Raw genomic sequence first — 229,040 nt, forward strand, 5'->3', positions numbered from 1 at the left:
TGCTGACCCATAACGGCAGCGTCGCACCGGTACTGGCCACGGGGATCGATCCCGAGGCCGAACAGCGGGTGTCGATTCTCGGCAATCACGTGCAGGCGGGCAGCCTCGAGGATCTGCGCGAAGGGGAGTTCGGCATCGTCATCGGTGAGCTGATCGCTCGCCGTTTCGGTGTGCAGCTGGGCGACAAGCTGACCTTCGTCATGCCCGAAGCCTCGGTCACCCCCGCTGGTGTGTTCCCGCGGCTCAAGCGCTTCCATGTGGTGGGCATCTTCAAGGTCGGTGCCGAGCTGGATGCCTCCATGGCCATGGTACACGTGGCCGATGCTGCGCGGCTGAGCCGTTGGGAGCCGGGGCAGGTGCAGGGCGTGCGCCTGCAGCTGCATGACCTGTTCCAGGCTCCGAGTGTCGCCTGGGACCTGGTGACCACGCTGCCGGGCAGCTACTACGCCCAGGACTGGACCCGCAGCCACGGAAACCTGTTTGCGGCCATCCGCATGGAAAAGACCATGATCGGGCTGTTGCTGATCCTGATCATCGCGGTAGCGGCCTTCAATATCATCTCGACCCTGGTGATGGTGGTGACCGACAAGAAGGCGGATATCGCCATCCTGCGTACCCTGGGCTGTTCGCCGGGGACCATCATGGGCATTTTCATGGTCCAGGGCTCGGTGATCGGTGTGGTCGGCACCCTGGTTGGGGGAGTCCTGGGGGTACTGGCGGCCCTTAATGTGTCGTCCATGGTCGCCGGGCTTGAAAGCCTTCTGGGCATCCAGTTTCTCAGCTCGGATGTGTACTTCATCAGCTATCTGCCGTCCCAGCTGATCTGGACCGATGTGATCGTCATCTGTGGCGCGGCGCTGGGCATGAGCTTCCTTGCCACGCTGTATCCGGCCTGGCGCGCATCCCGTACTGAACCGGCGGAGGCCCTTCGTTATGACTGAAGTAGTATTGGAATGCCGCAGCCTGAGCAAGGAGTACGCGGTCGGTCCCCAGAGTCTGCAGGTGCTGCAGAAGGTCGACCTGCTGCTGCGCGCCGGGGAGCGTGTGGCCATCGTCGGCAGCTCGGGCTCGGGCAAGACCACGCTGCTGAACATGCTGGGCGGCCTGGACACGCCTACCAGCGGGGAGGTCTGGCTGGCCGGCCGTCAGATGTCCGCGCTCCGTGAAGCCGAGCGCGGCCGCATGCGCAACAGTGAGCTGGGGTTCGTCTACCAGTTTCACCACCTGCTGCCTGAGTTCACTGCCCTGGAGAACGTCTGCATGCCATTGCTGATCGGATCGACTCCCATCGGCGAGGCGCGTCAGCGGGGTATGGCCATGCTCGAGCGGGTGGGTCTGGCCCAGCGTGCGGGTCACAAACCGGCGGAGCTGTCCGGCGGCGAGCGCCAGCGGGTGGCCATTGCCCGGGCGCTGATCAACGAGCCGGCCTGTGTACTGCTTGACGAGCCCACCGGCAATCTCGACCAGCACACCGCCCGCAGCGTCCAGCAATTGATTCTGGAGCTGAGCCAGCGGCTGCAGACCGCCTTTCTGGTGGTGACCCACGATCTGGGGCTGGCCGCGCAGATGGACCGGGCCCTTACCCTCAGCGAGGGTCGACTTGTCGAGCGTGAGCTCTAGTTCTCCTCAGGACTGACGACCGCGTCGCAGTTTGCGACGCTTCCAGTTGCGCGTCACCCAGAGTCGCCAATACAACAGGGTACCGAAATACCCCAGGGTAGCGGCGACAACCCCCGTCAGCAGGGAGCCGACCAGCATCGGCTGCCAGATATGCTGAATCTCGCTGGTCAGCCAGGCAATCGACAGTTCCATCGGCATGCTGCGCTCGGGTGCGCCGAGCAGCAGGGTGCCGATCTTGTATTGGGCAAAGAAGACCGGCGGCATGGTGATCGGATTGGTCAACCATACCAGACTCACGGAAATCGGCAGGTTGGCCCGGACGCTGATGGCGAGGAAGGCCGCGAGCAGCATCTGCATGGGTATCGGCAGCATGGTGACGAAGAGTCCGCAGGCCATGGCCCGGGCCACGCTGTGGCGGGTGATATGCCAGAGCTGCGGGTCATGCAGGATAGTCCCCAGAAAACGCAAGGATCGGGCACGTTTGATCCGTTCGGGGGTAGGCAAGTAGCGCTTCAGTAGCTCACGTGGCATCGCAGGCGGTCGGGTTGGCAGCTGAAGGGGGATTATGCCCCCAACCGGCTGCCGGCACTACTACCCGGGGGCGGTTTAAGGAAACTGGATCTTACACATGGTCGTGCCACTGAACCTGCTCTGCCTGATTGCCGGCCTGTTGCTGCCGCTCGCTTGGTCGGGCCTGCCGGCATTGTGGCTGGTGGCGATGGCGTGGCTGCCGGGCCTGCTCGGCTGGCGCCTGCGCCCGCTGCGCTATCTGCTGCCCTTTGCTGCTGGCCTGTCCTGGGCCTGTTTCCATCATCACCAGCAACTGGCCGAGCGGCTGCCGGCCGAACTGGATGGCAGCCGTATGGAAGTGACCGCGCGCATTCGCGGATTGCCACAGCCTACCGACACCGGCTGGCGCTTCGAGATCGAGCAGGTGCGTAGTCTGGAGGGCCTGACCCTGCCGCTGACCCGGGTGCACTGGTTCGCTGGAGAAGCGGTCAATCCCGGCGAACACTGGCGCTTCGAACTGAGTCTGCGTCGTCCCGCCGGAATGGCCAATCCGGGCGGCTTCGATTACGAAGCCTGGCTCTACGCCCAGGGCATCGGCGCCCTGGGCAGCATCCGCAGGGGAGAACGGCTGGAGGAGCCCGTCCGCACCTCGCCGGTGGTTCGGCTGCGCCAGACCATCAGGGACCAGCTTTCGACGGTGTTGGCCGGGCAGCCGGGCGGCGAACGGCTCATGGCACTGGTGGTGGGCGACAGGAGCGTGCTGAGCCGCGAGGACTGGCAGGTATTGCAGGCCACAGGTACTGCGCATCTCATGGTGATCTCGGGTCTTCATGTCGGCATGCTCGCCGCGGCGGTTTTCGGCGTGATCACCCTGCTGGGGCGTGCCGGCGCGCTGCACTGGCCCTGGCCGAGGCTGTGGCTCGCAATCCCGGTGGTTGTCGCAGTTGCTGCCGTGTATGCGTTGCTCGCGGGTTTCCAGGTGCCGGTGCAGCGTGCCCTGCTGATGATCACCCTCGGGCTGCTGGTGCAGCTGCTGTACCGTCAGCCCGGGCTCTGGACCCTGTGGCTCATCGCGGTTGCCGCCGTATTGGCATACAACCCGGCGGCGCCGCTGCGTGCGGGATTCTGGCTGTCCTTCGTGGCCGTCGCCTTGCTGCTCTACGGAATGGGGTCACGTCTGGCGACGAGGGGCCTCTGGTGGCGCTGGGGGCGGGCCCAGTGGGTGGTGTTCATCGGCCTCTGGCCCTGGCTGTACCTCTGGTCGATGCCCGGCAGTTTCAGCTCCCCGCTGGCCAATATCATCGCCATCCCCTGGGTCAGTCTGGTGGTGGTGCCGGCTGCGCTGGCCGGCACCCTGATGCAGTTGCTGCTGGACTGGCCCTGGCTGGTGCAGCTGGCTGCCGCCGCGCTCAATGCGCTGTTCGCCGGGCTGGACTGGCTGGCGCAGTGGCGCCCTGCCGAACGGCTGGCATTCCCGGGGTGGTGGGGCTTCCTGCTGGGGCTGGCCGGGGTTGTCGCGCTGCTCAGCCCCCTGGCTCGCCTGCTGTGGATGCCGGCGCTGGCCTGCATTCTGGCACTGGCATGGCCACCACAGTCACGGCCCGGGCCCGGGGAGCTGTGGGTCACCGTGCTGGATGTGGGGCAGGGGTTGTCAGTGCTGCTGCAGACCCGCGAGCATGCCATGCTCTACGATGCCGGTGCACGCCTTGGCGGCGGTTTCGATCTGGGAGAAGCAGTAGTACACCCTGCGCTGCTGTCGCTGGGGGTGCGCCGGCTGGATCTGCTGCTGCTGAGTCACGCCGATAATGATCACGCCGGCGGTGCGCCCTTCATTGTCCGCCATATGCCGGTGACCCGGGTGCTCGCCGGGCAGGCGGCTGATCAGGATGCCAGTCTCGGCGCCGAGGCCTGTGTGCCGGGGCAGGGCTGGAGCTGGGATGGGGTGCGCTTCGAGATCCTCTACAGTCCGCCGCCACCTGCATCTGCCAACGAGCAGTCCTGTGTGCTGCGTGTCGTAGTCGGGGACAGGGCCGTGCTGCTGCCCGGGGATGTGGGCGTGCGTGGTGAGTATCAGATGCTCAGGCAGGTGCTGAGTGCCGATCTGCTGCTGGCGCCGCACCATGGCAGCCGCAGTTCCTCCTCCTACGCCTTCATCCGCGCGGTGAGTCCGCGCTGGGTGGTGTTCAGTGCCGGGCGCCACAGTCAATATGGCCATCCGCATCCCGGAGTTGTGGCACGATACCGCGAACTGGATGCGGAACCGGTTTATACTGCCACCGCCGGAGCGATACGCTATGTCCTGGATGACACAGGGAAGTCCCGTCAGGCTTGGACCTGGCGTCAGCGTGCACAGCGCTTCTGGCATGAGAACGAGGCGGGGGCGACCGAGCGCTAGCCTGCGGCTGGCTGACGTCGCGACCGCGAAAACCAATAGTGGAGGGAACGCCCGTGTGGGAAATAATTCAGGCCGGTGGTTGGCTGATGCTGCCGATCATTCTGGCGTCGGTAGTTGCTGCCGCCATCGTCCTCGAGCGGCTGTGGACGCTGCGTGTAAGCCGCGTGGCACCGCCCAGCCTGGTGGCCCAGGTCTGGCGCTGGGTGAAGGAAGGGCAGCTGGATGCCAATCGCCTCAAGAGCCTGCGGGCCGGCTCGCCCCTCGGTGAGGTGCTGGCGGCGGGTGTGGCCAATGCCCACCATGGCCGGGAAGTGATGAAGGAATGCATCCAGGAAGCAGCCGCCAAGGTGATCCACGAGCTCGAGCGCTACCTGAGTACCCTGGGTACCATCGCCGCGGTGTCTCCGCTGCTCGGTCTGTTGGGCACTGTGATCGGCATGATCGATGTGTTCAACGCGGTCATGCTGCAGGGCACCGGCAATACCGCGGTACTGGCCGGGGGTATTTCCAAGGCGCTGATCACCACCGCAGCCGGTCTGACGGTGGCCATTCCGGCGCTGTTCTTCCACCGCTTCCTGGTGCGCCGGGTCGATGAGCTGGTGGTGGCGATGGAGCAGGAAGCGACCAAGCTGGTAGAGATCATTCAGGGCCAGCGGGAGCTGGGCAATAACGGCGCAGCTGTCGAGGATGCGACCGCAGCAACCGAGCCCAGGCGCGCTGCACGCCGCGCAACCACTGCGGCCAAGGGAAGCTGATCATGAATTTCCGACGCAGGACAAGGGTCGAGACGGACATCAACCTGACACCACTGATCGACGTGGTATTCCTGTTGCTGATCTTCTTCATGGTCTCGACCACCTTCACCCGGGAAACCCAGTTGAAAGTCGATCTGCCCGAGTCGGTCTCCGGCGAGTACGCCGACGCGTCGGTACAGCAGATCGAAGTGCTCATTTCCGTTAGCGGGGAAGTGGCCATCAACGGCAAGACCCTGGTCAATCCGGGGCTCGACAGCATTCGAGCCGCCCTGGTCCGGGAGGCGGGCAGTGACCGGAGCCTGCCGGTGGTCATCACCGCAGATGCAAACACGCCCCACCAGGCCGTCATTACAGCCATGGACGCCGCAGGACAGGAGGGCTTCAGCCGCCTGCGCCTGACCACCAACGAGATGGAACAGCCAGCGCCATGAGGCGGACACCGGACCTGCAGCAGAACCTGCTGCGTGCCTGGTACGGGCATCACGGCGGGCTGTGGCTGCTCAGGCCTCTGTCATGGCTGTACCAGCGCATTGCCGAGCGTCGTCGCCGCCGTTACCTGAGTGATCCCGCTGCCAGCTGGCAGCCCCCGGTTCCGCTGATCGTGGTGGGCAACATCACCCTGGGCGGGACCGGGAAGACGCCCATGGTGATCTGGCTGGTGGAGCATCTGCGCAACCGGGGATTGCGCGTGGGTGTGGTCAGTCGCGGCTACGGCGCCAGACCGCCGGCCTGGCCCTGGCTGGTGCAGCCCACCCGGGACAGTGCCGAGCAGGTGGGCGACGAGCCGCTGCTGATCGCCAGCCGTTGCCAGGTGCCGCTGGTGATAGATCCGGATCGGCCCCGCGCCGCGCGCCATCTGCTCGAGCAGGCCCCGGTGGATGTGATCGTCAGTGATGACGGTTTGCAACACTATCGCCTCGGGCGCACGCTGGAACTGGTAATGATCGACCATGGTCGAGGACTGGGCAACGGTCGCTGTCTGCCGGAGGGCCCGTTGCGCGAGCCGGCGAGCCGGTTGCGGGAAGTGGACCTGGTTGTACGTACCGGTGCAACCGATGACAGCGCCGATGGTTACGCCATGGGACTGCAACCCGGCGAACTGGTCAATATGAAGACCGGCGAGCGGGTCAGGCCCGATGCGTGGTCGGCGCCGCCCCGGGTTCAGGCCGTCGCCGGTATCGGCAATCCCGATCGCTTCCGCCAGACCCTGGAAAGTCTCGGATTGCTGCCGGAAGTCCATGCCTTTGCCGATCACGCCCAGTACAATGAAAACAGCTTTGCGGCCTTCGACCGGGGCGAGCCACTGATCATGACTGAGAAGGACGCCGTCAAGTGTGCGACCTTTGCCCGCGACAACTGGTGGTACCTGAGTGTCGATGCCATATTGAGCACTGAATTCGTTGCCGCACTGGACGCCGGGCTGGACCGGCATCTGCAGCCCGGCAGCCAACCTACCCATTGATCGGAGTGTGATGATGGATCCGAAACTGCTCGACATTCTCGCCTGCCCCCTGTGCAAGGGGCCGCTGGTGCAGAACCAGGACAAGACCGAACTGTGGTGTCGTGCCGATGGTCTGGCCTATCCGGTTCGCGATGGCATACCGGTGATGCTGGAAAACGAGGCGCGGCCGCTGGACGCTGACGAGAAGCTGGATCACTGACAATGTTCCACGTCATCATTCCCGCCCGTTACGCCTCCACCCGCCTGCCCGGCAAACCCCTGCAGGATATCGCCGGCAAACCCATGATCCAGCACGTCTGGGAGCAGGCCCGGCGCAGCAGTGCCGCCACAGTCACGGTAGCGACCGACGACCGCCGCATCCTCGATGCCTGCCGGGCCTTCGGCGCCGACGCCGTGCTGACCCGGGAGGATCATCCATCCGGTACCGACCGCCTGCAGGAGGTGGCCAGCCTCCTGGGGCTGGGCGATCAGGAGCATGTGGTCAACGTCCAGGGCGACGAGCCCATGGTTCCCCCGGCGCTCATCGACCAGGTGGCGGCGGATCTGCGCGCGTTCCCCGAGGCCAGCATTGCCACCCTTGCCGAACCCCTTGATGATGTGCAGACCCTGTTCAACCCCAATGCGGTCAAGGTCGTCACCGACCATCAGGGCTTTGCCCTGTATTTCAGTCGCGCGCCCATGCCCTGGAACAGGGATGCCTTTGCCGACGGGCGGCCGGAGAAACTGCCCGAAGGCGCGCTGTTCCGCCGGCACATTGGCCTCTATGCCTACAAGGTCGGCTTTCTGCATGACTATGTGCGCTGGCCGGCCAGCCCGCTGGAAACCTGCGAGTCGCTCGAGCAGCTGCGGGCGCTGTGGTTCGGCTGCCGTATCCATGTGGCCGACGCCTGTCAGGTGCCACCGGCGGGAGTCGACACGCCCGAGGATCTGGAGCGGGTCCGGCAGCTGCTGGCTGCCGGCTGATGGGCCTCGAATGCATACGCGGTGCCAGCCTGGCACCACTCAATACCTTTGGCATAGACGAGTGCGCTGAGCAGCTGTGCCTGGTGCACAGTGACGCCGAGCTGCGCGAGGCGCTGGCGCTGGCCGACCAGCGGGGCTGGCCGGTACAGCTGCTCGGCGGCGGCAGCAATCTGGTATTGGCCGGGCCGGTATCGGGACTGACCGTTGTCATGCGCAGCCGTGGCCGACGGGTCGTTCGGCGCAACGGCGACAGCGCGCTGATCGAGGCCGAAGCCGGGGAGAACTGGCATCGGCTGGTGGGCTGGAGCCTGGATCTGGGCTTGCACGGTCTGGAGAATCTGTCATTGATACCTGGCACCGTGGGCGCTGCCCCCGTGCAGAATATCGGTGCCTACGGCGTCGAGCTGTGTGACCTGTTCGACAGCCTGCAGGCCCTGGACAGGCGCACCGGAGCATTGTGCTGGCTGAACCGGGAAGACTGCCGTTTCGCCTACCGCGACAGCCTGTTCAAGCAGCAGCCCGGTCGCTACGTGATATTGCGCGTGCGTCTGCGTCTGCATACCCGACCTGTTCCCCGACTGGATTACGCTCCCCTGGCTGCTGCCTGGCATGCCCTCGGGCTGAAACAGCCGGACAGTCGGGTTATCAGTCGTCTGGTATGCGATATCCGCCGCAGCAAGCTGCCCGACCCGGCGCGACTGGGCAACGCCGGCAGCTTCTTCAAGAATCCCTTGGTATCGGCCGAGCAGGCAGCGGCCATGCTGGCGCGCTGGCCGGGCATGCCGCATTATCCGCAGGTCGATGGCAGCGTCAAGCTGGCCGCCGGCTGGCTGATCGAGCAGGCCGGGTGGAAGGGGCATTCCCGGGAGCGGGTAGGGGTGCACCGGGAGCAGGCGCTGGTGCTGGTCAATCTGGGCGGCGCCCGGGGCGGTGACATCATGACCCTGGCCCGGGACATTCAGGAGGATATCGAGCGCAGGTTCGGGTTGCAGCTGGAAATGGAGCCGCAGTTGCTGGGCAACTGAGCGGATCCGGAGCAAAAAAAAGGGATGCCCGATGGCATCCCTTTTTCGTTGGCGCTGCCCGTCAGTTGCGGGGCGCCTGCTCATCGCTGTCCGGCTTGGCAGCAGGCTCTTCCTGCGGAGCCTCCTGCTGTTGCGGAGCGCTGGTACCAGGGTGCTCGGCAACCTCGGCCTGCGCCACCTCGGTGGTCACCTCGGCTTCCTGCTCGGCGGCAGCAGTCTCGACCGCATCCGCCACCGGCTGGGCCTGTTCCATGGCCTGGCTGACCGGGTCGGCAGGGGCCTCTTCGCTGGCCGGAGCTTCCTGTGCTGTGGCGTCTGCCTCCGACTGACGGGCTGCCTCGGCAGCCTGTTGCTCTTCCAGGCGTTTGGCTTCCATACGACGACGGCGGATTTCACGGGGGTCGTTGAAGGCGCGACCGGACTCGGTCAGTGCCGGGATCACCGGATCGGAATGCACTTCGGTTTCAGCCTGGGGCTCAGCAACAGGTGCCTGCTCTTCGGCTGGCTGCTCGGCAGACTCGGAAGAACCAGATACCAGCTCCACGGGCTGTTCTGCGGGCTCGTCGGTAGCTGCCACGGGTTCAGATTGCTGCGCTGCTTCCACTTTGGTGGTGGCAGGCTGTGCGAGGGCCTCCGCCTCGACCTCTGCCTGGACCTCAACGTCGGCCACGCTGTCATTGCGCTGGGCCTGGAAGGTTTCCACTGCGCTCTCGATGGACTGCTCCATTTCCGAGGCGGCTTCGGTCAGGGTCTGTACTACCGGCTGGGCCGCATTCGGCTGGGCCGCATCTTCCACGACTTCCGGTGCAGCAGCCTCAACGGCCGGCTCGCTGACCAGCTTGGCGGGTGCCTGCCCTTCGCTGGCAGCAACGGCTTCGGTGGCCGCAACGGCGACGGCTACCGGCAGTGCCGCTTCTCCGGCCTCGGAGGTGCTGGTCGCTTCGGTGGCATTGTCGGCCTGGGCGGAACGGCTGCGACGGTTATTGCGGCGACGCTGGCTGTTGCGCGAGCGACGCTTGGGACGCTCCTCGTCGGAGCGGGTGTCGTCATCGGCCTGGTCACGCAGTTGCTCGCCCAGCTGTTCCTCGTCCACCGCGGCGGCAACAGGCTCGGCCTGGCGAGCCGGGCGCCGCTCCTGGCGACTGGATTCCTCAGCGGCGGCGCTGCGCTGCTGCTCGCTCACCTCGGTGCTGGCGATGGCTGCGGTGGCGGCACTGCTGCTGCGGCGGCGACGGCGGCTGGGGCTGCCTTCGGGCCGGGCGCTGCCGTTCTGGCTGGCCGGGGACTCCGCCGCGGCATCGGTCTTGCGCTCGCTGCGTTGCTGCTGGGGCTTCTCAGTCCGTTCACTACGCTCGCTTCTGTCACCGCGCTCGCCGCGTTCGCCACGTTCACTTCTGTCGCTGCGCTCACCGCGTTCACCGCGCTGACGACGATTGCGGGTCGGGCGACGCTCGCCGCTGCGGCTGCCTTCGCCACGGGGCTTGCTGCTGGCAGGGGAGGTCGGCTGGGCGCTGGCTTCGTCGCTGCTGTCGCTGGAGAACATGCCTACCAGGGATTTGATCAGGGACTTGATCAGGCCCGGCTGGGATTCCTGGATGGCGCGGTTGGCTGCGGCAACCGGAGCGGGTGCCGGCGCCGGTGCCGGGGCCGGGCGAGCCGGAGCGATGCTCTTGACTGCCGCCTCCTGGCGAACGATGGCCCGGGTCTGGCTGACCTGAACCGGCTCCTCGGTATCGGCCTCGGCGCTCATGGTGTAGCTGGACTCGGCATTGAGGACGGCTTCCTGGTCGTCGCGCAGACGCTGTACCTCGAAGTGCGGGGTGTCCATGTGCGGGTTCGGCAGAACCAGGATGCGGACTTCGGTGTGGGCCTGCATCTTGGCCAGGGCTTCGCGCTTCTCGTTGAGCAGGAAGGTGGCAACGGATACGGGAACGTGGGCGCGGACCTCGGCGGTACGATCCTTCAGTGCCTCTTCTTCGATCAGACGCAGTACCGACAGGGACAGGGACTCGACGTCGCGGATGGTGCCGCGGCCGTTACAGCGCGGGCAGACGATGCCGCTTGTCTCACCCAGGGATGGACGCAGACGCTGGCGCGACATCTCCAGCAGGCCGAAGCGGGAGATCCGGCCTACCTGAACCCGGGCGCGGTCGGCTTCCAGGCTTTCACGGACACGCTCTTCCACGGCACGCTGGTTCTTGGCCGGGGTCATGTCGATGAAGTCGATGACGATCAGGCCGCCGATGTCACGCAGACGCAGCTGGCGGGCAATTTCCTCGGCGGCTTCGAGGTTGGTCTGCAGGGCAGTTTCCTCGATGTCTCCGCCCTTGGTAGCGCGGGCCGAGTTGATGTCGATGGACACCAGGGCCTCGGTGTGGTCGATGACGATGGAGCCGCCGGAGGGCAGTTTGACCTGACGGTCGAAGGCGGTCTCGATCTGGCTCTCGATCTGGAAGCGATTGAACAGCGGTACGCTGTCTTCGTACAGCTTGACCTTGCTGGCGTACTGCGGCATCACTTGGCTGATGAAGCTGAGTGCCTCGTCACGCACGGTCGGGTTGTCGATCAGTACTTCACCGATGTCCTGACGCAGGTAGTCGCGGATGGCGCGGATGATGACGTTGCTTTCCTGATAGATCAGGAAGGTGCCGGTGCGTTCACTGGCGGCGGTCTTGATCGCCTCCCACAGTTGCAGCAGATAATCCAGGTCCCACTGCAGTTCCTCGGCGCTGCGGCCCAGGCCGGCGGTGCGGACGATCATGCCCATGTCGGCGGGCACGTTCAGGCTGTTCAGTGCTTCGCGCAGCTCGTTGCGCTCTTCGCCCTCGATCCGGCGGGAAATACCCCCGGCGCGCGGGTTGTTGGGCATGAGTACCAGGTAGCGGCCGGCCAGACTGATGAAGGTGGTCAGGGCAGCGCCCTTGTTGCCGCGTTCTTCCTTGTCGACCTGGACTATGACTTCCTGGCCTTCCTTGAGAACTTCCTTGATGTTGACCCGGCCTTCGGGCTGCTTGGAGAAGTATTCGCGGGAGATTTCCTTGAGCGGCAGGAAGCCGTGGCGTTCGGATCCGAAGTCGACGAAGGCGGCTTCGAGGCTGGGCTCGATGCGGGTGATGCGGCCCTTGTAGATGTTGGATTTCTTCTGCTCCCGTGCGCCGGATTCGATATCCAGGTCGTACAGTCGTTGGCCATCTACCAGCGCAACGCGCAACTCTTCTGGCTGAGTTGCGTTGATCAGCATTCTTTTCATGAAGTACCGTTGTGTATCCAGTGGTTCCCCGGAACACGAGTACGGCACCTGATTCTTCCGTTAGGTGTCAGGTGTGTTTCTGCCTGGGCCGATCTTGCCCATGTTCAGAGTTCACATTGCTGCTGCCATGGAGGCAGCGGCAGTTCGATCTGTCTGTGGCGCTACAGAGAAACGTTCTTTAGGGAGGAATCAGCCGGACTGCGGACGGGGACAACAACCAAAACCAGTGTCAACGCTCGTCACATCATCCTGAAGCTGTGCATCTCCACCTAATCACTTGGCGATCCGAATCGGTGCCGCCCATCGCCTTTCCGCGGAGCGGGTTAATAATCTGCCAGCCTGGGCCTGCAGCCTGTTTCATCTCGAGGTTCGCCAGCCCTGCCTTTTTTTGGGGCTCAACGAAGGCTCTACATCAATATTTCTGGGAGGGCTGGCGGTATCCGATGGGGATATCCGTGCCTCCAGCTGCCTTTTGCGCAGCTCGCTGGACTATAGCAGCATTATTCAAGTGCTTCAATTGAATGAAAAAATGTATCATGCCCCGATGAATACTGATGCCTGCGTTATTTCTTCCAGCGTGCAGACTGACCAGATCAGCGATGATCAGGCCGGTCAGCGTATCGACAATTACCTGCTGACCCGACTCAAGGGAGCTCCCCGGACACTCATCTATCGCATCCTGCGCAAGGGCGAAGTACGGGTGAACAAGGGGCGGGTCAAGCCCGAATACCGCCTGCAGGCGGGCGATCTGGTCCGCATCCCACCGGTTCGCCTGCCTGAAGCCGACGCCCCGGCCCTGGTTGGTCAGGGCATACTCAATGCCTTGGAAGAGGGGATTCTTTACGAGGACAAAAGGCTGATCGTCGTCAACAAGCCCGCCGGACTGGCGGTGCATGGTGGCAGCGGTCTGCAGTTCGGGGTGATCGAGGCCATGCGTCAGCTGCTGCCGGCCGAGGCCCAGCTGCTGGAGCTGGTTCACCGTCTGGATCGGGATACCTCCGGCTGCCTGATGATTGCCCGGCGGCGCAGCATGCTGCGCCATCTGCACGCAGCGCTGCGCGGTGAGGGGAAGGGCGTGGACAAGCGCTATCTGGCGCTGGTGCGCGGACGCTGGCCGTCCCACCTGAAGAAGGTGCATGCGCCCTTGCTGAAGAACAATCTTCGTTCGGGCGAGCGCATGGTGGAGGTCAATCCGGAAGGCAAGGAGTCCCTGACCGAATTCCGGGTAGTGCAGCGCTTCGGTGATGTGGCAACGCTGGTCGAGGCGCGTCCCATCACCGGCCGGACCCACCAGATTCGCGTGCATGCCCGCCATGCCGGGCATCCCATTGCCGGTGACCCCAAGTACGGGGATGACGACTTTTCAAGAATGATTCGAGATATAGGTGGTAAGCGATTGTTTTTGCATGCTGCTTCCCTGGAGTGTGAATTGCCGGGCGGGGAGCGGCTGAGTGTCCGGGCCGAGCCCGGCGAGGTATGGGATCGGACCCTGCAGCGTCTGTCGGGGGGCGGGCGATGAACACCCTGATCTTCGACTGGGACGGCACCCTGGCCGACTCCATCGACAACATCGTCATCGCCATGCAGCGCGCTGCCCTGGATGTGCAATTGCCGGTGCGCAGTGTCCGGGAGGTGCGTGACATCATAGGTCTGGCCCTGCCGGATGCGGTGGCCGTGCTCTACCCGGAGCTGGGGCCCACGGAGGTTCGTCAGGTTGTCGAGGCCTATTCCGATAACTACCTGCAACTGGAGCGACAGCCTTCCGCGCTGTTCGATGGTGTACATGCGGCGCTTGAGACGCTGGGGACTGAAGGTTTCAATCTGGCGGTAGCCACCGGCAAGAGTCGCCGGGGGCTGGATCGCATGCTCGCCAGTCATGATCTGGAGAACTATTTCGATGTGACCCGCTGTGCCGACGAGACTGCCGGCAAGCCGGACCCGCGGATGCTGGAAGAGATCCTCGCCGAGCTCGAGGTGACTGCGGCGGACGCCTGCATGGTCGGTGACAGCGAGTTCGACATCCTCATGGGGCACAACGCCGGGGTGCTTCCGATAGCGGTGACCTATGGCGCCATGACCGAGGAGCAGCTGCGGCGCTGCCGGCCGGCGCATTGCGTGCATTCATTCGAGGAATTTCAGGGCTGGGCGCTGCCCCGGTTCCGGGCCACTCAATCAACAGAGGTGTTATAGATGCAACAGGATCGATGGACCGAGGGGCCCATGATCGGGCGCGAGGAAATTGCCGGGCAGAAGGACGATCGCAAGGCCTGGCAGCTGCTGGAGAAAACCCTGCTGGCCTCGGTTCAGGAGCAGCGCCGGGCGCGCCGCTGGGGGATCTTCTTCAAGAGTCTGACTTTTCTCTATCTGATCGGCGTGCTGTTTCTGGTTTCGCCCCTGGGTCAGCTGGAGGGGGCGGGTTCCGTTGGAAACAAGCCTCATACTGCGCTGATTGAGGTGCGGGGAACCATCGCCGATCGCCAGGAGGCCAGTGCCGACAATCTGGTGACCAGTCTGCGGCGTGCGTTCAAGGATGGGCAGACCAGGGCGGTGGTGCTGCGCATCAACAGCCCTGGCGGCAGCCCGGTGCAGGCTGGCTATGTCTACGACGAGATCCGCCGACTGCGCGACCTGCATCCGGATATTCCGGTATATGCGGTGATCGCCGATATGGGGGCATCCGGTGCCTATTATATAGCGGCGGCGGCTGATCAGATCTTTGCCGACAAGGCCAGCCTGGTCGGCTCCATCGGTGTTACTGCGGCGGGTTTCGGCTTCGTCGAGACCCTCGACAAGCTGGGCGTCGAGCGTCGCACCTACACCGCCGGTGAGCACAAGGCCTTCCTCGATCCCTTCCAGCCCGAGCGCGAGGATGAGCGGGAGTTCTGGCAGTCGGTACTGGATACCACCCATCGTCAGTTCATCGACCAGGTGCGCAAGGGGCGGGGTGATCGGCTGAAGGAGCATCCGGATCTGTTCAGTGGACTGGTCTGGTCCGGTGAGCAGGCCCTGGAGCTGGGCCTGGTTGACGGTCTGTCCAGTGCCTCGGCAGTAGCCCGGGATCTGGTAGGAGTGGAGGAGATGGTTGACTTCACCCACCGGGAGTCGCCGTTCCAGCGCTTCTCCCGGCAGCTGGGGACCAGTATCGGCAACACCCTTGCGATGCATCTGGGGCTGTCCGCTCCGCAGCTGCGCTGATCGGTTTCAGGGCAGCTCCACGCCCTCATTGCGCAGCATGGTGCACAGCCTGATCAAGGGCAGGCCGATCAGGCTGTTGGGGTCGTCGCCACGCAGGGCCTGAAACAGACTGATGCCCAGGCCTTCCATTCTGAAGCTGCCGGCACAGTCGTAGGGCTGCTCGCGCTGCAGGTAGCGTTCTATGCTGGCGTCGTCCAGCTCGCGAAATACGACATCGAAGGGTTCGCAGGCCAGCTGATGATCGCCGCTGGCGCTGTTCAGCAGGCACAGTGCGGTACTGAAGCGTACCGTGCGGCCGCTGCAGCGGCGCAGCTGGTCGAGGGCGGCGGCGTGGTTGCCCGGCTTGCTGACCGGCTGATCATCGAGCAGCAGCACCTGATCCGAACCTATGATCAGGTGTTGCGGGTAACGTCCTGCAAGGGCCCTGGCCTTGGTCAGCGCCAGTCGCCGGGTCAGCTGCTCGGCGGTCTCGGCGGGCCGGGGTGTCTCGTCGATGTCGGGTGCGGCGCACTCGAAGGGAAGCTGAAGCTGTTCCAGCAGGCGTCGACGGTAGGGAGAGCTGGAGGCGAGTACCAGAGGGTGCATGCTTGTCTTTCCGGCAGGGATGATGGCGGGATTCTATCCTGTTCCTGCCGGTCGCCGGGTAGATCTCGTTATTTGATCAAATAGCTTTGACACGGACCCGGCAGGTGCCTAGAATTGCGCGCTTATGTCTGGAACCATACCTGCACACATAGAACCACGCCGTCTGGTTGACCGTGGCATCGTTCTCGAAGGGACCGTGTCCGCCGCCAGAATGCCGCGACTGAGCGCTCTGCTGGATGCCCCGGCGGGAGAGGCTCAGGTCGAGCTGAAATTCGACCGGGACGAGCAGGGCGTCAGTACCATGCACGGGCACTACCGGATCGACGTGGCGATGATCTGTCAGCGCTGTCTCGAGCAGGTGGTGCTGGGCCTGGACGCCGAGTGTGATGTGGGCTTTGTGGGGAGTGACGAGGCGGCGAAAAACCTGCCCCGACGCTACGAACCGGTTATTCTGGATGACGAGGCGCTCGATCTGCATGAGCTGATCGAGGATGAACTGCTGCTGGCACTGCCGGCGGTTCCGATGCATCCGATGGGAACATGTCAGCACCCGCCAGGCTATGAGCCTGATGAAGCGGAGCCTGAGGAAGAAGCTGAAAAGCCCAACCCCTTTAGTGTGCTGGCCAAGTTGAAACGCGATACCTGAGCTTAGGAGCTTAAAGTCATGGCTGTACAGCAGAACAAAAAGTCTCGTTCCGCACGTGGCATGCGTCGTTCGCATGATGCACTGACCGGCGCGGCACTGTCCGTAGATCAAACCACTGGTGAAACCCACCTGCGCCACCACGTGTCCCCGGACGGTTTCTACCGTGGCCGTCAGGTGGTGAACAAGGACAACGACGAATAAGTGTCTTGTCCACGTCAGTCCGCCTTGCGGTTGATGTGATGGGCGGGGACTTCGGTCCCCGCTGCATTATCCCTTCTGTTGCCCGCTGCCTTGAGCAGATTCCGGGCCTGCACGTTACCCTGGTCGGCTCGCCCGAGCCCATGACCCGTCTCTGTGCCGAACATCGGCTGCCCCAAGACCGTATCCGGCTTGTCCATACCAGCGAAACCATCCATGGCGATGACGCGCCTGCCAGTGTGTTGCGCAGCAAGCGTGACGCCTCCATGCGTGTGGCCATCGAACTGGTACGGGACGGCCATGCCGACGGCTGCCTGAGTGCCGGCAATACCGGGGCATTGATGGTGCTGGCCAAGGCGCTGCTGGGTACCGTCGAAGGTATCCAGCGGCCGGCGATCATGGCCGCCTTGCCGGTGGCCGGGCGCTTCTGTCATGTGCTGGATCTGGGGGCCAACGTGGATTGCTCCGCCCGCCAGCTGTTCGAGTTTGCGGTGATGGGCTCCGAGGCAGTATCGGAGCTCACCGGTGTCGAACAGCCGCGGGTCGGACTGTTGAACATCGGCAGTGAGGTCAACAAGGGTTCCCTGCGGGTGCGGGAGGTGTCCGAGCTGCTGCGCGATACGCCATCGCTGAACTACATTGGACATGTCGAAGGCAACGAGCTGTTCCTGGATCGGGCCGATGTGGTGGTCTGTGATGGTTTCGTCGGCAACGTCATGCTCAAGGCCAGCGAAGGTCTGGTGCAATACATGCAGCAGGAGATGCGTCAGGCCTTTGCAGGCAATCTGCTGCTGCGGCTGCTGGGTCCGGTGCTGCGTCGCGCGCTGCGACCCATGGCCGAACGACTGAATCCGCACCAGTACAACGGCGTGTCGCTGCTGGGGCTGCGTGGTGTGGTGGTCAAGAGTCACGGCAACGCCGGGCAGCCGGCCTTCGAGGCGGCCATCCGACAGGCTGTCAGAGCCTGTGAGTCGGACATGCCCCAGCGGATTGCCGCGCGTCTGGCGCGCTGCAGAGGTGAATTATTGTGACCCGGGTGACCGTGCGGTCATCTCAGGGCGAACTGTCTGTCTGATAAAGATAAGGAAGGTTGCATGACTCAAACCCTCGCTTTCGTATTCCCGGGGCAGGGCTCCCAGGCGGTAGGCATGCTGGCCGAGCTGGCCGCTGACCACCCGCAGATCGGAGACACCTTTGCCGAAGCGGCTGAGGCACTGGGCTATGACCTCTGGCAGCTGTGCCAGAACGGCCCCGAGGCTGAGCTGAACCGTACCGATCGTACCCAGCCGGCCATCCTGGCCGCCTCCGTGGCCCTGTGGCGCGTCTGGGAAGCCAACAGCGCGGCCCGTCCCGCCTTCGTCGCCGGCCACAGTCTCGGCGAGTATTCCGCACTGGTGGTGGCCGGGGTCATAGGTCTGGCTGACGCCCTGCGCCTGGTCGAGCGCCGGGGTCAGCTGATGCAGCAGGCGGTGCCTGCCGGTGAAGGTGCCATGGCGGCGATTCTCGGTCTGACCGATGAGCAGATCATCGATCTGTGCGCCCAGGCGGCGGAGGGTGAGGTGGTCAGTGCGGTCAATTTCAATGCCCCCGGCCAGGTGGTCGTTGCCGGTCAGAAAGCCGCAGTGCAGCGTGCCATCGAGGCCTGCAAGGCGGCCGGTGCCAAGCGCGCCATCGAGCTGCCGGTCAGTGTGCCTTCCCACTGCGCTCTGATGCGCCCTGCGGCCGAGCAGCTGGCAAAGGATTTCGAGCAGCTGAACTGGCAGGAGCCGGCGATCACCCTGGTGCAGAACGTCAGTGCGCGCCCGGCCCCTGATATGACCACCCTGCGGGCCCAGCTGGTCGAGCAGCTGTACAGCCCGGTACGCTGGGTGGAGAGCGTCGAGTACATCGCCGCCCAGGGCGTCACGGATCTTATCGAATGCGGTCCCGGCAAGGTTCTGTCGGGCTTGAACAAGCGCTGCGCCAAGGGCGTTGCCACTCACAACCTGGACAGCGCCGCCGGTCTGGCCGCCGCGCTGGCCCAGTTCGCCTGAGGAGTCTGAACATGAGTCTTGAAGGAAAGGTTGCACTGGTCACCGGTGCCAGCCGTGGCATCGGTCAGGCCATCGCCCATGCGCTGGCCGCCCAGGGGGCTACCGTTGTAGGTACTGCCACCAGCGATGCGGGTGCCGCCTCCATTGCCGAGAAGCTGACTGAAGCGGGTTTCACCGGTACCGGCATGAAGCTTGACGTACGCGATCCGGCCTCGGTCAGCGAGGTGCTGGACCGCATCACCGCCGAGTATGGTGCTCCCGCCATCTTGGTCAACAATGCGGGTATCACCGCAGATAACCTGCTGATGCGGATGAAGGACGAGGAGTGGGACGATGTCATCGGCACCAACCTCAGTTCGGTATACCGTTTGTCCAAGGCTGTCCTGCGTGGCATGACCAAGGCCCGCTGGGGTCGTATCATCTGCATCAGCTCGGTGGTCGCCGGCATGGGCAATGGCGGGCAGTCCAACTACGCCGCCGCCAAGGCCGGGATGGAAGGCTTCACCCGTGCCCTGGCGCGTGAGGTGGGGTCACGGGGTATCACTGTGAACGCAGTGGCTCCCGGTTTCATCGACACCGATATGACCCGGGCGCTGAACGACAATCAGCGCTCGGTCATGCTCGAACAGATTCCGCTTGGACGTCTCGGTCAGGCCGAGGAAATTGCCGCTGTGGTGGCTTTCCTGGCCGGTGAGTCGGCTGGCTACATCACCGGGGCAACCATCCCGGTAAACGGCGGTATGTTCATGGGCTGAACTCTCGGATCCTGTGTGATCCGAGGGCTCGATATGCCCGGAGCTGGCCCGGTGCAAGCTGTCTGGGCCGGGCGTTTTGGGACAGAAGTGTTTTCCAGCTTGAAAAATCGGGAATGCTTTCTATAAACTACCCGCAGTCCGGCTTATCGGAACTGCAAATCAGGAGTGAGATCAAGGTATGAGTACCATCGAAGAACGCGTCAAGAAAATCGTTGCCGAACAACTCGGCGTTAAAGAAGAAGAAGTAACCAACAGTGCTTCCTTTGTAGAAGATCTTGGCGCTGACTCCCTGGACACCGTTGAGCTGGTCATGGCTCTCGAAGAAGAATTCGAGACCGAGATCCCGGACGAGGAAGCCGAGAAGATCACCACCGTGCAAGAAGCCATCGACTACGTGAACGCTCACCAGAAGTAATCACGCAGTCTGCTTGCAGGTTGTAAAAAAGCCGCAGTCCTGGTTTCAGTACTGCGGCTTTTTTGTGCGCCGGCTTCAGCCACCGGGAGCGACGCCCGGCATCAGGTTCGGCTTGGGAGGGCAGGGACGTAACAGCAGGTAACTACCCATGGTCATCATGCAGTTGCCGTGCCCTGACTTTATGCGGACAATAGCCCGCTGTCACAAGAGTTGAAATTAAGGAGTCTCCTTTGTCGCGTAGACGCGTCGTGGTAACCGGCCTGGGCATGTTGAGCCCCCTCGGCAATTCGGTTGAAAGCAGCTGGCAGGCCGCCGTTGCGGGCAAGAGCGGCATCGGCCCGATCGAACACATGGACGTCAGTGCGTTCAACACCCGCTTCGGTGGTTCGATCCGTGATTTCGATGTCGAGCCCTACATGTCCGCCAAGGAAGCCCGCAAGCTGGACCTGTTCATCCAGTACGGCATTGCCGCCTGCATGCAGGCGCTGAACGAGTCCGGGCTGGAGATCACCGATGCCAATCGTGATCGCATCGGCGTTTCCATGGGGTCGGGTATCGGCGGTCTGACCAATATCGAGCAGAACCACGCTCTGCTGCTGAGCAGTGGTCCGCGACGCATATCTCCTTTCTTCGTGCCCGGCTCCATCGTCAACATGGTAGCCGGCTACCTGTCCATTCAGTACGGTCTGCGCGGCCCCAACTATGCACTGACCACTGCCTGTACCACGGGTACCCACAGCATCGGCATGGCGGCACGCAACATCGCCTATGGCGAAGCGGATGTGATGATCGCCGGCGGTTCGGAAATGGCTACCAGCGGTCTGGGCCTGGGCGGTTTCAGTGCCGCCCGAGCGCTGTCCACCCGCAACGACGAACCGCAGAAGGCCAGCCGCCCCTGGGATCAGGATCGTGATGGTTTCGTGCTGTCCGATGGTGCCGGCGCCATGGTGCTGGAGGAATACGAACACGCCAAAGCCCGCGGTGCACGTATCTACGCCGAGCTGATCGGCTTCGGCATGAGTGGCGATGGCTACCACATGACCGCACCCCCGGAAGACGGGCGTGGCGCGGCCATGTGCATGGGCAATGCGCTTCGCGACGCCGGTGTGGCGGTGGAGGAAGTCGGTTACATCAACGCCCATGGCACCTCGACCCTGGCAGGTGACCTGGCCGAGAGCCGGGCGGTGGAAACCGTCTTCGGTGACCATGCCCGTCGCCTGGCAATGAGTTCGACCAAGTCCATGACCGGGCACCTGCTCGGTGCCGCCGGCGCGGTGGAGGCCATCTTCACCGTGCTGGCCCTGCGTGATCAGGTGGCTCCGCCGACCATCAACCTGGACAATCCCGGGGAAGGTTGCAATCTGGACTACGTGGCACATGAGGCGCAGGCCCGCCAGCTGGAGGTGGCCGTGTCCAACTCCTTCGGTTTCGGTGGCACCAACGGCAGTCTGGTGTTCCGCCGGATCTGATGAGCGCTCCGCGGATGGCTGCGCTCCCCCGTTTTCTGGTCAATGGCCTCCCGGGTGACCGGGTTTCGGTGACCGACCGGGGGCTGGCCTACGGTGACGGCCTGTTCGAGACCATCCGGGTCGAACAGGGCCGCGCCGGGTTGCTGGAGCAGCATCTGCGACGCCTGGCCCTCGGCGCGTCGGCGCTGGCGTTGCCGGTGGATCTGGCGCAGCTGCGCAATGAACTCGAAGCTGCCGCCGCCGAACTGCAGCGTGGGCTGCTGAAGCTCACCATCACCCGCGGGCCGGCCGGGCGGGGCTATGCCATACCGGCGCAGGTCGAGCCGACCCGAATCCTGCAGCTGTCCAGCCTGCCGGATTATCCTGCTGCCAATGCCGCCGAAGGGGTGCGCCTCTTTCCCTGCGCCACCCGCCTGGGGCATCAACCGCTGCTCGCTGGAATCAAGCATCTGAACCGTCTCGAGCAGGTGCTGGCACGCAGTGAATGGCAGGATCCGTCCTATGCAGAGGGGCTGCTGCTGGATATCCATGATCGACCGATCGAATGCACCATGAGCAATCTCTTTCTGCGTCTGGACGAGCGCTGGGTCACTCCATCTCTGACCCTGTGCGGCGTACGCGGTGTCATGCGCGATTACCTGATGGACAGGCTGGCAGCGGAGGGCGAACCGGTAATCGAGCGCCCGGTGAGCTCGGATGAACTGCTGATGAGCGCGGAAGTATTCTGTTGCAACAGTGTCTACGGTGTATGGCCGGTGGTGGAGCTGGCCGGCCACCGTTGGTCCATAGGTGTCCATACGCGCCAGGCCCAACGCCTGGCGGAGCAGGTTATAAGTTGAAGTCTCTTATAAAGATTACGTTTTATCTTGTTGTTTTATCAGTGGTCTTGGTGCTCGCTGCTGCGGGGTGGGGCTACTTCACTCTGCAGAATACCCTGAACCAGCCGCTGCGCATCACGGTGGCAGATACCCTGGAGGTGCCGCCCGGCAGTACTCCGGCCTCGGTATTTGCCGGACTGGAGAATCGCGGGGTGATCGAGCGGGCCGCCTGGGTCCGACGCTACTGGCAGTGGCGCATGCCCGACACCATACTGCAGGTTGGTGAGTACCGTCTGGAGCCCGGTATGCAGGTTCGCGGCCTGCTGGGCGCGCTGCAGCGTGGAGAGGTAGCCCAGCGCAGCATCACCCTGGTGGAAGGCTGGAACTTCAGCCAGTTCCGTGATGCACTGGCCCGGGCCGAGCGCCTGCAGCAAACCCTGCCACGGGACTGGAGCAACGAGCAGGTGGCGGCGGAGCTTGAGCTGTCCGAGCCCCATCCCGAGGGGCTGTTCTTTCCCGATACCTACCTTTACACCCTGGGCATGAGCGACAGGGATATCCTGCGCCGGGCCCACCAGCGCATGCAGCAGGTGTTGGCCGAAGTCTGGGAACAGCGCGCCGAGGATCTGCCGATCAGCACCCCCTACGAGGCCCTGATCCTGGCTTCGATCATCGAGAAGGAGACGGGCGTACCCCATGAGCGTGGCGAAATCGCCGGGGTCTTCACCCGGCGTCTGCGAATCGGCATGCGGTTGCAGACCGACCCGACGGTGATCTATGGCATGGGCGAGAACTGGCAGGGCAAGATCCGCCGCAATGATCTGCGCCGGCCGACACCCTACAACACCTATACCATCGACGGCCTGCCGCCAACCCCGATTGCCATGCCCGGCCGCGACTCCCTGCTGGCCGCGGTCAATCCCAAGCCGGGCCGCAGCCTGTATTTCGTTGCCCGGGGCGACGGTTCACACGTGTTTTCGGAGACGCTGCAGCAGCATAACCGCGCCGTGCGTCACTACCAGATCCTCAATCGGGCGACCAACTATCGCTCCAGTCCGCCACCGGCGGAAAGCAGTGCCAGTGGAGAAACACCATGAGCGGGTTGTTCATCACCTTCGAAGGCCCCGAGGGGGCGGGCAAGTCCACCAATCTCGGCATTTTCGCCCAGGCGCTGGCCGAGGGCGGCTGTCCGCCACTGATCACCCGGGAGCCCGGGGGAACCCCGGTAGCCGAACGGATCCGCGAGGTGCTGCTGAGCCAGCATGAGGAAGCCATGGACGCGGATGCGGAGCTGCTTCTGATGTTTGCCGCCCGAGCCCAGCATCTGAACCGCCTCATCCGGCCGGCTCTGGCCGAGGGCAGGGTGGTGATCAGTGATCGCTTCACCGACGCCACCTACGCCTATCAGGGTGGAGGCCGGGGTATCGACCCGCAGCGCATTGCCAGTCTGGAGACCTGGGTGCAGGGCGACCTGCGTCCGGATCTGGTGCTGGTATTCGACGTGCCGGTGGAGCTGGGCATGGCCCGCGCCCGGGCGCGCAGTGCGCTGGATCGTTTCGAACTGGAGCATCAGGCGTTCTTCGAGCGGGTGCGGGAGACCTATCTCGAGCGCGCCGCCGCCGACCCCGCGCGTTACCGGGTGATAGATGCCAGCGGCGATCTGGACCAGGTGCGCGCCGCCATGCAACCGGCCATAGACGAGGTGTTCGACCGTGTCCGTGGATGAGCCCCGGGCTGCGCCCTGTCCCTGGCATGAGTCTGTCTGGCAGGCTCTGACCACCCGGGCGCGTCAGCCCCACGCCTTTCTGTTCGCCGGCAGCCCGGGGGTGGGCAAGCGTCAGTTCGCCGAGGCCTTCGCTGACTGGCTGCTGTGTCAGCAACCTGCGGGCGGAGCGGTCTGCGGTCAGTGCCGCAGCTGCCAGCTGCTGCGTGCCGGCACCCACCCGGACCGTTTGCTGGTGGGGCCGGAGGAGGAAGGCAAGGCCATTCGTGTCGATGCGGTACGGCAACTGGCCGACTTCATGGCGCAGACAGCGCAGCAGGGTGGGCGCAAGGTAGTGATACTGCATCCGGCCGAGGCGATGAATCTGAATGCCGCCAATGCCCTGCTCAAATCCCTCGAGGAGCCTACCGCCGAGACCTATCTGCTGCTGGTCTCCGATCAGCCCAGCCGCCTGCTGCCGACCATCCGCAGCCGCTGTCAGGTCCTGACCCTGACAGCGCCGGCGCCGGCGCAGGCCCTCGACTGGCTGGCACAGCGTCTGCCGCAGCTGAGTACCGAGGAGCATGCCGCCCTTCTGCTGATGGCAGCCGGCGCACCGCTGCGGGCAGTGCAGCTGCAGGAACTGGGTGCGACGGAGCTGCGCGCCCGGGTGGTCGAAGGCGTCAAGGCGCTGCTCAAGAGCGAGAAGTCCGCTCCCCAGTTGGCTGACGCATGGAGTGCGGTGCCCCTCGAACTGCTGATGGACTGGTTCTGTGACTGGACACTGGATCTGCTGCGCCTGAAGACCGGCGCACTGGAAACGCCGGTCAACAGCGATATGGACAAGGTGTTACCCTATATGGCGCAGCGCGTGGCCACCACGACCCTGATGGAGTGGCAGGGCTGGCTGCTGGAGCATCGCAGCATGGTGCTGGGCAAGGCCAACCTGAACCGGGTGCTGCTGCTGGAAACTCTGCTGCTGCGCTGGAAACAGCTGATGGAAAAGCGCTAATCTGACCCTCCGGGTCTATAGACAGTTACAAGGATCAAGCCATGAGTACAGCACCACAAGGCCCCCGTAACGGCATTCTCTCTCTGACCATCAAGGACAAATCGGTGCTTTATGCCGCCTATATGCCCTTCATCAAGCACGGGGGCATGTTCATTCCGACCAACAAGAACTACCGTCCGGGGGATGAGGTCTTCATGCTCCTGAACCTGATGGATGAGCCGGAGAAGATCCCGGTGGCCGGCAAGGTCGTCTGGGTGACGCCCCGGGGTGCCCAGGGTAACCGCGCCGCGGGTATCGGTGTGCAGTTCAGCGATCAGGACAATACCGCCCGCAGCAAGATCGAAACCTACCTGGCCGGAGCGCTGAAATCCGACCGACCGACCCATACCATGTGAATGATGCTGATAGATTCCCACTGCCATCTCGACCGACTCGATCTCACTGCCCATGAGGGCTCGCTGGACAAGGCGCTTGACGCCGCCCGTGCCAGGGGCGTGGGCAAGTTTCTCTGCATCGGTGTGGATGCCGCCAACGCCCCTGTGGTAAAGGGGCTGGCCGAGCAGTACGGCGACGTCTGGTGCAGCGTGGGAATCCATCCGCTGGATCTGTCGCGCAATGATCCGGCCGGGCTCGACTGGCTGTTGACCGAACTCAATCACCCGCGGGTGGTGGCCATCGGTGAAACCGGGCTCGACTACCACTACGAGCCCGAGAGCGCGCCGCTGCAGCAGGAATCGTTCCGCTATCATCTCGAGGCCGCCCGCCAGACCGGCAAGCCGGTGATCATTCATACCCGCGAGGCCCGGGCCGATACCCTGGCGCTGCTGCGGGAGGCGGATCTGCCCAATACCGGCGTGCTGCACTGCTTTACCGAGGACTGGGACATGGCCCGGGCCGCGCTGGACATGGGCTATTACATTTCCCTGTCCGGCATAGTCACCTTCCGCAACGCCGACGCCCTGCGGGACGTCGCCCGGCGTATCCCCGCGGATCGGCTGCTGGTGGAAACCGACTCCCCCTATCTGGCCCCGGTGCCGCACCGGGGCAAGTCCAATGAACCCCAGTTCGTCTGCGAGGTGGCCGCCGCGCTGGCCGAGATCCGCGGCGAGTCGCTGCAGCAGCTGTGGGAGAACACCACGGCCAACTTCCATCGCCTGTTCCCGCTGACCGCAGCGGCCTGAGGCTGCAGTCCCGGCTCAGTCCTCATCCAGCGCCTGGAATTCGGCGGTCAGAAAATCCAGCAGACTGCGTACCGAGGGCAGCTGTCCTCGGCGTGACGGATAGACCGCGTGGATTATCTCCCGCCGCGGTTCCCACTTTGGCAGTACCTGCACCAGTTCACCCCGTTCGATCTGTTCGCGAACCATCATGCGTGGCAGCTGCACCACGCCGACACCGGCGATGGCGGCGCTGCGCAGGGTCGACATGCTGCGGGTGATCAGCCGCGGGTAGTGGTGCACTGTGGCCTGGGCGGCATTGGGCCCGATCAGGTGCCAGGCATGCTCGCCCTGGGGTGTGCCCAGCACCATGCTCGGCATCTGCGCCAGATCCGCTGGCGATGAGGGACGCTGACGGCAGCCATGGAGCAGGGCGGGGCTGGCCACCAGGCACTGGCCCCGATCGGAGAGTATCCGCAGCACCAGATCACTGTCTTCCAGCGGTGGCGGGCGTACCCGAATGGCCAGGTCCATGCCTTCGCCCAGCACGTCGACCCTCCGGTTGGTGGCATCCACATGCAGCTCCACCAGCGGGTGGCGGGTGAGGAAGGCGCTGAGCATGTCGCCGACCCGGGATTCCAGCATTGCCGTGGGACAACTGAGGCGCACCACGCCCCGCGGCTCGGCCTGACGCAGGGCAATGGCCTCATCTGCTGCATCGGCCTCGGCCAGCATCGCCTTGCAGTGACCGTAGTAGGTGCGGCCGGCCTCGGTAACGATGAATTGCCGGGTAGAGCGCTGGACCAGGCGCGTATTCAGGCGTTCCTCGAGCAGGGCCAGGCGTCGACTCAGCCTGGATTTGGGAGTGCCCAGTGCTCGCCCGGCCGGGGCCAGGCCGCCGTGGTCGACGATCTGGACAAAGTAGTAGAGATCATTGAGATCACGCATGCTTATCGTTCCATTCATAGGACGCTGAAGCAGAATATCATGGTCTACCGGGCTGGTTGGTCCTGTAATAGCATCTTTTCCATGACTTGCGCCCACGGCGGCCGATCACGGGAGGAGATATGAAACGTATTCTGGGTATCTACAGCGCACCGCGCCCCCACTGGGTGGGTGACGGCTTCCCCATGCGTTCACTGTTCGATTACCAGGGGCTTGGCCGGCACCTGAGTCCCTTCCTGCTGCTGGACCACGCGCCGCCCACTCATTTCGAGCCGAGCGAACAGCCGCGTGGCGTGGGTGTACACCCGCATCGCGGGTTCGAGACGGTCACCATTGTCTATCAGGGCGAGGTGGCCCATCGCGATTCCACCGGTGCCGGTGGCGTGATCGGTCCCGGTGACGTGCAGTGGATGACCGCCGGAGCGGGAATATTGCATGAGGAGTTCCATTCCCCCGCATTCAGCCTGCAGGGCGGGACCATGGAAATGGTGCAGCTGTGGGTCAATCTGCCCCGCCGGAACAAGATGGCGGCGCCGGGCTACCAGAGCATTGCGTCATCCCGTATCCCGGTGGTGGATCTGCCGGAGGCTGCAGGACAGCTCCGGGTCATTGCCGGTGAATTCGGCGGTGCTCAGGGCGCGGCCCGGACCTTTACGCCGATGGACGTGCTGGATCTGCGTCTGGCGCAGGGCGCCGCTGTGGAGCTGCCCACCCGGGAGGGCTTTACCCTGGCACTGGTAGTGCTGCAGGGCCGGCTGCTGGTCAATGGCACTGCGGTCAGCGATGGCCAGCTGGTGCACCTGGACCGCGAGGGAAGCGGAGTGCAGCTTGACGCGCAGAGCGACGTTTCGCTGCTGTGGCTGGCCGGTGAACCCATCGATGAGCCATTGGCAGGGCGGGGACCCTTCGTCATGAACAGCGAAGAAGAGATCCTTCAGGCAATACAGGACTTTCGCGCCGGGCACTTCGGGCACCTGGCGAATTGAAGGCAATACATCAGACATTCATACACATTGGTAAACGAGGAGACTGAGCATGTCCAACAAGGCAATCGAGCTTTTCCGTCAGCGTCGCACCCAATATGCCCTGGGCCGCAATCTGCAGGCCACCCCGGAGCAGATCATCGATCTGGTCAAGGAAGCGGTGCGCCAGGCACCTTCTTCCTTCAACTCCCAGAGCTCCCGGGCGGTAGTGCTGCTGGGTGAGCTGAGCGAGAAGTTCTGGGAGCTGACCCGCGAGGCCCTGCGCCCGCTGGTACCGGCAGAGGCCTTCGGCACCACCGAGGCCAAACTGGCCAGCTTTGCCGCGGGCGTGGGCACAGTGCTGTTCTTCGAGGATCAGAACGTGGTCAAGGGGCTTCAGGAGCAGTTCCCCAGCTATGCCGACAACTTCCCGATCTGGTCGGAGCAGAGCTCGGGCATTGCCCAGTTCGCCGTATGGGTAGCCTTTGCCGACGCCGGCATCGGTGCCAGTCTGCAACACTACAACCCGGTGGTGGATGAAGCAGTCGCCAGCACCTGGAACATTCCCGCCTCCTGGAAGCTGCGTGCGCAGATGCCGTTCGGCTCCAACGAAGCCGGATTTGGCGAGAAGAGCTTCATGGATGACGCGGAGCGCTTCCTGATCTTTGCCTGAGGGGGGGGGCAGGGCGACCCGGGGTTCACCCCGGGTCGTGATGCATGTTCTATCATGAAGTGCATGCATCACACCCACCCCGGAGGAAGCAGGCATGACCCGAGTTCTGGTGCTCTACCATTCGATGTACGGCCATATTGAAACCATGGCCAAGGCGGTCGCCGAAGGCGCCGGCAGGGTTTCCGGAGTGGAGGTCAGCATCCGCCGCGTACCCGAGACCATGCCCGAAGAGGCCTTCCGCAAGGCCGGCGGCAAGACCGATCAGGATGCCCCGGTCGCCTCACCGGCGGAACTGCCTGACTATGATGCCATCATCTTCGGCACGCCCACCCGCTTCGGCAACATGTCCGCACAGATGCGCAATTTCCTCGACCAGACCGGCGGTCTCTGGGTCAAGGGCGCGCTGGCTGGCAAGGTGGCCAGCGTCTTCACCTCGACCGGTACCGGGGGAGGGCAGGAAATGACCATTACCTCGACCTGGACCACCCTGGCCCATCACGGCATGATCATCGTCCCCATAGGCTACACCCTGCCGGCACTGTCGGACATTTCACAGGTGCGGGGCGGCACGCCCTATGGCGCATCCACCATTGCCGGTGGCGATGGCTCGCGCCAGCCCAGCGCGGTGGAGCTGGATATTGCCCGGCATCAGGGGGAAACCGTCGCCAGACTGGCGGCCCGCTTGAAGGATTGAGGAGAGGCAGCAGCACTCAGGGCGCTGCCAGTTTCAGAGCCGGTCGCGCCCGTGGGGTCTGTCCAGCTCCAGCCGCGGCCCCGCCGGTACTATGCCGGTGGGGTTGATGGTGGTGTGGCTGCGGTAATAGTGCTGCTTGATGTGCTGCAGGTTGAGAGTGCCGGCCACGCCCGGCCACTGGTAGAGCTCCCGCAGATACCCCGAGAGGTTGGGGTAATCCTCGATGCGCTGCAGGTTGCACTTGAAGTGCCCATGGTAGACTGCATCGAAGCGGATCAGGGTAGTGAACAGACGCCAGTCCGCCTCGGTCAGGGTGTCGCCCAGCAGATACCGCCGGGTTGCCAGACGCTGCTCCAGCTCGTCCAGGGTCTCGAACAGAGCCTCGAAGGCCTGCTCATAGGCCTGCTGGCTGGTAGCAAATCCCGCGCGGTAGACCCCATTGTTGACCCTGTCATAGATGCGCTCATTGAGCGCGTCGATCTCCCCATGCAGGCTCTGTGGATAGTAGTCACCCGGCCGGGCACCGAGGTCATCGAAGGCGCTGTTGAACATGCGGATGATATCGGCCGATTCATTGCTGACGATCCGCTGGCGCTGCCGATCCCAGAGCACCGGAACCGTCACCCGGCCGCTGTAATCGGGCGTGTCTGCGGTATAGATCTGATGCAGGTACTCGGCCTGGTGGATGGGGTCGGGCACCACCCCGTCATCGGGTTTGAAGGTCCAGCCGTGCTCGGCCATCAGCGGGTTGACCACCGACACCGAGATCATCTTCTCCAGGCCCTTGAGTACCCGGAAGATCAGGGTACGATGGGCCCAGGGGCAGGCCAGCGATACGTACAGATGATAGCGTCCGGGCTCGGCCCGGAAGCCATCCTCCCCGGTTGGCCCGGCCCGGCCATCGGTGGTCACCCAGTTGCGGAACTGGGACTGGCTGCGGATGAACTCACCCTTGCTGGATTCGGTGTCGTACCACTGGTCGACCCATTTGCCCTTGATCAGCAATCCCATGGCAATACCCCCTTTTCTTGTCTGATGCGAACAGGTGCCGGCCCATGGGGCCGGAGCACCTGCCATTGCGGAGTTGGACCCCGAAGGTCATGATCGACCAGTCGGGGCTGTGTTAAAAGCGCAAATCAGGGATGTTTATATCAGGTGATTCGATATTTCGAGCTCGGGCCTGGGGCTTGTGGGCCGTCTTGACACTGGCAGGTGCCCTTTATAGCCTGCAACGAGACTGCCCAACCGGCCGAGCAGCCAGGCCGACAACAAGGACAACAGCATGGGAATTTGCGGCATATCACAAGGACCGGCGTGTGCGTCCGCAGGTTAAGGTATCCGTGATGGCGGATCTGCTGCTCAAACTGATTCTGGGGCCGCTGCTTCTGCTGCAGGGCTGGCATACCCGACGGGTAACGCCGCGGTTACCGGAGCCCGGCGGGGATCGACATGGCGAGCAGGGCAGCGGGCCACCGCTGAGACTGCTGATTGCCGGAGACTCATCCGCCGCCGGCGTAGGGGTAGCAGAGCAGAGCCAGGCTCTGGCCGGTCAGCTCGCCGAGCGACTTGCCCGCCACTCCCATCTGCACTGGCAGCTGATTGCCCGTTCGGGCGTGGATACCCTCGAGCTGACCGAACTGCTGCAGGCCGAGCCCCCACGGCAATTCGACGCCGCGCTGCTGCTGGTCGGCGTGAACGATGTTACCGCCAGCCGCTCTGCCGGCGCCTGGCTCGAGGCGTTCGAGCAACTGCTGGAGCTGGTCCGCAACAGGTTCGGCGTGCGCCGACTGATAGTCTTTCCCGTTCCCCCCATGCATCTTTTCCCCGCCTTGCCGCAACCCCTGCGCTGGTATCTGGGCCTGCGGGCACGGCGCTTCAATCAGGGACTCAAGGAGCTGGTGGAGCGTCGTCCGGACTGCGAACTGGTTGGTCCGTTACCCCTGGCCGGGCCGCTGATGGCTGCCGACGGCTTCCATCCCGGCGCTGAAATCTACACATTATGGGCCGACAGGGTTGCCGCCTTGCTGCGACCACAGCCCGAACAGGCTTTTCAACAGGAGAAAACAACATGAGTGATCTGACACTGACGCCCGCGGTAGCCGCCGCGCTGCAGCGCTGGCATGGGATGGTAGAGCGACGTGACTTCAGCGAGCTGCCGTCAATGCTCGACGAGCAGGTGGTCTTCCGCTCGCCGATGGCCCACACACCCTACCCGGGAGTACAGGTGGTCAGCACCATTCTGAGTACGGTGATTCAGGTATTCGAGGGCTTCACCTACCACCGTCAGCTGGCCGATACCGAAGGCCTCAATGTCATGCTGGAGTTCAGCGCTGAGGTGGGGGGCCGCCAATTGAAAGGGATCGACCTGATCCGCTTCAACGACCAGGGCAGGATTGTCGACTTCGAGGTCATGGTCCGGCCCATGAGCGGTCTGCAGGCGCTGGGCGAGGAAATGGGTCGGCGTCTGGCGCCCTATCTGTCAGCGCTCAAGGGGCAGACCGCGACTGAATGAGTCTGATCTTTTTCCTGGCCACATAAAAAAACCCGAATTCCGGGGGAAGAATTCGGGTCAAGACCATTAGGAGTGATGCAGAACGGACGGAGCCGTTCAGCCAGACCCCGGTGCTTGGGGGATATCGGGGTCTGATGTGACAAGTATTGACGGTTTTTCGTACAATGCCAGTCCTCAACCGTCAATTCTTAAACGGATTTGGAATAAGGTCACTGAGTTTATCGTGACTGGTCAGCTCCCTCGCGCCTCCTGCAACAGCCCGCGAAGTATCCCCAGCGCCCGGTCCAGTACCTGTTGCGAGGTGTAGAAATGAGGGGACCAGCGCACCCCGCCTCCCCGGGCTGCGCACACCACCCCAGCCTGCATCAGGCGCTGATACAGCCGCTGGCTGTCGATGCCGGCAAAGCTGAAGGTCACTATGCCCGCACGTCGCTCCGGTGTGGCGGGGCTGAGCAAGCGCGCGCCGGGCAGGGCGCCTATCGACTGGATGAGATAGGCGGTGCGCTGTTGCAGTGCTTCCTGTATCCGCCCCAATCCTACCTCCAGCAGCAATTCCAGGCTGGCCGACAGGGCGTGCTGGGCCAGGGTGTTCGGGCTGCCGGGCTCGAAACGTCGGGCGGTGCTCGCCGGCATCCAGTCGGCTCTGTCATAGTCGCCCAGTGCTTCGACCATGTGCCAGCCGAACTGGGTCAGATGCAGACGGTCCCGCACCTCCCGTCGGCAATAAAACACTCCCAGGCCCTCGGGCCCCAGCAACCACTTGTGCCCGTCAGCCATGGCGAAGTCACAGTGGATTGCCTGCACATCCAGCTCGATCGCGCCAAGTGACTGGATGGCATCCACGCAGAACAGGATGCCCCGCTCGCGGCAGGCCCGGCCCAGGCGCGCCAGATCCATGCGCAGACCACTGGCGTACTGGACCGAGCTGATACTGAGCAGGCGCGTGGCCGGGCCCATGGCCTCGATCAGGGCGCCCTCCGGATCGGCTCCGTTGAGGCTGACCTGCCTGAGCCGAACGCCCCGGGGTGCCAGCGCCTCCCAGGGGATGCGATTGGAAGGGAATTCCTCGTCACTGATCAGCACCTCGTCACCCTCGGTCCAATCCAGTCCCATGGCGACAAAGGACAGGGCCTCGGAGGTGTTCTTGACCAGGGCAATATCGCCCTTGCCGGGTGCGTTGAGCAGCGTCTGCAGTTGACCCCGCAAGCGGTGTTCCAGCTGGACCCAGCGGGGATAGTCCCGGGCGCCCTGGTGCAGGTTCTCGCAGGCGAAGGCCTTCACCGCCTCGGCGGCCCGTTTGGGCCAGGGCGCCACCGCCGCGTGGTTGAGATAGCAGATCGCGGGATCCTGGGGGAATTCATCATTCCACTGGCAGTCATGAAGCATGGCGGGGTCCTTTGAATACTCTGCTGTGAATCATAGCGCAGTACGAGCGCGACGGCTGGCGTGCGAGAGCGGGAGTGAATTTCTGGTCACATAAACACCAGAAGTGGGAAAATGGTCATGAAATTGGCATAATGCGCACTATCGTCACGCACATGCAGGAAAGCTCATGCAGAAAGAGTCGCGCAAGGTCCGGGAGTTTCGTCGCCGGGAGCAGGAAATCCTCACCGCCGCCCTGCGGCTGTTCCTCGAACAGGGAGAAGACAGCGTCACGGTAGAGATGATTGCCGATGAAGTCGGCATCGGCAAGGGCACCATCTACAAGCATTTCAAATCCAAGGCAGAAATCTATCTTCGCCTGATGCTCGATTACGAGCGGGATCTGGCGGCACTGCTGCATTCGGAAACCATCAAGAAGGACCGCGAAGCCCTGTCCCGCGAGTACTTCGCCTTTCGCATGAGCGATCCGGACCGTTACCGGTTGTTCGACCGCCTGGAGGAGAAGGTGGTCAAGGCCAACCAGATGCCGGAGCTGATTGAGGAGCTGCACGGTATCCGGGCTTCCAACTTCAATCATCTGACCGGCGTCATCCAGCAGCGCATCGATGAGGGCAAGCTGGAAGACGTGCCGGCCTATTTCCATTACTGCGCGGCCTGGGCCCTGGTGCACGGTGCCATGTCCATGTACCACTCGCCATTCTGGCAGGAGGTCATCGAGGACAAGGAGGGCTACATGCGATTCCTGACCGATATCGGTGTGCGCATGGGCAATCGTCTCAAGCGTCGCAAGGAGGACGATCCGGCCTGAGCCGGATGAACTTGACCCCAGCGCTCCGGTCTATCGGGTAACCCGCCATTCAGGAGTTACCCGCCTTGCCCCGCCTTCACCGTGGTTTTGTGTACCTGCTCACCGGGCTGTTCGGCCTGGTTGCCGAGGCCCGGGAGTATGTCTATACCGACGCCCACCTGCATTACGTGGACTTCTTCCAGGAAAGCGAGGGCATGGACAAGCTGCTCGAGCAGATGGATGCCCATAACATCCGCCACGTGATGATCAGCGGCATTCCGGTAGCCAAGAAATGGCACGAGAATGAACCCCGCCGCCCACGCTACTATGCCGGCGATGATGCCGGCGCCTACTGGTACAGTGGCACCGATCACATTCTGGCCCACGCCCTGCAGCAGCTTGACGAGCAGCAGCGCCGGCGCTTCCATCCCTTTCTGTCCGGCTTCAACCCCAACGACAAGAACTCCGATGAGCACATAAGGCGGCTGCTGGAGATGTACCCGGGATTCTGGCAGGGCATAGGCGAGGTATTCACCCGGCACGATGATCTCACCGCATTGACCCAGAGCGAGACGCCCAGGGCCAACAGCGAGGCGATGCAGCGCATCTACCTGCTCGCGGCCGAACATGATCTGCCGGTGATGATCCACAGCAACATCACCTCCAAGCGCGAGCGCAATCCTCTCTACCTGCCGGAGCTGGAAGAGGCGCTCCGTGACCATCCCACGGTGCGCTTCATCTGGGCCCACGCCGGCACCAGCAAGGAGATCCATCGCCACCAGGAAAAGCTCGACTTCCTGTTTGATGAACTCAAGCGCATGCTCGGCCTCTATCCCAACCTGTTCATCGACCTGTCATGGACCATGCTGGAGCCTTATCTGCTGGATGAGAAAGGAGAACCGGACCCGCGCTGGGTCGAGCTGGTGAACAAGCATCCTGACCGCTTCATGATAGGGTCGGACGTAGTCGGTGACTTCCGCAGCCTGGGGAAGAACATGCAGGAATTCGATGTGTTTCTCGACGCACTGGCCGAGGACGTGGCGCACCGGGTCGCCGGGGACAACTTTCTTCAGGTGTTGGGCGAGGCCTTCAGGCCCGAGCGGTAACGGGACTGGGTAAAACAGCTGCGCCGACCTTAGGTCGGCGCAGCTGTCAGCCTTGCGCGATCAGAAACGTCGCGGGGGAGACTGCCAGTACTCACAGCTGTGGTAGGTGCTGAAGTCCGCCTGGTCGGCAGCACTCGGATCCGGAGCCACCAGGGTCAGGATCTCACCAGCTTCGCTCAGACTGGGCCATTCGACCGCCTCTGCCGCGCCGTCAGTTCCATTGGGACCTATGGCCGGATCCTGGCCGTAGCGCGCAAAGTTGGCCCAGTAACCGGCCATGTGGTTGGCCAGACTGATGTGCTCATCGGTGCCGCCCCGTTCCCGGAGGGATTCCTGGGAGTTGAGCACGAACTGGATTTCCGAGGTGTGCGTGGCACCCATCGGGATCAGTGCGGGCAGGCCATCCAGCAGGGGTGCTGTGGTTTCCCGGAACCAGTAGCCCCAGGTGGGCACCTTGTCCTTCAGCAGGTTCCACTGACTGTTATTGGGGCAGTTGAATCGCCAGTCGGTACCAATGGCGCTGTAGGCGGTGATATAGCGCAGCGGCTCCGGTACCCCCATGTAGTTTTCCAGATAATCATCGGCAATCTGCTCACCATCCAGAGTCGGATCCTCGAGCAGCAGACTGGCGACCGAGGCACGATAGCTTTCCAGCGACGACAGGCCGGCCGGGTTGTCACCCAGAGCCAGCAGGGTGAACAGGCTGCCTTCGTCCTGGTTGCTGCCCATCAACACCGGTACCTGGTTGAACTCGCCGCTTTGCAGCGCGGCGGTGATGGACTCCGGCAGGGTATCGGTTCCGGTTGCCGGGATGATATTGCCCGGCTGCGCGGCCAGGATGGCCTCGACCGACTGCGCGCGCAGGCAGTTGAGCAGTTCCTCATCCGGGGTGTCGGCACAGTCGTCCAGATTCTCGATGGTGGGGTTGCCGAACAGCATCTGAGCCACGGCCAGCGGTGCCTGGCTGCCGTTATAGGAGCCGCTCTGAACTATTGCCTTGTGAAACAGGCCTTCGGCAGCCGGGGAGGCGATCTGGCTCATGACGCTGTGACCGCCGGCGGATTCACCGAAGATGGTGACGTTGTCCGGGTCGCCATCAAACGCGGCGATGTTTTCCTGCACCCAGCGCAGTGCCAGTTGCTGGTCCTGCAGGCCGAAGTTGGTGTTGCCCAGGGCAGCGTGGGGCAGGAAGCCGAGGGCGCCGAGGCGGTAGTTCAGCGTGACCACGACCACGCCGCGTTCCACCAGATGCCGGGGATCGTAGCTCGCACCACCGGAACCGTAGATGAAGGCGCCACCATGGATCCAGACCATTACCGGGTAGTCGCCCGGTTCTTCGGGACTGTATACGTTCAGGAACAGGCAGTCTTCATCCACACTGGCTTCACCGAAGGGGCTGGCGTTCTGCGGGCAGGCGCTGCCGAAGGCCTCGCTGAGCTGTACCGCCTCCTCATGGGCCGGCGGAAACTCTGGGCTGGCAAAGCGTTCGGCGACGCCATAGCGAATGCCGCGGTACACGCGCATGCCGGCTTCTTCGATACCGATGTAATCACCCTGCTGGGTGCTGACCTGCAGCGGATTGGGCGCAGGTGTGGTGCTGCCACCGCCACCACCGCCGCCGCTGGACAGGCATCCGCCAAGACTGACCGCCAGCACGGTGGTAGCCAGCGAAGTAGCGAGAAAACGTGCGGCGCCGGTTCTGTTCTGATAATGCATGGTTGTTATCCCTGTTGTTATGCAATCTTCAGTAGCAATGTGCTGCTATCGATGACATTAAAAGAATTGCAGTCGGCTGCGCTAAACCCATACGGGTGATCGGCGGGGACAGGGGAACCGCTCGGAACAATGCTGTAAACTGTGCGCTGTTCAGATTCCGGAGTGAGGCATGACTGCTCGAATCCAGTTTCCCATCGACTATATAGAGCCGGTTTTCCGCCCCCCTAGCGAGGCCCATTCGCTGATCCTGCCGGTGACCAACGGCTGTTCCTGGAACAAGTGCACCTTCTGCGACATGTATACCGCGCCGCAGAAGAAATTCCGTGCCCGGGATGAAGAAAGGGTGCTCGAGGAAATTCGCCAGTGTGGTGAGCGCCTGATCGTGCAGCGGGTCTTTCTCGCTGATGGTGACGCCATGGTGCTGCCGACCCACAGGCTGCTGCGCATCCTGCAGGCGATCCGTGAGCACATGCCGGAGGTTCACCGGGTGACTTCCTATTGCCTGCCGCGCAATCTGCGACGCAAATCGGTGGACGAACTGCGGCAGTTGCGCGAGGCCGGTCTGAAAATGCTGTATGTCGGAGCCGAGTCGGGCGACGATGAGGTGCTGCAGCGGGTCAACAAGGGCGAAACCTTCGAGTCCACCGCCGAGGCCCTGCTCAAGGCCCGGGAGGCGGGGCTGAAAACCTCGGTGATGATTCTCAACGGCTTGGGTGGACGCTCCCTGAGCGAACAGCATGCCATCAATTCCGCGCGCCTGATGAACCTCACCCAGCCCGATTACCTGTCCACCCTGGTGGTCAGCTTTCCCCGGGGACTGGACCGCTACCGCGAACAGTTCCCCGATTTCCAGCCGCTGGATCAGCAGGAACTGTTCGTCGAGATGGAGCGTTTCCTGTCCGAGCTGGCGCTCGAGGACACGGTCTTCCGCAGCGACCATGCGTCCAACTACCTGGTGCTCAAGGGCGTGCTGGGACGGGACAAGGAGCGCATGCTGGCGCAGGTTCGCACTGCCATTGAACGACCCGACCGCGCCGGACTGCGCGCGGAATGGATGCGGGGCTTATGAAAAGGACCAAAGCACTACGGGTGGTGATGGTCGGCCTGGCCGGCCTGTTGCTGGGGGGCTGCATGCCCTCGCAGATGGTGGAGGAGGGGCGCTATTATCTCGGCGATGCCGGTCTGCTGGACAATTACCGTATCCAGCGTGGCGGCAACTGGCGGCTGCAGGCCGACTCGCGGCTGTATATCGCCCAGAGCCACTTCGTTCCGGTAGGGCATACCGGGGCCAGGCCCAACATCCTTGCCGAGGAAGCCTTCGCCGCCGCCGTGCAGGTATTTCCCCAGGTGCGCCGGGCCGAACAGCCGCTTGGGTTGGACGAGGCCCTGGGCAGAGCCAGGCAGCAGGGCATGGACTATCTGCTGTACACCCGTTTTGCCAGGGCCAGGGCGAGCGGGGAGGGTGACACTGCGGCGCCTGCACCGGAGGACGGACATGTGGGCAGGGATCATGTGAACCTGCAGATGCTGCTGATGGAAGCATCCACCGAGCGCCTGGTGGAGTTCACCACCATCGAGAGCCGTACCGGTTTTCTGGATTTCAGTCGCTCCCGGCCCGAAGATCTGCTGCGGGAACCCATGCAGGCCTATACCCGTCAACTGTTGGGCAGTCGCTGACATAGGCCGAAGAAGGAGCCCCCATGGATAATCGCCAACCACCAGCCCAATCCCTCTTGAAGCACCTGCCGGAGTCGGTGCTGAGCGCCGCCCGGGAGCCGGCACCCGTACACCTGTGGCACCCTGCCTTCAGCGGGGAACTGGATATGCATATCGCCCGCGACGGCACCTGGTATTACGAGGGTGGGCCGGTCACCCGGCTGGCGCTGGCCCAGCTGTTCTCCGGGATCCTGCGCCTGGAGGAGGATGGCCGCTACTATCTGGTCACGCCGGTGGAGAAGTGGGGCATCCGTGTGGATGACGTACCCTTTGTCGCGGTGCGTCTGGAGGCCGAAGGCGCGGGTGAGCAGCAGCGCCTGCGTTTTTTCACCAGTCTGGAGCACGAGGTGGTTGCCGACGCTGCCCACCCCATTTCCGTGTCGGTTGATCCGGAGTCCGGCGAGCCCTCGCCCTACGTACTGCTGCGGGACAATCTGCGGGCGCTGATCCACCGCAACGTGTTCTATGAGCTGGTCGAGCTGGCCACCGAACATCAGGTGGACGGTCAGGCGCGTCTGGGTGTCTGGAGCGACGGCAACTTCTTTCCGATTGACGGCGAAGTCGCCGAAGCCTGATCTTCTGCGGCTTCCCCGCAAGTCAAGACTGCGAGATCAAATTTTCCGGTTGTCATTAACTATATGTGGGTCTAGGATTCTTCTCCATGCACAACAGGTAGTGATTCGGTGCGGGCGTCGTGCGGGCGCCCTCCATGCGCTGAACACAATCATTTCAGGAGAAGATGATGAGTCAAGCAGCCAAGGTGCAGCGTCTGCGCGATGTGGTCAGCAGTATTCCCATGCAGCCTGCCTCGGAAGATATCTGGGATACCAAGTATCGACTCAAGACCAAGGAAGGAATGGCCATCGATCAGACCGTCGATGCCACCTACCAGCGGGTAGCTCGTGCCTTGGCCGACGTCGAAGCCCCCGAACTGCGTGAGACCTGGTACGAGAAGTTCCTCTGGGCCCTGCGCCATGGCGCCATCCCGGCCGGACGCATCACCTCCAATGCCGGTGCCCAGGAACACAAGCCGGCGACCTCGACCATCAACTGCACCGTCTCCGCCACCATCGGCGACTCGATGGATGACATCCTGGCCAAGTTGCATGAGGCGGGCCTGACCCTGAAGGCCGGCTGCGGTATCGGTTACGAGTTCTCCACCCTGCGCCCGCGCGGTGCCTACGTGTCCGGCGCCGGCGCCTATACCTCCGGCCCGCTGTCGTTCATGGATATCTACGACAAGATGTGCTTCACCGTGTCCTCCGCCGGTGGCCGTCGCGGTGCGCAGATGGCTACCTTCGATGTGGGTCACCCCGATGTGGCCGACTTCATCCGCGCCAAGCGCGAAGGTGGTCGCCTGCGCCAGTTCAACCTGTCGCTGCTGATTACCGAGGAGTTCATGAAAGCGGTCGAGGCCGACGGCGAGTGGAAGCTGGCCTTCCCGCTGAGCGAGGCCGAAGCCGAGGTGGACAAGGTCGATATCAACGACCCGGCCCAGGTCATCTGGCGCGAGTGGCCGAACAACGAGCGTTACGTGACCCGCGAGGACGGGTTGGTTGCCTGCCGGATTTTCCGCACCATGAAGGCACGTCGGATCTGGGACATGATCATGTCCTCGACCTACGATTTCGCCGAGCCGGGGTTCATCCTGATCGACCGCGTGAACGAGATGAACAACAACTGGTTCTGCGAAGAGATCCGTGCCACCAACCCCTGCGGCGAGCAGCCCCTGCCGCCCTATGGCGCCTGCCTGCTGGGTTCGATCAACCTGACCCTGTTCGTGCGCGATCCCTTCACCGAGAAGGCGCGCTTCGACTGGGAGGAGTACCGCAAGGTGGTGGACATCTTCACCCGCATGCTGGACAACGTGGTGGAGATCAACGGGCTGCCGCTGGAACAGCAGCGCAACGAGATCTTCCGCAAGCGTCGTCACGGCATGGGCTTCCTCGGCCTGGGCTCTACCATGACCATGCTGCGCATGCGCTACGGCGATGAGCAGTCGCTGGAGTTCACCGAGCGGGTGTCGAAGGAGATGGCGCTCCAGGGCTGGCGTACCGGCCTGCAGCTGGCCGAGGAGAAGGGCCCGGCGCCGCTGATGGATGAGGAGTTCACCGTGACCGGCGCCATGCTGGCCAAGCGTCCGGAGATGAAGAAGGATGGCTTCAAGGTCGGCCAGAAGGTCAAGGGCAAGGTGCTCTGGGCCAAGTACAGCCGTTACATGCAGCAGGTGGCCGAGGAAGATCCGGAGCTGGTAGCGGCCCTGGCCGAGAAGGGCGCGCGCTTCACTCACCACAGCTCGATTGCGCCGACCGGGACCATTTCCCTGTCCCTGGCCAACAATGCCTCCAACGGCATCGAGCCGAGCTTCGCCCATCACTATTTCCGCAACGTGATCCGCGAAGGCAAGAAGTCCAAGGAAAAGGTCGACGTGTTCAGCTTCGAACTGCTGGCCTACCGGGAGTCCATTGATCCCGAGGCGTTGCCCCAGACACAGGGCGAGGGCCGCAATCTGCCGGACTACTTCATTTCCGCGGACGAGGTCACGCCGAAGCAGCACGTGGATGTTCAGGCCGCCGCGCAGAAGTGGATCGACTCCTCGATTTCCAAGACCGCCAACGTGCCGACGGATTATCCCTATGAGGATTTCAAGGACATCTATCTGTACGCCTACCACAAGGGTCTGAAAGGCTGCACCACCTTCCGTTTCAATCCCGAAGCCTTCCAGGGCGTACTGGTCAAGGAACAGGATCTGGCCAATACCACCTACCGCTTCAAGCTCGAGGACGGCAGCGTGATCGAGGCCCGGGGTAACGAGGAGGTCGAGTACGACGGGGAGATGCACTCCGCGGCCAACCTCTATGACGCTCTCAAGGAAGGCTATTACGGCAAGTTCTGAGGCACCGGAATCCATTGAATGGCTCCGCCATCGGGCGGAGCGAGGAAAGCAGCATGTCGATAAAGATAAGCAAGAAGATCGTTGAATACTCCGTGGTCAAACCGGAGGAAAAGGCAGCCCCGGCAGCGCCGGCCAAGACCGATTACGTGGAAATGCACGAGAATCTCAAGCGTCCCGAGCATCTGGAAGGCTGCACCTACAAGATCAAGACACCTACCTCCGAACACGCGATCTACGTCACCATCAATGATGTGATCCTCAACCGGGGCAGCGAGCACGAAGAGCGTCGCCCCTTCGAGATCTTCATCAATTCGAAGAACATGGAGCACTACCAGTGGATCTCGGCGCTGACGCTGATCATCTCGGCGGTGTTCCGCAAGGGCGGCGACTGTACCTTCCTGGTCGAGGAGCTGCGCAGCGTGTTCGATCCCAAGGGCGGCTACATGAAGCGCGGTGGCCGCTGGAGCCCGTCGCTGGTAGCCGAGATCGGTGATGTGCTGGAACAGCACCTCAAGCATATCGGGCTGATCAAGGACGAGATCGACGAACACCAGCGCGCCTACCTGGAGCAGAAGCGCGCCGAGTTCACCGGTCGTGTTGCCCAGGGGCGGGCCGATGCAGAGCGTGACGACAGCACTCAGGAATATCCCGCTGGCGCCCAGCTGTGCGGCAAGTGCCATACCAAGGCGGCGGTGCAGATGGATGGTTGCCTGACCTGCCTGGCCTGCGGTGACAGCAAGTGCGGCTGAACCTGTCTGCCGGACACCTGCGGCGGAACTGATTCCTCCACCCTCAGGTCCCTCCTCGAGGCCGGTCCCTCCATTGTGCGGGACCGGCCTTCTCATTTCTGAAACACTTCATCTGCCCTGCACCCAGCTGAAATCGGGGTCTTCTGCCGGATTCTCACATCTGATACAGCCCCCTGGCTGTGCTCCATTGCGCTCAACGCCAGGGCCCGCGCACGGTTGAGAGTTTTCTGTCTTTTATCCTTGTTACAGATCTGAAACACCTGATCCGAAGAGATCGCTTACATCGCTCCCAAGTCATTGATCTGCCTATGAATTCCCGATCTGGCACAGGGGTTGCTTTCTTGCTTGGACAAGCGGACGCATCGGTTCCAGATCAATCAGGGAACAAAACAATGGGCACCCAATTCTCTTCGCTGATTCCACAGTGGCTGGTCTGTTTCATCGGCCTGTTCATCTGCATCGCCACCCAGCTGCCAGTCCGTGCTGCTGACGGTGAGATAGTTCTTACCCGCGATGTCCAGCCCCGCTCGGCCACCCGGCAGGAGCTGGTGCCGGATCCCAACCCGCAGACCGCCAACCCGAACCACTCGGCTCAGGTGCGAAGCGCAGTGCAGGGTGCTCGGCTGCCCGGCGAGTTGTCGGACGCCGATTTCGCCGGGGTGAGCAGCGGCAGCAGTCTGGCCAATGGCGTGCACCTATTCGATCAGCCGGTGCTGCAGGCCGACCGACAGGCACCGGGCCGGGCCGGGCTGGGAGTATCAGGCTCCGCGGGCGCCGGCAGTGTGGGGCGTGCCACGGGTAACGTCGGGCGTGTCGGTGGCGAGATCAATCGCAGCGTGAATCAGGGGTTGCGCCCCCTGCAGGGGCTGGGCAAATGAGCCGCAGGTCATCGCTGGCGGTCCTGATTGCCTGCTCGGCGCTGCTGGCAGCCCTCGGTGTGGGCGCCGACAGCACCGCGACCATAGGCTCCAGCGCTGCAGGGTACTCCGGCGTGCTCATGCTCAACCAGGCGGCGGGGGAGCTGCATCAGCAGGTCAATGCCAGGGCTGTCTCTCCGGGGACGGACCCGTCCATCCGCGTCGAGCAGCAGCTCGGTGCGCTGCCGCAGGCACTGGGTGCGGATGACATGCGCGCCGGTATTCACGGTAATGCCTTCAGTGGCGGCTCAGGGGTCCTGGGGGTGAACCAGGGGGCTGGAGCAGCCAATCAACAGATCAACAGCTTTCGGGTGGGTGCGGGAGTGCGCCCCGAGAGCCTGGACGACAGCGGTCTGGCACAGGCCACCGCGGGTTCGTCCTACCCGTCAGCTGCAGGGCCGCACGGGGCGGGGGAGCGTCAGGTCGAGATCGATGATCAGGCGTTCGCCGACAGTCGCGGGGTGGTTCAGCTGAATCAGGCTGCCGGGGTTGGTAACCGTATGGTCAACAACCTCGGCATCCGGATCCTGGAGTAGTAAGAAGTAGTAAACACAAAATGAAAGCCATACAAGGATTCAGGTCATGAAAACCAAACACAAGATTAGTGCGATCGCCTTTGTTGTTGCCGCTTCCCTCTCGCTGGGTGCTCTGGCAGGTCATCCGAAGCCCCCGAAACCGACTCCTGAAGAGCCGCGTGAGGGCGTATCCAGCGCCTCCGTATCTGATGCACAGATCAGTCTGGGCAACAGCGTAGATAACCTGGGCACTACCAACAACGCCGGCGTGGCCAGCTCTCTGGATGGGGGCAGCGGTAATGCGGGAGTGAACGTGGTGTCCGGTGATACCAACCAGCAGGCCAACGCACTGGCGATTTCCACCGCCGACGCGGATGCCGATTTCGTGTTCGGTGCTGTGGCCAGTGTCGGCGTGCTGCAGGTCAATGGCGGCAACTCGCTGCTTAACCAGGACGTGACCAACAACGCTGGGGTAGACACCGTGGCCAATGGCTATTCCGGTAACCTGGGGCTGAACGTCGCTGCCGGCGCCTTCAACCAGCAGAAGAACGACGCGGCCATTGCCAACGCGTCTGAAGCCGCCAATGCCGAAGCCAGCATCGAGGTGCTGCAGGTCGCCGTCGCCGGCGATACCTACAACGGCGTGGATACCGACACCCTCAGTGCTACCACTACTGGCTGGCAGCCCAAGCCGCCCAAGCCCACTCAGCCGTCGAGAAACCTGGATGTGGAGAACAATGCCAACCTGGTCAGCTCGCTTAACGGCTTCTCCGGTAATGCCGGGGTGAACATCGCCGCAGGCGGTGCCAACCAGCAGAGCAACACCCTGTCCATCGCGGCAGGCTGTCAGGGCTGCCCGTAAGGGTTGCCGAGCCCGGGGCTGAGCCCCGGGCTTCCTTTTCAGGGATATTTATATATGAGTTTCTGCATGCGCGTGGTCCTGGTCAGTATGGTTCTTGGCCTGGCTCAGTTCGGCGCCCATGCTGCCCCCAAACCCCTGGCCATCCTGCCCGGGGGAGGACTGGCCTTCAAATCCGTGCAAAGCATGCGCGAGCGGCGATTTGCCAATCTGGTCCAGCAGCAGACCGATTTCAGCTGCGGCGCAGCCGCCATGGCCACCCTGCTGAATGAAGCCTACGGCTGGAATTTCAGCGAGGAGCAGGTAATCGAAGGCATGCTCGCCGAGGCAGACCCGCACCTGGTTCAGCGCATGGGGTTTTCCATGCTGGACATGAAGCGCTACGCCGAAAGCCTGGGACTCAGAGCACGGGGCTACCGGCTTCAGCCAGAGCAGCTGGAAGAGGTAAAGGTACCGGTCATAGTGTTGCTGGATGTCCGGGGCTACAAGCACTTCGTGGTGATGCAGGTAAGCAGCGACGACTGGGTATATATCGGCGATCCGGTCCTGGGACACAAGAAGATGTCCCTTGAGGATTTCGCCAGTGGCTGGAACGGCATCGTGTTTGCCGTGATCGGTCCCGGCTACAACAGGGAGAATGCGCTGCTGGATCCTCCTGAGCCGCTGACCGCTCAACACCGCCTGAACAGATTCCGCCCCGTCAAGGATGCCGAGCTGATGGAGTTTGGTTTTCTGCAGAGCGACTTTTTCTGAGAACCGATAGCGGGAGAAGATCATGAAAACCCTTGTATGGCTCATCGGAGCATGCCTCTTGTTCAGCCTTCCCGCCCAGGCCGCCAGTCCGTTCCGCCCCGCCGAGGTCAGTGATGCGGAGCTGAGCGAATTGCGTGGTCGCTATGTCATGCCTGGCCGCATCGTCCATTTCGGCGTGACCATGAGCAGTGTCTGGGCGAACAGTGCCGGTCAGACCGTGGGTGCCGGCGTGACCTTCCAGCTCGACAGCAAGGCCCAGCCGAGCCTCTATGTCACCGACTTGTCAGGTCAATCCGACCCGGAAGTCGCCTCGCCGCCACCGGGCACCGGGCAGGTAGTGGGGGGCGCGGGCCTGCGGGATGTCCAGGGCATTTCCCAGAGCGTGCGCAGCGCCGGCGACTTCAACGACGGCCTCAATAATCTCGAGATCGTCATTTCCCGGGAGGGTGGGCAACTTGAACCGGACAACGGTGCCGTACCCTGGACCGGCTCCGGCACCTTTACCAATGAGGCAGGCCGAGTGCTGGTGGCGCAGCAGGGAGGCGGATTGAAGATTCTGGTGGACGCCGGCAGCCAGGGCGCTGCGCTCCAGCAGATCGGCGCTGGCAATGTGATCCAGCTGGCAAATTTCTCAGGTGATTTCAATACTGTGCGAAACATGGCTACGCTGAATGTGGGACTCAGGGATCTGCCCCTCGGGTTTGACTTCGCCAACTGTACCCTGGAGCAGCTCCGCGCCCTGCGGCCCATGGGATTCTGACAACTCCAATACGTGACAAGGAAGATGCATCATGCGCAGATCGGCAGGGTTGATGCTGTTAGCGTGCATGGCAGCCAGTGTTCCCGCGGTTGCCCAGACTGAAGAGGAGCTGCGCCGGGAGGTTGAAGCCCTGCGCCAGCGATATGAAGCGCAGCAGAATGCGCTGATGATTCTCGAGCAGCGGCTGCGTCAGCTGGAGGGGGCTGCCAGTGCCGCGCAACCGGCTCGACAGCCACCCGGCCGCCCCCAGGTGGCCAGTGCCGGAGCGACCGGCTCTGCGGCATCCGGCGGCAGCGGGGCAGGCTATGGGCAGGCTCTGCGGGAGGATTCCGAACCGGCCCCCAGCGTCGAAGCCCTTTACCAGGAGGCCAGCGGCTTTTTCGGCGGTGGCCGTTTCAGCATCGAGCCCGGCTTCACCTACAGCCACTACGATACCAAGCAGCTCTTCCTCAATGGCTTCCTGGCCCTGGATGCGATCTTCCTCGGCAACCTCGGCGTCGACGAGATCAACGCCGACACCTTCACCTTCGACCTGACCGCACGGTACAACTGGCGACAGCGCTGGCAGTTCGAAATCAACGTCCCCTTTGTCTACCGCGAAACCACCTACCAATCGGCGGGTGCCGGCGGCGCCAGTACCAGTTACAGCGAGGCCACGGTCAAGGGGGACCCGGACATCGGGGATGTCAGCTTCGGACTGTCCTACAAGTTTCTCGACGAAGGACCATCCTGGCCGGATGCGGTGGCCAGTCTGCGGATCAAGGCTCCCACCGGGCGCCACCCCTACGGCATCAAGCTGCAGCGGCAGGCGGACAACGACAACCTGAATATTCCCGATTCGCTGCCCACCGGTAACGGTGTATGGGCGGCTACCGCCGGGCTTGCGGTGGTGAAAACGCTGGACCCTGCGGTGGTGTTCGCCAATCTGGCCTACACCCATCATTTCGATCGGGATTTCAGCGACATCAGCCCCCAGGAGGGCATTCGGGTGCCTGGCTCGGTCAAGTTGGGAGACTATTTCCAGTTCGGGCTGGGCATGGCCTTTGCGCTCAACGAGCGCATGAGTCTGTCCATGTCCTTCTCCGAACTGGTCAGTCGCAGCAGCCGGATCCGCTATCAGGGCAGCAGCTGGCAGACCGTGAATGGCAGTGACGCCAATGCCGCCTATTTCAATATCGGCATGACCATGGCTGCCAGCGATCGGCTGACCATAGTGCCCAACCTGTCGATCGGACTGACCCCGGATGCGCCGGACTTCAGCCTCAGTCTGAAGTTTCCCTACTATTTCTGAGCGGCTGTCCGGCTGCCGCCGGGCCATGGATCAACGGATCTGGTGCTTGCGCAGCAGCCGATACAGGGTAGGGCGGGAAATCTTCAGGTGTTCGGCCACCTGACTCATGTTGCCCGGTGAATGCGCCAGGGCTGTCTGCAGGGCCTGACGCTCGGCCCGCAGGACCCATTGCTCGAGACTGGCGAGCTGTCCCTGGGGCTGGCTCGGCGTGGGTGCCAACCCCAGATCGGCTGCCGCGATCTCCCGGCCATCGGCGAGCACCATTCCCCGGCGCACCCGGTTTGCCAGCTCACGGCCGTTGCCCGGCCAGTCATGGCGCTGCATCGCCTGAATGGCGGCCGCACTGAAGTTTCTCGGGCGTCGACCTATTTCGGCCATATACAGGCGCGCGAAGTGACGGGCCATGGGCAGGATGTCGGCGACTCGCTCGCGCAGCGGTGTGGTACGTATCTCGAGCACATTCAGGCGGTAGTACAGGTCCTCGCGGAAACGGCCGTCGGCTATCGCCGCCTCCAGATCCACATGAGTGGCGGCCAGTACCCGCACATCAACTTGTATGGTGTGCTGCCCACCCACGCGCTCTATCTGCTTTTCCTGGAGAAATCGCAGCAGATTGGCCTGCAGCTCCATGGGCAGGTCGCCGATCTCGTCGAGGAACAGGGTGCCGCCGTCGGCAGCCTCGATCCGGCCGATCTTGCGTTGATGGGCGCCGGTGAAGGCGCCCTTTTCATGGCCGAACAACTCCGACTGAATCAGTTGCTCGGGAATGGCGCCGCAGTTGACCGCGATGAAGGGCCCGGTTCGCCTCAGGGATTGACTGTGCAGGGCCTGGGCGATCAGCTCTTTGCCGGACCCGCTTTCACCGCGGATCAGTACCGGTGTGTCGGTGGGCGCGATGCGTGCGATGAGACGCTGCAGATGGCGCGCCTGCTCGCTGTTGCCGAAGACGAACTGCTCCGCCCGCGGACCGCTGCCCATGTGTCGCGTACGCAGGTGGGCCATGCCACAGGCCCGTCCCAGGGCGATATCCACCCGGGAATGGTCGAAGGGCAGGGTGTGATAGTCGAGAAACCATTCCGCGATGAATTTCGCCACGCCGGGTTCGACCAGCAGGGCGTGGGGCAGAGCCACCACCCATTGCATTCCGGTGGCATTGATCAGCGCCTTGACTTTCTTCAGGTTCTTCACATGCGAGGTCTGCAGTCTGAGCAGGCCCAGGTCGCTGTCGGGCATGCCGCCGCCCTCGAGGGCGGCCGAGTGTACTTCCCAGCCATCCTTGACGAGGCGTTGGCCCAGAGCCAGGCACTCCTCGCAAGGGTCCACCAGCAGCAGCCGGCGGGCCCGGGGTGCAGAGAGGTCCACCTTGACATCTCCGTAGTTTGTTATGGTTGGGCTAAAGCTAGCAGACCGGCGGACTTGTGCAACGTTTTTCCGTCACTTGTGCGACCGGGTGGTCACTTGCGTCAATTTGACGACGGTTGCGCCCTGCAGGCAAGCGCGTAATGCTATGCCCCCAAAGGAGATACCCATGCCATTCACCATTGACATCTATCTGGCGGCTTTCAGCGCCATTCTGCTGGCGGGCTGGGGAGTGAGTACCTGGCTGTGGAGCCGGCGGGAGCAGGCCCAGAAGCAGCAGCTGGCCACGCTGGCGGGCCAGCTGCGTGCCAGAGAAGAGCAGATGGCTGAACTCACTGCCGGGCAAGCCACGGTCGATGTGCGCATCGAGCATCTGCAACAATCCTTGCAAACGCTGACCAGGGACAGGGAGCGACTGGAGCAGCGGCTTGAGGACAGCGAGCGGCGCAGCCAGGAATGGCAGCGGCGCAGCGAGCGCCTGGGCGCGCTGGCCAGTGAACAGCAGCGCCAGCGTGAGCAGTTGGCGGAGGAACACAAGGCGCTGCAGGCCCGCTTGCAGGCGTTGCAGAGTGACCATGAACAGCTGCGGGTGGATCATTCCACCCTGCAGAGCAGTCTGGAGCACCGCCAGAGGCACTTTGACGAACAGCAGGCCCTGCTGCGGGAAAGTCGCGAGCAGCTGAAGCTGGAATTCGAACAGCTGGCCAGCCGCATCTTCGAGGCCAAGGGCCAGGCCTTCAGCCAGACCAGCCAGCAGTCGCTGTACGCTCTGCTCAAACCCTTCCGTGAACAGATCGATCAGTTCCGCAGCAAGGTCGAGGACATCCACCACCGGGAAACCCAGCAGCAGGCGGCGCTGGTGCAGGAGCTGGTGCAGCTCAAGGAGCTCAACCGCCAGATAACCCAGGAGGCCCATGACCTGAGCACTGCGCTGCGTGGACAGAAGAAGACCCAGGGCAACTGGGGTGAGCTGATACTGGAAAACGTACTCGAACGATCGGGCCTGCGTGCCGGGGTGGACTTCCGGCGGGAGGTCAGCCTGCGCAGCAGTGAGGGCCAGCGCCAGCGCCCCGATGTGCTGGTCTATCTGCCCCAGGGCAAGCACCTGATCATCGATGCCAAGGTCTCGCTGAACGCCTACACCCGGTACATCAACAGCGAGGAAGAGGGCGAACGCCAGCTGGCGCTTGCCGAACATGTGCAGGCCTTCGGTCAGCGCATCCGGGAACTGTCCGATCGCAGCTATTTCGACCTGCCCGGGCTCAACGCGCCGGAGATGGTCTTCATGTTCGTACCCATAGAATCCGCCTTCGTCGAGGCGCTCAAGGCGGACGAGACCCTGTTCCAGCGTGCCATCGAACAGAACGTGCTGGTTGCCACGCCCACCACCCTGTTAACCAGTCTGAATATCGTGCGCCAGCTGTGGCGTTTCGAGGACCAGAACCGGCATACCGCCGAGCTGGCCGAGCGGGCGGCGCGGATCCACGACAAGCTGCGTACCTTTCTAGGCAGCATGGACGGCATCGGCAGCAGTCTGGAGCGGGCCAGCGAAGCCTATCAGCGTGCCTGCAATCAGCTGGTTGCAGGGCGCGGCAACCTGGTCAAGCAGGTCAACGACTTCAAGGAACTGGGTGTCTCGGTCAAGGCCGAACTGGGAGAACACTGGACGGATCGGGCCGAGCTTGAGCTCGGCCACGAGGCGCCTGAAATGGAAAAATCTGCGGGGGTGTAACTGAAACGGAAGAGAGGGCGGCTGACCTGATGGCCGTCGCCGCGGGGTTACAGATGGAAGTCGCCGTTGGCTTCGGGCTGATACTCGATGTCGATGATCCGAAGCTTCAGCGGGCGTCCGTTGGGGCCGGTCCAGTCGATGCTCTGACCTTTCTTCAGACCCAGCAGCGCGATACCTACCGGCGCCAGTACGGAAATGGTGCCTTCAGTGCCGGCCTTGTCCGGGTAAACCAGGGTAAGCACCATCTCGCGGCCGCTGGTCTCGTCGACGAAGCGTACGCGTGAATTCATGGTGACGATGTCGGCACCAACGCGGTCGTGCCCCACAACCTTGGCTCGCTGGATCTCGTTCTCAAGCGCGTCCAGCAGATCGGCGGGCCCGTCCAGGGTATCCAGCATCTCATCCAGTCGTTGAATATCCAGACGAGTGAGCACGATAGAGGGGGATTTGCTCATGGCGAACAGCATTGCTCCTTTGAAACAGAGAAAAATAAAAATAACGGAAACGGAATGTGCAGCAGGAACCGACAGAACAGCGGTATGGATAGACAGTACCAGAAAGTAATCTTCTTGCAAGACCTGTCTCTCTGCCGCTGCCGGGCACCTGCGCAAAACATCCGCGGCCGAGCATGGCCCTGGCACCCTCTGCCGTTTAGACTGCAGGGGTGGCCCAAGGAGATTCCCGATGAATGGAGTGAGACAAGCCGCGCTCTTCGTGCGCACCAATCTGTGGATTGTACCCCTGGCGGCGCTGCTGGCCTGGGCACTGTTCCGTTTTCTCGACCCGGCGCCGCCGCGTCATCTTGTGATGGTCACCGGTACCGAGAACGGTGGCTATCATCAGTTCGGTCTTGAGCTCAGGGACAGGCTGGCCGAGCAGGGACTGACGCTGGAGGTGCTCAGCACCAGTGGCTCCATGGATAACCTGCAGCGCCTGACCGAGGGGGGCGCAGAGGTCCAGCTGGGGCTGATACAGAGCGGTACCACACGCCTGCTGGATTCGTCGCAACTTGCGGGGCTGGAATCCCTGGGGGCCATCTATCACGAACCCCTGTGGCTGTTCCAGCGCAGGGGTACCGGTATTTCCCGGTTGACCGACCTGTTCGAGCACCGGGTGTCGGTCGGGGCCGAGGGCGGAGGTACCTGGGCGGTGGTCAGCAGCCTCATCAGCCAGCTGGGTGAGCACGCCGGTGAGCAGGCGCTGGCCACCGGACAATGGCAGCAACTGGCCGCCGGGGCCTCGCTCAAGGCCCTGCAGGCGGGGGAGCTTGATGCGGCCTTCTTTGTGCTGCCGGTACACAACAGCACCATCAGCCGCTTGCTGGTCGATCCGGAGATGGAACTGGTCAGCCTCGAGCAGACCGCGGCGCTCGCGGCGCGGTTGAGCTTCCTGGAACGTCTGGAGCTTCCCCAGGGGTTGCTGGATCTGCAACGGGACATCCCGCCCCAGTCCTCCGAGCTGCTGTCTCCGGTAGCCACCCTGGTGATCAACGAGCACTTCCATCCCGCGCTGGCGTCGCTGGTTCTCAGTTCCGCAGCGGATGTGCTGCGTGACGGCAGCCTGCTGGACGCGCCGGGGCAGTTTCCCTCTGCTACGCCGGCGGAGCTGCCATTGAGCGCCGAGGCCAGCTATTACCATGAGCGGGGTGTGCCCCTGCTGCAACGCTACCTGCCATTCTGGATCGCGTCGATTGTCGACCGCTACGTGGTGCTGCTGATTCCCTTCATCGCCATCATGCTGCCACTGGTCAAGAGCATGGGACCGCTCTATGCCTGGCGCATGCGCGCCCGGGTCTATCGCTGGTATGCCCATCTGCGGCGGGTGGACCGACTGATCCACAGCGGGGGCATAGGGCAGGTGCTGGACGAGGAAATCGAATCACTGCTGCGTCTGGAGGATGAGTTGACCCTGGTGGATGTCCCGCTGTCCTATGCCCATGAGCTCTACACGCTGCACCTGCACGTGCGTTACATGATCAACCGGTTGCAGCAGATGCGTCAGCCCGCCGGATCGGACTCTGCCGTTCCGTCCACCACCGACAAGGTTCTGGAGTAATGATGAAGGATGTCCTGAAACACGCAGTGGAAGCCGTCAATCAGGTCCTGCTGGGCAAGCCCCAGGCGGTGCAGCTGGCCGTGGCCTGCATCCTCGCCCGCGGCCACCTGCTGATCGAGGATCTGCCGGGTCTGGGCAAGACTACCCTGTCCCAGGCGCTGGCCCGGGTAATGGGGCTCAGTTATCAACGGATCCAGTTCACCAGCGACCTGCTGCCCGGGGACATTCTGGGGACCTCGGTATTCGATCGGGACAGCGGCAGCTTCGTCTTTCACCCCGGCCCCATCTTCGCCGAGCTGATACTGGCGGACGAGATCAATCGCGCGACGCCGAAGAGCCAGAGTGCGCTGCTCGAGGCGATGGAAGAGGGGCAGGTAACCATAGACGGGGCGACGCGCCCGCTGCCCCAGCCGTTCTTCGTGATTGCCACCCAGAACCCAGCCAGTCAGGGTGGCACCTTCAACCTGCCGGAATCCCAGCTCGACCGCTTTCTCATGCGGTTGACGCTGGGGTATCCGGCGCCGGCGGCGGAAAAGATGCTGCTCCAGGGCGAGACCGGGCGGGTCCGCATGGACAACCTGGAGCCGGTCATGACCCGCCAGCAACTGCTGACCCTGCAGGCCATGGTGCCCAGGGTCACGGCGACCGAAGCGGTGATCGACTACATTCTGCGGCTGGTGACCCGCAGCCGGGAAAGTCATCTGTGTGCCTGGGGGCTGTCTCCCCGGGCCAGCCTGGGGCTGCTGGCTGCGGCCCGCGCCTGGGCCATGCTGGAAGGGCGGGCCTATGTCATCCCCGAGGATGTGCAGGCGGTGTTCCCGGCGGTAGTCAATCATCGGTTGCGGGCCAGCGATGATCCCGCCGGCCATGGCGGTGGGGCGCTGGCCCAGCGCCTGCTTGCCGAGGTGCCAGCGATTTGATCAGTCGTCTCGCCGGCCAATCCAGCGCCCTGTTCCAGCGCTGGCTGACACGCCGCATTCCGGCGTCCAGTCAGGTGGTACTGAATCACAGGCGCATCTTCATCATGCCGACCAGAGCCGGCATGGGGCTGCTGCTGTTGCTGGTGATCATGCTGATTGGCGCCATCAACTACCAGAACAGCCTGATCTATGTGGTGGTCTTCACCCTTGGCAGTCTGTTCTGGGTCGGCCTGCATCACACCTACCGCAATCTGGCGGGGCTCGAGCTGCATGCCTCGGGCAGTCAGCCGGTGTTCAGCGGCGAGGAGGCCAGTCTGGGTATCGCCCTGGTATCGGCACGACGAGAACATCAGGCCATCGTGCTGGGGTGGCCCGGTGGTGCGCGTCGGCAGGTGGACGTGCCGGCTGGACTGAGTACCACGCTGACGCTCTATCATCCCACCGAGCGGCGAGGGTGGCTGCGTCCGGGCCGGTTGCGGGTGGAGACCCGTTTTCCGCTGGGCTGGTTCGTGGCCTGGAGTCTGGTGGATCTGGACTGGCAGGTGCTGGTTTATCCGCGTCCGGTGGCCGCCCCCTTGCCCGGCCTGGCTGAGGCCGGAGAGGGGCTGGGCGAGCACTGGCTGGCGGAGGGGGTGGACGACTTTCAGGGCCTGCGGGACTACCGCCCGGGCGACTCCCGCCGCCGCCTGGACTGGCGGGCCTGGTCCCGGGGGCAGGGGCTGCACAGCAAGATCTTTGCCGAGCCACAGCATGAGAGCCAGTGGCTGACCCTGGAGCAGGCCCCTGGGCCAACCCTCGAGCACCAGCTCGGCTGCCTGACTGGATGGATACTGCAGCTGGAGCAGCGCCAGCAGCCCTATGGCCTGGTCATCCCGGGTACCCGCCTGGCCCCCGCCACCGGAGCGGCACACAGGGACAACTGCCTGCGCGCACTGGCGCTGTACGGGGTGACGGCATGAGTGCGCCACATGCCCTGATTCCGCGCAACGCCCTGGTCTGGCTGCTGACCGCCCAGGTGGTTGCGCTGATGCCGCACCTGCCGCGGCTGCCGCTGTGGGTGGCGGCGGTCTGGCTGGTCTGCGCCGGCTGGCGGATCCAGATCCAGCGGATGCGCTGGGGCTACCCGGGAATACTGGTGCAGGCACTGGCGCTGGTGGGCGTGGTGGCGGGCGTCTGGGCGGCGCAGGGCAGCCTGATCGGTCTGGACTCGGCAGTCATGCTGTTGCTGCTGCTGTTCATGCTCAAGTTGCTGGAGATGCGCAAGCCCCGGGATGCGCTGGTGGTGATCTACCTGGGGTTCTTCATCGTTGCCACCGCCTTCCTGTTCGATCAGGGCATACCGCTAGCCCTGTTCCAGTGCTTCTCGCTGCTGATTCTGGTGGCCGCGCTGGTGGGCCTGCAGCAGACACCCGGGCGCAGCGACCCGGCCCGGGCAATGCGCACCGCCGCCGTACTTCTGCTGCAGGCACTGCCCCTGATGCTGGTGCTGTTCATGGTGTTTCCCCGACTGGGACCGTTATGGGCGGTCAATGCCCCGGGTTCCCAGGCCCGTACCGGGCTGGCGGAAAGCATGAGCCCGGCGGACGTGGCCGATCTGGCCCGCTCGGGCGAGCTGGCCTTCCGCGCGTCCTTCGAGGGTGCCCCCCCACCGCAGCCGCTGCTCTACTGGCGGGCCATGACACTGGCCCGGTTTGACGGGCGCAACTGGAGCGGTCTGCCGCTTTCCGCCGGCCAGGCCCATGGCAACTGGCAGCCCGAGGGCGAGCCGGTGCGCTATCAGGTCATAGTGCCGCCCAGCCACCAGCCCTGGGTGTTCAGTCTGCGCGGGGCGCAGACCGTGGATGAGCGTCTGGTGCTCAATCGCGACTTCCTGCTCCAGGCTCGGCGCCCGATCAGCCAGACCATGGCCTACAGCGCCTCCTCGCAGCTGGACAGCCTGCTGGAGCCGGCGGGTCTGGAGCCTTTGCAGAGGCGTCTGCATCTGCAGCTGCCGGAGGGATTCGATCCCCGTGCACGAGCCTTCGCCGCCGAGCTGCGGCAGCAGTATCCGCGCGATGCCGATCTGGTGCAGGCACTGCTGCGCCACTTCAATGTCGAGCCGTTCCATTACACCCTGCGACCGCCGACCCTGGGGCGGCACAGCACCGATGAGTTCCTGTTCGACAGCCGTCGGGGCTTCTGTGCCCACTACGCCGGTGCCATGACCTTCGTTCTGCGTGCGGCGGGCATTCCCTCGCGGGTGGTCGCGGGGTATCAGGGCGGAGAGCTGAACCCCAGGGGCAACTATGTTCTTGTCCACCAGTTCGACGCCCACGCTTGGGTGGAGGCCTGGCTGCCGGGGCAGGGCTGGGTATCCTTCGATCCGACCTTTCAGGTGGCCCCGGAGCGTATCGAGGACGGACTGGAATCGGCTCTGCGCGGTGAGGGCAGCTTCCTCGAGGATGCTCGCCTGGCAGCGGTGCGCTACCGGAATATCGGCTGGGTCAACAACGCACGCTTGCTCTGGGATGACCTCAATTACCAGTGGCAGCTGCGGGTCATCGGGTACCAGAGCGAGCGGCAGATGGATTTCTTCAGGCGCTGGCTGGGTACCGCGGACTGGCAGCGCATCGGGATGATATCCCTCGGTGTACTGGTGTTGTGCATGCTGCCGCTGGCGTTCTGGATCCTGCGGCCCGACCTGCGTCCCAGTGCCCCGGAGCTGAAAGCCTGGCGTCGGCTGAACCGGCGCCTGGCCAGGATGCAGCTGCAGGCCGGGGCAGGTGAGGGCCCTCGGGCCTGGCAACAGCGGCTTGGCCAGGCTCTGCCCCGGCAACAGGCCGAGCTGGATGCCTTCTTCGACGCCTGGGTGGGACTGACCTATGCCGCTGTGGACGACAGCAGCCGTGCTGCCGAACTGATGCGGATGCAGCGCAGTCTGAAACGCCTGCTCAAGGCGCTGCCGCGCCGCCGGCCGCCCCGGCCGACGCGCCCGGCGGGCTTGCCTGATGGGGAGCAGCAGGGATAATGTGGCAGGCACGCCTGCTGACAGCCAAGGAGTTCAGATGCACCCGTTCAATGCCACGCGACCACCTGGACTGGCCGTGGGCTTTGCCTTCGCCGGCCTGATGCCCTTCGTGACCGGCGCCATAGGCCTGTGGGTGACCCCCGAAGCCTGGCGTGAATGGGTAATGGAAGAGTTCCTGAACTTCGCTGCGGTCATTCTCGCCTTCATGGGGGCGATTCACTGGGGGCTGGCCATGCGGGCCGAGGAGGGCAGCGAACAGGCGCCCATGCAGCTGGGACTGTCGGTGATACCGCCGTTGCTCGGCTGGTTCGCACTCAGCCTGCCGATCAACTTTGCCATTCCGGTATTCTTCTTCGCCTTCGGCACCCTCTATTTCGCCGATATCTGGGCGGTGAAACAGGGGCTGGCGCCGGCCTGGTACACCGCGCTCCGGCGACCGGTCAGCCTGGTGATCATCAGCTCGATGATCGTTGCCTGGGGCGCGACTCTGGTACTGAGCTACTGATTCAGCTGCAGCCGGGCAGGCCAGAGGCCGCCCGGCATGCCGGGCATCAGCTCTTCTTGACGAATTCCGACTTCAGCTTCATGGCGCCGATGCCGTCGATCTTGCAGTCGATGTCGTGATCACCACCGACCAGGCGAATGTTCTTCACCTTGGTACCGACCTTGACCACCTGGGATGAGCCCTTGATCTTGAGGTCCTTTATCACGGTGACGGTATCGCCGTCCTGCAGCACATTGCCGTGGGCATCCCTGATTACCGACTCATCCGCGGCGGTCTCGTTGCCGCCGTCCTTCGGCCACTCGTGAGCGCATTCGGGGCAGACATACTGGATGCCGTCTTCGTAGGTGTATTCGGAATTGCAGGCCGGGCAATTAGGCAATGCGCTCATGATATGACCTCGTGGAAACATGCCTCGCCAGTCAGGGCGAGGGGGCTGATCTGAAGGCCCGCGACGATAGCATGCAGTACCGGGACTGTCCATTTGGACGGCCGGATTTGCCTAAATAAGGTTAGAGCTGTAACCTTATCTGTCTTGCGATAAGCAAATTCTCCAATTCAGAAGCATCAGGAGTACTACGCAGGCCGCCGGCGAGCGGCAGATCAGTGCGATCGGAGGACCCAAGCCATGCACAGGTTTACCCATCTAAGTGTCATCCCCGGCATATCAGACAGATACAACGTTCCAGCCCGCAATCACTCTGCATATAAAGGCTATACATAGCCTTTCCCAGTCCTGGCGCAACGGCCGTCGACACGGCGGAGCCCTGCGCAGTTCTATCCTGCTACCCGTATCAACCAGAGTGCACGACCCCGCATCCCGCGGGTGATGTTTCGTACGCAAAGCAAATAGAGTGATTCCGTGAATTCAGAATTGTTCCAGTTTTCCACCACGACAGTACTGCTGTTGATGTTCGCCTTCTATGGCGGTACCTATCTGCTGTCCCGACGCATCAAGCATGATACCAACGATGCCGACGGCTTCATGGTCTCCAACCACCGGATCGGTTTCGGCATGGGCGCGGCCAGCATGACAGCCACCTGGGTCTGGGCTGCCTCCTTCTACGCCGCAGCCACCTCGGGCTACACCTACGGGGTGTCCGGTCCGCTGCACTACGGCTTCTGGGGCGCGCTGATGATCCTGTTCATCTATCCCTTCGGCCGTCGCTTCCGGGAGCTGGCGCCCAACGCGGCCACCCTGGGCGAGCTGATCCATGCCCGGCACGGCGCCTCCAGTCAGCTGATCCTGGCGTTTTCCAACCTGCTCGGCTCCATCATCAGCCTCATGGTCAACCTGACCGCTGCCGGCGCCCTGGTATCCGTGCTGTCGCCGCTGTCGTTCCAGGCCGGCATCGTGATCGCAGGCCTCGGCGTGCTCAGCTATACCTTCTACTCGGGTTTCCGCGCTTCGGTGTTCACCGACTTCGCCCAGTTGATCGCGATGATGGCCATTGCCGTGGTGATCATTCCCGCCGTGCTGTTTGCCATGGGCGGGCCGTCGGTGGTGGTGGACAACCTGTCCAACCTGACCAGCGAACAGGCTGACATCTTCTCCATGGAAGCCTTCCTGCACCAGGGCGCGCCGTACTTCGTCGCAGTACTGGCCTACGCCATCGGCAACCAGACCATCTCCCAGCGCCTGTTTGCGGTGGATGAATCGCATATCAAGCCGACCTTCATCACCGCTACCATCAGCTATGGTGCCATCGTCATCGGCCTCGGCATGATCGGCCTTATGGCGCTGACTGCAGGCGTGGAACCGCTGAATGGCGAGATGAACAATCTGATTCCGCAAATGGTATCAACCTACCTGCCGCCGTTCTTCATCGGTCTGTTCTTCATGCTGGTGATCGGCTCCCTGTCGTCCACCGCCGACTCCGATCTCTCTGCGCTGTCGGCGATCATGATGGCTGACGTCTATGGCAAGAACATCGCCAGGAACCGTGCCGATCCGCGCAAGATGCTCATCGTCGGGCGTACTACCATGATCGTCGCGACCGTGCTGGGGATGATTCTGGCCAGTATGTCCTTTGACATCCTGGTGATGCTGGTCTTCGTCGGAGCCCTCTGGGGTGCCATCGTATTTCCGGTAATCGCCAGCTGCTTCTGGAATCGGGTGACCAATGCTGCCTTCACCTGGGCGGTGGTCGCCGCACTGCTGGCATTCTGCGTGGTGCGCTTCGAGCTGCTGCCGATGACCGGTGCGCTGGCGCTGGGCATGGAACTGCTGGCCTCCATAGGGGCCGGGGTGGTAGCCGGTCTGATGACCTTCGGCTTCTTCGGCAAGCGCCTGGGTGTGATTGCCTTCTTTGTCGCGGCAGCCGTCATCGGCTGGCTCAGCCTGGGCCAGCTTCGCGAGTACACGGTGCTGCTCTCGTCGCTGACCGCCTATGGCGTCAGTACGCTGGTGTGCCTGGCCATCAGCCTGGCCAGCAAGGAGCGGTTCGATTTCGACACCATCCAGCAGCGTGTCAGTGATTACAACCAGCCTGCCGAGGACGAGGTTCCGGAAGGCACCCTGACCGCCCGCTGAGTGACCCGGCAGCCCGCTGCCGGCGGGCTGCAACCCTTACCAGGAGATATCACATGCAAACCCTTATCTATGGCAGTTACATCCTCATCTGGCCCATTCTCACCCTGGTCATGCTCGGTCTGATCGTCGGCGCGGTCGTGCGCGACACCCGTGAAGCCCGTCGCAACGGCGACCATCTGGTCTGACTGGTCTGACCTTCACCCTCAGGGGCGTGCCTGTTCCCCTGAGGGCTTCAATACCGCACGGGCATCGCTGGCCATGCTCGCGGCCAGCTCCTGGGCCATGTTAAGGCGCCGCAGTATCCAGGGCCTGAGGTCATATACGAAGGGGTCGCTGAACTCCTCCTGATTTCCCCACTCGATCCGGACGAACTCGGGGCTGGCCTCGCCGCTGCGTCCATCGCGCAGGCTGTTGCTGATTTCCTCGGCGGCGGAGCGCAGCACCGGCTGGATGTCGCTCTGATCCTCGTCCCGCCGCATCAGCAGCATGGTCTTGACGGTGGTCAGTTGCGCCAGCAGCTGATAGCCATAGCTGAGCAGTTGTTCCAGAGGCTCCAGTGCCGGACGTACCGCCCGCGGCTCGACCAGGGACCGACGGGTGGCCATCACCAGCGCTGACAGGCTGTCGTAAGCCTCCTTGCGGGCCAGGCGCCACTCGAGCTCGGGCTCATCATCCACCGCAGTGAACTGGCCGAGACTCAGGGCGATCTGCGCATGCCGGGCCTGCGCCTGCAGGGCTCGGTGGACCAGTGAAGGGATCTGATTGCGTTCCCACGAGGGCAGCACATAACTGAAGCCCCAGGCAATGGCTACGCCGATCACGGTGTCGGCAATACGTTCCAGCACGTTGAACATGGGGCCGTCGGCAGCACTGATCAGGTGGGCCTGCACCAGGCTGACAACGGTCGCCGCCACGGCGGTGATGAGGTAGCGGCGCACGGCAAAGGAGTGGGAGATTGCCTGGGCAAGCGGCACTACGACCAGAAGCACCAGCGGGGGAGCCTGGGTTGAGAGAATGGCGCCGGCCAGAGCGCAACCGAGGAGGGTGCCGGCGACCCGGCTGTTGCGCCTTTCGAGGGTCTGGGACAGGCTGCCGCGCAGCACTACCACTATGGTGACCAGTATCCAGTAGCCATGGGTAGCCCAGGGCAGGGCCAGCGAAATGAGGTAGCCGGTACCTATCGCCAACGCCGCCCGCAGGGCATGGCGCAGGGGTGGTGCATCCCAGTGCCAGAGCATCCGCAATGGCCGCAGTGACCAGCTGGTGGGGCTGACGAACAGCTTCCAGGCCGTACGCACTGCCTTCAGGTCCGGCTCGACCTTGCCCCTGGCCAGGCGGTTGACCCGTAGAATCTCATCGTTGATCAGGCCGACACGATTGGTCAGACCACGCAGCAATGTGGTCAGCGAGGGACCCTGTGCTTCCTGGGCAGGCAGCCGCTGGGGCATGCGATTCAACGCCGCCAGCGCCGGCCGCCAGTCATTGAGCGGTGCCGAGCGGCGGAAGAACAGCAGATCATCGGCATGCCGTTCCAGCTCATCGGCCATCTGGTCGAGCAGGGCGTGCATTTCCACCAGTACCGGCGCTGCCTCAGGGTGGGATCTGACCAGGTCCAGATCGAGCTCGCTGGCCAGCAGGTGATCGCGGATCTCCAGCACATTGATCATGATCGCCGCCAGCTGCTGGCGGCGGGGTGTGCGTGGCGATTCCAGCAGCAGATCGCGGGCGGCCTGCAACTGCTCGGCCAGTTGCGCCTGCTTCTGCATCAGCTCGCCGACCGGCGGGGTATCCGTGGTGGGGTCGAATCGGTCCGCCTGGCTGCGCATCAGGCTGCCCAGGGCCAGCAGCGACTGGGCCAGCAGCTGCTGGCGATAGCGGTTGTTGAGCAGCGCGTTGGCGAGGGTGGCATAGATCACGTACAGCAGCGAGCCGCTGGTGAAATAGATGCAGGTGGTCAAAAGGTTACCCTGGCTGAGATGCCGGGGCACCGCCATGGAGAAAGTCATGGCGAACATGATGGATATCACCACCGGCAGGCCGCGGGAACCCCAGGCACCGGCCAGGAAGGCGAAGAAGGTTGCCGGCACCAGCAGCATGCCGAGATACAGCGGCTGATCCTGCAGCAACTGGACGCCGGCAAAAAGCGGCAACCCTACCAGCGCCGCCGGCAGCAGGCTGCCGAGCTTGCCCCGGCGGGGCGCGGCATGGTCCGGTGGAATGCAGATGATGGCGCCCACGGCCATCACCGAGGCCACGAACTGACCCTGCAGCAACCAGGCTGTCCCGGCGATCAGCATCAGGCCAAACCCGGCGGAGAGGCCGGTGGTGACATAGGAGCTCAGAAGAACGCGAAATGCGCGGGTCAGCCGACCTGTCATGTTTCCTGTCCATGATGATTTCAGTAACAGGATAGACGGGCCGGGAGCGGAGCAGGACACGGAAGCGGCAGGGCACACCGCTCCCATGGCCGCTCCGGCTCAGTGTCGCTGGAAGAACGTGAGGTTGGTGGCAATGCCGCGGGCGGCGTTATCCACATCCCAGGCAGCCGGGTGCCCCATCTGCTGCAACAGCGTGGCAACCTTCTGCAGGCTGCGTACTGCAGCCTGGGGGTTCTCCGGCAGATGCTCCAGGCGCAGCAGGGCCATGGTCACCCGGCGCTGCAGGGGGCGGGGCAGGTCGGTGCCGGCCTTGAGCAGGTGCAGTTGCTGGATGGCATCACCGATGGCCAGCACCGCCAGGGCTGCACTGGTCGCCGGTTGCAGCGGCTCGGCACTGCGGTTGACGCTCTGGATGAGCTTCAGCAGGCGGTGATGCAGGCGCACCCGCCAGACCTGGTGCCGGGCCGGTGCCATGGGGTTGCGTGCCATGCCGGCCAGCTCGTTGAGCATCATGCCGGTCAGGTGCTGGCGCCGGCGCCGGGCATCGGCAGGCCACACAAAGCGGAAGGCGATATAGGCCAGCAACGGACCAGAGACCACCGCAGCAGCAATCACCAGGGAGTCGGCAAAGGTTCGCTCCAGCGGCAGCACGGGATGCGACAGCAGCAACAGTGCCATCACGTAATCCAGGGATCCGCTGGCCACCCTGGGATGGGCGAAGAAGGGGACTATCACCAGAATGAACGGACTTAGCAGGGCGATCAGTTGCCATTCACTGGTCGCCAGCGGCCATAGCAGCCAGTGACAGCTGAGCGCGGCGAGGGCGGCAATCGACTGCCAGATGAAGATATGCCCCATGACCCGCGAAGGCGCCTCGAAGGTAGAGAACAGGGTGATCATCACCGAGGCCCCGAGCATCACGTAGGCGCCGACCGACCAGCCACTGAGAATCCACCCCACGCCGATCACCAGCAAGAGACCGAAGGCGCGCACAGCCGCCTGACGGGCACCGACCCAGTCGCGGTGCAACACCACACGGTTGCGGATGGCGGTCATGCCGGTATCGTCGCCTTCGGTAGCCAGATGCTCGCGCTGACTGTCCAGCAGCTGGCGCAGGACATCCGCTGTGTCCCGGTCGGTGCTGCAGGCCAGTGCAGCTTCCAGGGCACAAAGAACCTCCTCTGCCGGAGCGTTCTCCTCGAGGGTGCGGGCAGCTTCGCACAGGGCGCTGGCCATATGCTCGTCCTGATTCAGATGGCGGGCGCTGCGTATCCAGTAGGCGGCGCCCACCTGCGCCTGCACCAGAGCGCGCAGGGCACGGACGCTGCGGTGGCTGCGCACCGAGCCGGCGGCCTTGATATCGAACAGCTGCTCGGCACTGGCAATGCGTTCCAGCAATCGATGCGCCTTGTCGGCGCGGGTTTCTGTGGTATCTCCGGCAAAGGTAGTCGCCATGGCACGCAGGATATCGCTGGTGGTGCGTCTCACCCGCAGCGCAGCATGATCTTCGGCATTGCGCGGGGTGAAGATCAGGCCGACCAGCAGGCCGACCAGCACGCCGGTCATCACGGTAAGCATGCGGTCACTGCCCAGGGCGAAGATCTGCCCCGCAGGCTGCTGGGTATTGAGCAGCGCCACCATGGTGGCTGAGTAACCCGACAGCAGCGCGCCGTAGGAGACCAGCCCACTGAGCAGATTGCCGATGCCCACGCAGAGGCCGATCCACAGGGACAGGCTGAGTACCAGCAGCGGCAGGTTATCGCCGGCAACCACCACCAGCACTACCCCGAAGAGGGTGCCTATCAGGGTACCGAGGGCGCGGAACAGGCTCTTTTCCACCAGCATGCCGCGTACCGGCTGCGACACGGCCCATACGGTCATCGCTGCCCACTGCGGATGTTCCAGCCCCATCAGCCAGGCGACCACCAGTGCCAGACAGGAGGCGAGGGCAGTGCGCAGGCCGAATCCCATGCGCGCTACATCTAAGCCCCGGCGCGCCAGCCAGGGTGTAATCGCCCGTACCTTACTCATCTGTTGACCCGCTGTTGAGCAGACCTATCCGGCGGTGAATCAGCTCCAGAGCGTCGAGCATCGCTTCCAGTTGCGGATCGGTCAGGTCAGCCAGCATCTGCTGTTCTATGTGGCGCAGCTGCTCGCGGATCTGGCCTACGGCAACCTTGCCCGCCTCGGTCAGCATAACCAGCTTGACCCGACGGTCCTCGGGTGCAGTCAGCCGCTGGATGTGGCCGCGGCTTTCGAGCGTATCGAGCAGACGAACCAGGCTGGAGCCATCAATGCCCACCAGAGAGGCGAGTTCCTTCTGACTGACGCCGTCGCCGGATTCGGCCAGATGGATCAGCGGAGCCCAACTGATATCGGACAGACCGACGGCGGCCATCTGCTGGTCGATGGTTCGGCGCCAGAGGCGCGACAACATGGAAAACCGGATACCGAAACGATCCCGGGGTGAGGATGAAGGCATGGATAATGATTTGAATTCAATTGAATGGGATTAAATTAAATCATACCACTGATGCCCGGCACGGACCAGCGGGGCACAGCCAGCTCACCACCAGGAACCGGTACGGAAACTGGTCCCGACCACCACGAACGCCACGCCCAGCAGTGTCACCAGGCGTATCCGCAGGGCCATGGCGGGCAGCGTCTGTTCGCTGAGGTGGGGTATGACGCGCAGGCGTGCATCGATCGCCACCAGCAGTGTCATTGCCAGCAGGGCGAGCTTGAGCTGAATGAGCCGTGAGGGGAAATGTTCGGCAGTGAACCAGCTGGCTATATCCGGCTGGCGGATACGGGCCAGCCACAGGCCGGTGATCACCTGGATGATCAGCGCGGACATGCCCCACTTCTCATAGGCCGCTTCGAACGCAGTCAGTTCACCGACCGCGCGCCGCCGCAGAATGCCGGGCAGCAACCCCAGAGCCAGTACCAGGTGGCCGCCGGTCCATACGGTGGCGGCGAGGATGTGAATCAGCAGCAGGTAGGGATACATGGGTCAGTCCGCGCTGGCGTTGGCACTGGTCGCAGTGGCAGCAGCCTGCTTTCTGCGGCTCTCCGGAGAGAAGTCATTTTGCGAAAACACTTCATTGAGGATGTTCTGCTCGATGAAATTGCGCTCCCCCACCTTGACCGGGAGGCGCACGGTCAGATGTATCTCGCCGGCCACAGGGACCTGCAGCGTCACCCGCGGCTCCACGGTAGGCATCATCAGCCCGCGCTGATTGCCGATCTTGCTCATGTACCGGCGCACCAGCTCGAGGTAGGGCTGGCAGTGGCGATTGGCCGACTCCAGCAGTGCCGCCTGGGCCAGCTGCCAGTTGTCCTCTCGCTTGAAGGGAACCGTGAAGACATGGAAGTCGTAATGGGTGGTGAAGCTCTCGTTGACCACCGGCTCGGAAACGAACAGGGCATTGGGTATCACTATCCGCCGTCCCGTGCGCTGGTGCAGATGCTTGCCGGGGCCGACCTCGAGGATGGTCGTGGCCAGCAGGGTCTGGTCGATCACGTCACCACGCAGGTCCTTGACCTGGATGCGATCCCCCAGAACGAAGGAGCGCGATCCGCTCTTGAGAATGGAGCCGGTGATGCACAGGATCAGCTCCTTGGTTGCCACCACGAAGGCCACGGCAATAGCGACGATCGACAGAGCCAGGGTGCGCAGCTCCTCACCCCAGATCATCACCAGCCCGAGCAGCATCAGTAGCAGGAAGCCGTTGCGCGAGTTCACCAGCCAACGGCCGCGCAGCTCGGGGGACTGCACGGTACGCAGAATGAAGCGGGCGGTCAGTGCACGCAGCACCATCACCACAACGATGAGTATCACCGAGCTGGCGATGAGGCTCAGTACGGCATCGGAGATGACAAAGTTGTCCGGCAGCCAATCCAGATTCTGAAACATGTGTGGTATCCCTGCGGGTTGCAAGCGCCAATGATCTGTCCTGCGGATGCCGCCGTCAAATGCAAACATGTGCGGGGCGAGACAGCCGCGCGACACGCTGTACAAGGGCGCGTTGCTACCGGTTGGAAAGATTGCCTGAAGGCGATTGTTGACGGCTGATTTCGATGGAGAAACGAGTTTGCGTGAAGTTGTCCCGCTAATGCCGGAATTCGAACTTTTGTCGGGAGGTGGCACAGGAATATTAGTTCGCTATATCACTCGAAAGAGTGAATTTGATCCATGTAACCCTTTGTATGATAACGATAATCTCGAACAGGCCAGGGTTCTATAACCAAAGGCCGCAGTTCGCATGACTCATCCGGGTGAACTTGCCTTGTTGTTATTGACTCGCATTTTTTTAGTTTCAATACTCCGGTGCTGTTGATGGTAGTTCTCTTCCGGGACATCAACAGGATGCGTCAATAACAATAAATCGAACAGCAACTTCCTGGAGTAACAATGATCAATAACATCTTCCCGAAATCGCTGCTTTCCATGATCGCGGCAGGGGCACTGCTGATGTCCGCGTCGGCCTTCGCCACCAACCCTCCGGCAGATCCGCCCCCTGGTGGTGATTCCCCCTACGCCCGTGGTCCGGATCCGACCGTCTCTTTCCTTGAAGCAAGCAGCGGTCCCTACAGCACCCGTACCAGCCGGGTATCGGGTCTGGTCAGCGGCTTCGGCGGTGGTACCATTCATTACCCGACAGGTGTGGAAGGCACCATGGCGGCTATCGTGGTGATCCCGGGCTTCGTTTCGGCCGAGTCGTCCATCGATTGGTGGGGGCCAAAATTGGCGTCCCACGGTTTCGTGGTGATGACCATCGACACCAATACCGGTTTCGATCAGCCGCCGAGCCGCGCCCGTCAGATCAACAATGCGCTGGACTATCTGGTCAGCCAGAACAGCAGTCGTACCAGCCCGGTGCGTGGCATGATCGACACTGATCGTCTGGGTGTGATCGGTTGGTCCATGGGCGGCGGTGGCACGCTGCGCGTGGCCAGTGAGGGCCGTATCAAGGCGGCCATTCCGCTGGCACCCTGGGATACCGTCAGCACCTATGCCGGGCGTTCGCAGGCACCGACCCTGATCTTCGCCTGTCAGGCCGACATCATCGCGCCGGTGGCGGCACATGCGTCGCCCTTCTACAATCGCCTGCCCAACGGCATCGAGAAGGCCTTTGTGGAAATCAACAATGGTACCCACTACTGCGCCAATGGCGGCGGCCTGAACAACGATGTGCTGAGCCGCTTCGGGGTTTCCTGGATGAAGCGGTTCCTCGACGAGGATACCCGTTACAGCCAGTTCCTCTGCGGACCCAACCACACCTCCGATCGCAAGATCTCCGAGTACCGCGGCAACTGCCCGTACTGAGTCTGACAGCCGGCCCTTCGGGGCTGGCTTCCTTTTCCTTTGGTTAACGGCGAACGACCGCCAGAAGTATGCCGCCTACCGCTGCCGCTGCGCCGAGCAGCAGAAGCCACATGGTGCTGTCAGTGAATCGACCGGTAAAGGTTTCGGCAACCTGATCGCCGAGTGACTGGGAGGACTGCCAGCCGAAATACAGCATGATCAGTCCCACCACCAGCAGCACGATGCCCAGAATCTTGTTCCCACCCATGATGTCTTCCTCTTGTTATCGACGGACATACCGTCTCTGGTAGGTCTGACCGGAGCGGTAGAAAAAAGTGCGGTTTACCGAGGTCGGGTCACCCGGGAGGAGGGCTTTCTGCTATGGTGACCGCACTTTTACGAGTTGTATGGTTATCAACATGGCATCCGTCGATCCCATTCCTTTCGCCGGCGAGCAGACCCTCAGCCTGCGCCAGATAGATGAACTCAACGGCCTGGCCAAGGGCAGCAGTTTCCGCCTGTTCAAGACCTGCGAAGAGGAACTGGTGGAAGGCCGGGATTTCCACTGGCTGAATGCAGAACTGCATGCCGGCTTCATTGATCAGCTCAAGCGGGAGGGGCGTATCTATGCCACTACCCGTAATCTGGTACTGCTGACCCGCAGCGGCTATGAACAGATCCGCATCCGTTCCCGGTCCTGAGACCGATCGGGCGGCAACGCGGGCGTAAGGATATGGGGATGCTTGTCGAACTTCTGGCGGTCATGGCGCCGGTGCTGATAGTCGCGGGAATCGGGTATGGCTGGGCACGTTCCGGCCAGCCCTATCCAACCGACTTCGTTACCCGTCTGGTCCTGAACGTGAGTACGCCGTGCCTGGTGCTGTCCACATTGAGCCGGGCGGAGGTCGACCTTGGTGTATTCAGTCAGGTCGCCCTGGCCTGCGTGATCATCACGGGGTTGATGGCCATGGTGGGTCTGGTGCTGAGCCGTCTGCTGGCTACGGACGCGCGGGTGCTGGTGCCGGCCTACATGTTCCCCAATACCGGCAACATGGGACTGCCGATCAGCCTCTATGCCTTCGGAGAGCCGGGTCTGGCCCTGGCAGTGGCGTTCTTCGTGGTGCTTTCCGTCGGTCATTTCAGCGTGGGTCTCATGCTCTCCGGTGCCGCCCAGTCCTGGCGCCGACTGCTGCTCAATCCGGTCATCATCAGCCTGTGCGTGGCGGTCGGCGTACTGTTGCTGGATCTGTCGCTGCCCCGCTGGCTGGATAATACCGTCAGTCTGCTCGGGAGTCTGAGCATCCCGATGATGCTGCTGACGCTGGGCGTATCCCTGGGCAGCATCCGGCCGCGGCAGTTGGGGCGCGGGTTCGCGCTGGGCGGTGTGCGCATGCTCTGTGGGGCGGCGATTGGCTGGGGGGTTGCCGTCATGCTGGGTCTGCCGCCGCTGGCTCAAGCGGTGCTGGTGATGCAGGCGGCGATGCCTGTGGCGGTCTTCAACTACCTGTTCGCGGTGCGCGCCGGGCGCTCCCCGGAAACCGTGGCCAGTCTGGTCATCTGTTCCACACTGTTGTCTTTTGTGTTGATCCCGCTGCTGCTGGTCTGGTGGTTGCCACTCAGTGGGCAGGGGTGAGGCATTCGGCCCTATTATTGATCCAGCTCAATTCCTGCGGCTGACCTCAGGCTATACTGCTGCTTTTTCTCACGGCAGGATGCTCATGATTCGCAGTAAACTCTTGAAGAACCTCGCCATTGCATCAGCTATGGGAATGGCAGCAGCCACGCAGCTCCACGCAGCGACCACGGACGAGGCGATGCGTCAGCTCGAGGCCATCATGGCTGATGATCAGCGGCGTCAGGCGAGTTATGACGCTGGCCATGAGCGTATCCGCTTCTGCGGCTATTGTCATGGGGAGGATGGCAACAGCAAGCGCGATTTCATCCCCAACCTGGCGGCCCAGCACCCGCAGTATCTGTTTGAGCAGTTCGAGAAATTCGGTGATGGTCGGCGCGAAGACCATGTGATGTCGACCCTGGCCCGTGCCCTGTCCCTGCAGGAGCGGATCGACATTGCCGTGTACTACAGCCAGCAGACCGCCCGGCCGCGGGAAGGGGCGGACCCGGTGAAGGCGGCGGCCGGCCAGCGAATCTTCCAGAGCTACTGCTTTTCCTGCCATGGCGCCGATGCCCAGGGGGTGAGCAACATGCCACGGCTGGCCGGTCAGCCGGCGCAATACGTCGAGACCGCGCTCAAGCGCTTCCGGCAGATGGATCCGGCGGCCAGTACCTCTCCGATGGTGGGAGTGGCCAGAGGGCTCAAGGACCAGGATATCGCGGCGGTTGCCGCCTATCTGCAGGGGCGCTGACAGCCCCTGCAGCGGGATGATCAGGCCCGGCCGTGGGCCTGCTCCGCCAGCTGGCTCGCGTCGACCCGAACGAACACCGAGTCGCCGATGGCGGTCAAAGTGTCTCCCGCGTAGATCTCGCAGATTACCCGGCTCTTGCGCCCCAGCGGGCCGTCGACCCGGGCGCGCAGGGTCAGCTCCACCCCCATGGGGGTCGGCTTGATGTACTTGATTCCCAGACTGCCGGTCACGCAGTTGACCTTGCGCGGCTCCTCACCCCGGGCCTGCGCTTCGCGCATGTGATAAGCCATCGCCGTCCAGTTGGAATGGCAGTCCACCAGCATGGCCAGCAGGCCGCCGTACACCAGATCAGGCCAGCCGCAGTACTTATCCTCCGGAAGATGTCGGGTGATCACATGGACCTGGTCCTGGTCCCAGTAGCTCTTGATGTGCAGCCCATTGGGGTTGGCGCCGCCGCAGCCGAAACACACGCCGTGGGGCGACATCAGGTCCTGAAGAGCAATGGCTGTCATGGTTGCATCCCTCTGAATTCGTATCCGGTTGCTAGTTTGCCCCCGCCTGAAGGCTTATTCCAGAGCGCTCGTCGGGATTGATTGCGGGTCATTCATGGAACTGCTGACGGACCGGGAGCGGGCAGGGTTCACGCATTGCCAGTGGAACCGTCTCGGTGAACGCCTTGTCACAAGTTGCGTACTTTCAGACAAGTTGTCGCAAACACGAGGGAATTACCATGAAGAACTGGTTGCTGGCGATGTTCTGTGTCACCGGTATGCTGACCCTGGTCGGCTGCTCCAACGATCACCTGATCCGGACCAGCGATGGTCAGTTGATCGAGTCGGACAACAAGCCGGAAATCGATGATGACACCGGCATGATCGAATACGAGGATCACAGTGGTCGCATGAATCAGATCCCGCAGAGTGACGTCCGCGAGATCAAGGAGCGCTGAGGGTCGGCGCTGCCTCGGAGATCCCTGCGGGCAGCCGCAGGGCCTTCCGTCCATCGGCATCCCGGCCCTGGTGCAGGGAAGTCCATGTCAGCTTTCCCGCCATCTGATATAACTGGCGGTGTCAGCGGGACTCGATGACCCGTAGCCGCCAGGAGGGCAGGCTGGCAGACATCAATCGGTAATCAAGGCAACAGCGAAAATGGATAGACGACGGCGCGTCCGATTACGCCGCAAGACCCGGAGACGTCGCGCCAGACGGCGCACTTATCTGCTTTTCCTCGAACGACAGATTGCCTCATGGCGAGCCCGCGGGGTTCTCATGGAGCGTTTGCGACGCAAGAGAAAGTAATCCGGTTCTCTGCCGGCATTCGGTGACCGGCGGTCTGTCTCCGCTATGGCGCTGTTCCAGACCGCCGGATAGAATACGCCACGTTTTTTTCCCGACACGCCGTGGCTGACTGATGACCGAAACCGCAATCCCCTCCCGGAAGAACCCCAGCGTCGGGTTCATCTCCCTTGGCTGCCCCAAGGCACTCGTTGACTCCGAACGAATCCTCACCCAGCTGCGCACCGAAGGCTACGATATCGTGCCCACCTATGAAGGCGCCGATGTGGTGGTGGTCAATACCTGCGGTTTCATCGATTCGGCCAAGGCCGAGTCACTGGATGCCATCGGCGAGGCCATCGCCGAGAACGGCCGGGTGATAGTCACCGGTTGCATGGGGGTGGAGGAGGGCGCCATCCGTGATGTGCACCCCAGCGTACTGGCGGTAACCGGTCCCCAGCAGTACGAGCAGGTGGTCAGCGCTGTGCACGAGGTGGTGCCGCCTAGCACCGAGCACAATCCGTTGATCGACCTGGTGCCGCCGCAGGGTATCAAGCTGACCCCGCGCCACTACGCCTACCTGAAGATTTCCGAAGGCTGCAACCACAGCTGCAGTTTCTGCATCATTCCCTCGATGCGCGGCAAGCTGGTCAGCCGGCCGGTGGGCGAGGTACTGAGCGAGGCGGAGCGGCTGGTCAAGGCCGGAGTTAAGGAAGTGCTGGTCATTTCCCAGGACACCAGCGCCTATGGCGTGGATATCAAGTACCGCACCGGTTTCTGGAACGGTCGACCGGTCAAGTCCCGCATGACCGAGATGTGCGAGGCACTGAGCGAACTCGGCGTCTGGGTGCGTCTGCACTATGTCTATCCCTATCCCCATGTGGACGAGCTGATCCCGCTGATGGCCGAGGGCAAGATCCTGCCGTACCTGGATATTCCCTTCCAGCATGCCAGTCCGAAGGTGCTGAAAGCGATGAAGCGGCCGGCCTTCGAAGACAGAACCCTGGAGCGGATCCGCAAATGGCGGGATATCTGCCCGGATCTGACCATCCGCTCGACCTTCATCGTCGGCTTCCCGGGCGAGACCGAAGAGGACTTCCAGTACCTGCTCGACTGGCTGACCGAAGCGCAGCTGGACCGTGTCGGCTGTTTCCAGTATTCCCCGGTGGAGGGTGCTCCGGCGGAGCAGCTGGGACTGGAGGCGGTGCCGGACGAGATCAAGCAGGAGCGCTGGGAGCGTTTCATGGCGCACCAGCAGGCGATCTCCGCTGCGCGCCTGCAGCAGAAGATCGGCAGAACCATCCAGGTACTGATCGACGAGGTCGACGAGGACGGTCCGATCGCCCGTTCCATGGCTGATGCGCCGGAAATCGATGGCAATGTCTATATCGATACCGACGAGCCGCTCAACCCCGGTGATATCGTCAGTGTGCGGGTAACCGCCGCTGATGAGTACGACCTGTGGGCAGAGCTGGTCTGAGACAGATTGCGCGGGCCTGATCGCCGGCCCGCCGTTCAGCTATTCCTGATACCACCCGCGCATGACACCAACTTGAGCGGGTGCAGTCCAAAGGCATAATACCCCCTGACCCCGTTACCCAGGAGTTCACATGCCCATGCTCACCCATTATTCGGACAGCCCGCCCTCGCGCGAGGAAGTGGACGCCCTCAAGGGCCCGACGTTGCTGGAGTTCGGTACCGATTGGTGCGGCCATTGCCAGGCCGCCCAGCGCCATCTGCAGAAGGCCTTCGATGATTACCCGGATCTGCACCACCTGAAGGTGGAGGATGGTCCCGGCCGGCGCCTCGGGCGGTCGTTCCGGGTCAAGTTGTGGCCGACGCTGATTTTCCTGCGCGACGGCCAGGAAGTGGCGCGGCTGGTGAGGCCGACGGACGCTGAGTCGATTCGGCGCGCTATGGCCGATATCTGTCTCTGAAAGCAACCGCTCGGAATCAGTGATGGTCCGAAAGCCGCCGTGCCCGGTTAAAGCCGATCAATAAAAAAGCCCCGCACTGGTTACCCAGGCGGGGCTTTTTACCGATTACCGAGTAATCAGACTTCGATTACCGGAATGCTGGCAGCAGCTTTCTGGTAGGACTCGATCTCGTTGAAGTTCATGTAGCGATACACCTCGCCGGACATGCTGTCCAGGTCGGCGGCATAGCTCATGTATTCCTCAACGCTCGGCAGGCGGCCGAGGATCGAAGCAACAGCGGCCAGTTCGGCGGAGGCCAGGAACACGTCGGCACCATCGCCCAGGCGGTTCGGGAAGTTCCGCGTGGAGGTGGAGACCGCAGTGGAGTTGGCCTTGATGCGAGCCTGGTTACCCATGCACAGCGAGCAGCCGGGCATTTCCATGCGGGCGCCGGCGCGGCCGTAGATGCCGTAGTAGCCTTCTTCGGTCAGCTGGTACTGATCCATGCGGGTCGGCGGAGCCAGCCACAGACGAGTCGGCAGGGAAGCCTTGCTCTTCTCCAGCAGCTTGCCGGCAGCACGGAAGTGGCCGATGTTGGTCATGCAGGAACCGATGAAGACTTCATCGATCTGGCGACCCTGAACCTCGGACAGCAGACGGGCATCGTCGGGATCGTTCGGCGCGCACAGGATGGGCTCCTTGATGTCGGCCAGGTCGATCTCGATAACCGCTGCGTACTCGGCGTCGGCGTCGGCTTCCAGCAGCTCCGGCTTCTCCAGCCAGGCTTCCATGGCACGGGCGCGGCGCTCCAGGGTACGGGCGTCCTGATAGCCGTTGGCGATCATCCAGCGCAGCAGGGTGATGTTGGACTTCAGGTACTCGGCGATGGCGTCTTCCGGCAGCTTGATGGTGCAACCGGCAGCGGAACGCTCGGCCGAGGCGTCGGACAGCTCGAATGCCTGCTCGACGGTCAGACCGGTCAGACCTTCGATTTCAAGGATGCGGCCGGAGAAGATGTTCTTCTTGCCCTTCTTCTCGACAGTCAGCAGACCCTGCTGGATGGCGTAGTAGGGGATGGCATGGACCAGGTCGCGCAGGGTGATGCCCGGGCGCATTTCGCCCTTGAAGCGCACCAGTACCGACTCCGGCATGTCCAGCGGCATGACGCCGGTGGCCGCGGCGAAGGCAACCAGGCCGGAGCCGGCCGGGAAGGAAATGCCCATCGGGAAACGGGTGTGGGAGTCACCACCGGTACCGACGGTGTCGGGCAGCAGCATGCGGTTCAGCCAGCTGTGGATGATGCCGTCACCCGGACGCAGCGCGACACCACCACGGTTGTGGATGAAGTCGGGCAGGGTGTGGTGGGTGTTGACGTCGATCGGCTTGGGATAGGCGGCAGTGTGACAGAACGACTGCATCACCAGATCGGCGGAGAAGCCCAGGCAGGCCAGGTCCTTCAGCTCGTCACGGGTCATCGGGCCAGTGGTGTCCTGGGAGCCGACGGTGGTCATCTTGGGTTCGCAGTAGGTGCCGGGGCGGATGCCTTCGACGCCACAGGCGCGACCGACCATCTTCTGGGCCAGGGTGAAGCCCTTGTTGCTGTCAGCGGGGGCTTCGGGCTTGCGGAACAGGTCGGAGGAGCCCAGACCCAGTTCGGTGCGGGCCTTCTCGGTCAGACCGCGACCAATGATCAGCGGGATACGGCCGCCAGCGCGTACTTCGTCAAGCAGCACCTGGGTCTTCAGTTCGAAGGTGGTGATGACTTCGTCAGTGCCGTGCTTGCAGACCTTGCCTTCGTAGGGGTAGACGTCGATGGCGTCGCCCATGTTCAGGTTGGTGCAGTCGAACTCGATCGGCAGGGCGCCCGCGTCTTCCATGGTGTTGTAGAAGATCGGCGCGATCTTGGTGCCGAAGCAGAAACCACCGGCGCGCTTGTTCGGCACGTAGGGGATGTCGTCACCGAAGAACCACAGTACCGAGTTGGTGGCGGACTTACGGGAAGAACCGGTACCGACAACGTCACCGACGTAGGCAACCGGCAGGCCCTTGGCCTTCATTTCCTCGATCTGCTTGAGCGGACCGATAACGCCGGGCTCGACCGGCTCGATGCCGTCACGGGGCATCTTCAGCATGGCCAGAGCGTGCAGCGGGATGTCCGGACGCGACCAGGCGTCGGGGGCCGGGGACAGGTCGTCGGTGTTGGTTTCACCGGGCACCTTGAACACGGTCAGGCTGATTTTTTCCGGAACGGCGGGCTTGGCAGTGAACCACTCGCCAGCGGCCCAGGACTCCAGAACGGCCTTGGCGTGCGGGTTGCCTTTCTTGGCGCGCTCGGCAACGTCGTGGAAGGCGTCAAACATCAGCAGGGTGTGCTTGAGCTGCTCGGCGGCAGTGGCTGCCAGCTCTTCGTTATCCAGCAGTTCGACCAGAGTGGCGATGTTATAGCCACCCTGCATGGTGCCCAGCAGTTCCACGGCGCGGACTTTGTCCAGCAGCGGGGAGGTGGCTTCACCCTTGGCTACTGCGGACAGGAAGGCGGCTTTGACGTAGGCAGCTTCATCCACTCCCGGGGGTACGCGGTTGGTAAGCAGATCAAGCAGGAATTCTTCTTCACCGGCAGGCGGGTTTTTCAGGAGCTCTACCAGACCAGCGGTTTGTTCGGCATTAAGCGGCTGAGGCACGACGCCTTGGGCGGCGCGTTCTTCAACGTGTTTGCGATAGGCTTCAAGCACAATAATTACCCTCATCAGTCTGTCCCGTTGGTAACGGAACGGTCATCCTCACGGACCCAGGATGCCGGAAATAGGGATGGGTGCAAGCGCAGGCCCGATCTGGTGAGGGGCAACCCGATAACTGGGGTAACAGAAAGTGGGTCGCGGGCAAACGCCTGTACACAGCACTCACGGCGGCCCCGGATTCTACAGGAACGGGAAGCTAAAGTTAAGCAGCAACCCCGCCGTCTCCGGCGGGGTGACAGGTTATTTTTCCACCAGGTCCTGCAGGTGGTCGATCATGTCGTCGGGCTTGAGAACCAGCACGTCCCCGCTGAGCTGGTCCAGAACGACTTCGGCGGTGTTGCCGATCAGGGCGCCGGAGATGCCGGTCCGCGCAACGGTGCCGATCACTGTGACGCAGGCACCAATCTGTGCAGCTACCCGGGGGATCAGTACATCCGCCGGCCCTTCGTCGATATGGGTGCGGCTCTCCGGAATATCATACTCGGTGACGTAGCGCCGGGCCTTCTCCATGTAGATTTCCAGTATGGTCTCGCGCAGCTGGTAGATCGGGTTGGCCGCCGAGAGCATGGGGGCCGGATGGGCGCTGAGCAGGTGCAGTTCGCCGCTGGTCATGCGGGCGATATCCGCCGCATGACGGACGATGGCATCGCGCAGTCCCTGATGCTGATCATCGTGGCCGCCCAGATCAACTGCCGCCAGTACCTTGCCGTGCATCCACAGAGCGCTGCCCTTGGCCAGCAGTACCGGGGCAGGGCAGTAGCGCAGCAGCTTCCAGTCCTCAGGCGTGAGCAGAGCCTTCTTCAGCGGGTTGTCCGGGGTGTGCTGCTTGATCACCAGGCCGCAGCCCTCGGCCAGCAGGGTGCGGATGATGGTGTCGGTCAGGTTCGATTGCCAGGTCTGGGTGTACCTCGCCTTGATGCCGGCGGTGTCCAGACTCTCGCAGAGTTCATCGAGCATGTCCGAGTAGTCGCGCCGGTTCTCGCAGACCAGCAGGTGCAGCTCCGCGCCGAGATAGCCGGCCAGCAGGCGTGACCTGACCAGTGCTACGTTGTCCTCCCTGCTCGGGTCGAGTACCACCAGAATACGCTTGATCGATTGCATGACATCTCCCTCTTGGACCTGACTGCATCTTCTAACAATGTAGCTGCTTTTTACGTTTCCGATGTTGACGCCGGGCAATGCTTGCGCGTTTCTGCAGACCGGCCCGGGAATACGTATAATCCCCACACTCTGTTTGCCACCCTATGCGAAGACCATGACACTGCCCGCTGACCTGCTTGCCTTTCTTGCCTGCCCCACCCCGGATGCCTGGGTTGAACAGGCATTGCAGCACCCCGAGGAGTTGCTGATCGACCATGCCAACTGTGAGAAGAAGGCTGCGTCGACCGCCCTCAATCTCATGTTCCGCTACATAGATAAACCTGAGCTGCTGCAGAAGATGTCCCGGCTGGCCCGGGAGGAGTTGCGTCACTTCGAGCAGGTGACGGCACTGATGCACAAGCGCGGTGTGGCCTATCGGGGCCTGTCCGCCAGTCATTACGCGCAACGGCTGCGCCAGCATGTACGCACCGTGGAGCCCGGCCGCCTGGTGGATACCCTGATCGTCGGTGCCTTCATCGAGGCGCGGTCCTGCGAGCGCTTTGCCAGACTGGCTCCGCATCTTGATCCGGAACTGGGGGATTTCTACCGCTCCCTGCTCAAGTCCGAAGCCCGGCACTATCAGGACTACCTGAAACTGGCCCGGGCCTACGCCGATGGCCCCATAGATGAGCGGGTTGCTTTTTTTGCCGAGGTCGAGGCCGCCGCGGTGGTGGAGGATGACCGGGAGTTCCGCTTCCACAGTGGGGCACCCGTAGCAGCGCCGGCGATACTGGCCAGCGGTTCATGAGATCAGGGAGCAAGGGGATGGCAGGACTGCGTATCTGGCCGCGCACCGCCGCACTGGCAGTAGTGCTGGCAAGCGGCGTTGCTCACGGCGCGGGCGGTGTCTGCGAGCGCATCGTGATTACTGGCAATCCCGACTACCCGCCGCTGCTGTGGGTGAATCCGGATGACCCGGGGCGGTTGGTCGGGGCGGCCGTGGAGCTGCTGGAAAAGGCGCTGGAACCCGCTGGCATCCATGTCGATGCGCTGAACGTGGGGGGTTGGAGCCAGGCCCAGCAGGAGGTGCGCAGTGGCCGGGTGGATGTGCTGGCCGGTGCCTTTCTGACACCGGAACGGCTGGGGGAGATGGACTACGTCTACCCGCCGTTCATGGAGATTCCCAGTGTGGTCTTCGTGCGCCGGGGCGAGGCCTTTCCCTACAGTGGCTGGGATGACCTGCGCAGTCGTCGGGGTGTGTCCCTGTCCGGAAGCAGCTTCGGAGCCGCCTTCGATACCTACGCGGCGGATCATCTGGAGTTGCGCTCGGTGCCCGGCATCGAGCAGGCCTTTTCCCTGCTGCTCGATGGTCAGGTGGATTACCTGATCCATGAGCGCCATCAGGGGCTGGCGCTGGCGGCTCAGCGCAATGTGCTGGATCAGCTGGATATCCTGGAGGGCTCGCTGATCAACGAGCAGCTTCACTACGGTATTTCCCACCACTCGGCGTGCAACTCGCCAACCCTGCGCGCGGCCCTTGCCCGGGGACTCTACGATCTGGTCCGCCAGGGTGAGCCGCGTCGCTTGCTCGAGCGATATCGGGATCTCTGGGCCGGGCAGTTCGCCCCGGTGCCGGAAGCGGAACCGCCCCTGGAATAGGGGCGGTTTGTCGGGAGGGCGCCTGCTCAGGCTTCGGCTTCGGTCTCGCGCTCCTTGGCCATCTTGCGTTCCAGCTGCTGGGACAACTCTATGATCTGCTCGCGCATCCAGCGGTTGGCCGGGTCCTGGTCCGTGCTCTCATGCCAGAACAGGTGGGTCTGGATCGGCGGAATGTCATCGATCGGCAGCTCCACCCAGTGCAGATTGTGTCGGCGGGCAAAGCGCTCGTTGACCGTCATCACCATGTCGGTGGACTCCAGCACCAGGGGCGCCATCTGGTAGTGCTGTGAGCGCAGCATCACCCGGCGCTGTATGCCCATCTTGCCCAGGGCCAGATCCACATGGCCGAGACCGTTGCGGCGGCTGGAGATATGGATGTGCGACTGCGCCAGATAGTCATCCAGGGTGATGCGCTCCTTGCTGGCCAGCGGATGGCCCTTGCGCATGATGCACACGTAGCGATCCTCGAACAGGCGTACATGGCGTACCTGCGGGTCGGTGTTCAGCGGGGCATCGATGGCGAAGTCCAGGCGGCCGGCTGCCAGTTCCTTGGTGGTTTCGCGGCGGCGGGTGAGGAAACTGTCCACATTGATATTGGGTGCCAGGCGCCGGATGCGGGCGGCCAGATGCGGCAGTATCACCGCCTCGGTGAGGTCGGTCATGCTGATGCGGTAGGTCTTGTTCGCTTCGCTGGGGTTGAAGCTGCGGCTTTCCTGCACCGAGACCCGCAGCAGCTGCAGGGCCTGACGGACAGGCGTGATGATGTTCTGGGCCATGGGCGTGGGCACCATGCCCTGGGCAGTACGTACGAACAGCGGGTCATTGAAGGTGTCCCGCAGGCGTGCCAGGGCATTGCTCACCGCCGGCTGGGTAATGCCGACGATCTGTCCGGCACGGGTGAGATTCGCCTCGGTATAGATGGCGTCAAATACAATGAACAGGTTCAGATCCACTTTACTGAGGTTCATCGCAGTATCCTTCGTATGGCTTGTTTATAGGCTCTTATAAGTGCGGCGCTGCATATATTGCTTATGAATGTTTATACACGCTGAAAATAGGTTAGATAAATTCGCCAGCCTCATCTACCTTTTTTCCACACCAGTTACACATGAACAACAAATCAGCAAGGTGGCTAGCATGGATTTCGGTTATTCCCCCAAGGTCAAAGAGTTACGCGAGCGCGTGGATGCCTTCATGCAGGAACACGTCTTTCCCGCGGAGGCGATTTTTCACAAGCAGGTAAGCGAGGGTGATCGCTGGCAGCCGACAGCCATTGTCGAGGAGCTCAAGGTCAAGGCGCGGGCCGCCGGGCTGTGGAACCTGTTCCTGCCGGAGTCCGAGCTGGGCGCCGGTCTCACCAACCTCGAATACGCTCCGCTGGCCGAACTCATGGGCCGCTCCGGCCTGGCCTCGGAAGCCTTCAACTGCAGCGCGCCGGATACCGGCAACATGGAAGTGCTGGTGCGCTACGGTACGCAGGAGCAGAAGGATCAATGGCTCAAGCCGCTGCTGGAGGGTGAGATTCGCTCCTGCTTCGGCATGACCGAGCCGGGAGTGGCCTCGTCTGACGCCACCAACATGCAGGCCAACGCCCGCCGCGAGGGCGACGAGTGGGTCATCAACGGTCGCAAGTGGTGGACCTCCGGCGCCTGTGATCCCCGTTGCAAGATCATGATCTTCATGGGGCTGACCAACCCGGATGCGCCGCGCCATCAGCAGCATTCCATGATCCTGGTGCCCATGGATACCCCCGGCGTCAAGGTGATCCGCCCGCTGCCGGTGTTCGGTTACGACGATGCGCCCCATGGGCATGCCGAGGTGGTGCTGGAGAACGTGCGGGTGCCCTACAGCAACGTGCTGCTGGGTGAGGGCAGGGGGTTCGAGATTGCCCAGGGACGCCTCGGGCCGGGTCGTATCCACCACTGCATGCGTTCGATCGGCGCTGCTGAACGCGCCTTGGAGTTGATGTGCAAGCGCTCGCTGGAGCGCGAGGCCTTCGGTCGCAAGCTGGCGCATCTGGGTGGCAACATCGACCTGATCGCCCAGTCCCGCATCGAGATCAACCAGGCGCGTCTGCTGACCCTGAACGCCGCCTACATGATGGATACCGTGGGTAACAAGGTGGCCAAGAGCGAGATTGCGCAGATCAAGGTGGTGGCGCCCAACGTGGCCCTGCGCGTGATCGACCGGGCCATCCAGATGCACGGCGGCGCCGGCGTGTCGGATGACACCCCGCTGGCGCACATGTACGCCATGCAGCGCACCCTGCGCCTGGCCGACGGTCCGGACGAAGTGCATCGTGCATCGATCGGCAAGCTGGAGCTGGGCAAGTACATGTCCCGCTGATCGGCGGGCATGACAAGGACCGGGTCAGGCAGCCATGCCTGGTCCGGTCTTTTTCATTTTCGCTGGTACGGGTGGGGTGACCTGATGGCCAGCAATGCCCCCACGGGAGGACCGTGGCGGGGCTGGTCGGGGACGCTGCGAATCAGCGGGCGCGGTAGGTGATACGACCCTTGGTCAGGTCGTAGGGGGTCAGCTCAACACGTACCTTGTCGCCGGTCAGGATGCGGATGTAGTTCTTGCGCATCTTGCCTGAAATGTGGGCAGTTACCACGTGGCCGTTCTCCAGTTCAACGCGGAACATGGTGTTGGGCAGCGTATCAATGATAGTGCCTTCCATTTCAATACTGTCTTCTTTCGCCATTAAGCAAAGGCCTCTCAATCTGTTGCCGTGCGGGACATCAGGATGAGTCTCGCAAAAAAGGTGAGCAATTGTGCCTGAAAAGCGGGCAACAGCCAAGACCACAGGGAAAGTTGGGCTAATTGATACGCACCCAGCGCTGGCTGATCAGCATTTCCAGGGGACGGTATTCCGTCTTGTAGTTCATCTTCCGGCAGTTGCGGATCCAGTACCCGAGGTACACCGCAGGCAGTCCATCGCGTCGGGCCTCCTCTATCTGGCACAGGATGGCGAAACGGCCGAGGCTGCGGCGGGTCTGCTCGGGGTCGAAGAAGGTATAGACCGCAGAAAGGCCATTGGAAAGCCGGTCGGTCACCGCCACCGCCAGCAACCGGTCCTGCTCGCGGAACTCGATGAATTCGCAGAAGGGGCTGCTGCTGACCAGAAAGGACTGGAACTGCTGGCGACTGGGCGGATACATGTCCCCGTCGGCGTGCCGGGCGTTGATATAGCGCGAGTAGAGCTCGTAGATCTCATCGGTGAGCCGCGGTCGGGTGCGCCTGAGTTCCAGGTCTCGGTTGCGCTTGAGAATACGGCTCTGCTGGCGGTTGGGCTGGAATGAATCAACCGGGATCCGCGCCGGAATGCATGCCTTGCACTGGGGGCAGTGGGGCCGGTACAGGTGATCGCCACTACGGCGGAAGCCCAGCTCGGAGAGACGGCTGTAGGTCGGTTCCTCGATGGGCTCATGGGGGGCGAGGAACAGCGTCACCGCCTGCTCCTCCTCCAGATAGCTGCAGGCATGGGGCTGGGTGGCGTAGAACTTCAGGTGGGCCAGGTCGGTCATGTCACATCCCCGGGAGCGAATGCCTCCAGTATAGAAGCGGCCATCCGGGGTTCAATACCGCCAGCCGGCCAGATATCCGGCTGGCTGGTCAGGCGCCTGGCGCAACGGATGAACTCGACCCTGGGCACTTCCCGGGCGCCCATGCTGCTCAGGTGCTCGGTGGGCATCTGGCAATCTATCAACTCGCAGCCCAGGTGCTGCAGCACGGCGCCCAGCGCCAGCAGGGCGGTTTTGGAGGCGTTGCTGCGCCGGCTGAACATGGATTCTCCGAAGAACATTCTGCCCAGCGCGACGCCATAGAGTCCGCCGACCAGTTGATCGCCCTCCCAGACCTCGACCGAATGGGCGTGGCCGAGCTGGTGCAGGGTGATATAGGCCCGCTGCATGTCCGGGGTGATCCAGGTCGCGTCCGTATATTCCCGGGGCGCGGCGCAGGCGGCAATGACCTCGGCGAAAGCCTGGTCGAAGCTGACACGCAGCTCGCTTCGGCGCAGAAATCGGCGCATGCTGCGTGACGCATGGATGTTTCCCGGCGCCAGTACCGTCCGCGGATCAGGTGACCACCACAGCAAGGGCTGGCCTTCCTCGTACCAGGGGAAGATACCCTGCCGATAGGCGATGAGCAGACGCTCGACGCTCAGATCACCACCGACGGCAAGCAGGCCGTTGGGGTTGGGCAGCGCCTGTTCGGCGGGTGGGAATTCCAGATTGTGAGGCTCAAGCCACCTCAGTTCAGTCATCGCGGACCTGCGGCTGATTCAAATGGTTTATCAAGAAGCGACGTTAAGCTATTGTCGGTAATCACTATAGTTCCTGCCAGGCGGGAACGGAAACCCTGAGTACCGGTCCACACATGGTTAGGTGCAGAACCTGTACAATACACGGCTAAGCAAATTTGGAAGTCAGAGCGTTGAAGGATACCCGACCTCAGAAAGGCCAGCATTTCGCCTGGCGAGAGCAACTCAGTCTGCGTCTGCGCGAGGGCGCATTGCTGGGCATGATCGCCCTGTGCCTGTATCTGTGCATGTCGCTGTTCAGCTATAACGCCGCCGACCCGGGCTGGACCCGCAGCAGCGGCGAACTGGCGGTGCAGAATGCAGGTGGACGCATGGGCGCCTGGATCGCCGATGTGCTGCTGTTGGTGCTGGGCTATCTGGCCTATCTGTTCCCCCTGATAGTGGCGATCAAGGTGTGGCAGATGTTCCGCCGCCGCCATCTGCCATTCATCTGGAACGGCTGGCTGTTCTCCTGGCGTCTGATCGGTTTCGTACTGACGCTGCTGGCCGGTACCGCGCTGGCCGCGCTGCATGGCAGGGCGCCGGCCAGCTTTCCCGAAGGGGGCGGGGCCGGCGGCGTACTGGGTCAGTTGTTAAGCGAGATGAGTTATCCGGTACTCAACATGCAGGGCAGCACCCTGCTGTTTCTCACCCTGTTCCTGTTCGGGCTGACCGTCTTCACCAATCTGTCCTGGTTCAAGGTCATGGACCTGATCGGGCGTATCACCCTGGATCTGCTGGATCTGTTCCGTCGCGCCTGGATCAGCTGGCGGGAGAAGCGCGCTGCCCGTCCGCAGCCGGCCCCACGGGCGGAAGCACCGGGTCGCCGCGAACCTGTGGTCAGTCTGGAGGAAAAGCGCCAGGCCGAACAGGCCCGTGCCCAGCGCCAGCAGGCGCTGGAGAAGCACATTGCGGCCCAGGAGAAGCGCACGCCGCCGAAGATAGAGCCCCTGGAAACCCGTCCGGCGGAAGCCAGTGTGCGGACCCAGAAGGAACGTCAGGCGCCGCTGAAGTTCGAGCCGGTGGTGCCCGGCTCGCTGCCCCCCATTTCCCTGCTGGATCCGCCGAGCAAGGTGAACAAGGGCTTCTCGCCGGAGTCGCTGGAGGGCATGTCACGCCTGCTCGAGCTCAAGCTCAAGGATTTCGGTGTTGAGGCCGAGGTCGAGAAAGTACAGCCGGGTCCGGTCATCACCCGCTTCGAGATCCAGCCCGCGCCGGGGGTCAAGGTCAGCAAGATCACCAACCTGGCCAAGGACCTGGCCCGATCCCTGGCGGTCATCAGCGTGCGGGTGGTGGAGGTCATTCCCGGCAAGACCACCATCGGCATCGAGATTCCCAACGAGGACCGGGAAATCGTGCGGCTGTCAGAGGTGCTGCAGACACGGGAGTTCGATGAGGCGCAATCGCCGGTCACCCTGGCGCTGGGGCACGATATCGGCGGCAAGCCGGTGTTGGCCGATCTGGCACGCATGCCGCACCTGCTGGTGGCGGGTACCACCGGCTCGGGTAAATCGGTGGGTGTCAACGCCATGCTGCTGAGCATCCTGTTCAAGTCGCACCCCGAGGATGTGCGGCTGATCATGATCGACCCCAAGATGCTGGAACTGTCGATCTACGAGGGTATTCCCCATCTGCTGTGCCCGGTGGTCACCGACATGAAGGAGGCGGCCAATGCGCTTCGCTGGTGCGTGGCGGAGATGGAGCGCCGCTACAAGCTGATGGCCGCCATGGGGGTGCGCAACCTGGCGGGCTTCAACCGCAAGGTCAAGGACGCCCAGAAGGCCGGCGAGCCGCTGACCGACCCGCTGTTCCGTCGCGAGAGCATGGACGATATTCCGCCGGAGCTCGATACCCTGCCGGTGATCGTGGTGGTGATCGACGAGTTTGCCGACATGATGATGATCGTCGGCAAGAAGGTCGAGGAACTGATCGCGCGCATCGCCCAGAAGGCGAGGGCGGCGGGCATCCACCTGATCCTCGCCACCCAGCGCCCCTCGGTGGATGTGATCACGGGTCTGATCAAGGCCAACATTCCCACACGGATCGCCTTCCAGGTTTCCAGTCGCATCGACTCGCGCACCATCCTCGATCAGGGCGGTGCCGAACAGCTGCTCGGCCACGGCGACATGCTCTACATGCCGCCGGGCACCAGTCTGCCGGTGCGTGTCCATGGCGCCTTCGTTTCCGATGACGAGGTGCACCGGCTGGTCGACGAGTGGAAGCAGCGCGGCGAGCCGGATTACATCCAGGACATTCTCGATGGCGCCGACGAGGGCGGCTCCGGCGGGTTCGACGGCGGTGGCGGCGGTGATGGCGAGGAGGATGATCCGCTGTACGACGAAGCGGTGCGCTTCGTCACCGAGTCGCGCAAGGCGTCGATTTCCTCCCTGCAGCGCAAGCTCAAGGTTGGTTACAATCGGGCGGCGCGCATGATTGAATCGATGGAGATGGCCGGTGTCGTATCCCCGGCAGACCATACCAACCAGCGCGAAGTCATCGCGCCCCCACCCGTACGAGACTAGATAACCTTGATGAAGACCCTGCTGCGTTCCAGTATTACCGCCCTGTGCCTGGCCATGCTGCCCCTGGCGGTCAGCGCAGATGATCAGAGCCAGGCCGCAGAGCGGCTCAATCAGCTGCTGTCCCGAGCCCAGACCCTGACCGGCGGCTTCTCCCAGATGACCCTGAGTGCCAATGGGGCCAATCTGCAGGAAACCACAGGTACCCTGGCCCTCAAGCGTCCCGGCAAGTTCCGCTGGCACACCGACCCGCCGCTGGAGCAGCTGCTGATTTCCGATGGCGAGAAGATCTGGCTGTATGATCCGGATCTGGAGCAGGTGACCATCCAGCAGATGGATCAACGCCTGAGCCATACGCCGGCATTGCTGCTCTCGGGTGATGTCAGCAAGCTGCAGGAGAGTTTCGATATCGAACTCACCGACGGCGGCAGCGTGGTGGACTTCACCCTCACCCCCAGGGAAGCCGACTCCATGTTTGACAGTCTGCGCGTGTCCTTCAATGATGGCCTGATCAACGATATGCAGATGAGCGACCCGGCGGGGCAGCGCACCAATATCCTGTTCCACAATGTGCAGCTGAACGCGCCGCTGGATGATGCGCAGTTCAGTTTTGAGGTCCCCGACGGAGTTGATGTCATCAGTGAGTGACATGGATCTGTTTGCCCCGCGCACGCCGCCCAATCAACCGCTGGCGGCGCGCATGCGGCCGGCCACGCTGGACGAGTACGCAGGGCAGCAGCATCTGCTGGGACCGGGGCGCCCGCTGCGTACGGCGCTGGAGCAGGGCGCGCTGCACTCGATGATCTTCTGGGGCCCGCCCGGGGTCGGCAAGACCACCCTGGCCCGCCTGCTGGCTACCCTGGCCGACGCGCATTTCGTGACCATTTCCGCGGTGCTGTCGGGGGTCAAGGAGATACGCCAGGCGGTGGATCAGGCCCGCCAGCACGCCGCCCGGGACGGGCGCCAGACCATTCTGTTCGTCGATGAAGTACACAGATTCAACAAGGGGCAGCAGGATGCCTTCCTGCCCTACGTCGAGGACGGCACCTTGCTGTTCATTGGCGCCACCACCGAAAACCCTTCCTTCGAGCTGAACAACGCGCTGCTGTCCCGGGCCCGGGTCTATGTGCTCAAGGCGCTGGATGAGCAGGCGCTGGAGGCGCTGTTGATGCGCGCTCTGACCGACAGCGAGCGCGGCCTGGGTGCGCAGCGGCTGAGCATCAGCAACGAGGCCAGGCAGGTTCTGCTCGGCGCCGCCGATGGCGATGGACGGCGCCTGCTCAATCTGCTGGAGATCGCCGCTGATCTGACGCCTGAGGGTGGCACAATCGACCTCGAGCTGGTCGGTGAGCTGCTCAACGACAATCGGCGGCGTTTCGACAAGGGTGGAGAAGCCTTCTACGACCAGATATCGGCGCTGCACAAATCGGTACGCGGCTCCAATCCGGACGGCGCCCTGTACTGGTATGCGCGCATGCTCGATGGGGGCTGTGACCCGCTGTACATCGCAAGGCGGGTAGTGCGCATGGCCAGCGAGGACATCGGCAATGCCGATCCCCGGGCCCTGCCCCTGTGCCTGAATGCCTGGGATGTGCAGGAGCGGCTCGGCAGTCCCGAGGGCGAGCTGGCGATTGCCCAGGCCATTGTCTATCTGGCCTGTGCGCCCAAGAGCAATGCGGTGTACAAGGCCTACAATGCCGCGCGCCAGGATGTGGCCGGACAACCGTCGCTGGAACCGCCGCTGCACCTGCGCAACGCGCCGACCCGGCTGATGAAGGAGCTGGGCTACGGCCAGGCCTATCGTTATGCCCATGATGAGCCTGAGGCCTATGCCGCGGGGGAGGACTACTTCCCGGAGGAGCTCGAGCCCAGACAATACTACCAGCCGGTCAGTCGCGGGCTGGAGCTGAAGATCGCCCAGAAGCTCGAGTATCTGCGCAGCCTCGATGCTGCCAGCCCGAATCAGCGCAGGAGAAAGTCGTGATTGCCTCTATCGGCGCGGTTGCCCTTGGCGGTGCATTGGGCGCGCTGGCCCGCTATTCCGTTGCGCTGCTGGTGCTCAGGCTGTGGCCCGGCAGCTTTGCCCTGCCGACCCTGCTGGTCAATGTGTCCGGCTGCCTCACGATAGGTGTACTATACGGCCTGTGGCTGCACCGCCCGGAGATCTCGCCCGTGATACAGCAGGGGCTGATGATCGGCTTTCTCGGGGCCTTCACCACATTTTCCACCTTTTCCCTGGATGCCTGGCGCCTGCTGGGAAATGGTCAGGGGCTGATTGCCCTCGGATATATCCTGCTCAGCGTGTGCCTCTGTCTGACCGCCACCTGGGCCGGCCTGTGGCTGACTCGCTAGTCGCCCTGGCTGCCACCTGCAACCAACGAAAGTGATACCCGATGCTTGATCCCAAACTGGTCCGTAGCCAACCCCAACTGATTGCCGAACGCCTTGCCAGCCGCGGCTTCAGCCTCGATGTCGCCCAGCTAGAAGAGCTCGAATCCCGCCGCAAGTCGGTCCAGACCCGCACCGAGAGCCTGCAGGCCGAGCGCAACAGTCGATCCAAGGCCATCGGTCAGGCCAAGGCCAAGGGTGAGGATATCCAGCCGCTGCTGGCCGACGTGGATCGCATGGGCGCAGAACTGAACCAGGCCAAGCAGGAGCTGGATACCATCCAGAGCGAGCTGGACGCCATTCTGATGGCCATTCCCAACCTGCCGGACGAAAGCGTGCCGGTGGGGGCTGGCGAGGACGAGAACGTCGAAGTACGTCGCTGGGGCACTCCGCGCAGCATGGATTTCGAGGTTCAGGATCACGTCAGCATCGGTGAGCGTCACGGTTATCTGGACTTCGATACGGCGGCCAAGCTGTCCGGCGCCCGGTTCGCACTGATGCGCGGCCCGATTGCCCGGCTGCACCGCGCGCTGGCCCAGTTCATGCTCGACCTGCACATCAACGAGCACGGGTACGAGGAGGTCTACACGCCCTATCTGGTTCAGGCCGAGGCACTGCTGGGCACCGGGCAGCTGCCCAAGTTCGAGGAAGACCTGTTCAAGATTCCCCAGGGGGAGGGGCAGCGGGACTTCTACCTGATTCCGACCGCGGAAGTGTCCCTGACCAATATCGTCAGTCAGAGCATTCTGGATGCCGACAGCCTGCCGTTGAAGCTGACCGCCCATACCCCGTGCTTCCGCAGCGAGGCAGGTTCGGCCGGCCGCGATACCCGCGGCATGATCCGCCAGCATCAGTTCGACAAGGTGGAGATGGTGCAGATAGTGCGTCCGGATGACTCCATGCGGGCCCTGGAGGAGCTGACCGGGCACGCCGAGGATGTGCTGCAGCGCCTCGGGCTGCCTTACCGGACCATGGCCCTGTGCACCGGCGACATGGGCTTCGGTGCGGTCAAGACCTATGACCTGGAAGTCTGGATCCCGAGTCAGAACAAGTACCGGGAAATCTCCTCGTGCTCGAATTGCGGGGATTTCCAGGCGCGTCGCATGCAGGCTCGCTGGCGCAACCCGGAAACCGGCAAGCCGGAGCTGGTGCACACCCTCAACGGCAGCGGTCTGGCCGTCGGCCGCACCCTGGTGGCCATTCTGGAAAACTATCAACAGGCCGATGGCAGCGTCATCGTACCTGAGGCGCTGCGCGGCTATATGGGTGGCCTGGAGCGGATCGACTGATCCGCTCTGCTTTCGGGGCGCTGGCTCTCACAGGCATGGAGGCGGGCGTGCCCTCCGTTACGCTTGTGGAAGGCGCGCCCTTGCGGCGAAGCGGTCTTGCCGTGGTGCAGGAGCAGTCGCTTCTGCCGACAGGGTGATCGGGGCGCAACCCTGATGCGCTGAAATCACGCCTCAGAAAGGGGTTTGCATGGAATTTCTACCGCTGTTTCATAACCTGCGTGGGCGATGGGTGCTGGTCGTCGGCGGTGGGGATATTGCCTTGCGCAAGGCACGCTTGCTGAGCGAGGCCGGTGCGCGCCTGCGTATCGTGGCACCCGAGATTGACCCGCAACTGCAGGCTCTGGTCGGCCGGATGGGCGGTGAGACCCGGGTGCAGGGCTACGGGTCGGAGCAGCTGGAGGGCGTCGATCTGGCGATTGCCGCAACCGATGACAGGACGCTCAACGCCCGGATCTCGGCCGATGCCCAGGCCCGCCATCTGCCGGTCAATGTGGTGGATGCGCCGGAGCTGTGCAGCGTGATCTTTCCGGCCATAGTCGATCGCTCACCGCTGGTGATTGCCGTATCCAGCGGCGGCCATGCGCCGGTGTTGGCGCGTCTGACCCGGGCACGTATCGAAACCCTGTTTCCCCATGCCTGGGGTCGCCTGGCCGAGCTGGCCCAGCGCTTCCGATCCCAGGTCAAGGGAGCCTTTGCTTCGATCAACCAGCGCCGGGTGTTCTGGGAAGATGTCTTCCAGGGGGATATCGCCGAGCGCGTGTTCGCCGGCCAGGATCAGGAAGCCGAGCGTCTGCTGATCGAGCAGCTGCAACAGCAACAGGGCCGGCGCTACCGTGGCGAGGTCTACCTGGTCGGTGCCGGCCCCGGAGATCCGGACCTGCTGACCTTCCGTGCACTGCGACTGATGCAGCAGGCCGATGTGGTTCTGCATGATCGTCTGGTACCCGATGCCATCATCGACCTGTGCCGGCGCGACGCCGACCGTATCTACGTGGGCAAGGCCCGCGCCGATCACGCCGTCCCCCAGGAGCAGATCAACCAGTTGCTGGTGCGCCTGGCGAAGGAGGGCAAGCGGGTGCTGCGGCTGAAGGGCGGCGATCCCTTCATCTTTGGCCGGGGCGGCGAGGAGATCCAGGAGCTGGCCGCCCATGGCATTCCCTTCCAGGTGGTGCCGGGCATCACCGCGGCCAATGGCTGCTCGGCCTATGCCGGTATTCCGCTTACCCACCGCGACCATGCCCAGTCGGTGCGTTTTGTCACCGGCCATCTCAAGGACGGAAGCACCAATCTGCCCTGGCAGGAGCTGGTGGCGCCGGGCCAGACCGTGGTGTTCTACATGGGGCTGGTGGGGCTGCCGGAAATCTGCCGGCAGCTGATCCTCCACGGTCGTGACCCGGGGACACCCATGGCGCTGATCCAGCAGGGCACCACATCGAATCAGAAGGTCATCACAGGCACTCTGGCGAGCATGCCGGAGCTGGTACAACAGACCGAGATCAAGCCGCCGACCCTGCTTATCGTGGGCGAGGTGGTCAGCCTCAGGGACAAGCTGCAGTGGTTTGACACGGAGCACTGACAGGAGAGGAGCATGGCACGCAAGCTGGTGGTCAAGCGCGGTGGCAAGCTGGGTGCGCCGCCCGGAACACTGCTGCACATAGGGCGGCACAAGCCCGAGCATGCGGCCATACGCCTGATCCGCTACGACGCCGAGGATCTGCAGGAGTCGGTGATCACCGACCCCTCCCGCTACCGGCCGGCGCAGGTGCCGGGCCAGGTCAGCTGGCTGAATGTGGACGGGGTGGCCGATGCCGGTGTGATCCAGGCGCTCGGCGGTCAGTTCCAGCTGCATCCGCTGGTGCTGGAAGATGTGCTCAATACCGATCAGCGCCCCAAGGTCGAGGAGTACCCGGGCTACCTGTACATAGTGCTGCGCATGCTGCAGTTCGATCGCGAGCGCCAGCAGATCCAGTCCGAGCAGGTCAGCCTGGTGCTGGGCGGGGATTTCGTACTGTCCTTCCAGGAGCGCGCAGGGGATGTGTTCGACGGTGTGCGCGAACGCCTGCGCACGGGGCGCCGCATCCGCTTCATGCGCAGCGACTATCTGGCCTATGCACTGCTGGACGCGGTGGTGGACCATTACTTCGAAATGCTCGAATACCTGGGCGAGCGGGTGGAGGAACTGGAAGACCAGATCATCGCCAGTCCCGGACCGGACACCCTGGCGCAGATCCACCACTACAAGCGCGAGATGCTGCTGCTGCGCAAATCCATCTGGCCGTTGCGCGAGCTGCTCAGCCGCCTGACACGGGACGACAGCCCGTTGATCGCCGATGAGACCCGTCTGTACCTGCGGGATGTTCACGATCACGTCATTCACGTCATGGACAGCATAGATACCATCCGCGAGCTGCTGGTCAGCCTGCTGGACCTGTATCTGTCCAATGTCAGCAAGCGCACCAACGAGATCATGAAGGTGCTGACCATCTTTGCCTCGCTGTTCATGCCGCTGACCTTCATCGCCGGGGTCTACGGCATGAACTTCGATGTCATGCCGGAGCTGCGCTGGCCCTGGGGCTACCCGGCGGTCATGCTGCTGATGCTGGTGATCGTGCTCAGCCTGCTGGTGTACTTCCGCCGCCGGCGCTGGCTGTAGCCCTCACTGCTGTGCAATGGCCCGATGGTAGGCCTGGGCCAGGGGCTCGTCCATGGAATAGGGGTCGGGGCTGAAGCGCAGGCTGCCGTCCTCCAGGGCTTCAGCGGTCCAGTAGGTCAGCAGTACCTGCGGCCCGTTGCGCACGGCGATTTCATGGGTTCTGCCACTGGTCATGCGCTGCTCGATTCGTTCCCGCTGCTGTTGATCCAGGGTGTAGAACAGGTAATCGGCCAGCTCGCTGGCCTGTTCCACCCGTACGCAGCCGGAACTGACATTGCGCACGGCCCGGGCAAACAGCGACTGGCTGGGCGTATCGTGCAGGTAGACGGCAAAGGGATTGTCGAAACGGAATACCATGCGTCCCAGGGGGTTGTCCGGGCCCGGCGGCTGGCGCAGGAGAATGCCTCTGGGGTTATGCCAGTCGATCTGCGCCGGATCCAGCTGGTTGCCCTGGTGATCCAGCACCTGCATGTTGCGCTCGCTGAAGTAGGCCGGATTGCTGCGGATCTGAGGCAGCTTGTCTTCCTTCAGAATGGTGGGTGGAATGGTCCAGCTCGGGTTGAGTGTCACCCGGTTGATCCGTGAGTCGAGCATGGGCGTGGCCCGGTCCGGGCTGCCGGACTGGACGCGGGATTGCCAGCGCACCTCATTGCCCTCCAGCAGCAGCGCACGGCTGCCGGCGGCGTTGACCAGCAGCGAGTGATATTGGCGACGGGCCTCCATCCAGCGCATGCGCTCCAGATTGATCCTTACCTGCTGCCGACGCTGGGCATGAGTCATGTTGAGGGCGGCGAGCGTCTGCGGACCGACCACCGCATCGGGTTGCAGGCCCTGCTGGCGCTGGAACTGCCGGACTGCCTCCTGCAGTACCTGATCGTAGCTCAGTGGCTGCGCCTGAACCGGGTCATCAGCCAGCAGCGGTCGGTCCAGTGGGCCGGCCGTGGCCTCGGGGTCGAGCAGCCCGCGTAGCTGCATGTGCTGCATCAGAACCCGCAGCCGCGGATCCCGATCATTGCCGGGCTTGAGCAGGGGGCCGTCAGGGAAGGGAGGCAGCTCCGGCCCGGCCTCAGGCATGGCGATGAACGCGTCCCGCAGTTGCAGGTACAGTGGCAGGTCAGGGCGCGCGTGCTCGAAGGCATTGCGCATGGATTCCAGGCCGAGTATGCCCAGCTGTGCCACGCTTTCGCGTATCGGTGTCATCATGGCTGACGACTCCCATACCGGTTCGTGCTCCTGCTGGTTGAGCCGGCCCCGGCTCAGGTGCTCCAGGGCCAGCAGGTAATGGGCGCTGATCTGCAACTCCGCGCAGAGCGCTTCGGCTTCGCGGATATCAGGCATGTACTGCGCGGGGTTGAGTCCATCGGATTGCAGTTCGGCCAGTTGTTCCAGCAGGTCCTGCAGCAGCCCCTGGTTCTTCCAGATGAAAATATATCCCTGCGCCTGATACAGCTCCGCAAGGGCCTCATGCAACTTCTGCGTGCGCAGCTCGGGGAGGCCGCAGTCGGACGGCGAATCGCTCTGCAGCCAGTCCTGGACGGGTGTCAGCGGTACATTGACGGTGTATTCTGCATGGGCGTTGAGAACCAGACTGCCCAGACAACTGACGAATAGCACTGTACATTTTTTAAGCAACCGGTACTCTCCCTTCAGGCTCTTGGGGGCCCCCGCCATCGAGACGTATCCATGCAGGCCAGCATCGACTGAGCCGGGGCGGGGGCTTGTTTGATTATATTTCTGTTTCTACGGCCCGGGTTACTGCGGCCGAGGGGGCTACTTGATGTTGCATGCTCTGCGCCGACTTGGCGTTTTGTCCGCCTGTTGCCTGACGCTGTTCGGCGGCGAGGCACTGGCGAAGGAAGTCGCTGTCATTCATCCCTATCAGCAATCCGAATCATCCTCTGTATTGCACGAGCGTCTGGCGGCAGCTGCCCCGGATCTGGATCGGCGGGTACTGGGCACCGCCATCGATGCCATGCAGTGCGCGGTGGCCGGAGGCGCGAAGCCGGCCGAGCGCCTTGCCGTGATCGATTTCTCCCTGCCATCCACCGAACAGCGCCTGTGGATCTTCGATCTGAAACATCACAGGCTGCTGCTGCAGGATCTGGTTGCCCACGGCCAGGGGTCGGGTGACAACTATGCCCGCCAGTTTTCCAATGTCGAGGGCAGTCATCAGTCCAGTATCGGACTGTTCCGCACCCAGGAAAGCTATATCGGTCAGCACGGATACTCCCTGCGCATGGATGGGCTCGAGCCCGGTTTCAATGATCTTGCGCGTCAGCGCGCCATCGTCATCCATCCGGCTGACTATGTGGATCCCAGCTGGATCAGCCGTCATGGGCGCATAGGGCGCAGCCACGGCTGTCCGGCGGTACGTCCGGAAGTCGCCAGTATGGTGGTTGACAGCCTCAAAGGCGGCCAGTTCATGTTTTCCTGGTATCCGGACGATCACTGGCTGAGCAGTTCCACCCTGATCAACTGTCCGCACAGGACAGAAAAGGGTCTGGTAGCGGCCCGCGACTGATGTCCGCAGCGGTGGGACGCTCGGGTGTTGTGACTTTCCCTGATACAGATGTTGCGATCGTCGTCTCTGCGTAATAGAGTTCTTTGCGATTGATAATAAGAAAGGGATTCACCCCCATGTTACCCACCGCCGAAGAGGCCGCCCGGGCACTCAGGGGCACCTGATCAGCCATCGTGCGGCCGGCTCCTGTCCGGGCGGTTACAGCCTGGATGAGCATCCGGCGGCCACGGTGCTGAGCATCACCTTCGACAGCAATCTGCATGAGCCGGCGGCCACTTGGCGGGCGCTGTACCAGGCAGCACTGGAACAGGGGCTGCAACCCCGGGACCAAGCCTGCGTGATGATGCATACCCGGGGGCAGCGTGTCGCGGAGTACCAGCTGGTGGTGAGTGAACCCGGAGTGACGGGCCGGCAGCGATAATCTGCGCGCTGGCGAGCTTGCCGGCTGCTACACTGGGCCGCTGGCAACTCTGGAGGAAATGGCTGGGTGAAATCGGATCAGGTAAAGATATTCTGCTGGTTCTGCTGGATGATGCTGCTGGCCGGTTGTGCCAGCTCATTACCTGCCAAGAACATCCCACCCAGCTTTGTGCTGCAGCCCGTGCAGGAAACCGAGATCAGCCGTTACGTGCGGGCTCACCAGCCGCCCTACAGTGATGAACTGTCGGGCTTTACGCTGGTCCATACCGGCACCGATGCGTTGGCTGCCCGGCTGGCGATGATCGACCGGGCCGAGGCCAGTCTGGATCTGCAGTACTACATCTACCGCGGCGATGTGACCGGCGGGCTGATCGCCGAGCGCCTGCTCAGCGCCGCTGATCGCGGGGTGCGGGTCCGCCTGCTGCTGGATGATATCGGCAGTGCCCTGCGCGACTTCGACGTGGCCACCCTGGATCACCATCCCAATATCCACGTAAAACTGTTCAACCCGCTGACCCTGCGCGGGCGCATATCCCGCTATTTCAGCAAGCTGGGCGAGTTCGGCCGAATCAACTACCGGATGCACAACAAGCTGATGATCGTCGATGGTCAGCTGTTCATCACCGGCGGACGCAATATCGGTGACGAGTACTTCTCGCTCAGCACCATGGACTTCCAGGACATCGACATCATCGGCATGGGGCACATCACCCGCGAGGTGACCCGCAGTTTCGACGACTACTGGAATGCCAACGAGGCGGTGCCCGTCAGCCACATGGTCCGCCGCCCCGGCCCGCGGGCCGAGCAGCGGCTCAGGGGCCAGCTCAGGGCGCATCGCCTGCGGCATCAGGGCAGCGCCTATCTGCAGGCGGTCGAGGAGTCGCCCTTCAACCGGGCCCTGCGCGACGACCGGATAGACTGGCACTGGGGCGAGGCCGAGTGGATCTCCGACCCACCCACCAAGGCCGACCCCGGGCATGCCACCAACCAGGAGCCGATACTGGCCCGACATCTGATGCGCCACGTCCGCTCCGCCGAGCAGGAGCTGCTGCTGATGTCGGCGTATTTCATTCCCGGCTCCCGGGGCGAGGTGTTTCTGATCGACATGGCGGAACACGGGGTGGACGTGCGTGTGCTGACCAACTCCCTGGCCACCACCGACGTGCTGGCGGTGCACAGTGCCTACGCGAGCTATCGCCGTCCCTTGCTGGAGGGCGGGGTACGCCTCTGGGAACTGCGCCGGCAGGCCGGTGAACAGGAGCGGGCCAGTGCCTTTGCCGGCGAGTCCCTTGCCAGTCTGCACGCCAAGGCCTTCGTGTTCGATCGCCAGAAGCTCTTCGTCGGTTCCGTCAACCTCGATCCCCGCTCCATAGTGCTCAATACCGAGGCGGGGGTGCTGGTGCACCAGCCGGCCATGGCCGAATCTCTGGTGCAGCTGTTCGAGCACTGGACCTCGGCCGACTTTGCCTACGAGCTGACGCTGGACGAGCAGGACCGTCTGCGCTGGCGAGCCGGCGAGGAGGACTGGTCAAGTGAACCTCATGCCACCCGGCTGCGCCGTTCCGCCGCCTGGTTCCTTGGCTGGCTGCCGATCGAAGGCCAGTTGTAATCCCGGATCTGTACCAGGCTCGGGCCTTTGGCGTAGGATTGGCAGAAATTTCAACAGGCTTCCCATGCTGCGCACTCTGTTCCTTTCCCTTGCAACCCTGATCATGCTGCTCAGCAGCATCTGGGCCGTGCTCGCCCTCTGGTATCAGGCGCCCGGTGGCGTTCCGGGGCGCATGCTGTGCTGTGCGCTCTGGCTGCTGGGACTGGCTGGCTGCATGTACTGGCTGTGGGCCGGGCAGGGCGGATGGCAGGCGACGCTGGGTTACCTGATGATGTTTGCCTTGCTGATGCTGTGGTGGAGTGGCATCAGACCCAGCCATGAACGCAACTGGGCGGATGATCTGGCGTATATCAGTACCGGGGAGCTGGAGGGCAACCGGGTTCGGTTGCATCACGTGCGCAACTTCGACTGGCGCACTCCCGAGGATTACGACATCCGCTGGGAAAGCCGCGAGTATGACCTGCGGCGTCTGCGCTCGGTGGACATGATCACCTCCTACTGGGGGCTGGAGAACATCGCCCACGTGCTGGTGTCCTTCGGCTTCGACGGTGGCGAGTACCTGGCGTTCTCCGTGGAAATCCGCCGGGAGCAGGATGAGAGCTTTTCCGAGGTCGGTGGATTCTTCAAGCAGTTCGAGCTGGCCATCATCGCGTCCGATGAAAGGGATGTGGTGCGGGTGCGCAGCAACGTGCGGAACGAGGATCTGTGGCTGTACCGGATCAACCTGAGCCCGGCGGATGCACGCGAACTGTTCCGCTCCTTCGTGGTGCAGGCCAACCGTCTGGCCGAGCATCCGCGCTTCTATCACACGATAACCGGCAACTGCACCACTATTGTGTATTCGATGATGAAGAAGATAGTGGCAGGGTTGCCGCTGGACTACCGGTTGCTGCTGACCGGCCGTCTTCCAGCCTATGTGCACGAGGTCGGGGGCATGATGCCCGGAATGGAGCTGGAGGAGTTGCAGCGGCGGGGCAGGATTACCGACCGGGCCAGGGCAGCCGGGGATGATCCGCGTTTCTCGGCGCTGATCCGCGAAGGGGTGCCGGGCTGGGAATGATCGCCGCCAGGCACGGCTCTTGCTGTGAAACCGGTCCGGCGCCCGGGCGCCATAGCACAGAGGTGACAAGGTGAAGATAGGTATTCTGCAAGCGGATGACGTGAATCCGGTTCTGCAACCCGAACACGGTAATTATCCGCAGATGTTCGAGAAGGCATTGCGCGCGGTGCTGCCGGACTGCGAGCTGCCGGTGTACCGGGTACTGGATGGCGAACTGCCGGCGACCACCACCGAATGCGACGCCTGGCTGATCACCGGCAGCAAGTTCGGTGTCAACGATGGCCTGCACTGGATTGAGGCATTGAGCGATTTCGTGCGCACTTTGTGGGCAGAGCAGCGGCCGCTGGTCGGCATCTGCTTCGGTCATCAGCTGATGGCGCGGGCCTTGGGCGGTACCGTGGTCAAGTCCGACAAGGGCTGGGGTGTTGGGCTGTCCTTCAATCAGGTGATCGAGCGCAAACCCTGGATGCAGCCCTGGCAGGAGGAGCTGGATCTGCTGGTGAGCCATCAGGATCAGGTAGTGGTGCTGCCGGAGGAAGCTCAGGTACTGGCCAGCAGCGACTTCTGCCCCTACTACCTGATCCAGTATGGTGAATGCTTCCTGAGCGTGCAGGGGCATCCGGAGTTCTGTGTCGACTACTGCAGGGCGCTGATGGAGATGCGTCGGGACACCCTGCCGGCGGCCCGACTCCGCGCGGGCCGGGCCTCTCTCAACGCCGAAGCCGACAGCCAGCTGATGATGCAATGGATCGCCTCCTTCCTGCAGATGGCCGCCGCCCGGCTCAGCGCTTGATCACATCTCCCATGAAGAACATCTCCAGGCGCAGCGTCAGCCCCCAGCGGGGCTGATGCCCCGTGTCCCGGTGGAAATGCAGTTCCGGTATGACGTCGGCAAAGAGGATCTCCCGGTGCAGGTTGCGCCGGTACAGGGCCTGCAGGTAATAATCGTTGATACGCGGATTCGAGGCGCTGTTGCCTACCACCACAGCAGCGTAGCGGATGGCGCTGCGTGACCCGAGAATACGGTCGAGCGCCGCCATTTCGGAGAACTCCAGGGTGTCTTCATCCTCCTGCCACTGCACATTGGTGACCAGGCGCAGATGGCGCCGCTCATCCAGTGGACGGCCCAGATCCCAGCGGGTACGGGCGAAGTAGCCGTCACTGTTGAACCAGGACAGGCGGTTTTCCGAGGCCAGCGTCCAGGGGCCGTCCCCCAGATCCCAGAGCCGTTTGGCATCCCAGCGCAGGTAGGGATCCAGCGGCAGCCGTACCTTGATCCCGGCGCTGAAGCGCGTGTCCCAATGCTGCTTCCAGTCCCGGTCCGTCAGTCGGCTCAGACCGACCACGGTGTCTCCTGCCGTCTGGCTGTCTCCGCGCAGGCGCTGCGAGCCCTGCTCGGCCAGGGTACCCTGGGTCTCCTCCGGATCACTCTCGATGATCAACCGCAGACGCTCCCGGGTGGTCGGCAGATCCAGCTTGAAGCGGATGCCGGGATCGACGCTCAATCTTTGTCCTTCCTCCCATTCCATCTCCTGGGTCAGGCGGATATAGGACCTGTTGCTGGTATGCAGGTGGGCGTCGGTGCCGAAGAAACCATCAATGTTGCGCGAGGTATTGCTTACCCAGCGTGAGACGCGGTCATGCAGCGGAGCGATGCGGTCGACCGTCCATTGGGGAAGGTCGGAGTCATCCACCGCTTCCCCGGCGAGGATCGGCAGAGCCGCGATCACCAGCAGCGCCCCAAGTACTTTGTTCATCCGTGCTCTTCTCCTGTACCCTTGAGCCGAGTATAGGCAGTCAGGCGCAGCGGGAGGAGGGGATGGTCAGGGTCTCGGAACATATCCAGCTGGATGAGCAGGAGCTGGAGTTCACGGCCATCCGTGCCCAGGGGGCCGGAGGCCAGAACGTCAACAAGGTCTCCAGCGCCATCCATCTGCGCTTCGATATCCGTGCCTCGAGCCTGCCGGAGCACTGCAAGGAGCGCCTGCTGCAGTACCGGGATCACCGTATCAGCAAGGATGGGGTGATAGTGATCAAGGCCCAGCGCCATCGGACCCAGGAACAGAACCGGGACGACGCGATTGCCCGGCTGGTAGAGCTGATCCAGGCCGCCACCGTGGTGGAGAAAGTCCGCCGGCCGACCCGCCCCACGCGCAGCTCCCAGCGCAAGCGGGTCGACAACAAGACGCAGCGCGGCACCATCAAGGCGCTGCGCGGCAAGGTCGAGTTCTAGACCAGAGCGCCATACACCATGGCGCGCAGTTCCTGACGAACCATGTAGCTCGAGGAGGGGCTGAGCTGGGTCATGAAGATCACCTGCAGGTCTTCCGCCGGATCGATGAAAAAGGTGGTGCCCGCCTTGCCACCCCAGCCGTATTCCCCCGGCGAGCTGATTGTCTGCGACTTGGCGATATCCACCTTCACGGCAAACCCCAGACCGAAGCCGGAGCCCTCATAGGGCGTCTCGCTGAAACCGCCGGCCGATACCCGCGGCAGGTCGGTGCCCCCGGGCAGGTGGTTCAGGCGCATGAACTCCAGGGTCTTGCGTCCGATGATACGGGCGCCATCGAGTTCTCCTCCATTGGCCAGTGCCTGGGTGAAGCGGTAGTAGTCGCCGATGGTCGAGATCAGCCCGCCGCCACCGGAAAGAAAGCCGTGTTCGCGGGTGAAGTGGGAGGTCTGAGGGTCATCCTGCAGACGGTAGCGGTCACCGCTCTGGTACTCGTAGCAGGCGGCGAAGCGCTCCAGCTTGTCCTGCGGCACGGTGAAGAAGGTGTCCTGCATGCCCAGCGGGCTGAGGATGTAGCGGGAAAAGTACTCGTCCAGGGGCAGGCTGGACAGCAGCTGGACCAGGTAACCGCAGACGTCGGTGGCGACGGAGTACTTCCAGGCGGTGCCGGGCGAGAACTCCAGGGGCAGGTGTGCCAGCTCCTCCACCAGTTTTTCCAGTGTCAGCCCCATGTGGCCGTCCAGCTTCAGCTGGCGGTAGGCGGCGTCCACGTTGGTCTGGCAGGAGAAGCCATAGGTCAGCCCGGACTGGTGGGTCAGCAGATCACGGATGGTCATCGGCCGTTGTACCGGGGTGGTGACGAAGTTCGGATAGACGCCGGACTTGTATACCCGCAGATCCCGCCACGCGGGTATGTACTTGTGTACCGGGTCGTCGAGCAGGAAACGGCCCTGTTCGTACAGTTGCATCAGGGCGATCGAGGTAATCGGCTTGGTCATCGAATAGATGCGGAACAGGGTATCCAGCTGTGCGGATTTGCCGCGCTCCACGTCCATCAACCCCTGAGCCTGCTGCCAGACGATGCGCCCCTCACGGGCGACCAGGGTGACGGCGCAGGGCAGTTTGCCGGTGGCGAGGTACTTGTCCTCCATGTGCCCGGCGATGCGGTTGAGGCGATTCAGGTCCAGACCAGCGATTACATCAGACATCAGCAACTCCCGTACGGCGAAAGATCCAGACCCGATGGTAGCAGTGAAATCGCCGGCCGCGGGCAGTGGATGATCCTCACAGGAAAAATTTGCGTCGCCCCCTTGTGGTATCCCACCCGACAGGCGTAAAAATTCGCTCCACCTTAGTGAATCGAGGAACGCCATGCGATGAGCGATATATCCCCCTGCCTTGACTGCGGCGCCTGCTGCGCCACCTTCCGCGTCTCCTTCTACTGGGGCGAGGCGGACTCGGCTCCCGGCGGCACCGTGCCGGACCGTCTGATAGAGCAGGTCACTCCGCACCTCAGCTGCATGCGGGGTACCAACCAGCCGCAACCGCGCTGCGTGGCACTGATGGGGGAGGTGGGCAGTTCGGTACGCTGCACCATCTACGAGCAGCGTTCCAGCACCTGCCGGGAGTTTCCGTTCCACGGCGAGAACGGCCAGGACAGCCCTGAATGCCAGCGCGCACGGGTCCTGCACGGCCTGCCGCCGCTGCCGTCCAACCCGAGGGGCCCGGGGCAGGAGCCACCCGTCGCCGCCTGACATCGCTGCCCTGAAAAGCAGAAACCCGGCACGGGGCCGGGTTTCCTTGCAGCAGACTGCTGATCACATGTTGGGATAGTTCGGACCACCAGCGCCTTCCGGAGCCACCCAGTTGATGTTCTGGGCCGGATCCTTGATGTCACAGGTCTTGCAGTGCACGCAGTTCTGAGCGTTGATCTGGAAGCGCTTGCTGCCGTCGTCATTGCTGACCACTTCATACACGCCGGCCGGGCAGTAACGCTGGGCGGGCTCATCGTAGAGCGGCAGGTTCTTCTCGATCGGAATGCTCGGATCGGCCAGCTTCAGGTGGACCGGCTGGTCTTCCTCATGGTTGGTGTTGGACAGGAACACCGAGGACAGCTTGTCGAAGCTGATCACGCCATCGGGCTTGGGATAGGCGATCTTCGGCGCTTCCGAAGCCTTCTTCAGACGGGCATAGTCCGGCGTGGTATCACGCAGGGTCACCGGGATCTTGCCACCGAACCAGTTCTGATCGATGTAGTTGAAGGCGCCACCGACCAGGGTGCCGAACTTGTGGATCGCCGGACCGAAATTGCGCGAACGGAACAGCTCGTCGTACAGCCAGCTGGACTTGAAGCTGTCCACGTAGTTGGTCAGCTCGTCACCACCTTCGCGACCGGCCTTGAGTGCTTCAACTACCGCATCGGCGGCCAGCATGCCGGATTTCATCGCGGTATGGCTGCCCTTGATCTTGGCGAAGTTCAGGGTGCCCAGGTCGCAGCCGATCAGCGCGCCACCGGGGAAGACCATCTTCGGCAGCGAGTTGAAGCCGCCCTTGCAGATGGCGCGGGCACCGTAGGCCACACGCTTGCCACCTTCCAGGTACTGCTTGATCACCGGGTGGTGCTTGTAGCGCTGGAACTCGTCGAAGGGCGACAGGTGGGGGTTGCTGTAGGACAGATCGACGATCAGGCCGACCACCACCTGATTGTTCTCCAGGTGATAGAGGAAGGAGCCACCGGTGTTGGCGCTGCCGGTGATATCCAGCGGCCAGCCGGCGGTGTGTACCACCAGACCCTGTTCGTGCTTGCTCGGGTCGATGTCCCAGATTTCCTTGATACCGATACCGTAATGCTGGGCATCGGCGTCGGAGTCGAGGTTGTAGCGCTTGATCAGCTGCTTGCCGATATGGCCGCGGCAGCCTTCGGCGAACAGGGTGTACTTGGCACGCAGTTCCATGCCGGGGGTGTACATCCCGTCCTTCGGGTTGCCTTCGCGGTCGACACCCAGGTCACCGGTGAGGATGCCCTTGACCACGCCGTTCTCGTCGATCAGCGCTTCCTGGGCGGCAAAGCCGGGGTAGACCTCCACACCCAGATTCTCGGCCTGCTGGGCCAGCCAGCGGCACAGGTTGCCCAGGGAGATGATGTAGTTGCCTTGGTTGTGCATGGTCTTGGGCACGAACAGGTCAGGCAGCTTCTTGGCCTTCTCTTCGCTGGTCAGCATGTAGATGTCGTCACGCTTGACCGGGGTGTTCAGCGGCGCGCCCAGCTCTTTCCAGTTGGGGAACAGCTCTTCCAGGGCGCGAGGCTCGAATACCGCACCGGACAGGATGTGGGCACCGACCTCGGAGCCTTTCTCAACGACACAGACGCTGATCTCCTGGCCGGCGTCGGCTGCTTGCTGTTTGATGCGGCAGGCGGCAGACAGACCCGCGGGGCCTGCTCCCACGATAACGACATCAAACTCCATGAATTCGCGTTCCACTGTTCTTATCTCCTGAATCTTGGGCTGAATCGGTAAGGCGCTTTATAGTTCTGCATTCAGTATGGCCGCGCATTATAGCAATCATGATCCGCCGTACCAGTGTAAAGATGTAAAGATGACGTGCATTTCAATGCCACTTTCGGCTATGGACTATTGACCGGTCCGGGCAGCCTCGGCATGATAGGGCGCTTTTCATTGAAGCGCGTTTCGTTTATTTAATGACTGTTTTTCATTCTATGGTCATATTTCATCATTGGTCTGGCCGGCAGTCACGCGAAAAAAACACGAGGTAACCATGAAGGTATTAGTAGCGGTCAAGCGCGTTGTTGACTACAACGTCAAGGTTCGCGTCAAGGCGGACAACAGCGGTGTCGATCTCGCCAACGTCAAGATGTCCATGAACCCCTTCTGCGAAATCGCCGTGGAAGAGGCCGTACGCCTGAAGGAAAAGGGTGTCGCCACTGAAATCGTCGCGGTCACCGTAGGCCCGACCGCTGCCCAGGAGCAGCTGCGTACCGCCCTGGCACTGGGTGCCGACCGCGCCGTGCTGATCGAGAGCAACGACGAACTGAACTCCCTGGCCATCGCCAAGCTGCTCAAGGCCGTGGTCGACAAGGAGCAGCCGCAGCTGGTGATCCTCGGCAAGCAGGCCATCGACTCCGACAACAACCAGACCGGCCAGATGCTGGCTGCGCTGTCCGGCTACGCCCAGGGCACCTTCGCCTCGGAAGTGACTGTGGAAGGCGACCGCGTCAAGGTCACCCGCGAGATCGACGGCGGTCTGCAGACCGTTGACCTGAAACTGCCGGCCATCGTCACCACCGACCTGCGCCTGAACGAGCCGCGCTACGCGTCGCTGCCGAACATCATGAAGGCCAAGAAGAAGCCGCTGGAGACCCTCAAGCCGGAAGAGCTGGGCGTGAGCACCGCCTCCACCCTGAGCACCGTCAAGGTCGAAGCGCCGGCTGCCCGCAGCGCCGGCATCAAGGTCAAGACCGTGGACGAGCTGGTCGACAAACTGAAGAACGAAGCCAAGGTGATCTGACATGACGATTCTGGTTATTGCTGAACACAACAACGCCGAACTGAATGCCGCCACCCTGAACACCGTGGCGGCCGCCCAGGCGATCGGTGGCGACATCGAGGTACTGGTTGCCGGTGCCGGCTGTGGCGCAGTAGCGGAAGCCGCTGCCAAGATCGCCGGTGTTTCCAAGGTGCTGGTGGCCGACAACGCCGCCTACGCCAACCTGCTGCCGGAAAACGTTTCCCTGCTGATCGCCGAGATCGGCAAGGGTTACAGCCACATCCTGGCCCCGGCCAGCACCAACGGCAAGAACTACCTGCCGCGCGTGGCTGCCCTGCTGGACGTTGACCAGATCTCCGAGATCATCAGCGTCGAGAGCCCGGACACCTTCAAGCGTCCGATCTATGCCGGTAACGCCATCGCCACCGTCAAGTCCGACGCCGCGGTGAAGGTGATCACCGTACGTGCCACCGGCTTTGACGCCGTGGCTGCCGAAGGTGGCAGCGCCGCCATCGAAGCCGTTGCCTCGGCCCAGGACGCCGGCATCTCCGCCTTTGTTGGCGAAGAACTGGCCAAGTCCGACCGCCCCGAACTGGCCGGTGCCAAGATCGTGATCTCCGGTGGTCGCGGCATGCAGAACGGCGACAACTTCCAGCTGCTGTACAGCCTGGCCGACAAGCTGGGTGCTGCCGTTGGCGCCTCCCGCGCCGCGGTGGACGCCGGCTTCGTGCCGAACGACATGCAGGTCGGTCAGACCGGCAAGATCGTTGCGCCGCAGCTGTACATCGCCGTGGGCATCTCCGGTGCCATCCAGCACCTGGCTGGCATGAAGGACTCCAAGGTGATCGTGGCGATCAACAAGGACGAAGAAGCGCCGATCTTCCAGGTTGCCGACTACGGCCTGGTCGCCGACCTGTTCGAGGCGGTACCGGAGCTGACTGGCAAGCTGTAAGCGCCAGCTTCATGCGGTAAGCAGACCCCCGGTTCGCCAGAGCCGGGGGTTTTGCTTTTTGGGGGAGCTAAAAAAGGCTGGTCGAGAAAGGCCATCGTCAACCCAGCTCGAAACTCCCCAGCCGATAACCCTGCTCATCCACCTCCAGCGCCCATCCCGCCTGGTCCCAGTCCCCCAGCACTATCCGCTGGGCCTTGCGGCCATCCAGCTCCAGCGGATGCACCGCCGGCCGGTGGGTGTGACCATGGATCAGGGTAGTTACCCGATGGGTGCGCATTACCCGCAGCACCTCGTCCTGATTGACGTCGGTAATCTCCAGCGCCTTGTAGCGGGTGCGGGTCTGGCTTTCGTTGCGCAGCTTGCGGCCGATGCGGTGGCGGGTGGTCAGGGGCAGGTGGCGCAGGATGAACAGGCTCAGCGGGTTGCGCAGCCAGCGGCGCATGCGCATGTAGCCGATGTCATCAATGCACAGGCTGTCACCGTGCATCAGCAGCACGCGCTCGCCACGCAGGTCGATCAGAGTGGGATCGGGCAGCAGGGTGCAGCCCGAGCGGCGGCAGAAATCCCTGCCGATGAGGAAGTCCCTGTTACCGTGCATGACAAATACCGGCACGCCGGATTGAGACAGGGAGAGCAGGGCAGCGCTGATCTGGTCGGCCAGAGGGTCGGGGTTGTCGTCCCCCAGCCAGACCTCGAAGAAATCCCCGAGGATATAGAGGGCGTCGGCCTGGCTGGCCTGCTCGTCGAGAAAGCGCAGAAACGCCCGGGTGATGTCCGGGCGCTGTGCTTCCAGATGCAGGTCTGAAACGAACAGATAGCGCATCGGGGATGGCTTACTCGGTCAGTTCGGCGCGCTCGATGATCACGTCTTCGGCGGGTACGTCCTGATGGCCGGCGCGGCTGGTGGTGCGGACAGCCTTGATCTTCTCGACCACATCCATGCCCTCGGTCACCTTGCCGAATACGGCGTAGCCCCAGCCCTGGGTGGTCTGGGAGGTGTGGTTGAGGAAGCTGTTGTCAGCCACGTTGATGAAGAACTGGGCGCTGGCCGAGTGCGGGTCCATGGTGCGGGCCATGGCGATGGTGCCGACGGTGTTGCCGACGCCGTTGTTGGCTTCGTTCTTGATCGGCGCGCGGGTGTCCTTCTGGATCATGCCCGGCTCGAATCCGCCGCCCTGGATCATGAAGTTGTTGATCACGCGGTGGAAGATGGTGTTGTCGTAGTGGCCGTCACGCACGTACTGCTTGAAGTTTTCGACGGTCTCGGGGGCCTTGTCGGCGAAGAGTTCCAGGGTGATGACCCCGAAGTTGGTGTGCAGCTTGACCATGCGATTGCTCCTCGGCTTGGTACAGGTAATGGATTCGGATAAAAGATGCCAATGCTATCAGCTGGGGCGGATTCAGGCATCCATGAGTTTAGGGTATGATGGACGTCTTTTTTGGCCGGATGGGTTCAGGCGCTGAACCTGTCCGCTGATCAATATCGCCGTGTCGACAACACTGCCCAGGATGAGCCCCGAATTACCTATGAATAAACCGGAAATCACGCCACCCGCCCACTTTCTGCGCCAGATCGTGCAGGCTGACCTGCAGAGCGGCAAGCACACCCGTATCGTGACGCGCTTTCCGCCGGAGCCCAACGGCTACCTGCACATCGGCCATGCCAAGTCGATCTGCCTGAACTTCGGTCTGGCCCGGGAGTTCGGTGGGGTCTGCCATTTGCGCTTCGACGACACCAACCCGGCCAAGGAAGAGCAGGAATACATTGATGCCATCAAGCAGGATGTGCAGTGGCTGGGCTTCCAGTGGGACGGTGAGGTGCGTTACGCATCGGACTACTTCGATCAGCTGTACGCCTGGGCGGTTGAGCTGATCAAGGCAGGCAAGGCCTACGTCTGCGACCTGTCTCCGGAGGAGGCCCGGGAATACCGCGGCAACCTGACCCAGCCGGGCCGCAACAGCCCCTTCCGCGACCGCAGTGTCGAGGAGAACCTGGACCTGTTCGAGCGGATGCGCGCCGGCGAGTTTCCGGACGGCGCCCGTGCGCTGCGCGCCAAGATCGATATGGCTGCGCCGAACATGAACCTGCGTGACCCCATCCTGTACCGGATCCGCCATGCCCACCATCACCAGACCGGTGACAAGTGGTGCATCTATCCCAGCTACGACTTCACCCATGGCCAGTCCGACGCCATCGAGGGCATCACCCATTCGATCTGTACCCTGGAGTTCGAGGATCACCGGCCCCTGTACGAGTGGTTCCTGGACAACCTGCCGGTACCGGCCAAGCCGCGCCAGTACGAGTTTGCCCGGCTCAACCTGAACTACACGGTCACCAGCAAGCGCAAGCTCAAGCTGCTGGTCGACGAGGGGCATGTGGATGGCTGGGATGACCCGCGCATGTCCACCATCAGCGGCTTCCGTCGCCGTGGCTATACCCCGGCTGCGATCCGTGAATTCTGTGAACGCATCGGGGTCACCCGCTCCGATGCGGTGGTCGACATGGGCATGTTGGAGTTCTGCATCCGCGACGACCTGGACAATAACGCCCCGCGGGCCATGTGCGTGCTGCGTCCGCTGAAGGTGACCATCACCAACTATCCCGAAGGGCAGGTCGAGCAGCTGTCGCTGCCGCGCCATCCCAAGCAGGACATGGGCGAGCGCATTCTGCCGTTCAGTCGCGAGATCTATATCGACCGGGACGACTACATGGTCGATCCGCCCAAGGGCTACAAGCGCCTGGTGCCGGGCGGCGAAGTGCGCCTGCGCGGCAGCTACGTGATCCGGGCCGACGAGGCCATCACCGATGCCGAGGGCAATATCGTCGAGCTGCTGTGCAGCTACGACCCCGACACCCTGGGCAAGAACCCCGAGGGGCGCAAGGTCAAGGGGGTGATCCACTGGGTGCCGGGTGCCGAGAGCGTGGAGTGCGAGGTGCGGCTGTACGACCGCCTTTTCACCGAGTCCAATCCGGACAAGACCGAGGAGGGCGGCAGCTTCCTGGACAATATCAATCCCGATTCGCTGGTGGTGCTCACCGGCTGCCGCGCCGAGCCGTCGCTGGCCACTGCCACACCGGAAGACCGCTTCCAGTTCGAGCGCGAAGGCTACTTCTGTGCCGACAGCAAGGACTCGCGCCCGGGCAATCTGGTGTTCAACCGCACCGTCACCCTGCGTGACTCCTGGGGGCAGTGAGCATGGCCTTGCAGATCTACAACACCCTGAGCAAGACCAAGGAGCCGCTGCGTCCGCTGGTGGACAACCAGGTGCGCATGTACGTCTGCGGCATGACCGTGTATGACTTCTGTCATATCGGCCATGCCCGGGTCATGGTGGCCTTCGATGTGATATCCCGCTGGCTGCGCCACCGTGGTTACGACCTGACCTACGTACGCAACATCACCGACATCGACGACAAGATCATCCGCCGTGCTGCCGAGAATGGCGAAAGCTTCCAGCAGCTGACCGAGCGCATGATCGCCGCCATGCACGAGGACGAGGGCCGCCTGGGCGTGCTGCGTCCGGATCAGGAGCCGCGGGCCAGCGAACATATCGACGGCATGTTCCGCATGATCCAGACCCTGATCGACAAGGGCTACGCCTACGCACCGGGCAATGGTGACGTCTATTACCGGGTGGGGCGATTTGCCGGTTACGGCAAGCTGTCGCGCAAGCGCATCGAGGATCTGAAGATAGGCGCGCGCATCGAGGTGGGTGAAGCCAAGGAGGATCCGCTGGACTTCGTGCTGTGGAAGGCGGCCAAGCCGGGTGAGCCCAGCTGGGCTTCGCCCTGGGGTGAGGGTCGTCCCGGCTGGCATATCGAATGTTCGGTCATGTCCACCTGCTGTCTGGGCGACACTTTCGATATCCATGGTGGTGGTCCTGATCTGGTATTCCCGCACCACGAAAACGAGATTGCCCAGAGCGAAGCCGCTACCGGCAAGCCCTACGCCATGACCTGGATGCATGCCGGCGCGGTGCGGGTGGACGGCGAGAAGATGTCCAAGTCCCTGGGCAACTTTTTCACCATTCGCGATGTGCTTGAGCAGTACCATCCCGAGGTGGTGCGCTATCTGCTGGTGGCCAGCCACTACCGCAGCCCCATCAACTATTCCGAGGACAACCTCAAGGAAGCCAAGGGCGCACTGGAGCGTTTATACCGCGCAATCAAGGGCTTGCCTCAGGTTCCTGCCAACGGCGGTGAGGAGTTCGTCGAGCGTTTCGGCAAGGCCATGGACGACGACTTCAATACGCCGGAAGCCTGCGCGGTGCTGTTCGACATGGCCCGCGAGGTCAACAGGCTCAAGGACAGCGACTTCGATGCCGCAGCGGCACTGGGTGCGCGTCTGCGCGAACTGGCTGCTGTCACCGGGCTGCTGCAACTGGACGCCGACCAGTATCTGCAGTCCGGTGCGGCCGGGCGGGTTGATGCGACTGAGATTGAGGCGCTGATCCAGGCCCGTCTGCAGGCCCGCGCGGAGAAGAACTGGGCCGAGTCCGACCGCATTCGCGACCAGTTGGCGGAGATGGGCGTGGTGCTCGAGGACAGCAAGGGAGTCACTACCTGGCGTCTGAAAGACTGAGTCAGCTCGATCCGGAAGCAGAAAGGCGCGCCATTGGCGCGCCTTTTTATTTGTGGTTGCGGGTCTACTTCCAGATCCCGGTATCTATCTTGTCCTGCAGTTCGGGATAGTCCTTGACCGTGAAACGCGGCTCCACGCCCCGGCGCCGCTGCTCGAAGTAGTCTTTCGTCAGCTTGGCCACGGTGCCGGACAGCAGCACTATGGCGATCAGGTTGATGGTGGCCATCAGTCCCATGGAGGCATCGGCGAAGTTGAATACCGTGAGCACCGCCTCCCAGGCGCCCCAGACCACCATGCCCAACGCAATCAGTCGCAACAGTGTCAGGCCCAGATTATTGCCCAGTCCCAGATAGATCAGGGCGTTCTCAGCGTAGGTGTAGTTGGCCACGATGGAAGTGAAAGCGAAAAACAGAATGGCAATGGCCACAAAGTACTGGCCGGCGCCACCTATGTGCATTTCCAGGGCCTGCTGCGTAAGCTGGATGCCGGTCACACCGGAGCCGGGCTCCAGAACGTCGGCCAGAAGGATCATGACTGCGGTTGCGGTACAGACCAGCAGGGTGTCGAAGAAGACGCCGGTGGCCTGCACCAACCCCTGGGAGGACGGGTGGTGAGGGGAGGGCGTGGCGGTGGCGGCAATATTTGGTGCGGACCCCATCCCGGCCTCGTTGGAGAAAAGGCCGCGCTTGATGCCATTGAGCATGGCGGCGGTCATGGATCCGGCCACCCCACCGGCGGCCTCCTCGAGGCCGAAGGCGCTGCGGACGATGGTGAGGAGCGTACCGGGCACCTCATCGAAGTTGACCACCAGCACGTAGAGCGCCATCAGCACATAGGCGCCGGCCATGAAGGGTACGACGTACTCTGCAAAGCGGACGATCGAACGCAGCCCGCCGAAGATCACCGCGCCGGCAAGAACGGCAACGGCGAGTCCCACCCACAGCTTGGGAACCCCGAAGGCGCTTTCCACGGCATCGGCGATGGAATTGGCCTGAACCGCGTTGAATACCATGCCGAAGGACAGGATCAATGCCAGTGCAAAGATCACTGCCGCCCAGGGCGCTCTGAGCCCCCGGGCAATGTAGTACGCCGGACCGCCGCGATATTGCCCCTTGTGGTCCTGCACCTTGTAAAGCTGGGCAAGGGTGCTTTCCGCGTAGGCCGTCGCCATGCCGACCAGTGCAACCATCCACATCCAGAATATGGCGCCGGCCCCGCCCAGGTACAGAGCCACGGCCACGCCGGCGATATTTCCGGTGCCGATACGTGAGGCGAGGCTGGTGCACAGCGCCTGAAACGGGGAGATGCCGTAACGGTCACTCTGTCTGGCGCCGATGATGGAGCGGAACATCTCGCCGATATGGCGGAACTGGATCAGGCCCAGGCGCAGGGTAAAGAAGAGCCCGACCGCGAGCAGGCCATAGATGAGGATGTAATCCCAGAAGAGGGTGTTGAGCAAGTCGATGATGGTGGTCATGGGTGATCCTTACCGTTGAACGAGTCATTCAGGGGCATCTGTAGATGACAGCTATAAATGTAGCTGTCTGTCAGGAATTTGCTTCTGCTGAGCGGATTCGGCCAGTAGACTTGCTGGCGGCTCCGGAGTTCGTCGGAAAAGAGGAGAGCTGCGTGACTGTACTCAATGCCTTGATTCCCGTTTTCGGGCTGATCCTGCTTGGCTGGTTTCTGGGCGCACGTCGCATACTTCCTGCCGATGGCAATGCCACCCTGAGCATCATCACTTTCAAGCTGATGATGCCCGTACTGCTGTTTGCCGGGCTGGCCCGTGCCGATCTCAGCCGGGCGATGTCGCCGATGCTGCTGTTGTTGTACTTCCTGCCGGCCATCTCTGTCTTCGTGCTCATCAACCTGTTGATGCACAGGCGCCTGGGGCGTCCCTCATCCATGGGACTGGCGGCAAGCTACTCGAACAATGTGCTGGTGGGGATTCCACTTATCACCGTGATGCTCGGACCGGACAGTCTGGTTTACCTGTTTGCGGTGCTGGTCTTCCACAGCCTGGTGCTGTTTACCCTGCAGAGTTTCTACAATGCCTTCTTCGGCAGTGGCGAGCTGAATTGGCGCAGTCTGCTGGGCAGCCTGGCCAATCCGCTGATCATAGGACTCATGTGCGGGGCATTGGTCAACCTCAGTGGGCTGGAGATTCCCGCCCCGCTTTGGCGTCTGGTGGAGATGCTGGCGGCTGCGGCGTTGCCGCTGGCCTTGCTGATGCTCGGCATGAGCCTTTCCGGCTATCGCATCCATCTGAGTGGCAGTCTGGTTCTGCTCACCCTCAGCAAGTTGCTGCTGATGCCGGCGCTGGTGTTGGCTCTGGGCCTGCTTGCCGGACTCGATCCCCTGGCTCACACGGTGCTGGTGCTGATGGCCGCCTGTCCGACCGGGGTAAATGTCATGGCGTTCGCCATGGGTCAGGCTGATACAAGGATCATCAGTTCAGTGATCTTCCTTTCAACCGTGGTGGCAGGGCTTACCCTTCCGCTCTGGCTGGTGTTGATGGCTCCCTGAGGACTCTACCTCATTTGGGGGAAGCCACTGTATTTTAAAAAACGGTATGATATTTTCCTGCCTTTTTCTCAGTCTTTGGGGAATTTCCTCGGGGCTCGACAACAAAAAATTTCAAAACCTCTACAAAAGTTCAATTGCATTTGGTGTATGCTTGCCCGCGTTTTTGACTTTGCATAAAACAAACAATAGGTGAAAGGAGACCCCATGCCGGTCAGTCTGTTTGTTCCCGGGGAAACACGCGAACACGAAAAACGCGTGGCCCTGGTCCCATCCGTCGCCAACAAGCTGGCGAAAATGGGTATCGAATGTTCTCTGCAATCCGGCGCAGGCCTTGCTGCGAGAATTCCCGATAACGCGTTTGAGAAGGAAGGCGTGAAAATCGTCTCCGCACCGGTCAAGACTGACCTGGTATTCAGCGTTCAACCACCGTCTCTGGCTGATATCGAGCAGATGGCGCCGGGTACCGTGCTGTGCAGCTTCATCTATGCACACCGCGAGCCGGAGATCGTCCGTGCACTGCGCGACCGTCAGATCACCTGCTTTGCCATGGAGCTGATTCCACGTATTACCCGCGCCCAGGCCATGGATGCATTGTCCTCCCAGGCCGCGCTGAGCGGCTATGCAGCCGGCCTGATGGCCGCCACCAACCTCAGTCGCATTCTGCCGATGATGACCACCGCGGTTGGCTCTCTGCGTCCGGCCAAGGTGCTGGTGATGGGGGCCGGTGTCGCCGGTCTGCAGGCGCTGGCCACCGCCAAGCGTCTGGGGGCCATGATCGAAGGCTACGACGTGCGTGCCGAGGTCAAGGAGCAGGTGGAGTCGGTGGGCGGCAAATTTGTCGACACCGGGGTTTCCGCGAGCGGCGAGGGCGGCTACGCCCGTGAGCTGACCGAGGAAGAAAAGGCCCAGGTCGAGCAGGTCATCACTCGTCACATCCAGCAGGCCGATGCGGTCATCACCACCGCCGCCATCCCCGGCCGTCCCAGCCCGAAAATCATCAGCGAAGCGCAGATCATGGGCATGAAGCCCGGATCGGTGATCATCGATCTGGCGGCAGAAGGCGGCGGCAACACCCCGCTGACCGTGCCCGGTGAGACCGTAGGAGTCGGGCCGGCGACCATTGTCGCGCCGCTGAACGTGCCCAGCCGCCTGGCCGAGCATGCTTCGGAGCTCTATGCCCGCAACCTGCAGAATCTGGTCGGCCTGATGGTCAAGGATGGCGAACTGGCCATTGACTGGGAAGACGAGATTCTGGCCGGCGCGGTTCTGACCCACGCTGGTGAAATTCGCAACGAGGCCGCTCGCAAGGCCCTCGAAACTGCTGAGGCTTGATCATGGATCCAGTAACTACCATTACCGGCTTTGTCGCCCTGTACATCTTCATGCTGGCGGCCTTCACCGGCTACGAGATCATCGGCAAGGTTCCGGCCATTCTGCATACCCCGCTGATGTCCGGCTCCAACTTCGTTCACGGCATCGTGGTCGTTGGTGCCATGTGGGCACTGCTGAACGCCGGCTCCACTCTGGAGCAGGTGATCGGCTTCTTCGGCGTTCTGCTGGGTGCGGGTAACGCCGCCGGCGGCTATGTGGTAACCGAGCGCATGCTGGAAATGTTCAAGCCCAGCGACAAGCGCCAAGGTACAGCGGACAAGGAATAACAACAGATGAATCAATTCATTATCGAAGCCGTATACTTTCTCACGGCACTACTGTTCATCTACGGCCTCAAGCGCATGGCCAGCCCGGTTACCGCACGCTCGGGTATCCTGATTGCCGGTATCGGCATGGTGCTGGCCGTCCTGGCGGCCTTCCTTTACGGCTTTGACGTGCGAGCCGAAGCTCAGGAGCACCTGAGCATGAACGTGGCGCTGGTGCTGATCGCGCTGGGTCTGGGTCTGGGGTGGGCCTGGTACAGCGGCAAGAAGGTCGCCATGACCGACATGCCACAGATGGTTGCACTGTATAACGGCATGGGCGGCGGTGCGGCCGCGGCCATTGCCGCTACCGAGCTGTTCTCCGGTAATGCCCAGTCGCACGGAATCGTGGTCTCCATCCTGGCGGTACTGGGCGGCCTGATCGGCGCCGTGGCACTGTCCGGCTCACTGATTGCCTGGGCCAAGCTCGATGGTCGCATGAACGGTGTGTTCCGCCTGCCGGCTCAACAGATCATCAACCTGATACTGTTCCTCGGCTCTCTGGCTCTGGGCGCCTACATTGTTGTAACCGGCATTGAAGGCAGTATTTCCTTCTCGCTGGTGGCCCTGTTCTTCATCCTTGCACTGGTGCTGGGCGTACTGCTGACCACACCGATCGGCGGCGCCGACATGCCGGTGGTGATTTCCCTGTACAACGCCTTCACCGGTCTGGCCGTTGCCTTCGAAGGCTTCGTGCTGCAGAACCCGGCGATGATCATTGCCGGTACCGTGGTCGGCTCGGCCGGTACCCTGCTGACGCTGATGATGGCCAAGGCCATGAACCGTCCGGTCAGCAATGTGATCTTCAGCCAGTTCGGCGGCGATGACGGCAGCGAAGACGGCGAAATCCAGGGCACCATGAAGGCGGCTGACGCCTCCGATGCGGCCATTGCCATGTACTACGCCAGCAAGGTGATCATCGTTCCCGGCTACGGTCTGGCGGTGGCTCAGGCACAGCACAAGCTGTACGAGTTCGTGAAGCTGCTGCAGAAGCAGGGCGTGGACGTGGCCTTCGCCATCCACCCGGTTGCCGGACGTATGCCTGGTCACATGAACGTGCTGCTGGCCGAAGCCGGTGTGCCCTACGACATCATCTACGACCTGGAAGACATCAACGAAGACTTCCCGCAGGCTGATGTCGCCATCGTTCTGGGCGCCAACGACGTGGTCAACCCGGCCGCTCGCCACCGCAAGTCCAGCCCGATCTACGGCATGCCGATCCTCAACGTCGACATGGCGCGTCAGGCCTATGTGGTCAAGCGTGGTCAGGGCAAGGGTTACTCCGGCGTGGAGAACGAGCTGTTCTTCGCCGAGAACACCTCCATGGTCTACGGCGATGCGCAGAAGGTCATGGTGCAGATGATCGAAGCGGTGAAATCGCTGGGCTGATACCAGACCGGTGCATGAAGAAGGGGTTTCGTGAAAACGAAGCCCCTTTTTTCATGGGTGGTCGATAATGCCGACTCGCTCACAGCGAGACGGGGCACGATAGGGAATAATGCCCGGGCCGTAGTTCGCTGTAACGGCAACACCGTTACTGAACAAGGACCTGCGGATGTTCTCCCCCGCCAATGAAGCCCACTTCACCCTGGACCTGCCCGGCCTCGAGCACGACTTCCGGGTGCTGTCGTTCCGCGCTCACGAAGCCATCAGCCAGTGCTACCGCATCGAACTGCAGCTGGTCAGTGACCAGCCGGACCTGGATCTGGAGGCCCTGCTGCAGCGCAATGCCTGGCTGGGTATTCAGCATGGCGAAGGCGAGGGCACCGGACTGCACGGCCTGATTCACCACGCCGCCATCGGCGAGTCCGGCAAACGCATGACCCGCTACCGGCTGGAGCTGGTACCGCACCTGCATTACCTGTCCCTGCGCCACAACCAGCGCATCTTCCAGCACCTGACGGTGCCCCAGATCATCAGCCGGGTACTGGCCGACCACGGCATCCAGAGCGATGCCTTCCAATTCCAGCTGGGCAGCGAGTATCCCGAGCGCGACTACTGCACCCAGTACGACGAGACCGACCTGCACTTCATCCAGCGCCTGTGCGAGGAAGAGGGCATCCACTACCACTTCCGCCACAGCCCGGACGGCCATCACCTGGTGTTCGGCGACGACCAGACGGTGTTCCCGCGCCTGGCGCCCACCGGCTTTGATCAGGGCAACGGCATGGTCGCCGATGAGCCGGTGATCAAGCGCTTCGGCGTCCGCCTGGAAACCCGCACCAGCCGCGTCACCCGCCGCGACTACGACCACCAGAAGGCCCGCCTGCTGCTGGAAAGCCAGGCCCGCGGTGAACAGCTGCCCGACCTGGAAGACTACGACTATCCCGGCCGCTTCACCGACCGCAGCCGCGGCAAGCACCTGGCCCAGCGCAGCCTAGAACGCCACCGCAGCGACTACCGCCAGGCTACCGGCCACAGCGACCAGCCAACCCTGCGCAGCGGCCACTTCCTCGAACTGCAAGGCCACCCAAGAACCAACTGGAACGACCTCTGGCTGATCACCGAACTCCACCACGAAGGCAAACAGCCGCAGGTGCTGGAAGAGTCAATCACCAACACCGAATTATCATCCACCACCGGTTTGTGCAACCGGAACATGGGTAACACTTTAAACCGGGAACATGGGTTACACCTCTCCCCCCCGCGTGCCACTGGCACGCGGGCTCTAATCGCGATGTCCTGAGGTTGATATAGCCGAGCAGGTGGAAGCTGTAGCGCACCTCCAGCCGATCACCCTCGATTTCTCTCAACCCCACTCGGTGCTGAGCCAGCAGCTCGCTCAGATAGATCAGCTGTCCTCTGCACTTGATCTCACCGTTCTGCCTCACGCTTCTTACCTGCTGGTCTGCGGCATATTCGATTGGCCGCAAGACTGGCGAGTAGATCCGCTGCGAAGGCTGATAGGCGCTGGCAGGCGTCTGTCGGTTCAGAGCTTCATGACTGCGTTGTTCATTAAACTCTTGCCGGAATGCCTGTAGCGCGGCTTGTTGCGTCCTTGTATCAGCCCCTCTCAACTCTCCACCTATGGCTCGATTCAGCGAGCCATGCATCCGTTCGTGGCGGGCGTTCTGGGTCGGGGTGCCCGGTCTGGTGCGGTGCACGCGAATACCCAGTTCCACCCACCACTTCGACAGCCTGGTCAATCCGCCCGCGCCTCGGCTGGCGAACGGGGATCCGTTATCCGACAATATGCCTTCGGGCAGCCCGTGCTCATGAAAGGCCCATTCCAGAGCGGGTCGCGCCAGGGCATAGCTGGTTGCCGATACTGCCTGGCAGCCCAGCAGATAGCGGCTGGCGTTATCTGTAAGCGTCAGCGGGTAACACCAGCTCCCATCCGCCGTCGGATACTGGCCCTTGTAGTCGATGCTCCACAGCGCATTGGGCCGGTTGCCCATCTCAAACGGCTGCGGGTCTGCAGGATAAGGCCGCCTGTACCGCCGCTTCCTGACCAGCCCAGCTGCCTTGAGAATCTCGCCGGCCGTACTGTCAGCCGGCCAGTTAACGCCCGGCTGTTCCACACGCAGCAGGTCCACCACCTTCTTCGGTCCGAAGCTGGGATGAGCCCGCTTGGTTGCCACAATGCGCTCGGCAACCTCCTCCGAGACAGTGTGCGGACAGTTATGGGGAGCGCGGGATCGCTCCTCCAGCCCGGCACCGCCCTGTTCCTCGTAACGCCTGATCCACTTGTACACCGTCTTGCGGCTCAGGTTATAACCGCGGGCCAACTCGCTTACGCTGTACTCATCCCGCAGCCAGTCGGCAATCAGTTTCACCTTCAGATCCATTACACAAGTCTCTTGCCAGGGCATGGGCTGGTCCTCCTTGCCCATACCGTAACTTGTGTAACCCATGTTGCCGGTCTGATCTGTTACCTATGTTGCCGGTTTGCACAGTTTTACCCCCTCTCCCCTCGCGGGAGAGGGCTGGGGAGAGGGGGAAAAGTCCTGGACTAAGGAGGACCCCACCTTCACCCAAGGCTACCGCAACCACTTCCAGGCCACCCCCTGGGACACCCCGCACCGCCCAGCCCTGCGCCATCCCAAGCCCCGGGTGCTGGGCCAGCAGACCGCGGTGGTCACCGGCCCTGCCGGCGAAGAAATCCACTGCGACGACCAGGGCCGGATCAAGGTCCAGTTCCACTGGGACCGCGAAGGTCAGGCCGATGCCCACACCAGCTGCTGGTTGCGGGTGGCCAGCAGCTGGGCCGGCAACCACTGGGGCAGCGTGACCATCCCGCGCATCGGCATGGAAGTACTGGTCAGTTTTCTGGAAGGCGACCCGGACCAGCCATTGGTCTCCGGCTGTCTGTACAACAGTGCCCATCCGGTGCCCTACGAGCTGCCGGCACACAAGACCCGCAGCCTGTTCAAGAGCCTGAGCAGTCCCGGCGGCAACGGCTTCAACGAACTGCGCATCGAGGACAAGGCCGGCGAGGAGCAGATCTTCATCCACGCCCAGCGCGACTGGGATCAGAACATCCAGCACGACCAGCGTATCCGCGTCGGCAACGAACGGCACGAACGCATCGAGGCCAATCGTTACACCGAGAACCTGGCCGAAGAGCACCACCGCACCCACGCCGACCGCAGGACCGAGATCAAGGCTGATGACCATCTGACCATCGGCGGAAGCCAGCATCTTCAGGCCGGCGTCGCCCAGCTGACCAAAGCCGGGCGCGAGATACATCTGAAGGCCGGGCAGAAAATGGTGATCGAAGCGGATAGCGAGCTGACACTCAGCGCAGGAGGCAGCTTTATCCGCATCACGCCGGCTGGGGTGACGGTCGTGGGGCCGACCATTCGGCAGAATGCAGGAGGGCGTCCGGGGCAGGGGAGTGGCAGCCAGCCAGTGTTGCCTGATGAGGTTCATAAAGCAGAAGGCGAGCAGGCCGGGGAATTGCTCACCCCCGTCAGCCCAGCCGTTGCCCTGCAGCGGCTGGCACTCAAGCGGGCAGCAGCGAACGCCATGGCTGTGTGCGAAGTCTGCACGGCAGGAGAGCTCTGAACATGCTGACAACGACGAAACACTACCTCCTGCTGGACGGTGCGCAGATAGACGACCTCATCCAGATAATCTACCAACTGGAACCCGCCCCCGAGTTTAGTCGCCTCTATGACGGGACCCGTTACGCTGAGCTGGCGGATGCAGGCCCGATATTGATTGCCACCAACCGTGGCAGCTTGCTGAACCAATATTTCGAAAAGCAATGGTATATGACTGCCGGCGTAGCTCTTGCCAGTCGTGCGCCCATTGATGAGCTGGTACAGCATCTTTCCAGTCTTGTGCACGTCAGCGTAAGCGGTGGGGTAACAGTCCTGTTTCGCTACTACGACCCTCGCATCCTGCACCTCTGGCTGACGGATATGAGTGACGAGCAACGTGACAGCGCCCTTGGCCCGGTTGAGCAGGTTCGGCTTTGGGGCGGGGCCGGCTGGCAGGACTTCCATAGCTCCGCTTCAACTGACGCCCAATGCTATGCCGACACACCCTGGCTGCAGCTCAACTCCGACCAACTGGCCGGTTTGAACCAGGCCAAGCAGCACGCCTTCGCACAGAAACTACTGGAACATGTGGATACGTGGTTTCCCGAATGTCTCGCCAATCTAGGAACTGACGAGCGTGACGATTGGGTCAGAATCTGTTGCGCCAGGGCTAATGAATATGGCTTCAGTGCAGCAGCTGACATCGTGCGCTGGGCCGGTCTGATGGCCCTGTGCGGACGGGACTTCCCGGAACGTGGCGAACATGCGAACTACCGCGCGCTGTTACAGCAACCGGGCATATTGCCGGCAGAGAAACTTGACGCCATCAGACTTGAAGCCCAGCGGCAGGCGTTGAGCCATAGCAAGGAAAGCATTGCATGACTACTGACAGACAACAGCAGGCTCTCAATCTGGAACGAGCTGACCAGGCAGCTCAACGGGAGTTTGCGATTGACGCTCTCGAGAGCCCGGTAGCAAGCTGCCCAGCGCGCGAAGGCGAGATATTCATTGTGCCTACCCGTTATGCACTGGTAGAGGACGCGGTCGACGATGCTTACCTGCAACCCGGCTACTCCACATGGAGCCATCCCATAGCTGTACGACGGCTACGGCCTGGCTACCTGTATGTCTGGCAGGGAGAAGGTCCGCTCAGGCGCTTCGCCATCACCCCAGGCAGCCAGTTGCTGGAGCAGCCCCTCGGTGCGCCACATACACAGGTCAAGACAGGGCAGCAGGCCGGGTTGGCCCTGGATAAACATCTGCCGCTGGGCATTCTGTATACAGAAGTCCCTCTGTCCGAGGCAACCTGTAACCTGCTGGCAGAATCCGCGGGCGAGCGCGGCAGAAGAATGCAGATAATCAGCTTGCCGAAGGTGGCAGTGGAACTGGAGACTACCCATTGCCCGTCACTGGATAAAGCCGAAGAGCTGATACCTGAGCTGGTCCCGGCGATCCGCAACCGCATCATAGCCTACGAGTTTCGAGCTAATCGTGGAGCATACGAGCAGAGTCAGCAGGCGGTCGCCCGGCATATGCAGGAATATCCTTCTCCGGAGCGTGTGCAAGCCCATATCAACACCACGCTCTGGCTTCAGGACCTCCAGCGTGTTTCAGCCGAAGTAAAGGAAGATATTTCGCATCGTCCGGGCTACTGGAGCAGCGAGGCATGGGACCCCCAGCGCTCTGATGCCTGGCTCAGGCAGGCGCGGCAGCAGGCGGGAGGCCTGCATGCAGTCATGGTCATAGTGGACGATATCCTCGGCATGCTCCGTGATCTGAACCACGAGCAGGCCAGAACCACCGAGATGGAAGAGCAGTGGAACGAGCTCAACGGTCATAAGGGCCTGATGGCAGGCTTCATCAACAGCCTGCGCCACGAAGACAGCGCAGAGCTGGCCGGTATCATCAATTACCGATACCGCGACGTGGATATGCAGCTCACGCCTGAGCAAGGCGAGTTGTTGCTACAGGCTCAGCGTGATCTGCAACCTACTCTGGATGAAGAAACCGAGATAAATCACAACCTGCGCCGCACTGAAGGGCACGCCGCAGCGGATGCCCGTCTGCGTGAGGTACATATCCGGCAAGAAGCAATCTATCAACCGGTTCGCAGCTTTATTCCGGCGCAGCTGCAAGGCCACATCCAGGGGCTGGTGATCAACTACCGCGCTGGCAAGCTGCGCAACATGAGCGACAGCCGCTCTGGCGCGCAGATAGCCAAGCACGTGCGGCTGGCCGAGATGGAGGACTGGATCAAAAATGTAGCCAACCCTCACCGGGAATGGCTGGCCAGCCGACGCGAGGCCCTGTATCAAGATACCCACACCCTGCTAGTACAACACGAACGAGGCAGCTGGTATGCGGACTATGCCGACCGGGTGCATTGCGAATGGCTGAGCGAACTGGCGCTCAATACCCTGAGTGAACTCTGCACTCTTGCCCCCGGTGTCAAGATCGCCACAGACCTGTTGCGCAGTCCGACACCGGCAAAGCCCCTCTCGCTGGTGGCATCGGCCTTTACACCTGAACTGTCCGAACTGGTTGACCTGTCCGAACGGCTTGCCGAAATAGAAGCTGTCCTCAGCGCCGACAACCAAGAACTGGCCGGCATCCTCATCGGCCGTCTGGCCGGCTCCGAAAAACTCAACTGGTTACGGAGCCTGGGCGGCAATGACGGCCATGACTGGGGGCGCGCAGTAAGCCGCCTCGGTGCAGCCTTCGCTGAACTGGAAGCCGAACATCTCAAGGATGCCAGCGCACCAGCCGCCATCCAGCATTTTCCCAAGCCGCTATTGACGCTGATGCTGGCACTCAAGGTCTCCGGCGACTTCGCAATCAGATCAACCCGAACCGGCTACCAACTCACAGGCCCGGCCGGCAAGGCAATCTGGGACTGGAGCCACCAGGCCGCTGAGCGGTTGCGACTGGGACTGGTCAGACAGCTGGAACCAATTCAGGCGCTTAACGCCTACGGAGGTGCGTTGTCGCTCGCAGCTCTGCTACTTCATGGGGTGAATCTGCTGGCGTTGCGGAGTCGAGATGAGCTGCGTGAGCATGATGCTGTGCGGGGGGCGGAGCATCTTAATACATGGTTCAACATCGCTGCTGCGATGACTGCGGTGACGCAGAACGCGGCTTATACAAGAGGAACTATAGAAAAAGGTTTCTTTGGGGCACGATTACCATTAATTACTTTATTGGGTACATTTGCGGGTGCTTTCGCTGCGGCTGCTGGTTTTTCCGAATTGGCCCAGCTAATGAATGAGCAGCGAAAGGCAAACTCATACTGGTCAAAAGACGAATGGGGTCGACTGGCCAGAGGCGCAGGCCAGAGGCGCAGGCCAGAGGCGCAGGCCAGACCGCGTTGGCGGGCTCCTATGCAACTATGGGCGGTTATGCGACCTACATGTATCTGGTTGGTCGCTGGGATGCGGCACGAGCCACGTCTTGGTTTATGCGAACCACGAGTTTAGTAGGTTGGGGAGTCCTGTTGATTGAAGGTCTATATCTTGCTTGGCGTCACTTCACTCATCGTACCGAAATGCAGCGTTTTCTAGAGCAATGTTGTTGGGGTAACAATCGACGCTGGACGGAGACAGAGGAAGATCAGGTTAAGGAACTGCATGCCCTGATCAACATGCTGTTCAAACCCCAGCTAAAAGTACAAACCCGCCTCGTTTCACATACTCGCGGGAATCACAGCTCTTTGAGATCTGAACCTAGCAAGCTAAGTCTCGTGCTGCCGGGTGCAGATCCTGAAGCGACCCGCCTTGGTATCGTTCTTGCCGCGGTTGGCCCGAACCAGTCTATCAGAAATATCACCCCATCCTGGGAAGACGATTTGGAATGCAAGTGGCTGCCAATAGAAGAGGGGATGGGGCTCAAAATCGTAGGAAAAGTTGCGAAGCTGTCCGAAACGGAACATCTAGAGGTACGAGTTCTATATTATTCCCCTCTGGCTTTAATGACAGGTTCGGCCACCGAAGGCAGTCCAGTAGTGGGCGGTAAAATGGGAGTGCGTTATCTGATCAAAGGCGGGAAGATTACCGTACACAGTAATGAGGATGGCCCGTTGCCCAGCGACAAAATGCTGATTGAACAGCCTGTATCCAATAAAAAGCTGCAACCGGAGAGAACTGCATGACTCAGCAGGTAGGCGCTGTAAAGACAGGTCTGTTATGGAAACAGGAGCACCTTTCTCCGCTGCCTATCCCTACCGGTGAGCCGGCCGCTGATGTACTGGGTATGATCTGGCGCAAAAACGAGACCTATCTAGACATCGGTAGTCTTTCATTATCAGCGGGTTGGGTGACCTTACACTCCTTGTCTGTGTTCTTTGCGGGGTTAACTGTATATATGCTGTTTTTCGGCTTCCGATATGACACATATATCGGGTTCTGGCTGTCGCTGATAACAGGCAGCGTAATGATGGGCTTTCTGTGGCAGGGCTATATCAAAGCCTACCGCCGCCCACTAATGCCACCCCTGCGCTTCCACCGCCAACGCCGCGAAGTCCGCATCGTCACCCCAGAGGGAGAGGAGTGGACAGTACCCTGGGAGCGGGTACATGCCATCGCTCCCAGCGCGACCATGATCGGTCAGTTCGGTGCTGCCAAGATGGGTGGACTGCTGTTGTGGTTTCCGTACAAGCATCAGATTGACGAACCCTTTCATATGAACAAGGAAGGCTGGGCCATCATGGTCAGCCCGGGGCCGGGTATCGCGGCCATGCGCCAGTGGGAATGCATCCGCAGCTTTATGGAAGTAGGACCTGAAGCAGTACCAGAACCCACAGACGTCCAGGATAAAAGCCTGCGAGATATCTTTACTGAAGAGTTTCACAAGGCTCGGCAGCACCACGGGCTTCTTCTGACCTTGTTATGGGACGTGGGTATAGGCCAGGTTCTCTTCAACCCGATGGTCTACCACTGGCTGCACAAGAAGAAATTCGCCGTCATCCCCGACCTCACCAGCCCCGAGTCCATCGCCTGGTCCCAGCCCTTACCGCCGGAACAATGGGCCAAACGCTCTCCGGAGCTGGAAGCAGCCGTTGTCGAACGGGAGAAGGACCTTGAGGCTGCCGCAACCGGCAAGCTCGCCTCATCAGAAGCTGCTTGATCCAGAGGAGCAACGGCTGAGCATGAGTCGGGGCAGGCGAGCAGCATTGGCATCAGTTAAAGGCGATGCCTCGCTGAGAGCGTAATCCGGCGCGATCGGGGAATACCTTGTACGGCCTTCCAGAGCCCCCCCCGCGCAAAACTCATCACCGACTGTCACGTGTACGCTCCAGCAAGGCCTGACACTGACTGTCCTGCTCGCCGCTGGGAGCAATCAGCGCCAGCAGGCCGGCGGCTGGCGTCAGAGCGCCCAATGCCAGCATGCCGGTGCCGCGCAGGGCCAGGGGGCCAGCGTGGACACCCGGACTGGGGTCGGCGAAGGTGCCGCGTACGTACAGTGGTGAGCGCAGGGAGAAGATGCGCAATCCCTTGGATTCCGGAACGATATCCAGATCCAGTTCCTCGGTGGCAAAATTGACCGTGCCATCCACCTCGATCAATGCATTCTCGGTGTCGATGACGAAGATCGGCGTGGTCATGCTGCCCTTGTCGAACCTGAGGTCGGCCACGGCGCAATGGATCTGGATCTCCTCGTCGCCGAACATCCTGGCGATCAGGTAGTTGGCAACGTTCAGTCCGGCTATCTCCATCAGGCTGCGACTGACAGTACCGTCGTTGATCACCAACTGCATCTGGCCGTCCGCGCTGCCCAGCAGCGCGGCGACCGAGTTGCCGGTGCCGGTCAAGTCGGCATCGCCATTGAGTTCCCCCAGACTGGTCTGCATGGGCTCGAAGTCCGGTACCAGATCCTTGAGTCTGAGACCGCGGGCCTTGACGCGGGCTTTGCCCTGCAGTGGGGTGTTTGCGCCGTTCAGCGCGATATCGGCCTCCAGCGTGCCGCCGGCCATGCCGAACTTCAAGGGCGTCAGATTCAACTGTCCATTCTCCAGTTGCACCCGGGCGTCCAGGTCGGAGATCGGCAGTTCTTCGTTGTGTACTATGCGCTTGCCTCTGACACGCACATCCGCATCCATGGTCTGCCAGCGCTCGGTACGGAACTCCTCCACGGGCAGGACCTTGCCTGCGGGTTGTCTGGCGTCGCTGCCCCGGGCCTGCTTCTGCTCGTTGGAGTCGGCACCGATCAGCGGGGCCAGATCGCTGAACAGCAACTGCTTGGATACCAGGCTGCCGGAGAGGCGTGGCCGGGGCTCTCTGGCCACATAGGTCAGGTCACCATGAATGTCGCTGTCGCCGATACGTCCGTTGAAATCCCGATAGTGATAGGTGGCGCCATTCTCGCCCTTCAGCTCAGCGCTGAGCTGGCCGTCGGTGGAGTAGGGCGGCGTGTCCGGCAGGGTTACTCCGGTGAGAGGATAGAGATTACTCAGGCTGGTCCCGGACAGCTTCAGCTGCAGGTCCAGAGCACCCAGATTCCGTGGGTCGGTCAGCGTACCGCTTATCTGGATGCGTGTTGAACCGGCACGTACGTCCGCTTCCAGTGGAAACGGCTGATCGGCATCCTGAAGCGCCAGAACGCCGCCAGCCTTGCCTTCTCCCTCCACCTGCTGCCCCTGATAACGTCCGCTGGCTCGCCAGGCGAAGGCATGCTCGGTAGAGCCGGTTGCCTGCGCCGTTCCGACCAGCTCGTCGAACTCCATGGGTTCGCCCAGGGGCTCGATATGCGCCTCCAGCCTCAGTTCGCTGACCGCGTCGTCAATGGTGACCTGCCCCTGATCAAAAGCTATGGTGCCTATATCCAGAATCCAGGCTGATTGCTCATCCTCATTCTGTTCTTCCCTGCCCAGATCAAAGGTCCAGTTGGCGCGCCCATCGGCCAGTCGTTGCAGGCTGGCTTCGGGCTGCTGCAGGCTGATATGCGGGATGCGAACGGTTCGTGTCAGTAGCGCGAGCAGTGACACTTGCATTTCGGCGCGCTGCAGACTGACAAAGGTATCCCCCTCAGCCCAGTCCGGGTTGCCCATGCGCAACTGCTCGGCGGCAATGATCGGCCAGGGGATCCAGCCGCGCCACCCGGATGCGCCTGGGTAGCGGCGCCAGTCCACCGACAGGTCACCCTCGATGGCGAAGGGCCTATCCAGGGCCTCGGAGGCCTTTTCGTTGATGATGGGTCGGAGTCGATTCCAGTCGAACAGCAGTACGGCAAGCACCAACGCCGCCAGCAGCAGAATGATCCCGCTCGCCACCCAGATGAAAACTCGATGAACCCGCGCCATATCCGATAACCCTGACTGAGGATGTCATGGGTTCTGACCAGCAAACGCCGCCGGTGGTGCCCCTTTTCTGAGCAACGGGGAATCGGGAGGGGAAGAGGAAGAGACAAGTGAAGGCCGGTGCGGCGAGCGCCGCACCGGCTGCGGGGATCAACCTTCGGCGTAGTAACCGAAAATGGATTTCACCTCGAGGAAGTCTTCGAAGCCGTAATGACCCCATTCGCGACCGTTGCCCGACTCCTTGTAGCCACCGAAGGGCGCGTCGTTGTCCAGAGGGGCACCGTTGAGATGGACCATGCCGGTGCGAATCTGACGGGCGACATTGCGCGCGCGTTCCAGATCAGCGGAGGAGACGTAGCCGGACAGCCCGTAGCGGGTGTCATTGGCGATGCGGATGGCGTCAGCCTCATCCTCGTAGCCGATGATCGACAGCACGGGTCCGAAGATCTCCTCACGGGCGATGGTCATGTCGTTGGTGACATGGCTGAACACGGTGGGCTTGACGTAATAGCCGCGATCCAGCCCCTCGGGACGACCGGTACCGCCGACCACCAGACGGGCGCCTTCCTCAATGCCCTTGGCAATCAGGTCCTGGATCTTGTTCCACTGGGCCTTGGACACGACCGGGCCCATGGTGGTGTCAGGGGCATCGGGAGCGCCGGCCTTGACCTTGGCGGCTACCGCCTTGGCGATCTCTGCTACCTCATCCATGCGGCTGTTGGGTACCAGCATGCGGGTCGGGGCGTTACAGGACTGCCCGGTGTTGTTCATGCAGGACATTACCCCGTGGGCGACCATCTTCTCGAAGTTCACATCGTCGAGCAGGATATTGGCGGACTTGCCACCCAGTTCCAGTGCCACCCGCTTGATGGTCTCGGCGCCGTTCTTCATTACCTGGCGGCCAGCGCCGGTAGAGCCGGTAAAGGACATCATGTCGATATCCGGATGGGCGGACATGGCCGCACCCACGGTCGGGCCATCGCCATTGACCAGGTTGAACACCCCGGCGGGCACGCCAGCCTCGTCCAGCACTTCGGCCAGCAGCAGGGCAGACAGGGGCGCCACTTCAGAGGGCTTGAGCACCATGGTGCAGCCGGTAGCCAGGGCCGGGGCGATCTTGCAGGCAAGCTGGTTGATCGGCCAGTTCCAGGGGGTGATAAGACCGCAGACACCGATCGGTTCCTTTACCACCAGGGTGTTGCCGATACGCTCCTCGAACTCGAAATGCTTGAGGGCCTTGAGGGCAGCGGCAAAATGGCCGGTACCGGAGGGGGCCTGAGCGTATTTCGACAGCTTGGCAGGCGCGCCCATTTCCAGGGTGATGGCCCGGGCGAATTCGTCGCTGCGGCGCTGATAGATTTCCAGGATGCGTTCCAGCAGGGCAATGCGCTCCTCGCGGCTGGTGCGTGAGTAACTCTCGAACGCAGCGCGAGCCGCCGCCACCGCAGCGTTGACGTCCTCGACGCCGCCCAGGGCGATGGTGGCAACGACCTCCTCGGTCGCCGGGTTGATCACATCAACGGTGTCGTTTGTGCTGGGCTCGACCCACTGGCCGTTGATGTAGAATTGTTTTTCGTGGCTCATTGGTTACTCCTGATGGGACATATTCCTGAAGTGGGTGAAAGATACACGCAAATGCTCTTTGTATCAGCTGTTTTACCCAAATGTGATCAAGAAGAACACGCCGGCGCTTCGACTTCAAGCGTCGGCCTGTACGCTCTATACTATGCCGCCGCAGCGGTCGCCCGGAAGGGTGGCTCTATGGGCTTAATAGTTGACTAAAATGGTTGGATATTGCATAGTTCGAGTCCAGCAAATCCGGATTCGGGTATCGTTATGCGACTGACCACAAAAGGCCGTTACGCGGTTACAGCCATGCTGGATCTAGCCCTGCACGAAGAGCAGGGGCCGATCACGCTGGCGGACATCTCGATGCGCCAGGGCGTATCGGTTTCCTATCTGGAGCAACTCTTTGCCAAGCTGCGACGCAGCAAACTGGTGGAAAGTGTCCGAGGCCCGGGCGGTGGCTATCGGCTCGCCGGCGGTGCAGCAGCCATCAGTGTGGCGCAGATCGTCGAGGCGGTGAACGATTCGATGGATGCTACCCGCTGTCTGGGCAAGGGTGACTGCCAGCAGGGGGATGTCTGTCTTACCCACTATCTCTGGACGGATCTGAGTGCGCGACTGCGCGATTTTCTGAGCGAGATAACCCTCGCTGATCTGGTCTCCCGTGACGACATCCAACGGGTGCGCGCCCGCCAGGACAAGGGGGGCTGCGCCGGCCAGCACAAGGTTGCGGACCTGGATCGCATCCTCTGAATACGCGGTTCGCCGCACGTTTTTGCGTAATACCCGCAGAGGTATTGCAGCCTGACACTGACAGCAGCCAGGTAAATCCATGCTGGCTGCGAGATTGAGGTGATACCGTGACTCAAGAAGTCGAGAACCTGATCAAGACGGAATACGCTGCCGGTTTCCATACCGACATCGAATCCGACACCCTGCCGCCCGGACTCAGTGAGGACGTGATCCGCTTCATCTCGGCTCGCAAGGAAGAGCCGGAGTGGATGCTCGAGTGGCGTCTCAAGGCCTACCGCGCCTGGTGCGAGATGGAAGAGCCGACCTGGGCCCACGTCAAGTATCCCGAGATCGACTTTCAGGATATCTCCTATTTCTCCGCGCCGAAAAGCATGGCTGACCGGCCCAAGAGTCTGGATGAAGTGGACCCGGAGCTGCTGCGCACCTATGAAAAGCTCGGCATTCCGCTGCACGAACAGGAACAGCTGGCCGGCGTGGCCATGGATGTGGTGTTCGACTCGGTTTCGGTAGTGACCACCTTCCGCGAGAAACTGGCGGAAGCGGGGGTCATCTTCTGTCCGATCAGTGAGGCCATTCGCCTGTACCCGGACCTGGTCAAGCAGTATCTGGGCACCGTGGTGCCGCAGAAGGACAACTATTACGCTGCCCTGAATTCGGCAGTGTTTTCCGATGGTTCCTTCGTCTACATTCCCAAGGGCGTACGCTGCCCGATGGAGCTGTCGACCTATTTCCGTATCAACGAACTCAATACCGGACAGTTCGAGCGGACCCTCATCGTTGCCGACGAGGGTTCCTATGTCAGCTATCTGGAAGGCTGCACCGCGCCGATGCGCGACGAGAATCAGCTGCATGCCGCCGTGGTCGAGCTGGTGGCACTGGACAATGCCCAGATCAAATACTCCACGGTGCAGAACTGGTACCCGGGTGACGCCGAAGGCAAGGGCGGTATCTACAACTTCGTGACCAAGCGTGGCGTGGCCCATACCAACGCGAAGATCTCCTGGACCCAGGTCGAGACCGGCTCGGCGGTTACCTGGAAGTACCCCAGCTGCATCCTCAAGGGTGACAACAGCGTGGGCGAGTTCTATTCGGTGGCACTGACCAACAACTTCCAGCAGGCCGATACCGGCACCAAGATGATCCATCTGGGCAAGAATACCCGTTCGACCATCGTCGCCAAGGGTATCTCCGCCGGGCGCAGCGACAGTGCCTACCGCGGTCTGGTGCGGATCAACCCGGGTGCCGAGGGGGCGCGCAACTTTACCCAGTGCGACTCGCTGCTGATCGGCGATCGCTGCGGTGCACACACCTTCCCCTACATCGAGAGCAAGAACCCGACTGCGGTGGTCGAGCACGAAGCCACCACCTCCAAGGTCAGCGACGACCAGCTGTTCCTCTGCCAGCAGCGCGGGCTGGACGCGGAGAAGGCGGTGTCCATGATCGTCAACGGCTTCTGCCGTGAGGTGTTCAAGGAGCTGCCGATGGAGTTCGCGGTGGAAGCGGGCAAGTTGCTCGAAGTCAGTCTCGAAGGTTCGGTGGGTTGATTACCCACGCTGTCGAAACGATTCATACAGATTATCAGGCGTAAAATATGTTATCGATCAAAGGGTTGCACGCGAAAGTTGAAGAGAAGGATATCCTCAAGGGTCTGGATATCGAGGTCAAGCCGGGCGAGGTGCATGCCATCATGGGGCCCAACGGCTCCGGCAAGAGTACCCTGGGCAACGTGCTCTCCGGTCGTCCGGGCTACGAGGCGACTGCCGGCAGCGTGCAGTTCAAGGGCAAGGATCTGCTTGAGATGGACACCGAGGAACGCGCCCGCGAGGGCCTGTTCCTGGCGTTCCAGTATCCGGTGGAGATTCCCGGCGTCAGCAACATGGAATTTCTCAAGGTGTCGGTTGATGCCAAGCGCAAGCACCTCGGGCTGCCGGAGCTGTCCTCGGTGGAATTCATGAAGCTCGCGCGGGAAACCAGCAAGCGCGTGGATCTGGATGCCAACTTCCTCAAGCGCGGCGTCAACGAAGGCTTCTCCGGCGGCGAGAAGAAGCGCAACGAGATCATGCAGATGATGCTGCTGGAGCCGGATCTGTGCATTCTCGATGAAACCGACTCGGGGCTGGATATCGACGCCCTGCAGGTGGTTGCCGATGGCGTGAATTCCATGCGTGACGGCAAGCGCAGTTTCATCGTGGTTACCCACTATCAGCGCCTGCTCGATTACATCGTGCCAGACTACGTTCATGTTCTGGCCGATGGCCGGATCGTCAAGACCGGCACCAAGGAGCTGGCCCTGGAGCTGGAAGCCAAGGGCTACGGCTGGCTGGAAAACGGGGAAGGCTGAGGCATGACTGACTTTCAACAGCAGGCCCTGCAGCTGGCGTCCCAGCAGAGCGGCACCGACTGGTTGGCCGATCTGCGTGCCCGCGGTGCCGATCGCTGGGCCGCGGCCGTCTGGCCGACCCGCAAGACAGAGGCCTGGAAGTACACACCGCTGCTGCCTCTGCAGAACGACAACCCGGCCCGCTGGGCCAGCGTGGATGACTGTGCCTGGCAGCAGGCGATTGATCCGATTCCGGTGGATGCGACCCGCCTGGTGTTTGTCAATGGACACTTCCGTCCAGAGCACTCCAGTGCACTGCCGGCCGGCGTGGCTCGCTTCAGCGAGGCCGATGCGGCCCAGCGCGAGCTGATTCGCAGCCAGCTGGGCACCGTCATGGACAGCTCACTGCATCTGTTCGGCGCGCTCAGCGATGCCCTGGCGGCTGACGGCGTACTGATCCATGTGCCGCGCAACCAGACGCTGGACAAGCCGGTTTACATTCTCAACGTATCCACTCCCGAAGCGCAGCCGGCGATGAGCAGTCAGCGCGTACTGGTGGTGCTTGAGGACAACGCCGAGGCTGAGCTCATCGAGCATTACGTATCCGGCGACGAGAAACAGAATCTGTTCGTCACCGCGATGACCGAGGTGGTGGTCGGCAACAACGCGCGGATGCAGCACTACCGCATCAACCTCGAGCAGGAAGACCTGCTGCATGTGGGTGGGGTGCACGTGGACCTGCACCGTGACGCCCGCTTCCTCGGCTTCGCGCTGGGGCAGGGCAGCCGGCTCAAGCGCATCGACTATCACGTCAACCATTGCGGGCAGGGCGCGCACCTGGGGCTCAACGGTGTCTATCTGCCGCGCAACCGGCAGTTGATCGACTATCACACCAACGTCGAGCACAAGGTTGCGCACTGCACGACCGACGAGGTGTTCCGCGGCATCATCGGTGACTCGGCCAAGGCGGTGTTCAACGGGCGCATTCATATCCACCAGGACGCACAGAAGACTCTGGCGGAAATGAGCAACCGCAACCTGCTGACCTCGCCCAATGCCGAGGTCAATACCAAGCCGGAACTGGAAATTTACGCCGATGACGTTCGCTGCGGGCACGGTGCGACCATCGCGCAGCTGGATGAAACCTCGATCTTCTATCTGCAGAGCCGCGGTGTCACTCGCGCGGAAGCAGTGCGCATGCTGAGCTTCGGTTTCATCAACGAGCTGCTCAACGAGGTGCCGGAGCAGGCCATCCAGGATTACCTGCGTCCACGGCTGACTGCCCTGTTCGGTCAGGCCGACGAGAAGCTGGGGCAAATGACCTATGAGTGAAGCGGCGTTGGCAACCCGCACTGCCTTTGATGCGGAACAGATACGCAAGGACTTCCCGATCCTGCAGCAGCAGGTGCATGGCAAGCCGCTGGTGTATCTGGACAATGCCGCCACCACGCAGAAGCCCGAGGCGGTGATCCAGGCCATTGTCGACTATTACCGGCACGACAACAGCAACGTGCACCGGGGTGCCCACGCGCTGGCCGAACGGGCTACCGAGAAGTTCGAGCAGGCCAGGGTCAAGGTCGCCCAGCTGATCAATGCCGCCGAGCCGCGGGAGATCATCTGGACCCGGGGGACATCCGAAAGCATCAATCTGGTAGCCGCCAGCTGGGGGCGCAGTGCCCTGAAGCCCGGGGATCGGATCCTGGTGTCGGCCATGGAGCACCACTCCAACATAGTGCCCTGGCAGATGATTGCTGCGCAGATGGGCGCTACCGTCGAGCCGATCCCGGTGGACAGCACCGGCACCCTGGACCTGGATGCATTGCAGCAGATGCTCGATGAGCGGGTGCGAATGGTTGCCTGCGGTCACGTGTCCAATGCTCTGGGGACGGTGAATCCGGTTGAGCGAATCGTGCAACTGGCCCACCAGGCAGGGGCCCTGTGCCTGATTGACGGGGCTCAGGCAATGAGCCACATCCGGGTGGATGTGCAGGCGCTGGATTGCGACTTCTATGTGTTCTCGGCGCACAAGATGTTCGGCCCGACGGGCGTGGGCGTGCTCTATGGCAAGGCCGCACTGCTCGAGGCCATGCCGCCGTACCAGGGTGGGGGTGAGATGATCGAGTCGGTCAGCTTTGCCGGTACTACCTACAATCAGCTGCCCTACAAGTTCGAGGCAGGCACCCCGGATATCGCCGGTGTGATTGCCCTCGGCGCGGCGGTTGACTATCTGCAGGGGATTGATCGGGACGCCGCCGAGGCGCACGAGCGCGACCTGCTCGAGTACGCCGAAGCCCGTGTCCGCGAGTTGCCGGGGATTACCCTGGTCGGCACCGCGGCACAGCGAGCCGGCGTGCTGAGTTTCCTGATTGATGGCACCCATCCCCATGATGTGGGCATGCTGCTTGACCAGCAGGGTGTGGCGGTACGCACTGGCAATCACTGCGCGCAGCCGATCATGGATCAGCTGGGGATACCCGGCACCATCCGCGCGAGCTTCTGTTTCTATAACACCCGGGCGGACATTGATCGGCTGGTTGAGGCTCTGGTCAAGGCAAAACAGTTTCTTGTCGAGGAGTAGAGAATGACAGTTCAGGCATTCGATCCGACCAGCCAGGTGGTCACCGTGACCCCCGCGGCGCTGGAGCATTTCCGCCGGCAGCTGGCCCGTGAGCCGGGCAAGGCCGTGCGCTTGAGCGTCAAGAAGAGCGGCTGCACCGGCTTCATGTATGTCATCGATCTGGTCGAGGAGGGCGTCGAAGGCGATCTGCACTACCAGCTGGACGATCAGGTGGAGCTGCTGGTGGACTCCGGTAGCCTGCATGTGCTTTCCGGTACTGAAATCGACCTGGTCAACGAGGGCATCAATCGCCAGATCCGCTTCATCAATCCCAACGTCAAAGACCAGTGCGGTTGTGGCGAAAGCTTCAGTGTGAGTTGAAATGGAAAGACGCATGGTAGTAGCCCGGGCGGATTGCCCGGCGCGGCGGGTTCCCGATGGCACTGCGCTGACGATCCCCAAGGATACCTTTGTCACCATTACCCAGGCGCTGGGTGGCAACTATACGGTGACCTATAACGGTCAGATGGTCCGAGTCGATGGCACCGATGCCGAGAAACTGGGACTGGAACCCGAGCTGCTGAGCTTTCCGCCGCCGGTTGACGACCAGATCCGTGAAGAGGACGTATGGACCGCGCTCGGTACGGTTTACGATCCGGAGATCCCGGTGGATCTGGTGAATCTGGGGCTGATCTACTCGGTGCGCATCGACCAGCAGGCAAAGCGCGTGAATATAGAGATGACCCTCACCGCTCCAGGCTGTGGCATGGGCCCGGTACTGGTCGGGGACGTGGAATACCGCGTGCGGCTGGTTCCCAATGTAGCCGAGGTCAAGGTCGATCTGGTGTTTGATCCGCCCTGGAGCCGCGACATGATGAGCGAAGAGGCTCAACTGGAAACCGGCCTGTTCTTCTAAGGATTTTTCATGAGCCAATTTGGTACTGACGTGACCAGCGACGACATTCTCGACAGCCTGTCCTTCTTCGACAGCTGGGAGGATCGTTACAAGTACATCATCGACCTGGGGCGCGAGCTGCCGCCTCTCGACGAGCAGGCCCGGGTCGAGCAGAACATGGTGCGTGGTTGCCAGAGCCAGGTATGGCTGACCAGCCGCAACGAGGGTGGCCGGCTGTATTTCGATGCTGACAGTGATGCCTTCATCGTCAAGGGGTTGTTGGCAGTAGTTCTGGCGGCCTACAACGGGCGTACGCCGGAGGAAATCCTTGCGTTCGACATCGAGGATTACTTCAGTCGTCTGAATCTGCTCAAGCATCTGAGTGTGACCCGGGGCAACGGCTTGCGGGCCATGGTCAAGCGCATCAGGGACACTGCCCAGGCTGCCTGATCTGATAGCGCATAGCCATTGTATTGCCCAGGCCTTCGGGGTAGCCTTACGCAAAATAACAGATGGATCTGTATATGCGTGACCTCTGGAGCCGCCTGCGACACGACGCCTATCTGGCCATCGTGATCTTTGCAGGGCTGCTGGGCCTGGTGAGCATTTTCCCTTTCGCGCTGTATCGATGGATCGCTGGCGAATGGGTCATGGTGGCGCTGGATTCCCTGCTCACCCTGACCACCCTGATGGCACTGTATATCGCCTGGTACCGCGGACAGCCTCGCCTGGCCGGGCAGATACTGTCACTGCTCTACGCCGCCGGCGCCATCATCGCGGCCATCTACCTTCCCGTTACCGGCCTGTTCTGGTTCTACTGTGTCGTCCTGTTCAACTTCTTCATTGCCCCGCCGCTGCGCAGCACGCTGATCACCCTGGGCTCGCTTGCCGCTATCTGCCTCTATGGCCTGTGGCGACCCGGAACGATCTTTACCGATCTGCAGCATCTGATCATCTTCGCCTGCACCGCGCTGATCTGCAGCCTGTTCGCCTACCTCTTTGCCTGGCGTACGACGTTACAACGGCGCAGCCTGCAGGAGTTGGCCAACCTGGACCCGCTGACCGGAGTGGGGAACCGCCGTACCCTGATGCAGGAGATCGAAATCGCCCTGGCCAACTTCAGGCGCCATGGCAACCAGTGTGGTCTGCTGTTGCTGGATATCGATCACTTCAAGATAATCAACGATACCCATGGTCACGCCGAAGGGGACCGGGTGCTGGTCGATCTGGCGAACCTGGTATGGCATAGCTCGCGCCGTGCCGACCGTCTGTTCCGCCTCGGTGGAGAAGAGTTCGTCCTGCTTCTCCCAGGAGCGGACCTGAGCGGCTTGAACAGCGCGGCGCAGAACATTGTTCGTGCCGTAGGTGAGCGGGTTCACACCCCGGGTGGGCCGGTGACGGTATCGATCGGCGGAACCCTGTTGTTGCCCGAGGACGACAGCAGCAGCTGGATCCATCGGGCGGATATCTGTCTCTATCAGGCCAAGAACGGTGGCCGCAATCGCTGCGTCATCCACGGGGCGGAATCCCAAGGGGCGGAAAGTGGCGAACTAATGGCGCAGTAAATGTGATGTGCTATTATTCTGGCTTTTTCATGAGGGGCCAGAGGTTTGCTCATTTCCGCTGTCTGTCGGGTCACCTTTCTCCTGCTGCTGGGACTCGCGCCGTTCCCTGCAGCGGCGCTGAGCATGGCCTTCATCAATCCCGGCAAGAGTGATGAGCCTTACTGGAGCCTCGCCAGTGCAGCCATGCAGCAGGCGGCGGACAGTCTGGGAATCCATCTGGAGATACTGACCGCCGAGCGCAATTATCTGGCGCAGATACATCTGGTCGAAACACTCGGTGAGCGGCCCAGGCAGGAGCGGCCGGACTATGTGATAGTGGTCGCGGAGAAGGCCACCCTGGCTCCCCAGCTGATGGCGGCCGAGCGGGCGGATATCCCGGTCTTTCTGGCATTCAATTCGGTAATCGGGCCTGCCCATGAGCAGGTCGGCTTCCCCCGTCAGCGCTTTCGTCAGTGGCTGGGCAGTCTGGTACCGGTGGCCGAGGAGGGAGGCTATATCGCCGCCCGCGCACTCATTCAGGCAGCCCTGCGCGACCTGCCGGCGGGTGAACCGCTGGAAATGATCGCCATAGCAGGCGACCGCTCCACCCATACCTCCATGGAACGCAACCGGGGGCTCGAACGCGCGCTGAACGAGTTTCCCCAGGTCAGACTGCTGCAGAAGGTATATGCGGACTGGTCCTACGACAAGGCGCTTGAGCAGACGCATCACCTGCTGCGCCGTTATCCCCGTATGCCTCGCTGCATCTGCAGACCGAAACCGGCCTGAGCATCGATCTCGGTGAACCCCCGGCCAGGGCTGCCGACACCACGCTGCTGGTTCATTCGCCGCTGGATGAACATCAGCGTCTGGGTGAGTTGCAGATCCATTTCAATAATCAGCGCATGGCAAGGCTGATCAGGGACTCCATCCTGCAGAGGGTGCTGGAGTTCTCGCTCTACACCCTGATGCTTTTCGCCATCGTGTTCAGACTGCTGCATCGCGACATGGGGCAGCCGCTGCGGCTGATAGCGGACTACGTGGCGACCTTGCGGCCGCAGAAGAACGCCCCGCGGCTTGCCCTGGTACGCAGCGAACGCCCCTGGTTCGACGAGATAGATCTGATCTCACGGGGATTCGAAACCCTGCATGAGGGAATGGCTCACTATGCCGAGCAGCACGAGAACGCCATCGGGCAACTGGCCCGCGAGCGCGACAGTCTGGACCGCCGCGTAGCCGAGCGGACATCGGAGTTGGGCTACCTCAATGGCTATCTCAAACTGATTTCCGGCAGCAGCCTCAAGCTGATGCACCTGCGTCAGGCGCAGTATCCGCGGGCCATGACCCAGACGCTGCAGACACTGGCGCAGTACATGCATCTGGACGCCTGCGCCCTCCTGGATAACGGCGAGCTGCGCGCCCATTGGATGGAGCAGGAGGATCCGCTCTGGCTTGATCGGCTGGTTGGCTTGATGTCAGCCAGCCCGACCGGTTGGTCGGTCACGCATCTGGATGAGCGGAGCCTGATCGTTGCATTTGCCAATCAGCAGCGGCGGTTCCACTTCGTGGCCAGGAGCAAGACCCCCGGTGACATGGTCCCTGAACAGGAGGGGTTGCTGCAGGGCGCGGGGCAATGGTTGTTCAGTCTGGTCCAGCACTGGGATCACGTGATAGGTCTGGAGGCGGCCCAGCAGGAGCTGCTGGAAATGTCACGCACAGATCCTCTGACGGGTCTGGCCAATCGCAGGCATTTCGAACAGCATCAGATCGAGGAGCTGTACCGTGCCCAGCGGCTGGGTTACCCGGTCAGCCTGCTGATGCTGGATGTGGACTTCTTCAAGGGTTACAACGACCGCTATGGTCACGCCGAGGGCGACGCCTGTCTGGCAGCGCTGGCCAATCTCATGAAGGACTGGTTCAAGCGGGCAGGCGAGATGGTGGCAAGGGTAGGCGGCGAGGAATTTGCGGTACTGCTGCCGGGATTGGACCTGAACGCAGCCAGGCAGTGCGCCGAGGCGCTGGGTATGGCCATCTATGATCTGCATTTGCCCCATGCCGGATCAGTCTGGGGGCGTGTCACCACCAGCATAGGCTGCAGCTGCTGGTCGGTGGAGCAGGGCGGCGATACCGAACAGATCATGGACGACCTGGCCCGCACAGCCGACCAGGCGCTCTATGAAGCCAAGAGCGCCGGCAGGAACCAGGTGGCCGCATTGCACGGGAAGGAGCTTATCGGCGAGCGATGATCCACACCGCGTGGATGATGCCCGGGAGATAACCGAACAGCGTCAGCAATATGTTGAGCCAGAACGCGCCACCCAAACCGACCTGCAGAAAGACACCGAGGGGCGGCAAGAGAATGGCGGCGATAAGGCGAATGATGTCCATGTATGCACTCCTGATTAGTTGAAAACATCTGCCCAGACGAAGCGGACTGTGCTAGTTCTGACCGTTGCGCTCACCGCATGGTTCCGCCGGGGCAGGGTTAAGCAGATCGTCAATACAGATCCCGGCGGTAGCGGTTCTGTTGTTGCAGCCCCTGCCATTGCTCCGCCGACAGTAATTCCTGCAGCACAGCATGGATGGCGTTGCCCATGCCGGCCAGCCTGCCGCAGACACGAATGCAGGCGCCTTGATCAACCCACTGGCGTAGCTGGTCTGCCTTGCTGGTCAGGCGGTGCTGGACATACTCGGTCGTCTCCTCGGTACGGGAAAAGCACCGGTCGAGCAGCAAGCGGTCCTGCGCCACCCAGGCCTCCAGCTCCTCAGCCAACCAGCGGTCATGCTGCTGGCAGCGTTCGCCGAAGATCAGCCAGTTGTCCCTACGTCCTTGGTGTTGACGCTGCTTGATCAGACCACGCAGCCCGGCCAGGCCGGTGCCGGCGCCGATGAAGATGGTCGGGGCATCCTGGTCGAGCAGGTGAAACTGTGGGTTGGGGCGCAGCACCACCTCGAGCGTGGCACCAGGCTCGGCATGCTGACACAGCCAGCCGGAACCTTGCCCGAGCTGGCCATCGTCGCCGATGACCTGGCGCACGATCAGTTCCAGCGCGCCGTCCTCGGGGAGGCTGGCAATGGAATAGGTGCGCCGCAGCGAGCCGATGCGCAGTTGGGCCAGGTCGCCGGCCTGCCAGTGCGGCATGTCGGCGACCGGCAACAGGCGTATCAGCCAGGCCGGGGCGCCAGGACTGGACGGATTGAGCTGCCGTCGTTCGGCCAGTACCCAGCTGGTTGCCGCTTCCGGGGTGCTATTGTCCACCTCGGGCAGGCCGAACAGCTGATCGACCCGGCTGCGCCATTGCTGCAGCGTCCCGGGGTCGAGCTGGTCGACCTCGGTATGAGGTATCGCTGGTTGCGCACCGGCGGCACTCAGCCAGCGATCGAGGCGCCGGCCGAAGCCACAGTAGTCGGCGTACTGGCTGTCACCCAATGCCAGCACGCCATACTGCAGTGCGCGCAGGGCCGGGCGCTGATGCCTGGCTCTGCGCCAGAACAGTGCCGCATTGTCCGGTGCTTCGCCTTCGCCATAGGTACTGACGACAAACAATGCCCGGGTGTGGCGGCCGAGGTCGTCCAGCGACAGGTCATTGAGTGGCAGCAGCGCCGGTGCCTGGCCATCGTGCCCGGCGGTCATGGCGAGCTGCTCGGCGATCTGCCGGGCAGCGCCGGACTGGCTGGCATAGGCGATCAGCCAGTCCGCAGCCGCTGCAGGACTGCCCCTGTGCCGGCGGCGCCAGGCCAGAGCCAGGCAATACCAGCACAACAGCAGCCAGCCGCCGAAGGCCAGCGCCGCCCACAACCGACGGGCAGCCAGCGGGTCGCTCAACCACGACAGCTCCAGCAGGCTCATCAGGGAGCCATGACTTCAAGCGTGGCGGTATAGGTGGCACGCCGTTGGTTCAGCGGCGCCTCGAGGCCATCTTCCTGCACCGCTTTGGCTTCCAGCCACCAGAAACCGGACTGCGGCCAGGTAATGGCAACCTTGCCCTCGGCGTCGCTGGTCACCGTGATGTCGTTCAGCTCATCGCGATGGCGGATGCCACCGGGAATGACGTTGACCTCGACGCCGGCAGCCGGCTTGCCGTCGAGCAGGAAGATGAACTCGGCGGTTTCTTCGGCGAACAGGTCATTGGGATGGGTCACCGGCTGCAGCTCCAGGCCCTGGCCAGTGGGTGCGAACACCTTGTCGGTTGGCTGGCCGGAGGTGATGAACACCTCCATCCGCGACTCCATCCGGCTGATCTGTACGTCCTCGGCTGTGGCCGGTATGGCTTGCGCCGCCTCGGCCAGCTCGCCCATCCAACGGCGATCCTCGCCATTCTCCTTGTAGCGTGCGAAGTAGCGCGGGGCACCGGCGATTGCCAGTTTGTAGGTGCCTTTCTGATTGAGTTCCACATCGAAGACGCTGCGGTACTTGCCAACGTGGCCATTCTGCGCGGCTACTTCGCTGCCATCCGGCGCAGTGATCAGCAGGCGATTGGCCGGGCGCGGCCGGGCTGGGGCGGCATCCTGGCCGGCCGGCGCAGCGCTGGCGCGCTCCGGTGCCTTGCCGATGCCCTCCAGTACCAAGGGGTGATGCTCGAAATAGAACAGGTCGTTGGATACCGCTGCGTCCACGCTGACCCAGGCGTTGTCACCGGAAACGATGGTGGTCGAGGGCAGCATCCAGGCACGGTGGGCCTGGGCGGAGAGGGGCAGGGTCATGGCGACGGCCAGCGCCGACCAGCAGGTGAGTCGTTTGAGCATGGGCTTGTTCTTCTCTTCGTTGGAATCAATGGTTTCAGGGTTGAATGTTCAATTGGATCTTGCCCAGTTCGCTGGTACCGGCCGCCTGGTGACTGACCTGCTCGGTTACCGGCCAGCTGAAGGGCAGGCGGACCAGTTCGCGCCCACCCACTTCCCGGGCGGCCTCGACCAGCAACTGGTAGTCGCCGGGCACCAGCGCGGCCAGCGTCGGGTGGTCATCGCCAAAGCGCAGGCTATGCTGGCCGACTGGCCGGGTCGCGGCGGACAGGCCATCGATCGGCAACTCCAGCGCGCGCCCGCTGCGCCGCCACCATTGGCGCATGTCCTTCAGCCACTTCTCTCCCTCACGGTCACGCAGCTTGAGGTCATACCAGACCGACAGGTCGGCGACGTGGCCGTCGGCATTCTCGATCCAGATCGCCACGTAGGGGCGGTGATACTCCGCCACGGCCAGGCGCGGCACCTCGACGGATACTTCCAACTCGGCGGCGCTGAGCGTGGTGATCGCTGTCGCCAGCGACAATAACAACCATTTGTGCATGGGCTCTCTCTCTTCTCAGTGGATCAACAGCAAGGCAATGAGTAGCGGAATCAGCAGGCCGAGCCCGGTCACCGGCCAGGTAGCCGGGCGTGAGCGGGCCTGGCGCATGAGCAGCAGCAGGCCGGTCAGGGTGAAAATCACGCAGACCGCAGCGAATATATCGATGAACCAGCTCCAGGCCGTACCGCTGTGGCGGCCCTTGTGCAGATCGTTGGCATAGGCGATCCAACCCCGGTCGGTGGTCTCGAAGAACAGCTCGCCGGACTCCAGGTCCAGGGTCAGCCAGGCATCCCCGCCGGGCCTGGGCATGCCGACGTACAGCTCCGAGTCCGACCATTCCGCGGCCCGTATTTCGAAACGTACGCCCAGACTATCCTGCAGCCAGCGGTGCAAGGGGTCGGCAAGTAGCTGCTGTTCGGCAGCGACGGGCAACGACGCCATAAGTTCGTCCGGCAGTTGCAATTCGACGCTGCGTACCTGTGGCCTGGCCTCGATCTCACCAGCGTGATTGAGCGTGATACCGGTCACCGCGAACAGCAGCATGCCTGCCAGGCATAATGCCGAACTGACCCAGTGCCATTGTCGCAGGGTGCCGATCGCCAGATGTTTCATTGACTACTCTTGTGGGTCAGTTGGCCCGGGCAGTCCCGGGCCGAGGTTGTTGGTCAGAACCGGTAGTTGGCTGACAGCCAGAAGCTGCGTGCCTTCTCCGTGACGTTGTAATCATTGGAACAGGACCAGCTGTCGTGCGCGCCCAGGGCATCATAGGTCGGCTCGCAGTTGCGGCCGGCCATATTCTTGTCCAGCAGGTTGTTGACCCGGCCATGCAGGGTCAGGTCATCACTGGCCTGGAAGCGCATGCCCAGGTGGTAGATGTCATAGGACTTGTAATACAGCTTGCGAGTAACCGGCTGTGGTCCTGTGGTGGTGGCCGTACCGCGATAGCGCTCGTCCCGTACCTCGGCGATCAGCGACAGGTTCAGGCGTGGCAACACGTCCCAGCTAAGCGTGCTGTTGAACATATGTTCGGGTGTATTGACCAGTGGCAGGCCTTTCTGTCGACCGCTTTTCTGCTCGCTGTCGGTGTAGGTGTAGTTGCCGCTCAGGCTGAGCGTCGGGACGATCTCCCAGCGTGCTGCCAGCTCGATACCCTTGGTCTCGACCTTGTCCACGTTGGTGCTCTGGCTGAAGCTGTTATAGCCCAGCTCGGCCCAGCCTGGACCGACATCCACACAACCGGAACTCAGGTATTTCACACCACTGGCGTTGTAGCAGTTGGGAACGGCATCGGCCGTGGCTATCTTGTCCTTGAAGTCGTTGAAGAACAGCGTAGCGTTGGCGTTGAAGTTACTCAGGTTGTCGTAATAGACCGCAACTTCATAGTTGGTACTGGTTTCCGGCTTCAGATCAGGCGAGCCGGCCATGGGGCTGACACCCTGGCCACCGAAACCGACGATGCCGGGGAACAGCTGGTTCGGCTTGGGTGTCTTGTAGCCGGTGCTGACCCCACCCTTGAGCGTCCAGTTGTCGGTGGTGCGCCAGGTGAGATAGGCCCGCGGGCTGATCTCGGAGCCGAAGATATTATGGTCGTCGTAGCGCGCACCATAGGTGAAGGTCAGCTTATCGGTGAGATCCCAGTTATCCTCGGCGAACAGCGCCCACTGCTTGTGGTCCTGGGTCTTACCGGACTGGAAGCCGGCACCATCCATGCCGAACACCCCGTCTTCCATCTCGGCGAAGAAGTACTGACCGCCGATGGTGAAGTGGTGGTTGCCAATGGAGTTGCTCAGTTTGGTATCAAAAATGGTGTTGCGGATTTCCAGCTCACGACGCTTACGCGGCAAGAAGGAACCTTCTAGTTCTGCACGCAGATCATCGGTCAGCACCGGGGTAGTCACCCCCTGGTCAGCCGCGGCCTGATCCCAGATGGCCTGTAGATCACTGCGCTCCTGCACAGTCAGCGGCAAGGAACGCCCCAGGTTGTTGCTGGTGCTGCGGGTCAGGCTGGTGGTGCTGGTACCGAAGTTCCAACGCCCAGTATGGGCCAGCACGAACTGCTCGCGCTCCACCCGCTGGTACTCGGAGTAACCGACCCGCGGCTGGATGATCCCGCGACTGGCGCGCCACAGGCTCTCGACGGAGTCCAGCGTCCCGGTCTGACCCTCGGTATTGTCATAACGCTGCTTGGCGATATCGTATTCGAACTGGAAGTCGTGATCCTCCAGCGGCGTGAAGTTCAGGGTGAAACCGGCGTTCCAATTCTTCGCGGCGACGATTTTCTTGTCACCGAAACTGCCTCTGTCCTCGAACAGGCTGCCGTCACCGTTGACCAGAGTGCCGACGCTGTAGCCCGGATCGCTCTGCTCGCGGTCGTACAGGCTGGCACGCAGCCCAAGCCCGACCAGGCCCTTGATCAGCGGGCCACTGGCGAACAGGTCGGTCTTGCGGTCGTCACCGAACTGCGAGTCTTCCTGGAATGTCAGCCCGTGGCTGATGGAACCGCCCCAGTTGTCCTGCACCTTGCGGGTAATGATGTTGATCACGCCACCCATGGCATCGGCGCCATAGAGCGTGGACATCGGCCCGCGGATCACCTCGATGCGCTCGATGGCATCCATCGACGGCATGTACATGAACTGACTGTTGCCGAAGTTGTTCGGCCCGATGTCGCCGATATCACTCTGCCGACGGCCATCGATCAGCACGAGGGTGTAGTCCTTCGGCAGGCCACGCATGGTGATACTGATGTTGCCGTTCTTGTCCAGATCCGCGCCGACATCGACACCTTCGACGTCACGCAACGCATCGGCCAGGCCCGCATAGGGCTTGCTCTGCAACTGCTCGCGGCTGATGACGCTGATACTGGCCGGCGCGTCGGTGAGTTTCTGTTCAAAACCGGTGGCCGAGACCACGGTGACATCCGGCAGTTGTACCGAGTTCTCGTTGGCCAGGGCAATACAGCTCGCCAGCAGCCCCATGCTGCCCACGAGATAGGAGGGAAGAGTAGTGTTGATCGACATCCAGGTAGCGCTCCTTTTTGTGCTCTTTTGGAAACTCCAGTGTGATCATCACGCTAATCTAAATAATTATGATTATCATTACGGGGGGTGGAAGTATAAAGCGCTCCTGACAATAGCGCCATACCTGTGGCTAATTGAGGAGAAAATATTACTGGGGGGGGGCAACACCCCGGAAGAATCCGGGGTGTCTTGAGAAGTAAAAATCAGAAGTCGACGGTAGCAGAGAGCCAGAGTCGGCGACCTTCTTCCAACGTTCCTGTAGTGGACTGGGCTGAATGCGTATAGTGCGATGCCCATCCGGTATTCGTAACACCGCCAGACGTATATTGGTAGATACCGCCGTCCAGGAAGTCCTTATCAAACAGATTGTAGATAGTGGCATTCAGAGTGACATTATCCGAGGCGCGGAATGACCCGCCCAGATGAAACACTTCATAAGCCTTGAGATCACCGACCTGACTCTGGACAGCCTGATTTTCCTGGCTCAGGTTCTGATACAGGCTGGTAAAGCGGTCACGCTTGCCACGATATTCCCCTTTGAACCAAAGTTCCAGGCGATCACTTGCACTCCAGTTCAGACTGGCGTTGAGCATGTGCCTGGGAGTATTGGTGAACGCCGCTCCCTTGTTTGCGCCACTCTTTTGCTCGCTGTCGGTGTAAGTGTAATTTGCATTCAGCTTCCAGGTCGGGGCGAACTGCCAGCCCCCAGCCAACTCGATCCCTTTGGTGACAGCCTCGTCTACGTTGATCAAGGGTGAGCAGCCAGGGTTGGGAGTACCGTTGGTAGTCGTGTTACCGAGGCACAACGGATGGTCGATAATCAGCGGTCCGCTGGCGATCTTGTCTTTGAACTTATTGTGGAACAGCGTGGCATTAGCATTGAATCCTGCCAGGTTGTCGTAATAGACGCCGAACTCGGTATTGGTGCTGGTTTCCGGATCAAGGTCCGGATTACCTACGGTTACCGCACGCCCCTGGGCGGTAATGCCATTGATACCGTTATGCAGGTCATTCAGGTCCGGCGTCTTGTAGCCTCTGCTGACACCACCTTTCAGTGTCCAGCTGTCGGTCGCGTTCCACACCAGGTAAGCCCGCGGGCTGACGTTCCCGCCAAAACTTTCGTGATCGTCGTAACGCACCCCCAAAGTCAGCGCAAGGTCATCACGCAGGCGCCATTCGTCCTCCGAGAACAGCGCCCAGGAGGTCTGTTCGAAATCGGTGCCGGCAATGTCATCGGTCATTTCAGCCTTCCACCACTGGCCGCCGACAGTGAGAATATGCGCATCGCCGACTGGGGCAACCAACTTGCTGTCCAGGACCAGATTGGTCGTCTCCAGCTTGCGATCATCACCGACCGTCGCCCAGGGCGCCGCCGGCAGTGGAGTTCCGATATCACCGCCAGCGCTGCGGCCGGGGATGGTACGCCCAAGGGTCTCTGTGGTGTTATGCATCAGACTGCTGTCCAGCACCCCGAAGCCCAACCGGCCAGTATGGGTAAGCGCGACCTGCTCGCGCTCGAAGCGCAGCTCGTCCTTATACCCATGGGCGGTAGGCGCATCCGCTGCGCACCCACCGGTTGCACTGCCGGTGGCCTTGCCGTCCAGATTACCCAACTGACAGTCATCATTGTCGTAGACCTGGCGGCCACGTTCAAAGTCCAGGGCAAAATCATGATTTTCATGCGGAGTGAGGGTGAGGCGGGCGCCAACCGTGTTGTTACGGCCTTCCACCGGCGCTGCACCACGCTTGCTGACGGTGCTGTCGTTATCGAAACTCAGATCCGAGGCGCTGCGGTCATACAGGCTGCCGCGTACTGCCAACCCCATCAGCCCCTCAATCAAAGGGCCGCTGGCATACAGACTGGCCTTGCTGGCATCGCCATAATCACGGTTTTCCTGGAAGGTATGATCCAGGCTGATCGAACCAGCCCACTCGCTGGCGACCTTCTTGGTAATGATGTTGACTACGCCACCCATAGCGTCGGAGCCATAGAGTGTGGACATTGGACCGCGGATCACCTCGATACGCTCAATGGCAGACATCGGTGGCATGAAGCTGGTGGAGGTTTCATTGAAGCCGTTGGGCGTCACATTGCCAGCTGCGTTCTGGCGACGACCGTCAATCAGGATCAGCGTATATTGGCTCGGCATACCGCGGATGCTGATATTCAAACCACCGGTCTTGCCCGTACCTTGTCGAACATCGATGCCTTCGACATCTTCCAGCGCCTGGGCCAGGTTACCGTAGCGTTTGCGTTGCAGATCTTCCTGGCTGATCACGCTGATGCTGGCCGGCGCGTCAGTGACCTTCTGCTCGAAACCGGCGGCGGTAACCACGGTGTCGGCCAGTCGGACGCTTTGCTGGTTGGCCAGGGCCACGCTGGCAGCCAGAAGGGCAAGAGTGCCGACAACGGCACGGGAGCCGGGCAGGGCTGTGGAGGTATGCAGCATCGAGTGTTCCTCTCCTAAAAGGTACGGCAGCAGCTGTTGGTTATGAGTATCGTGTTGATAAGCATTATCAGTTGCGACATCATACTGATCCGAAGCCGAAGATCAACAGAAAATTGTCGAAAAGCTTGGTGCGACATTACGCCGCTGAACTGAAGGGGTGGGTACAGGACGGGGTGGTAGGAAAGGTGCCCTGGCGGGCACCCTGGAGATCACTTGAGACGGCGCTCGATACCCATGTGTACCAGAATCTTGGCGGAGATCTCTTCCACCGAGAAATGCGTCGAGTTGATGTGCGGGATATTCTCGCGGCGGAACAGGTTTTCCACCTCGCGAATCTCGAATTCGCACTGGGCGAAACTGGCATAGCGGCTGTTGGGGCGACGCTCATTGCGAATGCTCGCCAGCCGGTCCGGGTCGATGGTCAGCCCGAACAGCTTGTGCTTGTGAGGACGCAGCGCTGCGGGGAGCTGCAGGCGCTCCATATCATCGTCCGTCAGTGGGTAGTTGGCCGCGCGGATACCGTACTGCAATGCCATATAGAGGCAGGACGGCGTTTTGCCGCACCTGGATACCCCCACCAGAATGATGTCCGCTTCCTTGTAATGGTGGGTCCTTGCCCCGTCATCGTTATCCATGGCGAAGTGCACGGCATCGATGCGGTCCTGATAGTTGCTGTTGTGCTGGATAGAGTGGGACTTGCCGACCGAATAGGAGGAACCGGCGCCCAGCTCCTGCTCCAGTGGAGCAAGGAAGGTAGAGAAGATGTCGATGATGTAACCCTGGGACTTGGCCAGTTCGTCGTGGATGGCCCGGTTGACGACAGTCTCGAAAATGATCGGGCGCTGACCATCTGCCTCGGCAGCGGCATTGATTTGTTGTACCATGTCTCGCGCTTTTTCAACGGTATCAACATAGGGGCGCAGCAGCTTGCGGAACTCTATGTTCTCGAACTGCGAGAGCAGGCTCTGCCCCAGTGTCTCAGCGGTGATACCAGTTCCATCGGAAATGAAAAAAGCGGTGCGTTTCATGCGCGAAGCCTTAAAATAACGGAATTTTTTCGGGTTCGGGTATCAAACCCGAGTAATACGCAAGCGTCAAAGCGGCATTGTGGCGTATTTATAACTCGCAGACCAGACGGTAAAGCCTGCGCTGCCAACCTATTCATTGAATGACGGAGAGATCACCTTGCTAGAGTACGTAGTGTCCTTTGAGCAACTGGGTGTTGGGGATGTCGAGCGTGTCGGCGGCAAGAATGCCTCGCTTGGCGAAATGATCAGCAATCTGGCCGGCGCGGGCGTTTCCGTACCGGGCGGCTTTGCCACCACTGCTGATGCCTATCGCGAGTTTCTCGAGCAGAGTGGTCTCAACGACCGTATCAATGCTGCCCTGGACGCGCTGGACGTGGATGATGTCAACGCCCTGGCCCGTACCGGCGCCCAGATCCGTCAGTGGATCATGGAGGCCGACTTCCCCGAAGCTCTGGACCAGGCGATACGCAAGGCCTTCGCTGAGCTGGCCGCCGGCAATGACAATCTCTCCGTCGCCGTCCGCTCCTCCGCTACCGCCGAGGACCTGCCGGACGCCTCCTTTGCCGGCCAGCAGGAAACCTTCCTGAACATCCGTGGCGTGGACAACGTCATCCGTGCCACCAAGGAAGTGTTCGCCTCCCTGTTCAACGATCGTGCGATTTCCTACCGGGTGCACCAGGGCTTCGATCACAAGCTGGTCGCCCTGTCCGCCGGCGTTCAGCGCATGGTTCGTTCCGAAACCGGTACCGCCGGTGTGATGTTCACCCTGGATACCGAGTCCGGCTTCCGTGATGTCGTGTTCATCACCGGTGCCTACGGTCTGGGCGAAACAGTGGTGCAGGGCGCGGTCAACCCTGACGAATTCTATGTGCACAAGCCCACGCTGGAGGCTGGTCGTCCGTCCATTCTGCGCCGCAACCTGGGCAGCAAGGCCATCAAGATGGTCTACGGTGAAGAAGCTGCCGCCGGCCGTTCGGTGAAGACGGTTGAAGTGGATGCTGCGGACCGCGCCCGCTTCTGTCTGAGCGATGAGGAAGTGGTCAACCTGGCACGCCAGGCCATGATTATTGAAAAACACTACGGTCGCCCGATGGATATCGAGTGGGCCAAGGATGGAGATGACGGCAAGCTGTATATCGTCCAGGCCCGTCCGGAAACCGTGAAAAGTCGCAGCAGCGTCAATGTCATGGAGCGCTACCTGCTCAAGGACAAGGGCACCGTACTGGTCGAAGGCCGTGCCATCGGGCAGCGTATCGGTGCCGGCCCGGTCAAGGTAATCCGCGATGTCTCGGAAATGGACAAGGTCCAGCCCGGCGACGTTCTGGTTTCCGACATGACCGATCCGGACTGGGAACCGGTAATGAAGCGTGCCAGTGCCATTGTCACCAATCGCGGCGGCCGGACCTGTCACGCAGCCATCATCGCCCGCGAGCTGGGTATTCCGGCAGTGGTGGGCTGTGGCAATGCCACCAGCGAACTCAAGGATGGCCAGGTCGTCACCGTGTCCTGCGCGGAAGGCGATACCGGCATCATCTATGACGGTCGTCTGGAGTTCGATGTGCGGACCAACAGCGTGGATGCCATGCCCGAACTGCCGTTCAAGATCATGATGAACGTCGGCAACCCGGACCGCGCCTTCGATTTCGCCAACCTGCCCAACGAGGGTGTGGGCCTGGCGCGTCTGGAATTCATCATCAACCGCATGATCGGCGTGCATCCCAAGGCACTGCTGAACTTCGACAGCCTGCCGGCAGAGGTCAAGGACAGCGTCGAGAAGCGCATTGCCGGATACAGTGATCCGGTGAGCTTCTATGTCGACAAGCTGGTCGAGGGTGTCAGCACCCTGGCGGCGGCGTTCTGGCCGAAGAAGGTCATCGTGCGTCTGTCCGACTTCAAGTCCAACGAATACGCCAACCTGATCGGCGGCCGTCTGTACGAGCCGGAAGAAGAGAATCCCATGCTGGGCTTCCGTGGCGCCTCGCGCTATATCAGCGATTCCTTCCGCGATTGTTTCGAGCTCGAGTGCCGCGCCATGAAGCGCGTGCGTAACGAGATGGGCCTGACCAACGTGGAAATCATGGTGCCCTTCGTGCGCACGCTGGGCGAAGCCAGCCAGGTAGTGGAGTTGCTGGCGGAGAACGGTCTCAAGCGTGGCGAGAACGGCCTGCGCCTGATCATGATGTGCGAGCTGCCGGCCAACGCCCTGCTGGCCGACGAGTTCCTTGAGTACTTCGACGGCTTCTCCATCGGCTCCAACGACCTTACTCAGCTGACGCTGGGGCTGGATCGGGATTCCGGCATCATCGCCCACCTGTTCGATGAGCGTAATGCAGCGGTGAAGAAGCTGCTGGCCAATGCCATTGCCGCCTGCCGCAAGGCAGACAAGTACATCGGGATTTGCGGTCAGGGTCCCTCGGACCACCCGGATCTGGCCCGCTGGCTGATGGAGCAGGGTATCGAGAGCGTATCGCTCAACCCTGACTCGGTAATGGATACCTGGTTCTTCCTTGCGGAAAACAACGGCTGATAAGCCGGGAGCATGATGACTATGCACTATGTAACTCCGGATCTGTGTGATGCCTACCCCGATGTGGCGGTAGTCGAACCGATGTTCAGCAACTTCGGCGGCCATGATTCCTTTGGAGGCGAGATCGTCACGGTCAAGTGCTTCGAGGACAACTCCGTGGTCAAGGAGCTGGTCGAGGAAGATGGCACTGGCAAGGTCATGGTGGTGGATGGCGGCGGCTCCATGCGCCGCGCCCTGCTGGGCGACATGCTGGCAGAGAAGGCGGCCAATAATGGCTGGGAAGGCATCATCGTCTACGGCTGCGTTCGTGATGTCGATGTTCTCATCCAGACTGCTCTGGGTATTCAGGCTCTGGCCAGCCACCCGATGAAGACCGAAAAGCGCGGCATCGGTGACCGTAACGTGCCGGTGACCTTCGGTGGCGTTACCTTCCGCCCGGGCGAGTACGTTTACGCCGATAACAACGGCGTCATCGTCTCCCCTGTGGCGCTGAAGATGCCCGAGTGACGGTGGTCTGACAGTCGATGGCGCCGCCCGGGTGACACAACCCGGGCGGCGCGCGTCTGTCTCTGTGAATCCACCGACTTCGGAGAATCCCATGGACGATCCTTTCGAACGACACCTGCGCAGTCTGATGCAGGATTCCTCTGCGCATCCCACTCCCGAGGATGACAAGCGGCTGGAGCGGGTATTGCACCGCGCCCATATTCACAGCGGCCTGTTCGACCTGCTCAAGCTGTTTGCCAACTGGGGCTGGGTGATCGGCGAAGGCGGTGCCCGCGGCCTGCGGCACGCCAGACCCGTGCGTCGTGCCCGGGACAACAGCAGTTCTTCCGACCTGAATTCATAGCGAGCCTGTCATGGAACATGAAACCTGGAGCCAGAGCTTCATCTATGCGATGACAGCCCTGTGGACCAAAGTTGCATCCTTCATTCCCGATCTCATTACCGCACTGATCATTGTCCTGCTGGGCTTTGTCGTGGCGCGCATTGTCGACGCGGTACTCAGCAAGGGGCTGGCCAAGCTGGGCCTGGACCGCCTGATGCGCGGGGCAGGGGTCACGCGTATGCTGAGTCGCATCGGGATCGCCTCCCCGGTATCGGCAGTGGTGGGCAAGATCATCTACTGGTTCATTGTGCTGACCTTCGTGGTGTCGGCCGCCGAGACCCTGGGCCTGGCCCGGGTGTCTGCCACCCTCGATGCCTTCGCGCTCTATCTGCCCAAGGTGTTCGGCGCGGCGCTGATCCTGCTGGCCGGTCTCCTGCTGTCTCACCTGGTGGCCGGGGTGGTCAAGGGGACAGTGGAAAGCATCGGTGCGGATTACGCCGGTGGCATCAGTCGCCTGGTGCAGGGGCTGCTGGTCATCATCACCGTGTCGCTGGCCATCGGTCAGTTGCAGATCGAGACCCAGCTGCTCAATACGGTTATTGCTATCGTTCTCGTGTCCTTCGGTGCGGCAGCGGCCCTGGCGATGGGGCTGGGCAGTCGCGAGACGGTCAGTCAGATCATCGCCGGTGTCTACCTGCGCGAACTCTACGAGGTCGGCGACCGGGTCCGGGTCGATGATATAGAGGGTGTGATCGAGGAGATAGGTACGGTCAAGACACTGCTGGTGGACGATGAGGGCCGCCTGATTTCCGTCCCCAATCGCAGACTCACCGAGAATCCTGTCTCGCGTTAATCGCGGGACGACCCGAGCCACACAGTGATGATGATCCCGTCTTGACCAGTTCGTCCGCGTCATGCAGCCGTATCCAGCTATCCGAAATGATGGATGAAGAACTGGTAATTCGTGCTAAGCGTGAACTTTTTCATACTACCGTTGCCTATGAGGAGTTGATGCGCAGATATCAGCGTACGCTCTTTAATGTATGCGCTCGTTATCTGGGCAACGAGAGGGATGCTGATGATGTATGTCAGGAGGTGATGCTGAAGGTCCTTCATGGACTCAAGCAGTTCGAAGGAAAGGCCAAGTTCAAGACATGGCTATATAGTATCACCTATAACGAATGCATTACTCAGTATCGGAAAGACAAGCGGAAGAGACGGTTGTACGACGCGCTGAGCCTGGATACTCAGGAAGAAGCGCAGGAGCCGGAGCAGCCTGCAGTGGACAGCAAGGGGCTTGATCACTGGCTGGTACACGTCAATCAGGTGGACCGGGAAATACTGGTGCTTCGCTTTGTGGCAGAACTGGAGTTTCAAGAGATATCGGACATTATGAATATGGGCCTCAGTGCTACCAAGATGCGATACAAGCGCGCTCTGGAAAAACTGAGGAAGCATATAAGCAACCCGTTCTAGTGCGAATATTTATTGATGTTATTCCGGTTCTGCTATAATGCGTCTGAAGTTTTGCGCAAACCTAACGTCCGAATGGATTTAACGGGGATTCACAGATGAAATTGAAAAATACAGTAGGTATCGTAGTAAGTGCAGCTATCGCGGGATCTGCGCTTCCGGTGATGGCTCAGAGCGCTGGCTCTGTTGAAGTCGAGGCGTTCGCCAAGCGCTACTTCACTGACAGCATGCGCAACCTGGACGACGGCACTCTGGTAGGTGGCAGCCTCGGTTACTTCCTGACCGACGACACCATGCTGAGCGCCTCCCTGGGTACTTACAAGAGCCTGGAATCCGACATCACCGGTGAAAGCATTGACGGTCGCATGGCTACTCTGGAAGCCGTTCACCATTTCGGACAGGGCGCCATCCGTCCTTACGTTTCCGGTGGCTTCGGTCATCAGGAGCTGGACCAGCCCTTCACCAGCCAGCGTGACCGTACCACCATGGCTCTGGCCGGTGTTGGTGTGAAGAACTATCTGAACGAGAACTTCTTCGTCAAGGCCGGTCTGGACGTGCTGCATGGTCTGGATCATGGCAACACCGAATGGCAGGCCGGCGTAGGTCTGGGTCTGAACTTCGGCGGCAGCAAGCCCGCTCCGGTAGTAGCGCAGGCCGAACCGGCTCCGGCTCCCGCTCCGGCTCCAGAACCGGCTCCTGAAATGCAATCCGTACGCGTAGAGCTGGATGTCAAGTTCGACTTCGACCGCGACACCATTCGCCCCGAGTTCCGTCAGGACATCCAGAGCCTGGCCGAGTTCATGCGTACCTACCCGTCGGTCACCACCACTGTTGAAGGCCACACCGACTCCGTCGGCTCCGACGCCTACAACCAGAATCTGTCCGAGCGTCGTGCGAACTCCGTACGTCAGGCTCTGATCGACGAAGGTGTTGAAGCTTCCCGCGTTAACGCTGTGGGCTACGGTGAGTCCCGTCCGATTGCTGACAACAGCACTGACGATGGCCGCGCCATGAACCGTCGCGTAGAAGCTGAAGTAGAAACCCAGGTTGAAGTCCGTTAATCGGTTTCCACCAACAAAAAACCCGGTCATCTGACCGGGTTTTTTTATACCTGAGGGGAAGCGGGACTCTGTCGGATCGGCCCGGTTAAGTCAGCCCTCGATCTGATTGACGCCGGGGAAGCGCAGGCGGAAGTCTTCCGGCATGGGTGTTACCTTGGATGCCAGGAAGTTGTAGAACACGAAGCCGGACTTGGCCAGGGCCACCAGCTCACCGCTTTCCGCCTTGGTGATGCGGAAGATGATATCGCCGCCATACTTGTTCAGGTCCATCAGACCCACTTCAAACACCAGGGTTTCCCGAGCGAAGGCTTCGCGCCGGTAGGTGGTGGCCAGATCGGTAACTATGATGCCGACATCATTGACGCTGACTTCCTCGATGCCGAACTGGTACAGAAAGCGCGCTCTGGCTTCCGAGATCATGGAGATCATGGAGTCGTTTGCCAGATGTTTGCCTGAGTTGATATCGGTGATGCGGACGGTCAGCTGCGTAGTGAAGTAGAACTGATCTTCCGGAAATTCCAAATGTAAGCGTGCCATTTCTCTAAAAACCTGCTGCTACATGAAGTCGAAAATCACTGGGGCAGGGCCGCAGGTTCGACGATGAATCGCGTATTGTACGCTACCTTTGCACGGGCATGACAGCAGCTTGCCAGCGCCCATACGGAAAAGGCCACCCGAAGGTGGCCTCTCCTCAACACCGGGCCGCAGCCCTTGAACCGTCAGCTATCAGCCGAACTGGTTCATGGTGTTGTCTTTACCACCGGCCTTCAGAGCGGCTTCACCAGCAAAGTATTCCTTGTGGTTGTCGCCGATGTCGGAGCCGGCCATGTTCTGGTGCTTGACGCAGGCGATACCCTGACGGATCTCCTGACGCTGAACGCCTTTCACGTAGGCCAGCATGCCTTCCTCTGCGAAGTAGCCTTTTGCCAGGTTGTCGGTGGACAGCGCGGCAGTGTGGTAGGTCGGCAGAGTAATCAGGTGGTGGAAGATGCCGGCTTCGCGGGACGCGTCCTTCTGGAAGGTGCGGATGCGCTCGTCGGCTTCGTTGCACAGATCGGTTCCGTCGTACTCTACGCTCATCAGGTTGTTGCGGTCGTAGGCGGAAACATCCTTGCCCTGGGCAACCCAGTCGTCGAACACCTGCTGACGGAAGTTCAGGGTCCAGTTGAAGGACGGGCTGTTGTTGTAAACCAGCTTGGCATTGGGTACTACTTCGCGGATGCGGTTAACCATGTTGGCGATCTGGCCAACGTGCGGCTTCTCGGTTTCGATCCACAGCAGGTCAGCACCGTTCTGCAGGGAGGTGATGCAGTCCAGAACCACGCGGTCTTCGCCAGTACCGGGGCGGAACTGGAACAGGCCGGAGGCCAGGCGCTTGGGCTTGAGCAGCTTGCCGTTGGCCTTGATGACCACATCGCCGTTCTCGATGTCGTCAGCGCTGGTGATGTAGTCACCGTCCAGGAAGCTGTTGTACTGGTCGCCCAGGTCGCCTGGTTCGTTGGTTACGGCGATTTGCTTGGTCAGACCGGCGCCCAGGGAGTCGGTACGGGCAACGATGACGCCGTCATCAACGCCCAGCTCGAGGAAGGCGTAGCGAACAGCGTTGATCTTGGCCAGGAACTCGGCATGGGGAACGGTTACTTTACCGTCCTGGTGACCGCACTGCTTCTCGTCGGAAACCTGGTTCTCGATCTGGATGCAGCAGGCACCGGCTTCGATCATCTTCTTGGCCAGCAGGTAGGTGGCTTCGGCGTTACCGAAACCGGCGTCGATGTCGGCGATGATCGGCACAACGTGGGTTTCGAAGTTGTCGATCTGGGCCTGGATTTCAGCTTCCTTGGCCTTGTCGCCAGCGGCACGGGCGTCGTCCAGGGCAGTGAACAGCAGGTCCAGTTCACGGGCATCGGCCTGACGCAGGAAGGTGTACAGTTCTTCGATCAGAGCAGCAACGGAAGTCTTCTCGTGCATGGACTGGTCGGGCAGGGGACCGAACTCGGAGCGCAGAGCGGCGACCATCCAGCCGGACAGGTACAGGTAGCGCTTGTTGGTGGTCTTCAGGTGCTTTTTGATGGAGATCAGCTTCTGCTGACCAATGAAGCCGTGCCAGCAGCCCAGGGACTGGGTGTAAGCGCTGCTGTCAGCATCGTACTCGGCCATGTCCTTGCGCATGATGGCGGCGGTGTACTTCGCAATGTCCAGACCGGTCTTGAAGCGGTTCTGAATGCGCATGCGAGCGGCGTATTCCGGGTTGATTGCGCTCCAGCCGTTACCTGCGGCTTCTTTCAGTGCGGCAACAGCTTTCATTTCGTTTTGGTAAGCTGACATGGTCAATCCTTCAAAATGTGCGTTTGGTTCTGACGTTAGTCGACCCCGAACCCACAGCCTTGGCCTGGGCGCGGCACTCCGCAGTGCGTCGAAACAGTGACCGGAATTGAAGAATGACAGGAGAGAGGAGAGGGTGACGTTCAGCCCGTCGTGAGTCGGAGACACTGCCTGCGTCTGGCGCTGGCGGCGTTCTGCCTGAGTCATGCAGTCTGTTCGTTTGGTTCGCTTCCCCGTCCCTCAGGACAACTTCGTTCCAGTCGCAACCTCGTCGAACTGCCTTGTGGGCGGTAAGGACACGAATGACTCCGTAGGTTCAGGAGTTCATCCGGAGCCCGTAAGGGGCTCTGGCTAGCGGGAGCGGGGCAATAATGCGACTTAGCAGAAAAGAAGTCAATGTATTTGTAGTGATTAATACACAACACTACAAATCTATAACAAAACTCAGTCCAGCCGTTCGACCATCAGGCGAATGCTCTGCTGCGCGGTATTGCGGGTGGTGATCCGGCGGCCGACATCCCTGCGCTGACTGCTTTCCAGGTCGTCTACACCACCTATGGTGACCCACTCGCCCAGCCGGGCGCTGACCACGGTGTCGGTACGCTGAACGTCGACCACACCGCGCCCGGCGGTGCTCTGGCGATCATGGTTGGAACTCAGATTGATGGTGGCCGTGTCTCCGTTCAAACGCACAGTGGCGTAGAAGCCCGAGGTCACGTCGTGATACTCAGTCTGCTGCATGACCTGGCCGTAGATACTGGTCGTGGTGGTGGTCAGGGGGATGCTTTGCCCCGTCTGGATCAGCACCGGATACCCCTCGTTGGCCACTATGACCCGTACCCCGTCGTCAGCATGGCTGGTTTCGCGGCGTATGATGCGGGCCTGGTTGCCGCCCCGAGGCTGGCCCACGAGGATATCCCCGGCGCCGGTGCGAATACGCCCGTCGATCTGGTATCCCTGCTCGCTGGCGGCACCGGTGCCGGCATTGGCGACGCTGATGCGCAACCGTGTCGGCCTGCGATCGAGGTCGCTGAGCAGGGCGCGGATTTCCTGCAGACGCTCGGGCTCGGCGCGGATGATCAGCTGATTGCCGTAGGCCGAGGCCCGCTCGTCCGAATGCAACAGCGGCTGCAGGGCCGGCAGCAGGTCCTCGGCCATGCCGTAATCGAGGGGAATGATCTCGGTCCTGGGGGCAGCATATGCGAGCGTGTTGGCCAGGATCAGGAGGGGCAGCCAGATCAGCAGAGGGAGTGCTTTCATCGCAGGGCTCTCGATATCGGGATCTGCCCCAAGTCTAGCAAGACTGCGATTATGGAGTGGGCCAGTGCAGACACATGTCCCGGTGGGGGATGCCTGCGTCGAGATACTCCTCGGAGCAGACGCTGAAGCCGAGCCGCTGATAGAAGCCCAGGGCATGGGTCTGGGCGGACAGCTCCAGCCGCGGCAGGCCCATGCTGCGGGCATGGGCCATGACTGCGCGCATCAGCAGCTCGCCCAACCCCTGTCCACGGGCCTCGGCAAGCAGGGCCACGCGACCGATGTGACCATCCGCGAGCAGGCGGGCGGTACCGAGGGGGCGACCCTCGACGGTGAGCAGGAAGTGCGTGGCATCGGTGTCATGCGCGTCCCACTCGAGTTCCGCGGGTACCTGCTGCTCATCGACGAACACGCACTGGCGGATGTCACGCAGCGCCGGGGTGCGCGACCATTCCACCACCTGGACAAGGGGTTCAGTCATCGTCATCCTCGTTCTCGCTGTCTTGCTCGGGGAGCAGATCCCCTTTGCCGAGCAATTGCTGCAGCAGCTCCATGGCTTCAGCGTCATCGCTCCAGGGTGCCAGCTGCTCGGCGCCCAGATAGCGCCCGTTGCAGATAAGCTGAACCAGGGGACGCAGGTGCAGGGGCAGAATGCAGTGTTCGCCACTGGCAAACAGCATCAGGTAGTCCTGCTGCTCCTGGCGCCAGGCCAGTCGCGCGCTCGGGTTGCGCACCAGCCCGTAGCCGCTGGCCAGCAGCTCGTGCAGCAGTCCCGGTTCCAGTTCCTGCGTCTGGACAAGCTCCGGGTAACGCGGCTCGGTCATGAAGCGGCCGAACCAGGTGCCCAGCGCTTCCCGGTCCTGAACCAGCCCCAGAACCAGCTGTTGTAGGCGCTCGACGGTCTGTTCGTCGATCTGCGCGGGGTCGGCGGGCAGGGACAGGTCCGCGTCACCATACCGTTGCTCGTCACTCAGATACTGGGCCAGGAAGTCGGTGAAGTGGGTCAGCACCTCGGCATGACTGGGGGCGCGGAAGCCGACCGACCAGGTCATGCAGTCGTCTTCGGCAATGCCGTAATGGGCCAGCCGCGGCGGCAGGTAGAGCATGTCACCAGGCTCGAGCACCCACTCCTGCTGCTGCTGGAAGTCGCGCAGAATGCGCAGGTCCGGATGCTCGAGCAGGGGGCTGTCGCTGTCGCACATCTGGCCGACCTTCCAGCGTCGATGACCATGGGTCTGTAACAGGAACACATCGTAGTTGTCGAAATGCGGGCCCACGCTGCCGCCCGGAGCGGCGAAACTGATCATCAGATCATCGACCCGCCAGCTGGGCAGAAAGCGGAACTGATCGAGGATCTCCGCAACTTCCGGCACAAACTGGTCAACGGCCTGCACCAGCAATGTCCAGTCCCGTGCCGGCAGGTCGCGGTAGCTGTCCTCGGTGAAAGGACCACGGCGCAGCTCCCAGGGCGTAGCGCCATGCTCGAGTACGATCCGCGATTCGACTTCCTCCTCCAGGGACAGGCCGGCCAGCTCGTCTGCGGACAGCGGGCTCTCGAACCCGGGAAAGGCCTGGCGGATGAGCAGAGGCTTCTTCTGCCAGTAATCGCGAAGAAACTCTTCAGCGGACATGCCGCCGGGCAGGGTGGATGCGGAAAGGGTCATGACGGTGCCTCGCGGAGCGCTGGAGCGGGTGGAGTGGCGATGGGGCTTGCAGGGTTGCTGCCCGGTCCTGGACCGGGCAGCGCGGCAGCTCAGATCCGGCGTGCCTGGGCGGCGGCATTGCCGATGTAGCTGGCCGGGGTCAGTGCCTTGAGTTCGCGCTTGGCCTCCTGCGGAATCTCCAGACTGTCGACAAAGGCCTGCATGGCTTCCGGGGTGATGCCCTTGCCACGAGTCAGCTCCTTGAGTTTCTCGTAGGCCTCGGGCACGGCATAGCGACGCATGACCGTCTGCACGGGTTCGGCGAGTACTTCCCAGCTGTTGTTCAGGTCTTCAGCAATTCGTTGAATATTCACTTCCAACTTGCTGATTCCCTTGAGAGTTGACTCATAGGCAATAACCCCGTGAGCGAAGCCGACACCCAGATTGCGCAGTACGGTGGAGTCGGTCAGGTCGCGCTGCCAGCGGGAGATCGGCAGCTTGCTCGCCAGGTGTTGGAGAATGGCATTGGCGATTCCCAGGTTACCCTCGGAGTTCTCGAAATCGATCGGGTTGACCTTGTGCGGCATGGTGGAGGAGCCGATCTCGCCAGCCACGGTCTTCTGCTTGAAGTAGCCGAGGGAGATGTAACCCCAGACATCCCGGTCGAAATCAATGAGGATGGTGTTGAAACGCGCCACCGCGTCGAAGAGCTCGGCGATGTAATCATGCGGCTCGATCTGGGTGGTGTAGGGGTTGAAGGTCAGCCCCAGTGTGTCCTCGATGAAGCTGCGGGCATTGGCCTCCCAGTCCACCTGAGGGTAGGCGGACAGGTGGGCGTTGTAGTTGCCGACGGCACCATTGATCTTGCCCAGCAGCGGTACGGCCTCGATCTGGGCGATCTGGCGCTCCAGTCGATACACCACGTTGGCCATCTCCTTGCCCAGTGTGGTGGGGGAAGCCGGTTGGCCGTGGGTACGGGACAGCATGGGAATATCAGCAAACTGTACGGCCAGATTGCGGATCTCGTCGGCAATTCGGCGCATCGTTGGCAGTACCACTTCGTCACGCCCGGCGCGCAGCATGAGCGCATGGGACAGGTTGTTGATGTCCTCGGAGGTGCAGGCGAAGTGGATGAACTCGGCGACGGCATCCAGTTCGGGCAGGGCCTTGGCCTCTTCCTTCAGCAGATACTCCACCGCCTTGACGTCATGGTTGGTGGTGCGTTCGATTTCCTTGATGCGCTCGGCATGACTCAGCTGGAAGTTGTCTACCAGACTGTTGAGCAGGGCATTGGCCTCGGCGGAGAAAGGCTTGATCTCGGGAATGCCGGGATGGGCTGCCAGGCACTGCAGCCAACGCACCTCAACCTGTACACGGAAGCGGAGCAGACCATATTCACTGAAGATACTGCGCAGGGAGGCAGTCTTGCTGCCGTAACGGCCATCAACGGGAGATACGGCAGTCAGGGAGGACAGTTGCATGGGGAATCTCATCTATAGGGCTGGCAGAAAGGCGCAAATTATACATCATCCGCGCTATTCCTTCAGCCGTTGAGAATCGTTCTGACTGCCTCCAGCAGCTTGCGGCGTGACAGCAGCAGCTGCCAGCGGTGACCGCCCAGCTGTCGCCACAGGCGGGCCGAGCGAATCCCGGCCAGCAACAGGGCCCGAATGCGGTTGGCGATGTCCGGCTGCTGGAGGTGGCGCATGTCGCCATGCACCTGAATACGCAGGCGCAGGGTGCTCAGGGTATCCTGATAGGCACCGCCCAGCGCGGCCATCACGTTATCGTGCAGCAGGCCGAAATGGCTTACCTGATTTTCCACCTGCTGCAGACGCCCCCCCAACACCTCCAGCATGTCGGGACGCTTATCCAGCTGGCGTTCCAGTGCGATCAGGTTCATGGCGTAACGCAGGGCATCGCGTTGCAGGGCAGCGGTATCGCGCTCGAGCATGGCTTCCAGGGCCTGCAGGCCGCCACGGATCTGATGGTGGGAGCCACCATACACATCCAGCGTAGTGGCAGGGGAACGCTCCAGAATGCTCTGCACCAGGCAGGCCGCGGGCCCCTCTGCGTACTGGCCACTGCGGGCCAGCTTGTCTACCTGGATGGCGGCCTCGAAGATGCCGCCAAGAGCCAGTGCCTGCTCTTCGTACCCGGTCATGCCTGGGCCTCGCTGAATGCCGGAATGGCGGTCTCGATGACGCCACCGCCGAGGCACACCTCGCCCTGATAGAAGACGATGGATTGGCCCGGTGTCACCGCTCGCTGAGGCTCATCGAAGCGAATCAGCCAGCCGCCTTCGACCGGTTCCAGTGTGCAGTCCTGGTCCGGCTGGCGATAGCGGACCTTGGCTGTGAGGCGCAGGGGCTCCTGTATGTCCATGGGGTTGACCCAATAGATGAGCGAGCACTCGAGTGCGCTGGAAAACAGCCAGGGGTGATCATTACCCTGGCCGACCACCAGTACGTTGCGGTCCAGATCCTTGCGCAGCACATACCAGGGGTCATCGCTGGCCCCCTGCAGCCCGCCGATGCCCAGCCCCTGACGCTGACCTATGGTGTGGTACATCAGGCCGTGATGGCGGCCGATGACCTTGCCGTCGGTGGTCTGGATCTCGCCGGGCTGGGCGGGCAGATAGCGTTTGAGAAAGTCGCTGAAGCGACGCTCCCCGATGAAGCAGATGCCGGTCGAATCCTTCTTGCGTGCGGTCGCCAGCTCGTACTTTTCCGCGATGCGCCGCACCTCGGGTTTTTCCAGCTCGCCCACAGGAAACAGGGTGCGTGCAAGTTGCTCCCCGCCCACGGCGTGCAGGAAGTAGCTCTGGTCCTTGTTGGTATCGACCCCGCGCAGCAGCAGCGACTGACCATCGTGATCCGCACGGCGGGCATAGTGGCCGGTCGCGATGAGATCGGCGCCCAGCGACAGGGCGTACTCGAGGAAGGCCTTGAACTTGATTTCCCGGTTGCACAGGATATCCGGGTTGGGCGTGCGTCCGGCCTGGTACTCCTCCAGGAAATGCTCGAACACGTTGTCCCAGTATTCCGCAGCGAAGTTGGCGGTATGCAGCTTGATACCCAGCTTGTCGCTCACTGCCTGGGCATCGGCCAGGTCTTCCTTGGCGGTGCAGTATTCGGTGCCGTCATCCTCGTCCCAGTTCTTCATGAACAACCCCTCCACCTGATATCCCTGCTCCAGCAGCAGGGCAGCGGAAACGGAGGAGTCGACACCGCCGGACATGCCGACGATGACCCGGGTATCAGCGGGCGGCTTGGCTTGTGTATTCATGTCAGCGGATCAGATCCAGTGGATAACGCGGCCGGTTCAGATAGTCCAGTATGCACTGCAGCACCAGGGGGCTGCGCAGTCGTGATTCGCGGGCGCGGATTTCCTCGAGGGTCAGCCAGTGGGCTGCGAGAATGCCGTCATCCAGCGGCAGTTCGGACCGATGCTCCAGGGCGTCGGCCGAGAAACAGGTGCGCTGATAGGTTTCGCCATTAGCGCCCCGGAACAGATAGATGCCGGTAACGCCGGTGAGTTCGACGGTCCAGGCGGTCTCTTCAAGGGTTTCGCGCAGAGCAGCCTGCATTAGACTTTCGTCTGCCTCCAGGTGCCCGGCGGGCTGGTTGAAAACCACTGAATTGCCGCTGATCTCCTCAACCATGAGGAACCGTCCTTGCCGCTCTACAATGGTGGCAACGGTAACGTGGGGTAGAAAACGCATGCATGACTCCCGATTAAGGGCGATAGGGTAACGCAAACAGCGTCAGTGGTGAAATCTTCCGGCATCATCTATATGGCTATTGGATTTGCCGAAAAAACCAGCCAAGATGCTGTATGCGGCGCTTGTAGCGCGAAATGTAGTCGCACTACATTCTTTGAGTTCGCGCCATGGCCAATTCCCTGAAACAGACGTATTATCGAGGTCGCCACTATAAAGTGCGTGACTTTATGTAGGAAAACTACAACAATACGGCCCCACCAGTGCCGTATTCTTACGACCCGGAACAAGCCTCCGGGTTCTTCATTGACAACGACAACGGAGTCACAAATGGGATACCAAAAGATCCAGGTGCCGGCCAGCGGCGACAAAATTACCGTTAATGCCGACCTTTCCCTGAACGTTCCTGACAACCCGATCATTCCCTTCATCGAAGGTGATGGTATCGGTGTCGATATTTCTCCCGTCATGATGAAAGTCGTCGACGCTGCCGTTGAGAAGTCCTACGGTGGCAAGCGCAAGATTTCCTGGATGGAAGTCTACGCCGGCGAGAAAGCCACTCAGGTTTACGATCAGGACACCTGGCTCCCGGAAGAAACCCTGGAAGCTGTGAAGGACTACGTTGTCTCCATCAAGGGCCCCCTGACCACGCCGGTAGGCGGCGGTATCCGTTCGCTGAACGTGGCGCTGCGTCAACAGCTGGACCTCTATGTCTGTCAGCGTCCGGTCCGCTGGTTCACCGGCGTCCCCAGCCCTGTGAAGAACCCCGGCGACGTGGACATGGTCATCTTCCGCGAGAACTCCGAAGACATCTACGCCGGTGTCGAGTGGAAGGCAGGCTCCCCTGAAGCCGAGAAGGTGATCAAGTTCCTGACCGAGGAAATGGGCGTCACCAAGATCCGCTTTACCGAAGGTTGCGGTATCGGCATCAAGCCGGTATCCGAGCAGGGCACCAAGCGCCTGATGCGCAAGGCACTGCAGTATGCGGTAGACAACGACCGCAGCTCCGTGACCATCGTGCACAAGGGCAACATCATGAAGTTCACCGAAGGTGCCTTCAAGGAGTGGGGCTACGAAGTGGCTCGCGACGAGTTCGGTGCCGAGCTGCTGGACGGCGGCCCGTGGATGCAGTTCAAGAATCCCAACACCGGCAAGAACATCATTGTCAAGGACGCCATTGCTGACGCCATGCTGCAGCAGATCCTGCTGCGTCCGGCCGAGTACGATGTGATCGCCACCCTGAACCTCAATGGTGACTACCTGTCCGACGCCCTGGCTGCCGAAGTAGGTGGTATCGGTATTGCTCCCGGTGCCAACCTGTCCGACTCGGTTGCCATGTTCGAAGCCACCCACGGTACCGCACCCAAGTACGCCGGTCAGGACAAGGTGAACCCCGGTTCCCTGATTCTGTCCGCCGAGATGATGCTGCGTCACATGGGTTGGGTGGAAGCCGCCGACCTGATCATCAAGGGTGTGGAAGGCGCCATTGCCAACAAGACCGTTACCTACGACTTCGAGCGCCTGATGGACGGTGCCAAGCTGCGCAAGTGCTCCGAGTTCGGTGACGATGTGATTGCTGCAATGTAAGCATCTGCCTTACCGACTGCAGAACGACACAAGCCGGCATTTGCCGGCTTGTGTGTATCTGGAGTGCCCGTTACAGCAGGAGGAGCGGGCGGTTGAGGTTACTCGGCAGTTGCAAGATCGCTGGCGGGGGCTTCCGATCTGCGTACCGGCTCACCCAACGCCTGGATGTTGACGGCATGCAGACCCTTGGGGCCCTGAATGATCTCGAACTGCACAGGCTGTCCGGCCTTGAGCGTGCGATATCCATCCATCTGGATGGCAGAATAATGGGCGAAGAGGTCTTCGTTACGTCCTTCCGCGACGACGAAGCCATACCCTTTGGCATTATTGAACCATTTGACCTTGCCGATCTCCATGCTGCATTCCTCTGCTGTCCCCAAACATAACCAACGCCCGATACACTTAAGCGTATACAGGGCACGCCTGTTACACTTTTTAACAGTGGATCATTTTAAGTCAAGTTGGGTGCTGGCAAGCTGTGTACCAGCGCACATTTTGCCTGTAGCCTGATGCATACTTCACTCATGACCTGCCGCGCACAGCGCAACGGCGGGGTTTTCATGGCCTCAAACCGACACACAAGATCTATGCAACGATGGAAATTCAACTAACCTTTATGCAGATACCGGGTCAACCGGAGCATGAGGACCAGGGTGATCTGGCTGTCCAGACCGGAAAGCCCGAACTCAAGCCGCCGCCACGCTATCAGGTGGTCATGCTGAATGACGATTACACACCGATGGATTTCGTGGTGGAGGTACTCGAAGTTTTTTTCTCTCTGGACCGCGAATCGGCTACACGAGTGATGCTTCAGGTCCATACTGAAGGTAAAGCAGTCTGTGGTGTGTACTCCAAGGATGTGGCGGAAACCAAGGCGGCTCAAGTGAATGAATACGCCCGGGAATGTCAGCATCCGCTTATGTGTCAGATTGAACGGGAAGCCTAGACGAACAATGTCGCTTGATGATGGGGGCGCATATGCTTAACAGAGACCTTGAGATTACCCTGAACCTTGCGTTCAAGGAGGCTCGCAGCAAACGGCATGAGTTCATGACCGTCGAGCACCTGTTGCTTGCGTTGCTGGACAACCAGGCGGCCGTGGCGGTCCTGCGCGCCTGCGGTGCTGATCTGGAACGCCTGCGCCGTGAGCTGTCCGAATTCATCGATTCGACAACGCCCCTGATCCCGAGCCAGGACAGCGAACGTGAAACCCAGCCGACGCTCGGCTTCCAGCGCGTGCTGCAGCGAGCGGTATTCCATGTGCAGAGCTCCGGCAAGAGCGAAGTCAACGGCGCCAACGTACTCGCGGCCATTTTCAGTGAGCAGGAAAGCCAGGCGGTCTTCTTTCTCAAGCAGCAGCACATCGCCCGTATCGACGTGGTCAATTTCATCTCCCACGGTATTTCCAAGGTGGCGGATGACAGCGAAAGCGTGCAGATGGATTCCGAGAATCTCGATGAGGAGGCCGGCGAAGCCGTCAGCTCCAGCAATCCGCTGGACGCTTATGCCACCAACCTCAACGAACAGGCGCGTCTCGGCCGCATCGACCCTCTGGTAGGGCGCGCCGACGAGGTCGAACGGGTGGCGCAGATCCTGGTGCGCCGGCGCAAGAACAACCCGCTGCTGGTGGGTGAGGCCGGGGTCGGCAAGACAGCCATTGCCGAAGGTCTGGCCAAGCGTATCGTGGATGGCGAGGTACCCGACGTACTGACCCAGGCTGTGGTGTACTCGCTGGATCTCGGCGCACTGCTGGCCGGTACCAAGTACCGCGGGGACTTCGAGAAGCGCTTCAAGGCGCTGCTCAAGGCGCTGAAGAAACGTCCCCAGGCGATCCTGTTCATCGACGAAATCCATACCATCATTGGCGCCGGCGCGGCCTCCGGCGGTGTCATGGACGCGTCCAATCTGCTCAAGCCACTGCTGTCCTCGGGTGAGATCCGCTGCATAGGATCCACCACCTTTCAGGAGTTCCGCGGCATTTTCGAGAAGGATCGTGCACTGGCACGTCGCTTCCAGAAGGTGGATGTGGTCGAGCCCTCGGTCAGCGACACCATTCAGATTCTCAAGGGGCTTCGCAGCCGCTTCGAAGAACATCATGGTATCCGCTACACCGACGAGTCACTGAAAGCGGCTGCGGAGCTGGCCGACCGCTACATCAATGACCGGCACATGCCGGACAAGGCCATAGACGTGATCGACGAAGCCGGCGCCTATCAGCGCCTGCGACCGGCGGAAGACCGTCCCGAGCGCATTGATGTGGCCGAGGTGGAGGCCATAGTGGCCAAGATCGCGCGGATTCCGCCCAAGCATGTGTCGACCAGCGACAAGCAGTTGCTGAAAAATCTTGAGCGGGATCTGAAACTGGTCGTCTTCGGCCAGGATCAGGCCATCGAGGCCCTGAGTACGGCGATCAAGCTGTCCCGTGCCGGTCTGAAGTCGCCGGACAAGCCGGTCGGCTCCTTCCTGTTCGCCGGTCCCACCGGGGTAGGCAAGACCGAGGTCACCCGGCAGCTGGCCAAGAGCCTGGGCGTGGAGCTGGTGCGTTTTGACATGTCCGAATACATGGAGCGCCATACGGTGTCACGCCTCATCGGCGCGCCGCCGGGATACGTGGGCTTCGATCAGGGCGGCCTGTTGACCGAGGCGCTGAACAAGACGCCCCATTGCGTGCTGCTGCTTGACGAGATCGAGAAGGCGCACCCTGAGGTCTTCAACCTGCTACTGCAGGTGATGGACCATGGCACCCTGACCGACAACAACGGGCGCAAGGCGGATTTCCGCAATGCGATCATAGTGCTCACGACCAACGCCGGGGCGGAATCCATGGCCCGTGCGTCCATCGGGTTCACCACCCAGGACCACAGCACTGATGCCATGGAAGTGATCAAGAAGACCTTTACCCCGGAATTCCGCAACCGTCTGGATGCCATCATCCAGTTCGGCCGCCTGACCCACGACAGCGTCAAGTCGGTGGTGGACAAGTTCCTCACCGAGCTGCAGGCCCAGCTGGAAGACAAGCATGTGCTGCTGGATGTGGACGATGCAGCACGCAACTGGCTGGTCGAACACGGTTACGACCCGCTGATGGGGGCTCGGCCGATGGCGCGGCTGATCCAGGACAAGATCAAGCGTCCGCTGGCGGAGCAGATCCTGTTCGGCGATCTGGCCGATCACGGCGGCACGGTGCACGTTACCCTGCGCGATGGGGAGCTGGTTCTGGACGTGCCGGAGGAGGAAATGGCCTGACCAGGGCCACGCAAGCCTGACGCCGGCAAGCGGCGTCAGGCTCCGCGGTCAGAGGCTGAACCTGGCCCAGACCGGGGCGTGATCCGAGGGCTTTTCCATGCTCCTGATCCCGTAGTCGATGCCAGTGTCGATGCAGTGCTCGATAAGCCCCTTGCTGGCCATGACCAGGTCAATCCGCAGGCCGCGCTTGGGGTTATCCTCGAACCCGCGACTGCGGTAGTCGAACCAGCTGAAACGATCATTCACTGTGGGATTCTTATGCCGGAAGGTATCCACCAGCCCCCAGTCCTTGAGTCTTTGCAGCCACTCCCGTTCCTCCGGCAGGAAGCTGCACTTTCCGGTACGCAACCAGCGCCTGGCATTGGCCTCGCCGATGCCGATGTCGCAGTCCTCTGGCGAGATGTTCAGATCACCCATCACCACGATGCGCTGGGCGGGATCGAAATTCTGCTCCAGATGGGCCTGGAGGTCCGCATAGAATCTGGTTTTGGCGGGGAACTTGATCGGGTGGTCCCGGCTCTCGCCCTGGGGGAAATATCCATTGAACACGATCAGCGGCTGGCCATCGGCACAGGGCAGGGCGGCGCTGATCATCCGGCACTGTGCGTCCTCGCCGTCATTCGGAAAGCCCTTGCGTACCCACAGGGGTTCATCACGGGTCAGCAGCGCAACGCCGTAATGGCCTTTCTGGCCATGATAATGCACGTGATAGCCCAGCTCCTGCACCGCCTCGAGGGGAAACTGCTGATCATCCACCTTGGTTTCCTGCAGCCCGATCACGGCGGGCGCATGCTGATTGACCAGCTCCTGCAGCTGATGAGGTCTGGCGCGCAAGCCATTGATGTTGAACGAAACTATTTTCATGTAAATCCCATTGAAAAGACGCGGAAAGGGCAAATAGGGGATCGGCCCTTCAGATTATGCATGGTAGCATTCCCGCAAGCGTCGTTGATGTGTTCCCGGCCATGGCCACCATCGACCTGCTGCCACCCTTGATCGGATTGAATCATGGCCCGTTTACTTGCACTGCTGGTACTACTGTTTTTTACCGCCGGGATCAGGGCGGAGCTGGAAGTAGTGATACAGCCGCGCAATGACGCTGCAAAGCAGAACATAGAAGCCTACATCGGCCCCATTTCGGCAGACAGCCGACAGGCCATGTGGCGCATGGCGCGGGCCAGTCGGGAGCAGGCGCTCAGTGCATTGCAGGCCCTGGGGTACTACCACGCACGGGTTCGCCCTCGGGTGACAGGTACCGATGCCAAACCGGTGCTGCGTCTGGATGTGTCGTTGCAGGAGCCGGTTCGACTGGATGAGGTGACTCTGGAGGTAAGCGGCGAGGGTGCGGAGGAGGACTTCTTCCGGCTACCACGCAGTCGCCACCTGCGTCCCGGTGCGCAACTCCATCACGGCCATTACGAAGACACCAAATCCCTGCTGGAAAACCAAGCGCTGCGCTACGGTTATTTTTCCGGGCGCTTTCTGGAAAACCGCATGCTGATCGATGTCGAGCAGCGCATGGCAGATATCATCCTGCGCTATGACACCGGCCCTCGCTTTCACCTGGGTGCGGTCAGCTTTTCCGACACACCCTTCGACGAAGAGCTGTTGCAGCGTATGGTGCCGTTCCAACCCGGGGTGCCCTACGATGCCGACCTCATTGCCAAACTCAACCGGGAGTTGCTGGCCAGCGGCTATTTCGATGCGGTGCAGGTATCGGCGCCCGCCAGCGAGGCCCAGGATCTGCAGATACCGGTGCAGGTCACCCTGAACGCCCGCAAACGCCATTCGCTGGGTTTCGGCGGGGGCTTTTCCACCGACGTGGGCCCCCGTGCGCGGGCCGAATGGACACAGCATTGGCTCAATTCCCGTGGCCACAGCCGGGGAGCGGAGATGGAGCTGTCGCGGCCCCGGCAGAAAGTGTCCAGTTGGTATCAGATTCCGCTGACACCACCGCAATCCAGTCATCTGCGATTCTTTACCGGCTGGCAGCGAGAGAATATCGATAACACCGACAGTCAGAGCATGGTGCTGGGGGCAGTGCATCAACGGCGACTGGCCAGTGGCTGGGACCGCAGCATAGGGCTGCGTCTGGAGCAGGAACGCTACTCCCTGGGTGCGGATTCGGGGCGCAGTACTCTGCTGATTCCCAGCCTGGGCTTCCAGCGCACAGTCAGCGACAACACGATAGATCCTTCCAGAGGTTACAGCCTGCTGATGGACTTGCAGGGTGCCAAGGCGGGGGTGCTTTCGGATATCGATTTCATCCGACTCCACCTGGGTGCCCGGGGACTGTATACGTTGCATGAACGGCATCGGTTCCTGGGGCGTCTGCAGGCTGGGGGCATCGCCAGCAACGGATTCGCCAGTGTGCCGGCATCGCTGCGTTTCTTCGCCGGTGGTGACCAGAGCGTGCGTGGCTATGACTACCGGACGCTGTCGCCGACTGACGAGACTGGGGAAAGGGTTGGTGGCCGCTTCATGCTCGCCGGCAGCATCGAATACCAATACGAATTCATCCCCAAATGGCGCGCCGCGACCTTTGTGGACCGTGGTAACGCCGTGGACAGCTGGACCGACCCGATGAAAACCAGCGCGGGCGTCGGCATTCGCTGGGTATCGCCGGTAGGGCCGATCCGTCTGGATCTGGCCCAGTCGATCAGCGACCCGGATGAGGGCTTTCGCATTCACTTTTCCATGGGGGCTGAGTTGTGAGTCGGTTTCTGCTCAGGGCCCTGTTGCGTGGCCTGCTGATATTGCTTGTCCTGTGCGTATTGCTGCTCACCATGCTTGCGGGGCTGTTGGGAAGCGAAGCGGGCAACCGCTGGCTGCTGCAGCAGGCAGAACGACTGGAACCGCGTCTCCAGCTGGAGTTCGAAGGAGGGCGGCTGTGGCAGGGCTGGGCTTTTTCGCGGATTCTCTGGCATGACCAGACCCTGCGGGTGGAAGTGGAGCAGGCCCAACTGAACTGGTCACCGGGGTGTCTCGGAGGCAGGCGGCTGTGTATCGATCTGCTGGCCGCCGAGCGCGTTCAGATATTCACCGAGCCCGATGACAGTGAGGACCAGCCCCGTCGGGACATCGATCTGCCCGATATCCGGCTGCCGCTGGGTATTCACCTGCATGAGGCGCGCCTCGGCAGGCTGGAACTCAATGGCGCGCCGGCGATGCTGCAGGATGTGCAGCTGCAGGCACAGGCCAGCGGCGATAACCTGCACATCACTCGCTTCAGTGGTCAGGGTATGGACATGGCCTGGCAACTGGATGGGGACGTACGCATGAGCGGGGATTGGCCACTGCTGATTCTCGCTGATATTCAACTGCCTCCGATCGATGGTCGCCCCTGGGCGCTACAGACTCGGCTGGGAGGCAGTGCCGCAAATCTCGAACTGGAATCGCGCAGCAGCGGGTATCTGGACGGTCAACTTACCGCCCAGGTGCAGCCCCTGCGCGCGGAGCTGCCGCTGCAGGCACGCTGGCGGGGGAATGCCTTCCTCGCAACGCAGTCGCTTCCGGAAACCCTGACCCTGCATCATCTCCAACTGGACCTGGAGGGTGATCTGGACCAGGGCATCGGGGTGGCCGCGCGCAGCCGGCTGGAGGGCGAGGGCGGTGATGTGGATCTGCAGCTGAGTGGGCAGCTCACCACCAGCGAGTTCAGTGGCGTTGAGCTGCAACTGAACGTGGCAGACGAACCTGCCCGCCTGCTGCACCTCAACGGCCGGTTCGGCTGGGAAGACCAGCTGAGCGCCGATGCCGAGCTGCAGATGCTGCAGTTTCCCTGGCAATGGCTGTATCCGCAGTCGCTCGGCGACCTGCAGGTGAACCAGCTTAATGCCCAGGCGCATCTGCGGGGTGAGCGTATCGAGTCCAATCTGCAGGCCGGGCTCAGTGGGGCCGGCGGCCAGACTGCGGATTTGAGCCTTTCCCTGAGTGGTACGGCGCGCCAGCTCGATATCAATCCACTGACGCTGACCACCTCGGGCGGCAGCCTCACAGGCGCAGCCAGTGTTGGAATGGAAGAGGCGATAACCTGGCAGGCTGACCTGCACCTGGACGGATTGAACCCGCAGTTGTTCGTCAGCCAGTTGCCAGGCTCCCTGAGCGGCCCTGTCACCAGTACAGGTCGCTTGCACAACGGACAACTCGAGCTGGACGCGAACTGGAATATCGGCGGCACCCTGCGGCGCCAGCCCTTGAGCCTGCAGGGTGCGGTGGGCGCCAGAGATGAACAGTGGCAGTTGCGCGAGCTGAATCTGCAGCAGGGTGAGAATCGGATCAGCGGAGCCGGGCAGTGGGGGCAGACGGTGTCCGGTGCGCTGGACCTGCAGCTGCCCGCCCTGCATACCCTGTGGCCTGGCCTTGGAGGACATCTCGCCGGCCGGATTCAGGCATCCGGAGCGGCAGCGTCGCCGAAAATCAGCATGGACATCAAGGGGCAGCGTCTGGCCTTCGATGCCTTTGCAATGGCCAACGTTGATCTGGCCGGTACGGTCACCCTCGACGAGCAGTTGCCCGGCAGTCTGAACCTGACAGCGGCGCGCCTGCGTAACGGCGATACCCGCCTGGGGGATCTGAGTCTCTCGATCGATGGAAACAAGGCCTCTCACCATCTGGCAGCAGACCTCCAGGGCGGTGTGCTGGAGCTGGATGTCAGGCTGTCGGGCCGGCTCGGTGGCGACGCCTGGCGCGGGTCCCTGGCAAGCGGCAATATAGCCGTTGATGACATGCTCTGGCAGTTGCAGGATCCGGCGAGCATCGCCTATCGGATGCATGATGGGGATCTGCGCCTTGGCGCCCATTGCTGGGCCCATCTGGACAGTCAACTATGCTTCAGCGGCGAGCAGCAGCTGCTACCCAACAGGCAGCTGAACCTGCAGCTGGAGAATTTCCCGCTGGCTTCCCTGCATCCCTGGTTACCCGAGGATTTCGACTGGCAGGGCAGGCTGGATGCGGCAGCTCGATTGCAGCAGCGCAGCGGCGCAGCACCGGTCGGCACGGTACACCTGAGCAGCCATCAGGGTGAGATCCGCGTCAGCAATCCGGATCAGGAGTTGCAGCTGCCCTATGACACCCTGGAGTTCACCGCCGAATTGGACCAACGCCGGGCTGAAACGCGCCTGCAGCTGCTCAGCAGCGGGCTCGGCAACCTGAACGTCCAGGCCAGTATCAGCGACCCCGGCGGTGCCCAGACGCTCGTCGGTCAATTCATGCTGGACAACGTCCAACTGGATATTTTGCGGCCTTTCCTGCCCCAGGTGGAAACCCTCAGTGGTGACCTGATCGGCAATGGAAGCCTGAGCGGCACGCTGAAGGAGCCGTTGGTGCAGGGCCAGGTACAGCTGCGTGATGGCCAGGTCAGCGGACCGGATCTGCCGGTCAGTTTCGAGCAGCTGGAAATGCTTGTCGCCATTACCGGTCAGCAGGCGTCCATCGATGGCCGCTGGAACAGCGGAGCGGGGCAGGGCAGGCTTGCCGGGACTGCCGCCTGGGCCCCGGCTATGCATGTGGACCTCAAACTGTATGGCGAGAATCTTCCCATTCGCGTGGCTCCCTATGCCGACCTGCTGACCAGTCCGGACCTGCACATCGGACTACAGGACAACAATCTCAATATCACCGGCGACATCGCGGTACCTGAAGGGGAAATCACAGTGCGAGAACTGCCGCCGGCGGCGGTTCGCGTATCTCCGGATGCGGAAATCGTTGGCGCCGAACCCGAAATGGAGCAGGACGCACCGCTGGGCATCACCGCCAATGTCCGCCTGCTGGTCGGCGATCAGCTGCACTTCAGCGGTTTCGGCCTTACCGGGCGGCTCAGCGGGCTGCTGCAGGTCCGGGAGAACCTGACGGCCACGGGCGATCTGAATATTCTGGATGGACGCTTCCGAGGTTATGGCCAGCGACTGGAGCTGCGCCGTGCGCAGATCCTGTTTGCCGGTCCGCTGAGCAAGCCCTATCTGGACATCGAAGCAATACGCCGAGTCGATGATGTCATCGCCGGACTGCGCCTGACCGGACAAGCCGAGGCGCCTGTGTCTGAAGTGTTCTCCGAACCCGCCATGGCCCAGGAACAGGCGCTGGCCTATCTGATCCTCGGACGGCCGCTTGGTGCCGATACCGGGGACAGCAACCTGCTTGGACAGGCTGCCCTGGCGCTCGGGATGGCAGGCAGCACGCCGATCGCCAAGAACATCGCCAGCTCACTGGGCATCGATGACTTTCAGCTGGATACAGAGGGAAGCGGCCTGACCACCAGCGTGGTTGCCACCGGTTATATCACCGAAAAACTGAGTTTGCGCTACGGAGTTGGCGTTTTTGAACAGGCAAATCGGCTGGCACTGCGTTACGATCTGACCAAACGATTATATCTGGAAGCCGTGGGTGGCCTGGCCAGCTCACTGGACTTCTTCTACCGCATCGATTTCTGATGCACTTGCGAGCTATAGGAGCTAGAGAATGGCAACTGTTACACTGCGCGGTAATCCGATCAGTATCGGTGGCACTTTCCCCTCGGTTGGCGATCAGGCACCTGCCTTCAGCCTGGTACGCCAGGACCTGTCGGATGCCAGCCTGTCGTCCTTCGCCGGCAAGCGCAAGATCCTGAACATCTTCCCCAGCGTCGATACGCCCACCTGTGCCACCTCCGTACGTACCTTCAACAGCAAGGCCAGCAATCTGCCCAATACCGTAGTTCTGTGCATTTCTGCTGACCTGCCTTTTGCTCAGGCCCGTTTCTGCGCTGCAGAAGGCCTGGAGAACGTGATCAACCTGTCCACACTGCGCGGCAGCGAGTTCATCCGCAACTACGGCGTCGCCATCGAAAACGGCCCCATGGCCGGCCTGACTGCTCGTGCGGTGGTAGTGCTGGACGAGAACGACAAGGTACTGCACAGCGAGCTGGTACCCGAAATCGGCAACGAGCCCGACTACGACAAGGCGCTCGCAGCCCTCAGCTGATTGCTTGAACCGAGGGGACAGTGACGTTCCCTCGGTGTGCAAAATTGATAAAGGATGGAAGCAGATATGGCGAGGCAGCGCGTTTGCAGTAGACGCAGCCGACCAGCACGGCGTAATTGTAACAAGCACATCAGTTCGCATAAGGTATATTATGTTAAATGCTGCATTGCAACGTTTACGGGCTGTTGCCCCGGCTCCGGATATGCTGCCCCATTGACCGCTGTCCGATACCAGCTATATCGTCCATCACCTTCCCGCTCCTCCTGAGGATCTGCATATGACCACCGATGCACGGCCGATCTACGGCACGCAAGACGCTTCCTATCAGGCTGCTGGAGGCATCGAAGGTATTCGCAGACTGGTGGACGACTTCTACGACATCATGGACAGCTGGGAACCCGCCCGGACCATAAGGCGAATGCACGCCGAAGATCTGACCGTGGCGCGGGACAAGCTTGCCTGCTTTCTGAGTGGATGGCTTGGCGGGCCCAAGCTGTTTCAGGAGCGCTACGGCTCCATCAGCATTCCCATGTTCCACACCAGCTGGCCCATCGGTGAGACCGAGCGCGATGCCTGGCTGGGTTGCATGGCCCAAGCCATCGAGCGTCAGCCCTACAGCCCGGATTTCAAGGATTACCTGCTGCGCCAGTTGCGCGTGCCCGCCGAGCGTATCGTGAAGGTGCAACAGCCTGCTGGCTGATGCGGGTGCTGAGGCTGTGGCTCTGTCCCGGAAAGACAGTTCCACCCTACTCCACTCCTCCGGATGCCTGAGTTCAGTACCTTGCCACCCGTGGCGCCAACCTGCTCGCCACGGGCGCGTCCGGTTCAGCTACTTTCTATGCGGAAACCGACCTTCAACACCACCTGGTAATGGCCGACTTTGCCGTCGACGATATGGCCCCGGGTTTCCATCACTTCGAACCACTCGATATTCTTGACGCTCTTGCTGCACTCGCCGATGGCGTTGTTGATCGCGTCCTCGATGCTGGTCGGCGATGAACCTACCAGTTCAAGCTTCTTGTAGGTGCGATGATCTGACATATCTAGCTCCTCTTTTGCCTGTCCTGAGTATGGCAAAGGATTCGGGCAGTGGTTCAGATATCCTCGCGGGGCTGGCATGTCGGCCTGGGCGCCGGGCGGACGTCAGAGGGACGGCCCGATGCCGGGCTGGCGTTCTGGCGATGGCGATCAAGCGCCTGGAGGCTATGCCAGGCGCGGCACAAAGATTGTGGTGTTCCCGCCATCAGGGTGATGCTGCTCATGATCCGGACTCCTCAGTCTGTGAACGCTTGGAGTATCGACCCGGCCATGAAATCTGTCAATGAGAATGATTATTGTTTTCTAGCGACTGGACACCATGCGCTCTATGCATTGCCGGGACTCGTCTGGCAGGTAGGTGAACTGCAGTCCAGTCCAGAACTGCTGGCCGCCGATGCTCTCGCGATTCCATCGGCTTTCCGCATCCAGGGTGAATTCGCTGACACCGTCAAGGGTCATCGGCAGGTTGACCTGCAGAGCCCAGGCCCGGTTCAGCTCGATGGGTTTCTCGCTCAACAACATCAGACCTTCGGCGTGCAGATCAACCACACGGCCAAGTAGCTGTCCGCTGTCGAGATCATATACTTCAAGGCTGCTGCTCACGTGATGGCGCTCCAGTTTTCGTCTATCCCGCATGATGTGCTTCGTCTCGTATATGACTCGATTGTGGACCATTTGTATGGTGGCGATAAGCTATATCCCTCTTCTTTAAGCGGGCTTTTCTCGAGTTTGTGATCGAGTTCAATTACAGCTGCGGTTGCGCCCTGTTCACCTCCTGTCCCATACTCGGTCCGCCTGTACGGGTTGCCCGGCCAGCGTCCTGCCAAGAACTTCTAGGGGGTCTCATGCGTATATTGGCTTCAACTCTGTTGCTTTTAGGCAGCAGCCTTATCGGAATGGTTCATGCCCACGATTATCAGGCGGGAGACCTCCGGGTGCAGCACCCCTGGTCCCGCCCCCTGCCCCCGGTCTCCCCCACCGGCGCGGCTTACATGGTCATAGAGAACCATGGGCAGCAGCCGGATGCCTTGATCGGGGTCAGCACTCCGATCGCGGGTCACGCCGAGCTGCACGAACATGTCCACCAGGGTGATCTGATGAAGATGCAGCAGATCGAGCGCGTGGAAATCGCACCCGGCGAACGCGTCGAGTTCGTACCCGGCGGCTACCATGTCATGCTGTTCGATCTCCGGCAGCCGTTGACCGCGGACACTGCCTACGCCCTGACCCTGGAGTTCGAGCGCGCCGGAGAGCTGGTGGTGGAGGTGCGTGTCCATGAACAGCCCTCCCCTGCAGCCGACCGCGCTGTTCATGACCACCATGGGCAGGGTCACCACCACTGACGCCGCCGGGCGCCTCGATCAGTCGCGGCGCGAGGGCGTACGCATGGTAACGAACTCCTCCGCCGCCGTCGGATGGATGCCCAGCGTGGCGTCGAACACCGACTTGGTTGCACCTGCCTTGAGGGCTACCGCCAGCCCCTGAATGATCTCGCCGGCGTCGGGGCCGACCATGTGCACGCCCAGCACCCGGTCGCTGGCCTGGTCCACCACCAGCTTCATGAAGCTCTGCTCGGTATTGCCGGCCAGGGTGTTGCGCATCGGACGGAAACGACTTTCGAAGATATCCAGCTTGTAGCCCTGTGCCCGGGCCTGCTCTTCGGTCATCCCCAGGGTGCCGATGTTGGGAATGCAGAACACTGCCGTTGCCAGATCCTCGTAATCTACCGGACGATACTCCTCCGGCCGGTACAGGCGCCGAGCCAGTGCCATGCCTTCAGCCAGTGCCACAGGCGTGAGCTGGATGGTGTCGGTGACATCGCCGATGGCGAAAACCGCCGGATCGGTAGTCTGGTACAACTCATCCACCGCAATGAAGCCTTTCTCATCCAGGGTGACGGCCGTGTTTTCCAGGCCCAGCCCATCAAGCTTGGGGCGCCGCCCGGTTGCATAGAGCACCAGGTCGGTTTCCAGTGTCTCGCCGTTGTGCAGGTGCAGCAGCAGGCTGCCATCAGCCTGCTTGTCGATGCGCTCGACCTGGGCATTGAACTGCAGATCCAGCCCCTTGTTCTGCATGGTGACCACCATATGGTCACGCAGTCCCTGATCGAAACCCCGCAAGAACTGCTCGCCCCGGTACAGCAAACTGGTCTGGCAGCCCAGACCGTTGAATATGCTGGCGAACTCGACAGCGATATACCCCCCGCCGACAACAGCGCAGCGGGCGGGCAGCTGCTCGAGATAGAAAACCTCATTGGAGGTAATGACGTGCTCGCGTCCGGGGAACTCGGGTACGAAGGGCCAGCCTCCGGTCGCCAGCAGTATGCGCTCAGACGTGAAACGCTTGTCACCTACGGCTACCGTGTGCGAGTCGAGCAGACGGGCTCGACCCTGAATCAGGGTGACACCGGCGCCGGTCAGCAGATTGTGATAGATGCCGTTGAGGCGGGTTATCTCGGTATTCTTGTTCTCTACCAGGCGCTGCCAGTTGAAGGATTCCACCTTGAGACCCCAACCATAGCCCCGGGCATCCTCGACGTCCTCGGCGAAATGTGCGGCGTAGGCAAACAACTTCTTGGGCACACAGCCCACGTTGACGCAGGTGCCTCCCAGATAGAGCTCTTCAGCCACGGCCACTCTGGCGCCAAACCCAGCAGCCATGCGACTTGCGCGCACGCCGCCGGAGCCGGCACCGATAACGAAAAGATCAAAATCAAACTCTGACATGCTCGCTGTCCGTTCCGGAATACAAGGGGCCAGCATACCCTATTTGTGCGACCGCTGAGTCAAGGCGGTACGGCAGACTATGCTGAGCCGTCCGACGGATATAGAATTCACCAGATAAGGATATAAGAGCGGGTGTCAGGGATGGCCAGATCAGGTTCTACCCAGGTTCACTGGGTCGTGCGGCTCAACTATCGAAACCGCAGTCTCTCCTTCATGCTGCTGTTCGGTGTCATCGCCCTGCACTGGCTCGATGACCCGCCCGGTCCTCTGCTCTGGGTGCTGCTGGCCATTCAGCTGCTGATCTATCCGCATGTCGCCTATCAGCTGGCCCGGCGAGCCCGTCGCATGCTTCGGGTAGAAACCATCGTCATGCTGCTGGATGCCGGACTCTTTGGCTGCTGGGTGGCAGTGCTCGGGTTTCCACTGTGGATCAGCTTTGCCATGCTCGTCAGCGTGCATATCAATCTGGTGGCCTTTCGCGGCGTGCCGGGGTTGCTCAGCTGTCTGGCTGCAAGCCTGACGGGTGTTCTGGTCGGCATGCTGCTCGCCGATGTGGAACCGCGGCCTGACAGCAGCATGCAGGTCACGCTGGCCTGCATGGTCGCCCTGAGCCTGTACCTGCTGGCGTTCAGTCACAGTGCCCACTTGCGCAGCCTGTCGCTGCGCGATGCCAAGGAACAGCTGCGCAACAGCCAGAGGCAGTTACAGCGCAAGCTGGAGGAGATCAACGCGCTGCAGATCCAGCTCCGTGAGCTGGCCCATCGCGACCCGCTCACCGGGCTCTACAATCGCCGTCATCTGGACGCTCAGCTGCTCGACACTGTGGTGAACCGCAAGGCCGACAGCAATCTCTGCCTGCTGTTGATCGATATCGATCATTTCAAGCGCATCAACGACGAGTTCGGCCATCAGGCCGGGGATCAGGTACTGGCCCGATTGGCGGGACTGCTGACCAGCCACTGTCGCAGCAGCGACATCATCTGCCGCTATGGCGGCGAGGAGTTCGTCGTGCTGATGCCGGAAGTGACGATCGGAGCAGCGGTAGAGCGGGCGGACGCCATCCGTCTGGCCTTTACCGGGCTGAAAATGAGGTTCAACAATCGGGATCTGGCCCCCACGCTCTCCGTGGGTATTGCCGCCTGTCCCCTGCATGCAACTTCCGGAGACAGGCTGTTTGAATGTGCCGATCAGGCCCTGTATCGGGCCAAGGCTGCAGGCCGCAATCGTACCGTACTGTGGTCCGCCGACAGGCTTTCACCGACAGACCCCAGTACCATCTGAGCCCTGCCTCAGCCGGCGTCCAGTAACTGTTCGAATTCACGGTTGTACAGGCCGGCCAGCTCGGTTTTCTGTGCATCACTGAGCAGTTTGCCGGCCATCTGGAAGAAGCGTCGCTCTTCCTCTTCCAGGTGGTGCAGGACCTTGTCCCCGAGTTCTCTGGCGGTGGTCAGCCAGCTCGAGCTGGACATCTCGATCTCATCCAGCTTTTCCAGCAGTTCGTCCATTTCATGGTGCTCGGCAATGGCGTGCCGACTCAGGTCCACACCATTATCGTGGGCCATGAGCGGAATATAGAAATGCCGCTCTTCGGCGGTTTCGTGGGCCAGCAGTTCGTCTTTGAGCCGCTGGTAGCTCTTGCGGCGCTCTTCACTGTCGCCCTTGGTAAGCAATACCGCATCGATGTATTCGCGCTGCCGATCATGGCTGATTCGCAATGCCTCGAAGATGGTCATACGGCTCCTCCAGGTTGGCTGTATCTGGAATACGGACCCGCTTCGCTGCAGCTAGTTCAGCCTAAACACTTTCCAGGAGTGTCGAAAACCCGACACAAAATTGCTGCCCCCTTTCATATGCTGTCCGGCAGGCATACAATACCGGCATTCGCCGCAGGCCGCCTCAGAGTGGCTGCGCATAAAACTTACAAGCCGTTTCTCCAAGGAGTGCCGGCATGCCTGATGTTGCTGTATCTACACTGCCCCATAACTGGGCGCTGGCGGCCTTTCTGCTGGGTGTTCTGGGTCTTTGCGCCTTCATGCTTCTGGTGTCCAGCATACTGGGCAGCCGCGCCTGGGGGCGCAGCAAGAACGAGCCCTTCGAATCGGGCATCGTTTCGACCGGTGACACCCGGTTGCGCTTCTCCGCCAAATTCTATCTGGTCGCGATGCTCTTCGTGATCTTCGATGTCGAAGCCCTGTTCCTCTTCGCATGGGCCGTCTCGGTGCGCGAGAGCGGCTGGGCAGGGTTCATCGGAGCCTCCGTTTTCATTTCAATTCTAGTTGCGGGTCTTGTCTATGAAGCATCCATCGGTGCCCTTGATTGGTCACCGGCGGGCCGGCGCAGGAGGCAAGCGAAGCTAAAATGAGGCTCTTGACATGCAATATGAACTTATTCGGATCGATCCGGATGCCGTCAATGACGAGTATCCCATCGGTACCAGGGAGAGTGTCGACGAACAACTGCTGAAAGACCAGGTTCACCGCAACATCTTCATGGGCAAGCTCGAAGATGTGATCAGTGGTGCGGTGAATTGGGGACGCAAAAATTCACTCTGGCCATACAACTTCGGCCTCTCCTGCTGCTACGTGGAAATGACCACGGCCTTTACAGCACCGCATGACGTTGCCCGTTTCGGTGCGGAGGTCATTCGTGCGTCTCCGCGTCAGGCGGATTTCATGGTCATCGCGGGTACCTGCTTCGTCAAGATGGCTCCAGTCATCCAGCGTCTCTACGAGCAGATGCTCGAACCCAAGTGGGTCATCTCCATGGGCGCCTGCGCCAACTCCGGCGGCATGTATGACATCTATTCCGTCGTTCAGGGCGTGGACAAGTTCCTGCCCGTGGACGTGTACATCCCCGGTTGCCCTCCCCGTCCCGAAGCCTTTCTGCAGGGGCTGATGCTGCTGCAGGAGTCCATCGGCAAGGAGCGTCGCCCCCTGTCCTGGGTCGTCGGAGATCAGGGTATCTATCGGGCAGATATGCCTTCGCAACGCGAGCAGAAGCGTGACCAGCGCATCCAGGTCACCAATCTGCGTACACCCGACGACGTGTGATCGGGCTTTTGTGCCCGCACCGCCGCCGTATTCCACCGTTGACCGATAGCGATACTCATGATGACTGCAGATCAGGCATTGCACATACCTCCCTACAAGGATAATGACCAGAGGGTCATTACCGAGCTCGGCACCCAATTCGGCGCCGATGCCATCAGCGTCCAACCCACCCTGACCGGCGTGCCCGTGATCTGGGTCGCACGCGAGCAGCTGCTGGCAGTGCTGCGCTTCCTGCGCCAGCTGCCCCAGCCCTACGTCATGCTCTATGACCTTCACGGGGTGGACGAGCGGCTGCGCACCCACCGGCAGGGCCTGCCCGCCGATGTGGATTACACGGTCTTCTACCATCTGATGTCACTGGAGCGTAACAGTGACGTGATGATCAAGGTCGGCCTCCGGGAAAATGACCTGCGGGTTCCTTCCGCCGCCTCCATCTGGCCGAATGCCGACTGGTACGAGCGTGAAGTCTGGGACATGTTCGGCATCGAGTTCGAAGGCCACCCGCGACTCAAGCGACTGCTGATGCCGCCGACCTGGCAGGGTCACCCGCTGCGCAAGGATTATCCGGCGCGGGCCACCGAATTCGACCCTTATGCCCTGAACGCGGCCAAGCAGGACCTGGAGCAGGAAGCCCTGCGCTTCCGACCGGAGGACTGGGGCATGAAGCGTGGCGGCGAGCATGAGGATTTCATGTTCCTCAACCTCGGCCCGAACCACCCATCGGCCCACGGCGCCTTCCGCATCATCCTGCAGCTCGACGGGGAAGAGATCGTCGACTGCGTACCGGAGATAGGCTACCACCACCGCGGCGCGGAAAAGATGGGGGAGCGCCAGAGCTGGCACAGCTACATCCCCTATACCGACCGGGTCGACTACCTGGGTGGGGTGATGAACAACCTGCCCTATGTGCTGGCCGTCGAGAAGCTGGCCGGCATCAAGGTGCCGCAGCGGGTCGACGTGATCCGCATCATGATGGCCGAGTTCTTCCGTATCCAGAACCATCTGCTGTTTCTGGGCACCTTCATCCAGGATGTCGGCGCCATGACGCCGGTGTTCTTCACCTTTACCGACCGGCAGCGGGCGTACAAGGTGATCGAGGCCATCACCGGCTTCCGCATGCACCCGGCCTGGTACCGCATCGGCGGCGTGGCCCACGACCTGCCCCGTGGCTGGGACCGGCTGGTTCGCGAGTTCCTCGACTGGATGCCCAAGCGCCTGAACGAATACGAGAAGGCGGCGCTGAAGAACAGTATCCTGATCGGCCGGACCCGCGGCGTGGCGGCCTACAACACCCGTGAAGCGCTGGACTGGGGCGTGACCGGCGCCGGTCTGCGGGCTACCGGCTGCGATTTCGACCTGCGCAAGGCCCGCCCCTATTCCGGCTACGAGAACTTCGAGTTCGAGGTGCCGCTGGCGGCCAATGGCGATGCCTATGACCGCTGCATGGTCAAGATGGGCGAGATGCGCGAAAGCCTGCGTATCATCGAACAATGCCTGAACAACATGCCTGAAGGCCCGTACAAGGCGGATCATCCGCTGACTACGCCGCCACCGAAGGAGCGCACGCTCGAGCATATCGAAACGCTGATCACCCACTTCCTCCAGGTCTCCTGGGGCCCGGTGATGCCGGCCAATGAGTCCCTGCAGATGATCGAGGCGACCAAGGGCATCAACAGCTACTACCTGACCAGCGACGGCAGCACCATGAGCTACCGCACCCGGATCCGGACGCCGAGCTTCCCGCACCTGCAGCAGATCCCCTCGGTGATCCGCGGCAGCATGGTGTCGGACCTGATCGCCTATCTGGGCAGTATCGACTTCGTTATGGCTGACGTGGACCGCTGATCATGAGCAACCTTATCAAGACTGATCGTTTCGTTCTCAGCGATGCCGAACGCGCCGCCATCGAAGAGGAAATGCACCACTACGAGGACCCGCGGGCGGCCTCCATCGAGGCACTGAAGATTGTTCAGCAGGCTCGCGGCTGGGTGCCTGACGGCGCCGCCGATGCCATCGGCGAGATTCTCGGTATCCCTGCCAGCGATGTGGAGGGTGTGGCCACCTTCTACAGCCAGATTTTCCGCCAGCCGGTTGGCCGGCACATCATCCGCGTCTGCGACAGCATGACCTGCTTCATCGGCGGTCACGAGTCGGTTCTGGACGGTATCCGCACTACCCTCGGCATCGAACCGGGGCAGACCACCGCCGACAACCGCTTCACCCTGCTGCCGGTGTGCTGCCTGGGCAACTGCGACAAGGCGCCGGCACTGATGATCGATGACGACACCTTCGGTAACGTGACTGCAGACAGCGTAGCTGCGCTGCTGGAGGACTATCCATGAGAACCCTTTCCTCTTTCGGACCGGCCAACCGCATTACCCGGTCCGAGGAAACCCATCCCATGACCTGGCGCCTTCGCGATGACGGGCAGCCGGTCTGGCTTGAGGAGTACCAGCAGAAGAACGGCTACGCAGCAGCGCGCAAGGCGCTGCTGAACATGGCTTCTGCGGATATTGTCAGTACCGTGAAGGACTCCGGACTCAAGGGCCGGGGGGGCGCCGGTTTCCCCACTGGGGTCAAGTGGAGCCTGATGCCGGCTGACGAGTCCCAGAACATCCGCTATCTGCTGTGCAATGCCGACGAGATGGAGCCCAACACCTGGAAGGATCGTTTGCTGATGGAGCAGCTGCCCCACCTGCTTATCGAAGGCATGCTGATCTCGGCGCGGGCGCTCAAGGCCTACCGGGGTTACATCTTCCTGCGCGGTGAATATGTCGATGCGGCGCGCAATCTGAACCGCGCCATCGACGAAGCCAAGGCCGTGGGCCTGCTGGGCAGGAACATTCTCGGTTCGGGCTTCGACTTCGAGCTCTTCGTGCACACCGGTGCAGGACGTTATATCTGCGGCGAGGAAACCGCCCTTATCAACTCGCTGGAAGGTCGCCGGGCCAATCCCCGTGCCAAGCCGCCCTTCCCCGCCGCAGTGGGTGTGTGGGGCAAGCCGACCTGCGTCAATAACGTGGAAACCCTGTGCAACGTGCCGGCGATCGTCGGCAATGGCGTGGAGTGGTACACCTCGCTCGCCCGCCCGGACAGTGGCGACCATGGCACCAAGCTGATGGGCTTTTCCGGCAAGGTGAAGAATCCCGGCATATGGGAGCTGCCCCTGGGTATCACTGCCCGGGAGCTGTTCGAGGACTACGCCGGCGGCATGCGCGACGGTTACGCCCTCAAGTGCTGGCAGCCGGGCGGTGCAGGCACCGGCTTTCTGCTGCCGGAGCACCTGGAGGCCTCGATGTATTCGGGCGGCATCGCCAAGGTCGGTACGCGGATGGGCACCGGCCTTGCGCTGGCCGTTGACCACACGGTGAACATGGTCTCGCTGCTGCGCAACATGGAAGAATTCTTCGCTCGGGAATCCTGCGGCTGGTGTACTCCCTGCCGGGATGGATTGCCCTGGAGCGTGAAGACTCTTCGCGCCCTGGAGAGTGGCCGGGGCAGTACCGAGGACCTGGAGATCCTGGCGCGCCTGGTGGAGTTTCTCGGGCCGGGCAAGACCTTCTGCGCCCACGCCCCCGGTGCGGTGGAGCCGCTGGGCAGTGCGATCAAGTACTTCCGTGAGGAGTTCGAGGCGGGGATAGATCCGGCAGCGGGCAGAGGACGCCCGAAAGCCGAGTTCGTCCAGGCCTGACAGCATTGAGAGTCCTGTGGGGATGTTGCCTCGGCATTTCCCCCGCCGGACGATACGGGAGTCCAAGCGACTCCCCGAGGATTCCATTATCAGGACCCGTAAACCGGGTAAGAAGAAAGTACAACCATGGCCACTATCCATGTAGACGGTAAGCAATACGAAGTCGATGGGGCGGACAACCTGCTGCAGGCCTGTCTGTCCCTCGGCCTCGATGTTCCCTACTTCTGCTGGCACCCTGCGCTGGGGAGCGTGGGCGCCTGCCGCCAGTGTGCGGTCAAGCAGTATTCGGACGAGAACGACACCCGCGGGCGCCTGGTCATGTCCTGCATGACGCCGGCCACCGACAACAGCTGGATTTCCATCGATGACGAGGAAGCCAGGGCATTCCGGGCCAGCGTCATCGAATGGCTGATGATCAACCACCCCCATGACTGCCCGGTGTGCGAGGAAGGCGGGCACTGCCACCTGCAGGACATGACGGTGATGACCGGTCATAACCAGCGCCGTTATCGCTTCAGCAAGCGGACCCACGTCAACCAGGATCTGGGCCCTTTCATTGCCCACGAGATGAATCGCTGCATTGCCTGCTACCGCTGCGTCCGCTACTACAAGGACTATGCCGGCGGCACCGATCTCGGCGTGTTCGGCGCCCATGACGAGGTGTATTTCGGCCGCATCGAGGATGGCGTGCTGGAAAGCGAGTTCTCCGGCAACCTGACCGAGGTCTGCCCCACCGGGGTATTCACCGACAAGACCCATTCCGAGCGATACAACCGCAAGTGGGACATGCAGTTCGCACCGAGCATCTGCCATGGCTGCTCTGCCGGATGCAATATCAGTCCCGGCGAGCGATACGGCGAGATCCGCCGTATCGAGAACCGCTTCAACGGCTCGGTAAACCATTATTTTCTGTGCGACCGGGGTCGTTTCGGCTACGGCTACGTCAACCGCGAGGACCGGCCGCAGCGCCCGCTGCTGCAGCGCTCCCGACTGAGCATGGGCATCGATGCTGCCCTGGATCAGGCTGCTGGTCTGCTGAACCGTCAGCGTATTCTGGGGATCGGCTCGCCCCGCGCCAGTCTGGAAAGCAACTTTGCCCTGCGCGAACTGGTCGGCGCCGAGGACTTCTATTCCGGTATGGCCCGGGAAGAGCTGGCCAACGTCAACGCCATCCGCGAGCTGATCCAGCATGGCCCCCTGCCCACCGCGTCCATTCGCGATATCGAGAACCATGATGCGGTCTTCGTGCTCGGTGAAGATCTGACCCAGACCGCGGCGCGGATCGCCCTTGCCCTGCGCCAGAGTGCCAGGGGCAAGGCCACCGAGATCGCCGAAGCCGCCGGTATCCAGAGCTGGCACCAGGCAGCGGTGCAGAATATCGCCCAGGGCGCCCTGAATCCCGTGTTCATCGCCAGTGTCGACAGCACCCGTCTTGACGATATCGCCGCCGAGGCAGTGCGCGCCGCGCCGGCCGACCTGGCCCGCCTCGGCTTTGCCGTTGCCCACGCCATCGACCCCAGCGCGCCGGCGGTCGATGGGCTGGAAGCGGATGCCCGCGAGCTGGCCGGACGTATCGCCGAGGCCCTGCTGGCGGCCCGACGCCCGCTGTTGGTGTCCGGTGCTTCCCTGGGCAGTCGTTCACTGATCGATGCCGCGGCCAACATTGCCCAGGCGCTGAAGAACCGTGGCAAGGATGCTTCCATCAGCATGGTGGTGCCTGAAGCCAACAGCATGGGCCTTTCCATCATGCTTGCCGACGAACCGGGCGACCGTTCGGTGGAAGCGGCCCTGGATGCTGTGGTCGAAGGTCGCTACGACGCTCTGGTGATACTGGAAAATGATCTGTATCGCCGTGCCGATAGCCAGCTGGTCGACGCCGCCCTGGCCGCCGCCAAGGTGGTGATAGTGGTCGATCATCAGCAGACACCCACTGCGGAAAAGGCCCACCTGCTGTTGCCGGCCTCCAGTTTTGCCGAAGGCGACGGTACCCTGGTGAGTCTGGAAGGCCGCGCCCAGCGCTTTTTCCAGGTATTCGAGCCCGGTTACTACAACCCGGACGTGCTGATCCGCGAGGGTTGGCGCTGGCTGCATGCACTGCGCCATACCCTGCTCGGCAAGCCGGTCGACTGGACCAGTCTCGACCAGGTCACCGCGGCCTGTGCCGCTGTGCATCCGCGCCTGGCCGGCATTACCGAAGCGGCGCCGGACGCCAGCTTCCGCATCAAGGGTCAGAAACTGGCCCGTGCTCCGCACCGCTACAGTGGTCGCACCGCCATGCGCGCCAACATCAGCGTGCATGAGCCGCGCCAGCCCCAGGATCTGGACAGCCCCTTTGCCTTCTCCATGGAAGGCTATTCCGGCGCCGGTCAGGATCGCCAGCAGATTCCCTTCGCCTGGTCCCCGGGCTGGAACTCGCCCCAGGCCTGGAACAAGTTCCAGGATGAGGTAGGCGGTCATCTGCGTGCGGGTGATCCGGGTGTGCGTCTGCTCGACGGCGCCCGCATGGACGTCGACTGGGCCCAGCCGCCGGCCGCCTTTGCGCCGGACGCTGGAACCTGGCAGGTGGTGCCGCTGTACCACCTGTTCGGCAGCGAGGAGAACAGCGCGCGCGCCGAGCCCATCCAGCAGCGCATGCCCCAGCCCTATGTTGCCCTGGCTGACGCCGAGGCCCAGCGACTGGGTGTGGCCGAGGGCGCCATGCTCGCGCTCAGTCTGGGCGAACAGCAGCTGCAGCTGCCGGCGCGTATCAGCAGCGAACTGCCGCTGGGCGTGGTAGGCCTGCCCGTCGGTCTGCCGGGCATCCCGCCGTTGACCGCAGCCAGCACTGCGACCGGAATCAAGGAGGCGACCCGATGAGCTGGTTCACGCCCGAGGTAATGGCGATCCTCATCGCCGTGATCAAGGCCATTGTCATCCTGCTGGCGGTGGTCATTGCCGGCGCCCTGCTCAGCTTCGTCGAGCGCCGCCTGCTGGCCGTCTGGCAGGACCGTTACGGCCCCAACCGGGTAGGTCCTTTCGGCATGTTCCAGATCGTGGCGGACATGTTGAAGATGTTCTTCAAGGAGGACTGGACGCCGCCCTTCGCCGACAAGCTGATCTTCACCCTGGCGCCGGTGGTGGCGATGAGCTCGCTGCTGGTGGCCTTCATCGTGGTGCCGATCACGCCCACCTGGGGTGTGGCGGATCTGAACATCGGCCTGCTGTTCTTTTTCGCCATGGCCGGGCTGACCGTTTATGCGGTGCTCTTCGCCGGCTGGGCCAGCAACAACAAGTTCGCCCTGCTCGGCGGCCTGCGTGCCGCGGCCCAGACCCTCTCCTACGAGGTGTTCCTGGGTCTGTCGCTGATGGGCGTGGTTGCCCAGGCAGGTTCGTTCAACCTGCGGGATATCGTGGCCTATCAGGCCGACAACCTGTGGTTCATCATTCCGCAGATCTTCGGCTTCCTGACCTTTTTCGTGGCCGGTGTCGCGGTGACCCACCGTCACCCCTTCGATCAGCCCGAAGCCGAACAGGAGCTGGCGGATGGTTACCACGTCGAGTACGCAGGCATGAAGTGGGGCATGTTCTTCGTCGGCGAGTACATCGGCATTGTGCTGGTATCGGCGCTGCTGGCCACCCTGTTCTTCGGCGGCTGGCACGGACCCTTCGACCTGCTGCCGCAACTGCCCTTCCTGTGGTTTGCGCTGAAGACCGGTTTCTTCATCATGATCTTCATCCTGCTGCGCGCCTCCCTGCCGAGGCCGCGCTACGACCAGATGATGGCGTTCGGCTGGAAGGTCTGCCTGCCATTGACCCTGATCAACCTGCTGGTAACCGGCGCCATCGTGCTGGCAGCGGCCTGAGGAGACAGCCATGATCAAATCGATTCTTCATGTAATACATGGCTTCTATACCCAGCTTCGCAGTCTGGTGATGATCTTCGGCCATGCCTTCCGCAAACGGGACACCCTTCAGTATCCGGAGGAGCCCGTTTACCTGCCGCCGCGTTACCGTGGCCGTATCGTGCTGACCCGCGACCCTGATGGCGAGGAGCGCTGCGTTGCCTGCAACCTGTGCGCCGCCGCCTGTCCGGTCGGCTGCATCTCGCTGCAGAAGGCCGAGACCGAGGACGGGCGCTGGTATCCGGAGTTCTTCCGCATCAACTTCTCGCGCTGCATCTTCTGCGGGCTGTGCGAGGAGGCCTGTCCGACCACCGCGATTCAGCTGACCCCGGATTTCGAACTGGCCGAGTACAAGCGCCAGGATCTGGTGTACGAGAAGGAAGACCTGCTGATTGCCGGTACCGGCAAGAACCCCGATTACAACTTCTACCGCGTCTCCGGTCTGGCCATTGCCGGCAAGCCCAAGGGCGCCGCGCAGAACGAGGCCGAACCGGTCAACGTCAAGGGGCTGCTGCCATGATCGTTGCGAGGACAATCTGATGGAATTTGCCTTCTACTTCTCCGCCGGGGTCGCCGTCGCGGCCACCCTGATGGTGATAACCAATACGCGCGCAGTGCATGCGCTGCTCTATCTGGTCACCTCGCTGCTGGCGGTGTCCATGTGCTTCTTTTCCCTCGGTGCGCCCTTTGCCGGGGTGCTGGAGATCATCGTTTACGCCGGCGCCATCATGGTGTTGTTCGTGTTCGTGGTGATGATGCTCAACCTGGGTGAAGGCAGTGAGCGCCAGGAGCGACAGTGGCTCAGCGTCCGCGGCTGGATAGGACCGGGCGTCCTCTCCGGACTGCTGCTGGCTCAGCTGCTGTATGTGCTGTTCAGCGCGCCCTCCTCGGGAACAGTGACCGGCGCCGCGGTGGACGCCAAGGCGGTCGGCTTCGCCCTGTTCAGCCCCTATATCCTGGCGGTGGAGCTGGCGGCGATGATGCTGCTGGCCGCCATGGTCACGGCCTTCCACATCGGACGTCACGAAGCCAAGGAGATCGCATGACAGGCATACCCATGGAGCATGGCCTGGCCCTGGCCGCCGTGCTGTTCAGCCTTGGTCTCACCGGGCTGATGATCCGCCGCAACATTCTGTATGTGTTGATGAGTCTGGAGATCACGATGAACGCCGCCGCCCTGGCCTTCGTCGTTGCCGGTGCCCGCTGGGGTCAGGCCGACGGTCAGGTGATGTTCATCCTGGTGATTACCCTTGCAGCGGCCGAGGCCAGTATCGGCCTGGCGATCCTGTTGCAACTGTATCGCCGCTTCAAAACCCTGGATATCGATGCTGCCAGTGAGATGCGCGGATGAACATGTTATTTCTTACCCTGTTGTTTCCGCTGATCGGCTTCCTGCTGCTGGCCTTCTCCCGCGGCCGCTGGTCGGAAAACACCTCGGCGCTGGTAGGCGTCGGCTCGGTGGGCCTGTCCGCCCTGGTCAGCGCCTGGATCATCTTCCAGTACAGTACCGGCGCCCTGCCCGAAGGGGCCTACATCCAGATGCTCTGGCAATGGATGGCGGTGGGCAACTTCACGCCCAGCCTGACCCTGTATCTGGATGGCCTGTCACTGACCATGCTCGGCGTGGTTACCGGTGTGGGCTTCCTGATCCATCTGTTCGCCAGCTGGTACATGCGCGGTGAAGCCGGCTACTCCCGCTTCTTCGCCTACACCAACCTGTTCGTCGCCAGCATGCTGTGTCTGGTGCTGGCCGATGACCTGCTGTTCCTGTACCTGGGCTGGGAAGGGGTCGGCGTCTGCAGTTATCTGCTGATCGGTTTCTACTACACCGAACGCAAGAACGGCAACGCCGCGCTCAAGGCCTTCCTGGTGACCCGGGTCGGCGACGTGCTGATGGCCTTCGGTCTGTTCATCCTGTTCGTCCAGCTCGGTACGTTGAACATTCAGGCACTGCTGGAGCTGGCACCGCAGCGCTTCGCCGAGGGCGACTTCTGGCTGAGTCTGGCCACCCTGGCCCTGCTCGGCGGCGCCGTGGGCAAATCCGCCCAGCTGCCGCTGCAAACCTGGCTGGCCGACGCCATGGCCGGCCCGACCCCGGTCTCCGCGCTGATCCACGCCGCGACCATGGTGACCGCCGGTGTCTACCTTATTGCCCGTACCCACGGTCTGTATCTGCTGACCCCCGAGGTGCTCCAGCTGGTCGGCGTGGTGGGCGGTCTGACCCTGTTGCTGGCGGGCTTTTCCGCCCTGGTGCAGACCGATATCAAGCGTATCCTCGCCTACTCCACCATGAGCCAGCTCGGTTACATGTTCCTGGCCCTGGGAGTGGGCGCCTGGGAGGCCGCGATCTTCCATCTGATGACCCACGCCTTCTTCAAGGCCCTGCTGTTCCTGGCCTCTGGATCGGTGATCCATGCCTGCCACCATGAACAGAACATCTTCCGCATGGGTGGCCTGTGGAACAAGCTGCCGGTGGCCTACGCCAGCTTTATCGTCGGTGGTGCGGCACTGGCAGCCCTGCCGCTGGTGACCGCCGGCTTCTACTCCAAGGACGAGATCCTCTGGGAGGCCTTTGCCAGCGGTAATACAGCCCTGCTGTACGCCGGCCTGGTCGGCGCCTTCCTGACCTCGATCTATACCTTCCGCCTGATCTTCGTGGTGTTCCATGGTCAGGTTCAGACCGAGGCCCATCCCGGTCGCGGACTGGCCCATAACCTGCCGCTGATCGCACTGATAGTGCTGTCCACCTTTGTCGGCGCCTGGATCACTCCACCTCTGGCCGGTGTGTTGCCGCAGAGCGTCGGCCATGCCGGAGGCGAGGGTCGCGTGGGGCTTGAGATCCTGTCTGCCGCGATCGCCGTGGCCGGTGTCCTCCTTGCTGCCTGGCTGTATCTGGGCAAGCAGACTCTGGTGGAGCGGGTCGGCAACAGCGCTCCGGGGCGGATACTCACTGCCCTGTGGTTCGCTGCCTGGGGCTTCGATTGGCTCTATGACAAGGTCTTCGTGCAGCCCTACCTGTGGCTGACCCGCATACTGCGGCGTGACCCGCTGGACCGCACCATCGGCATCCTGCCGCTGCTGGCCAGAGGGGGCAATGCCCTGCTGAGTCGGACCCAGAATGGCCAGATCCGCTGGTATGCCGCCACCATTGCCGCTGGTGCAGTGCTGGTGCTCGGCTTCCTGCTGCTCTCGGTAGCCTGACCATGAATTTACGCAAGGAAATGATCCCGTCATGATTCTGCCCTGGCTGGTACTGATTCCCTTTATCGGCGGCCTGCTGTGCTGGCAAGCCGAACGCTTCAGCAGCACCCTGCCCCGCTGGCTGGCGCTGCTGACCATGAGTCTGGTGCTGGTTCTGAGCCTGTGGCTCTGGATCAGTGCCGATTATTCGCTCGCCGGCATCAGTGGCGGCGCCCCGGTATGGACCCTGGAGTTCAACCATGTGTGGATAGCCCGGATGGGCATCAACCTGCACCTGGCACTGGATGGTCTGTCCCTGCTGATGCTGATCCTCACCGGTATCCTCGGGGTGCTGTCGGTGCTCTGTTCCTGGAACGAGATCCAGCACCGGATCGGTTTCTTCCACCTCAACCTGATGTGGATCCTGGGCGGTGTGGCCGGGGTATTTCTGGCCATGGACCTGTTCCTGTTCTTCTTCTTCTGGGAAATGATGCTGGTGCCGATGTATTTTCTCATCGCGCTCTGGGGCCACAGCGGTGAGGGCAAGAAGACCCGCATCAATGCGGCCACCAAGTTCTTCATCTACACCCAGGCCAGCGGTCTGATCATGCTGGTGGCCATCCTCGGTCTGGTTCTGGTGCACTACAACCAGACCGGCACCCTGACCTTTGCCTACGAGGCGCTGCTGGGAACCGAGATGCCCGCCGGCGTCGAGTATGTACTTATGCTGGGTTTCTTCATCGCCTTTGCGGTGAAGTTCCCGGTGGTACCCCTGCACTCCTGGCTGCCGGACGCCCACGCCCAGGCACCCACCGCGGGCTCGGTGGACCTGGCCGGTATTCTGCTGAAGACGGCGGCCTATGGCATGCTGCGTTTTGCCCTGCCGCTGTTCCCCAACGCCTCGGCTGAATTTGCCCCCATCGCCATGACCCTGGGTCTGATCGGCATCTTCTACGGAGCGATCCTGTCGTTTGCCCAGACCGACATCAAACGTCTGGTTGCCTATTCCAGCATCTCGCACATGGGCTTCGTGCTGATCGGCATCTACGCCAGCACCCACCTCGCCCTCCAGGGCGCTGTGGTACAGATGGTCGCCCACGGTCTGTCGGCAGCGGCACTGTTCATCCTGTGCGGCCAGCTCTACGAGCGCATCCATACCCGGGACATGCGTGAGATGGGCGGGCTCTGGGCACGTATTCCCTATCTGCCGGCACTGAGCATGTTCTTCGCGATAGCCTCGCTCGGCATGCCCGGCACCGGCAACTTCGTCGGCGAGTTTCTCATCCTGTTCGGCACCTTCGCCGACAATCCCTGGGTGGTGGTAATAGCCACCTTCGGCCTGGTGCTGGCTTCGGCCTATTCGCTGATCATGATTCACCGTGCCTACTTCGGCGCCGAGCGTTCCGGCGATACGCTGCGCGGCCTCGATACCCGTGAGCTGCTCATGGTGCTGTCGCTGGTGGTGCTGCTGGTCCTGCTGGGGCTCTATCCGCAGCCGGTGCTGGATACCTCGGCACAGAGCATGAACGCCGTCCAGCACTGGCTCGGCGATGCCCTGTCCAACCTTGTTCCGGCCCGGTAGCAGTCAGATGGAAAACGACATTATGCAACTTACCCCGTCCCACTTCGTCGCCCTGTTGCCACTGCTGATAGTGGGTGTCACCGCTATTCTGGTGACACTGCTGATCGCCTGGCGGCGCAAGCACGACCTGACCTTCATCCTGACCGCAGCGGGGTTGAACCTGGCCCTGCTGTCGCTGATTCCGGCGCTGCAGGTGACCCCGTCGCCCTTTACCGGACTGATGCGGATCGACAGCTTTGCCCTGCTCTACATGGGGCTGATACTGGTCGCCACCCTGGCCTGTACCACCCTGGTGCATGCCTATCTCGGCAAGACCAACACCGGTGAGGGCTTTCCGGGCAACCGCGAGGAGATGTACCTGCTGATGCTGCTGGCCGCGGCCGGCGGGCTGGTGATGGTCGGCGCCTCCCATCTGGCAACCCTGTTCATCGGTCTGGAACTGCTGTCAGTGCCGGTCTACGGCATGGTGGCCTACGCCTTCTTCAACAAGCGGTCGCTGGAAGCGGGCATCAAGTACATGGTGCTGTCAGCCGCCGGGTCAGCCTTCCTGTTGTTCGGCATGGCCCTGGCCTACGCCGAATCCGGCAGTCTGGCCTTCGCCGAACTGGGCGCGGTGGCGGTCACGCCCATACTGCAGCTGGGCTTCGGCATGATGCTGATCGGGCTGGCATTCAAACTCTCGCTGGTGCCCTTCCACCTGTGGACGCCGGACGTGTATGAGGGTGCTCCGGCGCCTATCTCTGCCTTTCTGGCCACCGCTGCCAAGGTCGCCGTATTTGCCGTGCTGGTGCGTCTGTATCAGGTATCGCCGGCCACCAGTGGCGGCTGGCTGAACGAGCTGCTGGCAGGTATCGCCATTGCCTCCATCCTGTTCGGCAACCTCCTGGCGCTGATGCAGAGCAACCTCAAGCGCCTGTTGGGCTATTCCTCCATTGCCCACTTCGGCTATCTGGTCATCGCCCTGATTGCCGGCACCGGTCTGGCCGTCGAGGCCGTCGGCGTCTATCTGGTGACCTATGTGCTCACCTCCCTGGGCGCCTTCGGCGTGGTGACCCTGATGTCCACGCCCTTCAAGGGCCGGGACGCGGACGCGCTGTACCAGTATCGGGGGCTGTTCTGGCGCCGGCCCTATCTGACGGCGGTACTGGCGGTGATGATGCTGTCGCTGGCCGGCATTCCGCTGACCGCCGGCTTCATCGGCAAGTTCTTCATCATCGCAGCGGGCGTCGGCTCGCAGCTGTGGTGGCTGCTGGGCGCCCTGATTCTCGGCAGTGCCATCGGCCTGTACTATTATCTGCGGGTCATGGTCACGCTGTTCCTGGTCGAACCGGGCATACGCCGTCATGACGCGCCTCGGAACTGGGGGCAGAATGCCGGGGGCATCATGCTGCTGCTGATAGCCCTGCTGGTGTTCGCGCTGGGTGTCTACCCACAGCCGCTGCTGGAGATCGTTCAGCAGGCGACATTGGTCATGAACTGAAACGGATGATATTGCGCCGGGGCCTGGCCCCGGTTCTCTGAACCTGCAAAAGGAACCCGATATGAAACGCCTCACACTCGTTCTGGGCTTGGCTGTGCTGGGTCTGGCCGGCGGAGCCCAGGCCAGCAGCTTCATCGGTACCACTGATGCCATCGGCGGCTCACTGGTCAACAGCATCGAGGGCACAAGCGACGCAACCTCGTCCATCGGCAACGACAAGGTGGTGCTCGACGCTCGCGACGACGCGGCCAGCTTCGTTGCCAGTGGCGGGGAAACCCGGGGTGTCCAGCTGGAGGCGGCGTTGCAGCACATCCGCGAGCAGCTGCCCGAGCTTCAGGCTACGGACATGCAACTGGCTGAGGCCATTCTCGCTCTTTGACCCAAATTTCTCGCCATCGGAGCAGGCAGGCTGTTGCTGTCCTGACCTGCCTTCTGCTCCTCCTCAGCCTTCCGGCAGGCGCCGATCTGCGGTTGGAGCCGGATACTCGACAGCTGTCTGATGACCAGCTCGCCTTGACCCAGCAACTGCTGAGCGAGGTCGATGAACGTCTGCCCCCGCGCATGAGCCAGCAGCTGGACCGTACTGTTCAGGTCCGCTGGAGCCATGGTCTGCCTGAGCAGGTAATGGGTCGCGCCAGCCGTACCGACCGCATTCTGTTGAACGGACGCTTTCTCGACCAGCTGTTGGAGTCGGGATCCGCCACTCTACCCGGCCGAACCCACCCCGATCTGTATACCGAGCTGCAGGCCGCACTCATTCACGAACTTGCCCACCTGTATGATCAGGGCCGCTACTGGCACCCCGCCGAGACGCTTCAGTTGCGCTATTGCCGAACGCGATTCGAGACCCAGAGTTCGCCGGGACTGCCCGCGATCTGCCGTGGGCAGATCAACCGGCGCTATACGTTGAGTGACTCTCCACGCCTGCTGGATCTAGCTGGTTGGCCGGAGCAGGTCGGTCGTCGGAATCTGCGCGAAAGGATCAATCATCAGCGGCTGCGCACACCGGATCCGTATGAGCTGGAGGATGCCCAGGAGTTCGTCGCCGTCAATCTGGAGTACTTTCTGCTTGATCCGGAGTATGGCTGCCGCCGCCCCGGACTGGCGGCCTTCTTCCGAGACCATTTCAGCTGGGAGCCGGCCACGGTACTGCCCTGCGCCTCGTCATTGCCCTATCTCTCCGCCGAGCTGAACGCAGAACATGCGGCGCTGGGCTGGCTGGATCCCAAACGCATCTATCAGGTGCATTATCTGCTGGCAGAGCCAGATGACAGCTGGGCCGGACGCTGGGGGCACAGCATGCTGCGCCTGGTCATCTGCGCTCCGGGGCGCGCGCCGGGACCGGAATGCCTGCTGGATCTGCAACATCATCTGGTGCTCTCGTACCGAGCTTTCGTCGACGACCTGCAGTTGTCCAGCTGGGACGGCCTGACCGGCGTCTATCCATCGCGGCTGTTCTTCCTGCCACTGCAGCGGGTGATCGACGAGTACACCCGCACCGAGCTGCGCAGCCTGACCTCGGTTCCGCTGAATCTGTCCCCTGCGCAGATCAATGACCTGGCAGTTCACGCAATCAGCCAGCACTGGAGTTACGACGGAGTGTATTACTTTGTTGGCAACAACTGCGCGGTAGAAACGCTCAAGCTCCTGCGAACCGGCAGTCATCACGCCGCCCTGCTCGACCTCGACAGTCAGACCCCGCGGGGCCTGCTTGATCTGTTGCAGGCCCGCGACCTTGCCGACGCATCGCCGCTGCGCGATGCGGAGCAGGCCAGACGTATGGGGTACCGCTTCGACTCCTACCGTCAACGGTATCAGCAACTGTACGAAACGATACGTAGGGCGCTGGCGTTGGGGCCGACGAGTGTGGATCAATGGTTGGAGATGCAGGCGACAGACCGTGCCCGATACCTGAGCGAGACCGATTTGCGAACCACTGCGGCACTGCTGATGCTAGAGCATGCAGCGCTGCGGCGTCAGGTGCAACGGTTGCAACATGAGCTCAAGCAGCGTTACCTGTCGGACGGCGCGGGGGATACCCTGCTCAACGAGGCGGGGGATCTGATGCAGCAGCTGTTGCGAGGGGGTTCCGTGCTCAGCCGACCAGCGGATCTGCTGGACAGCGGCTATGGTCTGCCCCAGCCGGCTGATCGGCACTTGCTCGAGTCACGGGCGCGGCAACAGTACACCAGTTTGCTGGCAATGAGTGACCGGATTGAAGAGCTGCTCCCCATGCTGTTCACCGCGCGCCAGCGCAGCGAGCTCGAAGGTATCGGGAGCAATATCCAGCAACTCCAGCAGCAGTTGAGAAGGCTGCACCGGGAAGCCGGCGGGCTGCAGCTGCCCTGACTCAGGTGTCCAGGCGGCCGGACAGCAACTGCCGCAATGGGAGCCGCGCCTCGCCGGACGTTGCCCCGAGAACGGCAATGGGCGTACCGCTGAGCTGATCTGTGACCAGCTCCGACCCCGGGCCGGCCAGGCCAAGCGGGCAGTCAATCGTCAGCGCGAGTGCCCGAAGCTGGCGCAGCATCATGGTGTCCAGTGGCGCGTTCAACCAAAGCACCAGGGCCATGGGCTGCTGGGCCTGGCACAGCAAAGCCAGCTCTTCGATGGGCTGTTCCGCCGCCACCGGACTGACCGACAACTGATGGTCATCCCCCAGCAACAGTGCAGCGCTCAATAACTCCAGCTCGCGGGCCTGAATTCCGGCGAGCATTACGCGGGGCAGGCTCGACTGCTGGGTGCGCTGCAGTCGCTGCAACACGCGACTGCGCAGAAACTGATCGTAGAACAGCCAACGGCTGCTGTGCCCGAAGCCCTTGCTCTGCCTCAGTTCGTGCCACACCGGCAGGAGGATATCCTGGAAGGCAACCAGCAGAGGGTACCCCGTGTACAGCTCACCATATGCCAGATGCAACTGCCGGTCGTCAAACTGCTCCACCAACAGCATGATGCGCTCGCGCCACTCCCGTATATCCGTATCGGACTGGCGCTGCTCAGCGGTAACATCAGTCGCACTGGATACCTGCTGGCGTGCCAGCAGTTCCCCGACCTTGCCGACCGCCACCCCACGCTCGATCCAGCCAAGTACCTGCCGGATGGTGGCCACATCCTCCGGGGTGTACAGCCGATGCCCGCCCTCGGTCCGTTTGGGCTGGATCAGACCATACCGACGCTCCCAGGCACGCAGCGTAATCGGGTTGACCCCCGTCAGCTGAGCCACATCACGGATCGGCAGAAGATCATCGTCGGTCGACGGTCTGCCGGCAGGAGGCGTGGCAGACAGGTCAGTCATGTTCGAATGGTTCACAGAAGCTAACGACTCGCATTAATAAATAGCTGGTTTCCGCCTTCCAGTGGTTTATGATGCCCCACACCCCACATGGAAGGAAGTAACAATGATTAGCGCAAAATTGCTGCAATTGATGGTAGATGCCTCCAATGATGGGGTAGTCGTTGCTGAAGAAGAAGGCGATGACAACATATTGATCTATGCCAATCCTGCCTTTCAGCGCCTGACCGGCTATGCACCGGAAGATATTCTCTACCGCGACTGCCGCTTCCTGCAGAACGACGACCGGGCCCAATCCGCCCTGCCCCTCATCCGTGAGGCCATACGCAATCGACAGCCCAGCCGGCAGATCCTTCGCAACTACCGCAAGGATGGCACGGCCTTCTGGAACGAGCTGTCGATCACTCCGGTATTCAACGAGGCGGACAAGTTGACCTACTTCATCGGCATCCAGAAAGATGTCACCCGTGAGGTGGAAACCCGCGAGCGTGTCAAGGAACTGGAAGCCGAGGTAGAGCATCTCAAGCGACTCCTTGCCAACCGGGAAGTGGACGCCTGATCAACTCAGGTGTCCGCTCTATCATGCTCGACCCAGATCAGCTCTGAGGTATCAAAACCCAGCGCCTCTGCCTTCGCCAGCAGCTGATCGACTATCGACTGGGGCAGCTCCTTTTCGCGGGCCAGTATCCACATGTATTTGTGGTTCTGGCCCACGACCAGCGCCCAGCGATAGTCCTCATCCAGCTCCACCACATGGTATCCGCCATAGAAGGGTCCGAAGAAGGACACCTTCAGTGACCCTACATCCTGCGCACCGATGAATTTGGCGACACCCACCGCTTCCTTCCGCCTGCCGCTATCGGTACGGTAGCCCGCGTTGATTACCTGCACATCCCCGTCGGAGCGGAGACTGTACCGCGCACTGACATTGTCCAGCTTGCGTTCGAAAGAATGATCCAGCCGGGCAATTTCATACCAGGTACCAAGGTAGCGCTCCAACTGGAATCCCCGCACTGGTGTCACGCCTTCCGGCGGCGCTACGGAGCAGGCGGAAAGACTCAGCAAACTAACGAGTAAAGCCGTGACGGCGAGGCTGCGGGATGTGAACATGTGAGGACCCTCCAGCGGGCGAATGAAAAACTATACATCAAATGTTGACTTGTACAAGTATGCACCTATTATTTGTACATGTTTCAAGCGTAGCAGTTCCCTCACGACAAAACCTGTACAACTTTGATGAGGGATGCGTTGGTCGGACGGTGGCAGGCCATACATAATGGGTGGCCGCCGGCACGACCCCTCTCATCCCGGACCGCAAGACGGTGCCGTGGATCACTTCAGTGGTTGCACGCCCTGCAAGGGCCTGCGATGGCTGCCATAAGAGCTCGGCGCGCCGATGCATGTTTAGGGAGAGACATCGAATGAAGCTTGCGATAGCTGCAGCGATGACAATGACGATGACCGGGGCACTTGCCACGGCCCAGGCAATGGAAAATGCTGGTTTCCTCGAAGCGCAGTGGCACTCCTCCCAGATACAGCTGCTCGCCGAATTGCAGAAGGAACGGCGTCGGGTCATACGGGATAGCTCCCGATCCGTGACCACCGCCCGATCCGCCCGTGCTCCGGATAACACCCCGACCGCAGACCCTGCTCATCCGAACCTCCACGAGGTAGAGGCGCAGCCCAGACAGCTTGAGCCGGAGCATTCCCCGGGCTTCGAATACCATCGTGCGCCCAACCCGAATCTGAACCCCCGCGTCTCTCTGTGACCCGTCTCAATCTCCCCGGCACGGGTTCTCATCCCGCTGCCAGGGTTCTCGCGGTACTACTGAGCGAGCCTCCTCGAGAGGACATTGGCCGCAGCCCCCTGATTGAGGGCGCGCCTGCGGATGGAGTTGACGGAGTGATTGTGCTGTCTCACGCACAGGCGCTGGATACCGCCCTCGACAGGGTGCCGGTCGAGGCATTGGGCCATCTGAACGACCCGCAGGCACTGGACAGTTTCCTCACCCGCGTCTATTGCCACGCGCGCTGGCGAGAGGTGCGGCAGCAGGGTCTCAGCAAGACGAGCCTGCAGCGCTTCCACGGTCGCCACAAATATCTGCTGATGGCCAGCGATCGCCAACAGTACCAGGCGCTCGGGCGTGCGGTCGCCCAGTGCCCGGACGATGTTGGTGACTTCGCCATCAGTTATATCCACCAGCTGCTGAAGGCGTTGCGCTCCCCTGCCAGTCGGAAAGGGCATACCAATGTACTGCAGCACCTGGCCGGCTACCTGAAACGGGATCTGGGCGTGGTGGAGAAACGCCAGTTGCACGAACTCATTCTCACGTATCGGGCCGGCGACCTTCCGCTGGAGCAACCGATAGAGGTGCTGAAAAAGCACTTCAGCACCTTCCCACACAGCTACATCGCTGATCAGGCGTATCTCCAGCCGTATCCGCAGGAGATACGGCTGCGCCATCTGCTCTGAAGGACACCATGCTTCAACTGATGTGGTTTCGAAACGACCTGCGGGTAAGAGACAATTCCGCTCTTTCAGCCGGCATGCTCGCCGGCCCTACCCTTGCACTCTTCGTCGTTACTCCCGAGCAATGGCGACGCCATGACGAAGCCGCGTGCAAGATCGATTTCTGGATGCGCAATCTCGCGACCCTGAAGGCCGAACTGCAGATACTGGGAGTGCCGCTACTGATCAGACATGCACAGACCTGGGATGACATACCCGCGGTGCTGGCCGATACATGCCGTACCCATGGCGTGCAGCACGTTCATGCCAACGAGGAGTATGGAATCAACGAAGGCCGCAGGGATACAGCGGTCGACGCGCAGCTGACGGCAAGTGGAACAGGCTTCACTCGTCACGTCGATCAGGTATTGTTTGCGCCTGGCAGCATCCTCAACCGTTCCGGCGGGTATTTCCAGGTCTTCTCCCAGTTCCGCAAGGCCTGCTGGCAGAGACTGCACAGCAGTCTGCTGCCCTGTACTGGCAAGCCGAGACCGCAGCAGCCACTGGCCGTACGGAGCGATGATGTCCCCATGCACATTCCGGGGTTCTGCGCGCCCGCCCCGGATCTGGGCAGTCTGTGGCCAGCCGGCGAACAGTCTGCGTTACTCCGACTGCAGCGCTTCACCGACGAGGCAATGCCCGACTATCACCGGCAGCGAGACATGCCCGCGTATCCCGGTACCAGCAGTCTTTCGCCGTATCTCGCCTCCGGCGTCCTGTCGATACGCCAGTGCCTTCATGCTGCATTGCAGGTCAACCAGGGGGAGTTCGACAGCGGCAATGAGGGTGTCGTCACCTGGATCAACGAATTGCTCTGGCGGGAGTTCTACAAGCACATCCTGGCAGGATTCCCCAGGGTCTCCAGGCACCGTGCCTTCAGATCCGAAACCGAGGCCATTCCCTGGCGTGATGCCCCGGAGGATTTGCAGGCCTGGCAACAGGGAAACACGGGTTTTCCGCTGATTGACGCGGCCATGCGTCAGCTGCTGGCCACCGGCTGGATGCACAATCGACTGCGAATGGTGACAGCCATGTTCCTGACCAAGAATCTGCTTATCGACTGGCGAGAAGGCGAACGCTACTTCATGCGCCATCTCATCGATGGTGATCTGGCAGCGAATAACGGCGGCTGGCAGTGGAGTGCGTCAACAGGTACGGACGCCGTGCCCTGGTTCCGAATATTCAACCCTGTGACACAATCCCGCCGTTTCGACCCTGAAGGAAGGTTCATTCGCCAATGGATACCGGAGCTGGCGCATCTGGATAATCACGATATCCACCTGCCGCCGCAAGGGACCCTGTTTTCGTCGGCCAACTACCCTGCCCCCATGGTTGACCTGAAGAGCAGCCGCCAGCGCGCGCTCGAGGCTTTTCGAGGAAACGGGCGGCACGCGTCATGAGCCACGAGAGGGTATTGGGAATATTTGCTTGCGACGGAGGGGCAGAAGTAAGTAAAGCGCCAAAGCCCAGCCGGGGCCGGGTTTTGGTATGGCAAAGGTCATGAGTCGATACGATTTCGCGCATTAGCGTAAACCTTCCCTCGCTCACGCTTTCCAACAGCAATAACCATAACGATGATCTCCGACTGGATGACCTCGTAGATCAAGCGGTATCCGCTGGCTCTCAGCTTGATCTTGTAACACCCGGGCATTCCGCGCAGTCTAAACGCCTCAACCTCAGGATTGTCTAGCCTCTCCTTGAGTTTGCTCGCAAACTGCCGCTGAATGACCGGACCAAGCTTATCCCACTCTTTCTGCGCTGACTCTTTGAATTTGAGTCGATATCTCTTACTGGATGCTTCCTTGTTGGAGGAGCTCATCGATATTTACCTCGATCGAGGGCTCATCGCGGCGGGCACGAATGGTTTCTGCCAGACTCATATCATCGATCATCTCGAGCATTGCTTCGTATAGATCCGGAGGTACGGCATAAAATGCCGGCTCGTTACGATTCAGAATCACAACAGTTTCACCGTTCCCCTCGCGAAGAGTACCCATAGGGTCTTTTTTGAGGTCTGTGACCGATGCAGCTACATCGGCCAAGACCGGAAATGTCATAGCCATGGTGGTCTCTCCGGTGCTTTCAATATCAATTTCAGTATGAGTATCAGATACAGTATTGGCGTCTTTTCCGGCCTAATAACAAGGATTCATACGAGTGTAGTTTTCGCAGCAAGCACAATTTTCGTACTCTGTCGGCTATAGCCTCACGTTTCCACGAGACCTGCAGAAACCTTACCCACTTTTAATGGTGCTGTAAAGAGTGCTTTTAATAGTGCGCCAAGAAAGCCCATACGCACCCTCTCATATCCATACTCTACCGGCAGCCGATCCCAGCAACCAAATGCAAAAAAGTCCTTCACGAATGTCTGGGGGGACCCGCACTTTTCGTTTTCAGAATGAGGTGAGGTGGCGACATCCGGTCATGATGGTTGTGCGACCAACACCGCGAGCACCGTCTCATGTCATCTGCGCGAACTGAAGAACCTGCGCGCGTTTGACAATGGCCCGCCCCGCTTGATGCAATTCAGCCACAGCACGTTCGCCAGTATCTGTGCTGGCGAAGCTCGGCACCGGTGAGAGCGAACCGCGAGAAATCGCTGCATTTCAGCTGCGGGATCTGCGGGCAAAGGCCGCCACCGACAAGGCCGAATCCAGTGGCGATATTGTCCAGGCCAGAGGCCAGCTCGGCACACCACAGTGAACATGACGGAGCACTATGTGCGCAACCGGAAGGGCAAGAAAATCACACCCACCAAGTAGAATTGCGGACCGATGCCGTAATTGCGGACCACGTGTAGAAGGGAGGGAAGTAGAAGGACCGCTCTAGAATGGTGCCCGGAGTCGGGGTCGAACCGACACGAAGGTTACCCTTCGAGGGATTTTAAGTCCCTTGCGTCTACCAATTTCGCCATCCGGGCTGGACAGTGCGTGGCAAGGCAAGAAGCCCTTGCCATCGATTCCAGCTCACTTGCCAGCAACGCGACCTGGAGCGGGAAATTCAGAAGATTCAGGATCTTACAGACAATCCCGATCGCCAACAAGTGCTAATTCCGCCCCACATATCACCTGACGAATATCAGGATACGGAGCTTTGCCAGGAGCGCCAGGAGCCTTGTATCCCGCGTTTTGCTGCATAAAAAAGCCCCGCAGACCAGATATCTGCGGGGCTCTTCATACTGGAGGCCGAGGTCGGAATCGAACCGGCGTACACGGATTTGCAATCCGCTGCATGACCACTCTGCCACCCGGCCTCAAACGGGTGTGCTGTCCTGTACAAGACAGAACAACAAAATTCACAAGGATCAGCTACTTTACCGCGACAAGTCAGCTTACCGCTAACTTATTGATTGTAAAACGCTTTCCGTGAGTGTCGTCTGAACAACGGACGCAATTATGGACTTAAATTTCCCGACAGGCAACCCCAACGGCGTGTTTTATTGGGTGCACCCTGCTCAATCACAACTATATTGATTTCAGGCCGTGTGGCTATAACCCTGATGACGCGGAGTGCTCGCATGCCTCTACCCCACCCTCTCAACGATCAGAACCGCCAACAGCACGCCAGCGCGTCATCGCTGCTGCATCCCGATGCTGGGCTGAATCTGGAGCAGCTTTTCAGTCAGGTCAGCCAGCATTACATGGTTGATGAGGACACCCTGGTTTCAGAACTCATCCGCGTTGTCGACCATCAGCCCGAACGCATCCGGCTGCTGCACCAGCGCACCGCGAAACTCGTGGAGCAGGTGCGTGCCCAGGGCGATGCCGTGGACAGCCTGGACCAGCTGCTGCAGCAATACAGCCTGGATACCCAGGAGGGCGTTTTGCTGATGTGCCTGGCGGAGGCGTTGCTGCGAGTGCCGGATTCGCGTACCGCTGAGGCGTTGATCAGGGACAAGCTGTCCGTGGCAGACTGGAAGAAGTACCTGGGCCAGAGCGACTCCCTGCTGGTCAACGCGTCCACCTGGGGTCTGATTCTGACCAAGGGCGTGGTGAGGGTGGACCAGAGGGACGACCAGCCGGTGCCCGTACTCAACCGCATGGTCAGTCGCCTGGGGGAACCTGTGGTCCGGCAGGTCATGTCCCATGCCATGAAGCTGATGGGGTATCAGTTCGTGCTGGGCCGCACGCTGCCGGAAGCCCTGTCCAACGGCAAACCCATGTTCCGCCAGGGCTACACCTACTCCTTCGACATGCTTGGCGAGGCAGCCTGTACCCGAGAGGACGCTCAGCGCTATCTGGAAGCCTATCTGGATGCCATCCAACGCGTCAGCCAGGCATCAGGACAGCTTGCCGTCCAGGCGCCGCCCCCCTCCATTTCGATCAAGCTGTCCGCCCTGCATCCTCGCTACGAGCGCAGCCAGCGGGAGCGGGTATTGACCGAACTGGGCGCCACACTCGGGCAGTTGGTGGCCCGCGCCAGGGAGTTGGATGTTGCCATAACCCTGGACGCTGAAGAGGCGGATCGGCTGGAGATCTCTCTAGAGCTGTTCGAGCAGGTCTACCGTCAGCACGCCAAGGGCTGGGGGAAGTTCGGCCTGGTAGTACAGGCCTACTCCAAACGGGCATTGCCCGTGCTGCACTGGCTGACACGGCGCGCCGGGGAACAGGGTGACCAGATTCCGGTTCGTCTGGTCAAGGGAGCCTACTGGGATACCGAGATCAAGGAAGCCCAGATGCTGGGGCTGGCCGACTATCCGGTGTTTACCCGCAAGCCCAATACCGATATCTCCTACCTCGCCTGCGCCCGGTATCTGCTGTCGGAACCGGTAAAGGGCCACCTGTTCCCGCAATTCGCCACCCATAACGCACACACGGTAACCTGCCTGCTTGATATGGCTGGTAATCGCCCGCTGGAGTTCCAACGCCTGCATGGCATGGGCGAGGCACTCTACAAACAGGTATTGAAACAGGCGCCTGAGGGTAGCTATTGCCGAATCTACGCGCCCGTCGGGGCACACAGGGATCTGCTGCCCTATCTCGTACGGCGCCTGCTGGAAAACGGTGCCAACTCTTCCTTCGTCCATCAGCTGGTTGACGAGCGGGTGCCGGTCGACCAGCTTTGCCGGCATCCGCTGGAGTCACTCAGCGCCAAGACAGCCTATCGCAATACGGCCATTCCCCTGCCCCACCACCTGTACGGCTCGGATAGAGCCAACTCCCGCGGGCTCAACCTGATGATCAACAGTCAGTTGCAGCCGCTGCAGCAGGCTCTGCAGGCCTGGGACCTGCATTATTGGCAGGCCCGCCCCTTGCTGGCCGAGGGCTCGGGCGCCGGGACCGGGATCAACCATCCGGTCTTGAGTCCTTTCGACCGGCGCCAGCAGGTGGGTGAAGTCCAGTGGAGCACGCCGGAGCAGGTCCAGCAGGCATTGAACAGCGCAGAGACGGCCTTCCCCCGCTGGAATGCAGTTCCTGTCGCCGACCGGGCGGCAATGCTGCGGCGGCTGGCTGACCTGTTGGAAGAGCATTTTGCCGAACTCATGGCCCTGTGCGCGAGGGAGGCAGGCAAGCAGCTGGCGGACGGCATAGCGGAGATCCGCGAGGCGGTGGATTTCTGCCGGTATTACGCCAGCCAGGCCGAACATCACATGGGGCACCCCATGCGTATGCCGGGGCCGACCGGCGAGTCCAACGAGCTGTACCTGTCCGGCAGGGGCGTGTTCGTTGCCATCAGCCCCTGGAATTTCCCCGTGGCCATCTTCCTCGGTCAGATAACGGCCGCACTGGTGTCCGGTAACACGGTGCTGGCCAAGCCGGCGGAACAGACCTCCCTGATTGGCTACCGATGCGTGGAGCTGATGTACGAGGCCGGGGTGCCGCGAGACGTGGTGCAACTGCTCCCCGGTGCCGGGAAGGAACTGGGCCCGCTGCTCACTGGCGACCCGAGGGTAGCTGGCGTGGTATTCACCGGTTCAACGGCCACGGCCTGGCAGATCAACCTTGGTCTGGCTCAACGCCAAGGGGCACCCCTGGCAGCCCTGATCGCTGAAACCGGAGGGCAGAACGCCATGGTAGTCGACTCCACTGCCCTGCCGGAGCAGGTGGTCGCTGACGTAGTGGAGTCCGCCTTCGCCAGTGCCGGGCAGCGTTGCTCGGCATTGAGGGTTCTGTTCCTGCAGGAGGACATAGCGGAGAAGGTGGAAACTCTCCTGTTCGGAGCCATGCAGGAGCTGCAGGTGGGTGATCCGCGGGATCTGGCCACGGACGTTGGCCCGGTAATTGATGATACAGCCCGCGAGAAGCTCCTGAAGCACATAGAACACTATCGTCAGATGAAGCGCCTGTTGGCACAGGCTCCGGTTCCTGAGCAGCTCCGCGAGGCTGGCGAGTTCGTCGCCCCCACAGCGCTCCGGCTGGAGAGTATCGGCAAGCTCGACCAGGAACATTTCGGGCCGGTTCTGCACATCGCCCGCTACCGCGCCGCAGATCTGGACCAGGTCATCGACAGCATCAACCGCTGCGGTTTTGGTCTGACCTTCGGCATCCAGAGCCGAAATGAGAGCTTTGCTGCTTATATCGAAAGCCGGGTCCGGGTGGGAAATGTCTATATTAACCGTAATATGATCGGTGCCGTGGTGGGTGTGCAGCCCTTTGGCGGGATGGGCCTGTCCGGCACCGGCCCCAAGGCCGGCGGTCCGCATTACCTGTTGCGCTTCGTAACCGAACGAACCAGAACCATAAATACCGCGGCCATTGGCGGAAACGCCAGCCTGCTGGCACAGGGGGATGGCTGATCAGCGAGCTGTTGGATGCTGAATAACAATAATACCGGCTCCGCTCCGGGGTCGACTACAAGCAGAGGGCATTGCCATGACGGACCAGACATATCAGCTGATAGCCATCGGCCTGTATTTCCTAGCCATGCTGGGGATCGGCTACTACGCCTATTTCCAGACCACCAGCCTGGATGACTACATGCTTGCCGGGCGCAAGCTGTCGCCCGGCGTCGCGGCGCTGTCAGCCGGCGCCTCCGACATGTCGGGCTGGTTGCTCATGGGCCTGCCTGGCGCCATTTACGTTTCCGGTCTTGTAGAAGCCTGGATTGCCATCGGCCTTACCATTGGTGCCTATCTGAACTGGCGCTTCGTGGCGCCACGATTGCGCTCCTATACCGAGGTATCGAACAACTCGATTACCCTGCCGAGCTTTCTGGAAAGTCGCTTCAGGGATAACACCCGGCTGCTGCGTATTGCCTCGGGACTCATCATTCTGGTGTTCTTCACTTTCTATGTGTCGTCCGGCATGGTCGCCGGGGGCGTATTCTTCGAAGCCTCATTCGGTACTCACTACCTGTTCGGCATGCTGCTGGTGGCAGGCATCACCCTGACCTATACGCTGTTTGGTGGCTTCCTCGGGGCCTCCCTGACCGATGTGGCGCAGGGCATGCTGATGTTCGCGGCTTTGATCATCATCCCCGTTACCACCGTTTTCGTGCTGGGTGGGATAGATGAAACCATCGCAGCGATCAACGCGGCGGATGCCGCTCATAACGCGACCAACCCCGACAACCCGTTACGGCGCACGTCGCTGCTGTTCGGCGGCAGCATACTGGCGATACTCTCTGCTGCGTCCTGGGGGCTGGGTTATTTCGGCCAGCCGCACATCATTGTCCGCTTCATGGCCTTGCGCTCCCACGCAGACGCCAAGGCCGGCCGTCGCATCGGCATTGGCTGGATGGTCCTGGTAGCCAGTGGTGCGGTGCTCACGGGACTCATCGGAGCAGGTTATTTCCACCTCAGTGATCGAACCCTGGATAACCCGGAGACAGTGTTCCTGGTACTGTCCCAGATCCTTTTCCACCCTTTCATTGCGGGCCTGGTGCTGGCGGCGGTACTGGCGGCGATCATGTCTACCATTTCATCTCAGCTGCTGGTGTGTTCCTCGGCGCTGGTCGAAGACCTGTACAAGATCTTCGGCCGCAACCTCTCGGCACAGACCCAGGTCTTGCTGGGTCGGCTGGGGGTACTGGTGGTGGCCGTCATTGCCGCACTGCTGGCGATAGACCCGCGCTCGAACATCCTGGGGCTGGTGGCCTTCGCCTGGGCTGGATTCGGTGCAGCTTTCGGGCCGATCATCCTCATGTCGCTGTTCTGGCGGCGTCTGTCCGCCATGGGTGCGCTGGCCGGGATGATCGCGGGCGCTGTGGTGGTGGGCTACTGGGGCAACGTGCCGGAGCTCAAGGCTCAGATGTATGAGATCGTTCCCGGTTTCATTGCCTGCGCCGTTGTCGCTGTTGCAGTGTCGCTTGTGACCAGCAGACGCGATGACGAGGAGATCCAGAGGGAATTCAGTGCCATGGAGGCCAGACACTGAGGTGCTTCCGGCGCTGCACAGGATCCTGCGGCGCCGGATCCCTCCCTTTTCCGCTGACGGGGCTGCGCCCCAGTCAGCCCGAGGCGCCAGGCGAACTGCGCAGGGTTTGCATAAGCAGACTGAGCATGATCAGCGCCATCCCCACCCAGCCGGCGGGCGCGAGCCATTCGCCTACCACCAGAACTGCCAGCAGCACCGCGACTACCGGTTCCAGCAGGGTAATAAGCGTCGCGGTACTGGCGGCGATGTAACGCAGCCCGTAACCGAAGCACAGATAACCGACGAACATCGGAATCAGCGCCATGTACAGCGCCACCCCCGCATTTATTGGCGTGGCGAAGAGATTCTGTCCGGTCAGCAGCAGACTGGGGAGCAGCACTATCGCCGCAACACCGAACATGCTCGCCATGGATGACGCGGAACCCACGCCCTGCTCTATCATGTGCCGCGCCGCCCATGAATAGGTGGCATAGGTCAGTCCGGCGAGGAGTCCGACGAGAACCCCGAGCCAGGTCCAGGCAATGCCGGTATCAGCGCTGCCCGGTTCGGGTCGTCCCGTGGCCAGCAAGGCTATCCCCGCGGCACCAAAGGTAAAACTGAGCCCCCAGCGCAGCGAAACGGATCGACGGGTGCATGCCCACTCCAGGATTACCGTGAACAGCGGAGCGCTGGCGATGGACACCACGGTGCCCACGGCTACGCCCGACAGGCGCATGGCGCTGTAGAAAGCCAGCGGATAGATGGCAACTGCCAGCCCGCCCAGCAGCAGAATCCGGGACTGGACGAGCAGCCGGGCGCGATCGAGGGCAAGCTCGCCGAGTGAACGCAGCACCAGAAGGAGACCGGCAACCCCCATGGCGAAGGCACCGATGGCCAGAGCGCTGACATCCGGAGCAAAGGAGGCGGCAGTCCCTGTGGTCCCCCAGAGCAGGCTGGCTGCGAGGATGGCTGCAATGCCACGGGTGTGATGCTGCATTCGATCCATGGGATGTCCAGACGATGCCCAAACGAAAAAAGGGCCCTGAGGCCCTTTTCTGTATCTTCAGCTACGCAAGAAGCTGAAGATTGCAATCTGGAGCGGGAAACGAGACTCGAACTCGCGACCCCGACCTTGGCAAGGTCGTGCTCTACCAACTGAGCTATTCCCGCTTTGGAATGGCGCCCATTTTATACTGCCGGAGCGCCTTGTCAAGTCATTGATTCAAAAAAGTTTATCCAGAGTTCATTCGGGGCTTTCGGGACGCAGATGGGGCCATGCTGCCATCAGGTATTTGACCATGGACCACAGGGTCAGTACGGCAGAAACGGCCAGCAAAACGTAGCCGAGCCCCACCCAGAAGGTGACAGGCTCTGCCGGATTGGCGAGCAGTACCACCAAGGCCACCATTTGTGCAGCGGTCTTGTACTTGCCGAGCCTGGATACCGCAACCTGGGCCCGTGCTCCGATCTCCGCCATCCACTCGCGCAACGCGGAAATGACGATCTCCCGGCCGATAATGACCACCGCGGGGGCGGTGACCCAGAAATTACCGTGGCTCTGCACCAGCAGTACCAGCGCTACCGCCACCATCAACTTGTCTGCCACAGGGTCGAGAAAGGCCCCGAAAGGAGTGCTCTGCTGCCACCTGCGCGCCAGATACCCATCCAGCCAGTCGGTCACACTGGCCAGGGTGAAGACGATGGCGGCGGCCAGATAGCTCCAGTGAAACGGCAGGTAGTACAGCAGGATGAAGATGGGAATCAGGGCGACCCGCATCAAGGTGAGCATATTCGGAATGTTCATGACGTCTCTGTGAACATGGATGGTGTCGGGATTCTAGTCGCTATGCAGCGCAGTATATATCTGTTCGGCCAGTTTTTTGCTGATTCCCGGCGCTTTGGCAATTTCGGCGGCGCTGGCGCGGGTCAGTTCCTGCAAACCGCCAAAATATTTCAGCAGCTCCCGTCGGCGCTTCGGCCCGACACCGGGAATACCCTCCAGCGTCGAGGTATTACGGGTCTTGCCGCGGCGCTGACGGTGTCCGGTAATGGCGAAACGGTGGGCTTCGTCGCGGATATGCTGGATAAGATGAAGCGCCGGCGAGTGTCCGGGAAGAACCAGCTCGTTGTGCGGATCGTTGAGGTAGAGGGTCTCCATGCCGGCCTTGCGAGTGACGCCCTTGGCAACGCCCAACAGCGTCAGATCATGGATGGCCAGCTCCTGGAGCACCTCACGAGCCATCTTCATCTGCCCCTTGCCGCCATCCACCAACAGGATGTCGGGCATCTTGCCTTCCCCTTCGCGCAAACGGGTAAAGCGGCGCATGAGCACCTGGTGCATTGCCGCATAATCGTCACCCGCGGCGATATCCTGGATGTTGTAACGGCGATAGTCGCTTTTCAGCGGACCTTCCGGACCGAACACCACGCAGGAAGCAACCGTGGATTCACCGCTGGTGTGACTGATGTCATAGCACTCCAGGCGGGTCGGCATCTCATCCAGACTGAGGGCTTCCTGTAACGCTTCGAAGCGGGTCTGTATGTTCTGGCGGTTGGCGAGCATGGAGGCCAGCGCCTGCTCGGCGTTGGTAACGGCCATGCCCTGCCAGCGGGCGCGGGTGCCCCTGACCTTGTGGCTGAAGGTGACGGAGAAGCCTCTGGCCTGCGCAAGGGCATCGGCGATCACGGCCAGGTCGTCATGCACCGCATTGACGATGATCTCACCTGGCAGCTCGCGCTCGGCGCCACCCAGGTAGTACTGCGGCAGGAAGGCGGCAAGTACCTCGCCCGGCGTCAGCTCGATCGGGACCCGGGGAAAGTGGTTGCGACTGCCCAGCACCCTGCCCTGACGCACCATGATCACATGCACGCAGGCGCCGCCCGGCATCACCGCTGCGGCCACCACGTCCACATTGCCATGCTCTGTATCCATGCTCTGCTGGTCCTGGACCCGCCGCAGCTGACCGATCTGGTCGCGCAGCTCCGCAGCGCGCTCGAACTGCAGCTGCTGTGCGGCAGTTTCCATGGCCCGTGTCAGCTCATCGGTCAGGGCACTGCTGCGACCTTCCAGGAACATTACCGAATGGCGGACATCCTCGGCGTACTCCTCCTCGCTGACAAAGCCCACACAGGGAGCCTTGCAGCGCTTGATCTGATACTGCAGACAGGGGCGCAGGCGATTGCGGAAGTAGCTGTCTTCGCATTGACGGACCTTGAAGGTCTTCTGCAGCAGTCCGAGACTTTCCCGTATCGCACCGGCACTGGGATAGGGGCCGAAATAGCGTCCCCTGGCCTTTTTCGGACCGCGGTGCAGCCCCAGCCGTGGATAGACATCTTCACTGGAGAGGTAGACATAGGGATAGGACTTGTCGTCCCGAAGCAGGATGTTGTACGGCGGTCGGGATACCTTGATCAGGCTCTGTTCGAGCAACAGGGCCTCGGTTTCGTTGGCCGTGATCGTGGTATCGATATGCCCGATGCGCGCAACCAATGCCGCCGTCTTCGGGCTCAGCCCAGTCTTGCGAAAGTAGCTGGCCAGGCGCTTCTTCAAGTTGTTGGCCTTGCCTACATAGAGCAACTGCCCTTCGGCATCGAACATCCGGTAGACGCCCGGCTTTGCTGTAACCGCCTTGAGGAAGGCCGAAGCGTCGAAGGGGGTACCGGTCATACCTGATCGGGGGAGGCGTCAATCATCCCGTGACGTACTGCCAGCAGGGTGAGCTCCACATCACTGGTGATATTGAGTTTCTCGAAGATGCGGTATCGGTAGGTATTCACGGTCTTGGGACTGAGGTGCAACTTTTCAGAAATGCTCTGAACCTTCTCACAGCCGACAATCATGAGGGCAATCTGCATTTCCCTCTCGGAGAGGGAATCGAAGGGGCCGCCGTTGTTATCGTCATACATTCGCGTCAGCAGAATCTGGGCGATGTCGGGACTGATGTAACGCTGACCTGTTGCCACCTTGCGAATGGCCGTCACCATCTCATCAAGCGGTGCACCCTTGGTCACGTAACCGGCAGCCCCGGCCTGCATCAATCTGCTCGGGAAGGGTTCCTCCTCACAGACAGTGACGGCAATCACCTTGATGCCCCGGTCATGCTGGAGGATCTTGCGAGTAGCCTCGAGGCCGCCGATGCCGGGCATGCGCACGTCCATCAGCACCACATCCGGCTTGAGCGATCTGGCCTGGATGACAGCCTCTTCGCCGCTGCTGGCTTCCCCTACGATTTCCAGTCCATCCACATCACTGAGCATGCGGCTGATGCCCATACGTACCAGGTCATGGTCATCAACCACCAATACCTTGATCAAATCGAACCCCTTTCGTGAGCGCAACCGACGACAGGATACCGCCTGAAACATCTCGCAATGCGTTCACGATAGCAAATCGATGGATTTTGCGAAACGTATCACACTTATAAAGTGCAACCAGCTTCAGGTATACGGTGGCGCTTTATGCCAGCCGGCCGCGGCCAGCTGCATTACACTTTGGTCTCATTGGCAGCTGCACGCCGGATGCGCTGAACTGCCCTTCAGAGGTGCCTGATGAGCAGAGAAGACGCTTTCAATCAGATCGGCCGTGACGCCGTAAAACAGAATATTTACGGCACCATGAGTTTTTTGCTGAGTTATCCGCCTTTCAATCAGATGGAAACTCACCATCTGGCATGGATGGTCGAGCACTGCCTGCTGCGCTTCTTCGGCGCTGGCGACAGTATCATTCGCCCGACCGCCGGTCCTGTTCAGCACTTCCATATCGTAAAACAGGGGCGCGTACGCGGCGAGCGACTGCTTGCAGGGCAGTCGGCGCCGGAAACCACCTTCGAGATCAGCGTGGGAGAATGCTTCCCTCTGGCCGCGCTGATAGGCGAGCGGGCCACCCGCACCGAACACGTGGCGGCGGAAGATACGTTTTGCCTCATGCTCCCCCGGGAAGATTTCCAGGAGCTGGTCAGGCTCTCTTCTGCGTTCCGGGACTTTGCCCTGCGCGGCGTCAGCAGCCTGCTGGATCAGGTAAACCAGCAGGCCAAACGGCAGGCCAGGGAAGCCATGGGTGAGATGTATTCCCTGGAAACGCCCCTTGATCGTCTGGCCTTGCGTAATCCGGTAGCCTGCGAAGGGGCGACCCCCATCCGTTCGGCCGTACGACGGATGCACGAAGCCAGCGTGGGCAGCATAGTGGTGACTGATGCCGACGCTGTGCCCCAGGGCATCTTTACCCTCCGCGACCTGAGGCAGCTGGTGGCCGAGGGAGAGATGGACCTGCAGCAGCCCATAAGCCGCGTAATGACGCGCGCCCCCTGCTGTCTTCCGGTTAATGCCACCGCTTTTGACGCCGCCATCGCCATGACCCGGGAACATATCGGTCATATCTGCGTGATCCGCGGACAGTCGCTGGTCGGCGTGGTGTCCGAACGGGACCTGTTTGCGCTGCAGCGGGTGGACCTGGTCCACCTCGCCCGAGCCATCAGCAATGCGGCCAATACCGCCGAGCTGGTGGCGCTTCGTGCTGACATCCATCGGCTGGTGGACAACATGCTGGCCCACGGCGCCTCCGCCAGCCAGATCACCCACATCATTACCCTGCTCAACGATCAGACCACGGTCAGGGTCATCGAACTCTGCCTGCGTCAACATGGCGATCCGGGCGTCCCCTTCACCTGGCTCTGTTTCGGCAGCGAAGCCCGGCGCGAACAAACCCTGCATACGGACCAGGATAACGGCATTCTCTTCGATGCTGCGAATGACGAGGAGGCGGATCGGATTCGCCAGTCGCTGTTGCCGCTTGCCCGGCAGGTGAACCGGATGCTGGCAGACTGCGGATTCACGCTCTGCGTCGGCAACATCATGGCAGGCAATCCCGAACTCTGTCTGGCGCAACACGAATGGCGCAGACGCTTCAAGGAGTGCATTCGCTCTGCCACACCGCAGAATCTGCTGGCGTCCTCCATCTTCTTCGACCTGCGCGTGGTCTGGGGCCCCCGGGAAGGCGCCGAATCCCTGTTCCACGAGGTCCTGGAACTGGTGGCCGACGCCCCGAGCTTCCAGCTGATGCTGGCCCGCAATGCCTTGGCCCACAAGCCTCCCCTGGGGTTTTTCAAGGGTTTCCGGGTCTCCGGGCGTGGCGATGAGAAGCATACGGTCGACCTCAAGATCCAGGGGCTCACGCCTTTCGTCGATGCAGCCCGCATCCTTGCCCTCGCCAACGGCATCCGTGAGACCGGAACCACACAACGGCTGGCGCAACTCAAGCAGCGCGGTGTCCTGGATGCATTGGATGCAGACGCCTACGAGGAGGCATACCAGTTCATCCAGCTGCTGCGCATGCAACAGCATCAGTCGCAGGAAAGCCTGCAGCGGGCGTTCAGCAACAGGCTGGCGCCTGCTTCGCTCAACCAGCTGGACCAGCGGATTCTCCGGGAATCGTTCCGCCAGGCTCAGCGACTGCAGTCCAGCCTGAGTACGCGGTATCAGCTATGAACCTCGCCCGCCTTTTTCGTCAGCGCCATGCCCCACGCTGCGGGATACCCCCACAGCCTATCGACGATACAGCGCTGGCTGCCGTTCGCTGGGTAGTCGTGGACCTGGAAACCACCGGGCTGGATATCTACCGGGATGAGATCCTTTCCATTGGCGCTGTCACCGTGACTGAAGGTGCTCTGAGCATGGCGGGCCAGTTCGAATGCACGGTATATCAACCTGATCATCGACCAGGCGAAGCCACCCTGCTCCACGAGATTGCGCCCAGCCAGGTTCGCACAGGGCAACCGCTGGGCCAGGCCCTTCAGGATTTCATGGATTACGCAGGCAGCTGCGTGATGGTGGCCTATCATGCCGGATTTGAACGGCGCATGCTGGATCGGGGGCTGCGTCGGGAATGGGCGCAGCGCCTGCAACATCCTTTCATCGACCTGGCCGAACTGGCGCCCATGCTCCACCCGGACTGCCAGGACAGATGCCATACCCTGGACGATTGGCAGCAGCACTTCCATCTGACCAACAGCGAGAGACACAACGCAGCAGCCGATGCCATGGTCAGCGCCGAACTTTTGCTGATCATGTTGAACCGGCTGGCCCGTGAGGGGACAAATACTCTGGCTGAACTGGATAACCGGCTGGCGCGCTGGCGACGCCTCCATCGCCTGCGCGCTGTCCGTCTTTGAAGGATCATTGGCCGAAAGGTCATCCGGCGACTGTACAGTCTTTCAGCAATTGGCTGCCGGATTACGATTTTTAACGCGAAATAGCCCGTTTTTCCCGAGCCATCATGGCGTGCGCGAATGAATCCTGCTAGGTTCGCGCCTCCGTCAAAACAAGTAGGAAACAACCTGATGATCACACATGCCTGGTTCAAGACTACCCTCGCGATCGCCGTGGCCACCGCCTCCTGCCAATTGATGGCTAATGGCCTGGCCATCAACGAGCAGAGTGTCAGCGGTATGGGTACGTCTTTTGCTGGCCGTTCGTCCTCGGCTCAAGACGCCAGTACTGTCTTCGGCAACCCTGCCGGAATGTCCCGCCTGCAGCGCGCCGAGATCAGCGGTGGTATAGCGGCCATATGGCCGGAAACCGATATTGATGCATCCACAGCCAACACGGCACCCGGCACTAACAAGGGTGACATCGCACCCGACGCACAGGTCCCCTTTGCCTACTACGTTCGCCCCCTTGATGAAAAATGGCACTTCGGTCTTGGGCTGTATGTGCCCTTCGGCGTGATCAGCGACTATGAGAAATCGTTCCAGGGACGTAATCACGGCCTGTACAGCAAGGTCCAGGTGACCACTCTGCAGCCCACCTTCAGCTACCGCATCAATGATCGCGTCGCCGTCGGATTCGGCCCGACCATCAACAAGATCGATGGCAAGCTGACCAGCAATCCGATGCACTCACTTGTGCCTGAGGCTCAGGTGCGCATCAAGGGTGACGATATCGGCTATGGCTACAATCTCGGTGTGCTGGTTGACGTCACTGATCGCCTCGCCTGGGGCCTGAGCTATCGCTCCAAAGTCGATTACGAACTTGAAGGCACCATTCGCTTCAGCGACTTCCCGGCATTCCCGGGCCTGACTCCGGACAATGGTCGCTTCAACGGCTCCCTCGACTTCACTACCCCCGAGTCGGTGGATACCTCGGTCACCTACCAGGCCAACGACAAGTGGACCATCTACGCCGGTTCCACCTGGACCCGCTGGAGCCGCCTGAAGGAAATTGAAGCTGTCTATGCGACCGGCTCGATTGGTGAGGAGCTGAGCTGGAAAAACTCCTGGGCACATGCCATCGGCGTCGCCTATCAGTTGAATCCGGCCCTGGTTCTGCGTGCGGGCTTCGCGCTGGATGCCTCCCCGACCACCAACGAGCATCGTACCGTGCGAATCCCGGTCAGCAACCGCAAGATCTACTCGCTGGGCGCCGGCTGGAATATCGATGCAGACTGGACCGTGGATGTGGCCTACGCCTACGTGAAGGAAAGCAAGGGTCGTGTGGATCAGGAGGATCAGACTCCCCTGGCCCAGAACTATTCCGCCCAGTACAGCAACAGTGCCCACGGCCTGGGTGTCCAGCTGACCCATCGTTTCTGAACACCGCCGTTCATACACAAACGCCCCGCTGGTCGGGGCGTTTGCGTTAGCGCGTTATCAATCCAGTCAACGGGACTCGCCCGGCGCCGGATCGGTTTCCGGGTCATGCAGGTTTCCCTCCCGCGGTACCTCGCCATAGGGCTCGGCAGAGGGCGGCATCGCATCAGGCTCGTCGATACGGTCATCGACATCCTGGCCGCAGCCGGCCAGCATCAGAACAAAGGCAGGAATCAACAGGTAGGTCAGTCGCATCAGCGCGCTCCTTCAGTGACGAATGCCTGACATTGGACAGGACGCCGAAGCGGAAAGTGCGAAGAAATTCGAGCACGCCTCTGATGGCCACCAGCGGCAGAAACAACAAAGCCCCGGAATACGGGGCCTTGAGGATGCATTAGTGGCGGAGGGACAGTCCGCCCACTTAGGGTTTCACAAAGACTCACTAGCACTCTAAAATCACAATAACACATTGATTTAAAACAATTTATATTCCGATAAAGTCTTTTGACGTCTCAGGTGTTCCCAAGCTAAAGTATGGGCCAGAGTATGGGCCAGCTTGCCGACTCATACGCACCGCTTCACCAGCCAAGGAAATAGCAATGGGTAGCCTCACCGCCAAGTCTGTAGAAAAGCTGATCAGAACACTGGATGCCGGAATGCATAATGATGGCGATGGGCTATACCTGCGTATTAGGAAGACGGGTAGCAGCAGCTGGATATACCGCTATCGCTTCAACAGCAAGCTGCGAGATATGGGGTTAGGCAGCTACCCTGAAGTGTCCTTGGCCGAAGCCAGAGGGCTGGCTGCCGAGGCACGCAAACTGGCCAGGACGGGGACAGACCCGCTAGAAGAGCGCCAGAAGCAACGGGAAGAACTGGAAGCAGAAAAGATCCGCCAGGCGGCTCAAGCAATAACCTTTCAAGAGGTTGCCCAGGACTACATAGAAGCCCACAGACCCGGCTGGAAGAACGTCAAACATGCTGGGCAGTGGGTCAGCACCCTGCAGACTTATGCTTACCCCAAGATCGGACATCTTCCACCCAGCGAGGTCAGCACTGAACATGTACTGGAAATTCTCAAGCCAATCTGGACCAAGATTCCAGAGACAGCTAGCCGGGTACGCAACCGCATTGAGCTGGTGCTGGACGCGGCGAAAGCGACAGGACTGCGGGAAGGCGAGAATCCGGCACGTTGGCGCGGCCACCTGGACAAGCTACTTCCAAAGCGCAGCAAAGTCAGCAAGGTCAGACACCACCCCGCTCTGCCCTGGACCGAAGCATCTAGATTCATGAAGGAGCTGGCTCAGCAAACAGGCCTAGCCTACCGGGCACTGGAAATGACCATACTGACCTGCTGCCGAACCAGCGAAGTACTGGGTGCCCAATGGAGTGAAATCGACCTAAAGACCGATACCTGGACAATCCCCGCTGAGCGCATGAAAGCGGACAAAGAACATCGCGTCCCCATCACTGCACAGCTGAAGTCACTCCTAGAACAACTGCCCAGGGTCGACAACAGTCCATACCTGTTTCCTGGCCAGAAAAAAGGCCAGCCCTTGTCGAACATGAGCATGCTGATGGGCCTGCGCCGGATGGGTTACAGCCATATCACCGTACACGGATTCAGATCCACCTTTCGAGACTGGGCTGGCGAAAACACAGCGCACCCGCGTGATGTTTGTGAGCAGGCCCTAGCGCACACACTGGACAGTGCTGTGGAGTCAGCTTATCGGCGGGGGGATATGTTTGAGAAGCGGCAGAAACTGATGGAAGATTGGGCCAACTATCTTGATAAATCTGACCAAGACGCTCAGCCTACATCCTCACCATAGACGCTGTAAACGCAGTACAGCTACATGTCTGCTCTGGAGCAGCCTAAGCTGATATTTCAGCTGAAAGCACCTAGCGTCCCTTCAGATGTTCTTCTGGCACCATCCGTTGGTGCAGCGCCGCAAGCACCACCAGTTGCTCCTTTTCCAGCCGGTAGTAGAGCATGTGACTGCCATACGGAAAGCTGAACACCCCGTCGTCTACATCCTGCCTGGCCAGCCCCTGACCGGGAAACTCGACCAATAGCTCAATCGTCTCCCTCGCGCCCTGCAGGTATTTACTGGACTGCTCCTGCCCCCAGGTATTCACCTTATACCCAAGCCTGTCTGCGGGGGGGGGATCACAGCATGTTGAGTACGCCAACGATGGTAAGCAGGTTACTTATATAAGCAATTCAGGCTAACTCTTCTTATTCAAAAGAGTCTCGGCCATATTCAACTCTTGAAAAACCTGACTCTCGATCTGACGAGCCTGCCTATCCAGGGCTTCACTTTTTATAATTTTTTTTGCAAAAGACAAGTATTTGAAAAAGCCCAAGCGCGGAGCCCCTTTAGGTAGCACACCATCACTCAGTTTTTCATAAATGCTATCGCCATAAGCGCTGCCATAGCCAAGACTCGTCAGCCTTGCGTAGAGCTGCCTTTTCTTTATATACCCTGAACCACTTTTCTCCGCTGCAATCCTTGATCGTTCTATCGCTCTTTTTGCCTTGATCATAAATCTTGAGATGGTGGAGTCACGAACTCGGATATGGCGGCCATCAAAAGAGAACCCCAAATAAGAAGCTGCCGAACAAGGCCCTAAGTTATAATTTTCATCAAGAGAAAAGGAGGCTAGCCCCTCATTACTCATCAGGTACCGATGACGCTGGGTTTTATTTGATTGAACTGACAAGCACACGCTAGAAAGCACCTCTATAACAGTTCGCTCCCCATCCCCTCCCTTACCTTTCGGCATAACCAGCAGAATATCATCGCTATAACGTCGATAACTTCCTCCCAGCTCCCGAACTCGTTGCAATATATCGTTGTCGGCTCTAAGCATATACACATTGGCCAGCACTGCACTTATCGGCAACCCCTGGGGTATCCCCGCCCTTATGCTCGGTGGCTGCTTCCGTTTAACCTCCCAAGCAACCTCATGGCGTGATCGCAGTCTCGGCTTAACTACTGCCCGGAAAGTTTGTGGCGTACAGATAGCTCGGCCTTCCAACCCAGCTCTGCGCCGCACTTCGCCACCAAATAGTTCACGTAGAACAGGTACAGTAATAGCTGAGTCACGAGTACATGCTTTGTAAACGGCGAAGTGGTCGTCAGGTAGTCGCTGCGTGGCTAACAGGTTAGACCACGCCTGCTGAAGTTTATTGTGATTAAGACTATCAAAAAACCCCTCAACATCTAATGCAACCACATCGCAATCGCCTCTCTTCCGAATTTCCTCAAAAGCTTCGTACGCGAAATGAATATTATTTCGTGCAGGATCAAACTTCCGGTAGGCAAGCACATGCGGAGCGCCATCCAGCTTCTCATAAGTTATTTCTAGATGATCAGTCAGCTTTTTAGCGTAATAAGAATATATGTGCGAGTCGCTATGCGCGGCAAAAGCAATTGGCCTATATTTTTTAACATAAATACGGCCTCCCTTTACCTTATCTTTCTTTATAGAGACAGTTTTTTGCGGATTAATAATAACTGGCCAAAAAGCATGCCTTGTAACAGCTTCAGGAGATTCCACTAAACGTTGGGCCTGATCCCTTTGCAGCGGCCGATCAAAATGGGAATAAGATCTGTTGCGGTACCAGTCATCACCTTTAGACATAGATACATCCTTTTGGCTCCGGCGACAGCAAGCACGTTGCAGCCGCTTGCCCTGCGTCGCCGTCTTTGATGTACCTCTCGACACACCTGACCGGTAGCTAAAGCTACAGAGGTCTACATGAGGAACTGAAACGTGTTCATTCCTCAAGCTGCAATATTACCTGCATGTATCATCTGTTTGGAGGAATGCTCTAATGAAACATTACCTGAATCACAGTTGTCTGGATATGCTGAGCAGCGCTATACAAGGAGCTGTACGGCGAGCAGTGACCAACTACGCGATCGCGTGGTTGGTTAACATAACCCTTGACAAAGGGATAACCAATCAGCCACCCATTCCATAATGGGAGTGATTGAGATGCTCACCTATTGCGTCTTGGAAGTCAATAGGCCATCAGTGGATTACTGGCTGCCCGGATTTATTCATTTCAAAATAATCCCACTCATACATAACCCTCATGAACCCACCACAGCCAGCCACTCAGCTGGCCTATCTCATGAGGAACCCCCTATGACACAACCCTGCCCCCAATGCGGCTCGCGCGACGTCATTCCTAGCAATCATGGTCGGCGTGTCGGCGGAGCTGTCGGCACCGTCGCCGGTGCTTTCAGTGGTGCTACAGCAGCAACCACCAGCGGTGCACGAGCGGGCATGAAAGTCGGTGCGGCTGGCGGCCCTGTGGGCGTCGGCGCGGGCGCGGTGCTGGGCGCTATTGCCGGTGCCCTTGCTGGCTGCGTAGCCGGTTTGCAGCTGGGTAAAGTCGTTGATCAGCAGGTAATTTGCAGTTACCTGTGCCTCGACTGCCAGTCACGCTTCTGAAATTCCACCCCTTCCTAATTCATTCCATACACCATCCAGGCTGCTTGTGGCCTGAGCGATGTATGCCGTCTTGGAGAAACAACCATGGCGCACGAAATTGAAAACATGGCCTATGTAGGCGCTACCCCCTGGCACGGCCTGGGCCAACAACTCTCTCCCAAACAACCCCTTGAAGTCTGGCGGCGCGAAGCCGGTATGGATTGGGAAATACTGGACAGCCCGGTCCATTTCAAAGCGGACACACGCGGCCCGCTGGGCAGTATCCACACCTATCCGGAGCAACGGGTGCTGTACCGCTCGGATACCAAGGAAGCTCTCTCGGTGGTGTCCAAGCGGTACCAGATTGTCCAGCCTCGGGACGTCATCGAGTTTTACCGCGATCTGACCGAGGTATCTGGTTATGAGCTGGAAACCGCCGGTGTCCTCAAGGGTGGGCGTAAGTTCTGGGCGCTGGCCCGTACCGGCCTGGACTTCGCCCTGAAGGGCAAAGATCAGGTAAACGGTTACCTGCTGTTAGCCACATCATGCGACGGCACCATGGCCACGACAGCGACCCCCACCACTGTTCGTGTGGTCTGCAACAACACCCTGACCGTTGCAGTGAATGGCGCTCCCCGCGCTATCAAGGTGCCGCATAACACGGTCTTTCAGCCTGATGTAGTAAAACAGGACCTGGGTATTGCCGTTTCCCAGTGGGACGACTTCAAGTACCAGATGCGCCTGCTGTCACAGCGCAAGGTTAGCTGGAAAGAGGCAATGGCGTATTTCATGGGCGTGGTATCTGAGATTGATGAACATGAACCGCTGCCAGAAAAACTCCCCAACGAGCGTGGTCTCAAGCGTGTCCAGGAACTGTTTGATGGTGCTGGCCGGGGCAGCGACCTGGAGTCCGCACAGGGAACAGCCTGGGGCATGCTCAGCGCGGTTACCGAGTATGTCGATCACCACCGCCAGGCCCGCAGCACTGATTACCGGCTGGATTCCGCCTGGTTTGGCAATGGTGCACAAATGAAGCAGCGTGCCCTGGACAATGCCTTGCAGCTGGTCGCCTGACCCCCTACCCCGTTTTACCCCTTTCAAATTCAAATACTGAACTGGAGTGCATTATGGAAGCCCATAATCTGCAGCCTATGGCTGTGCCTTACCGTGCCCTGCGTTTGGTCAACACCAAGAACATGGAGCGCGAAGAATGGCTGAACGTCCGCAAGCAAGGCATCGGTGGTTCTGATGCAGCGGCGGCTATCGGCCTGAACCCCTACAAATCACAACTGGAACTCTGGATGGAGAAAACCGGGCGTGACAAGGAAATCCCCAAGCCCGATCCAAATGATGACAGCACCCCGATATTCTGGGGCACGGTCCTGGAGCCTATTGTAGCGGTGCAATACGCCAAGAAGACCGGCAACAAGGTGCGCCGGATCAATGCCATGCTACAGCACCCCAACCCTGACCTTCACTGGATGCTGGCCAACCTTGACCGTGAAGTGATGGGTAACCCAGAAGTGCAGATCCTGGAGTGCAAGACAGCGGGGATCAATGGTGCCCGACTCTGGAAGGAGGGTGTTCCCGAATACGTACAGGTCCAGGTGCTTCATCAGTTGGCAGTCACCGGCAAGCAGGCCGCTGATGTAGCCGTTCTGATTGCAGGTCAGCAGCTGGAAGTATTCAGGATCGAGCGTGACGAAGCCATGATTGCTCAGCTGATCGAGCTGGAACGGCAATTCTGGCATTACGTTGAAACCGATACGCCCCCACCAGCAGACGGCTCTGCTTCTGCGGACCTGGCCCTTCGTTGCTTATTCCCTCGCGACGATGGCGAAGCGTTAGATATGACGGAGAACTCGGAGCTTAATCAAGCCTATGAGGAACTGAAGCAGATCCGCCGCGAGATTGCTGAGCAGGAAAAGCGCGAATCCAGCCTGAAACAGCAACTGCAACAGGCCATGGGCACGTCCTCCGAAGCGATCTTTGTCAGCGGCTCTGTCACCTGGCGCAAAGCCAAGGACAGCCTGAGTTTTAACACCGCAGCCCTGCTCAAGGACCTGCCGCACCTGCAGGAAAAGTATCAGACGCTGCGCAAAGGCAGCAGACGTTTCCTTATCAATTAACCATCACACCACAAGCATAAGCCCCCAACTGCACCAGGCAGCCGGGGGCTTATGCGTTTATGGGAGAAACAACGTGCTCAAAGGTCTAGCAATCACTCCGCCAGTTGCCGGGCGGATCTCTATCGGTCGAGTCACCGAAAAGAACGGCAAGCGATTACCGGAAAAGGACGACCAGTTCACCATCACCAGCCAGATCCAGCACCGCCAGGAATGGCTGCTGCATCCGCTGAATCAGACACTGAGAGAAACCAATCCTGAGGAGAAGCTCCGGCGTATCCCCATCCGCCTGATGTTCAATGACCCGGTACTCAACTTCCGCGCTGAATACAGCTTATTTGACCGCAGCACCGGACGGCCGATGTGCATAGGCGACGGTGAAAGCTGTAAACGCATCACCAATGAAGGAATCCAGACCCTACCCTGCCCCGGAGCAGACACCTGCCCCCTGGCGCAGCATTCCGGCTGCAAGCCCTACGGACGCCTAACAGTACAGATTGATGACGGTGAGAACACCGACAGCTTCATCTTCCGCACCACCGGCTTCAACAGCATCCGCACGCTGTATGCACGGCTGCATTACTTCAGCGCCCTGTCCAACAACAAGCTGGCCTGTCTGCCGCTGGAGCTGCGTTTGAGAGGCAAGTCCACCCGGATGAGCCACGGAACCGCCATTTTCTATGCGGACATTACCCTGCGCAGCAATATGATCATGGAAGAAGCCCTTGCATCGGCCAACGCTCTCCACCAACAACGAGTCGCCGCCGGTTACAACCAGGAAGCCCTGGACGCGGCTGTCCGCCACGGCCTGAGCAATGGCGTCTTCGAAGAGGATGAAGATGATGTAGCCAGCTTGGTGGAAGAGTTCTACCCCGAGCAACCAGCCCATGCAGAAGCATCCTCCGCAATTCAGGAAGAACACCAGTCCCAACCGACCCACAACCTGGCGGACAAGTTACAGCAAAAAGCTCGATCCCAGACCGCAAGGAAGGTCTCTGCTACCGAAAACAACCGCCCCACCAGGCATTAGCCACATCCCCATCGATACAGCCGCCGCCCAGGCGGCTTTTTTACATCTGGAGAAAAGACCATGAGATTCCACAAGCTGAAAGCCGGTAGCGAACCCGGCACTTACATCGTGGCCAGCTCGGAGGTCACAGAAGAAGACATCATGACCATGGCCAAGCAGCTGTCACGCAAGCGCCTGAGCCGAGGTCGAACCATATCCAGCGCCATTGAGGTCAAGGACCATTTGCGCAACCTGATGCACGAATACGAAAGCGAGGTATTCGGTCTTTTGCTGCTGGATACCAAACACCGCATCCTGGCCTTCTGTGAACTCTTCTACGGCACGATAGACTCAGCCACCATCTACCCCAGGGAAGTAGTCAAAGAAGCCCTTAAACACAACGCAGCGGCCGTTATACTGGTGCATAACCACCCCTCCGGAGACTCTGACCCAAGCCAGGCTGATAAGCTGCTGACTGAACGTCTCAAGAACGCACTGGCACTGATCGACGTGCGGGTGTTGGATCACATCGTGGTAGGGACGGATAGCTGCACCTCGTTGTCCGAGTGCGGTTATCTGTAAATACGCACATCTGGCGGCGAAAGCTGCCAGATGTTTTTTTGCCAATTTTAGCGCATAGTTAGCTCCCCCTAGATTCCGCCCCGGTCATGCGCGGCGGACACGCTCTTGCATTTGTTGAATCTACTGCAAAATCCCGTGAAAAGAGCAATTGCAACGCAAGCGGGGCGGGAAGATAGTAAAACCATTGTCGGGAAACACTACTCGCAGCATCGAGAACGCTGGCGACCAAGAAGAAATAGCTAGGAAGGTGTAAATGAAATCTTTTGAAAAATCCCAAGAATTAATGCTTAAAATAATTAATGAAGCGATGATTGTTTTTCCAGCCCCACTAAACATAGAAGCTAGTAATCTAGTATCCCAAGCCCCATCCATAAAAGATTTTGAAAACATTTTCAGCTATTTAGCAACGCACGACTCACCAAGATATGAGACAACTAAATACTCATTAGAAGAGCTCCTTAAAAAAGTTGAATCAGAGCTAAAAAAGGATAAAAAACAACTTTTTGAGGAGAAAATTTCTGCGCATGAACTCTTGCTTGCCAAAACTTCTGTCGGGAAAAATCTTTCAAAAGAAGAGCTACGCTCTTTTGCAGAAAGCAAGATGGATCAGTCCGCTGAAGAAATAAAATCCGAACACAACAATAGCCTTGATTCGACAAAAAAAGAAATAGTCGAGTTAATAGCGCAACTGGACGACTATGAGTCAAAAATGGAGAGCCTGAAATACACCCTTATATTCTTGCACTCCGAAGGCTATCTGAAAACCATAAACATCAAGGGCAAGCATTACACTTCCAACCTTCGTCACGCTACAAGGGTAGACCCTACTGTGGAAGGCAGAATTTACAACAACCTTGAAGAGGAAAACTTCATCCTTACAAGCAAATCTCTTGCAATACTAAACAAAAGCATAGGGAAGGACAAAAAACCTCTTTACAAGACAATTAATGAATGGGTGGAATCCGCATTCACTCTTCCAGGCGCAGTTTCCACTACGACTGGACTTTTATCAACATTTCTTGGGGGTTAATCTCCACGGACAGCGAGAGGCCCCTCTCACTGTCCTACCCTCCCTCGTATAAATACAAGTGGATCTGGTCTCGCTGGAAACTGAGGTACCTTTCTCCAAGAATATTGTCATCACTGACCGGAAGACTAAGCCTCCACAGTCCAAAGCTCCTACTCCACAATCGCCTTCAACAACGCATCCCGCGCATCCTGATAAAACTGGATATCAATCTTGGTCGCCATGTCATCCGACAGGTCATACAGCTGGCGGCGGGCGGTGACCGGTATCAGCAAAGTACCAGCCCCCTTCTCTATCGCCAGCTCAGCGATGTTCACCGCATTGCTGAGGGGTTCGATAGAGCCGCCCAGGTTGATCTCTCCGACCACGATCAGGCCACCCTTAACAGACTTTTTCAGCAAGCTGCTGCACATGGCAATCAGTGCTGCCATCCCGAGCTTGGAACCGCGCTTGGCAGCATCAAAAGCGCGCAGCTGTACAGAGAACTCATGGGCGCGTGGGTCGCGGTCACCGACCAATTGCCCTGCCCGTGAATACAGGTTCTGCTCGGCGTAACGCACTGACTCCTTGAACGCAGCGGGTGCCGGGTTGTTGAGAATCCTCACGCCAGAACCAGGCCCCTCGTTGACCTCGATGCGGTAAAGACCGGCGTTGTCTTCCATGTCGGCACCACCCTCACTGATAGTCCAGATCTGGCCCGGCTCCAACGGGTCATCGCCGATCTCGTTGTCAGCTCGCAGCTCAGGCGTCGCCACGAATTTCTCCACGCCATCATCACCGATGAAATAGCTGAAGTGGGTATTGCGGAACTCGGCAGCACCGACCCGCTTCTGCTGCTCTTTAACCCGGCGGCGTACTTCAAGGCCCAGCCGCGTCGCCCACTCCAGGTCTTCATCGGACACCGACATTTCCTGGCTGGGATACATAAGCTTGAGTAAGCCAGATACAGTTTTGTTGACCGCGTTGGTATCACGCCCACTGAGCGCGCCACCCAGGTGGACTCGATTCTGCATCACCGACACACGGCTCTCGAACCGGAGGCGGCTCATGCACTCGGAGAAGAAGTCACTGACCAGACCAAAATGGTCAGTAGTCAGATCCTTGTTCATCTTCGGCACATCCCAGCCAGGCAGGTAGCAGTGGATCCGGTCCATCCAGGCGGTGTCATCGCGCATTTCCGGCGGCAAGGGGCCAAACAGATGCCCAACCCGTTGTTGGTGCTCGACATCCACATCAAAGTTGCCGACAAACACCATGGAGCCATCCGCACGGATGCTCTCCTTGCCACGGCTGAATTCACCTGACTCCATGTAGCCCTTCATGATGTTGATCCCTTCCTTGGTGTCGAAGGAGATCCCACTGACTTCATCAAAACAGACCACATCGTACTGGCACACCAAACCGCGTTGGCCGCTGGCGTTATTCACGAACATCTTGGCGATGGTCGCCTTGCCACCGGAAATCAGATGCGCATAGGGGGAGATCTGCTGGAACAGGTGGCTCTTACCGGTACCACGCGGTCCCAGCTCCACCATGTTGTAGTTGCGCTCAACGAAGGGCACCATCCGCAGCAGAACGGCGTCTTTGGCTCGCTGGCTCAACGCGCTGGGCTCAAGTCCAATAGAACGAATCAGAAAATCACGCCACTCTTCGCTGGTGAAGGTGCTGCGCGCCTCGGCCATCACATCCAGCACATTGCGTTTGGACATCTGTATCGGCCGCAGCTCGGAGATACCAAAAGCGTTGCCCTTCTCTTCAGCGATTACACTGTCGTACTCCAGTGTGACCTCAGCATAGAAGCCGCCGGTCAACAGGCGCTCGTTGTCATCAACGATCTTGTCGGCAATGCGTACACGGTTCAGGTTCAGGCTTGGCAGGCTGGCCAGATAGCCACCCTCTTTCTCCACGAAGCGCACGCTGACAATATCGATCAGCTTGGCCTCGCCTTCCTTATAGGCCCGCGCCTTGAACAGCTCTTCTTCACCGGCACGAACCGTCCTGGATGACAGTTGGCGCTGTACGATCTCCAGCCCTTCCTCGATCTCGTCCGGATCGGTCGATGCGCAGTAACGACCCAGCATGAACTCGACCACATAGGTCGGTACCGGGAATTGGCGGGCAAAGGTTCGGACCAGATCCTTACGGACCAGATACCCCTCAAAGGCATCAGCGGCCTTGTGATCCAGCGTGTCCATTTCCACTTATTCGTCTCCTACCAGCGTTGGCTTCTTCGCCAACACGTTACCTTGATCGTCCAGCAACACCAGCACTGCAGAGCTGCCCTCGTACTGATCGTCCACCATCAGGCTGCATTTGCCTTTTTTCAGCGGCTTGCGTTTGCTGATTTCAGAGTCCGGATCGCCCGGGTGGGTTCTCAACACAGCCAGTACGCCGTCTGCCTCGGTCTCTGCCTGCACTCTGCAGGTCAGACCGAGCCAGCGAATATCCGACAGCGTCGCAGTAACCGCAGAAACCGGCATGGCAGGCTGTGAACTGCGTATTTCGATAACCGGCGTCAAGCATTCCTGTAAGCTCAAACCACCGTGATCATAATGCTGTCCGGCCTTGAAGCTACAGGCTCCGGGGGCAACAGCGACACTCACCGCACTGTTCCAGTACCAGCCCACTTGCTGGTAACCACTATCCACCGAATCCTTGATCAGTGCGCAGCGGCTCCAGCGGGTCTCGGTCAAGTGCTTGGGCAGATCAACCTTGCTCATGGGCTTGGGTGTCAGGACCCAACCGTGGTCAGTGACGATGCGAATCTTCTGCCATCCGGCGGCGATCAGTTCCTCAACACGCTCCACCACTTCATCAAGCAAGATATCGATGCGTGAGGCGAGCTTCAGACCCCGCACGTGGCCTTCTTTGTCGATATCACCGCTTTGCAGCCAGGCATTGGATGTCGGGTCACCCGACTCCCCTTCTTCCAGGTATTGCCAGC

At 61.4% G+C, this 229,040-nt stretch carries 213 protein-coding genes, 3 tRNA genes and 3 pseudogenes (2 of these 219 only partly in view); 147 read left to right on the plus strand and 72 right to left on the minus strand.

Annotation, left to right across the window (positions count from 1 at the left end; genetic code table 11):
- Positions 1-941, plus strand: partial view of a lipoprotein-releasing ABC transporter permease subunit gene (locus VF673_RS02210; protein ID WP_440290712.1) — the 3' portion only. Its footprint begins 304 nt before the window's first position; 941 of the gene's 1,245 nt are visible here — the last part of the coding sequence; its start codon lies off the left edge, out of view; the stop codon is at positions 939-941.
- A complete protein-coding gene (gene lolD, locus VF673_RS02215) occupies positions 934-1,620 on the plus strand; it encodes a lipoprotein-releasing ABC transporter ATP-binding protein LolD (RefSeq protein WP_440290713.1) in 687 nt (228 codons plus the stop codon). Before VF673_RS02210 ends, lolD begins: the two co-directional genes overlap by 8 nt.
- Positions 1,621-1,626: 6 nt before the next feature.
- On the opposite strand, the gene VF673_RS02220 is transcribed toward lolD, so the two are convergent.
- Complete coding sequence (locus VF673_RS02220) at positions 1,627-2,151, minus strand: DUF2062 domain-containing protein (RefSeq protein ID WP_440290714.1); 525 nt, start codon at positions 2,149-2,151, stop codon at positions 1,627-1,629.
- 97 nt (positions 2,152-2,248) lie between these two features.
- Here VF673_RS02220 and VF673_RS02225 point away from each other — a divergent pair, with 97 nt between their 5' ends.
- From VF673_RS02225 to murB, 7 genes are all read left to right on the plus strand, one after another.
- Positions 2,249-4,525 carry a DNA internalization-related competence protein ComEC/Rec2 gene (locus VF673_RS02225; RefSeq protein WP_440290715.1) on the plus strand — a complete coding sequence of 759 codons (2,277 nt, stop codon included), beginning with the start codon at positions 2,249-2,251 and terminating at the stop codon, positions 4,523-4,525.
- Positions 4,526-4,611: 86 nt separating this feature from the next.
- Positions 4,612-5,280, plus strand: coding sequence for a MotA/TolQ/ExbB proton channel family protein (locus tag VF673_RS02230; RefSeq protein ID WP_440290886.1), 669 nt, complete (start codon positions 4,612-4,614; stop codon positions 5,278-5,280).
- Positions 5,281-5,282: 2 nt separating this feature from the next.
- Entirely contained in the window at positions 5,283-5,711 is a 429-nt protein-coding gene (locus VF673_RS02235) for an ExbD/TolR family protein (protein WP_090538589.1), read from the plus strand.
- Positions 5,708-6,742, plus strand: coding sequence for a tetraacyldisaccharide 4'-kinase (gene lpxK / locus VF673_RS02240; protein ID WP_440290716.1), 1,035 nt, complete (start codon positions 5,708-5,710; stop codon positions 6,740-6,742). The genes VF673_RS02235 and lpxK overlap by 4 nt, the downstream gene beginning before the upstream one ends.
- A 13-nt stretch (positions 6,743-6,755) precedes the next feature.
- Complete coding sequence (locus tag VF673_RS02245; RefSeq protein WP_090538691.1) at positions 6,756-6,941, plus strand: Trm112 family protein; 186 nt, start codon at positions 6,756-6,758, stop codon at positions 6,939-6,941.
- 2 nt (positions 6,942-6,943) lie between these two features.
- Positions 6,944-7,705 carry a 3-deoxy-manno-octulosonate cytidylyltransferase gene (gene kdsB, locus VF673_RS02250; RefSeq protein WP_320330695.1) on the plus strand — a complete coding sequence of 254 codons (762 nt, stop codon included), beginning with the start codon at positions 6,944-6,946 and terminating at the stop codon, positions 7,703-7,705.
- Positions 7,705-8,730 (plus strand): UDP-N-acetylmuramate dehydrogenase, encoded by a 1,026-nt coding sequence (murB, locus tag VF673_RS02255; RefSeq protein ID WP_440290717.1) that lies wholly within the window; start codon positions 7,705-7,707, stop codon positions 8,728-8,730. Before kdsB ends, murB begins: the two co-directional genes overlap by 1 nt.
- A 61-nt stretch (positions 8,731-8,791) precedes the next feature.
- Here the strand turns inward: murB and rne are convergent, their stop codons facing one another.
- Entirely contained in the window at positions 8,792-11,980 is a 3,189-nt protein-coding gene (gene rne, locus VF673_RS02260) for a ribonuclease E (RefSeq protein ID WP_440290718.1), read from the minus strand.
- A gap of 544 nt (positions 11,981-12,524) precedes the next feature.
- On the opposite strand from rne, the gene rluC reads away from it, so the two are divergent.
- The 3 genes from rluC to sppA are packed head-to-tail and all read left to right on the plus strand — an operon-like array spanning position 12,525 to position 15,175.
- On the plus strand, positions 12,525-13,499 hold the full coding sequence (rluC, locus tag VF673_RS02265) for a 23S rRNA pseudouridine(955/2504/2580) synthase RluC (RefSeq protein ID WP_440290719.1): 975 nt from the start codon (positions 12,525-12,527) through the stop codon (positions 13,497-13,499).
- Positions 13,496-14,170 (plus strand): HAD-IA family hydrolase, encoded by a 675-nt coding sequence (locus VF673_RS02270; protein WP_440290720.1) that lies wholly within the window; start codon positions 13,496-13,498, stop codon positions 14,168-14,170. The genes rluC and VF673_RS02270 overlap by 4 nt, the downstream gene beginning before the upstream one ends.
- Before the next feature lie 30 nt (positions 14,171-14,200).
- Positions 14,201-15,175, plus strand: coding sequence for a signal peptide peptidase SppA (gene sppA, locus VF673_RS02275; protein WP_440290887.1), 975 nt, complete (start codon positions 14,201-14,203; stop codon positions 15,173-15,175).
- 6 nt (positions 15,176-15,181) lie between these two features.
- On the opposite strand, the gene VF673_RS02280 is transcribed toward sppA, so the two are convergent.
- Complete coding sequence (locus VF673_RS02280; RefSeq protein WP_440290721.1) at positions 15,182-15,760, minus strand: Maf family protein; 579 nt, start codon at positions 15,758-15,760, stop codon at positions 15,182-15,184.
- Positions 15,761-15,884: 124 nt separating this feature from the next.
- Here VF673_RS02280 and VF673_RS02285 point away from each other — a divergent pair, with 124 nt between their 5' ends.
- From VF673_RS02285 to VF673_RS02345, 13 genes are all read left to right on the plus strand, one after another.
- Positions 15,885-16,406, plus strand: coding sequence for a YceD family protein (locus VF673_RS02285; RefSeq protein WP_440290722.1), 522 nt, complete (start codon positions 15,885-15,887; stop codon positions 16,404-16,406).
- Positions 16,407-16,424: 18 nt separating this feature from the next.
- Positions 16,425-16,607, plus strand: a complete 183-nt coding sequence (gene rpmF, locus VF673_RS02290) for a 50S ribosomal protein L32 (protein WP_090538598.1) — start codon at positions 16,425-16,427, stop codon at positions 16,605-16,607.
- A 5-nt stretch (positions 16,608-16,612) separates the two neighbouring features.
- Positions 16,613-17,635 carry a phosphate acyltransferase PlsX gene (gene plsX / locus VF673_RS02295; RefSeq protein WP_090538599.1) on the plus strand — a complete coding sequence of 341 codons (1,023 nt, stop codon included), beginning with the start codon at positions 16,613-16,615 and terminating at the stop codon, positions 17,633-17,635.
- Between the two features lie 63 nt (positions 17,636-17,698).
- Positions 17,699-18,637 carry an ACP S-malonyltransferase gene (fabD, locus tag VF673_RS02300; protein WP_090538600.1) on the plus strand — a complete coding sequence of 313 codons (939 nt, stop codon included), beginning with the start codon at positions 17,699-17,701 and terminating at the stop codon, positions 18,635-18,637.
- Between the two features lie 11 nt (positions 18,638-18,648).
- Positions 18,649-19,392 (plus strand): 3-oxoacyl-ACP reductase FabG, encoded by a 744-nt coding sequence (gene fabG / locus VF673_RS02305; protein ID WP_090538601.1) that lies wholly within the window; start codon positions 18,649-18,651, stop codon positions 19,390-19,392.
- A 178-nt stretch (positions 19,393-19,570) separates the two neighbouring features.
- Positions 19,571-19,807 carry an acyl carrier protein gene (gene acpP, locus VF673_RS02310; protein WP_088275384.1) on the plus strand — a complete coding sequence of 79 codons (237 nt, stop codon included), beginning with the start codon at positions 19,571-19,573 and terminating at the stop codon, positions 19,805-19,807.
- 230 nt (positions 19,808-20,037) lie between these two features.
- On the plus strand, positions 20,038-21,276 hold the full coding sequence (fabF, locus tag VF673_RS02315; protein ID WP_320330688.1) for a beta-ketoacyl-ACP synthase II: 1,239 nt from the start codon (positions 20,038-20,040) through the stop codon (positions 21,274-21,276).
- 14 nt (positions 21,277-21,290) lie between these two features.
- Positions 21,291-22,115 (plus strand): aminodeoxychorismate lyase, encoded by an 825-nt coding sequence (gene pabC / locus VF673_RS02320; RefSeq protein WP_090538603.1) that lies wholly within the window; start codon positions 21,291-21,293, stop codon positions 22,113-22,115.
- A gap of 14 nt (positions 22,116-22,129) precedes the next feature.
- Positions 22,130-23,191 carry an endolytic transglycosylase MltG gene (mltG, locus tag VF673_RS02325; RefSeq protein WP_440290888.1) on the plus strand — a complete coding sequence of 354 codons (1,062 nt, stop codon included), beginning with the start codon at positions 22,130-22,132 and terminating at the stop codon, positions 23,189-23,191.
- Positions 23,188-23,820, plus strand: coding sequence for a dTMP kinase (gene tmk / locus VF673_RS02330; protein ID WP_440290723.1), 633 nt, complete (start codon positions 23,188-23,190; stop codon positions 23,818-23,820). Before mltG ends, tmk begins: the two co-directional genes overlap by 4 nt.
- A complete protein-coding gene (locus tag VF673_RS02335; protein ID WP_440290724.1) occupies positions 23,807-24,808 on the plus strand; it encodes a DNA polymerase III subunit delta' in 1,002 nt (333 codons plus the stop codon). The genes tmk and VF673_RS02335 overlap by 14 nt, the downstream gene beginning before the upstream one ends.
- Before the next feature lie 41 nt (positions 24,809-24,849).
- A complete protein-coding gene (locus VF673_RS02340) occupies positions 24,850-25,203 on the plus strand; it encodes a PilZ domain-containing protein (RefSeq protein ID WP_090538606.1) in 354 nt (117 codons plus the stop codon).
- A gap of 3 nt (positions 25,204-25,206) precedes the next feature.
- Complete coding sequence (locus tag VF673_RS02345; RefSeq protein WP_090538694.1) at positions 25,207-25,989, plus strand: TatD family hydrolase; 783 nt, start codon at positions 25,207-25,209, stop codon at positions 25,987-25,989.
- 15 nt (positions 25,990-26,004) lie between these two features.
- Here VF673_RS02345 and VF673_RS02350 read toward each other — a convergent pair whose 3' ends face one another.
- Positions 26,005-26,913 carry a LysR family transcriptional regulator gene (locus VF673_RS02350; RefSeq protein WP_320330683.1) on the minus strand — a complete coding sequence of 303 codons (909 nt, stop codon included), beginning with the start codon at positions 26,911-26,913 and terminating at the stop codon, positions 26,005-26,007.
- A 119-nt stretch (positions 26,914-27,032) separates the two neighbouring features.
- Between VF673_RS02350 and VF673_RS02355 the strand changes: the two genes are divergently transcribed.
- The 3 genes from VF673_RS02355 to wrbA all read left to right on the plus strand — a co-directional run bounded on the left by VF673_RS02355 (position 27,033) and on the right by wrbA (position 29,239).
- Positions 27,033-27,896 carry a pirin family protein gene (locus VF673_RS02355; protein ID WP_090538608.1) on the plus strand — a complete coding sequence of 288 codons (864 nt, stop codon included), beginning with the start codon at positions 27,033-27,035 and terminating at the stop codon, positions 27,894-27,896.
- Between the two features lie 49 nt (positions 27,897-27,945).
- On the plus strand, positions 27,946-28,545 hold the full coding sequence (locus VF673_RS02360) for a nitroreductase family protein (protein ID WP_440290725.1): 600 nt from the start codon (positions 27,946-27,948) through the stop codon (positions 28,543-28,545).
- 94 nt (positions 28,546-28,639) lie between these two features.
- A complete protein-coding gene (gene wrbA, locus VF673_RS02365) occupies positions 28,640-29,239 on the plus strand; it encodes an NAD(P)H:quinone oxidoreductase (protein ID WP_440290726.1) in 600 nt (199 codons plus the stop codon).
- 33 nt (positions 29,240-29,272) lie between these two features.
- Here the strand turns inward: wrbA and VF673_RS02370 are convergent, their stop codons facing one another.
- On the minus strand, positions 29,273-30,250 hold the full coding sequence (locus tag VF673_RS02370; protein WP_090538611.1) for a glutathione S-transferase family protein: 978 nt from the start codon (positions 30,248-30,250) through the stop codon (positions 29,273-29,275).
- 305 nt (positions 30,251-30,555) lie between these two features.
- Here VF673_RS02370 and VF673_RS02375 point away from each other — a divergent pair, with 305 nt between their 5' ends.
- Positions 30,556-31,311: an SGNH/GDSL hydrolase family protein gene (locus tag VF673_RS02375; protein WP_440290727.1), complete on the plus strand. Its 756-nt coding sequence runs from the start codon at positions 30,556-30,558 to the stop codon at positions 31,309-31,311.
- Positions 31,308-31,751, plus strand: coding sequence for a nuclear transport factor 2 family protein (locus tag VF673_RS02380; RefSeq protein WP_440290728.1), 444 nt, complete (start codon positions 31,308-31,310; stop codon positions 31,749-31,751). The genes VF673_RS02375 and VF673_RS02380 overlap by 4 nt, the downstream gene beginning before the upstream one ends.
- A 231-nt stretch (positions 31,752-31,982) precedes the next feature.
- Here the strand turns inward: VF673_RS02380 and VF673_RS02385 are convergent, their stop codons facing one another.
- Positions 31,983-33,137, minus strand: a complete 1,155-nt coding sequence (locus tag VF673_RS02385) for an aminotransferase class V-fold PLP-dependent enzyme (protein WP_440290729.1) — start codon at positions 33,135-33,137, stop codon at positions 31,983-31,985.
- Positions 33,138-33,303: 166 nt separating this feature from the next.
- On the opposite strand from VF673_RS02385, the gene VF673_RS02390 reads away from it, so the two are divergent.
- Positions 33,304-33,942, plus strand: coding sequence for a TetR/AcrR family transcriptional regulator (locus VF673_RS02390; protein ID WP_440290730.1), 639 nt, complete (start codon positions 33,304-33,306; stop codon positions 33,940-33,942).
- A gap of 65 nt (positions 33,943-34,007) precedes the next feature.
- Positions 34,008-35,027, plus strand: coding sequence for an amidohydrolase family protein (locus tag VF673_RS02395; RefSeq protein WP_273126513.1), 1,020 nt, complete (start codon positions 34,008-34,010; stop codon positions 35,025-35,027).
- Positions 35,028-35,087: 60 nt separating this feature from the next.
- Here VF673_RS02395 and VF673_RS02400 read toward each other — a convergent pair whose 3' ends face one another.
- A complete protein-coding gene (locus VF673_RS02400) occupies positions 35,088-36,743 on the minus strand; it encodes a carboxylesterase/lipase family protein (RefSeq protein ID WP_440290731.1) in 1,656 nt (551 codons plus the stop codon).
- Between the two features lie 169 nt (positions 36,744-36,912).
- Between VF673_RS02400 and VF673_RS02405 the strand changes: the two genes are divergently transcribed.
- From VF673_RS02405 to VF673_RS02455, 11 genes are all read left to right on the plus strand, one after another.
- Positions 36,913-37,812 carry a radical SAM protein gene (locus tag VF673_RS02405; RefSeq protein WP_440290732.1) on the plus strand — a complete coding sequence of 300 codons (900 nt, stop codon included), beginning with the start codon at positions 36,913-36,915 and terminating at the stop codon, positions 37,810-37,812.
- Positions 37,809-38,420, plus strand: coding sequence for a DUF4823 domain-containing protein (locus VF673_RS02410; RefSeq protein WP_440290733.1), 612 nt, complete (start codon positions 37,809-37,811; stop codon positions 38,418-38,420). Before VF673_RS02405 ends, VF673_RS02410 begins: the two co-directional genes overlap by 4 nt.
- A 23-nt stretch (positions 38,421-38,443) precedes the next feature.
- Positions 38,444-39,034, plus strand: coding sequence for a DUF1285 domain-containing protein (locus tag VF673_RS02415; RefSeq protein ID WP_440290734.1), 591 nt, complete (start codon positions 38,444-38,446; stop codon positions 39,032-39,034).
- A 167-nt stretch (positions 39,035-39,201) separates the two neighbouring features.
- Entirely contained in the window at positions 39,202-41,355 is a 2,154-nt protein-coding gene (locus tag VF673_RS02420; protein WP_440290735.1) for an adenosylcobalamin-dependent ribonucleoside-diphosphate reductase, read from the plus strand.
- Positions 41,356-41,408: 53 nt separating this feature from the next.
- On the plus strand, positions 41,409-42,104 hold the full coding sequence (locus tag VF673_RS02425) for a TSCPD domain-containing protein (protein ID WP_440290736.1): 696 nt from the start codon (positions 41,409-41,411) through the stop codon (positions 42,102-42,104).
- A 392-nt stretch (positions 42,105-42,496) separates the two neighbouring features.
- The gene (locus VF673_RS02430; RefSeq protein ID WP_440290737.1) at positions 42,497-42,982 is read left to right on the plus strand and encodes a hypothetical protein; all 486 of its coding nucleotides are present in this window, start codon (positions 42,497-42,499) and stop codon (positions 42,980-42,982) included.
- Positions 42,979-43,557: a hypothetical protein gene (locus VF673_RS02435; RefSeq protein ID WP_090538624.1), complete on the plus strand. Its 579-nt coding sequence runs from the start codon at positions 42,979-42,981 to the stop codon at positions 43,555-43,557. The genes VF673_RS02430 and VF673_RS02435 overlap by 4 nt, the downstream gene beginning before the upstream one ends.
- 46 nt (positions 43,558-43,603) lie before the next feature.
- On the plus strand, positions 43,604-44,398 hold the full coding sequence (locus VF673_RS02440; RefSeq protein WP_440290738.1) for a hypothetical protein: 795 nt from the start codon (positions 43,604-43,606) through the stop codon (positions 44,396-44,398).
- Positions 44,399-44,464: 66 nt separating this feature from the next.
- Positions 44,465-45,148: a C39 family peptidase gene (locus tag VF673_RS02445; RefSeq protein WP_440290889.1), complete on the plus strand. Its 684-nt coding sequence runs from the start codon at positions 44,465-44,467 to the stop codon at positions 45,146-45,148.
- A gap of 22 nt (positions 45,149-45,170) precedes the next feature.
- On the plus strand, positions 45,171-45,908 hold the full coding sequence (locus VF673_RS02450) for a hypothetical protein (RefSeq protein WP_440290739.1): 738 nt from the start codon (positions 45,171-45,173) through the stop codon (positions 45,906-45,908).
- Between the two features lie 31 nt (positions 45,909-45,939).
- The gene (locus tag VF673_RS02455; protein WP_407046201.1) at positions 45,940-47,199 is read left to right on the plus strand and encodes a hypothetical protein; all 1,260 of its coding nucleotides are present in this window, start codon (positions 45,940-45,942) and stop codon (positions 47,197-47,199) included.
- A 30-nt stretch (positions 47,200-47,229) separates the two neighbouring features.
- Here the strand turns inward: VF673_RS02455 and VF673_RS02460 are convergent, their stop codons facing one another.
- Positions 47,230-48,561: a sigma 54-interacting transcriptional regulator gene (locus VF673_RS02460; protein WP_440290740.1), complete on the minus strand. Its 1,332-nt coding sequence runs from the start codon at positions 48,559-48,561 to the stop codon at positions 47,230-47,232.
- A 166-nt stretch (positions 48,562-48,727) separates the two neighbouring features.
- On the opposite strand from VF673_RS02460, the gene rmuC reads away from it, so the two are divergent.
- Positions 48,728-50,290 carry a DNA recombination protein RmuC gene (gene rmuC / locus VF673_RS02465; protein ID WP_440290741.1) on the plus strand — a complete coding sequence of 521 codons (1,563 nt, stop codon included), beginning with the start codon at positions 48,728-48,730 and terminating at the stop codon, positions 50,288-50,290.
- Between the two features lie 47 nt (positions 50,291-50,337).
- On the opposite strand, the gene rnk is transcribed toward rmuC, so the two are convergent.
- Entirely contained in the window at positions 50,338-50,745 is a 408-nt protein-coding gene (rnk, locus tag VF673_RS02470) for a nucleoside diphosphate kinase regulator (protein WP_090538697.1), read from the minus strand.
- A gap of 229 nt (positions 50,746-50,974) precedes the next feature.
- Between rnk and VF673_RS02475 the strand changes: the two genes are divergently transcribed.
- The 5 genes from VF673_RS02475 to VF673_RS02495 are packed head-to-tail and all read left to right on the plus strand — an operon-like array spanning position 50,975 to position 56,777.
- Positions 50,975-52,345: a TAXI family TRAP transporter solute-binding subunit gene (locus VF673_RS02475; RefSeq protein WP_440290742.1), complete on the plus strand. Its 1,371-nt coding sequence runs from the start codon at positions 50,975-50,977 to the stop codon at positions 52,343-52,345.
- Between the two features lie 2 nt (positions 52,346-52,347).
- Positions 52,348-53,265 (plus strand): AAA family ATPase, encoded by a 918-nt coding sequence (locus tag VF673_RS02480; protein ID WP_440290890.1) that lies wholly within the window; start codon positions 52,348-52,350, stop codon positions 53,263-53,265.
- Entirely contained in the window at positions 53,262-54,224 is a 963-nt protein-coding gene (locus tag VF673_RS02485; protein WP_440290743.1) for a DUF58 domain-containing protein, read from the plus strand. Before VF673_RS02480 ends, VF673_RS02485 begins: the two co-directional genes overlap by 4 nt.
- Complete coding sequence (locus VF673_RS02490) at positions 54,221-56,272, plus strand: transglutaminase TgpA family protein (protein ID WP_440290744.1); 2,052 nt, start codon at positions 54,221-54,223, stop codon at positions 56,270-56,272. The genes VF673_RS02485 and VF673_RS02490 overlap by 4 nt, the downstream gene beginning before the upstream one ends.
- Before the next feature lie 37 nt (positions 56,273-56,309).
- A complete protein-coding gene (locus VF673_RS02495; RefSeq protein WP_320330665.1) occupies positions 56,310-56,777 on the plus strand; it encodes a DUF3429 domain-containing protein in 468 nt (155 codons plus the stop codon).
- Positions 56,778-56,823: 46 nt separating this feature from the next.
- Here VF673_RS02495 and VF673_RS02500 read toward each other — a convergent pair whose 3' ends face one another.
- Positions 56,824-57,165 carry a zinc ribbon domain-containing protein YjdM gene (locus VF673_RS02500; protein ID WP_440290745.1) on the minus strand — a complete coding sequence of 114 codons (342 nt, stop codon included), beginning with the start codon at positions 57,163-57,165 and terminating at the stop codon, positions 56,824-56,826.
- A 471-nt stretch (positions 57,166-57,636) separates the two neighbouring features.
- On the opposite strand from VF673_RS02500, the gene VF673_RS02505 reads away from it, so the two are divergent.
- Positions 57,637-59,307: a sodium:solute symporter family protein gene (locus VF673_RS02505; protein ID WP_440290746.1), complete on the plus strand. Its 1,671-nt coding sequence runs from the start codon at positions 57,637-57,639 to the stop codon at positions 59,305-59,307.
- A gap of 53 nt (positions 59,308-59,360) precedes the next feature.
- Positions 59,361-59,492 (plus strand): putative transporter small subunit, encoded by a 132-nt coding sequence (locus VF673_RS02510; protein WP_440290747.1) that lies wholly within the window; start codon positions 59,361-59,363, stop codon positions 59,490-59,492.
- Between the two features lie 18 nt (positions 59,493-59,510).
- Here the strand turns inward: VF673_RS02510 and VF673_RS02515 are convergent, their stop codons facing one another.
- The 5 genes from VF673_RS02515 to VF673_RS02535 all read right to left on the minus strand — a co-directional run bounded on the left by VF673_RS02515 (position 59,511) and on the right by VF673_RS02535 (position 65,601).
- Positions 59,511-61,685, minus strand: coding sequence for an FUSC family membrane protein (locus VF673_RS02515; protein ID WP_440290748.1), 2,175 nt, complete (start codon positions 61,683-61,685; stop codon positions 59,511-59,513).
- Between the two features lie 99 nt (positions 61,686-61,784).
- A complete protein-coding gene (locus VF673_RS02520) occupies positions 61,785-63,716 on the minus strand; it encodes an FUSC family protein (protein ID WP_440290749.1) in 1,932 nt (643 codons plus the stop codon).
- A complete protein-coding gene (locus VF673_RS02525; RefSeq protein WP_440290750.1) occupies positions 63,709-64,122 on the minus strand; it encodes a MarR family winged helix-turn-helix transcriptional regulator in 414 nt (137 codons plus the stop codon). The genes VF673_RS02520 and VF673_RS02525 overlap by 8 nt, the downstream gene beginning before the upstream one ends.
- 129 nt (positions 64,123-64,251) lie before the next feature.
- Positions 64,252-64,695, minus strand: coding sequence for a CopD family protein (locus VF673_RS02530; protein WP_440290751.1), 444 nt, complete (start codon positions 64,693-64,695; stop codon positions 64,252-64,254).
- A gap of 3 nt (positions 64,696-64,698) precedes the next feature.
- Positions 64,699-65,601: a mechanosensitive ion channel domain-containing protein gene (locus VF673_RS02535; protein ID WP_090538640.1), complete on the minus strand. Its 903-nt coding sequence runs from the start codon at positions 65,599-65,601 to the stop codon at positions 64,699-64,701.
- 498 nt (positions 65,602-66,099) lie between these two features.
- Here VF673_RS02535 and VF673_RS02540 point away from each other — a divergent pair, with 498 nt between their 5' ends.
- Positions 66,100-67,014, plus strand: coding sequence for an alpha/beta hydrolase family protein (locus VF673_RS02540; RefSeq protein ID WP_440290752.1), 915 nt, complete (start codon positions 66,100-66,102; stop codon positions 67,012-67,014).
- A gap of 43 nt (positions 67,015-67,057) precedes the next feature.
- On the opposite strand, the gene VF673_RS02545 is transcribed toward VF673_RS02540, so the two are convergent.
- Entirely contained in the window at positions 67,058-67,261 is a 204-nt protein-coding gene (locus tag VF673_RS02545; protein WP_090538643.1) for a DUF3185 family protein, read from the minus strand.
- A 151-nt stretch (positions 67,262-67,412) separates the two neighbouring features.
- On the opposite strand from VF673_RS02545, the gene VF673_RS02550 reads away from it, so the two are divergent.
- The 3 genes from VF673_RS02550 (at position 67,413) to VF673_RS02560 (ending at position 69,359) form a co-directional block, all read left to right on the plus strand.
- Positions 67,413-67,694 (plus strand): hypothetical protein, encoded by a 282-nt coding sequence (locus VF673_RS02550; protein ID WP_273126126.1) that lies wholly within the window; start codon positions 67,413-67,415, stop codon positions 67,692-67,694.
- Positions 67,695-67,732: 38 nt separating this feature from the next.
- Positions 67,733-68,626, plus strand: a complete 894-nt coding sequence (locus tag VF673_RS02555) for an AEC family transporter (protein ID WP_440290753.1) — start codon at positions 67,733-67,735, stop codon at positions 68,624-68,626.
- 136 nt (positions 68,627-68,762) lie between these two features.
- The gene (locus VF673_RS02560) at positions 68,763-69,359 is read left to right on the plus strand and encodes a c-type cytochrome (protein ID WP_440290754.1); all 597 of its coding nucleotides are present in this window, start codon (positions 68,763-68,765) and stop codon (positions 69,357-69,359) included.
- A gap of 20 nt (positions 69,360-69,379) precedes the next feature.
- On the opposite strand, the gene VF673_RS02565 is transcribed toward VF673_RS02560, so the two are convergent.
- Entirely contained in the window at positions 69,380-69,871 is a 492-nt protein-coding gene (locus VF673_RS02565; RefSeq protein ID WP_440290755.1) for a PaaI family thioesterase, read from the minus strand.
- A gap of 218 nt (positions 69,872-70,089) precedes the next feature.
- Between VF673_RS02565 and VF673_RS02570 the strand changes: the two genes are divergently transcribed.
- The 3 genes from VF673_RS02570 to VF673_RS02580 all read left to right on the plus strand — a co-directional run bounded on the left by VF673_RS02570 (position 70,090) and on the right by VF673_RS02580 (position 72,570).
- Positions 70,090-70,308, plus strand: coding sequence for a YgdI/YgdR family lipoprotein (locus VF673_RS02570; protein ID WP_090538648.1), 219 nt, complete (start codon positions 70,090-70,092; stop codon positions 70,306-70,308).
- Between the two features lie 461 nt (positions 70,309-70,769).
- Complete coding sequence (gene rimO / locus VF673_RS02575; RefSeq protein ID WP_440290756.1) at positions 70,770-72,113, plus strand: 30S ribosomal protein S12 methylthiotransferase RimO; 1,344 nt, start codon at positions 70,770-70,772, stop codon at positions 72,111-72,113.
- 136 nt (positions 72,114-72,249) lie between these two features.
- Complete coding sequence (locus tag VF673_RS02580) at positions 72,250-72,570, plus strand: thioredoxin family protein (protein WP_440290891.1); 321 nt, start codon at positions 72,250-72,252, stop codon at positions 72,568-72,570.
- Between the two features lie 116 nt (positions 72,571-72,686).
- Here the strand turns inward: VF673_RS02580 and acnB are convergent, their stop codons facing one another.
- Positions 72,687-75,281: a bifunctional aconitate hydratase 2/2-methylisocitrate dehydratase gene (gene acnB, locus VF673_RS02585; protein ID WP_440290892.1), complete on the minus strand. Its 2,595-nt coding sequence runs from the start codon at positions 75,279-75,281 to the stop codon at positions 72,687-72,689.
- Between the two features lie 246 nt (positions 75,282-75,527).
- The gene (locus VF673_RS02590) at positions 75,528-76,388 is read right to left on the minus strand and encodes a universal stress protein (protein WP_440290757.1); all 861 of its coding nucleotides are present in this window, start codon (positions 76,386-76,388) and stop codon (positions 75,528-75,530) included.
- A 154-nt stretch (positions 76,389-76,542) separates the two neighbouring features.
- Between VF673_RS02590 and VF673_RS02595 the strand changes: the two genes are divergently transcribed.
- Positions 76,543-77,175: a tRNA-(ms[2]io[6]A)-hydroxylase gene (locus tag VF673_RS02595; RefSeq protein ID WP_440290758.1), complete on the plus strand. Its 633-nt coding sequence runs from the start codon at positions 76,543-76,545 to the stop codon at positions 77,173-77,175.
- A 17-nt stretch (positions 77,176-77,192) separates the two neighbouring features.
- On the plus strand, positions 77,193-78,026 hold the full coding sequence (locus VF673_RS02600) for a transporter substrate-binding domain-containing protein (RefSeq protein WP_273124192.1): 834 nt from the start codon (positions 77,193-77,195) through the stop codon (positions 78,024-78,026).
- A 26-nt stretch (positions 78,027-78,052) separates the two neighbouring features.
- Here the strand turns inward: VF673_RS02600 and VF673_RS02605 are convergent, their stop codons facing one another.
- The gene (locus tag VF673_RS02605) at positions 78,053-78,994 is read right to left on the minus strand and encodes a LysR family transcriptional regulator (protein WP_440290759.1); all 942 of its coding nucleotides are present in this window, start codon (positions 78,992-78,994) and stop codon (positions 78,053-78,055) included.
- 169 nt (positions 78,995-79,163) lie between these two features.
- On the opposite strand from VF673_RS02605, the gene VF673_RS02610 reads away from it, so the two are divergent.
- Positions 79,164-80,372 carry an acyl-CoA dehydrogenase gene (locus VF673_RS02610; RefSeq protein ID WP_090538655.1) on the plus strand — a complete coding sequence of 403 codons (1,209 nt, stop codon included), beginning with the start codon at positions 79,164-79,166 and terminating at the stop codon, positions 80,370-80,372.
- Positions 80,373-80,514: 142 nt separating this feature from the next.
- Here the strand turns inward: VF673_RS02610 and infA are convergent, their stop codons facing one another.
- From infA to aat, 3 genes are all read right to left on the minus strand, one after another.
- A complete protein-coding gene (gene infA, locus VF673_RS02615) occupies positions 80,515-80,733 on the minus strand; it encodes a translation initiation factor IF-1 (RefSeq protein WP_080050557.1) in 219 nt (72 codons plus the stop codon).
- A gap of 115 nt (positions 80,734-80,848) precedes the next feature.
- Positions 80,849-81,556: an arginyltransferase gene (locus VF673_RS02620; protein ID WP_440290760.1), complete on the minus strand. Its 708-nt coding sequence runs from the start codon at positions 81,554-81,556 to the stop codon at positions 80,849-80,851.
- Positions 81,553-82,296, minus strand: a complete 744-nt coding sequence (gene aat, locus VF673_RS02625) for a leucyl/phenylalanyl-tRNA--protein transferase (protein WP_440290761.1) — start codon at positions 82,294-82,296, stop codon at positions 81,553-81,555. Before aat ends, VF673_RS02620 begins: the two co-directional genes overlap by 4 nt.
- 170 nt (positions 82,297-82,466) lie before the next feature.
- Here aat and VF673_RS02630 point away from each other — a divergent pair, with 170 nt between their 5' ends.
- The 7 genes from VF673_RS02630 (at position 82,467) to corA (ending at position 91,181) form a co-directional block, all read left to right on the plus strand.
- On the plus strand, positions 82,467-84,854 hold the full coding sequence (locus tag VF673_RS02630; RefSeq protein WP_440290762.1) for a DNA translocase FtsK: 2,388 nt from the start codon (positions 82,467-82,469) through the stop codon (positions 84,852-84,854).
- A 9-nt stretch (positions 84,855-84,863) separates the two neighbouring features.
- Positions 84,864-85,499 (plus strand): outer membrane lipoprotein chaperone LolA, encoded by a 636-nt coding sequence (lolA, locus tag VF673_RS02635; protein WP_440290763.1) that lies wholly within the window; start codon positions 84,864-84,866, stop codon positions 85,497-85,499.
- A 1-nt stretch (position 85,500) separates the two neighbouring features.
- Entirely contained in the window at positions 85,501-86,835 is a 1,335-nt protein-coding gene (locus tag VF673_RS02640; protein ID WP_440290893.1) for a replication-associated recombination protein A, read from the plus strand.
- On the plus strand, positions 86,832-87,203 hold the full coding sequence (gene crcB, locus VF673_RS02645) for a fluoride efflux transporter CrcB (protein WP_090538659.1): 372 nt from the start codon (positions 86,832-86,834) through the stop codon (positions 87,201-87,203). Before VF673_RS02640 ends, crcB begins: the two co-directional genes overlap by 4 nt.
- Before the next feature lie 41 nt (positions 87,204-87,244).
- Positions 87,245-88,528 carry a serine--tRNA ligase gene (serS, locus tag VF673_RS02650; RefSeq protein ID WP_090538660.1) on the plus strand — a complete coding sequence of 428 codons (1,284 nt, stop codon included), beginning with the start codon at positions 87,245-87,247 and terminating at the stop codon, positions 88,526-88,528.
- A 187-nt stretch (positions 88,529-88,715) separates the two neighbouring features.
- Positions 88,716-90,104, plus strand: a complete 1,389-nt coding sequence (cysG, locus tag VF673_RS02655) for a siroheme synthase CysG (RefSeq protein WP_440290764.1) — start codon at positions 88,716-88,718, stop codon at positions 90,102-90,104.
- Between the two features lie 12 nt (positions 90,105-90,116).
- Positions 90,117-91,181 carry a magnesium/cobalt transporter CorA gene (corA, locus tag VF673_RS02660; RefSeq protein WP_090538662.1) on the plus strand — a complete coding sequence of 355 codons (1,065 nt, stop codon included), beginning with the start codon at positions 90,117-90,119 and terminating at the stop codon, positions 91,179-91,181.
- A 3-nt stretch (positions 91,182-91,184) separates the two neighbouring features.
- Here corA and VF673_RS02665 read toward each other — a convergent pair whose 3' ends face one another.
- Positions 91,185-92,795 (minus strand): L,D-transpeptidase family protein, encoded by a 1,611-nt coding sequence (locus VF673_RS02665; protein ID WP_440290765.1) that lies wholly within the window; start codon positions 92,793-92,795, stop codon positions 91,185-91,187.
- A 163-nt stretch (positions 92,796-92,958) separates the two neighbouring features.
- On the opposite strand from VF673_RS02665, the gene VF673_RS02670 reads away from it, so the two are divergent.
- The 5 genes from VF673_RS02670 (at position 92,959) to VF673_RS02690 (ending at position 97,584) form a co-directional block, all read left to right on the plus strand.
- Positions 92,959-93,702, plus strand: a complete 744-nt coding sequence (locus VF673_RS02670) for a murein L,D-transpeptidase catalytic domain family protein (RefSeq protein ID WP_440290766.1) — start codon at positions 92,959-92,961, stop codon at positions 93,700-93,702.
- A gap of 229 nt (positions 93,703-93,931) precedes the next feature.
- The gene (locus VF673_RS02675; protein WP_440290767.1) at positions 93,932-94,123 is read left to right on the plus strand and encodes a hypothetical protein; all 192 of its coding nucleotides are present in this window, start codon (positions 93,932-93,934) and stop codon (positions 94,121-94,123) included.
- 66 nt (positions 94,124-94,189) lie between these two features.
- Positions 94,190-95,731 carry a phospholipase D-like domain-containing protein gene (locus tag VF673_RS02680; protein ID WP_440290768.1) on the plus strand — a complete coding sequence of 514 codons (1,542 nt, stop codon included), beginning with the start codon at positions 94,190-94,192 and terminating at the stop codon, positions 95,729-95,731.
- A 64-nt stretch (positions 95,732-95,795) separates the two neighbouring features.
- Entirely contained in the window at positions 95,796-96,791 is a 996-nt protein-coding gene (locus VF673_RS02685; RefSeq protein ID WP_273123832.1) for a DUF4105 domain-containing protein, read from the plus strand.
- Positions 96,792-96,861: 70 nt separating this feature from the next.
- Positions 96,862-97,584 (plus strand): glutamine amidotransferase-related protein, encoded by a 723-nt coding sequence (locus tag VF673_RS02690; protein WP_320330637.1) that lies wholly within the window; start codon positions 96,862-96,864, stop codon positions 97,582-97,584.
- Here VF673_RS02690 and VF673_RS02695 read toward each other — a convergent pair.
- On the minus strand, positions 97,574-98,548 hold the full coding sequence (locus VF673_RS02695) for a hypothetical protein (protein ID WP_440290769.1): 975 nt from the start codon (positions 98,546-98,548) through the stop codon (positions 97,574-97,576). The two genes, VF673_RS02690 and VF673_RS02695, sit on opposite strands and share 11 nt — an antisense overlap.
- Positions 98,549-98,610: 62 nt before the next feature.
- Here VF673_RS02695 and arfB point away from each other — a divergent pair, with 62 nt between their 5' ends.
- The gene (arfB, locus tag VF673_RS02700; protein ID WP_440290770.1) at positions 98,611-99,024 is read left to right on the plus strand and encodes an alternative ribosome rescue aminoacyl-tRNA hydrolase ArfB; all 414 of its coding nucleotides are present in this window, start codon (positions 98,611-98,613) and stop codon (positions 99,022-99,024) included.
- Here the strand turns inward: arfB and VF673_RS02705 are convergent.
- Positions 99,021-100,229 carry a serine hydrolase domain-containing protein gene (locus VF673_RS02705; RefSeq protein WP_440290771.1) on the minus strand — a complete coding sequence of 403 codons (1,209 nt, stop codon included), beginning with the start codon at positions 100,227-100,229 and terminating at the stop codon, positions 99,021-99,023. The two genes, arfB and VF673_RS02705, sit on opposite strands and share 4 nt — an antisense overlap.
- Before the next feature lie 168 nt (positions 100,230-100,397).
- Between VF673_RS02705 and VF673_RS02710 the strand changes: the two genes are divergently transcribed.
- A complete protein-coding gene (locus VF673_RS02710; RefSeq protein WP_440290772.1) occupies positions 100,398-100,775 on the plus strand; it encodes a YkgJ family cysteine cluster protein in 378 nt (125 codons plus the stop codon).
- A 63-nt stretch (positions 100,776-100,838) separates the two neighbouring features.
- Here the strand turns inward: VF673_RS02710 and VF673_RS02715 are convergent, their stop codons facing one another.
- Positions 100,839-102,503, minus strand: a complete 1,665-nt coding sequence (locus VF673_RS02715; protein ID WP_440290773.1) for an electron transfer flavoprotein-ubiquinone oxidoreductase — start codon at positions 102,501-102,503, stop codon at positions 100,839-100,841.
- A gap of 295 nt (positions 102,504-102,798) precedes the next feature.
- Here VF673_RS02715 and VF673_RS02720 point away from each other — a divergent pair, with 295 nt between their 5' ends.
- On the plus strand, positions 102,799-103,548 hold the full coding sequence (locus tag VF673_RS02720) for an electron transfer flavoprotein subunit beta/FixA family protein (protein WP_440290774.1): 750 nt from the start codon (positions 102,799-102,801) through the stop codon (positions 103,546-103,548).
- Between the two features lies 1 nt (position 103,549).
- Positions 103,550-104,479 carry an electron transfer flavoprotein subunit alpha/FixB family protein gene (locus VF673_RS02725; protein ID WP_440290775.1) on the plus strand — a complete coding sequence of 310 codons (930 nt, stop codon included), beginning with the start codon at positions 103,550-103,552 and terminating at the stop codon, positions 104,477-104,479.
- A 97-nt stretch (positions 104,480-104,576) separates the two neighbouring features.
- On the opposite strand, the gene lpxH is transcribed toward VF673_RS02725, so the two are convergent.
- Entirely contained in the window at positions 104,577-105,302 is a 726-nt protein-coding gene (gene lpxH / locus VF673_RS02730) for a UDP-2,3-diacylglucosamine diphosphatase (RefSeq protein WP_440290776.1), read from the minus strand.
- A 10-nt stretch (positions 105,303-105,312) separates the two neighbouring features.
- Complete coding sequence (locus VF673_RS02735; protein ID WP_090541364.1) at positions 105,313-105,807, minus strand: peptidylprolyl isomerase; 495 nt, start codon at positions 105,805-105,807, stop codon at positions 105,313-105,315.
- A 199-nt stretch (positions 105,808-106,006) separates the two neighbouring features.
- On the opposite strand from VF673_RS02735, the gene VF673_RS02740 reads away from it, so the two are divergent.
- Complete coding sequence (locus tag VF673_RS02740; RefSeq protein WP_440290777.1) at positions 106,007-107,674, plus strand: glutamine--tRNA ligase/YqeY domain fusion protein; 1,668 nt, start codon at positions 106,007-106,009, stop codon at positions 107,672-107,674.
- A 2-nt stretch (positions 107,675-107,676) separates the two neighbouring features.
- Positions 107,677-109,062, plus strand: coding sequence for a cysteine--tRNA ligase (gene cysS / locus VF673_RS02745; protein WP_440290778.1), 1,386 nt, complete (start codon positions 107,677-107,679; stop codon positions 109,060-109,062).
- A 64-nt stretch (positions 109,063-109,126) separates the two neighbouring features.
- On the opposite strand, the gene VF673_RS02750 is transcribed toward cysS, so the two are convergent.
- On the minus strand, positions 109,127-110,539 hold the full coding sequence (locus tag VF673_RS02750; RefSeq protein WP_440290779.1) for an alanine/glycine:cation symporter family protein: 1,413 nt from the start codon (positions 110,537-110,539) through the stop codon (positions 109,127-109,129).
- A gap of 152 nt (positions 110,540-110,691) precedes the next feature.
- Between VF673_RS02750 and VF673_RS02755 the strand changes: the two genes are divergently transcribed.
- From VF673_RS02755 to tssI (VF673_RS02775), 5 genes and pseudogenes are all read left to right on the plus strand, one after another.
- Positions 110,692-111,588 carry an AEC family transporter gene (locus VF673_RS02755; protein WP_440290780.1) on the plus strand — a complete coding sequence of 299 codons (897 nt, stop codon included), beginning with the start codon at positions 110,692-110,694 and terminating at the stop codon, positions 111,586-111,588.
- 204 nt (positions 111,589-111,792) lie between these two features.
- Positions 111,793-112,920 carry an NAD(P) transhydrogenase subunit alpha gene (locus VF673_RS02760; RefSeq protein ID WP_440290781.1) on the plus strand — a complete coding sequence of 376 codons (1,128 nt, stop codon included), beginning with the start codon at positions 111,793-111,795 and terminating at the stop codon, positions 112,918-112,920.
- Between the two features lie 2 nt (positions 112,921-112,922).
- Positions 112,923-113,246, plus strand: coding sequence for an NAD(P) transhydrogenase subunit alpha (locus VF673_RS02765; protein ID WP_440290782.1), 324 nt, complete (start codon positions 112,923-112,925; stop codon positions 113,244-113,246).
- Positions 113,247-113,252: 6 nt separating this feature from the next.
- Positions 113,253-114,671, plus strand: coding sequence for an NAD(P)(+) transhydrogenase (Re/Si-specific) subunit beta (locus tag VF673_RS02770; RefSeq protein WP_440290783.1), 1,419 nt, complete (start codon positions 113,253-113,255; stop codon positions 114,669-114,671).
- A 166-nt stretch (positions 114,672-114,837) separates the two neighbouring features.
- A pseudogene (gene tssI, locus VF673_RS02775) lies at positions 114,838-115,842 on the plus strand (type VI secretion system tip protein TssI/VgrG); the annotation flags it as partial.
- On the opposite strand, the gene VF673_RS02780 reads toward tssI (VF673_RS02775), so the two are convergent.
- Entirely contained in the window at positions 115,835-117,136 is a 1,302-nt protein-coding gene (locus tag VF673_RS02780; protein WP_440290784.1) for a DDE-type integrase/transposase/recombinase, read from the minus strand. The pseudogene tssI (VF673_RS02775) and the gene VF673_RS02780 overlap by 8 nt on opposite strands.
- 49 nt (positions 117,137-117,185) lie before the next feature.
- Here VF673_RS02780 and tssI (VF673_RS02785) point away from each other — a divergent pair.
- From tssI (VF673_RS02785) to VF673_RS02805, 5 genes and pseudogenes are all read left to right on the plus strand, one after another.
- Positions 117,186-118,289, plus strand: a pseudogene (gene tssI / locus VF673_RS02785) (type VI secretion system tip protein TssI/VgrG); the annotation flags it as partial.
- 2 nt (positions 118,290-118,291) lie between these two features.
- Positions 118,292-119,149, plus strand: coding sequence for a DUF4123 domain-containing protein (locus tag VF673_RS02790; RefSeq protein WP_440290785.1), 858 nt, complete (start codon positions 118,292-118,294; stop codon positions 119,147-119,149).
- Positions 119,146-121,740, plus strand: a complete 2,595-nt coding sequence (locus VF673_RS02795) for a toxin VasX (RefSeq protein WP_440290786.1) — start codon at positions 119,146-119,148, stop codon at positions 121,738-121,740. The genes VF673_RS02790 and VF673_RS02795 overlap by 4 nt, the downstream gene beginning before the upstream one ends.
- 17 nt (positions 121,741-121,757) lie before the next feature.
- Positions 121,758-122,411, plus strand: coding sequence for a hypothetical protein (locus VF673_RS02800; RefSeq protein WP_440290787.1), 654 nt, complete (start codon positions 121,758-121,760; stop codon positions 122,409-122,411).
- Positions 122,408-123,385, plus strand: coding sequence for a hypothetical protein (locus VF673_RS02805; RefSeq protein WP_440290788.1), 978 nt, complete (start codon positions 122,408-122,410; stop codon positions 123,383-123,385). Before VF673_RS02800 ends, VF673_RS02805 begins: the two co-directional genes overlap by 4 nt.
- A 145-nt stretch (positions 123,386-123,530) precedes the next feature.
- Here the strand turns inward: VF673_RS02805 and VF673_RS02810 are convergent, their stop codons facing one another.
- Positions 123,531-125,558, minus strand: a complete 2,028-nt coding sequence (locus tag VF673_RS02810) for an AsmA family protein (protein WP_440290789.1) — start codon at positions 125,556-125,558, stop codon at positions 123,531-123,533.
- 147 nt (positions 125,559-125,705) lie between these two features.
- Positions 125,706-127,139 carry an aldehyde dehydrogenase family protein gene (locus VF673_RS02815; RefSeq protein ID WP_440290790.1) on the minus strand — a complete coding sequence of 478 codons (1,434 nt, stop codon included), beginning with the start codon at positions 127,137-127,139 and terminating at the stop codon, positions 125,706-125,708.
- A 252-nt stretch (positions 127,140-127,391) separates the two neighbouring features.
- On the opposite strand from VF673_RS02815, the gene iscR reads away from it, so the two are divergent.
- From iscR to VF673_RS02870, 11 genes are all read left to right on the plus strand, one after another.
- On the plus strand, positions 127,392-127,874 hold the full coding sequence (gene iscR, locus VF673_RS02820; protein ID WP_090540071.1) for a Fe-S cluster assembly transcriptional regulator IscR: 483 nt from the start codon (positions 127,392-127,394) through the stop codon (positions 127,872-127,874).
- 107 nt (positions 127,875-127,981) lie between these two features.
- Positions 127,982-129,418 (plus strand): Fe-S cluster assembly protein SufB, encoded by a 1,437-nt coding sequence (sufB, locus tag VF673_RS02825; protein ID WP_440290791.1) that lies wholly within the window; start codon positions 127,982-127,984, stop codon positions 129,416-129,418.
- Between the two features lie 47 nt (positions 129,419-129,465).
- Positions 129,466-130,215, plus strand: coding sequence for a Fe-S cluster assembly ATPase SufC (sufC, locus tag VF673_RS02830; protein ID WP_090540067.1), 750 nt, complete (start codon positions 129,466-129,468; stop codon positions 130,213-130,215).
- A 3-nt stretch (positions 130,216-130,218) separates the two neighbouring features.
- Positions 130,219-131,526: a Fe-S cluster assembly protein SufD gene (gene sufD, locus VF673_RS02835; protein ID WP_440290792.1), complete on the plus strand. Its 1,308-nt coding sequence runs from the start codon at positions 130,219-130,221 to the stop codon at positions 131,524-131,526.
- Positions 131,519-132,772 (plus strand): aminotransferase class V-fold PLP-dependent enzyme, encoded by a 1,254-nt coding sequence (locus VF673_RS02840; protein ID WP_440290793.1) that lies wholly within the window; start codon positions 131,519-131,521, stop codon positions 132,770-132,772. The genes sufD and VF673_RS02840 overlap by 8 nt, the downstream gene beginning before the upstream one ends.
- 3 nt (positions 132,773-132,775) lie before the next feature.
- Positions 132,776-133,132 (plus strand): HesB/IscA family protein, encoded by a 357-nt coding sequence (locus tag VF673_RS02845; protein WP_440290794.1) that lies wholly within the window; start codon positions 132,776-132,778, stop codon positions 133,130-133,132.
- A gap of 13 nt (positions 133,133-133,145) precedes the next feature.
- Positions 133,146-133,667: a putative Fe-S cluster assembly protein SufT gene (gene sufT, locus VF673_RS02850; RefSeq protein WP_273123403.1), complete on the plus strand. Its 522-nt coding sequence runs from the start codon at positions 133,146-133,148 to the stop codon at positions 133,665-133,667.
- 9 nt (positions 133,668-133,676) lie between these two features.
- A complete protein-coding gene (locus VF673_RS02855; RefSeq protein WP_273123400.1) occupies positions 133,677-134,096 on the plus strand; it encodes a SufE family protein in 420 nt (139 codons plus the stop codon).
- Between the two features lie 74 nt (positions 134,097-134,170).
- Positions 134,171-135,211 carry a diguanylate cyclase domain-containing protein gene (locus VF673_RS02860; protein ID WP_440290795.1) on the plus strand — a complete coding sequence of 347 codons (1,041 nt, stop codon included), beginning with the start codon at positions 134,171-134,173 and terminating at the stop codon, positions 135,209-135,211.
- A gap of 45 nt (positions 135,212-135,256) precedes the next feature.
- A complete protein-coding gene (locus tag VF673_RS02865) occupies positions 135,257-135,979 on the plus strand; it encodes a substrate-binding domain-containing protein (protein ID WP_440290796.1) in 723 nt (240 codons plus the stop codon).
- 116 nt (positions 135,980-136,095) lie between these two features.
- On the plus strand, positions 136,096-137,436 hold the full coding sequence (locus VF673_RS02870; RefSeq protein WP_440290797.1) for a diguanylate cyclase: 1,341 nt from the start codon (positions 136,096-136,098) through the stop codon (positions 137,434-137,436).
- Here VF673_RS02870 and VF673_RS02875 read toward each other — a convergent pair.
- The 8 genes from VF673_RS02875 to ppsR all read right to left on the minus strand — a co-directional run bounded on the left by VF673_RS02875 (position 137,420) and on the right by ppsR (position 146,975).
- Complete coding sequence (locus VF673_RS02875) at positions 137,420-137,578, minus strand: YqaE/Pmp3 family membrane protein (protein ID WP_090540046.1); 159 nt, start codon at positions 137,576-137,578, stop codon at positions 137,420-137,422. The genes VF673_RS02870 and VF673_RS02875 overlap by 17 nt on opposite strands.
- Positions 137,579-137,687: 109 nt before the next feature.
- Positions 137,688-139,040 carry a sulfite reductase subunit alpha gene (locus VF673_RS02880; RefSeq protein WP_440290798.1) on the minus strand — a complete coding sequence of 451 codons (1,353 nt, stop codon included), beginning with the start codon at positions 139,038-139,040 and terminating at the stop codon, positions 137,688-137,690.
- Complete coding sequence (locus tag VF673_RS02885) at positions 139,040-139,936, minus strand: DUF4198 domain-containing protein (RefSeq protein ID WP_440290799.1); 897 nt, start codon at positions 139,934-139,936, stop codon at positions 139,040-139,042. The genes VF673_RS02880 and VF673_RS02885 overlap by 1 nt, the downstream gene beginning before the upstream one ends.
- Before the next feature lie 34 nt (positions 139,937-139,970).
- On the minus strand, positions 139,971-140,477 hold the full coding sequence (locus VF673_RS02890) for a DUF2271 domain-containing protein (RefSeq protein ID WP_440290800.1): 507 nt from the start codon (positions 140,475-140,477) through the stop codon (positions 139,971-139,973).
- Positions 140,478-140,492: 15 nt separating this feature from the next.
- Positions 140,493-141,089, minus strand: coding sequence for a PepSY-associated TM helix domain-containing protein (locus VF673_RS02895; protein ID WP_440290801.1), 597 nt, complete (start codon positions 141,087-141,089; stop codon positions 140,493-140,495).
- Positions 141,090-141,142: 53 nt separating this feature from the next.
- Positions 141,143-143,497: a TonB-dependent receptor domain-containing protein gene (locus VF673_RS02900; RefSeq protein WP_440290802.1), complete on the minus strand. Its 2,355-nt coding sequence runs from the start codon at positions 143,495-143,497 to the stop codon at positions 141,143-141,145.
- A gap of 203 nt (positions 143,498-143,700) precedes the next feature.
- Positions 143,701-145,947, minus strand: a complete 2,247-nt coding sequence (locus VF673_RS02905; protein ID WP_440290803.1) for a TonB-dependent receptor domain-containing protein — start codon at positions 145,945-145,947, stop codon at positions 143,701-143,703.
- Between the two features lie 209 nt (positions 145,948-146,156).
- A complete protein-coding gene (gene ppsR, locus VF673_RS02910) occupies positions 146,157-146,975 on the minus strand; it encodes a posphoenolpyruvate synthetase regulatory kinase/phosphorylase PpsR (RefSeq protein ID WP_090540032.1) in 819 nt (272 codons plus the stop codon).
- Between the two features lie 157 nt (positions 146,976-147,132).
- Here ppsR and ppsA point away from each other — a divergent pair, with 157 nt between their 5' ends.
- The 6 genes from ppsA (at position 147,133) to VF673_RS02940 (ending at position 152,865) form a co-directional block, all read left to right on the plus strand.
- A complete protein-coding gene (ppsA, locus tag VF673_RS02915) occupies positions 147,133-149,502 on the plus strand; it encodes a phosphoenolpyruvate synthase (protein WP_090540030.1) in 2,370 nt (789 codons plus the stop codon).
- Positions 149,503-149,523: 21 nt separating this feature from the next.
- The gene (gene rraA / locus VF673_RS02920; RefSeq protein ID WP_090540027.1) at positions 149,524-150,009 is read left to right on the plus strand and encodes a ribonuclease E activity regulator RraA; all 486 of its coding nucleotides are present in this window, start codon (positions 149,524-149,526) and stop codon (positions 150,007-150,009) included.
- A gap of 91 nt (positions 150,010-150,100) precedes the next feature.
- Positions 150,101-150,352, plus strand: coding sequence for a hypothetical protein (locus tag VF673_RS02925; RefSeq protein ID WP_440290804.1), 252 nt, complete (start codon positions 150,101-150,103; stop codon positions 150,350-150,352).
- A 10-nt stretch (positions 150,353-150,362) separates the two neighbouring features.
- The gene (locus tag VF673_RS02930; protein WP_320331976.1) at positions 150,363-151,184 is read left to right on the plus strand and encodes a mechanosensitive ion channel family protein; all 822 of its coding nucleotides are present in this window, start codon (positions 150,363-150,365) and stop codon (positions 151,182-151,184) included.
- A gap of 41 nt (positions 151,185-151,225) precedes the next feature.
- Positions 151,226-151,807: an RNA polymerase sigma factor SigX gene (gene sigX, locus VF673_RS02935; protein WP_440290805.1), complete on the plus strand. Its 582-nt coding sequence runs from the start codon at positions 151,226-151,228 to the stop codon at positions 151,805-151,807.
- A gap of 95 nt (positions 151,808-151,902) precedes the next feature.
- Positions 151,903-152,865 carry an OmpA family protein gene (locus tag VF673_RS02940; protein WP_090540019.1) on the plus strand — a complete coding sequence of 321 codons (963 nt, stop codon included), beginning with the start codon at positions 151,903-151,905 and terminating at the stop codon, positions 152,863-152,865.
- Between the two features lie 90 nt (positions 152,866-152,955).
- Here the strand turns inward: VF673_RS02940 and VF673_RS02945 are convergent, their stop codons facing one another.
- The 9 genes from VF673_RS02945 to VF673_RS02985 all read right to left on the minus strand — a co-directional run bounded on the left by VF673_RS02945 (position 152,956) and on the right by VF673_RS02985 (position 161,811).
- Complete coding sequence (locus tag VF673_RS02945; protein WP_440290806.1) at positions 152,956-153,402, minus strand: acyl-CoA thioesterase; 447 nt, start codon at positions 153,400-153,402, stop codon at positions 152,956-152,958.
- Positions 153,403-153,591: 189 nt separating this feature from the next.
- Positions 153,592-155,190, minus strand: a complete 1,599-nt coding sequence (locus tag VF673_RS02950; RefSeq protein ID WP_440290807.1) for an isocitrate lyase — start codon at positions 155,188-155,190, stop codon at positions 153,592-153,594.
- 441 nt (positions 155,191-155,631) lie between these two features.
- A complete protein-coding gene (locus VF673_RS02955; protein WP_440290808.1) occupies positions 155,632-156,447 on the minus strand; it encodes a secretin N-terminal domain-containing protein in 816 nt (271 codons plus the stop codon).
- Positions 156,448-156,496: 49 nt separating this feature from the next.
- A complete protein-coding gene (locus VF673_RS02960; RefSeq protein ID WP_273128738.1) occupies positions 156,497-156,925 on the minus strand; it encodes a GNAT family N-acetyltransferase in 429 nt (142 codons plus the stop codon).
- The gene (locus VF673_RS02965; protein WP_440290809.1) at positions 156,918-158,108 is read right to left on the minus strand and encodes a ribosomal protein uL16 3-hydroxylase; all 1,191 of its coding nucleotides are present in this window, start codon (positions 158,106-158,108) and stop codon (positions 156,918-156,920) included. The genes VF673_RS02960 and VF673_RS02965 overlap by 8 nt, the downstream gene beginning before the upstream one ends.
- A gap of 89 nt (positions 158,109-158,197) precedes the next feature.
- Entirely contained in the window at positions 158,198-159,568 is a 1,371-nt protein-coding gene (gene purB / locus VF673_RS02970; RefSeq protein ID WP_440290810.1) for an adenylosuccinate lyase, read from the minus strand.
- Positions 159,569-159,630: 62 nt separating this feature from the next.
- Positions 159,631-160,251: a high frequency lysogenization protein HflD gene (hflD, locus tag VF673_RS02975; protein WP_440290811.1), complete on the minus strand. Its 621-nt coding sequence runs from the start codon at positions 160,249-160,251 to the stop codon at positions 159,631-159,633.
- Positions 160,248-161,375 carry a tRNA 2-thiouridine(34) synthase MnmA gene (gene mnmA / locus VF673_RS02980; protein ID WP_440290812.1) on the minus strand — a complete coding sequence of 376 codons (1,128 nt, stop codon included), beginning with the start codon at positions 161,373-161,375 and terminating at the stop codon, positions 160,248-160,250. Before mnmA ends, hflD begins: the two co-directional genes overlap by 4 nt.
- Before the next feature lies 1 nt (position 161,376).
- Positions 161,377-161,811: an NUDIX hydrolase gene (locus VF673_RS02985; RefSeq protein WP_440290813.1), complete on the minus strand. Its 435-nt coding sequence runs from the start codon at positions 161,809-161,811 to the stop codon at positions 161,377-161,379.
- Positions 161,812-162,138: 327 nt separating this feature from the next.
- Between VF673_RS02985 and icd the strand changes: the two genes are divergently transcribed.
- A complete protein-coding gene (gene icd, locus VF673_RS02990; RefSeq protein WP_090539999.1) occupies positions 162,139-163,395 on the plus strand; it encodes an NADP-dependent isocitrate dehydrogenase in 1,257 nt (418 codons plus the stop codon).
- 98 nt (positions 163,396-163,493) lie between these two features.
- On the opposite strand, the gene cspD is transcribed toward icd, so the two are convergent.
- Positions 163,494-163,751 (minus strand): cold shock domain-containing protein CspD, encoded by a 258-nt coding sequence (cspD, locus tag VF673_RS02995; RefSeq protein ID WP_090539998.1) that lies wholly within the window; start codon positions 163,749-163,751, stop codon positions 163,494-163,496.
- Positions 163,752-163,978: 227 nt separating this feature from the next.
- Between cspD and clpS the strand changes: the two genes are divergently transcribed.
- Positions 163,979-164,341, plus strand: a complete 363-nt coding sequence (gene clpS / locus VF673_RS03000; protein WP_440290894.1) for an ATP-dependent Clp protease adapter ClpS — start codon at positions 163,979-163,981, stop codon at positions 164,339-164,341.
- 32 nt (positions 164,342-164,373) lie between these two features.
- Positions 164,374-166,641, plus strand: coding sequence for an ATP-dependent Clp protease ATP-binding subunit ClpA (gene clpA, locus VF673_RS03005; RefSeq protein ID WP_090540096.1), 2,268 nt, complete (start codon positions 164,374-164,376; stop codon positions 166,639-166,641).
- A gap of 48 nt (positions 166,642-166,689) precedes the next feature.
- Here the strand turns inward: clpA and xthA are convergent, their stop codons facing one another.
- Positions 166,690-167,505 carry an exodeoxyribonuclease III gene (xthA, locus tag VF673_RS03010; RefSeq protein WP_440290814.1) on the minus strand — a complete coding sequence of 272 codons (816 nt, stop codon included), beginning with the start codon at positions 167,503-167,505 and terminating at the stop codon, positions 166,690-166,692.
- A 144-nt stretch (positions 167,506-167,649) separates the two neighbouring features.
- On the opposite strand from xthA, the gene VF673_RS03015 reads away from it, so the two are divergent.
- From VF673_RS03015 to VF673_RS03030, 4 genes are all read left to right on the plus strand, one after another.
- A complete protein-coding gene (locus tag VF673_RS03015; protein WP_440290815.1) occupies positions 167,650-169,356 on the plus strand; it encodes an autotransporter assembly complex protein TamA in 1,707 nt (568 codons plus the stop codon).
- Positions 169,353-173,072 carry a translocation/assembly module TamB domain-containing protein gene (locus VF673_RS03020; RefSeq protein ID WP_440290816.1) on the plus strand — a complete coding sequence of 1,240 codons (3,720 nt, stop codon included), beginning with the start codon at positions 169,353-169,355 and terminating at the stop codon, positions 173,070-173,072. Before VF673_RS03015 ends, VF673_RS03020 begins: the two co-directional genes overlap by 4 nt.
- 28 nt (positions 173,073-173,100) lie before the next feature.
- Positions 173,101-173,601 carry a thiol peroxidase gene (tpx, locus tag VF673_RS03025; RefSeq protein ID WP_440290817.1) on the plus strand — a complete coding sequence of 167 codons (501 nt, stop codon included), beginning with the start codon at positions 173,101-173,103 and terminating at the stop codon, positions 173,599-173,601.
- 277 nt (positions 173,602-173,878) lie between these two features.
- On the plus strand, positions 173,879-174,301 hold the full coding sequence (locus VF673_RS03030; protein ID WP_440290818.1) for a group II truncated hemoglobin: 423 nt from the start codon (positions 173,879-173,881) through the stop codon (positions 174,299-174,301).
- Between the two features lie 125 nt (positions 174,302-174,426).
- Here VF673_RS03030 and VF673_RS03035 read toward each other — a convergent pair whose 3' ends face one another.
- Positions 174,427-174,642 carry a dodecin gene (locus VF673_RS03035; RefSeq protein ID WP_440290819.1) on the minus strand — a complete coding sequence of 72 codons (216 nt, stop codon included), beginning with the start codon at positions 174,640-174,642 and terminating at the stop codon, positions 174,427-174,429.
- Between the two features lie 300 nt (positions 174,643-174,942).
- Complete coding sequence (locus VF673_RS03040; protein WP_440290820.1) at positions 174,943-175,314, minus strand: PilZ domain-containing protein; 372 nt, start codon at positions 175,312-175,314, stop codon at positions 174,943-174,945.
- Between the two features lie 170 nt (positions 175,315-175,484).
- On the opposite strand from VF673_RS03040, the gene VF673_RS03045 reads away from it, so the two are divergent.
- Positions 175,485-175,982, plus strand: coding sequence for a copper chaperone PCu(A)C (locus VF673_RS03045; RefSeq protein WP_440290821.1), 498 nt, complete (start codon positions 175,485-175,487; stop codon positions 175,980-175,982).
- Positions 175,983-176,000: 18 nt separating this feature from the next.
- Here VF673_RS03045 and gorA read toward each other — a convergent pair whose 3' ends face one another.
- Positions 176,001-177,365, minus strand: a complete 1,365-nt coding sequence (gene gorA / locus VF673_RS03050; protein WP_440290822.1) for a glutathione-disulfide reductase — start codon at positions 177,363-177,365, stop codon at positions 176,001-176,003.
- Between the two features lie 141 nt (positions 177,366-177,506).
- On the opposite strand from gorA, the gene VF673_RS03055 reads away from it, so the two are divergent.
- The gene (locus tag VF673_RS03055; protein ID WP_440290823.1) at positions 177,507-178,646 is read left to right on the plus strand and encodes a diguanylate cyclase; all 1,140 of its coding nucleotides are present in this window, start codon (positions 177,507-177,509) and stop codon (positions 178,644-178,646) included.
- 8 nt (positions 178,647-178,654) lie between these two features.
- On the opposite strand, the gene VF673_RS03060 is transcribed toward VF673_RS03055, so the two are convergent.
- Positions 178,655-179,098: a hemerythrin domain-containing protein gene (locus VF673_RS03060; protein WP_273125056.1), complete on the minus strand. Its 444-nt coding sequence runs from the start codon at positions 179,096-179,098 to the stop codon at positions 178,655-178,657.
- Positions 179,099-179,313: 215 nt separating this feature from the next.
- Between VF673_RS03060 and VF673_RS03065 the strand changes: the two genes are divergently transcribed.
- The 15 genes from VF673_RS03065 to VF673_RS03135 all read left to right on the plus strand — a co-directional run bounded on the left by VF673_RS03065 (position 179,314) and on the right by VF673_RS03135 (position 196,578).
- Positions 179,314-179,727, plus strand: coding sequence for an NADH-quinone oxidoreductase subunit A (locus VF673_RS03065; RefSeq protein WP_090539917.1), 414 nt, complete (start codon positions 179,314-179,316; stop codon positions 179,725-179,727).
- A gap of 10 nt (positions 179,728-179,737) precedes the next feature.
- Positions 179,738-180,415: an NADH-quinone oxidoreductase subunit B gene (locus VF673_RS03070; RefSeq protein ID WP_320332008.1), complete on the plus strand. Its 678-nt coding sequence runs from the start codon at positions 179,738-179,740 to the stop codon at positions 180,413-180,415.
- Between the two features lie 60 nt (positions 180,416-180,475).
- Positions 180,476-182,260: an NADH-quinone oxidoreductase subunit C/D gene (nuoC, locus tag VF673_RS03075; protein WP_440290824.1), complete on the plus strand. Its 1,785-nt coding sequence runs from the start codon at positions 180,476-180,478 to the stop codon at positions 182,258-182,260.
- A 2-nt stretch (positions 182,261-182,262) separates the two neighbouring features.
- Positions 182,263-182,757, plus strand: coding sequence for an NADH-quinone oxidoreductase subunit NuoE (gene nuoE / locus VF673_RS03080; protein ID WP_090539914.1), 495 nt, complete (start codon positions 182,263-182,265; stop codon positions 182,755-182,757).
- Positions 182,754-184,106 carry an NADH-quinone oxidoreductase subunit NuoF gene (nuoF, locus tag VF673_RS03085; protein WP_440290825.1) on the plus strand — a complete coding sequence of 451 codons (1,353 nt, stop codon included), beginning with the start codon at positions 182,754-182,756 and terminating at the stop codon, positions 184,104-184,106. The genes nuoE and nuoF overlap by 4 nt, the downstream gene beginning before the upstream one ends.
- A 126-nt stretch (positions 184,107-184,232) precedes the next feature.
- Complete coding sequence (gene nuoG / locus VF673_RS03090; RefSeq protein WP_440290826.1) at positions 184,233-186,962, plus strand: NADH-quinone oxidoreductase subunit NuoG; 2,730 nt, start codon at positions 184,233-184,235, stop codon at positions 186,960-186,962.
- Entirely contained in the window at positions 186,959-187,948 is a 990-nt protein-coding gene (gene nuoH / locus VF673_RS03095) for an NADH-quinone oxidoreductase subunit NuoH (protein ID WP_320332013.1), read from the plus strand. Before nuoG ends, nuoH begins: the two co-directional genes overlap by 4 nt.
- A 10-nt stretch (positions 187,949-187,958) precedes the next feature.
- Positions 187,959-188,507 carry an NADH-quinone oxidoreductase subunit NuoI gene (gene nuoI / locus VF673_RS03100; RefSeq protein WP_440290827.1) on the plus strand — a complete coding sequence of 183 codons (549 nt, stop codon included), beginning with the start codon at positions 187,959-187,961 and terminating at the stop codon, positions 188,505-188,507.
- Positions 188,508-188,526: 19 nt separating this feature from the next.
- Positions 188,527-189,033, plus strand: coding sequence for an NADH-quinone oxidoreductase subunit J (nuoJ, locus tag VF673_RS03105; protein ID WP_440290828.1), 507 nt, complete (start codon positions 188,527-188,529; stop codon positions 189,031-189,033).
- Entirely contained in the window at positions 189,030-189,338 is a 309-nt protein-coding gene (nuoK, locus tag VF673_RS03110; protein ID WP_440290829.1) for an NADH-quinone oxidoreductase subunit NuoK, read from the plus strand. The genes nuoJ and nuoK overlap by 4 nt, the downstream gene beginning before the upstream one ends.
- Positions 189,335-191,188, plus strand: coding sequence for an NADH-quinone oxidoreductase subunit L (gene nuoL, locus VF673_RS03115; protein WP_440290830.1), 1,854 nt, complete (start codon positions 189,335-189,337; stop codon positions 191,186-191,188). The genes nuoK and nuoL overlap by 4 nt, the downstream gene beginning before the upstream one ends.
- Positions 191,189-191,219: 31 nt before the next feature.
- A complete protein-coding gene (gene nuoM / locus VF673_RS03120; RefSeq protein WP_273126312.1) occupies positions 191,220-192,749 on the plus strand; it encodes an NADH-quinone oxidoreductase subunit M in 1,530 nt (509 codons plus the stop codon).
- A 22-nt stretch (positions 192,750-192,771) separates the two neighbouring features.
- On the plus strand, positions 192,772-194,229 hold the full coding sequence (gene nuoN, locus VF673_RS03125) for an NADH-quinone oxidoreductase subunit NuoN (protein ID WP_440290895.1): 1,458 nt from the start codon (positions 192,772-192,774) through the stop codon (positions 194,227-194,229).
- A gap of 61 nt (positions 194,230-194,290) precedes the next feature.
- Entirely contained in the window at positions 194,291-194,608 is a 318-nt protein-coding gene (locus VF673_RS03130; protein ID WP_440290831.1) for a DUF2388 domain-containing protein, read from the plus strand.
- Between the two features lie 5 nt (positions 194,609-194,613).
- Complete coding sequence (locus VF673_RS03135; RefSeq protein WP_440290896.1) at positions 194,614-196,578, plus strand: DUF7844 domain-containing protein; 1,965 nt, start codon at positions 194,614-194,616, stop codon at positions 196,576-196,578.
- Between the two features lies 1 nt (position 196,579).
- Here VF673_RS03135 and VF673_RS03140 read toward each other — a convergent pair whose 3' ends face one another.
- Entirely contained in the window at positions 196,580-197,524 is a 945-nt protein-coding gene (locus VF673_RS03140; protein WP_440290832.1) for a MerR family transcriptional regulator, read from the minus strand.
- A gap of 103 nt (positions 197,525-197,627) precedes the next feature.
- On the opposite strand from VF673_RS03140, the gene VF673_RS03145 reads away from it, so the two are divergent.
- On the plus strand, positions 197,628-198,080 hold the full coding sequence (locus tag VF673_RS03145) for a PAS domain-containing protein (protein WP_440290833.1): 453 nt from the start codon (positions 197,628-197,630) through the stop codon (positions 198,078-198,080).
- 5 nt (positions 198,081-198,085) lie between these two features.
- On the opposite strand, the gene VF673_RS03150 is transcribed toward VF673_RS03145, so the two are convergent.
- Positions 198,086-198,520: a lipocalin family protein gene (locus VF673_RS03150; RefSeq protein ID WP_440290834.1), complete on the minus strand. Its 435-nt coding sequence runs from the start codon at positions 198,518-198,520 to the stop codon at positions 198,086-198,088.
- A 458-nt stretch (positions 198,521-198,978) separates the two neighbouring features.
- On the opposite strand from VF673_RS03150, the gene VF673_RS03155 reads away from it, so the two are divergent.
- From VF673_RS03155 to phrB, 3 genes are all read left to right on the plus strand, one after another.
- Complete coding sequence (locus VF673_RS03155) at positions 198,979-199,290, plus strand: hypothetical protein (protein WP_440290835.1); 312 nt, start codon at positions 198,979-198,981, stop codon at positions 199,288-199,290.
- Positions 199,291-199,424: 134 nt separating this feature from the next.
- Entirely contained in the window at positions 199,425-199,994 is a 570-nt protein-coding gene (locus VF673_RS03160; RefSeq protein ID WP_440290836.1) for a YbgA family protein, read from the plus strand.
- 8 nt (positions 199,995-200,002) lie between these two features.
- Positions 200,003-201,430 (plus strand): deoxyribodipyrimidine photo-lyase, encoded by a 1,428-nt coding sequence (phrB, locus tag VF673_RS03165; RefSeq protein ID WP_440290837.1) that lies wholly within the window; start codon positions 200,003-200,005, stop codon positions 201,428-201,430.
- A gap of 98 nt (positions 201,431-201,528) precedes the next feature.
- On the opposite strand, the gene VF673_RS03170 is transcribed toward phrB, so the two are convergent.
- Positions 201,529-201,849 (minus strand): type II toxin-antitoxin system RelE family toxin, encoded by a 321-nt coding sequence (locus tag VF673_RS03170; RefSeq protein WP_440290838.1) that lies wholly within the window; start codon positions 201,847-201,849, stop codon positions 201,529-201,531.
- On the minus strand, positions 201,818-202,087 hold the full coding sequence (locus VF673_RS03175) for a type II toxin-antitoxin system Phd/YefM family antitoxin (RefSeq protein ID WP_440290897.1): 270 nt from the start codon (positions 202,085-202,087) through the stop codon (positions 201,818-201,820). Before VF673_RS03175 ends, VF673_RS03170 begins: the two co-directional genes overlap by 32 nt.
- A 541-nt stretch (positions 202,088-202,628) precedes the next feature.
- On the opposite strand from VF673_RS03175, the pseudogene VF673_RS03180 reads away from it, so the two are divergent.
- A pseudogene (locus VF673_RS03180) lies at positions 202,629-202,792 on the plus strand (integrase); the annotation flags it as partial.
- 69 nt (positions 202,793-202,861) lie between these two features.
- Here the strand turns inward: VF673_RS03180 and VF673_RS03185 are convergent.
- Positions 202,862-202,950 (minus strand) — tRNA-Leu (locus VF673_RS03185).
- Positions 202,951-203,209: 259 nt separating this feature from the next.
- Positions 203,210-203,283, minus strand: a tRNA-Cys gene (locus VF673_RS03190).
- Positions 203,284-203,547: 264 nt separating this feature from the next.
- Here VF673_RS03190 and putA point away from each other — a divergent pair.
- Positions 203,548-206,766: a bifunctional proline dehydrogenase/L-glutamate gamma-semialdehyde dehydrogenase PutA gene (gene putA / locus VF673_RS03195; RefSeq protein ID WP_440290839.1), complete on the plus strand. Its 3,219-nt coding sequence runs from the start codon at positions 203,548-203,550 to the stop codon at positions 206,764-206,766.
- Between the two features lie 76 nt (positions 206,767-206,842).
- Positions 206,843-208,345: a sodium/proline symporter PutP gene (gene putP / locus VF673_RS03200; RefSeq protein ID WP_440290840.1), complete on the plus strand. Its 1,503-nt coding sequence runs from the start codon at positions 206,843-206,845 to the stop codon at positions 208,343-208,345.
- A gap of 73 nt (positions 208,346-208,418) precedes the next feature.
- Here putP and VF673_RS03205 read toward each other — a convergent pair whose 3' ends face one another.
- The 5 genes from VF673_RS03205 to uvrY all read right to left on the minus strand — a co-directional run bounded on the left by VF673_RS03205 (position 208,419) and on the right by uvrY (position 212,638).
- Positions 208,419-209,330, minus strand: coding sequence for a DMT family transporter (locus tag VF673_RS03205; RefSeq protein ID WP_440290841.1), 912 nt, complete (start codon positions 209,328-209,330; stop codon positions 208,419-208,421).
- An 88-nt stretch (positions 209,331-209,418) separates the two neighbouring features.
- A tRNA-Gly gene (locus VF673_RS03210) sits at positions 209,419-209,494 on the minus strand.
- 73 nt (positions 209,495-209,567) lie between these two features.
- Positions 209,568-210,128 (minus strand): CDP-diacylglycerol--glycerol-3-phosphate 3-phosphatidyltransferase, encoded by a 561-nt coding sequence (gene pgsA / locus VF673_RS03215; RefSeq protein WP_440290842.1) that lies wholly within the window; start codon positions 210,126-210,128, stop codon positions 209,568-209,570.
- Positions 210,129-210,161: 33 nt separating this feature from the next.
- Entirely contained in the window at positions 210,162-211,991 is a 1,830-nt protein-coding gene (gene uvrC / locus VF673_RS03220; protein WP_440290843.1) for an excinuclease ABC subunit UvrC, read from the minus strand.
- Complete coding sequence (gene uvrY, locus VF673_RS03225) at positions 211,988-212,638, minus strand: UvrY/SirA/GacA family response regulator transcription factor (RefSeq protein WP_320332023.1); 651 nt, start codon at positions 212,636-212,638, stop codon at positions 211,988-211,990. Before uvrY ends, uvrC begins: the two co-directional genes overlap by 4 nt.
- Before the next feature lie 234 nt (positions 212,639-212,872).
- Here uvrY and VF673_RS03230 point away from each other — a divergent pair, with 234 nt between their 5' ends.
- The 3 genes from VF673_RS03230 (at position 212,873) to VF673_RS03240 (ending at position 216,909) form a co-directional block, all read left to right on the plus strand.
- Positions 212,873-214,807 carry a DUF294 nucleotidyltransferase-like domain-containing protein gene (locus VF673_RS03230; RefSeq protein ID WP_440290844.1) on the plus strand — a complete coding sequence of 645 codons (1,935 nt, stop codon included), beginning with the start codon at positions 212,873-212,875 and terminating at the stop codon, positions 214,805-214,807.
- Positions 214,804-215,490 carry a 3'-5' exonuclease gene (locus VF673_RS03235; RefSeq protein WP_440290845.1) on the plus strand — a complete coding sequence of 229 codons (687 nt, stop codon included), beginning with the start codon at positions 214,804-214,806 and terminating at the stop codon, positions 215,488-215,490. The genes VF673_RS03230 and VF673_RS03235 overlap by 4 nt, the downstream gene beginning before the upstream one ends.
- Positions 215,491-215,661: 171 nt before the next feature.
- Positions 215,662-216,909 carry an OmpP1/FadL family transporter gene (locus tag VF673_RS03240; RefSeq protein ID WP_440290898.1) on the plus strand — a complete coding sequence of 416 codons (1,248 nt, stop codon included), beginning with the start codon at positions 215,662-215,664 and terminating at the stop codon, positions 216,907-216,909.
- A gap of 66 nt (positions 216,910-216,975) precedes the next feature.
- On the opposite strand, the gene VF673_RS03245 is transcribed toward VF673_RS03240, so the two are convergent.
- The gene (locus tag VF673_RS03245) at positions 216,976-217,161 is read right to left on the minus strand and encodes a hypothetical protein (protein ID WP_090539863.1); all 186 of its coding nucleotides are present in this window, start codon (positions 217,159-217,161) and stop codon (positions 216,976-216,978) included.
- 344 nt (positions 217,162-217,505) lie between these two features.
- Between VF673_RS03245 and VF673_RS03250 the strand changes: the two genes are divergently transcribed.
- A complete protein-coding gene (locus tag VF673_RS03250; RefSeq protein ID WP_339666908.1) occupies positions 217,506-218,738 on the plus strand; it encodes a tyrosine-type recombinase/integrase in 1,233 nt (410 codons plus the stop codon).
- A 70-nt stretch (positions 218,739-218,808) separates the two neighbouring features.
- Here VF673_RS03250 and VF673_RS03255 read toward each other — a convergent pair whose 3' ends face one another.
- Together VF673_RS03255 and VF673_RS03260 are read right to left on the minus strand one after the other, a co-directional pair.
- Positions 218,809-219,045, minus strand: a complete 237-nt coding sequence (locus VF673_RS03255; protein WP_440290846.1) for a type II toxin-antitoxin system RelE/ParE family toxin — start codon at positions 219,043-219,045, stop codon at positions 218,809-218,811.
- 90 nt (positions 219,046-219,135) lie between these two features.
- Positions 219,136-220,554, minus strand: a complete 1,419-nt coding sequence (locus VF673_RS03260; RefSeq protein ID WP_440290847.1) for a reverse transcriptase domain-containing protein — start codon at positions 220,552-220,554, stop codon at positions 219,136-219,138.
- Positions 220,555-221,205: 651 nt separating this feature from the next.
- Here VF673_RS03260 and VF673_RS03265 point away from each other — a divergent pair.
- The 6 genes from VF673_RS03265 to VF673_RS03290 all read left to right on the plus strand — a co-directional run bounded on the left by VF673_RS03265 (position 221,206) and on the right by VF673_RS03290 (position 226,099).
- Positions 221,206-221,373: a hypothetical protein gene (locus VF673_RS03265; RefSeq protein ID WP_440290848.1), complete on the plus strand. Its 168-nt coding sequence runs from the start codon at positions 221,206-221,208 to the stop codon at positions 221,371-221,373.
- A gap of 84 nt (positions 221,374-221,457) precedes the next feature.
- Positions 221,458-222,426, plus strand: a complete 969-nt coding sequence (locus VF673_RS03270) for a DUF932 domain-containing protein (protein WP_440290849.1) — start codon at positions 221,458-221,460, stop codon at positions 222,424-222,426.
- Positions 222,427-222,479: 53 nt separating this feature from the next.
- The gene (locus VF673_RS03275) at positions 222,480-223,481 is read left to right on the plus strand and encodes a YqaJ viral recombinase family protein (RefSeq protein ID WP_440290850.1); all 1,002 of its coding nucleotides are present in this window, start codon (positions 222,480-222,482) and stop codon (positions 223,479-223,481) included.
- A gap of 73 nt (positions 223,482-223,554) precedes the next feature.
- Positions 223,555-224,508, plus strand: coding sequence for a recombination directionality factor (locus VF673_RS03280; protein WP_440290851.1), 954 nt, complete (start codon positions 223,555-223,557; stop codon positions 224,506-224,508).
- A gap of 60 nt (positions 224,509-224,568) precedes the next feature.
- On the plus strand, positions 224,569-225,069 hold the full coding sequence (radC, locus tag VF673_RS03285) for a RadC family protein (RefSeq protein WP_440290852.1): 501 nt from the start codon (positions 224,569-224,571) through the stop codon (positions 225,067-225,069).
- A gap of 253 nt (positions 225,070-225,322) precedes the next feature.
- The gene (locus VF673_RS03290; RefSeq protein WP_440290853.1) at positions 225,323-226,099 is read left to right on the plus strand and encodes a hypothetical protein; all 777 of its coding nucleotides are present in this window, start codon (positions 225,323-225,325) and stop codon (positions 226,097-226,099) included.
- 149 nt (positions 226,100-226,248) lie between these two features.
- On the opposite strand, the gene brxL is transcribed toward VF673_RS03290, so the two are convergent.
- Together brxL and pglZ are read right to left on the minus strand one after the other, a co-directional pair.
- A complete protein-coding gene (brxL, locus tag VF673_RS03295) occupies positions 226,249-228,291 on the minus strand; it encodes a protease Lon-related BREX system protein BrxL (protein ID WP_440290899.1) in 2,043 nt (680 codons plus the stop codon).
- A gap of 6 nt (positions 228,292-228,297) precedes the next feature.
- On the minus strand, positions 228,298-229,040 hold the 3' portion of the coding sequence (gene pglZ, locus VF673_RS03300) for a BREX-1 system phosphatase PglZ type B (protein WP_440290854.1). The gene runs 1,576 nt beyond the window's last position; 743 of the gene's 2,319 nt are visible here — the last part of the coding sequence; the start codon falls outside the window, past its right edge — the gene reads right to left on this strand; it ends in the stop codon at positions 228,298-228,300.

This window comes from Halopseudomonas sp. Lyrl_26, assembly GCF_051948695.1.
In the GTDB taxonomy this organism is placed as follows: Bacteria; Pseudomonadota; Gammaproteobacteria; order Pseudomonadales; family Pseudomonadaceae; genus Halopseudomonas; species Halopseudomonas formosensis.

Excerpts from the sequence above, each read along its gene's own strand:
- VF673_RS03175 (WP_440290897.1), bottom strand. The coding sequence starts at position 202,087 with ATGACATTTCCGGTCTTGGCCGATGTAGCTGCATCGGTCACAGACCTC.
- arfB (WP_440290770.1), top strand. The coding sequence starts at position 98,611 with ATGGTCAGGGTCTCGGAACATATCCAGCTGGATGAGCAGGAGCTGGAG.
- nuoL (WP_440290830.1), top strand. The coding sequence starts at position 189,335 with ATGAACATGTTATTTCTTACCCTGTTGTTTCCGCTGATCGGCTTCCTG.
- hflD (WP_440290811.1), bottom strand. The coding sequence starts at position 160,251 with ATGACCGGGTACGAAGAGCAGGCACTGGCTCTTGGCGGCATCTTCGAG.
- VF673_RS02705 (WP_440290771.1), bottom strand. The coding sequence starts at position 100,229 with ATGTCTGATGTAATCGCTGGTCTGGACCTGAATCGCCTCAACCGCATC.
- VF673_RS03060 (WP_273125056.1), bottom strand. The coding sequence starts at position 179,098 with ATGACCATCTTCGAGGCATTGCGAATCAGCCATGATCGGCAGCGCGAA.
- VF673_RS03155 (WP_440290835.1), top strand. The coding sequence starts at position 198,979 with ATGACCGGGGCACTTGCCACGGCCCAGGCAATGGAAAATGCTGGTTTC.
- lpxK (WP_440290716.1), top strand. The coding sequence starts at position 5,708 with ATGAGGCGGACACCGGACCTGCAGCAGAACCTGCTGCGTGCCTGGTAC.
- VF673_RS03170 (WP_440290838.1), bottom strand. The coding sequence starts at position 201,849 with ATGAGCTCCTCCAACAAGGAAGCATCCAGTAAGAGATATCGACTCAAA.
- VF673_RS02380 (WP_440290728.1), top strand. The coding sequence starts at position 31,308 with ATGAGTGATCTGACACTGACGCCCGCGGTAGCCGCCGCGCTGCAGCGC.
- VF673_RS02960 (WP_273128738.1), bottom strand. The coding sequence starts at position 156,925 with ATGACTGAACCCCTTGTCCAGGTGGTGGAATGGTCGCGCACCCCGGCG.
- lolA (WP_440290763.1), top strand. The coding sequence starts at position 84,864 with ATGAAGACCCTGCTGCGTTCCAGTATTACCGCCCTGTGCCTGGCCATG.
- VF673_RS03030 (WP_440290818.1), top strand. The coding sequence starts at position 173,879 with ATGACCACCGATGCACGGCCGATCTACGGCACGCAAGACGCTTCCTAT.
- VF673_RS03015 (WP_440290815.1), top strand. The coding sequence starts at position 167,650 with ATGGCCCGTTTACTTGCACTGCTGGTACTACTGTTTTTTACCGCCGGG.
- sppA (WP_440290887.1), top strand. The coding sequence starts at position 14,201 with ATGATCGGGCGCGAGGAAATTGCCGGGCAGAAGGACGATCGCAAGGCC.
- VF673_RS02490 (WP_440290744.1), top strand. The coding sequence starts at position 54,221 with ATGAGTGCGCCACATGCCCTGATTCCGCGCAACGCCCTGGTCTGGCTG.
- VF673_RS02795 (WP_440290786.1), top strand. The coding sequence starts at position 119,146 with ATGACTACTGACAGACAACAGCAGGCTCTCAATCTGGAACGAGCTGAC.
- VF673_RS02740 (WP_440290777.1), top strand. The coding sequence starts at position 106,007 with ATGAATAAACCGGAAATCACGCCACCCGCCCACTTTCTGCGCCAGATC.
- phrB (WP_440290837.1), top strand. The coding sequence starts at position 200,003 with ATGCTTCAACTGATGTGGTTTCGAAACGACCTGCGGGTAAGAGACAAT.
- nuoI (WP_440290827.1), top strand. The coding sequence starts at position 187,959 with ATGATCAAATCGATTCTTCATGTAATACATGGCTTCTATACCCAGCTT.
- nuoG (WP_440290826.1), top strand. The coding sequence starts at position 184,233 with ATGGCCACTATCCATGTAGACGGTAAGCAATACGAAGTCGATGGGGCG.
- sufT (WP_273123403.1), top strand. The coding sequence starts at position 133,146 with ATGGTAGTAGCCCGGGCGGATTGCCCGGCGCGGCGGGTTCCCGATGGC.
- VF673_RS02525 (WP_440290750.1), bottom strand. The coding sequence starts at position 64,122 with ATGTTGTCGCGCCTCTGGCGCCGAACCATCGACCAGCAGATGGCCGCC.
- VF673_RS03140 (WP_440290832.1), bottom strand. The coding sequence starts at position 197,524 with ATGACTGACCTGTCTGCCACGCCTCCTGCCGGCAGACCGTCGACCGAC.
- VF673_RS02770 (WP_440290783.1), top strand. The coding sequence starts at position 113,253 with ATGAATCAATTCATTATCGAAGCCGTATACTTTCTCACGGCACTACTG.
- VF673_RS03265 (WP_440290848.1), top strand. The coding sequence starts at position 221,206 with ATGAAAGTCGGTGCGGCTGGCGGCCCTGTGGGCGTCGGCGCGGGCGCG.
- VF673_RS02385 (WP_440290729.1), bottom strand. The coding sequence starts at position 33,137 with ATGCTTCATGACTGCCAGTGGAATGATGAATTCCCCCAGGATCCCGCG.
- VF673_RS02670 (WP_440290766.1), top strand. The coding sequence starts at position 92,959 with ATGTTGCATGCTCTGCGCCGACTTGGCGTTTTGTCCGCCTGTTGCCTG.
- VF673_RS02640 (WP_440290893.1), top strand. The coding sequence starts at position 85,501 with ATGGATCTGTTTGCCCCGCGCACGCCGCCCAATCAACCGCTGGCGGCG.
- VF673_RS03205 (WP_440290841.1), bottom strand. The coding sequence starts at position 209,330 with ATGGATCGAATGCAGCATCACACCCGTGGCATTGCAGCCATCCTCGCA.
- VF673_RS02695 (WP_440290769.1), bottom strand. The coding sequence starts at position 98,548 with ATGAACAAAGTACTTGGGGCGCTGCTGGTGATCGCGGCTCTGCCGATC.
- VF673_RS02720 (WP_440290774.1), top strand. The coding sequence starts at position 102,799 with ATGAAGGTATTAGTAGCGGTCAAGCGCGTTGTTGACTACAACGTCAAG.
- VF673_RS02475 (WP_440290742.1), top strand. The coding sequence starts at position 50,975 with ATGAATGGAGTGAGACAAGCCGCGCTCTTCGTGCGCACCAATCTGTGG.
- VF673_RS02360 (WP_440290725.1), top strand. The coding sequence starts at position 27,946 with ATGTCCAACAAGGCAATCGAGCTTTTCCGTCAGCGTCGCACCCAATAT.
- corA (WP_090538662.1), top strand. The coding sequence starts at position 90,117 with ATGGCACGCAAGCTGGTGGTCAAGCGCGGTGGCAAGCTGGGTGCGCCG.
- VF673_RS02620 (WP_440290760.1), bottom strand. The coding sequence starts at position 81,556 with ATGACCGACCTGGCCCACCTGAAGTTCTACGCCACCCAGCCCCATGCC.
- VF673_RS03275 (WP_440290850.1), top strand. The coding sequence starts at position 222,480 with ATGGAAGCCCATAATCTGCAGCCTATGGCTGTGCCTTACCGTGCCCTG.
- tpx (WP_440290817.1), top strand. The coding sequence starts at position 173,101 with ATGGCAACTGTTACACTGCGCGGTAATCCGATCAGTATCGGTGGCACT.
- VF673_RS02500 (WP_440290745.1), bottom strand. The coding sequence starts at position 57,165 with ATGAGCGCATTGCCTAATTGCCCGGCCTGCAATTCCGAATACACCTAC.
- VF673_RS03070 (WP_320332008.1), top strand. The coding sequence starts at position 179,738 with ATGCAATATGAACTTATTCGGATCGATCCGGATGCCGTCAATGACGAG.
- VF673_RS02590 (WP_440290757.1), bottom strand. The coding sequence starts at position 76,388 with ATGCAATCGATCAAGCGTATTCTGGTGGTACTCGACCCGAGCAGGGAG.
- putP (WP_440290840.1), top strand. The coding sequence starts at position 206,843 with ATGACGGACCAGACATATCAGCTGATAGCCATCGGCCTGTATTTCCTA.
- aat (WP_440290761.1), bottom strand. The coding sequence starts at position 82,296 with ATGACTGAACTGAGGTGGCTTGAGCCTCACAATCTGGAATTCCCACCC.
- VF673_RS03055 (WP_440290823.1), top strand. The coding sequence starts at position 177,507 with ATGGCCAGATCAGGTTCTACCCAGGTTCACTGGGTCGTGCGGCTCAAC.
- nuoH (WP_320332013.1), top strand. The coding sequence starts at position 186,959 with ATGAGCTGGTTCACGCCCGAGGTAATGGCGATCCTCATCGCCGTGATC.
- rmuC (WP_440290741.1), top strand. The coding sequence starts at position 48,728 with ATGCCATTCACCATTGACATCTATCTGGCGGCTTTCAGCGCCATTCTG.
- VF673_RS02530 (WP_440290751.1), bottom strand. The coding sequence starts at position 64,695 with ATGTATCCCTACCTGCTGCTGATTCACATCCTCGCCGCCACCGTATGG.
- VF673_RS02230 (WP_440290886.1), top strand. The coding sequence starts at position 4,612 with ATGCTGCCGATCATTCTGGCGTCGGTAGTTGCTGCCGCCATCGTCCTC.
- brxL (WP_440290899.1), bottom strand. The coding sequence starts at position 228,291 with ATGGACACGCTGGATCACAAGGCCGCTGATGCCTTTGAGGGGTATCTG.
- VF673_RS02415 (WP_440290734.1), top strand. The coding sequence starts at position 38,444 with ATGGATAATCGCCAACCACCAGCCCAATCCCTCTTGAAGCACCTGCCG.
- nuoM (WP_273126312.1), top strand. The coding sequence starts at position 191,220 with ATGATTCTGCCCTGGCTGGTACTGATTCCCTTTATCGGCGGCCTGCTG.
- VF673_RS02445 (WP_440290889.1), top strand. The coding sequence starts at position 44,465 with ATGCGCGTGGTCCTGGTCAGTATGGTTCTTGGCCTGGCTCAGTTCGGC.
- rluC (WP_440290719.1), top strand. The coding sequence starts at position 12,525 with ATGAATACTGATGCCTGCGTTATTTCTTCCAGCGTGCAGACTGACCAG.
- VF673_RS02370 (WP_090538611.1), bottom strand. The coding sequence starts at position 30,250 with ATGGGATTGCTGATCAAGGGCAAATGGGTCGACCAGTGGTACGACACC.
- VF673_RS03130 (WP_440290831.1), top strand. The coding sequence starts at position 194,291 with ATGAAACGCCTCACACTCGTTCTGGGCTTGGCTGTGCTGGGTCTGGCC.
- VF673_RS02985 (WP_440290813.1), bottom strand. The coding sequence starts at position 161,811 with ATGCGTTTTCTACCCCACGTTACCGTTGCCACCATTGTAGAGCGGCAA.
- pgsA (WP_440290842.1), bottom strand. The coding sequence starts at position 210,128 with ATGAACATTCCGAATATGCTCACCTTGATGCGGGTCGCCCTGATTCCC.
- lolD (WP_440290713.1), top strand. The coding sequence starts at position 934 with ATGACTGAAGTAGTATTGGAATGCCGCAGCCTGAGCAAGGAGTACGCG.
- VF673_RS02410 (WP_440290733.1), top strand. The coding sequence starts at position 37,809 with ATGAAAAGGACCAAAGCACTACGGGTGGTGATGGTCGGCCTGGCCGGC.
- VF673_RS02595 (WP_440290758.1), top strand. The coding sequence starts at position 76,543 with ATGACACTGCCCGCTGACCTGCTTGCCTTTCTTGCCTGCCCCACCCCG.
- VF673_RS02435 (WP_090538624.1), top strand. The coding sequence starts at position 42,979 with ATGAGCCGCAGGTCATCGCTGGCGGTCCTGATTGCCTGCTCGGCGCTG.
- VF673_RS03145 (WP_440290833.1), top strand. The coding sequence starts at position 197,628 with ATGATTAGCGCAAAATTGCTGCAATTGATGGTAGATGCCTCCAATGAT.
- VF673_RS02780 (WP_440290784.1), bottom strand. The coding sequence starts at position 117,136 with ATGGGTTACACAAGTTACGGTATGGGCAAGGAGGACCAGCCCATGCCC.
- VF673_RS02420 (WP_440290735.1), top strand. The coding sequence starts at position 39,202 with ATGAGTCAAGCAGCCAAGGTGCAGCGTCTGCGCGATGTGGTCAGCAGT.
- VF673_RS02225 (WP_440290715.1), top strand. The coding sequence starts at position 2,249 with ATGGTCGTGCCACTGAACCTGCTCTGCCTGATTGCCGGCCTGTTGCTG.
- VF673_RS02345 (WP_090538694.1), top strand. The coding sequence starts at position 25,207 with ATGCTGATAGATTCCCACTGCCATCTCGACCGACTCGATCTCACTGCC.
- VF673_RS03065 (WP_090539917.1), top strand. The coding sequence starts at position 179,314 with ATGCCTGATGTTGCTGTATCTACACTGCCCCATAACTGGGCGCTGGCG.
- VF673_RS02570 (WP_090538648.1), top strand. The coding sequence starts at position 70,090 with ATGAAGAACTGGTTGCTGGCGATGTTCTGTGTCACCGGTATGCTGACC.
- VF673_RS02245 (WP_090538691.1), top strand. The coding sequence starts at position 6,756 with ATGGATCCGAAACTGCTCGACATTCTCGCCTGCCCCCTGTGCAAGGGG.
- VF673_RS02710 (WP_440290772.1), top strand. The coding sequence starts at position 100,398 with ATGAGCGATATATCCCCCTGCCTTGACTGCGGCGCCTGCTGCGCCACC.
- VF673_RS03260 (WP_440290847.1), bottom strand. The coding sequence starts at position 220,554 with ATGTCTAAAGGTGATGACTGGTACCGCAACAGATCTTATTCCCATTTT.
- VF673_RS02945 (WP_440290806.1), bottom strand. The coding sequence starts at position 153,402 with ATGGCACGCTTACATTTGGAATTTCCGGAAGATCAGTTCTACTTCACT.
- lpxH (WP_440290776.1), bottom strand. The coding sequence starts at position 105,302 with ATGCGCTATCTGTTCGTTTCAGACCTGCATCTGGAAGCACAGCGCCCG.
- VF673_RS02750 (WP_440290779.1), bottom strand. The coding sequence starts at position 110,539 with ATGACCACCATCATCGACTTGCTCAACACCCTCTTCTGGGATTACATC.
- nuoE (WP_090539914.1), top strand. The coding sequence starts at position 182,263 with ATGAGCAACCTTATCAAGACTGATCGTTTCGTTCTCAGCGATGCCGAA.
- VF673_RS02840 (WP_440290793.1), top strand. The coding sequence starts at position 131,519 with ATGAGTGAAGCGGCGTTGGCAACCCGCACTGCCTTTGATGCGGAACAG.
- VF673_RS02520 (WP_440290749.1), bottom strand. The coding sequence starts at position 63,716 with ATGAGTAAGGTACGGGCGATTACACCCTGGCTGGCGCGCCGGGGCTTA.
- VF673_RS02955 (WP_440290808.1), bottom strand. The coding sequence starts at position 156,447 with ATGAAAGCACTCCCTCTGCTGATCTGGCTGCCCCTCCTGATCCTGGCC.
- VF673_RS03270 (WP_440290849.1), top strand. The coding sequence starts at position 221,458 with ATGGCGCACGAAATTGAAAACATGGCCTATGTAGGCGCTACCCCCTGG.
- cysG (WP_440290764.1), top strand. The coding sequence starts at position 88,716 with ATGGAATTTCTACCGCTGTTTCATAACCTGCGTGGGCGATGGGTGCTG.
- VF673_RS02540 (WP_440290752.1), top strand. The coding sequence starts at position 66,100 with ATGATCAATAACATCTTCCCGAAATCGCTGCTTTCCATGATCGCGGCA.
- VF673_RS02235 (WP_090538589.1), top strand. The coding sequence starts at position 5,283 with ATGAATTTCCGACGCAGGACAAGGGTCGAGACGGACATCAACCTGACA.
- VF673_RS02455 (WP_407046201.1), top strand. The coding sequence starts at position 45,940 with ATGCGCAGATCGGCAGGGTTGATGCTGTTAGCGTGCATGGCAGCCAGT.
- VF673_RS02845 (WP_440290794.1), top strand. The coding sequence starts at position 132,776 with ATGACAGTTCAGGCATTCGATCCGACCAGCCAGGTGGTCACCGTGACC.
- VF673_RS02875 (WP_090540046.1), bottom strand. The coding sequence starts at position 137,578 with ATGGACATCATTCGCCTTATCGCCGCCATTCTCTTGCCGCCCCTCGGT.
- VF673_RS02515 (WP_440290748.1), bottom strand. The coding sequence starts at position 61,685 with ATGACAGGTCGGCTGACCCGCGCATTTCGCGTTCTTCTGAGCTCCTAT.
- VF673_RS02565 (WP_440290755.1), bottom strand. The coding sequence starts at position 69,871 with ATGACAGCCATTGCTCTTCAGGACCTGATGTCGCCCCACGGCGTGTGT.
- VF673_RS02760 (WP_440290781.1), top strand. The coding sequence starts at position 111,793 with ATGCCGGTCAGTCTGTTTGTTCCCGGGGAAACACGCGAACACGAAAAA.
- serS (WP_090538660.1), top strand. The coding sequence starts at position 87,245 with ATGCTTGATCCCAAACTGGTCCGTAGCCAACCCCAACTGATTGCCGAA.
- VF673_RS02895 (WP_440290801.1), bottom strand. The coding sequence starts at position 141,089 with ATGAAACATCTGGCGATCGGCACCCTGCGACAATGGCACTGGGTCAGT.
- fabG (WP_090538601.1), top strand. The coding sequence starts at position 18,649 with ATGAGTCTTGAAGGAAAGGTTGCACTGGTCACCGGTGCCAGCCGTGGC.
- VF673_RS02880 (WP_440290798.1), bottom strand. The coding sequence starts at position 139,040 with ATGAGCCTGCTGGAGCTGTCGTGGTTGAGCGACCCGCTGGCTGCCCGT.
- VF673_RS02440 (WP_440290738.1), top strand. The coding sequence starts at position 43,604 with ATGAAAACCAAACACAAGATTAGTGCGATCGCCTTTGTTGTTGCCGCT.
- VF673_RS02600 (WP_273124192.1), top strand. The coding sequence starts at position 77,193 with ATGGCAGGACTGCGTATCTGGCCGCGCACCGCCGCACTGGCAGTAGTG.
- VF673_RS02870 (WP_440290797.1), top strand. The coding sequence starts at position 136,096 with ATGGCAAGGCTGATCAGGGACTCCATCCTGCAGAGGGTGCTGGAGTTC.
- VF673_RS02610 (WP_090538655.1), top strand. The coding sequence starts at position 79,164 with ATGGATTTCGGTTATTCCCCCAAGGTCAAAGAGTTACGCGAGCGCGTG.
- VF673_RS02790 (WP_440290785.1), top strand. The coding sequence starts at position 118,292 with ATGCTGACAACGACGAAACACTACCTCCTGCTGGACGGTGCGCAGATA.
- tmk (WP_440290723.1), top strand. The coding sequence starts at position 23,188 with ATGAGCGGGTTGTTCATCACCTTCGAAGGCCCCGAGGGGGCGGGCAAG.
- VF673_RS02765 (WP_440290782.1), top strand. The coding sequence starts at position 112,923 with ATGGATCCAGTAACTACCATTACCGGCTTTGTCGCCCTGTACATCTTC.
- VF673_RS02405 (WP_440290732.1), top strand. The coding sequence starts at position 36,913 with ATGACTGCTCGAATCCAGTTTCCCATCGACTATATAGAGCCGGTTTTC.
- VF673_RS02725 (WP_440290775.1), top strand. The coding sequence starts at position 103,550 with ATGACGATTCTGGTTATTGCTGAACACAACAACGCCGAACTGAATGCC.
- VF673_RS02805 (WP_440290788.1), top strand. The coding sequence starts at position 122,408 with ATGACTCAGCAGGTAGGCGCTGTAAAGACAGGTCTGTTATGGAAACAG.
- VF673_RS02340 (WP_090538606.1), top strand. The coding sequence starts at position 24,850 with ATGAGTACAGCACCACAAGGCCCCCGTAACGGCATTCTCTCTCTGACC.
- VF673_RS03035 (WP_440290819.1), bottom strand. The coding sequence starts at position 174,642 with ATGTCAGATCATCGCACCTACAAGAAGCTTGAACTGGTAGGTTCATCG.
- VF673_RS02810 (WP_440290789.1), bottom strand. The coding sequence starts at position 125,558 with ATGGCGCGGGTTCATCGAGTTTTCATCTGGGTGGCGAGCGGGATCATT.
- VF673_RS02270 (WP_440290720.1), top strand. The coding sequence starts at position 13,496 with ATGAACACCCTGATCTTCGACTGGGACGGCACCCTGGCCGACTCCATC.
- VF673_RS02815 (WP_440290790.1), bottom strand. The coding sequence starts at position 127,139 with ATGAGCCACGAAAAACAATTCTACATCAACGGCCAGTGGGTCGAGCCC.
- VF673_RS02860 (WP_440290795.1), top strand. The coding sequence starts at position 134,171 with ATGCGTGACCTCTGGAGCCGCCTGCGACACGACGCCTATCTGGCCATC.
- iscR (WP_090540071.1), top strand. The coding sequence starts at position 127,392 with ATGCGACTGACCACAAAAGGCCGTTACGCGGTTACAGCCATGCTGGAT.
- VF673_RS02685 (WP_273123832.1), top strand. The coding sequence starts at position 95,796 with ATGCTGCGCACTCTGTTCCTTTCCCTTGCAACCCTGATCATGCTGCTC.
- VF673_RS02510 (WP_440290747.1), top strand. The coding sequence starts at position 59,361 with ATGCAAACCCTTATCTATGGCAGTTACATCCTCATCTGGCCCATTCTC.
- rpmF (WP_090538598.1), top strand. The coding sequence starts at position 16,425 with ATGGCTGTACAGCAGAACAAAAAGTCTCGTTCCGCACGTGGCATGCGT.
- VF673_RS02450 (WP_440290739.1), top strand. The coding sequence starts at position 45,171 with ATGAAAACCCTTGTATGGCTCATCGGAGCATGCCTCTTGTTCAGCCTT.
- icd (WP_090539999.1), top strand. The coding sequence starts at position 162,139 with ATGGGATACCAAAAGATCCAGGTGCCGGCCAGCGGCGACAAAATTACC.
- VF673_RS02905 (WP_440290803.1), bottom strand. The coding sequence starts at position 145,947 with ATGCTGCATACCTCCACAGCCCTGCCCGGCTCCCGTGCCGTTGTCGGC.
- VF673_RS02580 (WP_440290891.1), top strand. The coding sequence starts at position 72,250 with ATGCTCACCCATTATTCGGACAGCCCGCCCTCGCGCGAGGAAGTGGAC.
- nuoN (WP_440290895.1), top strand. The coding sequence starts at position 192,772 with ATGCAACTTACCCCGTCCCACTTCGTCGCCCTGTTGCCACTGCTGATA.
- pabC (WP_090538603.1), top strand. The coding sequence starts at position 21,291 with ATGGCTGCGCTCCCCCGTTTTCTGGTCAATGGCCTCCCGGGTGACCGG.
- VF673_RS02390 (WP_440290730.1), top strand. The coding sequence starts at position 33,304 with ATGCAGAAAGAGTCGCGCAAGGTCCGGGAGTTTCGTCGCCGGGAGCAG.
- rne (WP_440290718.1), bottom strand. The coding sequence starts at position 11,980 with ATGAAAAGAATGCTGATCAACGCAACTCAGCCAGAAGAGTTGCGCGTT.
- xthA (WP_440290814.1), bottom strand. The coding sequence starts at position 167,505 with ATGAAAATAGTTTCGTTCAACATCAATGGCTTGCGCGCCAGACCTCAT.
- infA (WP_080050557.1), bottom strand. The coding sequence starts at position 80,733 with ATGGCGAAAGAAGACAGTATTGAAATGGAAGGCACTATCATTGATACG.
- cysS (WP_440290778.1), top strand. The coding sequence starts at position 107,677 with ATGGCCTTGCAGATCTACAACACCCTGAGCAAGACCAAGGAGCCGCTG.
- purB (WP_440290810.1), bottom strand. The coding sequence starts at position 159,568 with ATGCAACTGTCCTCCCTGACTGCCGTATCTCCCGTTGATGGCCGTTAC.
- wrbA (WP_440290726.1), top strand. The coding sequence starts at position 28,640 with ATGACCCGAGTTCTGGTGCTCTACCATTCGATGTACGGCCATATTGAA.
- VF673_RS02885 (WP_440290799.1), bottom strand. The coding sequence starts at position 139,936 with ATGCTCAAACGACTCACCTGCTGGTCGGCGCTGGCCGTCGCCATGACC.
- VF673_RS03235 (WP_440290845.1), top strand. The coding sequence starts at position 214,804 with ATGAACCTCGCCCGCCTTTTTCGTCAGCGCCATGCCCCACGCTGCGGG.
- VF673_RS03250 (WP_339666908.1), top strand. The coding sequence starts at position 217,506 with ATGGGTAGCCTCACCGCCAAGTCTGTAGAAAAGCTGATCAGAACACTG.
- mnmA (WP_440290812.1), bottom strand. The coding sequence starts at position 161,375 with ATGAATACACAAGCCAAGCCGCCCGCTGATACCCGGGTCATCGTCGGC.
- VF673_RS02605 (WP_440290759.1), bottom strand. The coding sequence starts at position 78,994 with ATGAACCTCAGTAAAGTGGATCTGAACCTGTTCATTGTATTTGACGCC.
- kdsB (WP_320330695.1), top strand. The coding sequence starts at position 6,944 with ATGTTCCACGTCATCATTCCCGCCCGTTACGCCTCCACCCGCCTGCCC.
- VF673_RS03045 (WP_440290821.1), top strand. The coding sequence starts at position 175,485 with ATGCGTATATTGGCTTCAACTCTGTTGCTTTTAGGCAGCAGCCTTATC.
- sufD (WP_440290792.1), top strand. The coding sequence starts at position 130,219 with ATGACTGACTTTCAACAGCAGGCCCTGCAGCTGGCGTCCCAGCAGAGC.
- VF673_RS02950 (WP_440290807.1), bottom strand. The coding sequence starts at position 155,190 with ATGTCAGCTTACCAAAACGAAATGAAAGCTGTTGCCGCACTGAAAGAA.
- VF673_RS02355 (WP_090538608.1), top strand. The coding sequence starts at position 27,033 with ATGAAACGTATTCTGGGTATCTACAGCGCACCGCGCCCCCACTGGGTG.
- VF673_RS02430 (WP_440290737.1), top strand. The coding sequence starts at position 42,497 with ATGGGCACCCAATTCTCTTCGCTGATTCCACAGTGGCTGGTCTGTTTC.
- nuoJ (WP_440290828.1), top strand. The coding sequence starts at position 188,527 with ATGGAATTTGCCTTCTACTTCTCCGCCGGGGTCGCCGTCGCGGCCACC.
- nuoC (WP_440290824.1), top strand. The coding sequence starts at position 180,476 with ATGACTGCAGATCAGGCATTGCACATACCTCCCTACAAGGATAATGAC.
- murB (WP_440290717.1), top strand. The coding sequence starts at position 7,705 with ATGGGCCTCGAATGCATACGCGGTGCCAGCCTGGCACCACTCAATACC.
- VF673_RS02925 (WP_440290804.1), top strand. The coding sequence starts at position 150,101 with ATGGACGATCCTTTCGAACGACACCTGCGCAGTCTGATGCAGGATTCC.
- VF673_RS02285 (WP_440290722.1), top strand. The coding sequence starts at position 15,885 with ATGTCTGGAACCATACCTGCACACATAGAACCACGCCGTCTGGTTGAC.
- VF673_RS03290 (WP_440290853.1), top strand. The coding sequence starts at position 225,323 with ATGAAATCTTTTGAAAAATCCCAAGAATTAATGCTTAAAATAATTAAT.
- VF673_RS03040 (WP_440290820.1), bottom strand. The coding sequence starts at position 175,314 with ATGGTCCACAATCGAGTCATATACGAGACGAAGCACATCATGCGGGAT.
- VF673_RS03230 (WP_440290844.1), top strand. The coding sequence starts at position 212,873 with ATGAGCAGAGAAGACGCTTTCAATCAGATCGGCCGTGACGCCGTAAAA.
- rnk (WP_090538697.1), bottom strand. The coding sequence starts at position 50,745 with ATGAGCAAATCCCCCTCTATCGTGCTCACTCGTCTGGATATTCAACGA.
- rraA (WP_090540027.1), top strand. The coding sequence starts at position 149,524 with ATGCACTATGTAACTCCGGATCTGTGTGATGCCTACCCCGATGTGGCG.
- VF673_RS02550 (WP_273126126.1), top strand. The coding sequence starts at position 67,413 with ATGGCATCCGTCGATCCCATTCCTTTCGCCGGCGAGCAGACCCTCAGC.
- VF673_RS02545 (WP_090538643.1), bottom strand. The coding sequence starts at position 67,261 with ATGGGTGGGAACAAGATTCTGGGCATCGTGCTGCTGGTGGTGGGACTG.
- VF673_RS03245 (WP_090539863.1), bottom strand. The coding sequence starts at position 217,161 with ATGCGACTGACCTACCTGTTGATTCCTGCCTTTGTTCTGATGCTGGCC.
- VF673_RS02495 (WP_320330665.1), top strand. The coding sequence starts at position 56,310 with ATGCACCCGTTCAATGCCACGCGACCACCTGGACTGGCCGTGGGCTTT.
- VF673_RS02560 (WP_440290754.1), top strand. The coding sequence starts at position 68,763 with ATGGCAGCAGCCACGCAGCTCCACGCAGCGACCACGGACGAGGCGATG.
- radC (WP_440290852.1), top strand. The coding sequence starts at position 224,569 with ATGAGATTCCACAAGCTGAAAGCCGGTAGCGAACCCGGCACTTACATC.
- sufC (WP_090540067.1), top strand. The coding sequence starts at position 129,466 with ATGTTATCGATCAAAGGGTTGCACGCGAAAGTTGAAGAGAAGGATATC.
- clpA (WP_090540096.1), top strand. The coding sequence starts at position 164,374 with ATGCTTAACAGAGACCTTGAGATTACCCTGAACCTTGCGTTCAAGGAG.
- cspD (WP_090539998.1), bottom strand. The coding sequence starts at position 163,751 with ATGGAGATCGGCAAGGTCAAATGGTTCAATAATGCCAAAGGGTATGGC.
- fabD (WP_090538600.1), top strand. The coding sequence starts at position 17,699 with ATGACTCAAACCCTCGCTTTCGTATTCCCGGGGCAGGGCTCCCAGGCG.
- VF673_RS02855 (WP_273123400.1), top strand. The coding sequence starts at position 133,677 with ATGAGCCAATTTGGTACTGACGTGACCAGCGACGACATTCTCGACAGC.
- VF673_RS02535 (WP_090538640.1), bottom strand. The coding sequence starts at position 65,601 with ATGTTTCAGAATCTGGATTGGCTGCCGGACAACTTTGTCATCTCCGAT.
- nuoK (WP_440290829.1), top strand. The coding sequence starts at position 189,030 with ATGACAGGCATACCCATGGAGCATGGCCTGGCCCTGGCCGCCGTGCTG.
- VF673_RS02735 (WP_090541364.1), bottom strand. The coding sequence starts at position 105,807 with ATGGTCAAGCTGCACACCAACTTCGGGGTCATCACCCTGGAACTCTTC.
- VF673_RS02940 (WP_090540019.1), top strand. The coding sequence starts at position 151,903 with ATGAAATTGAAAAATACAGTAGGTATCGTAGTAAGTGCAGCTATCGCG.
- nuoF (WP_440290825.1), top strand. The coding sequence starts at position 182,754 with ATGAGAACCCTTTCCTCTTTCGGACCGGCCAACCGCATTACCCGGTCC.
- VF673_RS02930 (WP_320331976.1), top strand. The coding sequence starts at position 150,363 with ATGGAACATGAAACCTGGAGCCAGAGCTTCATCTATGCGATGACAGCC.
- acpP (WP_088275384.1), top strand. The coding sequence starts at position 19,571 with ATGAGTACCATCGAAGAACGCGTCAAGAAAATCGTTGCCGAACAACTC.
- VF673_RS02555 (WP_440290753.1), top strand. The coding sequence starts at position 67,733 with ATGCTTGTCGAACTTCTGGCGGTCATGGCGCCGGTGCTGATAGTCGCG.
- rimO (WP_440290756.1), top strand. The coding sequence starts at position 70,770 with ATGACCGAAACCGCAATCCCCTCCCGGAAGAACCCCAGCGTCGGGTTC.
- VF673_RS02900 (WP_440290802.1), bottom strand. The coding sequence starts at position 143,497 with ATGTCGATCAACACTACTCTTCCCTCCTATCTCGTGGGCAGCATGGGG.
- VF673_RS02220 (WP_440290714.1), bottom strand. The coding sequence starts at position 2,151 with ATGCCACGTGAGCTACTGAAGCGCTACTTGCCTACCCCCGAACGGATC.
- putA (WP_440290839.1), top strand. The coding sequence starts at position 203,548 with ATGCCTCTACCCCACCCTCTCAACGATCAGAACCGCCAACAGCACGCC.
- VF673_RS02400 (WP_440290731.1), bottom strand. The coding sequence starts at position 36,743 with ATGCATTATCAGAACAGAACCGGCGCCGCACGTTTTCTCGCTACTTCG.
- VF673_RS02890 (WP_440290800.1), bottom strand. The coding sequence starts at position 140,477 with ATGCACAAATGGTTGTTATTGTCGCTGGCGACAGCGATCACCACGCTC.
- gorA (WP_440290822.1), bottom strand. The coding sequence starts at position 177,365 with ATGTCAGAGTTTGATTTTGATCTTTTCGTTATCGGTGCCGGCTCCGGC.
- VF673_RS02350 (WP_320330683.1), bottom strand. The coding sequence starts at position 26,913 with ATGCGTGATCTCAATGATCTCTACTACTTTGTCCAGATCGTCGACCAC.
- VF673_RS02280 (WP_440290721.1), bottom strand. The coding sequence starts at position 15,760 with ATGCACCCTCTGGTACTCGCCTCCAGCTCTCCCTACCGTCGACGCCTG.
- uvrC (WP_440290843.1), bottom strand. The coding sequence starts at position 211,991 with ATGACCGGTACCCCCTTCGACGCTTCGGCCTTCCTCAAGGCGGTTACA.
- VF673_RS02480 (WP_440290890.1), top strand. The coding sequence starts at position 52,348 with ATGAAGGATGTCCTGAAACACGCAGTGGAAGCCGTCAATCAGGTCCTG.
- VF673_RS02965 (WP_440290809.1), bottom strand. The coding sequence starts at position 158,108 with ATGACCCTTTCCGCATCCACCCTGCCCGGCGGCATGTCCGCTGAAGAG.
- ppsR (WP_090540032.1), bottom strand. The coding sequence starts at position 146,975 with ATGAAACGCACCGCTTTTTTCATTTCCGATGGAACTGGTATCACCGCT.
- VF673_RS02425 (WP_440290736.1), top strand. The coding sequence starts at position 41,409 with ATGTCGATAAAGATAAGCAAGAAGATCGTTGAATACTCCGTGGTCAAA.